At 57.6% G+C, this 226,569-nt stretch carries 224 protein-coding genes, 1 tRNA gene and 1 riboswitch (2 of these 226 cut by a window edge); of the genes, 110 read left to right on the top strand and 115 right to left on the bottom strand.

Going from position 1 to position 226,569, the window contains the following annotated elements:
* From DHN10_RS12690 to DHN10_RS12675, 4 genes are all read left to right on the top strand, one after another.
* On the top strand, nt 1-823 hold the 3' portion of the coding sequence (locus DHN10_RS12690) for a DUF7146 domain-containing protein (protein ID WP_108815665.1). Its footprint begins 107 nt before the window's first position; only the last 823 of its 930 coding nucleotides appear in the window; the start codon falls outside the window, past its left edge; the stop codon is at nt 821-823.
* A complete protein-coding gene (locus tag DHN10_RS12685) occupies nt 820-2,304 on the top strand; it encodes a YfjI family protein (RefSeq protein ID WP_108815664.1) in 1,485 nt (494 codons plus the stop codon). Before DHN10_RS12690 ends, DHN10_RS12685 begins: the two co-directional genes overlap by 4 nt.
* Before the next feature lie 378 nt (nt 2,305-2,682).
* Complete coding sequence (locus DHN10_RS12680) at nt 2,683-4,140, top strand: hypothetical protein (protein WP_108815663.1); 1,458 nt, start codon at nt 2,683-2,685, stop codon at nt 4,138-4,140.
* 306 nt (nt 4,141-4,446) lie between these two features.
* The gene (locus DHN10_RS12675; protein ID WP_159086991.1) at nt 4,447-5,019 is read left to right on the top strand and encodes a hypothetical protein; all 573 of its coding nucleotides are present in this window, start codon (nt 4,447-4,449) and stop codon (nt 5,017-5,019) included.
* A 366-nt stretch (nt 5,020-5,385) separates the two neighbouring features.
* Here the strand turns inward: DHN10_RS12675 and DHN10_RS12670 are convergent.
* The 4 genes from DHN10_RS12670 to DHN10_RS12655 all read right to left on the bottom strand — a co-directional run bounded on the left by DHN10_RS12670 (nt 5,386) and on the right by DHN10_RS12655 (nt 9,096).
* A tRNA-Arg gene (locus DHN10_RS12670) sits at nt 5,386-5,462 on the bottom strand.
* Nucleotides 5,463-5,523: 61 nt separating this feature from the next.
* Nucleotides 5,524-6,924, bottom strand: coding sequence for a sensor histidine kinase (locus DHN10_RS12665; RefSeq protein ID WP_108815661.1), 1,401 nt, complete (start codon nt 6,922-6,924; stop codon nt 5,524-5,526).
* Between the two features lie 18 nt (nt 6,925-6,942).
* Nucleotides 6,943-8,361 carry a dihydrolipoyl dehydrogenase family protein gene (locus DHN10_RS12660; protein WP_108815660.1) on the bottom strand — a complete coding sequence of 473 codons (1,419 nt, stop codon included), beginning with the start codon at nt 8,359-8,361 and terminating at the stop codon, nt 6,943-6,945.
* A gap of 3 nt (nt 8,362-8,364) precedes the next feature.
* Nucleotides 8,365-9,096: a TVP38/TMEM64 family protein gene (locus DHN10_RS12655; RefSeq protein ID WP_108815659.1), complete on the bottom strand. Its 732-nt coding sequence runs from the start codon at nt 9,094-9,096 to the stop codon at nt 8,365-8,367.
* A gap of 290 nt (nt 9,097-9,386) precedes the next feature.
* Here DHN10_RS12655 and rpmH point away from each other — a divergent pair, with 290 nt between their 5' ends.
* Genes rpmH through yidD form a run of 3 tightly spaced genes read left to right on the top strand, consistent with a single transcriptional unit; the run spans nt 9,387 to nt 10,140 of the window.
* Nucleotides 9,387-9,521, top strand: a complete 135-nt coding sequence (gene rpmH, locus DHN10_RS12650; RefSeq protein WP_008231458.1) for a 50S ribosomal protein L34 — start codon at nt 9,387-9,389, stop codon at nt 9,519-9,521.
* A gap of 14 nt (nt 9,522-9,535) precedes the next feature.
* Nucleotides 9,536-9,922, top strand: coding sequence for a ribonuclease P protein component (rnpA, locus tag DHN10_RS12645; RefSeq protein WP_108815658.1), 387 nt, complete (start codon nt 9,536-9,538; stop codon nt 9,920-9,922).
* Complete coding sequence (yidD, locus tag DHN10_RS12640) at nt 9,919-10,140, top strand: membrane protein insertion efficiency factor YidD (protein ID WP_108815657.1); 222 nt, start codon at nt 9,919-9,921, stop codon at nt 10,138-10,140. Before rnpA ends, yidD begins: the two co-directional genes overlap by 4 nt.
* A gap of 24 nt (nt 10,141-10,164) precedes the next feature.
* On the opposite strand, the gene DHN10_RS12635 is transcribed toward yidD, so the two are convergent.
* The gene (locus tag DHN10_RS12635) at nt 10,165-10,353 is read right to left on the bottom strand and encodes a hypothetical protein (RefSeq protein WP_108815656.1); all 189 of its coding nucleotides are present in this window, start codon (nt 10,351-10,353) and stop codon (nt 10,165-10,167) included.
* Between the two features lie 134 nt (nt 10,354-10,487).
* Here DHN10_RS12635 and ttcA point away from each other — a divergent pair, with 134 nt between their 5' ends.
* From ttcA to DHN10_RS12620, 3 genes are all read left to right on the top strand, one after another.
* Nucleotides 10,488-11,330: a tRNA 2-thiocytidine(32) synthetase TtcA gene (gene ttcA / locus DHN10_RS12630; RefSeq protein ID WP_108815655.1), complete on the top strand. Its 843-nt coding sequence runs from the start codon at nt 10,488-10,490 to the stop codon at nt 11,328-11,330.
* A gap of 324 nt (nt 11,331-11,654) precedes the next feature.
* Nucleotides 11,655-13,181: a PstS family phosphate ABC transporter substrate-binding protein gene (locus DHN10_RS12625; protein ID WP_159086990.1), complete on the top strand. Its 1,527-nt coding sequence runs from the start codon at nt 11,655-11,657 to the stop codon at nt 13,179-13,181.
* Nucleotides 13,182-13,373: 192 nt separating this feature from the next.
* Entirely contained in the window at nt 13,374-13,979 is a 606-nt protein-coding gene (locus DHN10_RS12620) for a LolA family protein (protein WP_108815653.1), read from the top strand.
* Between the two features lie 55 nt (nt 13,980-14,034).
* Here the strand turns inward: DHN10_RS12620 and DHN10_RS12615 are convergent, their stop codons facing one another.
* Nucleotides 14,035-14,625 carry a transglycosylase SLT domain-containing protein gene (locus DHN10_RS12615; protein ID WP_108815652.1) on the bottom strand — a complete coding sequence of 197 codons (591 nt, stop codon included), beginning with the start codon at nt 14,623-14,625 and terminating at the stop codon, nt 14,035-14,037.
* Between the two features lie 75 nt (nt 14,626-14,700).
* Nucleotides 14,701-15,582, bottom strand: a complete 882-nt coding sequence (locus DHN10_RS12610; protein WP_108815651.1) for an AEC family transporter — start codon at nt 15,580-15,582, stop codon at nt 14,701-14,703.
* Between the two features lie 80 nt (nt 15,583-15,662).
* On the opposite strand from DHN10_RS12610, the gene hspQ reads away from it, so the two are divergent.
* Complete coding sequence (hspQ, locus tag DHN10_RS12605; RefSeq protein ID WP_108815650.1) at nt 15,663-15,989, top strand: heat shock protein HspQ; 327 nt, start codon at nt 15,663-15,665, stop codon at nt 15,987-15,989.
* Nucleotides 15,990-16,082: 93 nt separating this feature from the next.
* Nucleotides 16,083-16,853, top strand: a complete 771-nt coding sequence (yaaA, locus tag DHN10_RS12600) for a peroxide stress protein YaaA (protein ID WP_108815649.1) — start codon at nt 16,083-16,085, stop codon at nt 16,851-16,853.
* Here the strand turns inward: yaaA and DHN10_RS12595 are convergent.
* Both DHN10_RS12595 and DHN10_RS12590 read right to left on the bottom strand, forming a co-directional pair.
* On the bottom strand, nt 16,850-17,143 hold the full coding sequence (locus DHN10_RS12595) for a Dabb family protein (RefSeq protein ID WP_108815648.1): 294 nt from the start codon (nt 17,141-17,143) through the stop codon (nt 16,850-16,852). The genes yaaA and DHN10_RS12595 overlap by 4 nt on opposite strands.
* Before the next feature lie 72 nt (nt 17,144-17,215).
* A complete protein-coding gene (locus DHN10_RS12590; RefSeq protein ID WP_108815733.1) occupies nt 17,216-18,391 on the bottom strand; it encodes an acetyl-CoA C-acyltransferase family protein in 1,176 nt (391 codons plus the stop codon).
* A gap of 252 nt (nt 18,392-18,643) precedes the next feature.
* Between DHN10_RS12590 and DHN10_RS12585 the strand changes: the two genes are divergently transcribed.
* Genes DHN10_RS12585 through selD form a run of 7 tightly spaced genes read left to right on the top strand, consistent with a single transcriptional unit; the run spans nt 18,644 to nt 26,327 of the window.
* Nucleotides 18,644-19,003 (top strand): VOC family protein, encoded by a 360-nt coding sequence (locus tag DHN10_RS12585; protein ID WP_108815732.1) that lies wholly within the window; start codon nt 18,644-18,646, stop codon nt 19,001-19,003.
* A 15-nt stretch (nt 19,004-19,018) separates the two neighbouring features.
* The gene (locus DHN10_RS12580; RefSeq protein ID WP_108815647.1) at nt 19,019-19,540 is read left to right on the top strand and encodes a hypothetical protein; all 522 of its coding nucleotides are present in this window, start codon (nt 19,019-19,021) and stop codon (nt 19,538-19,540) included.
* A gap of 54 nt (nt 19,541-19,594) precedes the next feature.
* On the top strand, nt 19,595-20,251 hold the full coding sequence (locus DHN10_RS12575; RefSeq protein ID WP_108815646.1) for an ABC transporter ATP-binding protein: 657 nt from the start codon (nt 19,595-19,597) through the stop codon (nt 20,249-20,251).
* The gene (locus DHN10_RS12570) at nt 20,248-22,632 is read left to right on the top strand and encodes an FtsX-like permease family protein (RefSeq protein ID WP_108815645.1); all 2,385 of its coding nucleotides are present in this window, start codon (nt 20,248-20,250) and stop codon (nt 22,630-22,632) included. Before DHN10_RS12575 ends, DHN10_RS12570 begins: the two co-directional genes overlap by 4 nt.
* Nucleotides 22,622-23,650, top strand: coding sequence for a lipocalin-like domain-containing protein (locus DHN10_RS12565; protein ID WP_108815644.1), 1,029 nt, complete (start codon nt 22,622-22,624; stop codon nt 23,648-23,650). Before DHN10_RS12570 ends, DHN10_RS12565 begins: the two co-directional genes overlap by 11 nt.
* Nucleotides 23,643-24,200 carry a pyridoxamine 5'-phosphate oxidase family protein gene (locus tag DHN10_RS12560; protein WP_108815643.1) on the top strand — a complete coding sequence of 186 codons (558 nt, stop codon included), beginning with the start codon at nt 23,643-23,645 and terminating at the stop codon, nt 24,198-24,200. The genes DHN10_RS12565 and DHN10_RS12560 overlap by 8 nt, the downstream gene beginning before the upstream one ends.
* Nucleotides 24,201-24,224: 24 nt before the next feature.
* Nucleotides 24,225-26,327 (top strand): selenide, water dikinase SelD, encoded by a 2,103-nt coding sequence (gene selD, locus DHN10_RS12555; protein ID WP_108815642.1) that lies wholly within the window; start codon nt 24,225-24,227, stop codon nt 26,325-26,327.
* On the opposite strand, the gene mnmH is transcribed toward selD, so the two are convergent.
* On the bottom strand, nt 26,308-27,360 hold the full coding sequence (mnmH, locus tag DHN10_RS12550; protein WP_108815641.1) for a tRNA 2-selenouridine(34) synthase MnmH: 1,053 nt from the start codon (nt 27,358-27,360) through the stop codon (nt 26,308-26,310). The two genes, selD and mnmH, sit on opposite strands and share 20 nt — an antisense overlap.
* 86 nt (nt 27,361-27,446) lie before the next feature.
* Between mnmH and DHN10_RS12545 the strand changes: the two genes are divergently transcribed.
* Together DHN10_RS12545 and DHN10_RS12540 are read left to right on the top strand one after the other, a co-directional pair.
* Nucleotides 27,447-29,669 carry a hypothetical protein gene (locus tag DHN10_RS12545; RefSeq protein WP_108815640.1) on the top strand — a complete coding sequence of 741 codons (2,223 nt, stop codon included), beginning with the start codon at nt 27,447-27,449 and terminating at the stop codon, nt 29,667-29,669.
* A 41-nt stretch (nt 29,670-29,710) separates the two neighbouring features.
* Entirely contained in the window at nt 29,711-31,636 is a 1,926-nt protein-coding gene (locus DHN10_RS12540; protein ID WP_108815639.1) for a hypothetical protein, read from the top strand.
* On the opposite strand, the gene DHN10_RS12535 is transcribed toward DHN10_RS12540, so the two are convergent.
* From DHN10_RS12535 to DHN10_RS12520, 4 genes are read right to left on the bottom strand one after another with little or no spacing between them, the layout of a single operon-like run.
* Nucleotides 31,633-32,013, bottom strand: coding sequence for a VOC family protein (locus DHN10_RS12535; protein WP_108815731.1), 381 nt, complete (start codon nt 32,011-32,013; stop codon nt 31,633-31,635). The genes DHN10_RS12540 and DHN10_RS12535 overlap by 4 nt on opposite strands.
* A gap of 60 nt (nt 32,014-32,073) precedes the next feature.
* Complete coding sequence (locus tag DHN10_RS12530; protein ID WP_108815638.1) at nt 32,074-32,862, bottom strand: metallophosphoesterase family protein; 789 nt, start codon at nt 32,860-32,862, stop codon at nt 32,074-32,076.
* Between the two features lie 11 nt (nt 32,863-32,873).
* Nucleotides 32,874-34,466 (bottom strand): phosphoglycerate dehydrogenase, encoded by a 1,593-nt coding sequence (gene serA, locus DHN10_RS12525; protein ID WP_108815637.1) that lies wholly within the window; start codon nt 34,464-34,466, stop codon nt 32,874-32,876.
* A gap of 47 nt (nt 34,467-34,513) precedes the next feature.
* Complete coding sequence (locus DHN10_RS12520; protein ID WP_108815636.1) at nt 34,514-35,653, bottom strand: phosphoserine transaminase; 1,140 nt, start codon at nt 35,651-35,653, stop codon at nt 34,514-34,516.
* Nucleotides 35,654-36,006: 353 nt separating this feature from the next.
* Between DHN10_RS12520 and serB the strand changes: the two genes are divergently transcribed.
* Together serB and DHN10_RS12510 are read left to right on the top strand one after the other, a co-directional pair.
* Nucleotides 36,007-36,882, top strand: coding sequence for a phosphoserine phosphatase SerB (gene serB / locus DHN10_RS12515; protein WP_108815635.1), 876 nt, complete (start codon nt 36,007-36,009; stop codon nt 36,880-36,882).
* 42 nt (nt 36,883-36,924) lie between these two features.
* A complete protein-coding gene (locus DHN10_RS12510) occupies nt 36,925-38,046 on the top strand; it encodes a trans-sulfuration enzyme family protein (RefSeq protein WP_108815634.1) in 1,122 nt (373 codons plus the stop codon).
* Here the strand turns inward: DHN10_RS12510 and DHN10_RS12505 are convergent.
* Together DHN10_RS12505 and DHN10_RS12500 are read right to left on the bottom strand one after the other, a co-directional pair.
* Entirely contained in the window at nt 38,043-38,417 is a 375-nt protein-coding gene (locus tag DHN10_RS12505) for a rhodanese-like domain-containing protein (protein ID WP_108815730.1), read from the bottom strand. The two genes, DHN10_RS12510 and DHN10_RS12505, sit on opposite strands and share 4 nt — an antisense overlap.
* 191 nt (nt 38,418-38,608) lie before the next feature.
* Entirely contained in the window at nt 38,609-39,295 is a 687-nt protein-coding gene (locus DHN10_RS12500; protein WP_108815633.1) for a response regulator transcription factor, read from the bottom strand.
* A 156-nt stretch (nt 39,296-39,451) separates the two neighbouring features.
* On the opposite strand from DHN10_RS12500, the gene ribA reads away from it, so the two are divergent.
* The 4 genes from ribA (at nt 39,452) to DHN10_RS12480 (ending at nt 42,205) form a co-directional block, all read left to right on the top strand.
* Nucleotides 39,452-40,528, top strand: coding sequence for a GTP cyclohydrolase II (gene ribA / locus DHN10_RS12495; protein ID WP_108815632.1), 1,077 nt, complete (start codon nt 39,452-39,454; stop codon nt 40,526-40,528).
* An 84-nt stretch (nt 40,529-40,612) separates the two neighbouring features.
* Complete coding sequence (locus tag DHN10_RS12490) at nt 40,613-41,107, top strand: L,D-transpeptidase family protein (RefSeq protein ID WP_108815631.1); 495 nt, start codon at nt 40,613-40,615, stop codon at nt 41,105-41,107.
* 59 nt (nt 41,108-41,166) lie between these two features.
* Nucleotides 41,167-41,649, top strand: coding sequence for an RNA pyrophosphohydrolase (locus DHN10_RS12485; RefSeq protein WP_108815630.1), 483 nt, complete (start codon nt 41,167-41,169; stop codon nt 41,647-41,649).
* Nucleotides 41,650-41,716: 67 nt separating this feature from the next.
* Nucleotides 41,717-42,205, top strand: coding sequence for a hypothetical protein (locus DHN10_RS12480; protein ID WP_108815629.1), 489 nt, complete (start codon nt 41,717-41,719; stop codon nt 42,203-42,205).
* Here the strand turns inward: DHN10_RS12480 and DHN10_RS12475 are convergent.
* On the bottom strand, nt 42,188-43,372 hold the full coding sequence (locus DHN10_RS12475) for a lytic murein transglycosylase (protein ID WP_108815628.1): 1,185 nt from the start codon (nt 43,370-43,372) through the stop codon (nt 42,188-42,190). The two genes, DHN10_RS12480 and DHN10_RS12475, sit on opposite strands and share 18 nt — an antisense overlap.
* 105 nt (nt 43,373-43,477) lie before the next feature.
* Here DHN10_RS12475 and DHN10_RS12470 point away from each other — a divergent pair, with 105 nt between their 5' ends.
* On the top strand, nt 43,478-43,909 hold the full coding sequence (locus DHN10_RS12470; protein ID WP_234417122.1) for a DUF1801 domain-containing protein: 432 nt from the start codon (nt 43,478-43,480) through the stop codon (nt 43,907-43,909).
* A gap of 2 nt (nt 43,910-43,911) precedes the next feature.
* Here the strand turns inward: DHN10_RS12470 and rnr are convergent, their stop codons facing one another.
* From rnr to dapD, 7 genes are all read right to left on the bottom strand, one after another.
* Nucleotides 43,912-46,167: a ribonuclease R gene (gene rnr, locus DHN10_RS12465; protein WP_108815627.1), complete on the bottom strand. Its 2,256-nt coding sequence runs from the start codon at nt 46,165-46,167 to the stop codon at nt 43,912-43,914.
* Nucleotides 46,168-46,239: 72 nt separating this feature from the next.
* Entirely contained in the window at nt 46,240-46,527 is a 288-nt protein-coding gene (locus DHN10_RS12460; RefSeq protein ID WP_108815626.1) for an SH3 domain-containing protein, read from the bottom strand.
* A gap of 98 nt (nt 46,528-46,625) precedes the next feature.
* Complete coding sequence (gene dapE / locus DHN10_RS12455) at nt 46,626-47,768, bottom strand: succinyl-diaminopimelate desuccinylase (protein WP_108815625.1); 1,143 nt, start codon at nt 47,766-47,768, stop codon at nt 46,626-46,628.
* 81 nt (nt 47,769-47,849) lie between these two features.
* Complete coding sequence (locus DHN10_RS12450) at nt 47,850-49,952, bottom strand: Hint domain-containing protein (RefSeq protein ID WP_108815624.1); 2,103 nt, start codon at nt 49,950-49,952, stop codon at nt 47,850-47,852.
* 119 nt (nt 49,953-50,071) lie between these two features.
* The gene (locus tag DHN10_RS12445; RefSeq protein ID WP_108815623.1) at nt 50,072-50,404 is read right to left on the bottom strand and encodes a hypothetical protein; all 333 of its coding nucleotides are present in this window, start codon (nt 50,402-50,404) and stop codon (nt 50,072-50,074) included.
* Nucleotides 50,401-50,682: a hypothetical protein gene (locus DHN10_RS12440; protein ID WP_108815622.1), complete on the bottom strand. Its 282-nt coding sequence runs from the start codon at nt 50,680-50,682 to the stop codon at nt 50,401-50,403. The genes DHN10_RS12445 and DHN10_RS12440 overlap by 4 nt, the downstream gene beginning before the upstream one ends.
* 1 nt (nt 50,683) lies before the next feature.
* Nucleotides 50,684-51,511: a 2,3,4,5-tetrahydropyridine-2,6-dicarboxylate N-succinyltransferase gene (gene dapD / locus DHN10_RS12435; RefSeq protein WP_108815621.1), complete on the bottom strand. Its 828-nt coding sequence runs from the start codon at nt 51,509-51,511 to the stop codon at nt 50,684-50,686.
* Nucleotides 51,512-51,644: 133 nt separating this feature from the next.
* Between dapD and DHN10_RS12430 the strand changes: the two genes are divergently transcribed.
* Both DHN10_RS12430 and DHN10_RS12425 read left to right on the top strand, forming a co-directional pair.
* The gene (locus tag DHN10_RS12430; RefSeq protein ID WP_108815620.1) at nt 51,645-52,490 is read left to right on the top strand and encodes a TIGR00730 family Rossman fold protein; all 846 of its coding nucleotides are present in this window, start codon (nt 51,645-51,647) and stop codon (nt 52,488-52,490) included.
* Nucleotide 52,491: 1 nt separating this feature from the next.
* Nucleotides 52,492-52,977, top strand: a complete 486-nt coding sequence (locus DHN10_RS12425) for a gluconokinase (protein WP_108815619.1) — start codon at nt 52,492-52,494, stop codon at nt 52,975-52,977.
* Here DHN10_RS12425 and DHN10_RS12420 read toward each other — a convergent pair.
* From DHN10_RS12420 to DHN10_RS12410, 3 genes are all read right to left on the bottom strand, one after another.
* The gene (locus DHN10_RS12420; protein WP_108815728.1) at nt 52,960-53,994 is read right to left on the bottom strand and encodes a LacI family transcriptional regulator; all 1,035 of its coding nucleotides are present in this window, start codon (nt 53,992-53,994) and stop codon (nt 52,960-52,962) included. The two genes, DHN10_RS12425 and DHN10_RS12420, sit on opposite strands and share 18 nt — an antisense overlap.
* A 211-nt stretch (nt 53,995-54,205) precedes the next feature.
* Nucleotides 54,206-55,381: a 23S rRNA (adenine(2503)-C(2))-methyltransferase RlmN gene (rlmN, locus tag DHN10_RS12415; protein WP_108815618.1), complete on the bottom strand. Its 1,176-nt coding sequence runs from the start codon at nt 55,379-55,381 to the stop codon at nt 54,206-54,208.
* Between the two features lie 93 nt (nt 55,382-55,474).
* Nucleotides 55,475-56,005 (bottom strand): invasion associated locus B family protein, encoded by a 531-nt coding sequence (locus tag DHN10_RS12410; protein WP_199910671.1) that lies wholly within the window; start codon nt 56,003-56,005, stop codon nt 55,475-55,477.
* 195 nt (nt 56,006-56,200) lie between these two features.
* On the opposite strand from DHN10_RS12410, the gene DHN10_RS12405 reads away from it, so the two are divergent.
* From DHN10_RS12405 to DHN10_RS12390, 4 genes are all read left to right on the top strand, one after another.
* Nucleotides 56,201-57,190, top strand: a complete 990-nt coding sequence (locus DHN10_RS12405) for an asparaginase (protein WP_108815617.1) — start codon at nt 56,201-56,203, stop codon at nt 57,188-57,190.
* 4 nt (nt 57,191-57,194) lie between these two features.
* The gene (locus tag DHN10_RS12400; protein WP_108815616.1) at nt 57,195-58,385 is read left to right on the top strand and encodes a class I SAM-dependent methyltransferase; all 1,191 of its coding nucleotides are present in this window, start codon (nt 57,195-57,197) and stop codon (nt 58,383-58,385) included.
* Nucleotides 58,386-58,450: 65 nt separating this feature from the next.
* Nucleotides 58,451-59,239, top strand: a complete 789-nt coding sequence (gene xth, locus DHN10_RS12395) for an exodeoxyribonuclease III (RefSeq protein ID WP_108815615.1) — start codon at nt 58,451-58,453, stop codon at nt 59,237-59,239.
* Between the two features lie 9 nt (nt 59,240-59,248).
* On the top strand, nt 59,249-60,274 hold the full coding sequence (locus DHN10_RS12390) for a zinc-binding dehydrogenase (RefSeq protein ID WP_108815614.1): 1,026 nt from the start codon (nt 59,249-59,251) through the stop codon (nt 60,272-60,274).
* Here the strand turns inward: DHN10_RS12390 and DHN10_RS12385 are convergent.
* Nucleotides 60,255-60,503 (bottom strand): helix-turn-helix domain-containing protein, encoded by a 249-nt coding sequence (locus DHN10_RS12385; RefSeq protein WP_441338182.1) that lies wholly within the window; start codon nt 60,501-60,503, stop codon nt 60,255-60,257. The two genes, DHN10_RS12390 and DHN10_RS12385, sit on opposite strands and share 20 nt — an antisense overlap.
* On the bottom strand, nt 60,500-61,036 hold the full coding sequence (locus DHN10_RS12380) for a DUF2975 domain-containing protein (protein ID WP_108815613.1): 537 nt from the start codon (nt 61,034-61,036) through the stop codon (nt 60,500-60,502). The genes DHN10_RS12385 and DHN10_RS12380 overlap by 4 nt, the downstream gene beginning before the upstream one ends.
* Nucleotides 61,037-61,102: 66 nt before the next feature.
* Here DHN10_RS12380 and DHN10_RS12375 point away from each other — a divergent pair, with 66 nt between their 5' ends.
* Genes DHN10_RS12375 through DHN10_RS12350 form a run of 6 tightly spaced genes read left to right on the top strand, consistent with a single transcriptional unit; the run spans nt 61,103 to nt 66,585 of the window.
* Nucleotides 61,103-61,618, top strand: a complete 516-nt coding sequence (locus tag DHN10_RS12375; protein WP_108815612.1) for a hypothetical protein — start codon at nt 61,103-61,105, stop codon at nt 61,616-61,618.
* A gap of 40 nt (nt 61,619-61,658) precedes the next feature.
* Nucleotides 61,659-62,114, top strand: coding sequence for a ribosome silencing factor (rsfS, locus tag DHN10_RS12370; RefSeq protein WP_108815611.1), 456 nt, complete (start codon nt 61,659-61,661; stop codon nt 62,112-62,114).
* Nucleotides 62,114-62,584 carry a 23S rRNA (pseudouridine(1915)-N(3))-methyltransferase RlmH gene (gene rlmH, locus DHN10_RS12365; RefSeq protein WP_108815610.1) on the top strand — a complete coding sequence of 157 codons (471 nt, stop codon included), beginning with the start codon at nt 62,114-62,116 and terminating at the stop codon, nt 62,582-62,584. Before rsfS ends, rlmH begins: the two co-directional genes overlap by 1 nt.
* Nucleotides 62,585-62,642: 58 nt before the next feature.
* Nucleotides 62,643-64,157, top strand: coding sequence for a 2,3-bisphosphoglycerate-independent phosphoglycerate mutase (gpmI, locus tag DHN10_RS12360; protein ID WP_108815725.1), 1,515 nt, complete (start codon nt 62,643-62,645; stop codon nt 64,155-64,157).
* The gene (locus DHN10_RS12355; RefSeq protein ID WP_108815609.1) at nt 64,154-65,227 is read left to right on the top strand and encodes a murein hydrolase activator EnvC family protein; all 1,074 of its coding nucleotides are present in this window, start codon (nt 64,154-64,156) and stop codon (nt 65,225-65,227) included. Before gpmI ends, DHN10_RS12355 begins: the two co-directional genes overlap by 4 nt.
* Nucleotides 65,228-65,241: 14 nt before the next feature.
* Nucleotides 65,242-66,585 (top strand): S41 family peptidase, encoded by a 1,344-nt coding sequence (locus DHN10_RS12350; RefSeq protein WP_108815608.1) that lies wholly within the window; start codon nt 65,242-65,244, stop codon nt 66,583-66,585.
* Between the two features lie 49 nt (nt 66,586-66,634).
* Here the strand turns inward: DHN10_RS12350 and DHN10_RS12345 are convergent, their stop codons facing one another.
* On the bottom strand, nt 66,635-66,799 hold the full coding sequence (locus DHN10_RS12345) for a hypothetical protein (protein ID WP_199910670.1): 165 nt from the start codon (nt 66,797-66,799) through the stop codon (nt 66,635-66,637).
* A 41-nt stretch (nt 66,800-66,840) separates the two neighbouring features.
* On the opposite strand from DHN10_RS12345, the gene DHN10_RS20185 reads away from it, so the two are divergent.
* Entirely contained in the window at nt 66,841-67,143 is a 303-nt protein-coding gene (locus DHN10_RS20185; RefSeq protein ID WP_108815607.1) for a hypothetical protein, read from the top strand.
* 566 nt (nt 67,144-67,709) lie between these two features.
* On the opposite strand, the gene DHN10_RS12330 is transcribed toward DHN10_RS20185, so the two are convergent.
* The 10 genes from DHN10_RS12330 to DHN10_RS12285 all read right to left on the bottom strand — a co-directional run bounded on the left by DHN10_RS12330 (nt 67,710) and on the right by DHN10_RS12285 (nt 77,945).
* Nucleotides 67,710-70,154, bottom strand: coding sequence for a GcvT family protein (locus tag DHN10_RS12330; RefSeq protein ID WP_108815605.1), 2,445 nt, complete (start codon nt 70,152-70,154; stop codon nt 67,710-67,712).
* Between the two features lie 93 nt (nt 70,155-70,247).
* Nucleotides 70,248-71,192, bottom strand: coding sequence for a GlxA family transcriptional regulator (locus tag DHN10_RS12325; protein ID WP_108815604.1), 945 nt, complete (start codon nt 71,190-71,192; stop codon nt 70,248-70,250).
* Nucleotides 71,189-72,067, bottom strand: a complete 879-nt coding sequence (locus tag DHN10_RS12320) for a homocysteine S-methyltransferase family protein (RefSeq protein ID WP_108815603.1) — start codon at nt 72,065-72,067, stop codon at nt 71,189-71,191. Before DHN10_RS12320 ends, DHN10_RS12325 begins: the two co-directional genes overlap by 4 nt.
* Complete coding sequence (locus DHN10_RS12315; protein WP_108815724.1) at nt 72,064-72,519, bottom strand: pyridoxamine 5'-phosphate oxidase family protein; 456 nt, start codon at nt 72,517-72,519, stop codon at nt 72,064-72,066. Before DHN10_RS12315 ends, DHN10_RS12320 begins: the two co-directional genes overlap by 4 nt.
* A complete protein-coding gene (locus tag DHN10_RS12310; RefSeq protein ID WP_108815602.1) occupies nt 72,519-74,972 on the bottom strand; it encodes a GcvT family protein in 2,454 nt (817 codons plus the stop codon). The genes DHN10_RS12315 and DHN10_RS12310 overlap by 1 nt, the downstream gene beginning before the upstream one ends.
* A 14-nt stretch (nt 74,973-74,986) precedes the next feature.
* The gene (locus DHN10_RS12305; protein ID WP_108815601.1) at nt 74,987-75,370 is read right to left on the bottom strand and encodes a GFA family protein; all 384 of its coding nucleotides are present in this window, start codon (nt 75,368-75,370) and stop codon (nt 74,987-74,989) included.
* A gap of 8 nt (nt 75,371-75,378) precedes the next feature.
* Entirely contained in the window at nt 75,379-75,969 is a 591-nt protein-coding gene (locus DHN10_RS12300; RefSeq protein ID WP_234417121.1) for a helix-turn-helix domain-containing protein, read from the bottom strand.
* A gap of 70 nt (nt 75,970-76,039) precedes the next feature.
* Nucleotides 76,040-76,498: a GAF domain-containing protein gene (locus DHN10_RS12295; protein ID WP_108815722.1), complete on the bottom strand. Its 459-nt coding sequence runs from the start codon at nt 76,496-76,498 to the stop codon at nt 76,040-76,042.
* Between the two features lie 55 nt (nt 76,499-76,553).
* The gene (locus DHN10_RS12290; RefSeq protein ID WP_108815600.1) at nt 76,554-77,708 is read right to left on the bottom strand and encodes an acetyl-CoA C-acyltransferase; all 1,155 of its coding nucleotides are present in this window, start codon (nt 77,706-77,708) and stop codon (nt 76,554-76,556) included.
* Nucleotides 77,709-77,741: 33 nt separating this feature from the next.
* Complete coding sequence (locus DHN10_RS12285; protein WP_108815599.1) at nt 77,742-77,945, bottom strand: hypothetical protein; 204 nt, start codon at nt 77,943-77,945, stop codon at nt 77,742-77,744.
* Nucleotides 77,946-77,956: 11 nt separating this feature from the next.
* Here DHN10_RS12285 and DHN10_RS12280 point away from each other — a divergent pair, with 11 nt between their 5' ends.
* Both DHN10_RS12280 and DHN10_RS12275 read left to right on the top strand, forming a co-directional pair.
* The gene (locus tag DHN10_RS12280; RefSeq protein WP_108815598.1) at nt 77,957-79,075 is read left to right on the top strand and encodes a glycosyltransferase family 2 protein; all 1,119 of its coding nucleotides are present in this window, start codon (nt 77,957-77,959) and stop codon (nt 79,073-79,075) included.
* A 91-nt stretch (nt 79,076-79,166) separates the two neighbouring features.
* Nucleotides 79,167-80,741 (top strand): gamma-glutamyltransferase family protein, encoded by a 1,575-nt coding sequence (locus tag DHN10_RS12275; protein ID WP_108815597.1) that lies wholly within the window; start codon nt 79,167-79,169, stop codon nt 80,739-80,741.
* 70 nt (nt 80,742-80,811) lie between these two features.
* Here DHN10_RS12275 and DHN10_RS12270 read toward each other — a convergent pair whose 3' ends face one another.
* On the bottom strand, nt 80,812-81,156 hold the full coding sequence (locus DHN10_RS12270) for a hypothetical protein (RefSeq protein ID WP_108815596.1): 345 nt from the start codon (nt 81,154-81,156) through the stop codon (nt 80,812-80,814).
* A gap of 204 nt (nt 81,157-81,360) precedes the next feature.
* On the opposite strand from DHN10_RS12270, the gene DHN10_RS12265 reads away from it, so the two are divergent.
* Complete coding sequence (locus DHN10_RS12265) at nt 81,361-81,777, top strand: hypothetical protein (RefSeq protein WP_108815595.1); 417 nt, start codon at nt 81,361-81,363, stop codon at nt 81,775-81,777.
* A gap of 251 nt (nt 81,778-82,028) precedes the next feature.
* Here the strand turns inward: DHN10_RS12265 and DHN10_RS12260 are convergent, their stop codons facing one another.
* Nucleotides 82,029-82,421 (bottom strand): hypothetical protein, encoded by a 393-nt coding sequence (locus tag DHN10_RS12260; protein WP_108815594.1) that lies wholly within the window; start codon nt 82,419-82,421, stop codon nt 82,029-82,031.
* A gap of 103 nt (nt 82,422-82,524) precedes the next feature.
* Complete coding sequence (locus DHN10_RS12255; protein ID WP_108815593.1) at nt 82,525-83,055, bottom strand: NADPH-dependent FMN reductase; 531 nt, start codon at nt 83,053-83,055, stop codon at nt 82,525-82,527.
* Nucleotides 83,056-83,144: 89 nt separating this feature from the next.
* On the opposite strand from DHN10_RS12255, the gene DHN10_RS12250 reads away from it, so the two are divergent.
* Nucleotides 83,145-84,824 carry a thiamine pyrophosphate-binding protein gene (locus tag DHN10_RS12250; protein ID WP_373456708.1) on the top strand — a complete coding sequence of 560 codons (1,680 nt, stop codon included), beginning with the start codon at nt 83,145-83,147 and terminating at the stop codon, nt 84,822-84,824.
* A gap of 52 nt (nt 84,825-84,876) precedes the next feature.
* Here the strand turns inward: DHN10_RS12250 and bluB are convergent, their stop codons facing one another.
* The 9 genes from bluB to DHN10_RS12205 all read right to left on the bottom strand — a co-directional run bounded on the left by bluB (nt 84,877) and on the right by DHN10_RS12205 (nt 93,676).
* Nucleotides 84,877-85,500, bottom strand: a complete 624-nt coding sequence (gene bluB / locus DHN10_RS12245; RefSeq protein ID WP_108815592.1) for a 5,6-dimethylbenzimidazole synthase — start codon at nt 85,498-85,500, stop codon at nt 84,877-84,879.
* Nucleotides 85,501-85,863: a Lin0512 family protein gene (locus tag DHN10_RS12240; protein WP_108815591.1), complete on the bottom strand. Its 363-nt coding sequence runs from the start codon at nt 85,861-85,863 to the stop codon at nt 85,501-85,503.
* Entirely contained in the window at nt 85,860-86,204 is a 345-nt protein-coding gene (locus DHN10_RS12235) for a Lin0512 family protein (RefSeq protein ID WP_108815590.1), read from the bottom strand. Before DHN10_RS12235 ends, DHN10_RS12240 begins: the two co-directional genes overlap by 4 nt.
* Nucleotides 86,205-86,220: 16 nt before the next feature.
* The gene (locus DHN10_RS12230; RefSeq protein WP_108815589.1) at nt 86,221-86,880 is read right to left on the bottom strand and encodes a YrbL family protein; all 660 of its coding nucleotides are present in this window, start codon (nt 86,878-86,880) and stop codon (nt 86,221-86,223) included.
* A gap of 13 nt (nt 86,881-86,893) precedes the next feature.
* Nucleotides 86,894-87,529, bottom strand: coding sequence for a cob(I)yrinic acid a,c-diamide adenosyltransferase (cobO, locus tag DHN10_RS12225; RefSeq protein ID WP_108815588.1), 636 nt, complete (start codon nt 87,527-87,529; stop codon nt 86,894-86,896).
* Nucleotides 87,530-87,563: 34 nt separating this feature from the next.
* Complete coding sequence (gene cobN, locus DHN10_RS12220) at nt 87,564-91,262, bottom strand: cobaltochelatase subunit CobN (RefSeq protein ID WP_108815587.1); 3,699 nt, start codon at nt 91,260-91,262, stop codon at nt 87,564-87,566.
* Nucleotides 91,262-91,711 carry a GNAT family N-acetyltransferase gene (locus DHN10_RS12215; RefSeq protein ID WP_108815586.1) on the bottom strand — a complete coding sequence of 150 codons (450 nt, stop codon included), beginning with the start codon at nt 91,709-91,711 and terminating at the stop codon, nt 91,262-91,264. Before DHN10_RS12215 ends, cobN begins: the two co-directional genes overlap by 1 nt.
* Nucleotides 91,708-92,775 (bottom strand): cobalamin biosynthesis protein CobW, encoded by a 1,068-nt coding sequence (cobW, locus tag DHN10_RS12210; protein WP_108815585.1) that lies wholly within the window; start codon nt 92,773-92,775, stop codon nt 91,708-91,710. The genes DHN10_RS12215 and cobW overlap by 4 nt, the downstream gene beginning before the upstream one ends.
* 226 nt (nt 92,776-93,001) lie before the next feature.
* Nucleotides 93,002-93,676, bottom strand: coding sequence for an energy-coupling factor ABC transporter permease (locus tag DHN10_RS12205; RefSeq protein ID WP_108815584.1), 675 nt, complete (start codon nt 93,674-93,676; stop codon nt 93,002-93,004).
* A gap of 36 nt (nt 93,677-93,712) precedes the next feature.
* Nucleotides 93,713-93,934, bottom strand: a riboswitch (cobalamin riboswitch).
* Nucleotides 93,935-94,167: 233 nt separating this feature from the next.
* Between DHN10_RS12205 and smc the strand changes: the two genes are divergently transcribed.
* On the top strand, nt 94,168-97,623 hold the full coding sequence (smc, locus tag DHN10_RS12200) for a chromosome segregation protein SMC (protein ID WP_108815720.1): 3,456 nt from the start codon (nt 94,168-94,170) through the stop codon (nt 97,621-97,623).
* Between the two features lie 95 nt (nt 97,624-97,718).
* Here smc and DHN10_RS12195 read toward each other — a convergent pair whose 3' ends face one another.
* The 4 genes from DHN10_RS12195 to DHN10_RS12180 all read right to left on the bottom strand — a co-directional run bounded on the left by DHN10_RS12195 (nt 97,719) and on the right by DHN10_RS12180 (nt 101,174).
* Nucleotides 97,719-98,885, bottom strand: a complete 1,167-nt coding sequence (locus tag DHN10_RS12195; RefSeq protein ID WP_108815719.1) for a lytic murein transglycosylase — start codon at nt 98,883-98,885, stop codon at nt 97,719-97,721.
* An 89-nt stretch (nt 98,886-98,974) separates the two neighbouring features.
* The gene (cbiB, locus tag DHN10_RS12190; protein ID WP_234417124.1) at nt 98,975-99,853 is read right to left on the bottom strand and encodes an adenosylcobinamide-phosphate synthase CbiB; all 879 of its coding nucleotides are present in this window, start codon (nt 99,851-99,853) and stop codon (nt 98,975-98,977) included.
* 14 nt (nt 99,854-99,867) lie between these two features.
* Nucleotides 99,868-100,803, bottom strand: a complete 936-nt coding sequence (locus DHN10_RS12185; protein WP_108815583.1) for a threonine-phosphate decarboxylase — start codon at nt 100,801-100,803, stop codon at nt 99,868-99,870.
* Nucleotides 100,800-101,174 (bottom strand): DUF1636 family protein, encoded by a 375-nt coding sequence (locus DHN10_RS12180; protein ID WP_108815582.1) that lies wholly within the window; start codon nt 101,172-101,174, stop codon nt 100,800-100,802. The genes DHN10_RS12185 and DHN10_RS12180 overlap by 4 nt, the downstream gene beginning before the upstream one ends.
* A gap of 200 nt (nt 101,175-101,374) precedes the next feature.
* Between DHN10_RS12180 and DHN10_RS12175 the strand changes: the two genes are divergently transcribed.
* On the top strand, nt 101,375-101,761 hold the full coding sequence (locus DHN10_RS12175) for a response regulator (protein ID WP_108815717.1): 387 nt from the start codon (nt 101,375-101,377) through the stop codon (nt 101,759-101,761).
* On the opposite strand, the gene DHN10_RS12170 is transcribed toward DHN10_RS12175, so the two are convergent.
* Nucleotides 101,727-102,704, bottom strand: coding sequence for a glutathione S-transferase family protein (locus tag DHN10_RS12170; protein ID WP_108815581.1), 978 nt, complete (start codon nt 102,702-102,704; stop codon nt 101,727-101,729). The two genes, DHN10_RS12175 and DHN10_RS12170, sit on opposite strands and share 35 nt — an antisense overlap.
* Nucleotides 102,705-103,010: 306 nt before the next feature.
* Between DHN10_RS12170 and DHN10_RS12165 the strand changes: the two genes are divergently transcribed.
* From DHN10_RS12165 to DHN10_RS12130, 8 genes are all read left to right on the top strand, one after another.
* Entirely contained in the window at nt 103,011-103,226 is a 216-nt protein-coding gene (locus tag DHN10_RS12165) for a DUF6732 family protein (RefSeq protein ID WP_108815580.1), read from the top strand.
* Nucleotides 103,223-104,422 carry a sirohydrochlorin chelatase gene (locus tag DHN10_RS12160; protein ID WP_108815579.1) on the top strand — a complete coding sequence of 400 codons (1,200 nt, stop codon included), beginning with the start codon at nt 103,223-103,225 and terminating at the stop codon, nt 104,420-104,422. The genes DHN10_RS12165 and DHN10_RS12160 overlap by 4 nt, the downstream gene beginning before the upstream one ends.
* Before the next feature lie 64 nt (nt 104,423-104,486).
* On the top strand, nt 104,487-105,140 hold the full coding sequence (locus DHN10_RS12155; RefSeq protein ID WP_108815578.1) for a precorrin-8X methylmutase: 654 nt from the start codon (nt 104,487-104,489) through the stop codon (nt 105,138-105,140).
* The gene (gene cbiE / locus DHN10_RS12150; RefSeq protein WP_108815577.1) at nt 105,133-106,335 is read left to right on the top strand and encodes a precorrin-6y C5,15-methyltransferase (decarboxylating) subunit CbiE; all 1,203 of its coding nucleotides are present in this window, start codon (nt 105,133-105,135) and stop codon (nt 106,333-106,335) included. The genes DHN10_RS12155 and cbiE overlap by 8 nt, the downstream gene beginning before the upstream one ends.
* A complete protein-coding gene (cobI, locus tag DHN10_RS12145) occupies nt 106,332-107,033 on the top strand; it encodes a precorrin-2 C(20)-methyltransferase (protein WP_108815576.1) in 702 nt (233 codons plus the stop codon). Before cbiE ends, cobI begins: the two co-directional genes overlap by 4 nt.
* Complete coding sequence (cobJ, locus tag DHN10_RS12140) at nt 107,024-108,832, top strand: precorrin-3B C(17)-methyltransferase (RefSeq protein ID WP_108815575.1); 1,809 nt, start codon at nt 107,024-107,026, stop codon at nt 108,830-108,832. The genes cobI and cobJ overlap by 10 nt, the downstream gene beginning before the upstream one ends.
* Nucleotides 108,833-108,887: 55 nt before the next feature.
* Nucleotides 108,888-109,655 carry a precorrin-4 C(11)-methyltransferase gene (cobM, locus tag DHN10_RS12135; RefSeq protein WP_108815574.1) on the top strand — a complete coding sequence of 256 codons (768 nt, stop codon included), beginning with the start codon at nt 108,888-108,890 and terminating at the stop codon, nt 109,653-109,655.
* Between the two features lie 89 nt (nt 109,656-109,744).
* Entirely contained in the window at nt 109,745-110,092 is a 348-nt protein-coding gene (locus DHN10_RS12130; protein ID WP_108815573.1) for a hypothetical protein, read from the top strand.
* 6 nt (nt 110,093-110,098) lie between these two features.
* Here DHN10_RS12130 and DHN10_RS12125 read toward each other — a convergent pair whose 3' ends face one another.
* Nucleotides 110,099-111,271, bottom strand: coding sequence for a MalY/PatB family protein (locus DHN10_RS12125; protein WP_108815572.1), 1,173 nt, complete (start codon nt 111,269-111,271; stop codon nt 110,099-110,101).
* 109 nt (nt 111,272-111,380) lie between these two features.
* Between DHN10_RS12125 and def (DHN10_RS12120) the strand changes: the two genes are divergently transcribed.
* The 13 genes from def (DHN10_RS12120) (at nt 111,381) to DHN10_RS12060 (ending at nt 122,125) form a co-directional block, all read left to right on the top strand.
* A complete protein-coding gene (gene def / locus DHN10_RS12120; protein ID WP_108815571.1) occupies nt 111,381-111,902 on the top strand; it encodes a peptide deformylase in 522 nt (173 codons plus the stop codon).
* Nucleotides 111,903-111,906: 4 nt separating this feature from the next.
* Nucleotides 111,907-112,368 (top strand): peptide deformylase, encoded by a 462-nt coding sequence (gene def, locus DHN10_RS12115; protein ID WP_108815570.1) that lies wholly within the window; start codon nt 111,907-111,909, stop codon nt 112,366-112,368.
* Complete coding sequence (gene def / locus DHN10_RS12110) at nt 112,365-112,865, top strand: peptide deformylase (protein ID WP_108815569.1); 501 nt, start codon at nt 112,365-112,367, stop codon at nt 112,863-112,865. Before def (DHN10_RS12115) ends, def (DHN10_RS12110) begins: the two co-directional genes overlap by 4 nt.
* A 22-nt stretch (nt 112,866-112,887) precedes the next feature.
* The gene (gene fmt / locus DHN10_RS12105; protein ID WP_108815716.1) at nt 112,888-113,787 is read left to right on the top strand and encodes a methionyl-tRNA formyltransferase; all 900 of its coding nucleotides are present in this window, start codon (nt 112,888-112,890) and stop codon (nt 113,785-113,787) included.
* A gap of 151 nt (nt 113,788-113,938) precedes the next feature.
* Nucleotides 113,939-114,742 (top strand): L,D-transpeptidase, encoded by an 804-nt coding sequence (locus tag DHN10_RS12100; protein WP_234417120.1) that lies wholly within the window; start codon nt 113,939-113,941, stop codon nt 114,740-114,742.
* Nucleotides 114,743-114,870: 128 nt separating this feature from the next.
* Nucleotides 114,871-115,950, top strand: coding sequence for a hypothetical protein (locus tag DHN10_RS12095; RefSeq protein WP_108815567.1), 1,080 nt, complete (start codon nt 114,871-114,873; stop codon nt 115,948-115,950).
* Between the two features lie 8 nt (nt 115,951-115,958).
* Nucleotides 115,959-116,258, top strand: coding sequence for a hypothetical protein (locus tag DHN10_RS12090; protein ID WP_108815566.1), 300 nt, complete (start codon nt 115,959-115,961; stop codon nt 116,256-116,258).
* A 1-nt stretch (nt 116,259) separates the two neighbouring features.
* Nucleotides 116,260-117,381, top strand: a complete 1,122-nt coding sequence (locus DHN10_RS12085; protein WP_108815565.1) for a hypothetical protein — start codon at nt 116,260-116,262, stop codon at nt 117,379-117,381.
* Nucleotides 117,382-117,502: 121 nt separating this feature from the next.
* Nucleotides 117,503-119,443, top strand: a complete 1,941-nt coding sequence (locus DHN10_RS12080; RefSeq protein WP_108815564.1) for an AAA family ATPase — start codon at nt 117,503-117,505, stop codon at nt 119,441-119,443.
* Between the two features lie 11 nt (nt 119,444-119,454).
* Nucleotides 119,455-119,799, top strand: coding sequence for a hypothetical protein (locus DHN10_RS12075; RefSeq protein WP_108815563.1), 345 nt, complete (start codon nt 119,455-119,457; stop codon nt 119,797-119,799).
* A 1-nt stretch (nt 119,800) separates the two neighbouring features.
* Complete coding sequence (locus DHN10_RS12070) at nt 119,801-121,153, top strand: DUF6638 family protein (RefSeq protein WP_108815562.1); 1,353 nt, start codon at nt 119,801-119,803, stop codon at nt 121,151-121,153.
* A complete protein-coding gene (locus tag DHN10_RS12065) occupies nt 121,153-121,425 on the top strand; it encodes a hypothetical protein (RefSeq protein WP_108815561.1) in 273 nt (90 codons plus the stop codon). Before DHN10_RS12070 ends, DHN10_RS12065 begins: the two co-directional genes overlap by 1 nt.
* Before the next feature lie 10 nt (nt 121,426-121,435).
* A complete protein-coding gene (locus tag DHN10_RS12060) occupies nt 121,436-122,125 on the top strand; it encodes a DUF1523 family protein (protein ID WP_108815560.1) in 690 nt (229 codons plus the stop codon).
* 81 nt (nt 122,126-122,206) lie between these two features.
* On the opposite strand, the gene DHN10_RS12055 is transcribed toward DHN10_RS12060, so the two are convergent.
* The 3 genes from DHN10_RS12055 to DHN10_RS12045 all read right to left on the bottom strand — a co-directional run bounded on the left by DHN10_RS12055 (nt 122,207) and on the right by DHN10_RS12045 (nt 126,483).
* Nucleotides 122,207-124,525 carry an aldehyde dehydrogenase family protein gene (locus DHN10_RS12055; RefSeq protein ID WP_108815559.1) on the bottom strand — a complete coding sequence of 773 codons (2,319 nt, stop codon included), beginning with the start codon at nt 124,523-124,525 and terminating at the stop codon, nt 122,207-122,209.
* A 3-nt stretch (nt 124,526-124,528) separates the two neighbouring features.
* On the bottom strand, nt 124,529-125,452 hold the full coding sequence (gene deoC / locus DHN10_RS12050) for a deoxyribose-phosphate aldolase (protein ID WP_306419266.1): 924 nt from the start codon (nt 125,450-125,452) through the stop codon (nt 124,529-124,531).
* A gap of 197 nt (nt 125,453-125,649) precedes the next feature.
* Nucleotides 125,650-126,483 carry a helix-turn-helix transcriptional regulator gene (locus tag DHN10_RS12045; protein WP_108815557.1) on the bottom strand — a complete coding sequence of 278 codons (834 nt, stop codon included), beginning with the start codon at nt 126,481-126,483 and terminating at the stop codon, nt 125,650-125,652.
* A 132-nt stretch (nt 126,484-126,615) separates the two neighbouring features.
* Between DHN10_RS12045 and rpe the strand changes: the two genes are divergently transcribed.
* From rpe to DHN10_RS12025, 4 genes are all read left to right on the top strand, one after another.
* Entirely contained in the window at nt 126,616-127,299 is a 684-nt protein-coding gene (gene rpe, locus DHN10_RS12040) for a ribulose-phosphate 3-epimerase (RefSeq protein WP_108815556.1), read from the top strand.
* 91 nt (nt 127,300-127,390) lie between these two features.
* Nucleotides 127,391-128,827, top strand: coding sequence for a DUF4153 domain-containing protein (locus DHN10_RS12035; protein ID WP_108815555.1), 1,437 nt, complete (start codon nt 127,391-127,393; stop codon nt 128,825-128,827).
* Nucleotides 128,824-129,504, top strand: coding sequence for a response regulator transcription factor (locus tag DHN10_RS12030; protein ID WP_108815554.1), 681 nt, complete (start codon nt 128,824-128,826; stop codon nt 129,502-129,504). The genes DHN10_RS12035 and DHN10_RS12030 overlap by 4 nt, the downstream gene beginning before the upstream one ends.
* Nucleotides 129,489-130,415 carry an ATP-binding protein gene (locus tag DHN10_RS12025; RefSeq protein WP_108815553.1) on the top strand — a complete coding sequence of 309 codons (927 nt, stop codon included), beginning with the start codon at nt 129,489-129,491 and terminating at the stop codon, nt 130,413-130,415. Before DHN10_RS12030 ends, DHN10_RS12025 begins: the two co-directional genes overlap by 16 nt.
* On the opposite strand, the gene DHN10_RS12020 is transcribed toward DHN10_RS12025, so the two are convergent.
* From DHN10_RS12020 to bhcA, 5 genes are all read right to left on the bottom strand, one after another.
* Nucleotides 130,412-132,028 carry an alpha-glucosidase gene (locus tag DHN10_RS12020; RefSeq protein WP_108815552.1) on the bottom strand — a complete coding sequence of 539 codons (1,617 nt, stop codon included), beginning with the start codon at nt 132,026-132,028 and terminating at the stop codon, nt 130,412-130,414. The genes DHN10_RS12025 and DHN10_RS12020 overlap by 4 nt on opposite strands.
* A gap of 113 nt (nt 132,029-132,141) precedes the next feature.
* Nucleotides 132,142-133,107: an iminosuccinate reductase BhcD gene (bhcD, locus tag DHN10_RS12015; protein WP_108815551.1), complete on the bottom strand. Its 966-nt coding sequence runs from the start codon at nt 133,105-133,107 to the stop codon at nt 132,142-132,144.
* A gap of 84 nt (nt 133,108-133,191) precedes the next feature.
* Entirely contained in the window at nt 133,192-134,355 is a 1,164-nt protein-coding gene (gene bhcC, locus DHN10_RS12010) for a 3-hydroxy-D-aspartate aldolase BhcC (RefSeq protein WP_108815550.1), read from the bottom strand.
* Between the two features lie 107 nt (nt 134,356-134,462).
* Nucleotides 134,463-135,449 (bottom strand): beta-hydroxyaspartate dehydratase BhcB, encoded by a 987-nt coding sequence (gene bhcB, locus DHN10_RS12005; RefSeq protein ID WP_199910668.1) that lies wholly within the window; start codon nt 135,447-135,449, stop codon nt 134,463-134,465.
* Nucleotides 135,449-136,639 carry an L-aspartate--glyoxylate aminotransferase BhcA gene (gene bhcA, locus DHN10_RS12000; protein ID WP_108815548.1) on the bottom strand — a complete coding sequence of 397 codons (1,191 nt, stop codon included), beginning with the start codon at nt 136,637-136,639 and terminating at the stop codon, nt 135,449-135,451. The genes bhcB and bhcA overlap by 1 nt, the downstream gene beginning before the upstream one ends.
* 163 nt (nt 136,640-136,802) lie before the next feature.
* Here bhcA and bhcR point away from each other — a divergent pair, with 163 nt between their 5' ends.
* Nucleotides 136,803-137,630: an HTH-type transcriptional regulator BhcR gene (gene bhcR / locus DHN10_RS11995; RefSeq protein ID WP_108815547.1), complete on the top strand. Its 828-nt coding sequence runs from the start codon at nt 136,803-136,805 to the stop codon at nt 137,628-137,630.
* Here the strand turns inward: bhcR and DHN10_RS11990 are convergent.
* Nucleotides 137,627-137,887 (bottom strand): hypothetical protein, encoded by a 261-nt coding sequence (locus tag DHN10_RS11990; protein ID WP_108815546.1) that lies wholly within the window; start codon nt 137,885-137,887, stop codon nt 137,627-137,629. The genes bhcR and DHN10_RS11990 overlap by 4 nt on opposite strands.
* Nucleotides 137,888-137,999: 112 nt before the next feature.
* Here DHN10_RS11990 and DHN10_RS11985 point away from each other — a divergent pair, with 112 nt between their 5' ends.
* The 3 genes from DHN10_RS11985 to DHN10_RS11975 are packed head-to-tail and all read left to right on the top strand — an operon-like array spanning nt 138,000 to nt 141,972.
* The gene (locus DHN10_RS11985; protein WP_108815545.1) at nt 138,000-139,160 is read left to right on the top strand and encodes an acyl-CoA dehydrogenase family protein; all 1,161 of its coding nucleotides are present in this window, start codon (nt 138,000-138,002) and stop codon (nt 139,158-139,160) included.
* Nucleotides 139,160-141,190: an acetate--CoA ligase family protein gene (locus tag DHN10_RS11980; protein ID WP_108815544.1), complete on the top strand. Its 2,031-nt coding sequence runs from the start codon at nt 139,160-139,162 to the stop codon at nt 141,188-141,190. Before DHN10_RS11985 ends, DHN10_RS11980 begins: the two co-directional genes overlap by 1 nt.
* Nucleotides 141,187-141,972, top strand: coding sequence for a carnitinyl-CoA dehydratase (locus DHN10_RS11975; protein ID WP_108815543.1), 786 nt, complete (start codon nt 141,187-141,189; stop codon nt 141,970-141,972). The genes DHN10_RS11980 and DHN10_RS11975 overlap by 4 nt, the downstream gene beginning before the upstream one ends.
* Nucleotides 141,973-141,975: 3 nt before the next feature.
* Here the strand turns inward: DHN10_RS11975 and DHN10_RS11970 are convergent, their stop codons facing one another.
* The gene (locus DHN10_RS11970; RefSeq protein WP_234417119.1) at nt 141,976-143,634 is read right to left on the bottom strand and encodes an ABC transporter permease; all 1,659 of its coding nucleotides are present in this window, start codon (nt 143,632-143,634) and stop codon (nt 141,976-141,978) included.
* Nucleotides 143,635-143,788: 154 nt separating this feature from the next.
* On the opposite strand from DHN10_RS11970, the gene DHN10_RS11965 reads away from it, so the two are divergent.
* The 3 genes from DHN10_RS11965 to cueR all read left to right on the top strand — a co-directional run bounded on the left by DHN10_RS11965 (nt 143,789) and on the right by cueR (nt 147,473).
* Nucleotides 143,789-144,508 carry a DsbA family protein gene (locus DHN10_RS11965; protein WP_108815714.1) on the top strand — a complete coding sequence of 240 codons (720 nt, stop codon included), beginning with the start codon at nt 143,789-143,791 and terminating at the stop codon, nt 144,506-144,508.
* 92 nt (nt 144,509-144,600) lie between these two features.
* Nucleotides 144,601-147,087 carry a heavy metal translocating P-type ATPase gene (locus DHN10_RS11960; RefSeq protein WP_108815542.1) on the top strand — a complete coding sequence of 829 codons (2,487 nt, stop codon included), beginning with the start codon at nt 144,601-144,603 and terminating at the stop codon, nt 147,085-147,087.
* On the top strand, nt 147,084-147,473 hold the full coding sequence (gene cueR, locus DHN10_RS11955; protein ID WP_108815541.1) for a Cu(I)-responsive transcriptional regulator: 390 nt from the start codon (nt 147,084-147,086) through the stop codon (nt 147,471-147,473). The genes DHN10_RS11960 and cueR overlap by 4 nt, the downstream gene beginning before the upstream one ends.
* A gap of 3 nt (nt 147,474-147,476) precedes the next feature.
* Here cueR and DHN10_RS11950 read toward each other — a convergent pair whose 3' ends face one another.
* From DHN10_RS11950 to DHN10_RS11900, 11 genes are all read right to left on the bottom strand, one after another.
* Complete coding sequence (locus tag DHN10_RS11950) at nt 147,477-148,196, bottom strand: copper homeostasis protein CutC (RefSeq protein WP_108815540.1); 720 nt, start codon at nt 148,194-148,196, stop codon at nt 147,477-147,479.
* A complete protein-coding gene (gene nagA, locus DHN10_RS11945; RefSeq protein ID WP_108815539.1) occupies nt 148,183-149,322 on the bottom strand; it encodes an N-acetylglucosamine-6-phosphate deacetylase in 1,140 nt (379 codons plus the stop codon). The genes DHN10_RS11950 and nagA overlap by 14 nt, the downstream gene beginning before the upstream one ends.
* Entirely contained in the window at nt 149,319-150,548 is a 1,230-nt protein-coding gene (locus tag DHN10_RS11940) for a class II D-tagatose-bisphosphate aldolase non-catalytic subunit (RefSeq protein WP_108815538.1), read from the bottom strand. Before DHN10_RS11940 ends, nagA begins: the two co-directional genes overlap by 4 nt.
* Nucleotides 150,541-151,446, bottom strand: coding sequence for an ROK family protein (locus DHN10_RS11935; RefSeq protein WP_108815537.1), 906 nt, complete (start codon nt 151,444-151,446; stop codon nt 150,541-150,543). The genes DHN10_RS11940 and DHN10_RS11935 overlap by 8 nt, the downstream gene beginning before the upstream one ends.
* Nucleotides 151,443-152,495 (bottom strand): SIS domain-containing protein, encoded by a 1,053-nt coding sequence (locus DHN10_RS11930; RefSeq protein WP_108815536.1) that lies wholly within the window; start codon nt 152,493-152,495, stop codon nt 151,443-151,445. Before DHN10_RS11930 ends, DHN10_RS11935 begins: the two co-directional genes overlap by 4 nt.
* Nucleotides 152,492-153,496, bottom strand: a complete 1,005-nt coding sequence (locus DHN10_RS11925; protein WP_234417118.1) for an SIS domain-containing protein — start codon at nt 153,494-153,496, stop codon at nt 152,492-152,494. Before DHN10_RS11925 ends, DHN10_RS11930 begins: the two co-directional genes overlap by 4 nt.
* Nucleotides 153,493-154,629 (bottom strand): Gfo/Idh/MocA family protein, encoded by a 1,137-nt coding sequence (locus DHN10_RS11920; protein ID WP_108815535.1) that lies wholly within the window; start codon nt 154,627-154,629, stop codon nt 153,493-153,495. Before DHN10_RS11920 ends, DHN10_RS11925 begins: the two co-directional genes overlap by 4 nt.
* A complete protein-coding gene (locus DHN10_RS11915) occupies nt 154,626-155,726 on the bottom strand; it encodes an ABC transporter ATP-binding protein (protein WP_108815534.1) in 1,101 nt (366 codons plus the stop codon). The genes DHN10_RS11920 and DHN10_RS11915 overlap by 4 nt, the downstream gene beginning before the upstream one ends.
* Nucleotides 155,727-155,803: 77 nt before the next feature.
* Nucleotides 155,804-157,015 carry an ABC transporter substrate-binding protein gene (locus DHN10_RS11910; protein ID WP_108815533.1) on the bottom strand — a complete coding sequence of 404 codons (1,212 nt, stop codon included), beginning with the start codon at nt 157,013-157,015 and terminating at the stop codon, nt 155,804-155,806.
* Between the two features lie 27 nt (nt 157,016-157,042).
* On the bottom strand, nt 157,043-157,882 hold the full coding sequence (locus DHN10_RS11905) for a carbohydrate ABC transporter permease (protein ID WP_267895720.1): 840 nt from the start codon (nt 157,880-157,882) through the stop codon (nt 157,043-157,045).
* Complete coding sequence (locus DHN10_RS11900) at nt 157,882-158,820, bottom strand: carbohydrate ABC transporter permease (RefSeq protein WP_108815531.1); 939 nt, start codon at nt 158,818-158,820, stop codon at nt 157,882-157,884. Before DHN10_RS11900 ends, DHN10_RS11905 begins: the two co-directional genes overlap by 1 nt.
* 205 nt (nt 158,821-159,025) lie before the next feature.
* On the opposite strand from DHN10_RS11900, the gene DHN10_RS11895 reads away from it, so the two are divergent.
* Together DHN10_RS11895 and DHN10_RS11890 are read left to right on the top strand one after the other, a co-directional pair.
* A complete protein-coding gene (locus DHN10_RS11895; protein ID WP_108815530.1) occupies nt 159,026-159,781 on the top strand; it encodes a GntR family transcriptional regulator in 756 nt (251 codons plus the stop codon).
* A 1-nt stretch (nt 159,782) separates the two neighbouring features.
* Entirely contained in the window at nt 159,783-161,564 is a 1,782-nt protein-coding gene (locus DHN10_RS11890; protein WP_108815529.1) for a beta-N-acetylhexosaminidase, read from the top strand.
* Between the two features lie 9 nt (nt 161,565-161,573).
* Here DHN10_RS11890 and DHN10_RS11885 read toward each other — a convergent pair whose 3' ends face one another.
* Nucleotides 161,574-162,767: an alpha-D-ribose 1-methylphosphonate 5-triphosphate diphosphatase gene (locus tag DHN10_RS11885; RefSeq protein WP_373456705.1), complete on the bottom strand. Its 1,194-nt coding sequence runs from the start codon at nt 162,765-162,767 to the stop codon at nt 161,574-161,576.
* Here DHN10_RS11885 and DHN10_RS11880 point away from each other — a divergent pair.
* Together DHN10_RS11880 and phnF are read left to right on the top strand one after the other, a co-directional pair.
* Nucleotides 162,766-163,437: a DUF1045 domain-containing protein gene (locus tag DHN10_RS11880; protein ID WP_108815528.1), complete on the top strand. Its 672-nt coding sequence runs from the start codon at nt 162,766-162,768 to the stop codon at nt 163,435-163,437. The two genes, DHN10_RS11885 and DHN10_RS11880, sit on opposite strands and share 2 nt — an antisense overlap.
* 195 nt (nt 163,438-163,632) lie before the next feature.
* Nucleotides 163,633-164,370 (top strand): phosphonate metabolism transcriptional regulator PhnF, encoded by a 738-nt coding sequence (gene phnF / locus DHN10_RS11875; protein WP_108815527.1) that lies wholly within the window; start codon nt 163,633-163,635, stop codon nt 164,368-164,370.
* 18 nt (nt 164,371-164,388) lie between these two features.
* Here phnF and DHN10_RS11870 read toward each other — a convergent pair whose 3' ends face one another.
* Nucleotides 164,389-165,591 carry an ROK family transcriptional regulator gene (locus DHN10_RS11870; RefSeq protein ID WP_199910667.1) on the bottom strand — a complete coding sequence of 401 codons (1,203 nt, stop codon included), beginning with the start codon at nt 165,589-165,591 and terminating at the stop codon, nt 164,389-164,391.
* Nucleotides 165,592-165,776: 185 nt separating this feature from the next.
* On the opposite strand from DHN10_RS11870, the gene DHN10_RS11865 reads away from it, so the two are divergent.
* From DHN10_RS11865 to DHN10_RS11855, 3 genes are all read left to right on the top strand, one after another.
* Nucleotides 165,777-166,796, top strand: coding sequence for a sugar ABC transporter substrate-binding protein (locus tag DHN10_RS11865; protein ID WP_108815525.1), 1,020 nt, complete (start codon nt 165,777-165,779; stop codon nt 166,794-166,796).
* A gap of 103 nt (nt 166,797-166,899) precedes the next feature.
* The gene (locus DHN10_RS11860) at nt 166,900-167,988 is read left to right on the top strand and encodes an ABC transporter permease (RefSeq protein ID WP_108815524.1); all 1,089 of its coding nucleotides are present in this window, start codon (nt 166,900-166,902) and stop codon (nt 167,986-167,988) included.
* The gene (locus DHN10_RS11855) at nt 167,988-168,752 is read left to right on the top strand and encodes an ATP-binding cassette domain-containing protein (protein WP_108815523.1); all 765 of its coding nucleotides are present in this window, start codon (nt 167,988-167,990) and stop codon (nt 168,750-168,752) included. The genes DHN10_RS11860 and DHN10_RS11855 overlap by 1 nt, the downstream gene beginning before the upstream one ends.
* 93 nt (nt 168,753-168,845) lie before the next feature.
* Here DHN10_RS11855 and DHN10_RS11850 read toward each other — a convergent pair whose 3' ends face one another.
* Both DHN10_RS11850 and DHN10_RS11845 read right to left on the bottom strand, forming a co-directional pair.
* On the bottom strand, nt 168,846-169,214 hold the full coding sequence (locus tag DHN10_RS11850; protein ID WP_108815522.1) for an SMR family transporter: 369 nt from the start codon (nt 169,212-169,214) through the stop codon (nt 168,846-168,848).
* Nucleotides 169,211-170,680, bottom strand: coding sequence for a UbiA family prenyltransferase (locus DHN10_RS11845; RefSeq protein ID WP_108815521.1), 1,470 nt, complete (start codon nt 170,678-170,680; stop codon nt 169,211-169,213). The genes DHN10_RS11850 and DHN10_RS11845 overlap by 4 nt, the downstream gene beginning before the upstream one ends.
* A 157-nt stretch (nt 170,681-170,837) precedes the next feature.
* Between DHN10_RS11845 and DHN10_RS11840 the strand changes: the two genes are divergently transcribed.
* Nucleotides 170,838-172,556: an ArnT family glycosyltransferase gene (locus DHN10_RS11840; RefSeq protein WP_159086989.1), complete on the top strand. Its 1,719-nt coding sequence runs from the start codon at nt 170,838-170,840 to the stop codon at nt 172,554-172,556.
* A gap of 7 nt (nt 172,557-172,563) precedes the next feature.
* On the opposite strand, the gene mnhG is transcribed toward DHN10_RS11840, so the two are convergent.
* The 7 genes from mnhG to DHN10_RS11805 form a co-directional block, all read right to left on the bottom strand.
* A complete protein-coding gene (gene mnhG, locus DHN10_RS11835; RefSeq protein WP_108815519.1) occupies nt 172,564-172,947 on the bottom strand; it encodes a monovalent cation/H(+) antiporter subunit G in 384 nt (127 codons plus the stop codon).
* On the bottom strand, nt 172,944-173,231 hold the full coding sequence (locus DHN10_RS11830; protein ID WP_108815518.1) for a K+/H+ antiporter subunit F: 288 nt from the start codon (nt 173,229-173,231) through the stop codon (nt 172,944-172,946). The genes mnhG and DHN10_RS11830 overlap by 4 nt, the downstream gene beginning before the upstream one ends.
* Nucleotides 173,228-173,728 carry a Na+/H+ antiporter subunit E gene (locus DHN10_RS11825; protein WP_108815517.1) on the bottom strand — a complete coding sequence of 167 codons (501 nt, stop codon included), beginning with the start codon at nt 173,726-173,728 and terminating at the stop codon, nt 173,228-173,230. The genes DHN10_RS11830 and DHN10_RS11825 overlap by 4 nt, the downstream gene beginning before the upstream one ends.
* Nucleotide 173,729: 1 nt before the next feature.
* Nucleotides 173,730-175,274, bottom strand: coding sequence for a monovalent cation/H+ antiporter subunit D (locus tag DHN10_RS11820; protein ID WP_108815516.1), 1,545 nt, complete (start codon nt 175,272-175,274; stop codon nt 173,730-173,732).
* Entirely contained in the window at nt 175,271-175,627 is a 357-nt protein-coding gene (locus tag DHN10_RS11815; RefSeq protein WP_108815515.1) for a Na+/H+ antiporter subunit C, read from the bottom strand. Before DHN10_RS11815 ends, DHN10_RS11820 begins: the two co-directional genes overlap by 4 nt.
* A gap of 1 nt (nt 175,628) precedes the next feature.
* The gene (locus DHN10_RS11810) at nt 175,629-178,502 is read right to left on the bottom strand and encodes a monovalent cation/H+ antiporter subunit A (protein ID WP_108815514.1); all 2,874 of its coding nucleotides are present in this window, start codon (nt 178,500-178,502) and stop codon (nt 175,629-175,631) included.
* A 230-nt stretch (nt 178,503-178,732) separates the two neighbouring features.
* Complete coding sequence (locus DHN10_RS11805) at nt 178,733-179,758, bottom strand: extracellular solute-binding protein (RefSeq protein WP_108815513.1); 1,026 nt, start codon at nt 179,756-179,758, stop codon at nt 178,733-178,735.
* A 193-nt stretch (nt 179,759-179,951) separates the two neighbouring features.
* Here DHN10_RS11805 and DHN10_RS19750 point away from each other — a divergent pair, with 193 nt between their 5' ends.
* From DHN10_RS19750 to DHN10_RS11790, 4 genes are all read left to right on the top strand, one after another.
* Complete coding sequence (locus tag DHN10_RS19750; protein WP_159086988.1) at nt 179,952-180,116, top strand: hypothetical protein; 165 nt, start codon at nt 179,952-179,954, stop codon at nt 180,114-180,116.
* Nucleotides 180,116-180,283, top strand: coding sequence for a hemin uptake protein HemP (gene hemP, locus DHN10_RS11800; protein ID WP_108815512.1), 168 nt, complete (start codon nt 180,116-180,118; stop codon nt 180,281-180,283). Before DHN10_RS19750 ends, hemP begins: the two co-directional genes overlap by 1 nt.
* A complete protein-coding gene (locus tag DHN10_RS11795) occupies nt 180,280-180,759 on the top strand; it encodes a hypothetical protein (protein ID WP_108815511.1) in 480 nt (159 codons plus the stop codon). The genes hemP and DHN10_RS11795 overlap by 4 nt, the downstream gene beginning before the upstream one ends.
* 138 nt (nt 180,760-180,897) lie before the next feature.
* Nucleotides 180,898-181,782, top strand: a complete 885-nt coding sequence (locus DHN10_RS11790) for a bifunctional 5,10-methylenetetrahydrofolate dehydrogenase/5,10-methenyltetrahydrofolate cyclohydrolase (RefSeq protein WP_108815510.1) — start codon at nt 180,898-180,900, stop codon at nt 181,780-181,782.
* On the opposite strand, the gene DHN10_RS11785 is transcribed toward DHN10_RS11790, so the two are convergent.
* Nucleotides 181,777-182,622 (bottom strand): DMT family transporter, encoded by an 846-nt coding sequence (locus DHN10_RS11785; protein WP_108815509.1) that lies wholly within the window; start codon nt 182,620-182,622, stop codon nt 181,777-181,779. The two genes, DHN10_RS11790 and DHN10_RS11785, sit on opposite strands and share 6 nt — an antisense overlap.
* A 253-nt stretch (nt 182,623-182,875) precedes the next feature.
* Here DHN10_RS11785 and DHN10_RS11775 point away from each other — a divergent pair, with 253 nt between their 5' ends.
* The 4 genes from DHN10_RS11775 to DHN10_RS11760 are packed head-to-tail and all read left to right on the top strand — an operon-like array spanning nt 182,876 to nt 186,436.
* Nucleotides 182,876-185,245, top strand: a complete 2,370-nt coding sequence (locus tag DHN10_RS11775) for a DUF1989 domain-containing protein (RefSeq protein ID WP_108815711.1) — start codon at nt 182,876-182,878, stop codon at nt 185,243-185,245.
* Nucleotides 185,242-185,607: a hypothetical protein gene (locus tag DHN10_RS11770; protein WP_108815507.1), complete on the top strand. Its 366-nt coding sequence runs from the start codon at nt 185,242-185,244 to the stop codon at nt 185,605-185,607. The genes DHN10_RS11775 and DHN10_RS11770 overlap by 4 nt, the downstream gene beginning before the upstream one ends.
* The gene (locus DHN10_RS11765) at nt 185,604-186,017 is read left to right on the top strand and encodes a group II truncated hemoglobin (protein WP_108815506.1); all 414 of its coding nucleotides are present in this window, start codon (nt 185,604-185,606) and stop codon (nt 186,015-186,017) included. Before DHN10_RS11770 ends, DHN10_RS11765 begins: the two co-directional genes overlap by 4 nt.
* On the top strand, nt 186,014-186,436 hold the full coding sequence (locus DHN10_RS11760) for a hypothetical protein (RefSeq protein ID WP_108815505.1): 423 nt from the start codon (nt 186,014-186,016) through the stop codon (nt 186,434-186,436). Before DHN10_RS11765 ends, DHN10_RS11760 begins: the two co-directional genes overlap by 4 nt.
* Here DHN10_RS11760 and DHN10_RS11755 read toward each other — a convergent pair whose 3' ends face one another.
* The 7 genes from DHN10_RS11755 to DHN10_RS11725 all read right to left on the bottom strand — a co-directional run bounded on the left by DHN10_RS11755 (nt 186,437) and on the right by DHN10_RS11725 (nt 193,927).
* Complete coding sequence (locus DHN10_RS11755) at nt 186,437-187,771, bottom strand: NAD(P)-binding domain-containing protein (protein WP_108815504.1); 1,335 nt, start codon at nt 187,769-187,771, stop codon at nt 186,437-186,439.
* 51 nt (nt 187,772-187,822) lie between these two features.
* Nucleotides 187,823-189,151: a type III glutamate--ammonia ligase gene (glnT, locus tag DHN10_RS11750; RefSeq protein WP_108815503.1), complete on the bottom strand. Its 1,329-nt coding sequence runs from the start codon at nt 189,149-189,151 to the stop codon at nt 187,823-187,825.
* Nucleotides 189,152-189,217: 66 nt separating this feature from the next.
* Nucleotides 189,218-190,564 (bottom strand): FMN-binding glutamate synthase family protein, encoded by a 1,347-nt coding sequence (locus DHN10_RS11745; protein WP_108815502.1) that lies wholly within the window; start codon nt 190,562-190,564, stop codon nt 189,218-189,220.
* Between the two features lie 11 nt (nt 190,565-190,575).
* Nucleotides 190,576-191,259 (bottom strand): GXGXG domain-containing protein, encoded by a 684-nt coding sequence (locus DHN10_RS11740; RefSeq protein WP_108815501.1) that lies wholly within the window; start codon nt 191,257-191,259, stop codon nt 190,576-190,578.
* A 3-nt stretch (nt 191,260-191,262) separates the two neighbouring features.
* The gene (locus DHN10_RS11735) at nt 191,263-192,192 is read right to left on the bottom strand and encodes a class II glutamine amidotransferase (protein WP_108815500.1); all 930 of its coding nucleotides are present in this window, start codon (nt 192,190-192,192) and stop codon (nt 191,263-191,265) included.
* Between the two features lie 137 nt (nt 192,193-192,329).
* On the bottom strand, nt 192,330-192,545 hold the full coding sequence (locus DHN10_RS11730; RefSeq protein ID WP_108815499.1) for a hypothetical protein: 216 nt from the start codon (nt 192,543-192,545) through the stop codon (nt 192,330-192,332).
* Between the two features lie 17 nt (nt 192,546-192,562).
* On the bottom strand, nt 192,563-193,927 hold the full coding sequence (locus DHN10_RS11725) for an ammonium transporter (RefSeq protein ID WP_108815498.1): 1,365 nt from the start codon (nt 193,925-193,927) through the stop codon (nt 192,563-192,565).
* Between the two features lie 242 nt (nt 193,928-194,169).
* On the opposite strand from DHN10_RS11725, the gene DHN10_RS11720 reads away from it, so the two are divergent.
* From DHN10_RS11720 to DHN10_RS11700, 5 genes are read left to right on the top strand one after another with little or no spacing between them, the layout of a single operon-like run.
* Nucleotides 194,170-195,318 carry an aminomethyltransferase family protein gene (locus tag DHN10_RS11720; RefSeq protein ID WP_108815497.1) on the top strand — a complete coding sequence of 383 codons (1,149 nt, stop codon included), beginning with the start codon at nt 194,170-194,172 and terminating at the stop codon, nt 195,316-195,318.
* Nucleotides 195,319-195,370: 52 nt separating this feature from the next.
* Entirely contained in the window at nt 195,371-195,967 is a 597-nt protein-coding gene (locus DHN10_RS11715) for a dimethylamine monooxygenase subunit DmmA family protein (protein WP_108815496.1), read from the top strand.
* On the top strand, nt 195,964-196,926 hold the full coding sequence (locus DHN10_RS11710; RefSeq protein WP_108815495.1) for a PDR/VanB family oxidoreductase: 963 nt from the start codon (nt 195,964-195,966) through the stop codon (nt 196,924-196,926). Before DHN10_RS11715 ends, DHN10_RS11710 begins: the two co-directional genes overlap by 4 nt.
* Before the next feature lies 1 nt (nt 196,927).
* Entirely contained in the window at nt 196,928-197,995 is a 1,068-nt protein-coding gene (locus DHN10_RS11705) for a heme-dependent oxidative N-demethylase family protein (protein ID WP_108815494.1), read from the top strand.
* Nucleotides 197,996-198,742 carry a DUF1194 domain-containing protein gene (locus tag DHN10_RS11700; protein ID WP_108815493.1) on the top strand — a complete coding sequence of 249 codons (747 nt, stop codon included), beginning with the start codon at nt 197,996-197,998 and terminating at the stop codon, nt 198,740-198,742. It begins immediately after the preceding gene.
* On the opposite strand, the gene DHN10_RS11695 is transcribed toward DHN10_RS11700, so the two are convergent.
* On the bottom strand, nt 198,739-199,368 hold the full coding sequence (locus tag DHN10_RS11695) for a helix-turn-helix domain-containing protein (protein WP_108815492.1): 630 nt from the start codon (nt 199,366-199,368) through the stop codon (nt 198,739-198,741). The genes DHN10_RS11700 and DHN10_RS11695 overlap by 4 nt on opposite strands.
* Before the next feature lie 125 nt (nt 199,369-199,493).
* Between DHN10_RS11695 and DHN10_RS11690 the strand changes: the two genes are divergently transcribed.
* A complete protein-coding gene (locus DHN10_RS11690; RefSeq protein ID WP_199910666.1) occupies nt 199,494-200,498 on the top strand; it encodes a GlxA family transcriptional regulator in 1,005 nt (334 codons plus the stop codon).
* An 89-nt stretch (nt 200,499-200,587) separates the two neighbouring features.
* Here the strand turns inward: DHN10_RS11690 and DHN10_RS11685 are convergent, their stop codons facing one another.
* The 5 genes from DHN10_RS11685 to DHN10_RS11665 form a co-directional block, all read right to left on the bottom strand.
* Entirely contained in the window at nt 200,588-201,055 is a 468-nt protein-coding gene (locus tag DHN10_RS11685) for an Hsp20 family protein (protein WP_108815491.1), read from the bottom strand.
* Nucleotides 201,056-201,195: 140 nt separating this feature from the next.
* Entirely contained in the window at nt 201,196-201,996 is an 801-nt protein-coding gene (locus DHN10_RS11680; protein ID WP_108815490.1) for a trypsin-like serine peptidase, read from the bottom strand.
* 58 nt (nt 201,997-202,054) lie between these two features.
* Nucleotides 202,055-203,374 carry a glycolate oxidase subunit GlcF gene (glcF, locus tag DHN10_RS11675; RefSeq protein WP_108815489.1) on the bottom strand — a complete coding sequence of 440 codons (1,320 nt, stop codon included), beginning with the start codon at nt 203,372-203,374 and terminating at the stop codon, nt 202,055-202,057.
* On the bottom strand, nt 203,374-204,495 hold the full coding sequence (locus DHN10_RS11670) for an FAD-binding protein (RefSeq protein ID WP_108815488.1): 1,122 nt from the start codon (nt 204,493-204,495) through the stop codon (nt 203,374-203,376). Before DHN10_RS11670 ends, glcF begins: the two co-directional genes overlap by 1 nt.
* 62 nt (nt 204,496-204,557) lie before the next feature.
* The gene (locus DHN10_RS11665) at nt 204,558-205,991 is read right to left on the bottom strand and encodes an FAD-linked oxidase C-terminal domain-containing protein (RefSeq protein WP_108815487.1); all 1,434 of its coding nucleotides are present in this window, start codon (nt 205,989-205,991) and stop codon (nt 204,558-204,560) included.
* 90 nt (nt 205,992-206,081) lie between these two features.
* Here DHN10_RS11665 and DHN10_RS11660 point away from each other — a divergent pair, with 90 nt between their 5' ends.
* Entirely contained in the window at nt 206,082-206,780 is a 699-nt protein-coding gene (locus DHN10_RS11660; RefSeq protein WP_108815486.1) for a DUF599 domain-containing protein, read from the top strand.
* Entirely contained in the window at nt 206,777-207,115 is a 339-nt protein-coding gene (locus tag DHN10_RS11655) for a hypothetical protein (protein ID WP_108815485.1), read from the top strand. Before DHN10_RS11660 ends, DHN10_RS11655 begins: the two co-directional genes overlap by 4 nt.
* Nucleotides 207,116-207,120: 5 nt before the next feature.
* Here DHN10_RS11655 and DHN10_RS11650 read toward each other — a convergent pair whose 3' ends face one another.
* From DHN10_RS11650 to DHN10_RS11630, 5 genes are read right to left on the bottom strand one after another with little or no spacing between them, the layout of a single operon-like run.
* Entirely contained in the window at nt 207,121-208,044 is a 924-nt protein-coding gene (locus tag DHN10_RS11650) for an endonuclease/exonuclease/phosphatase family protein (protein WP_306419264.1), read from the bottom strand.
* Nucleotides 208,045-208,053: 9 nt separating this feature from the next.
* Nucleotides 208,054-210,120 carry a hypothetical protein gene (locus tag DHN10_RS11645; protein WP_108815484.1) on the bottom strand — a complete coding sequence of 689 codons (2,067 nt, stop codon included), beginning with the start codon at nt 210,118-210,120 and terminating at the stop codon, nt 208,054-208,056.
* The gene (locus DHN10_RS11640; protein ID WP_108815708.1) at nt 210,120-212,873 is read right to left on the bottom strand and encodes a DUF4159 domain-containing protein; all 2,754 of its coding nucleotides are present in this window, start codon (nt 212,871-212,873) and stop codon (nt 210,120-210,122) included. Before DHN10_RS11640 ends, DHN10_RS11645 begins: the two co-directional genes overlap by 1 nt.
* Nucleotides 212,873-213,745, bottom strand: coding sequence for a DUF58 domain-containing protein (locus DHN10_RS11635; RefSeq protein ID WP_108815483.1), 873 nt, complete (start codon nt 213,743-213,745; stop codon nt 212,873-212,875). Before DHN10_RS11635 ends, DHN10_RS11640 begins: the two co-directional genes overlap by 1 nt.
* Entirely contained in the window at nt 213,742-214,749 is a 1,008-nt protein-coding gene (locus DHN10_RS11630; RefSeq protein WP_108815482.1) for an AAA family ATPase, read from the bottom strand. The genes DHN10_RS11635 and DHN10_RS11630 overlap by 4 nt, the downstream gene beginning before the upstream one ends.
* Before the next feature lie 68 nt (nt 214,750-214,817).
* Between DHN10_RS11630 and DHN10_RS11625 the strand changes: the two genes are divergently transcribed.
* Nucleotides 214,818-215,393 carry a DUF1285 domain-containing protein gene (locus tag DHN10_RS11625; protein WP_108815481.1) on the top strand — a complete coding sequence of 192 codons (576 nt, stop codon included), beginning with the start codon at nt 214,818-214,820 and terminating at the stop codon, nt 215,391-215,393.
* On the opposite strand, the gene DHN10_RS11620 is transcribed toward DHN10_RS11625, so the two are convergent.
* Nucleotides 215,394-216,113: a sterol desaturase family protein gene (locus DHN10_RS11620; protein WP_108815480.1), complete on the bottom strand. Its 720-nt coding sequence runs from the start codon at nt 216,111-216,113 to the stop codon at nt 215,394-215,396.
* Between the two features lie 287 nt (nt 216,114-216,400).
* Here DHN10_RS11620 and DHN10_RS11615 point away from each other — a divergent pair, with 287 nt between their 5' ends.
* The 3 genes from DHN10_RS11615 (at nt 216,401) to DHN10_RS11605 (ending at nt 218,535) form a co-directional block, all read left to right on the top strand.
* Nucleotides 216,401-216,766: a VOC family protein gene (locus DHN10_RS11615; protein WP_108815479.1), complete on the top strand. Its 366-nt coding sequence runs from the start codon at nt 216,401-216,403 to the stop codon at nt 216,764-216,766.
* Nucleotides 216,767-217,450: a helix-turn-helix transcriptional regulator gene (locus DHN10_RS11610; protein ID WP_108815478.1), complete on the top strand. Its 684-nt coding sequence runs from the start codon at nt 216,767-216,769 to the stop codon at nt 217,448-217,450. It begins immediately after the preceding gene.
* Between the two features lie 77 nt (nt 217,451-217,527).
* A complete protein-coding gene (locus DHN10_RS11605; protein WP_108815477.1) occupies nt 217,528-218,535 on the top strand; it encodes a serine hydrolase domain-containing protein in 1,008 nt (335 codons plus the stop codon).
* Nucleotides 218,536-218,566: 31 nt separating this feature from the next.
* Here the strand turns inward: DHN10_RS11605 and DHN10_RS11600 are convergent, their stop codons facing one another.
* The 4 genes from DHN10_RS11600 to DHN10_RS11585 form a co-directional block, all read right to left on the bottom strand.
* The gene (locus DHN10_RS11600; RefSeq protein WP_108815476.1) at nt 218,567-220,651 is read right to left on the bottom strand and encodes a vWA domain-containing protein; all 2,085 of its coding nucleotides are present in this window, start codon (nt 220,649-220,651) and stop codon (nt 218,567-218,569) included.
* The gene (locus tag DHN10_RS11595; protein ID WP_108815707.1) at nt 220,648-221,184 is read right to left on the bottom strand and encodes an RNA polymerase sigma factor; all 537 of its coding nucleotides are present in this window, start codon (nt 221,182-221,184) and stop codon (nt 220,648-220,650) included. The genes DHN10_RS11600 and DHN10_RS11595 overlap by 4 nt, the downstream gene beginning before the upstream one ends.
* Before the next feature lie 93 nt (nt 221,185-221,277).
* Nucleotides 221,278-222,246, bottom strand: a complete 969-nt coding sequence (locus tag DHN10_RS11590) for a glycosyltransferase family 2 protein (RefSeq protein ID WP_108815475.1) — start codon at nt 222,244-222,246, stop codon at nt 221,278-221,280.
* Nucleotides 222,247-222,280: 34 nt separating this feature from the next.
* Complete coding sequence (locus DHN10_RS11585; protein ID WP_108815706.1) at nt 222,281-223,759, bottom strand: NAD-dependent succinate-semialdehyde dehydrogenase; 1,479 nt, start codon at nt 223,757-223,759, stop codon at nt 222,281-222,283.
* Between the two features lie 64 nt (nt 223,760-223,823).
* Here DHN10_RS11585 and DHN10_RS11580 point away from each other — a divergent pair, with 64 nt between their 5' ends.
* The gene (locus tag DHN10_RS11580) at nt 223,824-224,603 is read left to right on the top strand and encodes an alpha/beta hydrolase (RefSeq protein ID WP_108815474.1); all 780 of its coding nucleotides are present in this window, start codon (nt 223,824-223,826) and stop codon (nt 224,601-224,603) included.
* A gap of 106 nt (nt 224,604-224,709) precedes the next feature.
* Nucleotides 224,710-225,021 carry a hypothetical protein gene (locus tag DHN10_RS20015; RefSeq protein WP_234417117.1) on the top strand — a complete coding sequence of 104 codons (312 nt, stop codon included), beginning with the start codon at nt 224,710-224,712 and terminating at the stop codon, nt 225,019-225,021.
* Between the two features lie 52 nt (nt 225,022-225,073).
* Here DHN10_RS20015 and DHN10_RS11570 read toward each other — a convergent pair whose 3' ends face one another.
* Nucleotides 225,074-225,703, bottom strand: coding sequence for a ribonuclease T2 family protein (locus tag DHN10_RS11570; RefSeq protein ID WP_108815473.1), 630 nt, complete (start codon nt 225,701-225,703; stop codon nt 225,074-225,076).
* Between the two features lie 135 nt (nt 225,704-225,838).
* Between DHN10_RS11570 and DHN10_RS11565 the strand changes: the two genes are divergently transcribed.
* Nucleotides 225,839-226,569: the 5' portion of a DUF1013 domain-containing protein gene (locus DHN10_RS11565; protein WP_108815472.1), read on the top strand. Its footprint extends 19 nt past the window's final position; only the first 731 of its 750 coding nucleotides appear in the window; the start codon lies at nt 225,839-225,841; its stop codon lies off the right edge, out of view.

Below are 226,569 nucleotides of genomic sequence, written 5' to 3'. Positions count from 1 at the left end.
TCTGCGCAACACCGAACGCGGGGATTTGCTGACCTACTGTCACGCGGGGTGCAGCTTCGCCGATGTACGCGATGCCTTACGTACGAGAGGGCTGCTTGATGGACTCCGGACAGATTGGCCGCATTCGCAGAACACACGTACGTACACAGAGGCTCCCTCTGCCGCGCAACGCGCAGAGGCGATTGCACGTGCAAAAACCGCACATCGTCTCTGGGAAGAGGCGCAACCGATCAGTAACAGCCCCGCGGCCCGCTACCTAAAATCACGTGGAGTTACATGCAATCTCCCACCCACATTGCGGTATCATGCGCGTTGTCCGCATCCCACCGGCGGGCGGCTTCCGGCAATGATTGCACGTGTAAACGGCGCGATGTCTTTTGCACTGCACCGTACGTACCTGCGTTACGTAACGTACGTAGGGAACGACAACGTGCGGAAGGCCGATATCGCCCCTGCCAAAGCCATGCTTGGCCCTTGTCGTGGTGGCGCGGTGCGCTTGTCTTCGCAAACCTGTTTTGATGATGGCGGGCCGCTGGTCGTGACCGAAGGCATCGAGAATGGTCTCTCACTGCTCTCGGGCCTCATGGACCAACCGGCCACGGTTTGGGCGGCGCTTTCGACATCCGGCATCACGTCGCTGTCGTTGCCCCGGAGACCGGGACATCTGATCATTGCGGCAGACGGGGATGAGGCCGGGCGACGTGCCGCTCGCAAGCTCAGCCTGCGGGCTGACAGCTTGGGCTGGCGTATCTCGCACCTGACACCGCCTGATGAACAAGATTGGAACGACGTGCTGATGCAGGCAAAAGAGGTGACGGTATGAGTATCGTGCAGCCCCTTGCTTATGTCCCCGAGGGACCGCAGCCTTTAGTGCTGGACGCACCTGCTGGCGCGCCCTTCCCAACCCATGCGCTTGGGCCGTTGCGGCCAGCGGTTGAGGCGGTACAGACCCAAACCCAAGCGCCCGTGGCGATCCCTGCCCAATCGGCCCTCGCCATTGCATCACTCGCGGTGCAGGGTTTTGCCAATGTGACGGCTTTGGGCGGCCCCAGCCCGTTATCGCTCTATTGCCTGACCATCGCGCGATCTGGCGAACGCAAGTCGAGTTGCGATGCCAAACTGATGGCGGCTCTACGTACGTACGAGCGGCAACAAACCGCGACGCGGCGCGATGAGGTGCAAAGCTGGCAGAACCAGCATGCACTCTGGCGGGGTGAGCGGGAAACGATTCTGAATGAAGCCAAGCGGGCGAAGGGCGAGAACCGCGTGGCCGCACAAGCCGACCTCGCCGCGTTAGGCGCAGAACCTGCGGCCCCCCCTATGCCGGACCGCACCGTGACCGAACCGACCTTTGAGGGGCTTACCCGCAAATACATCGAAGGGATGCCCTCGCTTGGCATCTTCTCCGATGAAGGGGGGCAGTTCCTGGGTGGTTACGCCATGAGCGCCGACAACCGCCAGAAAACCCTCGCCGCCCTCAATGATCTCTGGCAGGGCAACCCCATCCGGCGGACGCGGCAAGGCGACGGGTCTATGACACTCTTTGACCGGCGGCTTGCCATTCATCTGATGGCGCAGCCGGGTGTGGCGCGGCCCTTTCTCTCGGATAACACAGCGGTCGATACCGGCTTTCTGGCGCGGTTCCTGATCTGTGAACCGCCCTCTACCATCGGTAGCCGTACCCATACCGCATCTCTACCGTACCCTACCGGAATTGCGGACTTCGAAGCGCGACTTACAGCAATCTTGGGCACACCGTTGCCGATGGACACGGAAACGCGGGAATTGCTACCACGCGAACTGCCACTGGCAGCGGATGCACGCGATTGTCTGATCCGCTTTGCCAATGAGGTCGAGCGTCAACAGGCGCCGGGACAGCCCTATGCCGAGATCACGGGCACAGCCTCCAAGGCGGCAGAGCAAGCCGCACGGATCGCGGGCGTGCTTACCCTGTTCCGCGATCTGAACTCACCCCACGTCGCGCTGGCAGACGTCGCCCGCGCGGTTGACCTGATGCGCTACTATCTGGGAGAGGCCCTGCGGTTGTCGCAGTCAGCGACGCTTTCCAGTGGCCTCGCGCAGGCCGAAAAACTGCGGCAATGGCTGGTCGAGACATGGAACCACGACGAAATTGTCCCGCGTGACATCCAGAAAGGCGGGCCAACGACGGCGTTGCGACAAGCGCCCAACGTGCGTAAGGCAATCGGAACGCTGGTGCAGTACGGATGGCTGGCACCGCTAGAAGCGGGAACCGTGATCCGAGGCACAGCACGGAAAGAAGCCTATCGGGTGATCAGGGAATAAGATCATCCCCATGTCGCAGATGTCGCAGATGTCGCAGGGGGGGCATGTGCTAGATTGGATGGGCAATGGTCGTTCGTTGCGGCGTACACCAACGGCCACTAGGCGCAGAAAGCCGACTTTGCAAAGTTCTGGGGGACGGCGCAAAGCGGAAGTTAGTGAAATTGTGGATGCTGCGGTGCAACACAGCAGTAGCCGGTCTTGGCAACCATAGAACGACAACTTGATCTCCCACCAACCAATCATCCTTTGCAGTATTTTGGTAACGATGGAGCCTTTAGTGTGAGTGATTGCAACGACTGGCATGTTTACCTGAAGGTTCCTTGAAGTGGCGGCTGCCGAGCGGTACTTCATGTTAAATCAATTTCGTTCGAGCAGCTTATGAAAAAGATCATTGCCATTGGCATAGAATTGGCGGGCGACGCCGTTGAGCAGGTTGGGCTTCAATCCAACGCATCTCTTTTGGATTGGGACATCGTTCTTTTTCGCCCCAGTAGAGAAGAGTTTTTCACTGACTCTCAATATGCGAACTACTACCGAGGGAAACCCTCGCTAGACGATTCTGAATCCGTGCAAATACTTGAGGCGAACCAGCATTGGAGTAGGCAGCTGCGGGATGCTGTCGCCGAAGGTAAAACGGTCATAGTATTCATACCACCTCCCGAAACAGTCTACGTAGCCACGGGCGAGAAAAGGTTTTCGGGAACTGGGCGGAATCAAAAGACAACAAACATTGTAACTGAGTTCGAGGTTTTAAGTCTCGCAGAGATTCCAAAGGGTTGGGTCTCGGCTCAGGGCCGGGAGATGAAGCTGAACCCCGCGTTCAATGATGTCCTGTCACCATATTGGTCAGAGTTTGCTGACAGCTCAATATATAACATCACGTGGACGGAAAGCTCGGCTTCTGCCTGCATACACACAAAAACTGGCTCTCGACCTGTAGGTCGAATTATGAAGAACGAGGATTCGAAAGGGAGCATTATTTTGCTTCCCGATCTTCCTTTTGATGATCCTGGCTTCACTGCATGGGATGACGAAGACGAACTGGTCTGGACCAAAGAAGGCGAGATATTTTCAAAGCGATTGGTTAGTCAGATCGTTTCCCTCTCTGCCAATGTTGGAGCGGCTAGTGTCAAAACTCCTCCACCTGAGTGGGCCGACGATGACGGGTTTGTTCTGCCGGGAGAGGAAGAGTTAAAGGAAAAACTCCTTAAGATTAATGATACGTTACGGGAGATAAGTGAAAAAAGGGAGGCCGCACGGGAGGAGCTTGCGGGAGTAACCGAGGCGCGAGGGCTATTGTTTGAAAAAGGCAAGGCTCTAGAGTTTGCGGTTTTGAACGCACTGAGGATGCTTGGTTTTCAAGCAGAGAACTTCGACGACGGCGTTCTTGAATTTGACGCAGTTATGACTTGCCTAGAAGGTAGACTGATCGGGGAGTCTGAGGGCAAAGACAATTCGGCGATAAACATTACCAAGCTTCGCCAGATCTCCACGAACATCCATGAAGACCTATCCAGAGATGAAGTCGAGCAACCAGCAAAGGGTGTATTGTTTGGCAATGGCCATCGCCTTTCCGCCCCACCTGAGAGAAGTGAGACGTTTACAGCCAAGTGTATCTCCGCAGCAGCGAGCACGTCCGTCGCTCTAGTTGACACCGTTGAGCTTTTTCGCGTCGTCCAACATATGATGGAAACACAGGACGAAGATTTTGCGAAGGCCTGCAGAGAGGCCATGATTCAAGCTTCAGGCTTGGTGTCGTTTCCTGATACTCCACCCGTTGAAAGCGCTGCGGCGGCAGAGGCAACAGCCGAACATGAGCCAGTAACTGACGACTAGATGATAAAGAGCGCTCAACCAGTTCGAGAAGCTTTGTTCCAAGGTAATCAAGCCTGAGAACATCGGCCCCTATGAATAGGCTTTCTATGCGTGCAACCGCAGCGAATGCCCGCTTCTCACCCGCCAAGCTGCTATCTTGTGTCTGCTTTGGGCTGGCACCAGTCATCCGACCAAAACCGTCAGATGTCGGCAGCGAGCCCATTTTGCATTTCTTCTGCGGAGCAGCTAATGTCGGTTTATAGCGAGCGTCCACCTAAATGACCTAGAATTTAAGGCAAAAGGGCCCGACAATTGATGGAGTGAATATTGGACAGAATGTCGGTATGTCGCGCTGCTTCGGGCAGCGTTTATGGATTTCTGGGGATTCTCTTGGTTTTGATCTTGAGCATTTGGGGGGCAGTCCTCCCTCACAAAGCACATGCTGACGAGACGCTAAGATATATCACTTTTGGCGCGCCATCAGGCTTCGAAAGTTACCTCGATACTTTTTCACTCTTTAACGGATCAAAGTGCGAGGCTGATTGCTCAGTCGATCGTCACGACGCAAATTTGATTGTGGTGTTTGCTCCTAGTTTTGAAGACAACACGTTTATTCCTGCGGTTCTGCGGCCTGTGTTTTTGGAAATTGTAAGGCAGGAACGCTTCCACGTTTACAATGTTCCTGCCACCGTCTTTGGTGAATCACTCAACTCGGACGTTCAATTTATTGTAACAGAGGAATTGGTCGCACGAGTTCGCCAAGAACAACTACTTTCTCCCGCTGGAGATGTGGACTTTGGGTGCGCTGCTGCTGGCGTCGTAATGCGAAATTGGAGCCGCGAAGGGCCTATCAAAGGCATAGATTGGTCAGGCATTTTTGAGGCTTGTCAGGTAATGTAGCTTGTCAACAAAAAGTAATGACTGCGCGAAGTCTTGAAAATCGACACAGCGGGTATTGGTTTTTAACACATATGAGCGGTTAGCTGCAGAAGCAGTCATTGGTTCCCACATTCCGAAGGTCTGAAAAGTCCGCAGATTGATCATAGCGGCCCTTGGGTCGAATGTCTGTTTCGGGCTGGCTACGGACCTTTGTCGCGCCGAAGATGCACGACAGGTACGCCCGCTCCTTACCCATAGACATAACCTCTTGAGCTCAGTGCTTACAAACGAAACGCGAATGCGCATCTAGTTGGGGGAATGATTGGGGGTCAAAAAGAACAGCATCGCCATTTTGTGCAACAAAATCAAAGCCTTAAAATTGTTGAATGGCGGACTGGGGAGGATTCGAACCCCCGACCCCTTGATTCGTAGTCAAGTACTCTATCCAACTGAGCTACCAATCCGCGTGAGCTGGGATTTAGACCTCGCGCACGCATGATGCAAGGCCCAATTCAGATTCTTTCGCTATTCTGCGGCCGGGGCCAGTGCGAGGTCTTCTTTGGGCAGTTGCAGCACAAAGACAGTGCCGGCCTCATCGGTCTTCTGCAATTCCAACCGCCCGCCGTGCCCGCGGATCAGGTCTGCTGCAATCACAAGCCCCAGACCAGAGCCCCCTTTACGCACACCGCCCTGAAATGGCTGGAACAGGTGCTCTTGCGCCTTTTGCGGCAGGCCCGGCCCTGTGTCTGTGATCGTCAGGCGCCAGGCCTGATCGTCTTCGAGCGCTTGCAGACCAATCTCGCCGGGGTCACCGGTTGCCATGATCGCCTGACGCGCGTTGCGCACAAGGTTAAAGACCACCCGGAACAGCTGCTCACCATCGGCGCGCAGGGTCATGGAGGCGGGAATGTCTTCTGAGAAAGACAGCGGGTAATCCCCGGCGGCCAGCCGTTCGCTGTCGATGACGTCACTGACGATCCCGGCAAGGTTCACGCGGGACAGGGTTGGTGCGGGTTCATCAACGCGGCCAAAGGCGAGGGTGGTTTCACAGAGGTTCACTGCCCGTGTGATGGAATTCACCAGCTTCGGTGCCATGCGTTTCACCAACGGATCGTCCGAGGATTCAATCCGGTCGGTGAAAAGTTGGGCAGATGTCAGGATGTTGCGCAGGTCATGGCTCACCTTCGCAACCGCGCCACCCAATTGGGCCAAGCGCTCCTTTTGTTTCAGCGCGCCCGTCAATTGCTGTTGCATCATTTGCAGGGATTCTTCGGCGTCGCGCAGCTCGCGCACGCCGGCCGTGGGCGTAATGATCTGGCGGGCGTCTTCGGGCGCCTTGGAATAGGCCTGCATGTGATCGACAACGCCTTTGATCGGGCGGACCAGCAGGAATTGCACCGCCACAAACAAGAGCCCCGCAGTGATGATAGAGATGAAAGCCGACAGGAACAGGATGTTGCGCCCGTAATCAAGCAAAGCGGCTCGTAGCGGCATCTCAGCCATAGTGACTTCGATTAGCAATCCACCATCGCGTACAGGGTTGCCGATCACGCGGATCACGTGTTCTTCGGTATCCAGCAGCGTTCCAATAGCGTCTTTGATCAGCGTCATGCTGGTAGCGCCACGCATGTCGTAGGTGGCGGTAATGGGCGAGGGGATGGGCGAGGAAAGCGCCAACTGCCTGATCTCATCGCGTCGCAGCACGACGTTGTAGACTTCGGCGTTGCGCAGCAGCTCTGCCTCAAGCGCGGGGCTGATCATGTCGTCCGCTTCCAAAGCCAAAGACGCAATTTGCGCACGTTCAAGCCTTGCAAGCAGATAGTCCTCACGGAACCGCGCAACGGATGGCACAAAGATGAAAATCTCGGCCAGCATCACGAAGATCACCGTGAGGATCAGAAAACGACCTGAAAGTGAGTTGGTCATGCTACCTCGTCTAAGTGCTTATGGCAGCCACCGCTGCACGAAGCCTACGATACCCTTTACCTTCGGGCTTTCGAAAAGTCTTGGGCTAAAATAGGCACCCGCGGCCCGTTTGTTAACCTCACTAACCGTCGGATAAGGCAGAACCGTGTTTGCGATGGCAGACATCTTCATCTTGTTGGCGATGGCCATGGCCCACATGCTGATTAGCTCGCCCGCCATATGGCCAGCGATAGACGCGCCAACGGGGCGGCCCTTCACGACCATGACCTTGATCAGACCTTTGTTCTTGCGCTCGGCGATCAGCCGGTCGTTGTGGTGAAAATCAAAGCGCACGACTTCAAGTGACGCACCATATTTCAACTTGGCCTGTGCTTCGGTCAGGCCAACCTGAGCCAGTTCGGGGTCCGTGTAAGTGGCCCATGGAATGTGGTCGGTACGCTGCTTGGAGGGCAGCCCGAACAGCATAGAGCGGATCAGCACGCCAGCGTGGTAGCCCGCGACATGTGTGAATTGCAGACCACCGGCGACATCACCCGCTGCGTAGACCTTTTTGTTGGTTATAGAGCGCAGATCAGGGCCGACCTTCAGCCCAGAGCGGTCATGCGCAATGCCGCCTGCGTCTAGATCCAGTTTGTCGGTGTTCACCTTGCGCCCAACGGCCATCAGCAGGTGAGAGCCTGAAAAGTCGCCTTTTGGCGTATGAACGGTGATCGATTTACCCTTGCCGCTGATCTTTTCGGCCAAAGCTTCTTCAATGATGTTGATGCCTTCGTCTTTCATCTTATCCAGCACAAAGGCGGCCATTTCCGGGTCGTCCTTGCCGAAGGCTTTCAAACCCTCGATCACGGTGACTTCGCAGCCCAAGCGCCGATGCGCCTGCGCCATTTCCATGCCGATTGGGCCGCCGCCGATGACGATCAGATGCTTGGGCTTCTCGCGCAGATCAAAGATGTCTTCATTGGTGTAATGCTTGACCGTATCCAAGCCGGGGATCGGTGGCACGAAGGGACCAGAGCCGGTAGAGACCACAAAGCGGCGGGCTTCGATGATGTTGTCGCCGGCTTGCACTTCGGTCTTGGAAATGAAGGTGCCGAATTCTTCGATCACATGCACGCCCAACCCTTCGAACCGCTCAACGCTATCGACAGGAGCAATGGTGGCAATCACGTCGTGGACGTGGTCTTTCGCAGCGGCATAGTCAACTTTGGCCGTAACTTCACCAACGCCATAGGGCGCGCCATGGGACATAGCGTGCGCCTGTTTGGCGGACGCAATCAGCGCCTTGGATGGGACGCAGCCATAGTTCAGGCAGTCGCCACCCATTTTGTGACCTTCCAGCAGGACCACTTTGGCGCCCATTTGGACAGCGCCCGCTGCGATAGACAAACCGCCCGAGCCGCCGCCGATGATGCAAATATCTGTCTTAATACGGTTCATGACTTACAGGCCTTTCTTGCCGCGAACGGCGTTGATCGCGATGGGCAGAGCGGCGAGTACACACAAGCCGATGATGGGGAAGATGATCTGCGGCTCAAAGATGATGCCAAGGTTTGGGGTCTCGCCGCGGGCGAACACCTCACCAAGGCCCGCACCGACAGAGGTGTAGACGACAGAGCCGGGGATGATGCCAAAGAATGTCGAGATCACAAAGCGATGCAACGGGACCTCAAGGAAGGATGGGATCAGATTGGCGAGGAAGAAGGGGACCGCAGGAACCAAGCGGATCAGGAAGAGCATCGACCACTGGTTTTCATCGATCCCATCTTTGATCTTTTTGACGGCACCGTCTGAGTTCTCCAGCTTCTTGCCAAGGCTTTCACCGAACCCCCAGCGTGCAGCAAGGAAGATCGCGGTTGCGCCGATGGTTGCTGCCGTCATGTTGAACAGCGCACCGGGGAAAGTCGCAAACAGGAAACCACCAGTCAGCGTGGCGATTGTTGCTCCGGGGAGGGAGAACGCAACAATCACCACGTAGGCTGCGATAAAGACCAGAACGGTCAGCAGATAGTTGTTGTCGCGAAAGCCGAGGAGGGACTCACGGTTTTCGGCCAGCGCCTCGAACGTCAGGTAATCGCGCAGGAAAAACGCACCCAGCACAGCGACAACGCCGATAATGATGAGAGGCAGTTTTTTGAGTATCGGGTTGGTGGGGCTTTCAGTCATATCGGTCATCTTTCGGGTCCTATGGGTGTCTTGTTTGTTGCAGGTTAGATGGACGTAACCTGCCTTTTGCGATACCCACCTCACGGCGCATTGATGCAAAGCACCCCTGATGTTTCAGTTTTGCGGGGTTGGGCCGTGAAGACTGTAACAATTGATGTGATCGAAATATGGAATTTGTTGCAGTTTCACCTCGGCACTTGCGTTGACATGCATAGCGACCCCCTCTAAAGGACGGATCAGAATTGTAGTTCGGCTTCGAATCCCTGCCGTGGATTTGGCCAATAACCGGAGAGCACGCTATGAAGCGCACGTTCCAACCTTCAAACCGGGTTCGTAAGAACCGTCACGGATTTCGCGCACGTATGGCCACAAAGGCCGGTCGCAAGATCCTGAACAATCGCCGCGCCAAAGGCCGTGCGAAGCTGAGCGCGTAAGCGCTCCAGCCGTTTTGACCGATTTGAAACCGCCGGTTGGGCCTGATCAGGGCGCTCCGGCGGTTTCTGTTTGCGTATTGACCAAGCGCGCTGATTTTGTGCGCGCGTCGCATGCTCGCCGCCAAGGCACTCCCGGCATCCACCTGCAAGGCCGCAAACGCACTGAGGGCGAGGCAGATGGTATCCGCGTTGGTTTCACCTGTTCCAAGAAAGTCGGCAATGCCGTCGCCCGTAACCGCGCCAAGCGGCGCTTGCGTGAAGTTGCGCGCATTGTGCTGCCCGAAGCGGGCCGCGATGGGTGGGATTACGTGCTTGTGGGTCGCAAAGACATCACCGCAACCCTACCTTTTGAGACATTGGTCGCTGACATGCGCCGTGCAATGAAAAAGGTCCACGGATGAGCCCGCTCGCTTACATTGTCTCTCTGCCTGTTCGCGCGTACCGCTTGGTGCTGTCACCTTGGGTGGGGATGAGTTGCCGGTATCAACCGACCTGTTCGGCCTATTCTCTCGAAGCGCTAGAAAAACACGGGGCGATCAAGGGCAGTTATTTGACTGTGCGGCGTATCTTGCGATGCCACCCTTGGGGCAGCTCGGGGATTGATAACGTTCCAGACTAAAGATTTTCGTCCGAAAATCCTTGGCTACAGTTCTCCGAATGAAATCGTGCCGGTTCCGATACCCAGCCCATAGCGTTTGACATAGGCCGAGTTCAGCAGGCGATCCCCATCCCAGCCGCCACCAATCGTGACCACAAAACAGGGGCGCACCCTATGAAGGATGTCGTGGAAATGACCATAAACCACCAGTTTGACAGATTTACGCGCTGGCAAGGCGCATCTACGCAGTAATAGTCATTCTACTTCATGGGAATGCAACGCAGTCCAGCGGTCAAACCCGGAGGGCGCCGTGGATTTAATGCGACCTGACGCTAGGCAGACGCGGACGCATCTGGCATATCCGCGCCATGCTGGACGATTCCGAAATACACCCGCTGTTCCATGGCGCGCCTTCCACAACGGAGTTCAAGAAGCTCCGCAAACGGATCGTGCGCTACACCCGTGAAGCGATCGAGCAATACGGGATGATTGAGCGCGACGCGAAATGGCTCGTTTGCCTGTCCGGGGGCAAGGACAGTTATACGCTGCTGGCAGTGCTTTATGAACTAAAGTGGCGCGGGCTGCTGCCGGTTGAATTGGTCGCGTGCAATCTGGATCAGGGGCAGCCGGGGTTTCCTGCGACTGTTTTGCCAGAGTTTCTGAAAAAAATGGGCGTGCCTCACCGCATTGAATACCAAGACACCTATTCGATTGTGATGGACAAGGTGCCCGAAGGCCGGACTTTCTGCGCGCTCTGTTCGCGTTTGCGTCGGGGCAACCTGTATAGGATCGCACGTGAAGAAGGGTGTTCGGCTGTGGTGCTTGGTCATCACCGGGACGATATTCTGGAAACTTTCTTTATGAACCTGTTTCACGGGGGGCGTTTGGCGACAATGCCGCCTAAGCTGGTGAATGAAGAGGGGGATTTGTTCCTTTACCGTCCGCTGGCCCATGTGGCTGAAGCGGATTGCGAGAAGTTCGCCAAAGCGATGAACTATCCCATTATCCCCTGCGATCTATGTGGTTCACAGGATGGATTGCAGCGCCAGCAGGTTAAACAGATCCTTGATGGGTGGGAGGCAAATAACCCAGGGCGCCGTCAGGTCATGTTCCGGGCGCTGATGAATGCGCGGCCTTCGCATCTGCTTGATCCCAAGTTATTTGATTTTGCCGGGCTGGCGCGTGGCGTACCATCGGCAAAAAATGACTGATTGGAAAATTTTTACTTGAAACGGTGATTCATTTGCGCCTGTTCGAACGGTGCTGGAGGCACTAATTGTGGCAATTTTGTGCAACGCTACGGTGTGTTAGTTGCCCAAAATTGTGGTTTCTCTATAAAAATAACATGAACGGCATTGTTGCTAAAGCCGCCACAATTTGCGAGCAATGACGCTAACCATCCAAGTTCTGCCCGCTTTGGATGGTCTAATTAACAGGATGCGGCACAAAAGTGGCCTCTGATGGCTGGAGCTACGAATATCATGATGACACGAATAGTAACTTCCCTGGTTTGCAGTGTGGCGCCTGTTGCGCTTATGGCGCAGCAAGTTGATTTGCGCTCTCCCGATGAATTCATCAGCGTCGAGGGCGAAATTGTCGGCTTCAATGGTGTGATGCTCCGCGTTCAAACCTCGGTGGGTGCCATCAGTGTCCCTGCATCAGAAGTGATTTGCTACGGCGCTGGCTGCATTGAGGTTTTGGCAAGTAATGACTTTGGCCTGACGGCAGGTGCTATGATCGATGTTGTTGTTGACGGCTCTGCCCCCGCGAGCAGCGGCGACCAAACGTTGAGCGTGGGTTTCGAAAGCGCGACCGCTGGTGGTTTGTATCGTACTGTGGCGGGCGCTTTCGCTGTCGCAAGTGACACAAGCGCTACTGTTGTGGTCTCGGCAGATGGCGCGGCAGTGTTGAGCAACGATGAGGCTTCACTGAAGTTGAACATCGTCGACGACGGCGGTGATGCAGACATCGTCGTTGAAACCGTTTCTTTGAATGGAACGGCAGCCCAACAGTATAGTGGTCCCGGTGATTGGATCACGACAACGCAGCCGGGTGATCAATTGCTTGGCCTGAACGCATTTTCGGTGATTGTAGCACCCAATGCGGGCATCAGCGAGATTTCTCTGAATGATCTGGCGCGCGTCTTTGCCGGTGAAGTTACCAACTGGTCTCAGATCGGTGGTGCGGACGTGAGTGTTCTGCCGCTGCAACTGCCCACGAATTCGGATTTGTGGGCGCAGATGAACAAGTTGGTGATGGAACCTGCGGGCAAGACTGTCGCGGGCAATGTACTGACGATGTCGGATCAGGCGGGTATCTCGGCCTCGATCCTGCAATTTCCGGGCAGTATCAGCATTATCGACTTTGCCGTGGCCAATGCCGATCAGACGATAGCGGTTGCGGGGGCCTGTGGTATCGCGGTGATGCCGAATGCGTTCAACATCATCTCTGGCGACTATCCTTTGGCGCGCCCGATCATGGCCAGTTACAACACTGCGCCGACAGCCCCGTTTGCGGCAGAGCTTTTTGATTTCGCCTCAACGGATGTCGCACAGGGACTATTGGATCGTGAAGGCTTCTTGAACCACTCCGCGCAACAGCAGGACCCTGTCCTAAAGAATGAGCGTCTGGGCGGATTGCTGAACGCATCCTTGGACGATGCACAGCGTGCTGCGGCCGCCGAGATGTTCCAGGTGTTGTTTGACGCAAATCGCTTGTCCACAACAATGACCGGCGGGGCGGCCAGTGGACCCGAAGGCGCTTGGAACCGGGCGATGATGATTGATCTCGCCGGTCTGGTTTCCGGGCCGGAGTATCAAGGTCGCGAGATCGTGTTCGCAGGGTTCGGCGCGTCCACATCGGGCAGCGATGCTGCAATCAGTGCCTCATTGGGTGCGGCGCAGTCGATGCAGGCGGCGTTTGAACAATTCGCCGGAGCGGCACTTGCCAGCAACGAGGTCACGGTTTCCCCCTACGGGTTTGGCAACGTTTTCCCCGCAACCTGTGTTGATGGGCAAGTCGCCGGTTCAGGTTACACGCGTGTTGAGGTTTGGGTCCGCTAAAGGCGCAACCAATTTTGATATCATGCCAAAACCCCTGCGTTTATCAAACGCGGGGGTTTTGTTTTGGCATGCCGTCCACCCGCCCCGCTATCCATAATCAGCGGGCATGATATCGCCTAACGGCTGCTCACATGCTGTTGTTCTCCTCATCCAAAGGGTGCAAACCCGCATCCAAACATCTAGGTAGGACTTATGAGCAAACGTATCCTTTCTCTTATCATCGCTGCGGCGCTAGCGCTTTATGCCGGTGCCGCGTCGGCCCAGCAGCTAAGCCTCTCGCAGATTTCTGCCTATCTGAACCAGCTTCAGACCGCACAGGGCGGCTTTACCCAGATCAACTCTGACGGCACGCTGTATACCGGGCAGATCTATATCAAACGTCCGGGGCGTATTCGGTTTGAATATAACGCTCCGTCGGAATCAATGGTCATAGCCGGTGGCGGGCAACTGGCTATTTTTGATGCACGATCAAACACTGGCCCTGACCGGTATCCGCTGAACAGAACGCCGCTCAGCATCATCCTGCAACCTGATGTCGATCTTGAGCGAGCACGCATGGTCACCAACGTGGTGTCAGAGGGCCCGACCACAACTGTCACGGCACAGGACCCTGACAACCCGCAATACGGTAACATCCAGATGGTCTTTACCGCCAACCCGGTCGAGCTGCGCCAATGGATCGTCACCGATGATCTGGGTGTTGAGACAACCGTGATCCTGAATGATCTGGTGGCAGGCGGCACGCTGCGGGATATCCTGTTCAATATTCAGGCCGAGACCCGCAAACGCGCAGGTTAGGCGCGGCTGCAATCAAAAACAAAGGGCGGCCTCATCGGGTCGCCCTTTTTTGTATTTAGCGCTTACGACAGGATCGCAACTGCTGATCATACAGCACGGCACGGGCCTCGACCTCGCCTGCGATGCGCACCAGCCAGCTTTTGGATCGCCATGTGCCCCGGTTAAACCCGGTGCGCCCATCGTGGTAGGCCAGATATTGGTTGCGGGTGTCATTGATCGGCACGCCGGTTTCTTCCACCGTCTGGACCATGTACCAACCCATGAAATCAGTGGCATCGTCGATATCATCGCGGCGGGCGCGACGGCCACCGGGCCCGTCTTGATACTCTTCCCAGGTGCCATCCAGCGCTTGGGAATAGCCAAAGGCCGAGGATTGCCGCCCAACAGGAATGACGCCAAGCGCATAACGGTGCGGCGTGCGGTTATCGCCGATGAATTTACTTTCCTGATAGATGATCGCCATCATCGACGGCACAGGCACGCCATATTTACGCTCGACCCGCTGGAATGCGCGTAGGTATTCGGGGCGCTCTGACACGATACTGCAAGCGTCATCAAGGTTGCGCGGTGCCGAGAAATCTCCCGAACTGCCACTACAACTGCCCAATAACAGCACACATGCCGCCGCGCGAAAGAAACTGCTCATCTGCCTCTCGCTTATCTTTGTTTTTTGCCAGCATAGCGTGCTTGGAACGGTCTGGGAATCCCCTTCAGGCCGTGTTCAGATCACAAATGCGAGGATCAGCGGCAAGGCGATCACCGACAACAGCGTTGAGGCAACAACAAGACCTGCAACTGGCTGTGCATCCTCCCCATACTTTTCGGCCAAAAGATATGAGGTCACAGCGACGGGGGTTGCGACCTGGACGATCAAGACCGCCGCTGCAATCGGCTCTAGTCCCAACCATGTTGCAGCGAGCCAGCCACCGCCGAGGCAGATCACTGCCTTGACCAAAGACAGGACCACGGCACGCGACATTGCCTTGGTTTCCAAACGCGCCACGGCCACGCCCAAGGTGATCAGCATCATGGGAATCGCCATTTGCCCAATCAGGTCAAGTGCGTTGGTCAGAAAGGTCGGCGTCTCCCATCCTTGCCACAGAAACAGCGCGCCAAGCAGCGTTGCGGCCACAACCGGCTCTTTCACCAGATTTGCAGGTGAACCACCGCCAGCAACCATCCAGACGCCTACCGTGAACGACAAGATGGCCATGACGGCAAAGACAACCACTGCATAGCCCAGCCCGGCCTCTCCAAAGGCAAACAGCGCCAAAGGTAGTCCAAGATTGCCAGTATTGCCGAATATCAATGGGGCAAGATAGGTTTGCAGATCCAGCCGCCCCAACTTCACCACGATGAAACAGCCAACCATTACAAAGCCATAAGCCACCAAGGACGCCAGTGAAAGTGCGGCCAGCGCCTCGGGTTCGATCTCTGTTTTCATCAAAGCCACGAAGATCAGGCAGGGCACAGCGAGGGTCATTGCCATGCGGGTGACAAACTGCACCCGGTATTCAAACCCCAGCTTGACCCAGACAAAACCAACCGCCGCCAACAGAAAAACAGGTGCCGTGATGTTGAGGACTGTCAGAGCAAGGTTCACAGACTGTTTCCTTTATTTGCGTGTTGACGTGGTAGACTTTGCATCCGCGGCGGACATATATTAGCGCTAAGTTAATGACTATGTTCAAAACGCGCGCAAAATATCATTTGGGGCAAGTTGTACGCCACCGCAAACACCCTTTCCGGGGTGTGGTCTTTGACGTGGACGCCATGTTTTCGAACACAGATGCTTGGTATGATGCCATCCCAGAGGAAAGCCGCCCCAAGAAAGATCAGCCGTTCTACCACCTTCTGGCCGAGAATGATCAGAGCTTTTACGTGGCTTATGTCTCTGAACAGAACCTGATTGCTGACTATTCCGGCGAACCTGTCGACCATCCTGATCTCGATGATCTTTTTGGCCCGTTTGAAGACGGGCAATACCCGCTGCAGGTTCAACTGAACTGATCAACCACAATTGTTGAGCGCGATGCGCCCCATGGGGCTGGTCTTGTGCCGTTGTCATGTTACATCCCATTCTGAAGTGAAAGAGGATGCCCCATGCTTGTTGTTGTCTCACCTGCCAAATCGCTCGACATGGAATCGGTAGATGTGGCGGTTACTGCGCCTGACTTTCAGGAAGACGCAGTGCGCCTATCGAAGACAGCGCGCAACCTGACACTGACCCAACTCAAAGGGCTGATGAGCATCTCGGATGATCTGGCACGCCTGAACCGGGATCGGTTCAAGGCGTTTGCCGCGGCGCCCGACGCATCAGCCACCAAAGCGGCGGCGCTGGCCTTTAACGGCGATACCTATCAGGGACTAGAGGCCAAGACCTTGGGCGATACTGACATGGCTTGGGCGCAAGATCATCTGCGCATCCTCTCCGGTCTTTATGGGCTGCTGCGCCCGCTTGATGCGATCCAGCCGTACCGATTAGAGATGGGAAGCCGCCTCAAGACGCGACGTGGCACGACACTTTATGACTATTGGGGTGACACGATTGCCAAGGCACTGAACGTGCAGGCTGCATCTATGGGCACGGACACGCTGATCAACTGCGCTAGTCAGGAATATTTTGGGGCAGCTGACCGCAAGGCGCTGAAGCTGCGCGTGATCACGCCCACATTTATGGAACTCAAGGATGGCAGACCGCGCATCGTCAGTTTCTTTGCCAAACGCGCGCGTGGGGCCATGGCCCGCCATGTGATCGAGAACCGTTTGACAGATGCGGAAGAGATCAAAGGCTTCAGCGCAGGCGGCTACGCCTATGACGCGGACCTGTCTGAGGGCGATAAATGGGTCTTTCTGCGCGACTATCCGACCTAAAAGTCAGCCGCGATCCTGAGATCCCGCAAAGGGCGCACAACATCAATCGCTGATTGATAAAGTGGATGCGCCTTATAGGCCGCGAGGGCCGCATCATCCGCGAACTCGGCATAGACAACCACATCAACCTGCGCTGAAAGCGCATCTTTGCGCGTATTGCGCCGCACCTCAAAAGCGTCAGCACACGGAATACCCGCCAGCAGGTTCAGCCCGTCGATTATCTTGGGTACATCCTCTTGGTTCTTGGCGCTGAAGAACACAACGTGGCGTAGGGCAGGGCGATGGGACACGGCACGAGATCCAGAAAGGCGAAGGGTTAGGCGGGGTTCAATCATGCCCCGCCACGAACGGCAAGGGGGGGATCAGAGCCGCTCAATCGCCAGAGCGATGCCTTGGCCGCCACCAATGCACATGGTGATCAACGCGCGTTTGCCGCCGATCCGTTCCAGTTCGTACATGGCTTTGACCGCGATGATTGTGCCTGATGCACCAACTGGATGGCCTAGCGCAATCGCGCCGCCATTGGGATTCACGCGGGCGGGGTCAAAGCCCAGTTCTTTGCTGACGGCCAGCGCTTGCGCGGCAAAGGCTTCGTTGCTTTCGATCACGTCAAAATCATCAACGGACAGGCGCAGTTTCATCAACAGGTTCGCCACAGCAGGAACCGGCCCAATGCCCATAACCTCGGGGCGCACACCCGCATGGCCATAGCCCAGCACGCGGAATTTGGGTTTCAGGCCAGCGGCTTCGGCGGCCTCTGCGGTCGCCAACACCACTGCGGCCGCGCCATCGTTGAGGCCAGAGGCATTGCCCGCAGTCACACTGCCGTCTTTCTGAAAAACAGGGCGCAGGCCCGACAAGGCCTCAAGCGTGGTTGCCTTGGGATGTTCATCGGTCACGAAATCCACCATTTCGCGGCGCTTTTTGACGGGTACAGGGGCAATCTGGCTTTCAAAGTGACCGGCAGCGATGGCTGCGGCGGCACGTTCCTGACTTTGCAGTGCAAAGGCGTCTTGGGCATCACGGCTGATATCATGCTCACCGGCCACGTTTTCTGCCGTGACCCCCATGTGCCCGGTGCCAAACGGACAATTGAGCGCGCCCAGCATCATGTCGAGCGTGCGCACATCGCCCATCTTTGCGCCCCAGCGTTGGTCAGGGATGATGAAGGGCGAACGGCTCATATTCTCGGACCCGCCTGCAAGAGCAAAGTCAGCGTCTCCCAACATCAGCGATTGCGCCATCGACACGATGGATTGCAAGCCCGAACCGCACAAGCGGTTCACGTTCATCGCCGGGGTTGTGTCGGGAATACCGGCATTGATGGCAGCAACACGGCTGACATACATATCCTTGGGTTCAGTATTGATTACATGGCCAAAGGCGACGTGGCCGATTTGTTCGCCCTCTACACCTGCGCGCTCAAGTGCGGCCCTCGCCGCGATGGTGCCCAATTCAATCGGCGATGTGCCTGCAAGTGCGCCCCCAAAAGTGCCAATTGCCGTGCGTGCGCCACCTAGAATTACGATATCTGTCATCGAAGCCTCCATGAATTCTGTTGCCAAAGTGCTACCTCAGATGCCCGTGCAAAACAGTATAACGTCACGGCAAAGGTTGAAAAACGCCCAACCTGTATCTAAATGTATGCTATGGTATACATTATGGAAAACGCATGCTTCTGGACCTGACAGGCGGAAATCCGGTTGTTGTAGTCGCCGTCTTTGTAGCGGTTGTCTGGGCTTTGGTTCGGGCTGGCAGCAAGCAGGCCCGGCGGCCCCGAAGGGACGGCGATGATCACGGGAATTGACCACCTGCAACTGGCATTACCAGCGGGCAAAGAGAACGCCATGCGCGCCTTCTATTGCGACGTGTTGGGCCTGCAAGAGGTGCCTAAACCGCATGAATTGCAATCGCGCGGTGGATTTTGGGCGCGGGCGGGCACGCTGGCAGTTCACTTTGGCATCGATCCCGACTTTCATCCCGCGACCAAGGCACATCCGGGTTTTCTTGACAGGGACCTAACGGGTCTTGCGGCCAAGCTGGAGCAGACAGGGCATATGGTCACTTGGGACACGACCTTGCCAGACGTCGCGCGGCTCTTTACCGCTGATCCCGTAGGAAACCGTATTGAGTTAATCGCAGAAGGCTAACCGGCACCGCCTCCCATGACTGATCTTCCGCTCATCCCCATCATTGCCCTTGTCGCCTTCTTTGCGTTTTTTCGCTTCATGCGAAACCGAGCGGCCGACGTCGATGAAGACATTCCCCGAAAGACGCGTAAGCGGCGTGGGCCTGATATGGCTTTTAGCGCCGGGCGGGACGCCGCGCATCAAAACACACGCTTGCAAAAGGTTTTTGTCCCGATGGAACCGCACGAAGAGGCGGTCGTGCGCGCCTTCTATCTGGACGAACTTGGCCTGATGGAGATGCGCGCGCCGAATTACCCCAAGGACACGGATGGGTTCTGGGCGGTCAGCGGCACGTGGCAGATCTATTTTGGTACCCGGCCTAGCTTTCCATTTGATGTGGATGCCCTGCCATCCTTCCCTATCCGTGGATTAAAGGATGTCGCCCTACGTCTTGATGCTGCGGGTTATCAAGTGGCATGGGATCGGCGCGTGTCCTACGTGCAGCGGCTGATCGTTGTTGATCCGGCGGGCACAGAAATCGCCCTTATCGGCGGCTAGGTCGTTTCCTTTGCGATGCAGCGTGTTAGGTCCAGTGTCAAAGGACCCGCGACCATGCTGCTACACGTCAAAGATATTCACAAAACCTACCACACCGCAGACGGACCATTTGATGTCCTGCGCGGCATTGATCTGACACTGGACGCAGGTGAAACGCTCGCGCTGACTGGCGAGTCGGGCAGTGGCAAAAGCACCTTGCTGCACCTGATCGGCGGGCTGGATACGCCGGATGCCGGTCAGATCGTTTTGCAGGATCGCGATATCGCCACGCTGGACGACACCGCGCGCGCGGCATTGCGCCGGGGCACAGTGGGCGTCGTCTTCCAACAGTTCAACCTGATCCCAAGCCTGCGGATTTCTGACAACATTGCATTTCAGGCCCGGCTTGCCGGGCGGCATGACCCGGCGTGGATCGCGACCCTAACAGATCGCATGGGCCTTTCAGCGCACCTGTCGAAATATCCCGAACAGCTCTCTGGTGGACAGCAGCAAAGGGTTGCCATTGCGCGCACTTTGGCCCCAAAACCACGGCTTGTTCTGGCGGATGAACCGACAGGCAACCTTGATGAGGCGACGGCGAGCACCGTCATGGATCTGATGCTGGAACTTGTCTCAGAGGCAGGTGCGGGCCTTTTGATGGTCACCCATTCCCAAGCACTTGCGGGCCGCATGTCACGTCGTTTGCACCTCAAGGCGGGTCGTGTGGCATGACCAAGGCCACGCTTCAGGCGCTGTTATCGCATTGGTGGCGCAATCCTTTGCAGCTTTTCACCCTGCTCGCGGGGCTGGCGTTGGCAACTGCCTTGTGGTCCGGCGTACAGGCCGTGAATGCCGAAGCTCGGGCCAGCTATGATGCTGCCGCCGCGACCTTGGGTGAGGGACAATACGACCGTCTGGTGCGCCGTGATGGGCAGCCGATCGCGCAAGATACCTACGTTACGCTACGCCGCGCGGGCTGGCTGGTGAGCCCTGTCGTGCAGGGCCGTCTGAATGGGGTGCGTATTGTCGGGGTCGAGCCGCTGACAGCGCCTAGCGGCATTGGCCCGGTCGCTCCGCAAGAGGGAACAGATGTCGTTAGTTTCCTGACTGGCGATGGCCAGCTTTTCGGCACGGCGGAAACTGCCTCAAGATTGCCGGACTATGCATTTGTCATCACGCCAGAGGCCGCACCGGGCACCGCTGTGACTGACATCGGCGTGGCCCAGCGCCTGCTGGGCAAGCCCGAACAGATTGACACCCTGATCGTGCTACCCAGCCAGCCGATGGGCCGAGCGGCGCTTGCTGATGTTGCGCCTGATCTGATGCGCCAGTCAGCGCAGGGGGGCAGTGATATTGCCCGGCTCACAGATAGTTTCCACCTCAATCTGACGGCCTTCGGCCTGCTGTCCTTTGCCGTTGGTATCTTCATCGTCAATGGGGCCATCGGTCTGGCTTTTGAACAACGCCGCCCCGTGGTGCGGACCTTGCGGGCGCTTGGCGTGCCGTTACGCCGTCTGATTGTGTTGATGGGGGCGGAGCTGATGCTCTTTGCGCTGGTTGCGGGGGTGGTTGGAGTGGCGCTGGGCTATGTGATTGCAGCGCTCCTCTTGCCGGATGTGGCGGCGACCTTGCGCGGGCTATATGGCGCGGATGTCTCGGGCAATTTGCAATTGCGCCCGGTTTGGTGGCTCTCGGGGCTGGGTATCGCGCTGGGCGGCACAGCAATTGCGGCATGCGGTGCGCTTTATCAATTGGCGCAAATGCCCCTGCTGGCCGCAGCCCAGCCGCGCGCCTTGGCCATGGCGGCTGGCAGGCGCGCGCGGGTGCAAGGTCAAGTGGCTTTGGCGTTGCTGGCCATCGCTGGGGTCCTGATGTTCACCGCCAACGGCCTGATCAGCGGGTTTGTCCTGCATGCGACCTTGCTGATTGGCGCGGCTTTGGCGCTGCCGTTGGTGCTGGACCGGGTGCTGGCCGGGCTAAGCAGTTTGGCCAAGACAATGACAGCGCAATGGTTCTGGGCGGATACGCGGCAGCAACTGCCGGGATTGTCACTAGCGTTGATGGCGCTTTTGCTGGCGATGGCGGCCAATGTTGGTGTTTCGACGATGGTGTCGAGCTTTCGTCTGACCTTCACCGATTTCCTCGACCAGCGGTTGGCGTCAGAATTATACGTGCAAGTCGAAGACGCCGCGCAATCGGACGCATTGGTTGCATTCGCCGGCCCGCGCACAAATGCCATTCTGCCGATCCAGAGCACAGAGGTGACAATCGCAGGCCAAACGACCGAAGTTTTCGGCACCCGCGACCACGCCACATATCGGGACAATTGGGTACTTCTGCAAGCTGCGGCATCGGCGTGGGACAGCACATTTACCAACGACACGATCCTGATCAACGAACAACTGTCCCGCAGGGCAGGTTTGGATGTCGGCGATCTGGTTCAGGTACAGGGACAGGATTTCTCAATTGCTGGCGTCTATGGCGACTACGGCAACCCGATTGGTCAGGCAGTGATTGGCGAAGATGTATTTGCGATATTGTTCCCGGACGTGATCCCGCAACGCTTTGGTCTGCGAATGGATCCGGCAGCGGTCCCCGATTTTGTGAAGGAACTGGAGCAGGCAACGGGCATCCCGGCCGCGCAATCGGTGGATCAGGCGCGGATCAAGGCGATTTCCCTGGCGATTTTTGAGCGTACATTCACAGTGACAACGGCGCTGAACGTACTCACGCTGGCCGTGGCAGGCTTTGCCATTTTGATGAGCTTGCTGACGCTGGCCACCATGCGTGTCCCGCAACTGGCGCCCGCGTGGGCGATGGGCATGACACGCCGCCAACTGGGCAAGTTGGAACTGCTGCGTGCGATGATGCTGGCGGTTTTGACGGCGATTGTTGCATTGCCGCTTGGTCTCGCATTGGCTTGGGCGTTGCTGGCCGTAGTGAATGTCGCGGCTTTCGGGTGGCGGTTGCCGATGTATCTTTTCCCGTTGGATTATGTCCGGCTGGGCCTTTTTGCGTTGCTGGCAGCTGCATTGGCCGCCCTCTGGCCTGCGCGCCGTCTGGCCCGCACGCCACCTGCTGATCTGCTCAAGGTGTTTTCGAATGAACGTTAGGATGCTGCTTCTTTTGTGCTGGATGCCAGTCGCCATGCAGGCGCAGGGCTTTGCCGGTTTGGGCACGCAGGCTGAGGGGTTCAGTGTTCCGCAGCCGGGCCCAGTGTTTGATTTTCCAACAGATCACGGCCCGCACAACGACTACCGCATTGAATGGTGGTATCTGACGGCCAACCTCAAAGCGGCGGATGGCACGGAATATGGCCTGCAATGGACCCTCTTTCGGTCTGCGCTGGCACCTGAGGCAGGGGCAGGCTGGACGGCGCCACAGCTTTGGATGGGGCATGCGGCGGTCACCACACCGAACGATCATTACGTCAGCGAAAGGTTTGCCCGCGGCGGCATTGGACAGGCGGATGTGATAGCCGAACCCTTTGCGGCATGGATTGATGACTGGGCGTTGCAAGGCGATTGGGCGACCATGCAAATGCGTGCGAGCGGGCCCGAGTTTGCCTATGACATGGCGCTAACAGCAGAAGGTCCACTGGTTTTTCACGGTGCCGATGGGTTCTCGGTGAAATCAGCGGCAGGGCAGGCGTCTTATTACTATTCGCAGCCTTTCTTTGCGATTGAAGGCACGCTGCAACTGCCTGACGGCGATATTGCGGTCACCGGAAACGCCTGGCTGGACAGGGAATGGTCGTCACAGCCCTTGGCCGACAATCAGACCGGTTGGGATTGGTTTTCGTTATCTTTTGATGATGGGGCCAAGCTGATGGGGTTTCGCCTGCAACAGACAGATGGGGCGAATTTTACATCTGCCACATGGATCAACCCGCAAGGTGAAACGACCCCCTACAGCGATGGTGCGCTGGAGGCTTTCCCAATGGCATTTAACGACGCAGATGTGCCAGTTCGGTGGCAGGTTACCTTGCCTGACAAGGGCGTTGACGTCACGGTGGCAGCGATCAATGACAATGCATGGATGACGACATCGGTGCCCTATTGGGAAGGGCCGGTGACAGTGAGCGGCAGTCACAGCGGTGTCGGGTATCTGGAGATGACAGGCTATGACTGAGTGGTTTGAAACAACGCAAGGCACATGGGACGCGCTATGGGCCACATTGGCCCGAGGCGTTGCTGATGCCGATCATCCTGCGCGCAGACCTACTTTTGCGACCGTGTCGTCTGACGGTTGGCCAGAAGCCCGCACAATTGTGTTGCGCAGCGCAGATCCGCAGGCAGCAGAGATCACGGTGCATACCGATCTTTTCTCTGACAAGATCAAGAGCCTGACCAAGACACCACGTGCGGCCTTGCATGTCTGGGACGAAAGCCAGCAGTTGCAAATCAGGCTTCAGACCGAGGTGAGCATCCAATCGGGCGCGAAAACCAGCGCGCTCTGGGACAAGATCCCCGATCATGCGCAGCAATCCTACGGGGTGACGCCGTCGCCAGGTACGGTGATCGATGGTGCGCTGGGTTACCTAAAAGAACCGGATCCCGCGACATTTGCCCTACTCATCTGCCGGGTGATGCATGTGGATGCGGTGCATCTGGGTGCCGTGCATCGGAGGGTCAGTTTTTCACGGGCGCGTCATTGGGACGGGCAGTGGCTTTCCCCCTGACGCATGCGCGGCTAGAACACTTGCATGAATACGTTTCCCCTTACCCGTGATCTGGTTCTTATCGGCGGTGGTCACACCCATGCGCTTTTGCTGCGCAGTTGGGGGATGAACCCGCTGCCCGGTGTCCGCGTGACGGTGATCAACCCCGGCCCAACGGCCCCCTATTCGGGGATGTTGCCCGGTTTTGTTGCAGGCCACTACACACGGGGTGAGCTGAACATTGATCTGGTAAAACTGGCCCGCTTCGCGGGCGCGCGGATCATCAATGGCTATGCAACGGGGATCAACACAACAGCGCAGACGGTGACAGTCGCGGGACGCCCGCCCATTGCTTATGATGTGGCGGCGGTTGATGTGGGCATCACGTCGGCCATGCCCAATCTGCCCGGCTTCAAGGCGCACGCGATCCCGGCCAAGCCCCTTGGCGCCTTTGCATCGCGGTGGGACGCGTTCCGCGCAACCGCTCGGACGCCGTATGTCGCGATCATCGGCGGCGGTGTTGCGGGGGCAGAGCTTGCGATGGCTATAGCACATGCACTGCGCGATCAAAGCCCGCATGTGAAACTGATCGACCGCAGTACTGTACTGACCGCATTGGGGTACAAAGCGCGTCAAAAGATGCTCGCCGCCCTGACCGCGTTGGAGATTGAGATTATCGAAGACGCCGAAGTCACAGAGGTGTTCGCCGAGGGTCTCGTTCTGCGCGATGGCCGCACCATCCGCAGCGATTTCACAACCGGCGCCGCAGGGGCCAAACCGCACGACTGGATTGCGGCAACCGGGCTGAAGCTGCATGAAGGGTTCATCAACGTCGATGCCAACCTGCAATCCAGCGCGCCAGAGGTTTTTGCCGTCGGCGATTGCGCCCACCTGAGCCATGATCCAAGATCCAAGGCCGGGGTTTACGCGGTGCGCGAAGCTCCGGTGCTGTTCGACAATCTGCGGGCCATTTTGTCAGGCGCGAACTTGCGCCCGTACAAGCCCCAGCGTGATTATCTCAAACTGATCTCACTGGGACAAAAATCCGCTCTGGCTGAAAAGTTCGGCACGGCGCGCGAAGGCCCGCTGTTGTGGAAATGGAAAGACCACATCGACCGCAAGTTCATGGATCAGTTCGCCGATTTGCCACAGATGCAGCCGCCGAAACTGCCACGCACTGTCGCGTTGGATGTGGCGGAAACCCTGGGTGACAAACCAATGTGCGGCGGTTGCGGTGCCAAGGTGGGTCGGGCGACCCTGCAGCATGCCTTGGCCGATCATTTTGGCGATGACGCAGGTGAGGTCCAGAAAGGTCAGGTGATGAGCACCGACCATCTGCGTGCTTTTACCCATGACCCGGTGATCATGACCCGCATCGCGGCTGTTCACGCGCTGGGCGACATCTGGGCCATGGGCGCCAAACCGCAGGCAGCCACCGTCAGCCTGATCCTGCCGCCCATGCAGACCGCATTGCATGAACGCACATTGGTCGAGATCATGACGACAACCGCCGACGTGATGCGTTCAGCCGGTGCCAAGATCATCGGTGGGCATACCTCGATCGGGGACGAATTGACCATCGGTTTTACAGTGACCGGCTTGGCCAAAACGCCGATCACCCTGGCCGGCGCCAAACCCGGTAACCGATTGATCATGACCAAACCCATCGGCAGCGGCACGATCCTGGCCGCTGAGATGGCCGGGAAGGCCGAAGGTGCGGATGTCATCGCCTGTCTTGAGCAAATGGCGCAGGATCAGGCGAAAGCGTCGGAGATACTGGGCAAAGCCCGTGCCATGACAGATATCACGGGGTTCGGGTTGGCCGGGCATTTGCGCGGGATCTGTGATGCATCCGGTGTGGGTGCGACACTCGACCTTGCGGCCATCCCGTTCATGGCAGGTGCACAGGCGCTGTCGGACAAAGGCGTGCGTTCAACTCTCTTTGCTGACAATCAGATAGGTGCGGGGCCAATCGACGGGTCTGCGCCTGATCTTCTGTTTGACCCGCAGACGGCAGGTGGTTTGCTTGCCGCTATTCCGGCCAAAGGGGCTGATGAGGTTTTGCAGAAACTGCAGGGCGCCGGTTACCCGGCCGCGCTGATTGGTGAAATCACAACAGGGTCTGGGATCAAGACCCGCGTAACATAGCCGCGATCTGATCCGCAGTCCGGTTTTGGCCGTCCGCGTCCAGCGTGTTTGTTGTGATCTCCCCCAATACGTCACGCTCTGCGATCTTACGGGATTTGGCATAGGTCGGGTCGTAATGTTCTACCATTAAGGCCTTTGACAATTCCACCAATGCGCCCGCCTTTGACAGGGCAATCCAATTATCGACCACCTCATGGCCGCGCAGGCGGCGTAGTGGGGTCAGCTTTTCAGCGACCGCGACCGGGTCAGAGATCACCTCGCGATAGGCCTGAGCCAGATAGATTGCGCGTGCATCAATCGGGGCTTGTACGACGATCCGGGGCGCGGTCGTCATCACGGCCCAGACGGACACAGGCAGTGAAATGCGACCAATCTTGCTGCTTTCGGCCTCGATCACAACGGGGCGGTCCGGATCACAACGCTGCAGGGCGACAGCCAATCGCGTCTCAAAACCCTTCTGCGCGGGCTGTCCGCCAGGCCGCGCGCCCAACAGCGACCCGCGATGATGCGCCAGTTCTTCTAGATCAATCACCTGAACGCCGCGGGTTTTTAGCCGTGACAGCAGCTCCGTCTTGGCGGTGCCTGTATACCCATCCAACAGAACAAAACGATGCGGCAGCGGATCATCATAAAGATACGATTTCACCTTGCGGCGAAAACTGGTGTAGCCACCCTTGATGGTCTCAGCACGCCAGCCAATCTCGGACAGCAAGGTGGTAAACACGCCGGAACGTTGCCCACCACGCCAACAATAGACCAAAGGACGCCACGCCCCGTCCTTGTCGCGCAAGGGACCGTCAATGTGATCGGCGACATTGCGCACGACCATACCTGCACCCAGCTTGCGGGCATCAAAGGCACTGACCTGTTTGTAGATCGTACCAACCTCGGCGCGTTGCTCATTGGATAAGGCAGGCAGGTTGACCGCGCCGGGCAAATGATCCTCGGCAAATTCCGCCGGAGAGCGGACATCGATCACGGTATCAAACCCGTGGTTGAGGATTGCGGAGAGCGAAGTGAACTGCTGTGGCATGCCCCTGCTTACGGGTGGGTGGGTGTGGTGACAAGCGGGCGATCAAGGGGATTGTCACATTTGTAAATCCCGCCTAGCGTGTGTGCATGGTTAAAGAGTTTCCGGCGCGTATTACAAAGTGGTCAGAGGTTCAGGCACTTATCGATGATGATCTGCTGACCCCGGCTGAGATGAAAATGATAGCAGCTGCGCAAGAGGGGCGGGTGGCCGAGATCGGTGATGCTGTCCCGGCGCCTAACACCGAGATTGTCAAAATACGTGCGGCGCTGCTTCGCTACATGATGCTAGGTGGATGTGCTGACTACGATATCGAAGCCGCCGGTGTGCAAATCTACGGCGCTTGGATCGACGGGTCTCTGGATTTGAACTTTACGAAAACGAAGGGGCCAATCGCGCTCATCCATTGTCTTGTTCCCGAACAGGTTCAGCTTTTGCAAGCTAACCTGGCGGCACTGTCGCTTATTCGCACAAAATTGATGGGTGGACTAAATGCGCAGGGCGCAAAGATTGCAGGCGGCATTTTTCTGGAAGAGGCCGAGATACAGGGAGAATTCTGCCTCGCCGCTGCTGAAATTGGCGGTCAGCTCGATTGCGAAGGTGCAAAGATAAGAAACGCTGGCAGCAACGCGCTGAATATTCAAAACGCCAGCATAGCCGTTAGTGTTTTGCTAAATCGTGCTGACATTCTTGGAGCTGTTTTGTTGTCGGGGGTAGAGATTGATGGCCCGTTGACAGGCGCAGGTGCCAAACTGCGGAATGCAGATGGTTATGCATTGAACGCTAACGGAGCGCGGATTGCGGGAAACGTCGTCTTGCGTCGGATTCAAGCCGAGGGAGAGGTGGTCTTTGCCGGGACCAAACTTGGTGGTCAGCTTTCCTGTGTGGACGGAAGATTGCAGAACAAGGAAGGCAGGGCCCTGAACTGTCAGGGCGCGCGCATTAATCAGGACGTGTTTCTCGATGGCATTTGCACTAATGGCGAATTGAGCCTTGCCAGTGCCGAAATTGGTGGACAGTTGTCTTGCCTCAAAGCGAGCCTGACGAATGAAACGCGCACCGCCCTCAACGCGCAAGGCGTCAGGATCGCGAGTAGTGTGTTCTTCAACGAGATGGAAACAAATGGTCAGGTAAACCTGATGAGCAGTAAGATCGAAGGACAACTGTCCTGTCGCAAGGCGGAATTCCGCAATCAAGGTGGTATCGCTCTCCATTTACAACGCGCCCAGATCAGCAACAGTTTTCATTGGCGCGAGGTCAAAAGAGTTGTCGGATCGGTCGATCTCAATTCGGCGCATGTCGCGGATCTGGTCGATGACCCGGCAAGCTGGGCAAAGTGCGAAAGACCAGTGCTCGCCGGTTTCACCTATGACATCCTTCACGGCACTACGGACGTAGAAGAACGCTTGAGTTGGCTAAGCAGGGGGTCAATCTGGAACGGTTCATTTCATCCTCAACCTTACGAACAGTTATCCAAAATACTGCGCCGCAGCGGCCACAATGTTGAGGCCCGCGCAGTACTAGTTGCTAAGGAAAAGGCGCAGCGAAATGCCACCCGGTTGCATTGGCGCGGTGAGCGGAAGCTGAGGCGGCAATTCCGGTGGTTCAGTTTGGGACTGGTCGCAGATGGCCAAAAGAAACTTGGCCGGATATTCGAAGAAACGCCTTCAACAACTGAGTTGGTCGGCGTCATAATGAAACGTTTCGATCTGTTTCACGGCAAGGCAAAGGACAACGCGCCAAAAAAGTACGAGCACGCGAAGACAACTGATCTTGCCCGTAACCTAGCCCAACAGGACTTTCGCAACGAACAGCTATTCCGCGCCCTTCGGCTCCGCTTCCGCATTGGTCTACATTGGTGTTGGGATAAGTTGCTCTCTTTTACGGTCGGGTATGGCTACAAGCCGCAGCGTAGTGCCTATGTTCTAGGCGCTTTGATCCTGATCGGTGGCACACTTTCACAATTGGCCTGGGATGGGGGTGATTTCGCTCCGAACTCTGATGTGATCCTTGATTCAAATGATTGGCAAACGCTTGCAACGGCACGCGAGACCTATTCAAATCCCGCACAAACATGGTCAAACCAAAACGAGCGCGGCCAAGACTACGCTACTTTCAACGCGGTGTACTACGCTATCGACATTGTGGTTCCGATTATCTCGATCGGGCAAGAAGCCGCCTGGGCCCCTTCAACCAACCGTGGTGCTTGGGGGTGGTGGCTGTGGCTCGCCAATCCGGTTCTGACCCTGTTGGGCTGGATTGTCACGGCCATTGGTGCCGCTGCGGTCACAGGTGTTATTCGAAAGGACTGACACCCATTGCGAGCGATGCCTGCGGCCCCTAGCGTGAGGTCATGAATTACGAAGACTTGCACCCAATTACCACTTGGGCCCAAGTGGTGCAGCTGCGCGAAGATGACCTGCTGACCCCCGCAGAGCGGCTTTTGCTTGGCGCCGCCCAATCGGGGACCACCGCGCAGATCGGGCGGGCCGTGCCGAACCTTAAAGCACCAACGGTTCTGATCAGGGCGGCTTTGCTGCGCTATCTGATTCTGGGGGGATGCAAGGATTTCCCTACGCAGCCCTCGGGCGTCACCGTCAATGGGGCCTGGATCGGCGGCACGCTCGATCTGAGCTATACGACAGCGCGCGGCCCTGTTGATTTCTTCAACTGCGCCTTTCCAAACCAGCCGCAGATGCAGCAATTGCAAACTGATGGGTTAACGCTGGTCAAATGTAACCTGAAGGACGGGATTGATGCAGCGCGCATTCAGATAAAGGGAAACCTGACGCTGAATGGCAGCCGGATTGACGGCAAGGTTTCGCTTTCCGGCAGTGTGATCAACGGGCATTTGTCCTGCACCCATGCCAGATTGCGCAATGAGGGCGCTTCGGCCTTCAAAGCGCAAGGCATGAAGGTTGCCAGCAGTGTCCTGTTTGGAGAGACGACGGCCAATGGGCTGGTCAGCTTTCTGGGCGCGCAGATCGGGGGGCAGCTGGTGGCCACTCGCGCGGCTTTTCACAACCCCGAAAACCATGCGCTGAACTGCCAGAGCACGCAGGTCCGGGGCGATGTTTTTCTTCGCGAGGCGACGACCGATGGCGAGGTCAGCTTTATGGGGGCTGAGATCAACGGTGTGCTGGATTGCGGCCATGCAACATTGCGCAACCCGACTGGCTCTGCGCTAAACGCCCAACGCCTGATGGTCCGCGAGGGGTTTATCTGGCGGCGGTTGAATAATGTGACCGGCGCGGTTGATCTGACCTCGGCTCATGTGGGCGATCTTTGGGATGATCCCGAAAGCTGGGCACAATGCGGCAGGCTCTATCTCAGCGGGTTCATCTATGATGTCCTGCACGGCAGCATCAAGGTTGTCGACCGTCTGGCATGGCTGAAAAAGGGTGCGGTGTCGCAACGCGAGTTTTACCCGCAACCATACGAACAATTGGCAAAACTCCTGCGTGACACAGGACACCGCTCTGATGCCCGCACGATCATGGTGGCCAAGGAACAGGAACAACGCAAAGCCTCGCGCGCGCGGTGGCGGCGCGAAGCGCAGTGGCGCGGAGCACTGCTGGATGCAAGCCGGAGCCCGGCAGAGGCACGGGCCCAGGCGATTGCGTCATTGGCAACGCGACGCCCCAACGATCCCAATGTCGCTAGGCTAGCGATGCTGCATCCTGTTGATGAAACGACGCTGAATGTGGCCCCGCTCACGCTGGACTATGCGCAACAACAGTTTCGTGGAGAACAGCGATGGCACAATATCCGCGTGTTCTGGCGCAATCTGGGAAGTCTGATCGCGGATCGGGTTTTTGGCGTTGTTGTCGGCTATGGGCATCGGCCCGAGCGCAGTTTCTACATGCTGCTGACGCTGGTGCTAGTCGGCTGGTTTCTGGCAGACAAATCATGGGAGGCGGGTGATTTTGCGCCAACCGCTGGCCCTGTGCTGATGTCTGACAGCTGGCAGGCGCTGGCAACAGATCCGCAGATAGCGAACCCCGCGCAGGTCTGGTCTGACAAATACATGCGCCCCCCTGATGGTATGCCCGTGCTGACCGCTGGCCGCGATTATGAGACATTTCATGCAGTGGCTTATGCCGTCGATCTGGTTGTTCCGCTGGTATCGCTGGGGCAAGAGGCGGCATGGGCGCCCTCCACTACACGCGGCCCTTGGGGGCAGTGGTTGTGGTGGGTACGCTGGTGGTTGATTGTCTTGGGTTGGATTGTCACCGCGATTGGGGCGGCGGCTGTTACGGGGGTGATCCGGCGCGATTAAGGTGCGTGGCACACCGCTTCGATGTTGTGCCCATCGGGATCAAGCACGAAGGCTGCGTAGTAATCGGCGTGATAATGCGGGCGCAGACCGGGCGGTCCGTTGTCAGTGCCGCCTGCGCTGATGGCTGCTGCATGAAAGGCGTCAACCTCGGCCGTGCTATTGGCCTGTAGCGCGATATGCATCATGCCCGTTGTGGCGTTTTCCTCGGCCAACCAGAACCAAGGGCGATCGTCGCCATAGCCTGTAACTTTGACGCCATTGGTGTGTTCGGTTGGTATATCAAACAAGCGCGTGACACCCAAAGGGGCAAAGGCCTGATCGTAGAAAGCCGTTGATCGCGCGAAATCAGTGATGCCAAAGGTGATGTGGTCGATCATCTGCAATCCTCCACCCACAAGGTATTTGCCCATGGGGCAAGATGCAAATGAGGGTGCGGATCAGGACGTTAGCGTTACGCGGCCCTGATCAGTCAAAAGCCAGCAATCACTTCCTTCGAACACGGCGGGGATCAGTGGATTGCCGTAGCCCGCTCCGCCATCCAGATCGATGCGGTTGCCAAAATGCTGCGGATGGTCCAGCGCCGTATGGCCATGCACGATCAGCTTGCCAAAGTCGTGGGCGCTGTCCAGAAATCCATCTCTGATCCAGATCAGGTCTTCGGGGTCTTGTTGCGCAAGCGGGATGCCTGGGCGTAGGCCTGCGTGGACGAACAACAGATCGTCGGTCTGGTGCCAGAGCGGCAAAGCGTCCAGAAAATCCAGATGTTCTTTAGGGACGGTGGCGGATGCTAATTGGTGCAGGGCGTTTTTGTCGATCCAGCTGGTTGGTCCTTCGAAATGGGCCAGTCTTTCAACATCGGGCTGGCTGTGCGGCGCGAAATGCATCTCGCCGATTAGCCCATATGATGCCAATGTCGCAGACCCGCCCAAGCGCGGGTTTAGCCAACTGATCCCCGATGCCACACGGGGGTCATGTTCGATACCGTGGCGGACGAAGTTACTGAACAACCGGTCATGATTGCCCTTTATGAAAATCCAGTTCCGGCCTGCATCACGACCTATCATCAATGTTTCAACCACGGCCCGGCTGTCCGGGCCGCGATCTGTGTAATCCCCCAGAAACACCACCTGCGCATTCGGGCCACCGTCTGCCGTGATCAATGCAAGCGCATGATCCAGCATCTCTTTCTGGCCGTGAATATCGCCGATGGCGTAAATGGGGGTCATCGACGCGACACCTATACGTTGAAGGTCAGCGGCTTGACTTGCTGGAACAACCCGGTGTCCTCAAGCGCCTTGATCGCTGCGGCAGGCGCAGGCCCATCGACATAGAGCAAGGCAATCGCCTCGTCCTTCGCCTCGGAGCGGCCAAGCGTAAAGTTCGCGATGTTTACCTCATTGGCACCCATCGTCGTACCCAAGGTGCCGATGATACCCGGCACGTCTTTGTTGGTGGTGTAAACCATATGCGCGCCGACCTCTGCATCAATGTTGATGCCCTTGATCTGGATAAACCGTGGCTTGCCGTCGCTAAAGACGGTGCCACCAACCGAACGCTCGCGCTTGTCGGTCACCACTGTCACCTTCACGTAACCTTCGAACGCACCGGATTGATCTTGCTTGGTGGTCGATACCCTGATCCCGCGTTCCTTGGCGATCACGGGCGCGCTGACCATATTGGTGTCAGGGTTCGCTTTCGTCATGATCCCGGCCACGGTGGCCGCTGTAAGTGCTTTGAGGTTCATCTCGCTGGCTTCACCGTCAAACAGGATATTGATCGCCTTGATCGGCTCATCCGTCATCTGCCCAATGAAATTGCCCAGATGTTCAGACAGCTTGATCCACGGACCCATGACCTTGGCTTCTTCGGCTGTGACCGACGGCATGTTCAGCGCGTTCTGCACCGCCCCGGTCAGCAGGTAATCCGACATCTGCTCGGCCACTTGCAGCGCTACGTTTTCTTGCGCCTCGGTTGTCGCGGCACCCAAGTGAGGGGTCACAACGACGTTGGGCAGGTTGAAGAGCGGGCTTTCGGTCGCAGGTTCCACGGCGAAGACATCAAAGGCAGCCCCAGCAACATGACCGGAGTTCAATGCCTCAGCCAAAGCTGCTTCATCGACCAGACCGCCACGTGCACAGTTCACAATGCGCACACCCTTTTTCAGTTTGGCGATGTTTTCCTTAGACAGAATGTTCTTGGTCTGATCGGTCAAAGGCACATGCATCGTGATGAAATCAGCGCGGGCCAGTAATTCGTCTAACTCGACCTTCTCAACGCCAATGTCCACGGCACGTTCTTCTGACAGGAAGGGATCATAGGCGACAACCTTCATCTTCAGGCCCTGCGCGCGGTCAATCACAATGGACCCGATGTTTCCGGCACCGATCACGCCCAGTGTTTTGCCAGTCAGCTCAACCCCCATAAAGCGGGACTTTTCCCACTTGCCTGCATGGGTCGAGGCGTTGGCCTCGGGGATCTGCCGCGCCACAGCCATCATCATTGAAATCGCGTGTTCAGCGGTCGTGATCGAGTTCCCGAAGGGCGTGTTCATCACGATGATCCCCTTCTTGGAGGCAGCAGGGATATCGACGTTGTCGACCCCGATGCCTGCGCGTCCAATGACCTTGAGATTTTCGGCCGCCGCAATGATTTTCTCGGTCGCTTTTGTGGCCGACCGGATGGCGAGGCCATCATATTGGCCGATCACTTCCAACAGTTTGGCTTTGTCTTTGCCAAGGTCAGGCTGGAAATCCACATCAATGCCGCGATCCTTGAAGATCTGTACAGCAGCGGGAGAGAGTTTGTCAGAGATTAGTACTTTGGGGGCCATGTTGCCGCTCCTTAAGAAAATGTCGTGTAGGGTGGGTGAAACCCACGTTATGCGTTGATTTCAGCCTCAAACGCCCATTCCAGCCATGGCAACATGGCCTCAATGTCGGACGTCTCGACCGTGGCACCACACCAGATCCGCAACCCAGCTGGGGCGTCGCGGTAAGCGCCGATATCAAGGGCGATCCCCTCGGCCTCCAGCCGTTTTGCAACGGCTTTGGCAAAGGCGGCCCCTTCAGTGATGCGGTCATCGGTAAACTTCAAGCAGACCGATGTGTTGGACCGCGTCGCCGGATCAACCGCCAGATTGTCGATCCATGGCTTCTCAGCACAGAAATTCCAGATAGCGCGCGCATTGGCGTTCGCCCGGTGCATCAACGCATCCAGGCCACCAATCGAGCGGCCCCACTTGAGCGCAACGAGATAGTCCTCAACCGCCAGCATGGACGGCGTGTTGATCGTGGCCCCTTCAAAGATGCCTTCGATCAACTTGCCACCTTTGGTGAGGCGAAAGATTTTGGGCAGGGGCCATGCGGGGGTATAGCTTTCCAGCCGTTTAACGGCGCGAGGCGACAGGATCAGCATGCCATGCGCTGCTTCACCGCCCATCACTTTCTGCCAAGAGAATGTGGTCACATCCAGCTTGTCCCATGGCAAATCCTGCGCAAACGCAGCAGAGGTCGCATCGCAAAGCGTCAGACCAGCACGATCAGCGGGGATCACATCACCCGACACAACACGCACGCCAGAGGTGGTGCCATTCCATGTAAAGCAGACATCATTATCATAGTTCAGCGCCGCCATATCGACGATCTCGCCGTATTCAGCGGTATGTGTGGTCGCGTCGATCTTGAGCTGTTTGACCACATCGGTCACCCAGCCTGCGCCAAAACTTTCCCACGCGACCATTTGCGCGGGGCGTTCGCCCAAGAGCGACCACATCGCCATCTCAAACGCGCCGGTATCGGATGCAGGCACGATGCCGATGCGATAATCAGCAGGTACGCCCAAGACGTCGCGGGTCAGATCAATCGCTTCGGCCAACTTGGCCTTGCCCACGGCAGCGCGGTGCGACCGACCCAAAGGGGCGTCGCTAAGCAGATCAAGTTTCCAAACGGGGGGTTTGGCACAAGGGCCAGAAGAAAAACGCGGATTGGCCGGCCGCGTCGCCGGTTTAGTCGTAACCATCAGTGGTATCCTCACAGATATTCGCCCTTCGTTGGGGAAGGGTGTCCCACGGAGGGGGATAGAGCGCGGACAAAGGTGTCACAAGACCCAAAACAATGCCGGACCGGCATTTGCTCTCTTTTTTGCGACACCGCTGACGCCAATCGGAAACCTACGGGCGTTTGGTGTGGCGTAGTGCCGCTCTGGTATTGTGTCCCCGTGCGCCGCTCTTACCTAAGGTCAAACCCAATCAGGGGAGAGCGATATGAAATGCTCCGTTGATGGTGCAACCCTTGCAACCTCTTTGACTTTTAGGGGTGGCAAACCGCCGCCGCGGCGGTAGACCCGGAGCAGATGTTTACCGGAGGACACCGATGTTTGTCGTCACACTGATCACCACACCGAAAGAACGCGCCCTTGATGGCGCCTTGGTCGAAAGCCTGCGCAACGCTTGGGGTGGGGGTGAAGTCCAATGGCTCGCTATTGATGAAGCTGCCGAATTTGCGGTGCCGGCGCGGCCCGACAACCAATGGGTTGTTTGGGCCGACCTGCAGACAGGATGCGTCGATCTTGTGGTGCATCCCGCCAAGAACCGTCGCAAGAAGATGCTGCTGGCCGATATGGACAGCACGATGATCCGGCAAGAATGCATTGACGAACTTGCCGCAGAGGCGGGCGTCGGCGCGCGTGTCGCTGACATCACCGCGCGCGCCATGAATGGCGAGCTGGATTTTGAAGCGGCGTTGATCGAGCGGGTTGGCCTGCTCAAAGGCCTGCCTGAGGCAATGATCGAACAGGTACTGGACGAGCGGATCAACTATATGCCGGGCGGCTATGAGTTGGTGAACACCATGAAAGCGCATGGCGCTTATGCCGCCCTTGTTTCGGGCGGGTTCACGGCCTTTACCGCGCGGGTTGCGGCGGCCCTTGGCTTTGATGAGAACCGGGCGAACACGCTGCTGGCCGAAGATGGCAAACTGACTGGCGATGTAGGCCGCCCGATTCTTGGCAAAGCGGCCAAGGTGCAAGCGCTGGAAGAGATCACCGCGCGGCTGGGGTTGTCTGCCGAGGATGTTCTGGCCGTCGGTGACGGGGCCAATGACCTTGGAATGCTTGGGCTGGCGGGCAGCGGCGCGGCCTTGCACGCCAAGCCGACCGTTCAGGCGCAGTGCGACATACGGATCAATCATGGGGATCTGACAGCGTTGCTTTATCTGCAGGGTTACAACCGGGATGACATCGTTACCTAGGCAGGTCTTGCATCTTTCCCCTCGCCCGCGCCAGATAGGCGCATGAGTACGTCGAAAAAACCCGCTACCATTGCCGCCCATGCCGCTGGCGCCACCGATCCCCAATCTGGGGGTGTTGTGCCTGCATTGCAGCCTTCTACAACATTCATGCGCGATGCGGAGTATCAACCGCTGCGGGCCGACAATACCTATTCCCGTGCAGACTCTGATAATCTGCGGCAGGCGGAAGAGGTGCTGCGCCAGTTGGAAGGGGCGGCCGATACCCTGCTTTTCCCATCAGGGATGGCGGCTATCGCGGCAGTGTTCCGCACGATACCAAACGGTGGCAAAGCCATCGTGCAATCGGGCATCTACTGGGGCACCACGGCTTGGATCAGGGATTTTTGTGTGCGGCGCGCCATTACGCTTTTTGAGGTCGATGCAGATGACCTTGTCAGCACTTGCCAGAACCAACCTGCCGACATTGTGTTTATTGAAACGCCATCCAACCCATGGCTTAGGTCGGTCGATATTCAGGCAGTCGCTGACGCCAGTGATTCAACCCTTGTCGTCGATGCCACTGCCGCCACACCGATCCTGACGCAGGCGCTGGATCATGGCGCTGATATTGTGATGCATTCGGCCACCAAAGGCATCAATGGACACTCCGATGTGCTGGCAGGTGTTCTATCAACGCGACACAATGATGCCACAATCTGGCGGATTGTCCATGATGACAGAAAAATGGCAGGAGCGATTCTCGGGCCATTCGAAGCATGGCTGCTGACACGCGCCATGCGGACCTTGCCGTTGCGGGTAGAGCGGATGTCACAGAACGCGCTGGCGCTCGCCAATCATCTTTTTGCGCACCCGAAAGTCGAGGATGTTTTCTATCCCGGCCTGCCACATCACCCCGGACATGACATTGCGCAAAGGCAAATGAAGGGCGGCTATGGCAGCCTGCTCTCGGTGCTGGTGACGGGCAGCCGCGAGGACGCCTTGCACGTCGTGGGACGATTGCAACTCTTCCTGCGGGCCACGTCTTTGGGTGGGGTAGAGAGCCTCGTGGAACACCGGCATACGATTGAACCGCACACCGGCATTCCGGAAAATCTGATCCGTGTATCAGTCGGGATCGAAGCGATTGAGGACCTGATCACAGACTGGGATCAGGCGTTGGGTTAGTCTTCGGAGGGGCCGCCAGCCTCTTTCCAATCCCCAAAACCACCAATGTTGGTGACATTTGTAAAGCCCATATCTTTCAGTGTTTTACCAGCAAGGGCAGCTTGGCCACCGGCGCCGCAGACCAGATAAATCTCGGCGTGTTTTTGTAGGGCATCATTGTGATATGGGGTTGCGGGATCGGCGACGAATTCCATCATGCCGCGGGCGATGCGATGGGCGCCGGCAATGGTGCCGGTCCCGGCGATGACACCACTGTCGCGGACGTCAACAAAAACCGCGCCACCCGCTTTGTGTTTCGCGATTGCGTCTTCAACGCCCATGCGTGGAACGACAGCGTTCGCTTCTTCCATAAAGTCCTTGGCAGATTTCATCATTGTTCTCCATTTGTAGATTATCCCTTTAGGTAAGCCACCGACGCCAGATGACCAAAGATAAAAAAAATGCCCGGACACAAGGTCCGGGCAAGTCCAACAGGGAGGTGGAGATATAACCCGATCTCCGGCGGGTTCTTGGGAACCCGATGACCTGACAGGGAGGGGTCTGATCACCGGGGGGGAGTACTCTACGCTACCAATCTATAACCACCAGATTCGGTCACAAGAAGGCGGGCATTGGACGGATCTGGTTCTATTTTTTGGCGAAGGCGGTAAATATGTGTCTCCAATGTGTGCGTGGTCACGCCGGCGTTGTAGCCCCAAACCTCGTGGAGTAGCACATCGCGGGCCACAACACCTTCGGTCGCGCGGTAGAGGAATTTGAGGATATTGGTTTCCTTTTCCGTCAGGCGCACTTTCTTTTCGTCTTCAGTGATCAGCATCTTTTGGGCAGGCTTGAACGTGTACGGCCCAAGCTGGAAAACGGCGTCTTCTGACTGCTCATGCGTGCGCAACTGGCTGCGGATACGGGCCAGCAGGACGGGGAATTTGAACGGCTTGCTGACATAGTCATTGGCACCAGCATCAAGGCCCAAAATTGTGTCGGCATCGCTGTCTTGCGCGGTCAGCATCAGGATCGGGCATTTCACGCCTTGCTTGCGCATCACACGGCAAAGCTCGCGACCGTCTGTGTCTGGCAGACCCACATCAAGGATCATCAGGTCGTAAAGACCTTCCTTGGCTTTCACCATGGCGCTGGCGCCATCATCGGCTTCAAAGACGTCGAAATCTTCGGTCATCAACAACTGTTCACCCAGCGCCTCGCGCAGGTCATCGTCGTCGTCCACCAGCAAAATTTTCTTGAGCTGTCCCATGACATTCTCCTTCGTTGTGAACTAGATTTGTGCTCTTGTTACGTCTGGAACAACCGATCACATCGCAGTTTCACACGGACGTGTGATTTATCGTGCAAATGTTTCACTTTGGCGCGCAATCCGCTATCGGTTGAAACAAATGAGAGGCCGAGTGCAATGGGATTCGCCCCCGATATTACAGAACGGTTAGCGCGCGCGCGGGCTGATTTGCGCATGGGTGTGCCCATCGTGCTGGATGGCGGGGCGCTGGTGCTAGCCGCGGAAACACTGGATGCCGCACGTCTGGCCGATTTGCGCACCTTGGGAGGGGTGCCCGTACTGGCCGTGACAGGTCGGCGGGCGCAAACGCTAAAAGCACGCGCTTATGACGGTGACATCGCCCGTGTCGTCTTGCCCCTTGATGCCAAGCTGTCATGGGTTCGCGCGGTGGCCGATCCGGCCGATGATCTGCGTTCGCCCATGAAAGGCCCGCTTCAAACCGTGCGTGATGGATCGGCTGACCTGCACCGCGCTGCGATTGCGTTGGTCAAGGCCGCACGGCTGTTGCCTGCTGTTGTCATGCTTGATCTGGACGATGCGGCTGGCTTTGCCCAAGCCAATAACCTCACGCTTGTGCCCGTTGATGCGGCCCTTGATACGGGGCTTAGTCCCTTGAACCCGATTATCTCTGCAAGATTGCCGCTGGATGTTTCCGAAGCAGGGCGCCTGCACATTTTCCGCCCCGATGATGGTGCTGAAGAGCATTACGCGGTTGAGATCGGCCAACCGGACCGGAGCAAGCCCGTATTGTCACGCCTGCATTCGGCCTGCTTTACCGGTGATTTGCTGGGGTCACTGAAATGCGATTGCGGCCCGCAACTACGCGGCGCTTTGGGGCAGATGGGGGCCGAGGGGGCAGGAGTCTTGCTTTACCTCAATCAGGAAGGGCGCGGGATCGGGCTCGCCAACAAGATGCGGGCCTATTCCTTGCAGGATCAGGGGTTTGATACGGTCGAGGCGAACCATCGTCTTGGTTTTGAGGATGATGAGCGGGATTTTCGGATCGGTGCGGACATTCTTAAACGCATGGGGTTTGGCGCGGTCAGGCTGCTAACCAACAACCCAGCCAAGGTCGCACGGATGGAAAGCAGCGGGATCAACGTGACGGAACGCGTGCCGCTCAAAGTAGGCGAGAACCGCCACAACCACGCATATCTTGCGACGAAGGCAGCGAAGTCTGGGCATTTGCTGTAGGGTGGGTGAAACCCACGCGCTGCCATGTCTGCCTGCGCATACACGTGGGTTTCACCCACCCTACGTCGGCGTTATCACATCCCTATGAAACCTTCCGATCTTGTCCTTACCTCTACCCACGTGCGCTTTATGAACCGCCGCTTCCCATGCACCATTGGGCGCGGCGGGCTGACCTCGCACAAGAACGAAGGCGATGGCGCTACGCCACGGGGCGCGCACCGCATCGTTGGCATGCTCTATCGTGCCGATCGGATAGCACGCCCCGCAGATTGGGCGTTGCCCATTGGCCCGTCCGATCTGTGGTCAGACGATGTCAATGATCCCGATTACAATATGATGGTGACAGCGCCTTACCAGTATAGCCATGAACGCCTACGCCGCGCCGATCCAATGTATGACATCATCATCCTGACCGATTGGAACTGGCCCTATGCGGTCAAGGGGCGTGGATCGGCGATTTTTATTCACGAATGGCGGGGACCGGGACGCCCGACAGCCGGATGCGTCGCATTCAGGCGCGATCACCTGCGCTGGATAGCGGCCCGCATTCGACATGAAACGCGGCTTGTTATCGCATAACCGCCGACACCCGGCTATGAAGCCTCATAGACGCCACTCAACGACCAAGGCCCTCGTCCATGACCCCAGATGAAATTGCTCAATTACCATATCGCCCCTGTGTTGGGGTGATGCTCACCAATCCGCGCGGACATGTTTTTGTCGCACAGCGCAAGGACCGCGATACCGAAGCCTGGCAGATGCCGCAGGGCGGTGTCGACAAAGGTGAGATATGCCGCGATGCGGCCTTGCGCGAGCTGGAAGAGGAAACCAGCGTGCCCGCGAACCTCGTTACAATCGAGGCCGAGAGCGGGGGTCTGATCCGGTATGATCTGCCTCATGATTTGGTGCCGAATATCTGGAAAGGCCGTTATCGCGGACAGGAGCAAAAATGGTTCCTGATGCGGTTTCATGGGCTGGACACGCAGATTGACCTTGAGACGGAAACGCCTGAATTCACGGCATGGAAATGGATGGCCCCGGACGAATTGGTGGCCAATATCGTGCCTTTCAAACGTGCGGTTTATGAGCAGGTTCTGGAAGAATTCCGCCCAAAACTGTGAAAACCCCCCAAGGAATGCACATTGGCGGACGTCATACTATGATGACACTGCAAAAAGGACCCAATCCATGAACAAAGCACTCGTCGCCGCAGCCCTTGTTGTGATCAGTGGACAGGCGCAGGCACTTAGCTGTTTGCGCCCCGACCCGATCACGACGTTTCAAAAATTGGCCGCCGCATCTGAAAGCTATTTCGTGCTGATGGGAGAGCTGACCTTTGACGAAAACCTTCTGCCAGAGGCGATGTCCAACACGCGCACCGACGAACCAGCGCCGATCCCAGCCTATTTCGCCGGCAAAGGCCTGACGCATGATGGGTTTGCAAATGACTACTATAGCAATGTGACATTGCAGATCAGATGTGGCGGCCCGTGGTGTGGGTCTGCAAGCAGCGGGATGGAGGCGATCTTTTTCGTGCCTGCCTCTGATCCACCGGTCTTGATAGAGGCTGGCCCATGTGGCGGCATGATCTTTGAGAACATCACACCGGCGACGGTCGAGATGCTCACCTCTTGCATGGCTGGCGATACTTGCTCTTCGCTACCGCAGACGCGCTAGTAGTTCTAACGAGGCATGCCCGTCAGGGACCAACCCCTGACTGCGTTGGTAGGCACGGATCGCCGCTCGAGAGTTCGGCCCGATCCGCCCATCCACCCCCTGCGTTGAAAATCCAGCACTCGTCAGCCGTTGTTGCAACTCGCGCCGTTCCGAGCGGCGCAATTGCCGTTCATTTGCTGGCCAGTTTGCGGCCAGCGGGCCCAGTCCGCGAATGCGGTCGCTCAGATGGCCGACCCCGATAATATAAGCCTCGGCGTTGTTATAACGCGAAATCACATCGTAATTGCGGAACAGCAGAAACGCAGGCCCACCCGCCCCTGTGGGCGTGGCGAGGCTTGCATTGCCAAAGTTGCGCACAGGCGCACCATCAACATCGCGCACACCCTGACGCGCCCAGTTGGCAGGGCTTCGTGTCACCGCCCGTGCGGACTGGCTGTAGTCAAACCCGCGTGGCAGACGCACCTCAACACCCCACGGCTGGCCGCGTCGCCAGCCGAAGCGGCGCAAATAGGCAGCGGTTGAGGCCAGCGCATCACTGGGATCATCTGCCCAGATATCGCGCCGCCCATCACCTGTGAAATCGACGGCATAAGCCTCATAGGATGTGGGAATAAACTGCGTATGTCCCATCGCCCCGGCCCAAGACCCGGTCATATTCTGCGGCGTCACATCGCCATTTTGCAGGATGCGCAGGGCGGCAATCAATTGCTGTTCAAAGAACCGCCCCCGCCGTCCGTCATAGGCCAGTGTCGCCAGTGTCGCGATCAACGGCACGTCGCCCCGGCGTTGCCCGTAATTGCTTTCCATTCCCCAGACAGCCGTGATCACATGAGGTTCCACCCCGTAGCGTTGATCTATCCCGGTCAACGCACCTGCATAGCGGCGCATCATCTCGCGCCCGTTGCTAACCCGCGCGTCAGAGGCGGCGGTGGCCATATAATCCGCCAAGGGGCGTGTGAACTCGGCCTGATTGCGGTCGCGTTCGACGCTGTCGGACAGATAACGGACATTTGCAAAAGCAGCGGCAAAGGTACGATCCGAGATGCCAGCCGCCCGCGCGCGCCCACGAAAACCTGCAATCCAATTGGCAAAGCCGCTGCTTTGCGCATGGGCCATGCCGGCTGCCAATGTGGATAGTCCTGCTGCGATGAACTGCCTGCGGCGCATATGTGCCTCCGATTGTTGTTCGCCATGTTACGGCAAATCAGGCCACATGACAGTGACACCCATCAGACAGGGCGGGTTATTGCCTGAGGGCTGATTTGGTATAGCGTGGTCCTGCCCGACGCCGTGCAAGAGGATCAGATCATGCGCCCGTTTCAGACACCAAAGGTCAAAGCGGCCTATGATGCGTATGCGGACAAGCAGCGCGAGATTGCGCTGATACTGCGCGATCTTGTGTTTGATGTGGCCGATGATACGCCCGAAGCCGGAGAGATCGAGGAAACACTGAAATGGGGTCAGCCGTCCTTTATCACTCCGCAGACGAAATCTGGATCGACCCTGCGCATCGGCGTGACAAAGGATGGCAGTACCGGGCTATATGCGCATTGCGGGACCAGCATTATTGCTGACTATGCTGCAACATTTCCGAGTGAGGACCGGATCGACGGTAATCGCGGAGTGCTATTCGCAACCACGGATGAGATTGCGGCGGACCGCCTGCGCCATCTGATCCGCCACGGGCTAACCTATCACCTCTGACGCTATTTGCGCGTGCGCTTGACCTTGCGGGCCGTCTTCGCGGCTTTCTTGCGCGATGATCCAACCTTGCGGCGTGGCGGCTTGCCTCTCCCGCGTGACGGGCCGCGCGGCATGAGCCGGTCTTCGAGTTTGATCAGTTCCACAATCAACCCACCGGTGATCGGTGCAGCCTCGGCCAATTTGACGGTCACCAGCTGGCCCAGCCCAATCAATGTGCCACTGTCAGAGCCCATCAAGGTCTGGCTGTCCGCATCAAAGTGGAAATACTCCGCCCCCAGTGTGCGGATCGGGATCATGCCATCAGCGCCCGTTTCATCTAGCCGCACGAACACGCCAAATTTGGCAATCCCACTGATCCGCCCGGTCAGTTCCGCCCCGACGCGGTCTGATAGAAAGGCTGCAAGATAGCGGTCTGTGGTGTCGCGCTCGGCTGTCATTGACCGGCGCTCAGTGTCGCTGATTTGTTTGCCGGTGTCTGTTAGATGCTCGATGTCCCATGGGCTTAGACCATCCTTGCCCCATCCATGCGCCGCAATCAGTGCCCGATGCACGATCAGATCAGCATAGCGCCGAATGGGCGACGTGAAATGCGCATAGGCACGCAAGGCAAGACCGAAGTGGCCAAAGTTTTCTGGGAAGTAATAGGCCTGCGTCATCGATCGCAGGGTCGCCATATTGATCAATTCGCTATTTTCGGTCTCTGCCGCACCTTTCAGTAGCTTATTGAGATGCGCAGTCTTGAGCACCTGCCCCTTCGCCAACGTCATACCAGAGGCTTGAGCCACTTCACGCAAAGCGTCCAGTTTTTCCGGGCTCGGTTCTTCATGGACACGGAACAGCAGCGGAGATTTCTTGGCAATCAGCGTCTCGGCAGCGGCAACATTGGCCAGCACCATGAATTCTTCGATCAAGCGGTGCGCATCCAGCCGGTCCTTGTAGTTCACCGAAGTGACCTTGCCCGCATCATCCAGCACGATCTGACGTTCGGGCAGGTCCAGCTCCAAGGGTTGGCGCTGGGCGCGGGCCTTTGTTAGTGCTGCATATGCTGCATAAAGCGGGCCGATGATCTCATTCATCAAAGGCGCGCATTTGTCATTGGGGTCGCCGTCAACCGCCGCCTGCACCTCTTCGTAGTTCAGCGAGGTCGCAGATTTCATCAACCCGCGATGAAACTTGTGATCGATCTTGTTACCAGCGGCATCAATGCGCATGGCAACGGCGAGACATGCACGCTCCACCCCTTCATGCAGCGAACACAGATCACCCGACAACCGATCCGGTAGCATCGGCACCACACGATCCGGGAAATAGGTAGAGTTGCCCCGTTTGCGCGCCTCGCGGTCCAGTTCGGACCCCGGCGTGACGTAGTGGGCGACGTCAGCGATGGCCACCCAGATGATGAAGCCGTCAGCGTTTTTGGGGTCGCTATCCGCTTCAACAAAGCAGGCATCATCATGGTCGCGTGCATCCCAGGGGTCGATGGTCACAAGGGGCATGTCGCGCAGGTCGGTGCGTTTGCCAAGGCCCGCAGGCTTGGCATTGTCGGCCTCGGCCACAACATCGTCAGGGAAATGATCGGGGATACCGTGCTGATGGATCGCAATCAGTGACACCGCACGGGGTTCGGTCGGATCACCCAGGCGGGCCACAATGCGCGCCTTGGACAGGCCCATGCGGCCCTTTGGTCCGGCTTGCTCTGCCTCAACCAATTCGCCGTCCTTTGCGCCACCGGTGGCACCGGCGGCAACGGTCCACTGCTTGTCTGATCCTTTGTCGATGGGCAGCACGCGGCCACCCTCGGACCCGGCACGGAACACGCCCAGAATCCGCTGCGGATTGGTGCCAATACGGCGGATCATGCGCGCGGTGTGGCTGTGGTCTTCGGTCGTATCGACGGTCAGACGTCCCAGAATGCGGTCACCGGGGCCAAGGGCAGGATCGCTGGAACGGAGCATCATCAGAATGCGCGGCTCTGCGCCTTGACCTTTCCATTCTAGGGGGCGGGCAAACAGGTCACCGTCGCCATCGGGCCCGACAATCTCAAGTACGGCAACCGGCGGCAACTCCTCTGCATCACGGTAAGAACTGCGCCGCTTGGTCAGTTTGCCTTCTTCCTCTAACTCCTTGAGCAGACGTTTGAGGTCAATCCGCGCAGCCCCTTTGATACCAAAGGCCTTGGCAATATCGCGTTTCGCAGTTTTAGTCGGATGTTCGGAAATCCAAGCAAGGATTTCGGATTTAGAGGGGATACGTGTCATAGGTCTGGCCTAGCACGGGCAGGGCAGGGCGTCATCCAAATTGGGCGTGTTTTGCGATATGCCGCTATCAGGTCAAAGAGGCGTGATGTAATCGGCCGACACGTATCCGGTGACCTGCGGTGTCTCGACAAGTGAAACCTCGCACCACCGTTGACCCACTTCGGTCACGCAGTCGCGCTGGTACAGCTCTGTGCCGTCCGGCAAGCCCATAATGATGCCGAAACCAAGGCTTGGACCAGATCGCAGCTTAAGTAATTCATCCGGGCCAGCGCCATCGACAACCACGCGTTCACCGGTCAGGCCTGCGCAAGCGGTGGTCAGTGCAACAAGGAGAATTGCGCATCCGGTTCTATGAAACATGATCTGCCCTCGGAGGTTTTCTTGAACACTAGACCGAGTAAGACCAGTTGCCCAGCCCGTTTGGAACAGGTCTGAACCATCATCCGGTGCAGATTTTCTCAGCTAAAATAGTCCGTCAGGATGTGCTTGTAGATCGCTTTGAGCTGCTCAATCTGCGCCACTTCGACGCGCTCATCTACTTGATGCATCGTCTTGCCGACCAGCCCAAACTCAACCACTGGGCAGTGATCCTTTACAAAGCGTGCGTCGGATGTGCCGCCAGAGGTGGACAGTTCCGGTTTGCGCCCGGTCTCCGCCTCAACCGCGCGGCCCACCAATTCCGACAAATCACCCGGCGGTGTGACAAAGCTCTCGCCCGAGATTTTCAACTGCATCTCAATCTTCACGTCAAAGGCAGTAGCGATCTTATCGGCTTCGTCCTGCATCCAGGTGGTCAGCGCGGCACCTGAATGCTGGTCATTGAAGCGGATATTGACAGTGCTGCGCGTCTGCGACGGAATGACATTCGTGGCCGGGTTGCCGGTGTCAATTGTCAGCACCTGAAGGGACGACGGATCAAAATGTTCGGTCCCTTGATCCAGCTCGCGCGATGAAAGAACGTCCATTAGCCGCGCCATGGCAGGCATCGGGTTTTTGGCGCGGTGCGGATATGCCGCATGGCCCTGCACGCCGGTGATCGTGAAAAACGCAGTCATTGAGCCGCGCCGCCCGATCTTCATCGCCTCTCCCATGACACTGGGGCAGGTGGGTTCACCCACCAGACAGACCGACATGGCCTCATTGTTGGCCTGCATCCAGTCTAGCAAGGCGGTGGTGCCATCAAGCGCGTCAGCTTCTTCGTCCCCTGTAATGGCAAGAACGACGGCTCCATCAGGCGGCGTCTGAGACACGAAATCGATAGCAGCAGCGGCAAATGCAGCAACGCCGGACTTCATGTCAGTTGCCCCGCGGCCATAGAGGAACCCATCTTTGATCTCAGCCCCGAATGGCGGCATGGTCCAGGCGGCCTCATCCCCCAAGGGCACGACATCCGTGTGCCCGTTAAAGCCAAATGTGCGGTTCGCGCCCTGCCTGCCCCAACGAGCATAAAGGTTGGAAATCCCACCGCGATCCACGCGTGTGCAGGTAAAGCCGCCGTTTGTCAGAACCTCTTCCAGCAACACCAATGCGCCGCCCTCGGCAGGGGTGACAGAGGGGCAACGGACAAGGTCGGCGGTCAGGGTGACAGGGTCGATAGGCATGGGGCAAGCTCCTTTGCGCTATGGCTAGCGGCAAGGGGACGAGGATGCAAATGTGTTTGAAAGCAGAATGTGGGGTGCCTTTCAGGCAAACTCCAACATCGGCTTGGCGTTCTTCTGATGTCGCGCGACTAGCGCGTTCTGGCGACGATTAGAGGGGATTATGCGGGCGGGGGCCATCTTGGCCGACCCCTCAGATAATCGCGGAAAAATCTCATATATCTCGGCACGTGCGTCATCGCTGAGGGCGCGCAGACCTTCGGGGCCAGTCAGAAAACTCTCGGACGGGGCGCCTTCGGCATAGACGATCTGATGGGTGTCAAAGACCAAATGGTGATAGGACAACCCGCAGCGCACATCGTCAACGGCGATACCTGCCAGATCGACCAGACGCACAGCTGCAATCAACGCCTCGCGCGTGTCGAACATGCGCTGGGCGATGGGCGAGTTTACAAGCATACGGTGCTGACGTGAGACCCACAGGTCGCGCACAGGCAGTTCCGCACCCAACGCACCTGCTGATATCTTTATCGGTAGTAGTTCTGGTTTCCGCCGTAGCTCCGCCGATGACACGAACCGGCTGAGGTTCAACCGCAGAGACGCAAAACCTCCGCAGGCAACCTTGACCATCGTACCCGCTGTCAACGCCTCTACCGGCATTGGTCCTTGCTGCGTCTCAATCAAGGTGCCCGAGACGAAACAGGGAATACCGACGTCGTTCAATTCGGCATTGGTGTCCAGATCGCTGGGGTCGATATCGCGCAGGATGATTTGTTCACCGTTGGGGAAGGTCAGGATCGAACCGCCTTCGCCGTCGGGCGTGACCGTTACATCTCCTACGTTGACTGGGTTGCCATCGGCGTCGGTCAGGCCGGTGACATCCAAGAGATCGCTACCGATCTCAAAATCGGTTGCAATGTCACTGCCGCTGCCGTCGGCCAGAACAAAGACATCGTCCCCGATACCGCCCGACATGACATCATCACCAGTGCCGCCAGTGATAATGTCATTGCCTTCTTGACCATAAATGATGTCGTCGCCATCGCCGCCATCAATTATGTCGTTAAACACGTCACCCGAGGCCGCCGCACCGGCAGGTGACAACGATACCGTGAAGTTATCGAGCAGGATACCGATGCTATCGTTCTGGCCCGCCAATTCGCGAAAACCAATTGTGTCGGTGCCAGCAAGGCCGTTTATTGTGACCGTGGTTGTGGTGAAGCTGCCAACAGACGTTGGCGAAACCGTCGCAATGACAACGCCGTTGTGAGTGATCTCAAAATCATCATTGGCGGCTGTGCCCGGCCGTGCGGCATGATCAATCGTGATGATATACTCAATGCCGGTGTCCAGCTCCAGGTTGGTCTGCAGATGGTCAAGGCCACCGCTGGAATTGGCGTCAAGCTCCACGAATGTCGAATTGTCGTCGGGGCTGGTGCCGAAGAAATTGTCGCCCCAACGCTCAATCAGCCCGCTCGAACCGCTGTTGAACCAACCATCGACGGTGCCAGGGCTCCAGGTGCCATCGGCCTGATCGGAATCAAGGCCGCCATTGGTGGCAAGGTTCGTGTCACCATAGATAACATCGTTGCCATCGCCGCCATTGACGACATCGCTACCGATCCCACCTTCGACAAAGTCATTGCCGTCGCCAGCGTTAACGACGTCGTCGCCATCGCCCGCAAAGATCTCATCGTCACCGCTAAAATCGAGCGCCGTGAAATCGTCGTCGTCGAAATCCTCATCGTCAGAACTAAGTGCGGCGTAGTCCACCTCATCAGGGGAAGGCGAGAAATCGCGGGAATCGATGGTGGCGATGCCATCCGGTACATCCGGCGGCAAAATCGTGAAATCGAGGCCGTTTTCGTCCTCGAAATGGTATCCGGTGAATGTCTGGCCCGCGATTGTGAATTCGAACGACGTTTCGAGGTAGAACAACTCTCCGTCCGCTAGGACCGTGCCACTGCCGTCCTGGAGAAAGACAAACTGATCGCCTTCGGCATCTTCTGAGCTCTCGGTGTTGGTACTTCCGCCAGAGCTGTCACCTTCGACGACAAAATCTCCGGCACCATCTTCGATTAAAACTTGAATCTGGGCGGTTGATGTATCAAACGTCCCATTGGGGACAGGGTTCTGGCCGCCGAAAAGATCTGAGTTCAGATATCCCGTAAATGTTCGAAGTGTCATGGGCGTGCCGCATCTTTCGCGAACTGGTTAACTTTGGGTTAACAACACCCAGATCGTGGCACTTCTAAGTCGCTAGTGGTATTTCTTTAAGGTGTTGCGCTTGGGCAACGCAGAAGGCGCTACTCTGCCTTGTCGAAAAACGGGGTCATTTGCGCGACGATCACGCTGTTCTCTTCCAGCGCGCGCGCCATCAGCGCCTTTTCATCATCCGAGATGTCGTGCCCTTCGGCCAAGCGTTCTTCCAATGTGCCGTAGCCGGACACGTCCAACGGTGCAAGGTCCGCCTGTTTGAGGATCGCCACGGTTTCGCGCACCGCCTCGGCCTCATCAACACCGCTGGCAAAGCACATCAATGCCGCACCGGTTGCCGCTTCCGGCAGGCCATCGCCGGTATGCCGCCCAACCTCAACAAGAAGGGTATAGACCTGCTGGCGGCTTTCTTTCTTGGTCATTTGCTTTCTTTCTCTTCCCAGCGCGACCGGACTGCCCAAATGGTCGAGACGATGATGACAATCTGCAAAGGCGCATAGATCAACACCATCAGGATCAGAATGGTCACGAACAGCGAAAACTGCATGACATAGATAAAGGTCAACGCCGGCTGCCACAGGGCCGCCAACAACACACCGATAATCAGGACATCGCCCGCAACAGGCAGCCATGCTTCCTTGAACGACGGACGGATGCCTGCTGCGATGCGCTTGCGTGCGAGTATGCGGCTGATGATCAATTTAGTCTCTGAGCAGTTCGTTGATGCCGGTCTTTGAGCGTGTCCGTTCATCCACGCGCTTTACGATCACCGCACAATAGAGATTGATGTCGTTCTTTGTCGGCATAGACCCGGCGACGACGACGGAATATGGGGGCACTTCGCCATACATAACCTCGCCGGTTTCGCGGTCCACGATCTTGGTGGACTGGCCGATGAACACGCCCATGCCAAGAACCGATCCTTCGCGAACAATGCAGCCTTCAACAACTTCGGAGCGGGCACCGATAAAGCAGTTATCTTCGATGATGGTCGGACCCGCCTGCATCGGCTCCAGCACGCCGCCGATGCCAACACCGCCGGACAAATGGACGTTCTTGCCGATCTGGGCGCATGACCCCACGGTCGCCCAACCATCGACCATCGAACCTTCATCGACATAAGCGCCAAGGTTCACAAACGATGGCATCAGAACCACATCCTTGGCGATATAGGCAGAGCGACGCACGATAGAGCCGGGCACAGCGCGGAACCCGGCATCGCGCCACTGGTTTTCGCCCCAGCCGTCAAACTTGGATGGTACCTTGTCCCACCAGCTTGACCCGCCATTGCCGCCAGAGATCGGCTCCATATCGTTTAGGCGGAAGGACAAAAGAACCGCTTTCTTTGCCCATTGGTTCACGTGCCAGCTACCATCGTCCAGCTTTTGCGCCACGCGCAGCGTGCCACTGTCCAGCGCATTCAGCGTATCCTCGATGGCCTCGCGGGTTTCGCCTTGCGTTGACGTCGTGATGGTATCGCGGGCGTCCCACGCAGCTTCGATGGCGGTCTCTAGGGCGGCATTGGACATCTGGATTCTCCGGTAAGCTATTTTCCATGGCTTCTAGCGGTGTGGGCACAATCAATCAATCACTGGTATTTGCGTTGCATCTTGGGCAGGACCGGGCAACTCTGCAGGTCACATTAGGCAGGATAAAGATACGATGAAAGACAACCGTCACCACCCGTTCCGCGACAGCCATCAGGACCGCGAAGCCGCCAGCCATATCCCCGATACACCACAAACACGCGCACCATCCTATGCATTGGCTTTTGCAGATGAGGATTTCATGTGCCGCGAGGAGCTAAGGCCGGTACGGTTGCAGCTGGAGTTGCTCAAACCCGAAATGCTGATGAACGAGGCGGATGTAAATTCCACCATTGTGCTTTTTGGCGGGGCGCGCATTCCCGAACCTGCCAAGAAAGACACCGCCCGCACACAGACGCTAGCAGATTTGTCAGCCTACTATGAAGAGGCGCGCAAGTTCTCGCAGATGATGACGGAAAGGTCGTTGAAAACGGGCGGCACCGACGATGTGATCGTTACCGGTGGCGGGCCGGGTGTGATGGAGGCAGGCAACCGCGGCGCGCTTGACGCAGGTGGGCGGTCGATTGGCTTGAACATCGTGCTGCCGCACGAGCAGGCCCCCAACCCCTATGTCACGCCAGAGCTATGCTTTAATTTCCACTATTTCGCGATCCGCAAGATGCATTTCCTGATGCGGGCCTCAGCAGTCTGCGTTTTTCCCGGTGGCTTTGGGACATTGGACGAAATGTTTGAGGCGCTGACGCTGATCCAAACTGGACGGATGGAGCAAGTGCCGTTCCTGCTGTTTGGGCGGGCGTTCTGGGAGAAGATCATCAACTGGGACGCGCTGTCAGACGCTGGCACGATCTCGGCAGATGATCTGAAGCTGTTCCGCTTTGTTGACACCGCAGAAGAGGCGATTATCGCCCTCGATAGCTGGGAAGGCAAAGGCGAAAAACGTGGCGTGATCCCCGGACGTTAAGATGCATGCAGCGATCATGGTGATGGGCGTGTCGGGCTGCGGAAAGTCAACGGTTGGTGCGGGACTGGCGGATGCGCTAGGTGGGGTCTTTTTGGATGGGGACGATTATCATCCGCAAAGCAATGTCGCACATATGGCGGCGGGCCGACCACTGACCGACGAGATGCGCTGGCCTTGGTTGGATGCGCTGTCACAAGCCGTGGACGTGTCACGCCGCGATACGCCCACGGTTTTTGCCTGCTCTGCTTTGCGCAAAAGCTATCGCGACCATCTGCATGCGGCGATTCCTGAGTTGAAGGTCATGTATTTGGATGCACCGCGCAACGTCGTCGCAGAGAGGGTTGCCAGGCGCACGGATCACTATATGCCGACGTCACTGCTAGAAAGCCAGTTTGCTACGCTTGAAGTGCCGGAGCACCCAACTGCAACTGCGTCAATTGATCAACCTGTGGCCGATATCATCACCGCCCTACAACGTTTCGTCTGACGGAACTTCCAGCCCCTGCATCGGCGGCTCATCTGGTTTGTGGATCGCCTGAATTGCCGCTTTGGCCAGAAAATCACCCGCTGCGTTGACCTGTTCAGAGATCGTCAGGATGTCAGCGCGGAAGAGATTCAGGAACGGCACCGCCTCTTTGGCGAAGATGTCAATCTGCTGGCCTACCTGCGCGCCATGCTGTTCAAGGGCGGCAACCGCAGCCAAGGCCGAAGATGTAGAGGCGGTAACGATGGCATCAATGTCAGGCCGGATCGCAAGGGTTTCGCGCAGAATATGCACCGCTTCGGCGATGGGCGTGTCGCTGGAGATACCTTCGGCCAAGGTGACGTTGACGCCGTGCTCCTTGCGACTGGCCTGAATGCCCGCGATCATATGATGCGCATAGGCGTGGCCGGAGGGCGGGGCGATGACAAAAATCTCTTTGCGGCCTCGCGCGGCCAATTGTTTGACAGCAACACGACCAAAAGCAAGGTTGTCGTAGTCGTAATACGCATGACTTTCAGCCCAATCACTGCGCCCGTGGGTGGCAAACGGAAAGCCCCGCTTCATCAGATAAGCGACGCGCGGATCCTCGGGCTTGATCTGGTTCATGATGATGGCGTCCGCCGACCCCGTTTCAACAATGTTGCGCACTGGATCCATCGGGTCTTGATCGGGAAAGAACGGCGTGACGACCAAGTGATATGGCGTATCGCGCAACCCGCCCGCGACCGAAGCGATTAGCCGGGCGGTGTGGCTCATCAGGTCATGTTCGGTTGACATCACTAGGCTGATGACATTGGTGCGCCCGGTGCGCAAACGGACGCCCGCGCGGTTTGGAACATAGCCGATTTCATTGGCAATCTTGCGGATCAGTTTTTTGGTTTCGCTGCCAATGTCGGGGGCATCGTTCAGCGCACGTGACACTGTCGGGACGGCCAGACCGCTCAACCGTGCAATCGTCTTCAGCGTCGGCTTTGCGCCGGGCGGAGGCGTTGCGGGAGCGGGTGACTTACGCGGCGGCATTTTGAAAGTCTCTCCCTTGATCTGACGCGAAAGGGCGGTTTTTCGGTCCTGCAGGTGGTTGGCGATGCAGCAAAGAACGTCCAACGACAAAGCCTTGGGGGAGTGGCAGGTCGCTTTTCCAGACAGTCGCCAACTTCACTTGCGAGGTCAATCTAAATCGTTATAGATTTTCCCCGTACCTTAGCCTTGCAGAGCCAAGGTCAACGTTTTGCTAAAGCCCGGTCTCTTGCGCGATTTGCGCCTTTGACTTGCGTGCCCGCTCGGTTGCAGATTTCAACTGACCACAGGCTGCCATGATATCTTCACCCCGTGGTTTGCGGACGGGCGAGGCATAGCCCGCGTTGTAGATGATATCGGCAAAGGCACGGATACGGTTGTTCGACGAGCGTTTGTAAGGCGCGCCGGGCCATTCGTTGAACGGGATCAGGTTGATCTTGGCGGGAATGCCGTCAATCAGCTTGATCAGACGGCGGGCATCCGCATCACTGTCATTCACGCCGTCTAGCATCACATATTCAAATGTAATCCGCTCGGAGTTTGACACTTTGGGATAGGCACGCAGCGCATCCAGCAGATCGGCAAGGGGCCAACGCTTGTTGATTGGCACCAGGCGGTCACGGACTTCATCTGTGGTCGCATGGAAGGAAATCGCCAACTGGCAGCCTATTTCGGCGGCTGTGCGGGCAATCTCTGGCACGACGCCGGATGTGGACAGGGTGATACGACGGCGCGACAGGGAAATCCCCTCGGGGTCCATCGCAATTTTCATCGCATCGCGGACGTTGTCGAAGTTATAAAGCGGCTCACCCATGCCCATCAGCACAATGTTAGAGAGCAGGCGCGCCTCAACTCTGGGTGCTCCGGGGACAGGCCATTCTTCCAGATCGTCGCGTGCCACCATGACCTGACCAACAATTTCAGCGGCGGTCAGGTTACGCACCAATTTCTGTGTGCCCGTATGGCAGAACGAACAGGTCAGCGTGCAACCCACCTGCGAGGAAATGCAAAGCGTGCCGCGATCCGTCTCTGGGATATAGACAACCTCAACCTCATGACCGCCTGCGATGCGCACCAGATATTTGCGGGTGCCATCGTCGGATATCTGGCGGGTCACAACCTCGGGCAATTCAATGACAAAGGTCTCGGCCAGCATGGCGCGATATTCTTTGGACAGATTGGTCATCTGTTCAAAATCGCGCAGGCCCCAGTGGTAAATCCATTGCCAGATCTGACCCACTCGCATCTTGGCCTGTTTTTCGGACGTGCCAGCCGCAATCAGCGCGTCGCGCATTTGATCACGTGACAGACCAATCAGGTTCTGCGGCCCTTCGGGCGCCTTGCGCGGGATGGTCAGCACGTCTTGGGTGATCGGGGCCTTGGCGTCCATGGGTTAACTCTCAATCTGGGATTGCCCCGGCATATAAGCAAAGAAGGCGGCTTTCACAAGAAAGCCGCCTTCGAGGGAAGTATAGTAAGGCCTTTAGCCTGAGCAGCGATTGGCGGCTTCATCCACAGCGGCGGTAAACCCAAGCAGGCTGAATGTGTCCTGCGTCTGTGTGCCCCGACCGGAGCGTGCGGTCAGCACTGCATTGGCCCCACGCTTCATCGCGGCCACGAATTTTGCGTCATCGTCAGGCGTTGCAGGCCAGGCTGTTTCGCCTTGGGTGAACATCTGGAACGTGGTGTCGCCCACCTGCACGCTCACGGTGGATCCGTCGGCGAAAGGATAGCCACCGGTGAACATCACCTGACCGTTCACATCTTCGGAAGGGCGATAGAACACGATCAGGCGGATATCGCCCCGGCGCACGTCAACAGCAGTGCCGTCACGTGTGTTCAGTGTTTCCTTAGGTGCCGAGACCGCCCAGCATTCGTTCGGATCGCTTTCAACAAAAACGCTCCAATCGGTATTCGCCGCAACGCGGTTTTCGCTTTCTTCCTGCGCGCTTGCACTGCCCGCAACAAAAAGTGCTGCGGCCACGCCCACCATACGTGAAAAATTCAAAATCATCTCCTACAGCCTCCAACGCTGTCCGTGCCTCTGGATGTCTCTACCCAGCTGTGATGCATCTGACGGCACCTTTTCGACTGGCGAGACTGTGTTCAACTCGATAGCGTGAAGCTTAGCAAAAAATCGCCAGCAGGGGAAAGCCCCTTAAAACCTCAGGCTATTGGCGGCTCTATACACAGTTCAAGAGGCAAAAACATGGCAAATTCCGTTGATCTGGTCGAAGTTTGGCGCGGTGACCTGCTTGAGTGTGTGCATCAAGGTCACGCAGTTGTGTGCGACGACACAGGCCAGATTGTGCAGGCATGGGGCGACCCGGCCAAAGTGATCTATCCAAGATCGTCATGCAAAATGGTGCAAGCGCTGCCGCTATTGGAAAGTGGCGCTGGCGCACATTTGACCGATGAGCAGCTTGCGCTGGCCTGTGCTTCACACCAGGGTGCGGCCATTCATACCGACCGGGTGAAGGCCTGGCTGGAGGACCTCAGCCTGACCGATGATGCCTTTCGCTGCGGGCCGCAAATGCCCAGTGACAAACCCGCCCGCAAGGGGCTGATCCGTGCCCACGCAGAACCCTGTCAAATACACAATAACTGCTCTGGCAAACACGCAGGATTTCTGACCCTCACCAAACATCTTGGGGCTGGGCCAGACTACGAATTGATTGACCACCCTGTGCAACAGGCCTGCAAAGCTGCCTTTGAAGAGGTGACCGAGGAAACCAGCCCGATGTTTGGGATCGACGGCTGCTCTGCCCCCAATCATGCCTGCACCGTGCATGGTCTGGCCCGCGCCATGGCGTTTTTTGCCAGTGCCGGCGACCGGTCCGACAGGCGCAGTCAGGCGGCGGTAAAGCTGACCCAAGCCATGGCCACCTTTCCCGAACTGGTGGCAGGCGAAACCCGTGCTTGTACTGATCTGATGCGTGCGATGGACCATAAGGTTGCGATCAAAACCGGGGCCGAGGGTGTCTTTGCCGCCATTATTCCTGAAATGCGCCTTGGCGTGGCGCTCAAGATCCGTGACGGGGCCACCCGCGCGAGCGAAGCCGCAATCGCAGCAATCCTTGTGAAACTTGGCGTGCTGGATGCGGCGCACCCTGCGGCCATCGCCCGGATGCAGCCAGCGGTCAAAAACTGGCGTGGGACGGTTACGGGCCGGATACGCCCCGCGGCAACGCTGGTGTAACATCATGAATGATGTGCGCGACCAATATGAGGCCTTTCCCTATCCCGCCCGTGATCCCAAGGATGAGGCCAAGCGGCTGATCAAAGGCTCGCCCTCATTGCCGGTGGAAATGGACCATTGCCTGTGGAACGGGCAGCGCGACTGGTCACAAACTTTGCGCGTGCTGGTCGCGGGCGGTGGTACCGGCGATGGTTTGGTGCAACTGGCGCAGCTTTTGCATGCGGCGGGCAAGCCTTACCAGATCACCTATCTCGATCTGTCTTCTGCCTCGCGCAAGATTGCCGAAGCGCGGATCAAAATGCGCGGCCTGCCCAATGTGCAGTTCGAAACCGGCTCGCTTTTGAATGCGGCGGCCTTTGGACCCTTTGACTACATTGACTGTTGCGGGGTCCTGCACCATCTGCCTGACCCCGAGGCCGGCCTAGCCGCCTTGCATAATGCACTGACCCCCGGCGGTGGATTGGGGTTCATGGTTTACGCACCCTATGGCAGGTCAGGGGTCTATCCATTGCAGGCAGCCTTCAACCGGCTTTACGGGCATCTGCCGCCAAAATCGCAGCTCAAGCATGCCAAAGCGACCTTTGCCAAGCTCCCTGCTGCGCATCCGCTGAACCGCAACCCCAACCTTGGCGACCACAAACAATCCGAAGCGGGTTTCTATGACCTGCTGGTGCATTCGCAAGATCGGGCGTTCACAGTGCGGGCATGGGCCGATGCTTTGACGGCAACCGGGTGGAAGCTGGCTAGTTTTGCACAACCGGGCCGCTACGATTTAGCGCAGTTTGCTGATGTGCCCGCTGACATGGACGCGCTGACACAGATGGCGACAGCAGAAAAGCTCCGCGGCACCATCAAAACCCATGTGGGCTATGCCCGCCGGAAAGGCGATCCGCCACCGGCCGAATTGAACATGATGGCGCGCATTCCGCATCTGAACGGTGCTGACGTCCAGAAAATGGCGCAGGCTGTTGCCGCCAAAAACCTGCCCAAGCTGCGGGTCGGCGCAGAAGAGATCGATGTAACGATCCCACCCAAGGCCGCGGGCTTGCTTGCCGCCGTTGATGGAAAAACGACGGTCAATGATGTTATCGCAGCGGCGAAACAGACCCCTCAGGAAGGCTTGCGCCTTTGGCAAAAACTGGAAGCCGCGCTGATGCCCTGGGGCCTGCTGCATTATTCCGGTTTTCTGCGCTGACGGTTGATCATTGCTTCCGCAAACGTCACATATGACACCTGCACCTCAGCCCGGAGAGCCAACCCATGCCCTTTACCCTTGCCACTTGGAACATCAACTCTGTCCGTCTGCGCGAGGATATCGTCGCGCGGCTGATGCGTGAAGAAACGCCTGACGTGCTTTGCCTGCAGGAATGCAAAAGCCCCGTGGACAAGATCCCGTTGGAGCAGTTTCAAGGCTTGGGCTACACCCACATGGTGGCGCGTGGGCAGAAGGGTTACAACGGTGTTGCGATCTTTTCCAAGCTGCCCATGGTTGAGGCTGGTGCAGAGGATTACGCACAGCTCGGCCATGCCCGCCATATCGCGGGCAAGTTGGAAAACGGGGTGACGATCCACAACCACTATGTGCCTGCTGGCGGTGACGTGGCGGATCGGGAAGTAAACGAAAAGTTTGGCAACAAGCTCGACTACCTGACCGATATGCGCGATGCCTATCACGCGGCGAAACCTGAAAAATCCATCCTTGTTGGTGATCTGAATATCGCCCCCCGCGAGGATGATGTGTGGGACCACAAAAAGCTGCTCAAGGTCGTCAGCCACACGCCCGTTGAGGTCGAACACTTTGCCGATGTCATGGACGCGGGCGGTTGGTCTGACGTGACCCGGAACGATATCACCGAAGGCAAGCTCTATAGCTGGTGGTCTTACCGCGCCAAGGATTGGGACGCCGCTGACAAGGGCCGCCGTCTTGATCACATTTGGGCCACGCCCGATATCAAGAATGCCGCGCACTCCAGCCGTGTGATGCGCGACGCACGTGGTTGGGAAAAACCCAGCGATCATGCACCGGTTTTTGCGACCTTTGATCTATAGGAGCTTGCGATGACATTGCCATCTCAGATGAAGGCACTGATCCAGTTGCACGATGGCTATTCCCGGACGCAGACCGGGCCAAACATCACCGACCTCGCGCCATTTCTGGCGCAGGACGAAGTGGCGGTGCCGACGCCCGGTGATGGGCAGGCATTGATCAAAGTGGATCTGGCGGCGGTGAACCCATCTGACATTCACTTTATCAAAGGCGAATATGGCCAGCCGCGGATCAAGGGCACACCCGCCGGATTTGAAGGTGTGGGCACGGTAGTCGCTGGTGACACACCGCTGAAAGGCCAGCGCGTCAGCTTTTTTGCGACAGCCTCTGGCGCATGGGCGGAATACGCGCTGACCGATGCCAGCACTTTGGTGCCCTGCCGCCCCGATTTGGCCGAAGTTGATGCAGCGGGACAATTGGTCAACCCGCTGACGGCCATCGCGATGTTTGACTTGGTCAAGGACGGCGGCGCCGATAGCTTTGTGCTGAACGCCGCCGGGTCGCAACTGGGCAAGCTGCTGATTGCGCTAGGCCGCGACCGTGGCGTGAAACCCATTGCCGTGGTGCGGCGGCCCGAACAGGCAGCGGCCTTAAAGGAACTGGGCGCGGCAGAGGTCATCGTGACGGGCGAGTTGGACCCGTTGGGTGCAGCCCAAGCGATCTTCAAAACCCTCAAGCCGCGCGTTCTTTTGGATGCGGTGGGTGATCAATTCACCGCCGATCTGTTCTTTGCCATGCCAAGCCATGCGCGCTGGGTGAACTATGGAAAGCTGTCGACGGAACCGCCTGCGCTCAAGGAACTGGGCCAGATGATCTTTCGCGGCAAGCAGATCGAAGGGTTCTGGTTGACGCGCTGGATGAAACAGGTTGATCCGGCACGCATCCCGCAGGCGTTCATGGAAATTCAGGAACGGTTCGTGTCGGGCACCTGGAAAACCGATGTGTCCGGGATTGTTCAATTGTCACAGGCGATGACAGATCTGCCAACGGTGCTGGCGCAACCTGACGGGAAGGCGTTTATCGACCCACGGCAGTGAAATCTGCATCCTCGGCTGGTGTGACGGCCTCTAGCAAATCCCCCGGCTGACACTCTAGCACGGCGCAAATCCGGGCCAGTGTTTCGAACCTGACCCCTTTCACCTTGCCTGATTTCAGCAGGCTGATGTTTTGCTCTGTGATGCCCACGGCCTGTGCCAAATCACGCGACCTCATTTTGCGCAGGGCCAACATGACGTCCAAACGGACGATGATTTCCATATCGTTCATACGAATGACTTGTTTTCGGCGGCCACGTCAGAAGCCTCGCGCATCGCCCAACCGATCACCATGATCAAACCGCCAGAAAGGGCGAAAAAGATCATGTCGCTGTCCAGTCCAATGGCCAAGCTGCGCTCGCCCGGTGGATTGGCGAGGGTCAGCAGCACGGTCTGGATGGGGCGCAGGATAAAGGGAACAACCGCCAAAGCCAGAAAGCCCTGACCAATCCGCAGAATCACGCGCGCACTGTTTTCGGTTAATACCTGCCCCTCAACATAGGCTCCAAACAGCTTGCGCATCTCGTTCAGCGTCAAAAGCAGGATCAACGGCGCGATCAGATTGAGGGCAACAACCGTCATTAACTGCCCGCGCGTGGCGTCCGGTGACACCGGCGCACCGTCAAGCGTGCCGTTCAAAGCCTCTGGCACTAATGGCGTGTTGAACAACCCGCCAACGATAGTCAGGGGTAAGATCACCATGGCGGCAATCGTGATGCCGCGCAAAACAGCGGCCCATTTCGAAACGCGAGTCAGTTGTGACATTTTGCACCTTTTCATTTCTATAATTTATCGTAAAACAATAAGTATATCTTGTCAAAGGAGATTCTTATGCGACTTTCATTTCTCACCTTCATTGTCCTATCCGCTTGCGCAAGCATCGTGCCATCCACCGTGTTGCGTCTGAACGGGCTGTCACCAACAACCGCCGATCCGGCAGGCTTTGCACTAGATTTGACGTTGCCAGCAGGCATCGATGTGCTGCCGGACACGGCGCAATTGACGTTCGCTGTGGCCCGATCTGACACCGGCGAAGCGCAATCGGGTAGCTACAGTCTCGAACGCAAAGGCGATGTTTTTCGGATCGCCGAAGACGATCTTCCGGCACTGCGCGCACTACAAGCGACTGCGCGTGCGTGGAAAGTAGAGAATGACGCCGCGGCCAGTGGGTCCATAGGTCTTACTCTTACTCCGTGCCTGATTGGCGATGGCCCGACCCCCGATGCGCGGGTCAGCGTTGGATTGCGGTTAGAGGAGAACGGTGCATTCTTGCCGCTTGTCCGGGGTGGCCCGCTGTCTGCGGTTGCAAGTGCTGCTGAAATCAGCGAGATGGGCGTCTGCCCGTAAGCATGTTGAAAAATACGTCGGGCGTTGCTACTTTTTGAATATGCCCGGCGTCGGGGCCATCACGACGTGTATTAAGGAGGACGATGAACTGTCTCTTTCTACATCGGCTGATACATCAGCCAACGCGAGCGCATCGGCAATGAGTGCTTCGCAAACTGTAACCAGCGACGGTCTTCTGGCGGCTGTCCTCAAATCTCTTGATGACGACAAAGGCGAAGATATCGTGCAGATTGATCTGCGTGGTAAGTCCGAGATCGGTGACTATATGGTCATCGCTTCGGGTCGTTCGACCCGTCAGGTGACGGCAATGGCTGAAAAGTTGGCCGACCGGATCAAGCAGGAATTCGGGATCATCTCCAAGACGGAAGGCAAGGACACCGGCGATTGGGTGCTGATCGATACAGGCGATATCATCGTGCATATCTTCCGGCCGGAAGTGCGCGAGTTTTATCAGCTTGAAAAGATGTGGCAGCCCGGAGCGGCGACCGCCGTCTGATGCGCGTCCAGATTTGCGCTGTGGGCCGTTTGCGCAAAGGGCCCGAGCGCGACCTTTACGACGACTACCTCACCCGGTTCGACCGGACCGGGCGGGCCCTGGCCCTTGGCCCTGCGCAATTGATCGAAGTCGAAGACAAGAAGGGCGGTGGCATGACCGCTGAGGGCGCGTTGCTGGAACGTGCCGTGCCTGATGGTGCGTTGATTTGCACGATGGATGAACGTGGTAAGGTCATGAGCTCACCTGAATTTGCCCGATTGCTCGGCACTTGGCGCGATCAGGGGCGGCAGGATGTGAGCTTTGTCATTGGCGGGGCTGATGGGATCGATCCCGCCTTGCGCGCCCGCGCCGATGCCAGTCTCAGTTTTGGCAAGATGGTCTGGCCTCATATGCTCGTCCGCGTGATGCTGGCCGAACAGCTTTATCGCGCCGCGTCTATTCTTGCCGGCGGGCCGTATCACCGCGCTTAGCTATTCCGACCCGCGCAAGGATAGGCTAAACCACCGCTAAACTTTGATGGAGCGTCCGATGCCTGCACCCAAACCCGTTGTTCTTTGCATTCTTGACGGTTGGGGCCTGCGTGACGCTGTTGAAGGCAACGCCCCCAAACAGGCCAAGACCCCAAATTTCGACGCCATCATGCAAGGCCCCCACGCGCAGCTTTTGACCCATGGCAATGATGCGGGTTTGCCGTCGGGCCAGATGGGCAATTCCGAGGTGGGTCATACCAATATTGGCGCGGGCCGGGTTGTGGCGATGGATTTGGGTCAGATTGAACTGGCGATCGAAGACGGTTCCTTCTTTGACGCGAACGCGCTGACCGCATTCATTGCCAAGATGAAAGACAACGGCGGCACCGCGCATTTGATGGGCGTTGTGTCCGATGGCGGTGTGCATGGGCATGTGGCGCATATTATCGCAGCGGCCAAGGCGATCACGGGTGCGGGTGTGCCGGTGGCCATTCACGCAGTTACCGACGGGCGTGATGTGGCGCCATCCTCGGCGCTGGGTTTCATGGCGCAGTTGCAAGACGGCTTGCCAGAGAACGCCCGGATCGTCACGGTCATTGGCCGTTACTTTGCCATGGATCGCGATAACCGTTGGGAGCGGGTCCAGACGGCTTATGACGCGATGATCAACGGGCAGGGCGACGTCGCCGCTGACCCGGCAGCGGCTATTCAGGCGGCCTATGACAATGGCAAAACGGATGAATTCATTCCTGCCACAAGCATCGGTGACTACGCAGGTGTTGCAGAGGGCGACGGGTTTTTCTGTCTCAACTTCCGTTCTGATCGCGCCCGCGAAATCCTCGCGGCGATTGCTGATCCTGATTTTACTGGATTTGATCGCAACCAACCGCAACTTGCTGCCCTGCTCGGCATGGTCAGCTATTCGGATAACCACGATGGCTGGTTCGACACGGTCTTTCCCAAGCGCGATATCCAAAACACCTTGGGCGCTTGGGTCGCCAAACATGATCTACGCCAGTTCCGCCTGGCCGAAACCGAGAAATACCCCCATGTGACGTTCTTTCTGAACGGCGGCATCGAAACGCCGGAAAAGGGCGAGGACCGCCATATGCCGAAATCGCCCAATGTGGCGACCTATGATTTGCAACCAGAGATGTCTTCGGGTGAGGTCACGGCGGCTTTCGTCAAAGCCATAGAAGATGGCTATGATCTGATCGTTACCAACTATGCAAACCCCGACATGGTGGGCCATACCGGCGATCTAGGGGCGGCGATCAACGCTTGCGAAGCGGTGGATGCCGGGCTGGGGCAGGTGCTGTCGGCATTGAGGGCCGCTGGGGGCACGATGATCGTCACCGCCGACCACGGCAACTGTGAAACAATGATCGATCCTGCAACCGGTGGACCACATACGGCGCATACGACAAACCCGGTGCCGGTGGCGCTTGTTGGCGGGCCCGAAGGCGCCCGATTGCGCGACGGGCGGTTGGCGGATCTGGCCCCGACGGTCCTTGATTTGATGGGGTTGGAGCTGCCACTTGAGATGACCGGGCGGAGTCTGATCGTCAAATGATCCGCAGTGCTGTTCTCTTGTTGTGTTTGGCCAGTCCCGCACTGGGCCAGCAATCCGCGCAGGATGCTGCGACAGCACTTGCAAGCGCGCGTGACCAATTGGAAGCAGCCGAAGGCGCCCGTGACCGTATCGCTGCACTGACACAGACCGTGCAGGCCTATGAGACGGGGCTGGCTGCAATGCGTGAAGGGCAACGCGACATCGCATTACGCGCGGCGGTCTTGGCCGATGATCTGACCAGCCGGCAGGCGGAATTGGCCCAGCTTTTGGGCGTGCTTTCGGCGATCAGCAATACACCGCAGCCCGTACAGCAAGCACACCCGCAAGGACCGCTGAGCAATGCACGAGCTGGAATGCTGGTGGCCGATGTGACCCCCGCGATCAAGGCAGAAGTGATCGAACTGACCGGGCTTCTGGAAGAGGCGCGCAGCTTGGGCGTTGCCCAACAACAGGCTGCGCAAACGCTGGCCGATGGTCTGCAAGGCGCGCAAACCGCGCGGGCAGCACTGGGGCAGGCGGTGTCAGCACGGACTGACCTACCAGCAAGGTTCGAGGATGATCCTGTGCAAACGGCGCTGCTCGTGGCCAGCGCAGAGACCCTTGGCACCTTCGCCGATGGGGTCGCAGCCGCGCGCCCCGATGAAACCACAGTGCTCACGGCACAAGGCAATTTGGCACTGCCGGTTGACGGGATCGTGTTGCCCGATGATGGCAGCGGGCGCAAAGGTGTCCGTCTGGCCGCGGCCCCACGGGCGCTTGTCACCACGCCGGTGCCTGCCACGATTCTGTTTCAAGGGCCGCTTTTGGACTATGGCAACGTCGTCATTCTGGAACCTGCCGCTGACGTTTTATTTGTAATGGCAGGCATTGCAGAAATTTTTGGCACCGCCGGGCAGGTGCTGCCAGCAGGCGCTCCCGTGGGCCTTTTGGGCGCGCCGACGGGGTACAATGACGGGATTTTGACCGAAAATCTGGATGTAGTGAGTGGTCAGGGCGCACAGGCCCTTTATCTCGAAGTGCGAGAAGGGCAAACTCCGGTAAATCCTGACGCGTGGTTCGCGTTGGAATAGGATAGGATAATAAGATGAAAAAGTTGATTATGGCCGCCGCAGGTGGCGCTGCACTTGGGCTTGTGGCGACAACGCAAGTTGCGGGTCCACTGCTGGCGCAAGAAGCGTCCTCGAATAGCAGCGTCTACGAACAGCTTGATCTTTTTGGCGATATCTTTGAACGGATCCGCGCAAGTTATGTGGAAGAAGTCGATGATGCAGCCCTGATCGAGGCCGCAATCAACGGCATGCTCACATCGCTTGATCCGCATTCCAGCTATTTGTCGCCGGATGCCGCCGCCAAGATGCGTGTCAGCACGTCAGGCGAATTCGGCGGTCTGGGAATTGAGGTCACGCAGGAAGAGGGCTGGGTCAAGGTCGTCTCGCCCATGGATGGCACGCCTGCGGATGCAGCGGGCGTTTTGGCCGGTGACTTTATCACCGGCGTGGATGGCGAAAGCGTGTTGGGCCTGACCCTGAACGAAGCGGTTGAGATGATGCGCGGGCCTGTCGGGTCCGAGATCATCATCACCATCGTGCGCGAAGGCGAGGTTGAACCATTTGACGTCTCGATCATCCGCGACACCATCAAACTGACGGCTGTGCGCACGCGGACCGAAGGCAACGCGGTGGTGCTGCGTGTGACCACATTCAATGAACAAACGTTCCCGAACCTGCGCGACGGGATGGATCAGCAGATCGAAGACGCAGGCGGCCTCGACAATATCGACGGCATCGTATTGGACCTGCGTAACAACCCCGGCGGCCTGCTGAGCCAGGCGGTCTATGTCTCGGATGCTTTCCTTGATGCAGGCGAGATTGTCTCGACCCGTGGACGCGAAGCCTCTGACGGTGACCGCTTCAACGCGACACCCGGTGATCTGGCCATGGGTAAACCCATCGTGGTGCTGATCAACGGCGGTTCGGCCTCGGCCTCTGAGATTGTGGCGGGCGCCTTGCAGGATCATCGCCGCGCCATCGTCGTGGGCACAAATTCCTTTGGCAAAGGCTCTGTACAAACGGTTGTTCCACTGCAAGGCAGCGGTGCGATGCGCTTGACCACAGCGCGGTACTACACGCCGTCCGGTCGGTCGATCCAGTCGCTTGGTATTTCCCCCGATATTATCGTAGAGCAGCCGATTGCGCGCGTTGATGAAGAAGCTGACACCGAAGAGCGGACCCAGCGTTCAGAGGCAGGGCTGCGTGGATCGCTGGAGAACGACAGCCTGACCGAGGATGAAATCCGCCAGATCGAAGAAGACCGCGCGCGAGCTGAGACAGCAGCGGCACTGCGTGAGGATGACTATCAGCTGGCATATGCGATTGATATCCTGAAAGGATTGAATGCATTGGGGCCGACAGAGATGGTGGATGAATAGGGTTGAAATGCGGGAATGGCAGTAGCGCGAAAGCTACTGCCGCTACTGTTCAGGCCTTGGTGATCATGGGCAAGATTAAGGCCCATTGTGTGTTCTGCGGCGGCCCAGCAGGTACGAAACCCAGTTCCTTGTAGACAGCGATTGCACGCGCATTGTCCGGATTGGGCCCGTTTAGCAGCAAAGCTAAAATGTCACCCATGTGTAATTCAGGCATGTCACTCTCCTCGCCAACGATAACAGGCAGCGAGAGCAGACATGGGATGCTTTCCCCTTGTAATCCTCAACCCAGAACGGCGGATCACCCATGCAGCCATAACCGAGAACAAGTGCCTTGGTGCCGTGCTGGCTCATATTAAGCAAGAACAGGACAAGGCTGCACCAAAGCCAAGGGTCAAACCTGTCAGTGCAAAAAATGGGTATAAAAAGACTGTGCGTCGTCCTCCCGGCGCTCCGTCAAAGATGGAAGGATACTACGAGAAGAAACGGCTGGAACGCCAAGCCGAGGCTGACAAAGCTGCATTGCAACCGGAAGCTTCAGATATCAAGGTAATTATATGACATCGCCTAACTACAGATTTCTATATCCCACTGACACGGAAACCCGCCATTCATACTGCAAGCGTTTGGAAGATGACGGCCACGATGAGATGTACATCCGAAAGGCTCTTAGAGTTCACTGGGGTATGGAGCTTCACGAATTTGGCGCATTCTTTGACGATTATCCAGACGCAAGAATGCGGCATGTAGCAGTGCTCTGCAGGATACGGCCAACAAGGACAGACTGTTCATTTGCCTTGAAGCTGAGCAGGAATCTCGGAATTTCTCAAAGCCAGGCTGAAGAATGGATCGAGCGTTACCACAAAAGCCGCAAAGCCAGCCAGAGTTGCGATATGTGAGGTCTCCGCCCTGTCAGGCTTTGCTACCGTCCCACTCTTTGGTGACATTCCTGCTTTGCACAACCAGTGACATTTTAACTTGGTTGCAACAGGCCCGTCGCAATAGCAGGAGCACCTTTGAACGAGACGAGATCGCCCAGTGTTGCCTTGTGAAAACGATATTTACGAGGTGCAGTCATACCATTAGCCTCACAGACCACCCGGCCGCATGTTTTGGGACCGTGGGCCTTAGACCTTCACGCGCTCACTTTTGGGGTCATAAAATGGTTTGGTTTGCGCTTCAGCCTTCACCCGCGTGCCCATGACGTCGATCTCATAGTCACTGGCCAGCATGTCTGCCACGCTTTCGCCTTCGCAAGGCACATAGCCCATGCCGATGGCGGCCCCAACGTGGTGGCCATAACCCCCGGATGACAGATAGCCAACCGTCTGCCCGTCCCGGACAATCGGTTCATTGTGATACAACAGCGGCTCTGGGTCGGTCAGTTTGAACTGCACCAGACGTCGTTGAAGGCCCTCTTGGCGTTTACGCAGCACCGCATCCCGGCCAATGAACGCGGGCTTGTCGGTTTTGACGGCAAAGCCAAGCCCCGCTTCCAGCACATGATCTTCTGACGTGATATCATGACCAAAGTGGCGGAACCCTTTTTCCATCCGTGCGGCATCCATCATATGCATCCCGCAGAGTTTGAGCCCCATGTCCTGACCTGCCTCATGCAAAGTTTCGAACACATGGCCCGCCATGTCGGCAGAGATGTAAATCTCCCAACCCAGTTCACCTACGTAAGTCACACGGTGGACGCGGGCCATCCCCATGCCGATCTCGATCTCTTGCGCAGTGCCGAAAGGGTTCACGTCATTGCTGAAATCAGCGGGTGAAACGGCCTGTAGCAGTTTGCGGCTGTTAGGGCCCATCACGGCCAGGACACCTTCGCCTGCGGTCACATCGGTGATGACGACGTTGAAGTCGCCGACATGGCGCTGCATCCAGACCTGATCGGCTAGACGCGTCGCCGCAGGGGTGACCACCAGATAACACAGCTCTGAAATGCGGGTGACGGTCACATCCGCCTCGATCCCGCCTTTGCTGTTTAGAAACTGGGTATAGACGATCTTGCCTACAGGCACGTCATAATCGCCGCCGCCCACGTAGTTAAGAAAGGCCATCGCATCGCGACCCTCGACCCTTATCTTGCCAAAAGAGGACATGTCATACATGCCGACATTGGTGCGGATCGCGTTGACCTCAGCGGCGACATTGCCAAAGAAGTTCTGACGCTTCCAAGAGTATTCATACTCCGGTGCCTGCCCGTCATTGGCAAACCAGTTGGCACGTTCCCAGCCAGCGATTTCGCCCATCACGGCGCCCTGATCCAACAAATGCTGGTGGAAGGGCGTACGCCGAATACCGCGTGCGGTGGCCTTCTGGCGAAAGGGGAAGTGGTCAGCATAAAGCAGGCCCAGCGTTTCCTTGGACCGTTCAAACAGATAGGTCTTGTTGCCCTGAAATGGCTGCATCCGGCTGATATCCACATCGCCCAGATCGAACGGTTTTTCGCCTGCATCCATCCATTGCGACAGGGCCATGCCAGCGCCACCGGCGGATTGGATGCCGATAGAATTGAAACCGGCAGCGACCCAGACATTATCCATCTCTGGCGCCAGACCAAGGTGGTAAGCATCATCGGGCGTAAAGCTCTCTGGCCCGTTAAAGAACGTGTGGATACCCGCCTCGGCCAGCATGGGCATACGGTCAACGGCGGATTCAAGGATCGGCTCAAAGTGGTCGAAATCCTCGGGCAGTTGGTCAAACTCGAAATCGTCAGGGATGCCCTTCATCGCCCAGGGCTTGGCGTTGGGTTCAAACGCCCCCAGCAGCATTTTTCCTGCATCTTCTTTGTAGTAGGCACATTCGTCGGGGACACGCAGAACCGGCATCTGGGTCAGGCCCGCAATGGCCTCGGTCACGATATAGAAATGCTCGCAGGCATGCAGCGGGACGTTGACACCGGCCATGCGCCCTACTTCGTGGCCCCACATACCCGCACAGTTCACGATCATGTCACAGGTCATGGTGCCCTGATCGTCGCCCGTCGCCCAATCAACAGATTTGACCCGGCGACCATCGCGGTTGATGCCTGTGACTTTGGTGCGTTCTGCTACAACAGCACCGTTCAACCTTGCGCCCTTGGCCAGGGCCAATGCGATGTTGGCCGGATCGCCTTGACCATCGAGCGGCAGATAGACCCCTGCCTTTACCCCTTCGATATTCAGGTGTTCATAGCGGTTCTTGACCTCTTTGGGTGAAATCTCTTCCACCTCAACGCCAAAGGCGCGCGCCATACCGGCTTGGCGGAAAATCTCTTCCTTGCGTTCTTCGGTCAGGGCCACTGTCATTGACCCGCATCGCTTGAACCCGGTGGCAACCCCGGTTTCGGTCTCAAGATTGCCATAGAGTTCTTGAGAGTACTTCGCCAGCTTGGTCATATTCGCAGTTGCGCGCAGCTGCGCAATCAGACCGGCGGCATGCCAGGTTGTGCCGGATGTCAGCTGTTTTCGCTCCAGCAGCACCACGTCTTTCCACCCCAGTTTGGCCAGATGATAGGCCACCGAGCAGCCGATCACGCCGCCGCCAATAATCACAACGCGGGCATGGGATGGGAGAGAAGCCATGACTTGGAAATCCTTTAGAGAGTTAACACAAGACTTGTGCCATCTGAGTCTGATTGGGAATGATTTGAATGCGTCACTATTGGCGCAAATCTGCTATTTGGGCCGACCTTTCTTGCGCGCTGCATTTGGCGTCATGCCAAAGGCCTGGCGGTAGATTGTGGTAAAGCCACTGGGAAAGCCGCAGGCCAACCCGATCTCATTGATGCGCAGGTCGGTATTGAGCAACAGATTGTTGGCCTTCGTCAGGCGCAGCCCACGATAATAGCCGTTGGGCGTGGTTTTGAGTACACGGTTGAACTTGCGTTCGAGCGAGCGTTTGGACAGCTTGGCGCGTTGGGCCACTTCGGTGATGGGCAGGGCGAATTCCATGTTGTCCTTCATCAGGGCGATACAGGCGTCCAATGCTGTGTCTCCGGTTGATGATACTTCGCGACCCGAAAATGGTTGCAAGGTGTTAAAATGCCGGACCCGTTCATGCAGCAGCACATCGGCGACGGTCATCATCGTCGCAGCAGAGATATGTTGGCTCGCAATCGACAATGCGATGTCGAATGTCGCCCCCATGCCCGCACAGGTGATGATCGCGCCGCCGTCTACGGCCAGCGTGGCTTTGGTCTCAAACAGGCCCAGCCTCTCCATCAGCACGGCGCGGTTTTCCCAATGGGTGGTGTGACTGCGGGGGTCGCCTTTGTGCTCTGCGATATAGCGGCTAGCAGCCTCGGCAAGCAGGACAACCCGCGCCTGACGGCTGGTGTAATTGGCCAGACTGTTACCCATAGAGAGTGCCGGGCAGGCGGGATCGGAGTTGCCGATCACAAACAGATAATCTGCCTCGGGGCGGCTTGGCAGTGGAGTTGTTTCGATCACAGCGGCGCTGCTGCATGCAATGGGACCGCCGTGCCAAGACCTGTAGTGCCACTCAAAAACGGGTGTGCCATTGATCCGGTTGGCAAGCCGCAGCACTTCGACAATGCCAGTAAACTCTGTCAGTACGAATCCTTCGGCAACGAAGATATCAAATACCTGCAGGTCGGTCATGGCGCAACGATGTTGTGGCCCGCTGCCCTGATCTGATGGGCCAGTTCTGCGATATGCGCGGGCCCGACCTCGCAACATCCACCCACGATAGTGGCGCCTTGTGCGATCCAGTTCATGGCGAAGACGGCATAGGCCTCTGGCCCCAGATCCTCACGTGCGGTCAGTGCATCTACGGTGGGTTTGTCGGTCAGGAACCCGTCGGCAATCTTAACGAACCCGTTCGCATAGCCACCAAAAGGCAGATCACCCTTGGCCAGTACTTCGATCGCAGCCGTGATCGCCTCGGGTGATGAACAATTGGCCAGTAGCGCAGCGGCCTGTCGGGCATGGGGCAGCACGTCTGCCACTGGCTCGCCTGACCGCAGGCGCGTGCCGTCCTCATCCTGTACCGTGAGCGCCAGCCAAACAGGTTTGCCCGCTCCGGCCGTCGCTTCCAAAATGGCGCGGGCATGGGCAACAGAGGCCACCGTTTCACAGATCAGCACGTCCACATGGGGTGCCAGCTGATCGACGACCTCCTTGTAGATGGCGACGGCGGTGTCATGTGGTGGCATCAGGTCAGGACGGTAAGATGCGCCCAAAGGCCCTAGTGACCCTGCAACAACGCCAACGCCCGCGGCTTCTTTGATCGCAGCCGCATGCAGGGCCTCGAATTGCCCTTCAAACGGGGTGCCCTCCAAACGATCCCGCAGGATGGCATAGGTATTGGTGGTATGCACCGTGGCACCGGCTGAGACGTAATCGTTATGCACGGCCGCCACCATGCCGGGGTGATTAATCATAACTTGGGTGGACCACAGCGGCGTCGGGTTGTCGCCGGCGCGATGGACCAGTTCCTGGCCCATACCGCCGTCGAGAAGAATGATATCTGTCATGAATAAAGCGCCCCGAACTTCGCGACATAGGTCGTGATCATCTCGTCTTCGGTGATGCCATCATCATACGGCGGCGTCCAGATTTCACTTGCTGCCGTGATTTTGATTTCAACAATCGCGCCGATGCGGGCGGACAGGGAACCAAAAACCTCGGGCCAGCGCGGGTGCAGTTGTGCAAACTGGTCTCCGCCTTTCATATGGATAGTGGCCGTGCCGGTCACACGCACGGCCTTGCGCTTGAATGGATCGACGAAATTCACTTCAACGGCCGGGTTGGCCGCAAGATTGGCCCGTGTGCCCGGAGAGCGGATGTCACCATAGGCCAGCGTTTCATCGTCGAGGATCAAAAACGTGCCTTTGGGCGAAACGGCTGGCGCACCCTCAGACGTCACTGAGGCCACGAACCCCAAGGGGAACGTGGCGATCAGGTCTTTCATCGGGGCGGTCAGCATCAGGCGCGGATCCGTTCGTTCTGCGGATCCCAAAGCGGCTGATCTTTTTCAATGGTCGCGCTATAACGCTCACCATAGATATCAACGGCGACCTTGGTGCCCGGTTCAGCCACATCTGCGCGGACCATGCCAAGGGCGATGGATTTATTCGTACGATACCCCCAACCGCCAGAAGTGGTTTCACCCGCCACGTCATCGCCCACCCAGATCGTGGACATGTAGGGCGCATCCGCGGGGCCGGGATTATCCAACGTTATCGTCACAAAGCGTTTGGCCACGCCTGCCTGTTTCTCAGACAAAAGTGCGGCCTTGCCGGGGAAATCCTGTGGTTTGTCGAATTTGATGAACCGGTCCAGACCACCTTCAAGCAGCGAATAATCCGTGCTCAGATCACCTTTCCATGCGCGATAGCCTTTCTCAAGACGCAGCGCGTTGAGGGCAAACATGCCAAATGGCACAGCACCGGCACCCAGTACCGCGTCATAAAGCGCGGGCATGTTGGCGTTGGTAGCATGGATTTCCCAACCCAATTCACCGGCAAAGCTCACGCGGGCGAGCGCGCAATCGAGACCGGCAACCTTTGCCGATTGATGGCTCAGCCACCCAGTTGACAGATCGGCCTCGGTTCCCAGACTGGCAAACAGATCACGCGCCTTCGGCCCAGTCACGATAAGGGTTGAGAATTCTGTGGTGCGATCCGTCAGCACCAGCCCTTCGGGTAGCAAATCACTGAGCACCTCAAAATCATGCCATTGCGCAGAGGCAGCGGTGATCAGCGTGAACTGATCGTCGTCATGGCGCATCACCGACATCTCGGTCAGGATGCGGCCCCGGTCATCAGCAAAGTATGCAAGGTTCATGCGGCCGACCTTGGGCAATGCACCTGCAATGCGGGTGCGCAAGAACTCGGCAGCACCTTCGCCTGAAAGGTCGAACCGCGAGAAGCCGGGCAGGTCCAGAACGCCAACGCCATCGCGCACCGCTTCGCATTCCTCTTTCACACGCGGCTGCCATGGGCCGTTACGGTCCCATGTCTCGGTCGCTTCGATCGAGGTGTCGTCACCGTCTTTGGCATACCAGTTGGCGCGTTCCCAGCCGTTATAGGGCCCCATCTGGCCGCCCAGTTCCCGAACCTTGGCATCGACGGGCGACAGCTTTTTGTCGCGGCCTGCCGGCCACATCTTGTGGGGGAAATGCATGCCATACTCGTGGCCGTAAACTTCCAGAGCTTTCTGGTGACAATAGTCCTGATCGGTGTAATCGGTATAGCGGCGCGGATCGATGGCCCACATGTCCCATTCGGTCTGACCATCGACAATCCATTCGGCCGCAACCTTGCCCGCGCCACCGCCTTGGGTGATGCCAAAGGTAAAGACGCAGGCCTCAAAGGCATTTTTGACGCCGGGCATGGGGCCGACCAGCGGCAGGCCATCGGGGGCATAGGGGATCGGACCGTTGATGACACGCCCAACACCCGCAGTGCCAAGGAGCGGCACGCGCGCCATGGCGTCTTCGATATACCATTCCAACCGCTCAAGATCGTCGGGGTAAAGCTGGAAGCTGAAGTCATCGGGTTGCGGATCGTCCGGCGTCACCCAATGCGCCTTGCAATTCAGTTCATAAGGGCCAAGGTTCAGCCCGTTCTTGTCCTGGCGCAGATAGTAAGAGCTATCCACATCGCGCAGCAAAGGTACTTTGCCGCCGTTCTTTTCCGACCATTCCTTCAGCTCGGGTATCTCGTCGGTCAGGAAGTACTGGTGGGACATCGTGACCATTGGCACGGTGCGCCCACCGTAGGGCTTGAACCATTCGCCAATGCGCTGGGCATAATATCCGCCCGCATTCACGACTTTCTCGCAGTCGATGTCGCCTTTTTCCGTATGTACCGTCCATGTGCCGTTGGGGTGCTGCGTCACACCTGTCGCACTACAAAACCGCTCGATCTTGGCGCCCATCTGGCGGGCCCCTTTGGCCAGCGCCTGCGTCAGCTGTGCGGGGTCGATGTCACCATCATCGGGGTCATAAAGTGTGCCTTCCAGATCATGCGTCTCGAGGAACGGATACATCTCTTGGGCTTCATCTGGCGTCATCAACTTCAGGTTCAAACCCTGATAATTTGCCATGCCCATGGCGCGGGCAAACTCTTGCATGCGCTCTTTGGAATGTGCCAGCCGGATTGATCCGGTGACGTGGTAGTTCATCGGATAATCAACCTCGTCGGCGAGCCCTTTATAAAGGTTCAGCGAATAGCGCTGCATGTTCATCACCGCCCATGAGGTGCTGAACGACGGGCAGTTGCCTGCGGCATGCCAGGTTGACCCGGCAGTCAATTCGTTTTTCTCCAGCAAGACGCAATCGGTCCAGCCTTTCTTGGCCAGATGATAGAGGGTTGATACCCCCACAACACCGCCACCAATAATCACAACACGCGCAGTGGTCGGGAAATCAGCCATATCGTTCGCCTTCTCTAGTCAGGGATGTGCGGCGCATCATCCGGGATGGTGTAGTAGTCGCCTGCATCGGCGGTAAAGATATGCTTAGCAGCGGTCATCGCAGTGGGCAGGTCAAGGCAACCAGCGGCAATGCCTAGATGATTTGCGCCAACAGGCTGGAAAAACAGGCTTGATCCGCAGGTTTTGCAAAAACCACGGCGAGCATCCTCAGAAGACTGATACCAGGCCAAACCGTCCTTTGCGGTAAAGGTCACATCGGCCACATCCGCACGGGTTGCGGCCCAGTAGTGACCACTGATCCGCCGACACTGGCTGCAATGGCAGAACGTGACCGTTTCACGCAGCTTGATCACCTCAAAGGCGACAGCACCACATTCGCAACGGCCCCGATGCGTCATCGCACCCCCTAGTAGACCGGAGGAGAGATCACCCAGATGATCTCGCACGGGGTATCGTAGGGGTTCTTCCAACTGAAACGCTCACCGCGCAGGCGGAAGCTGTCACCGGCCGCGACTGTAAAGGCTTTGTCGTCAATCTTGATATCAAAGCTGCCGCTGACGATATAGCACACCTCTTGGGTTGGGCGCGTCAGTGGTTCATCGAGCTTTGATCCGGGCGCAAAGGTCGAGTGGATTACCTCGAAATCATCGGTCAGATCAGGCGACAACAACGCTTCGGTGAGGCCCTCGGTGCGACTGCCAATCGGGCGACGTGCGCCTGCGCGCACAACGATGCCTTCTTCCTCGGGGATGGCACCCACCTGCAAAAAACTGGAGATAGAAACATCCAGAATCTCGGCCATCCGTCCAAGATCGGCAATCGCCGGGTGTGACTTGTCGCGTTCTACTTGGCTGAGCCAACCAACAGAGCGGTTCAGCGCTTCGGCGAGATCCATCAAGGTCATTCGACGCGCCTTGCGCAAGGCGCGGATGTCAGCACCCAAGGTTGCGACGGTCACCCGACTACCGGGCATTGTGGCCTCGTGAAAAAATACCATGAAATTTCATATAACTGAGTCGCTCCCATTCACAAAACGTTTTGTCAACGTTGGAGGCACTCTAGGCAGGTTACCCGCCTTGCGCAAAGACCGATTTGAGCATGGCTTGCAGGCCTTCCACGTCGTCTTGCGTGAAGATGTCAGGTTGATTGCTGTCGATATCAAAGACACCGATCAAGGCACCGTCTTTGCCAAAAACCGGCAATACCATTTCAGAGCGAGTGCTGCTGGCGCAAGCGATATGTCCCGGAAATGCATCAACATCGGGCACCAGTTGCGGTTCTCTGGTCCGGGCCGCCGCGCCGCATACGCCACGGGCAAAAGGGATCGTCAGACAGCCGTGCCCGCCCTGATAAGGCCCGATCTTGAGCATCTGTGGCCCGGACACCCGATAAAATCCGGTCCAGTCAAACCGGTCGTCACTGTGATGCACTTCGCAGGCGACGGTCGCCATTAGGGCGACCTCGTCATCTTCACCGGCGGTGAGGGCGGCAACGGTTTTGTGCAGGTCGGTGTAGTTTACATGCATCATTGGACCACGTTGCACATCATGCTTTGCGTTATCACGTTCGTTCGCCTTCTAATTAGATGCGCTCAATGGCGATGGCCGTGCCTTCGCCCCCGCCAATACAGATCGCAGCGATGCCACGCTTAAGGCCGCGCGTTTCAAGCGCATTCAGCAGCGTCACCATGATCCGCGCGCCCGAAGCACCGATGGGATGGCCAAGCGCACAGGCCCCGCCGTTCACATTCACCTTGTCGCGGGCAATGCCTAATTCATGCATGAAGGCCATAGGCACGACGGCAAAGGCTTCGTTCACTTCCCACAGGTCTACGTCATCGACAGTCCAGCCGATTTTGGTCAAGAGTTTCTGTGCCGCCGGAACCGGGGCAGTGGTGAACCAACCGGGTGCCTGTGCATGGCTGGCGTGGCCCAGAATCCGCGCCCGCGCCTTGGACTTGTCCGCTGATACCACCAAGGCCGCAGCGCCATCGGAAATGCTAGAGGCGTTGGCGGCTGTGACAGTCCCATCCTTGCGAAAAGCGGGTTTCAGCATCGGAATTTTCTCAGGTCGTGCCTTGCCGGGCTGTTCGTCGCAGGTAATCACGTCCTCGCCGTTGCGGGAATGCACCGTCACCGGGGCAATCTCGGCCTTGAAGGCGCCAGAGCGTTCTGCATCCAAGGCATTCGACAGCGAAGCAATCGCATATTGATCCTGTGCTTCGCGGGTGAACTGGAACGCCCCTGCACAATCTTCGGCAAAGGTACCCATCAGCCGGCCCTTGTCATAGGCATCTTCCAACCCATCCAGAAACATGCTGTCCTGCACGGATTGATGTCCAATGCGGGCACCTGCGCGCATCTTGGGCATCAGATAAGGGGCATTGGTCATGCTTTCCATACCGCCCGCAACCATGGTCTGGGCTGCACCCAAAGCGATCTGGTCAAAAGCCATCATCGCCGCTTTCATGCCAGAACCGCACATTTTGTTTAGCGTGGTGGCAGGCACAGTATCATCCAACCCAGCAGCAAACCCGGCCTGCCGCGCGGGGGCCTGACCTTGACCGGCAGGCAGAACACAGCCCATCAATAGTTCGTCTACGGTTGCAACCTCGGCTTCGGCCATGGCGGCCTTGATCGCCACACCTCCTAGGGACGGGGCATCAACATCGGCAAAGATTCCCTGAAAGCCGCCCATAGGCGTGCGGGCCGCTCCGGTGATAAAGACGTCGCGCATGATCTGGCTCCTCGCTTTTGGTTCGGAGGAAGGCTACGCGTGATCGCAGGAAAGGAAAAGCCTGTGGGTCATCATCATGCAGATGTCGGATGATACAAATTCACCCAGAGCAGGATATCGTTTCGCAATCCTCCGCAGCAGCATTGCATCGGTTGCAATTTGCGCAATACTTCGCAATATCGTCGGCAGTTCTTGTATTTTGTTGGGTTGCTTTTCAATGACCGATGTAAATTCCATGGCTTCGCCCAATGCTTGATGACAAAACATCCGGCGTAGCCGCGGCCGCGGACAAGAGCGCGCAAGGCAGCCTGAATTGGACGCTATGCATACCCACGTACAATCGGCCGCAATTTCTGACTCAGACAATCGGCTTTGCGCTGTCACAAAGCCGCCCGCCATCCGAGGTTGTGGTTGTTGATGGGTCTGACAATTGGGCGGAACACCGCGATCTGGTGCTTGGCCAATTTGCAGAGGACTGGCAAACCGTGCGGCTTGTCTATGAAGAAGCAAAGGTGCGGTCGGTCACGTTTCAACGCAATCAGGCGCTGGGCGCGGCCACATCGGACATCGTGTTCTTTCTGGACGATGACATCTATCTTTATCCCGACGCCGCAGAGATCGTGATGGGTATCTACGAGACCGACAAGGACGACCTGATCGCGATGGTGGCAGGGAAATTCACAGAAGGCCCCTATGATCCCGACGCCCCAACATCCACAGAGGTTGCCACTCCTGCGCCAGCGCCTCAGGCGCTCTCAATACGCGGTAGATTTCGCCACTGGCTCGAAGAGTTCCTTACGCTTGATGGCCATTTTGTAACCTATGGTCCACCAGTCGACCGAAGCCCTCTACCAGATCCAATACGCGCTGCCGGTGCCAGCGAAGGCGGTTTGATCAACGGCGGGCGCACAACCTTCCGGCGAAAATTTGGCGTGCAAGTCGGTTGGTCCGAGATGCTCAAGTATTACGCACCACATGATGACAGTGACCTGTCCTATCGGATGTCCCGGTTGGGGCGGCTGGTGCATGCCACCAACGCTGGCTTTTTTCATGCCGATGGCAATGACAGCAACGTCGGACGCTTTCGGGCCAACACCATCCGGGTACGCAACCTGATGTCTTTGCACCGTGTTCATAGTGATAAGCGGCTGTCCTCAGCCCTGCGGCTCATTGGCTCTTTTGCCAAGTTCATGGCGCTCTATTGCCTGATCGATCCGGTGCGCAAACGCTGGACGCTGCCCACCGTGCGCGCCTATGGTTTTGGTATCTTGCAGGTGCCGTTCTTTTTGTTCTGGCCCTTTGCCGATTTTCAGACGTGGTACACCGGGCTGCAGGAAAAGATGTACGGAAACCGCTACAAATCCTGAAGCATCCTTGGTGTGGATCCCCTGATCAAAAGGCCATTGCAAGCCCGGTGCTTTGGCCTACTCTTCTTGCCAGCACAAGAAGGACACTCCTATGCGCAATTTTCATATCCCCGGCCGCTCGCCCGTCTATGCCACCAACGGCATGTGTGCGACATCGCATCCATTGGCCGCAAAGGTCGCCGTGCAGATGATGGAGGCAGGCGGCAACGCCATGGACGCCGCTATCGCCGGGGCCGTGCTACTGGGGTTCTGCGAGCCGCAGATGACCGGGATCGGCGGGGATTGCTTTGTGTTGATGACACCGCCGGGCGAAGACCGGGTCGTGGCGCTGAACGGATCAGGCCGTGCGCCTGCGGGGATCGACGCAGAAAAATTGCGTGCCAAGGGCGATGTGATTGCGCCGTATTCTGCCGATGCTGTAACAGTGCCCGGCGCGGTTGATGCCTTCTGCCGGCTGTCCAAGGATTGGGGTAAACTGGGCCTTAAGGCCGCACTCGCCCCCGCGATCCACTATGCCGAAGCAGGCGTGCCCGTGGCCGACCGCGTGTCTTCGGACTGGGCCAAGGCGGTGGGCAACCTCTCTGGCCGCGCCCGCGATTTGTTTTTGGTGGATGGGAAAGCGCCTACACCGGGGCAATTGTTCCGCGCGCCGGGGCAGGCCGAGGTGTTGCGCAAAATCGCCATGGACGGGCGCGAATGCTTCTATGAAGGCGATGTGGCAAAGGACATGGTTGCTTCGTTGCAAGCGCTGGGCGGCACACACACGCCAGAGGATTTCGCCAACTACGAAAGCAACTACACCAACCCGATCATGGGCGGCTACGGTGGTTTGGACCTTTATGAGCATCCGCCTAACGGGCAGGGGGCGACGGCAATCCTGTTGCTGAACATGCTCAAACACTTCGACATCGCGGGCATGGACCCATGGGGTGCGCAGCGGGCGCATATCGAAGCGGAAGCAACAAAACTCGCCTACGATACCCGCAACCGGTTCCTGTCTGATCCCGATCACATGACGCGACTGGACTATATGACGTCTTCCGACACAGCGGCTCGACTTGCGGCCCTGATCGACCCCAAAAAGGCAATGCCAGCCGGCCTGCCGGGGGCAGAGGCGGTGCATAAGGACACCATCTATATCACAGTGGTCGACAAGGACCGCATGTGCGTCTCGCTCATCTACTCTGTCTTCCATTCGTTTGGATCGGGGATTGCGTCGGACAAATTCGGCGTGCTGTTCCAGAACCGCGGGGCAGGGTTTACCCTAACCCAAGGGCACCCCAACGAAGCGGCGCCCGGCAAACGGCCCATGCACACGATCATCCCCGCAATGCTGAAGAAAGAGGCGCGCGTACTGATGCCCTTCGGTGTGATGGGCGGGCAATACCAATCCACAGGGCACGCGCGTTTCGTGACGAACATCACCGATTTTGGACTGACACCCCAAGCGGCCATGGACGCGCCGCGATGTTTCGCGGACGCAGACGCGCTGAACGTCGAAGATGGCTACAGCGATACGGTCAAAGCGGAGCTGAGCGCGTTAGGCCACAACGTGCAACGGCCCGAAACAGCAATAGGCGGCTCACAAGCGATCCTGCTGCGGGAAGACGGGGTGCTTGAGGGGGGGAGTGATCCAAGGAAAGACGGGTGTGCTTTGGGGTATTGAAACGGTTGGTCGATTGAAGGTTGAAGGTCGGCTGTGCGGACTTTGTTACAGTCGGCCTCTTGGTCGAGGCTTATGCTTGGGAACCAAGTCCACGCATGATCTCATCAAGTTCCGTAACGGTTAGTGAAGCCTCTGGGACAGCTTTTTTCATGTCGCTGAAGGGTAGCCATCCCTTTAGAGTTCCAGCCCATGCAAATTCGCTCGGGACGCACTCTGCGGGAATAAGGTATTCTGTGCCGTAAATTTCGCTAAGTATCTCGTAGAACTCGCAGAAATCGTCCCCCCAAATTCCAAGATCAGTGACAATTTGTGACTTTGGGTTGAGATTTTCTAGTAACCGTTCGTCTACTGCAAACCGCTTCAATGCTTGCAGCACTTTGTCGGGAATTCCTTGGCTCTGCATCTTATCGTTCATTCCCCTGTGACGCTTCTTCAACGTACCGTCTTTCGATAGGGCGCTTCAAGTGAATGCAGGAACTATGGGCTCGCAGCGGACCTTGACGCAAGTGGCCCGTTGTCGATGATGCCCAATGGCGGCAACGAGCCCGGAAGTCGCCATTTCAAAAACGGCTTATCGCGCAGACTTGTGGAGACAGTAGCTTAGCTCTAGTAAATTCTCATGCGGATAAAATCATGGGGCATAGCGAAAACCTTTGCAGTTACCTTTGGGCTTGCTCTGATCGGTTTTTTTGCTTGGTTGGTTAGTGAAGATTGGCGATACAGCAAATTTCCAAACTCGTGTCCGGTTGCTCAAAGCCTTCCCGCAAACGCTGTAGCGACGAAATGTAAGTATGATGGGTTGATCGATTTCTCAGTTGATTTTCAAGCTACTGGAAGTCGATCAGATATGGCTCACTTCATTGATGGAATTCAGAATGGTCTTTCGAATCCCAGATTAGACGGGGACGCGACCAACTCGATAACTGGCGCAGCACTTAACTCAGAAGACCGCATTCAAATCAGGGCAGACCATGGTGTGTCGGTTTATTTTGAGTCGGATCAGGGCGTGATTACGATGTTTTACCACGATGGGTAATGTCGCTGCTGTTCAATGACTAAGCCTCAACCACCAATGGTAACAAAGTCCCGCATCTGCGACATTTTCGGGTCATAAATCCGCGACTCTTTGTAAATGGCCGCTTTCGGGTATCTCTGCGGCGGCGTGAGCCTCCCCATCAATCAGGGTTGAAACAGGTCGGACGGCAGCTTTGTGCAGGTTCAGGTCATTTGTACAGCGTGCAGCATCGGGGACTCTGGGCTCAATTCCGACCTTCGCTCCGTGCGCCTTCACCCAGCCCTCAACGACCGCAAAAACAACCCCAACCCCCCAACAAACAGCACCAAGATCACAATCAGATCAAAGGCGCTCATCCGTTGCAGTTGCAGCGTCATATTGGCAATCACGCCAAACACCAGTGCGACCAGTGACGCCCCGGCGATCCCCCAACCGAACCAGTTCCGCGAGTTGTAGAAAATCATCCCCACCCCGAACATAAACGGGATCAGGACCATGCCGGAGGTGATAGACACACCGCCGATGCCAAACACCCGACTGCCGATGCCAAAGTTGGGCCGCACCACGATCCCGTTCAGCAGCAGATAGCCGCCGCCCACCATCATGATCAACCCGATCAAGAATGTGCCGGTGCCACCGTCCGTTCCGCCTGCGCCACGTGCCATCCAGGCCTCCAAAATCTGCCCACTTCCGCTGGTTTTAGGGCCAGCAGCGCGCAATTGCCAGCGCGCAGCGGTATCTAAAGCATATGTACGCTGTCCGTGCGGCTCAAATCCGGGCTTTCAGAGCGTCCATCAGCTCGCCCAGCTGCTTGTTGTACTTCTCTCCCTTGAGCCGATCATCCTCATCAAACTCCTGCCCGGAGTTCGCCACCAGAACTTCGGGGCCCTGCACGATATCGGGGCGAAATGCCATCATAGCGAGGCGCAGCGAAAACTGCGCGCGCTCACCCCCGGCACGCCCGGCGGCGGCTGACATGATGGCCAGCGGTTTGCCGGCCCAAGGGTTACCTTTGGTGCGGCTGACCCAGTCCAGCGCGTTCTTCAATGCGCCCGAAATTGCTTTGTTGTACTCAGGTGTCGCGATGATCACCGCATCGGCGGCTGCAATCTGATCAGACAGCTTTTGCACGACTGCGGGGATGCCGTCCGCCTCTTCCAGATCACCATTGTAGAGCGGCAGGTTGATATCCGCTTCGACAAAGGTGTCAGCGGCAAAAATTCCCGCCGCGGCACGGATTAGTTTGGTGTTTGTCGAAGCTCTGCGTAGCGATCCTGAGATGCCAAGTAGCGTTGTCATGGGCTCTCCTTTTTTGTCGGTTGGCAAAGAAGTAGCGCCTGACAGATTTTTCGCAACCACAATGGTTGCACAGCCGCTGTGTCTGACCCATGCTGCGCAAAACTGCGGAGGCACATATGATCCGGCACGGCGGAAAGATATTGAGCGATCAACTGGTTAAGCTGGGTGTGGAACGTGTGTTCTCTGTCCCCGGAGAGAGCTTTCTGGCCGCTCTTGATGGGCTTTATGATAGCGGCATTCCCAATATCGTCTGCCGTCAGGAAGGCGGCGCTGCCATGATGGCCGAGGCTTACGGCAAGATGACCGGCAAGCCCGGCGTGTGCTTTGTGACCCGCGGGCCGGGCGCGACAAATGCCAGTGCTGGCATTCATATCGCCCAGCAGGACAGCACACCGATGGTGATGTTTGTGGGACAGATCGACAACCGGCACACGGATCGTGAGACCTTTCAAGAAGTTGATTACCGCGCTGTCTTTGGTGGATTGGCAAAATGGGTGGCACAGGTTGACCACACAGATCGCCTGCCCGAATACATCGGTCGGGCCTTTCGGGTGGCCATGTCTGGCCGTCCTGGCCCGGTGGTGCTGGCCTTGCCTGAAAACATGCTGAGTGCCGCCGCCGACGTACCCGACGTTCATGTGCCCGCAGCAGTGCCTGACGCGCTTTCGCCGCAGGCGGTACAGTCAATCATGCATGTCTTGGCAGAGGCCGAACGTCCTTTGGTCGTTGTCGGTGGCCCGCATTGGTCAGCACAGGCGCAGGCTGATCTGCAGGCTTTTGCCGAGATCCAGCAGGTGCCCGTGGTCGCTGGATTTCGCAGGCAGGATTACATGGACAACCACCACGCCTGCTATGCTGGCGATTTGAATGTCGGCATCAACCCCAAGCTGGCGCAGCGGGTGCGCGACGCTGATGCGCTCATCCTGCTTGGTACCCGTTTAGGGGATATCGAGACCCAAGGCTACACACTGGTTGATCCGGCGGCCTCGCGTAAGAAGATCGTGCATGTCCATGCAGATGCGGATGAATTGGGGCGGGTCTATACCCCCGACGTAGGGATCGTCGCGACGGCACCCATGGCATTGCGTGCCCTTTCGCAGGCGGAACATGCCGGCGCCTGGGAAAGCTGGACCGCGGCCGCCCGTGCAGACTATGAAAGCTGGATCGCGCCGCAGGAAAGCCCTGGCGCGCTTAAGCAGGAACAGGTGATCAAGTGGCTTTCTGACAATCTGCCGGATGATGCCATTTTGACCAATGGGGCAGGCAACTATGCTGCCTGGTTGCATCGCTACTTTGTTTACAAACAGCATGGCACGCAATTGGCCCCGACCTCTGGGTCAATGGGCTATGGCTTTCCAGCCGCCATTGCCGCCGCGCTGACCCATCCTGACCGGACGGTCGTTTGTCTTGCCGGTGATGGATGCTTTCAGATGAGCTGCAATGAGATGTCAACAGCGGTACAACACGGGGCCGCGCCGATTGCCATTGTGATGAACAACGGGCGCTATGGCACCATTCGCATGCATCAGGAAAAGACTTATCCGGGGCGTGTTTCCGGCACTGCGCTCGCTAACCCTGATTTCGCGGCGCTTGCGCAGGCGTATGGCGGGCACGGTGAGGTCGTCGAAAAGTCCGAGGATTTTCCTGCGGCCTTTGCACGCGCCAAGGCGGCAGGGACAATCGCGATTATTGAATGCAAGGTCGACGAAGAAGCGTTGAGCACGGGTGCGACCCTATCGGCGGTGCGCGAGGCAGGAACCGAGTGCTAGCAAGTTCTTTTGAAGGGATTGGCCCAGACTTTTGAAAAGCCTCGCGCTGGGATCAGACCACTTTCCAATGTGTCTGGCTGTTCTCCTGCCAGTCTTTGCGATGCAGAAGCGGTGTATCATCATCCGTCGCCGCCCTGCCCAGACACAGATAACCCGTCAGCGTCCAACCTGTAGGCACAGCCAGCACCTTCGCGATGCCTGCCGGATCAAGGATTGATACCCAGCCGACACCAAGGTTTTCAGCCCGTGCCGCCAGCCAAAGCGTGTGGATTGCGGCGACGGTGGAATAGTCCAGCATTTCGGGCATGGTTTGCCGGCCCAGTCCGTGACCGGCTTTGGGTGCGCGTTCTGTAAAGACCGCCAGATGCACCGGAGCCTCGCGCAGACCCGCGAGTTTCAGCGCGTTGTAGCGCGCGCGTTTGGTATCGTCATAGATCGCGCCAGCTTGTTCATTGGCGATCTCAAAATTAGCAATGACAGCCTGGCGCAATTCTGGTGACTGCACTTGCAGCACACGCCAAGGACGCGCATTGCCCACGGATGGCGCAAGGTCCATCGCTGCGCGCAACCGATCAAGCGCATCCTGCGGCACCGGATCGGGCAAGAAATGCCGCACATCCCGCCGCCAACGCAAGATATCAGTCAGAGCATCGCGGTGGGCCTGTGTCAGCTTCATTCAGATTTGCGCCCATTTGCCGGATTGCGACGGCAGGAAGGCTTCTACAGCGGCGGTGGCAACAACGGCGGTGTCACCGGTTTCGGGGTTGTGAATATTCAACCCGCCCTTGGTCGCTGTGACAGTGGCCCGGCCACGCGGCAGCCCGGCAGTAAGGGCCTCTGCGTCGATCTTGGAGGGCTCTTGCACGGCGACGGTGACTTGTACCCGCATGTCCGTATGCGGCAGATCAATGCTTTCAAAGATCGGCAGGGTCGAATGGCGAATGGCGTCTTCAATCGCCCGCTGCGCGGCCTTTTGATAATCCATCCCGTGCAGGTCATTGCCCATGCCCATTTCGATGATGACCCGTTGTTCTATCATGCCCGCTCCATCTGAAACGACACGTTGATCGCCACGTTGGCGATGACTGTGGGGTTGCCATCGGGGCGTGGAATATCAAGCCCGCCTTGTGTGACATGGATCGTGGGTTGACCATATGGGAAGACTTCCATCAGCGCGGCGGTATCAACCTGATCAGGGGCTTGCACGCCGACCTCGACATCGATCAGCATGGCCTCTTTGGGAAAGCCAAATAGTTCGGCCATATTGATCGAGTTATGCCAGAGCGCGTCTTGCAGGCCACGCCGGGCTGCTTGGGTATAGTCCTGGCGGCGCAGGCTGGTGCCCATGCCAAATTCAGTGAGGACACGGTGTTTGGGCATGATGTGTTTCCTTCTCTCAACGGCTGAATTGGCGGGCTTTGTTATCCCAGTGCAGTTTGGTCTTACGGGCAAGCTTTGCGCAACTGCCATCCAACCCCATGCGGTTAGACCAATCTGCCATTGATCGCACGGGGATCGCATGGATATCGCCAAAGCCATCCACCAGCACACATTCGCGTGGACCAGGGCCGCTGCCGTTGTCACGGTGCCCAATGACGAAGTTCTTGGCGTTCATATCGCTGGCGCGGAGGTTGTAGCGGTAAATCCGGCTGATAGTGTCGTTCAGCAGGCCAATGTCATCGTCTGTCAATGCGCCTGATTTGGCTTTCTTGCCAATGGTCTCGCCCAAACTGCCATCCGGTTCGCTGACACGTTCTGTAATGCAGCCAAGCCCAAGGTTCGTCGTCGCAAACCCCAGCATATGTGAAAACGGGGCGTGAAAATCCGGTTCGGGATGTTGCAGCATCACCCGCAGATATTCCTGATATTCCTTGCGCACCTGCCGCAGGCGCGTGCTGGGGGCCAGCCGGTCCATCACCCCGTTGAAGTTGCGGCGGGTGGGCATGTCGTGGGATTGCTTGAGGACTTTGACCAGTTTGGTGCTGTCATGCGGATGCAGATAGACTGCCCGCTGCACGCCGGCGGCGATCTGATCTGCTGTGTTCAGCGTCAACACCCTGGACCCTCGCTTAGTATTCGACCCCGATTTGCGCCTTGATTCCAGAACGGAACGGGTGCTTGACCAATTCCATTTCTGTCACCAGATCGGCCAGTTCGATCAGGTCCTCATGGGCATTGCGCCCGGTCAGGACCACATGGGTCATTGCAGGTTTGTGGTCACGCAAGAAGGCCACCACTTCGGCGGCGCTGACATAGTCATAGCGGATCGCGATGTTGATTTCATCGAGCAAGACCATGTGGTTGGTTTCATCGAGGATGAGTTCCTTGGCCTTGGCCCATGCGGCCTGCGCCATTTCGGTGTCGCGGGATTTGTCCTGAGTTTCCCAAGTAAACCCTTCGCCCATAGTGTGAAACGCGCAGGTGTCGTTGAATTTGGCAAGGATCAGATCGCGTTCGCCTGTCGACATGCCGCCTTTGATGAACTGGACGACGGCGCATTTCATGTCATGGGCGATGCAGCGGAAAATCATCCCGAAAGCGGCAGAGGATTTACCTTTGCCTTTGCCGGTATGGACGATGACCAATCCTTTCTGGTCGGTCTTGGTCGCCATGATCTTGTCGCGGGCGGCCTTTTTCTTGGCCATCTTCATGGCGTGGCGATCATCGCCCCCGGCCGGGGCGTTTGGTGTCGCGTCTTCGGTCATGTCTTTCCCTTTCGATGCGTGGGTTGCACCCACCCTACAGTAACCCTGCGATGCGGGCACGTGCGGAATTTGATTTGGGTTGCCAGAGGTTGCGGTCAATGGCCTCTTGCAGGCGTTGGGCGATTTCTTTCAGGGCTGGTGCGTTGGCGTCAGCAATGAAATCGCGGGTGTCATCGTCTTTGATGAAAGCCTCTTCCACCAGATCGAAATGGTGGTTGCGCACGGCACCCGTCGTTGCCGCAAAGGCAAAGAGGTAGTCAACCGTCGCCGCGATTTCGAATGCACCTTTGTAGCCGTGGCGTTTGACACCATCGATCCATTTGGGGTTCACGACGCGGCTGCGCACCACCCGTCCAATTTCATCGTCCAGCGTGCGGATGACAGGTCGCTCAGGGCGGGAATGGTCGTTGTGATAGATGGGTCTGTCTTGCCCCTGCAGGGTATTGATCGCTGCTGCGGCGCCGCCTTCGAATTGGTAGTAGTCGTCGCTGTCGAGAATATCGTGTTCGCGGTTGTCTTGGTTCTGGACGACTGCTTCCGTCTGGCTCAGCCGTTCTTCAAAGGCGTGGCGCGCCTTGCGGCCCTCTGCGCCTTTCCCGTAAGCATAGCTGCCCCATTCCAGATAGGCCTCGGCAAAATCTGATTTCTCGGCCCAGACGCGTTCGTCGATCAGCGCTTGCAGGCCAGCCCCGTACGCGCCCGGCTTTGAACCAAAGACGCGGGTTTGGTCTTCGCCGTTTTTTGTACGCGCCGCAGCGGGGTTGAGGTCGGCAGGTTCGTCGCGGTCTTGAACAGCGCGTGCCGCACTGTCGACCAGAGCGATGAGTTGCGGGAAGGCGTCGCGAAAGAAGCCAGAGATGCGCAGAGTAACATCGACACGGGGGCGGCCCAAAACGGACTGCGGCAGAACCTCGAACCCGGTCACACGGCGGTTGGCGCTGTCCCAAGTGGGTTTGACACCCATGAGCGCGAGCGCCTGTGCAATGTCGTCGCCGCCTGTGCGCATATTGGCTGTGCCCCACGCGGTGACCAGCATGGAGCGCGGCCAGTCGCCGTGGTCTTGGAGGTGCTTTTCAATCAGAAGATTGGCGGATTTCCAACCCAATGCCCACGCGGTTGGGGTGGGTACGGCACGGCTATCGACGGAATAGAAATTGCGCCCGGTCGGTAACACATCCAACCGTCCACGTGTAGGCGCACCGGATGGGCCGGGGGGGATGAATTTTCCTAAGAGCGCGGTGAGAAGGGCGGCACTTTCCTCCGGGCCGCAGGCCTGAACAGTTGGTAGGATAACCGTATTGATTTCGGCGAGAACGGCCGCGCTCATCGGCCCTGCCGGGTGCTCTTCACCGCTGAGCAGCTTTTGGGATAAGAGCTCTAACCGTTCAACGGTGTCGCCGTTGCTTCGCCATGTGTCGGGGCCTGCAAGGGCGTTGGGTTTCTCGGCGGCTGGTGCCGCCAGATCGCAATCAAGCGGGTCGATCGTCAGTCCAAAATCCTGCGCCAATGCCCGCAACAAAGAGGCGTTCTTGCCCGTCCCATCGCCACGTGGCACCCGAGCGAGTGCAATGGCCAGATCGCGTTCTTGCGGCCCTTCGGGAGATTGGCCGAAGACATGTAGCCCATCGCGAATTTGGGCCTCTTTGAGTTCGCAAAGGTAGGCGTCTAGTTTGCCCAGATCGCCGTCCTGATTCCCAGTAAAGCCGGCGTCTTTGGCGAGCCCAGTGACGTCTGAAAGTGACAGGATTTCGCGGCGCAGGTGATCAATGCGGCGGGGATCGACGCCTGCGGCTTCATAGTATTCGTCGACCAGCGCTTCGAGATCGCGCAAAGGCCCATAGCTTTCGGCACGTGTCAGAGGCGGTGTAAGATGGTCGATGATGACGGCAGATGTTCGTCGTTTGGCCTGTGTACCTTCGCCTGGATCATTGACGATGAAAGGATAGATGTGTGGTGTGGTGCCGAATACGGCCTCGGGCCAGCAGGTTTCGGACAGCGCGACGGCCTTGCCCGGTAACCACTCGAGGTTGCCGTGTTTACCCATATGGACAATCGCATCCGCGCCCCAGTGATGCCGAAGCCAGAAATAGAACGCCAGATAGTTGTGCGGCGGAACCAGATCGGGCGAATGGTAGGTGTCGGTCGGGTCGATGTTGTAGCCGCGGGCAGGTTGCAGCCCAACAACGGCGTTGCCAAACCGGTGGATGCTAAGGGCGAAACCGGTTTGCGCGGCTTTTGTCGGAGCCTCCGGCGGAGATATTTTAGAACAAAAGAAGGGGTCATCTTCCGCGCTGCCCCAACGATCAGTGATCTGGTCTTTGGTGTCCCAGGGCAAGGTGTCGAAATGTTGCCTATAGATGTCCAGAGGCAGGAATTCCCCGCCCTCTTTTTCCGCCCTGTCTGTCAGCCAATTGGTTGGCCCGGCCATGATTTGCGCCATAAGTGCAGCAATATCTGCGGGCGGCGTGACGTCATGCCCTTCCGCCTTGAGCAAGTTCAGGACATGGACGGTGGCCGCAGGTGTGTCGAGGCCGACGCCATTGGCAAGCCTGCCGTCTTTGTTGGGATAGTTTGCGAGGATCAGCGCGGTTTTTTTGATCTCTGCTGGCGTGCGCCGCAGGTCCGTCCAGCCTTTGGTAAGTTGCGTGACAAAGTCCACCCGGTCGCCGCGCGCCTGATAGGTGGCGATGGGGCATTCGGTGGCCTCGTCAAAGAAGGCTTCGCCTTTGAAGCTGATGGCGCGGGACAAGATCCGCCCGTCCACCTCTGGCAGGGCTACGTTCATCGCAATGTCGCGGGCGGTCAGGCCGTGCAGACCTTCGGCCCATGAGGTCTCTGATGCGCCGGAAAGGATGACCTGAAAGATGGGGGCATCATTGGCCAGCAGCGGGTTTTGCGGGCTGTCATCACCGTCATGCGGGCTGCCGACGGCGAAGGCGGTGCAGTTGAGGATGACCTCGGGAGGGGCCTCAGCAAAAATCTGATGGAGTGTGGCGGTGCTGATGGGATCCTTAAGACTGGCCACGAAGATAGGCAGGGGGTTGAGCCCAGCACGTGACAGGCTGCGGGTCATCCGGTTGATGGGGTTCAGGCCGCCGCCTTGCACAAGCGCGCGGTAGAAGATGATCGGCACAATGGGTGCGCCGTTAGTCCAGTTAGCCTGTGCAGCATGCAAATCAGCGACACCTTCGCCAGGCCAGTAGACACCGGCGCGCAGCAAAGGTGCTGGTGCTGCGGGTTTTTCGCCGCCGTCCAGCATTGCCTTGGCGTAGGCCAGTAGGTTGGTGCTGTTTTGCGGACCACCTTCGACGAGGTAGGACCAGAGCGTGTCATAGTCTCTTCCGTCGACGGTGGAAAGTTCGCGCAATTCCTGATCGGGTTTGTCGTCGCCGGGCAGGGCAGCAAATGGGATACCGGCCTCGCGCAAACGCGCGGCATATTGGGTGAGCCCGTATTTCCAGTATCCGGCCCCGCCAAGGATGCGCGCGATCACCAGCCGCGATTTTGTGGCGCAGTCGTCCAGATGCAGATCAACTGACATCGGGTGGGTCAAGTGCATCATATTGGCCAGCCGCAAACCGGGTGGGTCCGCCATTTCGGCACGTGCGTCCGATAGGGCCGCAAGTTCCGTGTCAGCGGCAGAGATGATCACCACCTCAGCGGGGGTCTGGCCCAGATCGACCGGCTCTGTTCCGTCGGAGATTGCTCCGGGTGTGGCGGCAAGCAGATGCATCAGAGCAGCTTTTCCATGAAGATCGAGCTGTTGGCGGCTTGATACCCGCCAAATACACCGCAATCGACAAAGCCGTGCCGCCGGTAAAGCCGGTGTGCGGCATGCAACACGTTGCCGGTTTCGAGTTTCAGCATAGGTAGACCCTCTTCACGGGCTTTGTCTTCGATCTGGCGCAGAAGGGCGTCAGCCACGCCTTTGCCGCGCACGTCCTCGGCGACGAACACTGATTTCACCTCGCCATAGCCGTCCTTGATGGCCAATGCTCCTGTGCCGCAGAGGATGTCGCCTTCACGTGCTGTGAAGAAATGGATATGCGGCGCGACGAGGTCGCCCACATCAAGGTAGAAGTTGTCTTCTGGCGGAAACAGGCTTTGCATCAAGGCATGACTTTGTTGCAGCAACGCGGTTGCACCGGCCTCGCGAGGATCACCTTGTTCGACGATGATCATGCTTGCAGGGCGGCGGTGATCCTGGCCTGATCGAGGCCAGCCTCGCCAATTACGACCAGTCGGGTCTCACGCGGTGCGTCGCCGAAGGGTTGGTCGAAATACGTATCTACGCGCGGGCCGACAGCTTGTAGGGTCAGGCGCATGGGTTTGCCAGCGACAGCGACAAAACCCTTGAGACGCAGAATACCATTGGCTCGGATCACATCGGCGACCTGTTCGGCAAAGGCGTTTGGGTCTTCAAGTTCGCCACGTGTGACGATGAAACTTTCGAATTCATCATGACCGTGCTCGTGTTCATGGTCGTGATGGTGGTCGTCTTCGTCATCATCGTGGTGATGATGGTGGTGGACCTCGTGCCGGGCTTCGAGATCGCCCTCGGCGCCAATGCCTTGACCAAGAAGAACATCAACGGGAAGCGCGCCCATTGATGCTTTGACGACCTGTACGCCTCCGCGCGATTCTGTCTTGAGTTTGGTCGATAGCGCGTCCGCTTCGGCCGCATCCAGAAGGTCGGTCTTGTTGACAACGATCATATCGGCGCAGGCGATCTGGTCCTCGAATAGTTCCGACAATGGCGTTTCGTGGTCCAGATTTTCGTCCTGCGCGCGCTGGGCATCCACTGCCGCCACGTTATGTGCAAACTGGCCGTCGTGGACGGCGCGACCATCCACAACGGTCACGACACCATCAACCGTCACTTTGGTGGAAATGCCGGGCCAGTTGAACGCGCGCACCAAAGGTTGCGGCAGCGCAAGGCCAGAGGTTTCGATCACGATGTGGTCGGGTTTGTCCTCACGGGCCAGCAGGGCCTCCATCGTGGGGATGAAATCATCGGCAACCGTGCAGCAAATGCAGCCATTGGACAGCTCAACGATGTCGTCTTCGGTGCAGACCTCATCGCCGCAGCCTTTGAGGATGTCACCATCGACCCCAAGATCGCCGAATTCATTGATGATCAGGGCGATTTTCTTGCCTTGGGCGTTTTGCAACATATGGCGGATCAGCGTTGTTTTTCCAGCTCCGAGGAAACCGGTAACAACGGTGGCAGGTATCTTGGTAGGCATATCTTATCCAATTCAAAATGCGTTGTGCGCAGGTTAGTGCCGCGCTGTTGGCCTGATGCGATCACCGTTTAGGTTTTCATAGAGAGTAAGCCACATGGCGTGACGACTATGCTCGCCGATCCTTCCTCTATTGATGGCGAACAACGTCGGTACGGGTGGCCGTATCCATCAGATCACGAAGAGCGGCCCTTTGCAGGACCGCCCCTTTGATCATGCACTTGTCAGATCAGGCGGCGTAGAGGCGCGGTGTCACCAGCGTGCTGCCTTCAAAGCGGCGCTTGCCCTTGGCGATGGCCAACAGGCCGAGGTCGGCAATCGGCTCAATCAGCAGGACGGCCATGTAGGCCGCACCAAATGACATCACTCCAGCGACATTCTCGGCGCCAAAGCCCGCGCCATAGAAGGCCCAGAAAGCGACCCACGCGACAATTCCGCCTTGGTATGTGGCGGACATGGCCAGTGCTTGTTTGTAGGTCAGATCGACGTAGGCTGTGCCTTTGGCAATCACATGCTTGGACAGCACATGCAGACCAAAGAGTGGTACCAACAGCGTTGTCAGGTTCGCACCATATTGCGGCAGATCGCTGGGCGACAAGAACAACGCTTGGATCAGCAAACCAGCGGCCAGCCCGATGGCGGCAGGGGCTGTGCCCAGCATCAACAGTAGCGATGAACCAAGGATAAAGTGAACCTCAGACACGCCCACCGACACATGTGGCAGAATTTCGAAAAAGATCACAACGGCGATGGTCGCGATCAGTGCGCGGCCCGCCAGTGACAGGATCCCGCGATCGCGCAGATTTTCCCATGTCAGTTTGGCCGCATAAACGGTCGCCCCGGCGGCGGTCGCATAGGACAGAGCGATTTTCGCCCCGGTGATAATCCCTGGTTCGATGTGCATTTTGTTTTCCTTTCTCTGCCGTCATCCCCGACGGCTTGAACGCAATCTTGCGCGGCTGGTCTCCTGGCTTGCGGGTCAATGCACTTTGCGGCCTTCCCAGGATGAAACTCCCAGTGGCATCGTTGCAAAGCACTCTCCGCATACAGTCGCGGGGGCGGCTGTGGCATGAGGCCTCCAACTTGGATCGGCCCTTCCACATTCCCATTTGATCCCCTGACGCTGAGCGCCGTGCGGGGAACCGTGCGCATTTGTTTTGCGCCCTTTGCACCTGACAGGTCAAGCTGGAAACCGACGTTTGAATGTAATCTGGCGGCGTCTGGGGCGGGATTTGCGGTGTGGTTTGGCGGGAAACGCTGAAAAACCGGCAACAATACGCAATATCTTGTGGATAACACGGCGGAACATGGCAGATAAGGGGTGCTGCCCGTTGACTCGGCCTACATCAGGGCGCGATGGTTTTGCACCTTGAGGAATCACGCAGGCAAGAATCATTGCGCTTTAGCAAACTCCGACTGAACGGCTTTAAAAGCTTTGTTGACCCGACCGATCTGATCATCGCGGACGGGTTGACGGGGGTTGTCGGTCCGAATGGTTGCGGCAAGTCCAACCTGCTTGAGGCGTTGCGCTGGGTCATGGGTGAAAACCGCCCCACGGCGATGCGTGGCGGCGGTATGGAAGACGTGATCTTTGCTGGTGCTGCGACCCGACCTGCCCGGAACTTTGCCGAAGTATCCCTTGTCATCGACAATGGCGAACGGCTGGCGCCTGCGGCGTTCAACGACAATGATAACCTTGAAATTATTCGCCGGATCACCCGAGATGCGGGCTCTGCCTACAAGGTTGGGGCAAAGGACGTCCGGGCGCGTGATGTGCAGATGCTGTTCGCAGATGCGTCCACCGGGGCGCATTCGCCGGCCTTGGTGCGGCAAGGCCAGATCTCGGAACTGATCAACGCCAAACCCAAGGCGCGCCGCCGCATTCTGGAAGAAGCGGCAGGTATTTCGGGCCTTTATCAACGCCGCCATGAGGCCGAACTAAAGCTGCGCGGCGCAGAGACCAATCTGACCCGCGTTGACGATGTGATCGAACAGCTAGCCACGCAATTGGGACAGTTGGCACGTCAGGCCAAGCAAGCTGCCCGCTATCGCGAAATCGGAGAAAAGCTGCGCCGCGCCGAAGGCATGCTGCTGTTCCGCCGCTGGAAAGAGGCGGATGAGGCATTGATGGCCGCTGCAGATCAGTTGCGTGAACGCACGACCGTGGCAGCGCAGGCCGAAAAAGCCGCGCGTGAAGCGGCCAAAGCCCGAACCAAGGCCGAAGAAGCCCTGCCGCCCTTGCGCGAAGAAGAGGCCATCGCTGCTGCCGTTCTGCAACGTCTACAGGTGCAACGCGACACGCTGAGTGATCAGGAAGAACGCGCGCGCGAGATGATCGAGACTTTGCGCGCCCGCATCGACCAGCTGACGCGTGATATGGACCGCGAAAGCGGGCTGAACAAGGACGCGGGCGAAACGATTGAGCGGCTCGAATGGGAAGCCCGCGAGATCACCAAGGCGGGCGAAGGCCATGAGGCGCGTCTTGAAGAGGCGCAAACAGCGGCCCGCGATGCCGCGGGCGTTCTGCAACAACGCGAGGCCGATCTGGCGCAGCTGACCGAAGATGTCGCCCGCTTGGCCGCGCGCCACCAGTCGGCGCAGCGTTTGCTAGATGACAATCGCACGACTTTGGAGAGAAGCGAGGCAGAGGCCACGCGCGCGAAGTCGGCAATGACAGAGGCCGAAGCAGCACTGTCCAAGGCAGAGGCTGATTTTGCCGCTGCAGGTAAGGCCGAAACGGTGGCGGTGGCTGCCGCCGAGGCTGCGGATCAGGCATTGACGGCCGCCGAGACCGCGCGAGCAGAGACGCAAGCGCGCGAAAGCGATGCGCGGGCTCTGCGATCTGAGGCCGAAGGCGAAGCGAATGCGTTGCGCGCCGAGGTTGCCGCATTGGCCAAGCTGGTGGAACGCGACACCGCAGAGGGTGGGCAAGTGCTTGATCTTTTGCGTGTGCAGGGGGGCTATGAAAAGGCGCTTGGTGCGGCATTGGCCGATGACCTGCGTGCGCCAGAGGTGGATGCGGGAGCAAAATCGGGCTGGGCCTTGTTGCCCGGCTACGCCAGCCCGCAGGATTTGCCAAGCGGTGTGAGGGCCCTAACCAACTACGTCACCGTGCCAGAGGTACTGGCCCGCCGCATGAGCCAGGTCGGCTTGGTCGACGCCGCCGATGGTCCGCGCTTGCAGGCTGATCTGAAGCCGGGGCAGCGTTTGGTGTCAGTCGATGGCGATCTGTGGCGCTGGGATGGGTTCCGGGCGGGTGCCGAAGATGCGCCATCTGCTGCCGCCCTGCGGTTGCAACAGCTCAACCGTCTTACTGAACTTAAACGTGATCTCGAAGAAGCTGCCGCCACTGCGCAAGGTGCCGAACAGGCGCATGAGGCGCTGACAACCTTGCTGCGCGAACAGACCGAGACTGATCACGCAGCCCGCCAAGCCCGCCGTGATGCGGACCGTGCTGTGGCTGATGCCAACCGTGCAGCCAGCCGCGCCGAGGCGGATCGCAACCTGAGCGAAGGCAAGCTGGAAAGCCTTGGATTGGCGATGAAACGCCACGAAGAAGAGGCAGTAAACGCGCGCCGCGCCTTGGCCGAGGCTGAAAAGGCGGCGGGTGATCTGGGCGATCTGGATACCGCGCGTGCCTCTGTCGAAGATGTCAAAATGACAGTGGAAGCGGCGCGAATTACTATGATGTCGCACCGCTCTGCCCATGATGAGGTGCGCCGCGAGGGCGAGGCGCGCCTCAAGCGCAGTCAGGAAATCACTAAGGAAGTCAGCGGCTGGAAGCACCGGTTGGAAACAGCCAACAAGCGGACAGCCGAACTGGCCGAGCGCAAGCAAACCTCGGAGGTGGAGCTGGCCGATGCCACCGCCGCACCCGAAGAAATCGCCGCCAAACGTGCGGAACTGACTGATGCGATTGATGAAGCCGAAGCGCGGCGCAAAGCCTCTGCCGATAAAATGGCCGAGGCCGACACCGCTCTGCGGGATGCAGGCCATCTGGAACGTGATGCCGAACGCGAAGCCTCTGAAGCCCGCGAAGCGCGGGCGCGCTCCGAGGCACGGTCTGATGCAGCCAAGGAAACAGTGGCCTATGCAGCCGAACGGATCATGGAGGCCCAAGAGGTCACGCCTGAGAAGCTGCTTGAGACGCTAGAGACCGACGTTGAACAGATGCCCGCCGCGGAGGTTGTCGAGGGGCAGGTCAATGCGCTGAAACGCCAGCGCGACAGTTTGGGTGCAGTGAACCTGCGTGCGGAAGAAGACGCGAAAGAGGTGCAGGTCGAACATGACAGTCTGGTCTCGGAAAAATCTGACCTGGAGGCTGCGATCGCCGCTCTGCGGTCGGGTATCGCGAGTCTGAACAAAGAAGGGCGCGAACGCCTGCTGACCGCCTTTGAGCAGGTGAATGAGAACTTCGGTCTGCTCTTTACCCATCTCTTTGGTGGGGGCGAGGCCAAGCTGGTGCTGGTGGAATCCGATGACCCGCTAGAGGCCGGTTTAGAGATTATGTGCCAGCCACCGGGCAAGAAGCTCAGCACCCTGTCACTGCTGTCTGGTGGCGAGCAAACGCTGACAGCGTTGGCGTTGATCTTTGCGGTGTTCCTCGCCAATCCTGCCCCGATTTGTGTGCTGGACGAGGTTGACGCGCCGCTAGACGATGCCAACGTGACCCGTTTCTGCGATCTGCTGGATGAGATGACCCGCCGTACCGACACACGCTTCCTGATCATCACCCACCACGCCGTCACAATGAGCCGGATGGACCGGCTCTTTGGTGTGACCATGGGCGAGCAGGGTGTGTCACAGCTGGTGTCTGTCGATCTGAAAAAAGCCGCGGCGATGGTGGCTTAGGCCCCAACCTCGGGCGGGTGATCAATCATCAGCTATTCTGCCGCTGCGGCAGCCAGCATGCCCACCCACATTGCGAAAGTGATATTGCCGGCGGATCAAAGCTGGTTCAGCAGGTCCAGCGTTGGCCAGGCATCAGCGGGCATGCCAAGGCGTACCTGCTCTGCCTGCACCGCCGCGCGCGTCATCGCCCCAAGGATGCCATCAATCCCACCAACATCATGGCCCCGCGCTGTCAGCTTTTGCTGCAGTTGCTGCATCTGTTGGCCGGACAGAGGTGGTGTAGGATTGCCCGCATCATAGACCTGCGCCCCACCAAGCCGCGTGGCGAAATAGGCGGCAGTTGTCACGTAGACAAAGCTCTTGTTCCAATCGAAATAGACCTCGAAATTCGGATAGGCGAGGAAGGCGGGCCCGTTGCGCCCCATCGGCAACAGGACAGAGGCAGGCAGGTTTGATGGCCCCAGCGCCCCTTGCCGCGCGGTCACACCGCGCGCCGCCCAATCGCGCACGCTCAGCTTGTGGTTCAGCCCCGTTTGCGACCAATCGAGGTTGGCGGGCACGTTGATTTCCTGCAACCAAGGTTCATTCGCGCGCCAGCCCAGCGAGGATAACACATTGGCCCCTGTCATCAGCGCATCCGGGGACGAGCCTTTGAGGTCAACAACACCGTCGCCGTCACCGTCCATGCCTTGGCGCACAATCTCTCGTGGGAGTTTTTGTAGCTGGCCAATCTCGCCTGCCCAAGCCCCGGTCGTGGTGGCCGGGTTCATGCCGCCGCGCCGGTAAAGCTCTATCGCGGCGATCAGTTGTGGGCGGAACAGATCGGGCCGTCGGCAATCATGGGCCAGGGTCAGCAGCGCGTTGCGCGTATTGAAACTGCCTTGCACCTGGCCATAGTCTGTCTCGAAGGCCCAGAACGCCAAAAGCACGCCGCGCGGAATGCCGAACCGGGCCTCGATCGTGCCAAAGGTGCTGTCAAAGCGCTGGCCATAAACCCGCCCGTTGTCGATGCGATTCTGGCTGATCAATGCGCGCGAGAAGCTGACAAAATCCTTCTGAAAAACCCCCTGTGCCCGGTCGGCATTCAGCACGGATTGTTCGATGCGCGCCCCCTGAAAGAACGCCTCCGCTGTCGCCGCCGGAATGCCGGCCGCTTGTGCCTCGGCCTTGACCCCCTCGATAAAGGTATTGACTGGTCCGCCGCAGGTCTGGCTGTTGGCTGTGCTGGCGATCAGGGAAAGGGCGAGTGCTGCTGCGCGCATGAAAGGCTCCATTCTGGCTTTGGCGCGAAGGTAGCAGTGCTGTGCTGTGGCGCAAGTCGGCATCTGGGCGGCGCGGCGAAAATCGCCGTTTAGAACAATGCCAGCAGCAGGGCGATGATCAGCGCCAGCCCCCAGGTTTTCCACAACACGCCCACTGCCTGATCGATGTGATCTGCGCTCAGTGCCCGTTCACCGTCTGCATTGACGAAAGGATAGTCCTTGGTCGTGCCCTCATAGCTGCGCGGCCCGCTCAGCGCGATATCTAGCCCATGCGCCATGGCGGCCTCTGGCCAGCCTGCATTGGGCGAGCGGTGCAGGGGTGCCTCGCGCAGGATTGCACGGGTGTCGGGTCTACTGGTGACCGCCCAGATCAAGGCCGCAGTCAACCGCGCCGGGATCAGGTTGAGCAGATCATCCAGCCGTGCCGCCGCCCAGCCAAAAGCGTCGTGCTTGGGGGTGCGGTAGCCGATCATGCTGTCGGCGGTGTTGACGATCTTGTAGATCAGCAGCCCCGGAACCCCTGCAACAGCGAACCAGAAGACGGGTGCGATCACACCGTCAGAAAGATTTTCAGCCGCACTTTCGATGGCTGACCTTGCGACGGCGGCTTCATCCATGTCGCGGGTGTCGCGTCCAACGATCATGGCAACAGCGAGTTTGCCGTCACCCAAGGAAAGGCGCAATGCATCACCCACGGACTGCACGTGTTGCACCAGTGACCGCTGCGCGAGCAGCACGGCCAGCACGATGATATCAAGGACAGGACCGGGGGCTTTCTCGATCAGCCAGCCAATGGCCCCGGCGACAATACACAGTTCGATCATAGTCATGGTGCCAAGCAGCCGCTGGTGGTTGCCTTTGTTGAACCTGACGTCGCACCAGTTGATCAACCGCCCCATCAGAACCGCCGGATGTGGGACACGCGACCAAAGCCAACGCGGCTCTCCGGCAGCGGCATCCAACACCATCCCGAGGATCAGGATCACAATGCGTTCTCCAACTGCGCCCAGCGGTCCGGCGCGGGCAAGCCCAGACGCAGCCAATCTGGCGCATAAGGGAAAATGCGCGATAGGACATGGTGCCGGGCAAGGTGGTCATGGGCAGCTGTGGCGTCCTGGACCTTGTAGAGACGGAAAAGTGTGGTCCCGCCAAGCACTTCGGCGCCCGACGCCATCAGCAGATCATCCATCCTTGCCGCATCCACGGCCAGCCGCGCGCGGGTCTGATCGGCCCATTGCGGATCCGCCAAGGCTTCGGCCCCGATGGACAGGGCCGGCCCTGAGATTTGCCACGGTCCCAGCAGATCGGTGAGCCGCGCGATAATCGCAGGATCGCCGATGGCAAAGCCAAGACGTAGCCCCGCCAGCCCCCAGAACTTGCCAAAGCTCTTGAGCACGACCGTGCCGGGACGTGCTGCGAGGTGGATCAAGGATTGATCTGGTGTGACGTCGCAAAAGCTCTCGTCAATGATGGTGTGGGGTGTGGTCAGCTCTGCCGCTTGCCAGATCCGCCCATCGGGGTTGTTTGGATGTACAGCGACCAGCATGTGGCTTGGGTCTTGACCCAAGCGCCAGTCGGCCGCGTCGAAAGCAGCGCCATGCTCGTTATAGGTTGGGCCGGGAATGCATACCTCACCTTGTGGGATGACACGCGGTAAGGCCGCGATGATTGCAGATGCCCCGGTGGCACCGACAATGGCGGCATCATCAGGAACATTCCAAAACCGACGGGCAAGCGCATAGAGGCGCGCAAAGGCGGCCTTGTCCGGCAAGGCAGTCCATGCGTCGGCGGGCATGGCGGGCATTGGATAGGGTGCCGGGTTGATCCCTGTGGACAGGTCCAGCCAATCACTGCGGGCGCCGCCAAAGCAGGCGATTGCAGCATCGATGCCGCCACCGTGGTCGCGTGCCTTGGTCATTCGTCTGTGGGCAGCGGTGGGTGGCGGGTCACAAAATGACCTTTGATCGCTTCGGGCCAGTCGCGGTAGGGCACGCGCCCGGTCTCTGACTGCGCATGGGCGATGGCATAGGCCACAACGCCGGATGCGGCATCGGTTCCCGGCTCAAACTCGCCCAAGGTGTAGTTGAGCTTGCCATCTGCCTGAATGGCGATGTTGCAGGCTTTTTTGCATCCCATCAGGCAGGACACCCGGCGTGTCTTTACCTCTGACAGCCCCGTCGCCGCAGCTTCGATCATATCGGCCATCCGCTCACCATCGGTTTGCGCCATATCGCCGGTTTCCCAGCCTTCGCGCTTGCAGGTGTCGCAGATCGTGATCCAGGTGGTCATGCTGTTGTGCCTTCTTATTGGTCATCGTCTTCAAGCGGATTCTTGCCATCCGCACAAGGATTTCTGGCGGAGCCTGCCTTTTGGGACAGGTCGAGGGGGATGTTAAGGTTTCGTTAACTCTTTGGGCGGAGTTGTGTTGATGGGTTATTCATAGAATCGAGATGCACCCAGACGCAACGCGCTTTGGGAAGGGGGCTGAAATGCGGATTTTGATTGTTCAAAGTAATGAGAACCTCGGCAACCTGTGGAAACGGCACCTTGGCCGCCTTGGGGCAGAGGTGACATTGGTCAGCACCGGCGTGCGGGCGTGCAACATAATACAGTCAAACGAATTTGATGTCATTGTACTCGATTTGATTCTCAGTGACGGCTGTGCTCTGACAGTTGCCGATTTTGCCAACTTCCGCCAGCCCGGTGCCAATGTGGTTTTTGTCACCGACACCACTTTTTTCTCTGACGGATCGATTTTCAATCATTCCGCCAATGCGCGTGCTTTCGTGAAATCAACAACGGCGCCGGGTGACCTGGCAGTTATCGTGCATCACTACGGCGCTACGAGCCGCGCCCGTGTGGCGCATCATAGCTAAGGTCGGGATTGATCGGCACGATCCGATGCGGATTGATGCTTTCGTGGCTGTAGTGATAGTGGCGCACGATATGATCCATATTCACCGTCTCGGCGATGCCCGGCATCTGGTATAGCTCGCGGGTGTAGCCCATCAGATTGGGATAGTCCGCGATCCGTTTACGATTACATTTGAAATGCAGGTGATAGACGGGATCGAACCGCACCAAAGTGGTCCAAAGCCGCCAATCCGCTTCGGTCAGCCGATCCCCCATCAGATAGCGGTTTTCATGCAACCGCTCTTCAAGCCAATCGAGCGTATCGAACAGCGGATGTACCGCTTTTTCATAGGCCTGTTGCGTTGTAGCAAAGCCGGATTTGTAGACGCCGTTGTTAAGCGTGTCGTAGATACGGTCATTGACCGGGGCGATGTCGTCACGCAGGTCCGCGGGCCAGTAATCGTCTCCATTGCCGGTGATCCCGTCAAAGGCAGAATTGAACATGCGGATGATTTCTGAGGACTCGTTGGATACGATGCTGCTCGTTTCTTTGTCCCAAAGAATCGGAACTGTCACCCGCCCATTCATGTCAGGCACGGCCTTGGTATAGATGTCGCGGGCAAAGGGCAGACCAAAGAGCCTGTCACCCGTGGCCCCTTTGTCGTCGATCTCAAACGTCCAGCCATCTGTCAGCATGTCAGGGTGAACCGCTGAGATATCGATGTGGTCCGTCAGCCCTTTAAGTTGACGAAACACCAACGTGCGATGCGCCCAGGGACAGGCATATGACACATAGAGATGGTAGCGCCCGGATTCGGCCTTGAAGCCGCCAGACCCACTTGGCCCCGCCGCACCATCGGCTGTGATCCAGTTGCGGAAATGCGCGTCTTTGCGCACAAAAGCGCCGCCGGTTTTCTTGGTGTCATACCAGACGTCATGCCAGACGCCGTCTACAAGTTGGCCCATCTTGGATCATCCCTTTGCTGTTATGATGCAGCTATATGATTCTGGATTGCACACAAATAGCCATCGAGGCGCATCTCATCTGCATTGGCGCACATAGATCGTGGCGTCCAAGGGATTTGAGAGGTCGCTTAAGGGTTTGCTCTCTGTCTGAGCCGTCACTATACCAGCATCCAGACGAAGCCCTTTTCAGGGCCAGAACGGTTGGAGGTGCGGCGGTTGACCCAATAGGGGACCCAAACACCACGTCGTCGCACTCGGGTTGTCCCGGGTTTCTGGTCCTGATGTTATAAGATGGACCCAAGAGATATGCGCCTCATTGCTGTTCTAACGCTATTACTGACCGGCACCTCTGCCGCAGCCCACCCCGGCCATTTGGTCGATGTGGCAGGGCACGACCACTGGGTGGCTGGTGCAGCGATTGGTCTGGCCGGATTGGCCGCAATTTGGGGCGCGCTGAAGGGCAAAAAGGCGAACGCCGAAGAGGCAGAGCTTGAAAAAGAGCTGGAAGAGGAAGCCGCATGAAAACCGGTGTCATGATCTGCGGCCATGGGTCGCGCAGCCAATCTGCGGTGGATGAGTTTGCAACGCTGGCCGAACGGCTGCCTGCCTATCTGCCTGTCGACTGGATGACCGACTATGGCTATCTGGAATTTGCCAATCCCGTGATCCGCGATGGCCTTGATAACTTGCGCACCGCAGGGTGCGACCGCATCCTTGCTGTGCCGGGCATGCTTTTTGCTGCGATGCACGCCAAGAATGATATCCCTACCGTGCTTAATACCTACGCCACTAAGCATGAAATTGATGTGCGCTATGGCCGCGAATTGGGCGTCGACCCCAAGATGATCGCCGCCGCCGCGGGCCGTATTCAAGAGGCAGTGGACCGCGCCAACGCAGAGCAGGGCGAGATGCCCCTGACCGAAACCTGTCTGGTTGTGATCGGACGCGGGGCCTCTGACCCCGACGCCAACGGCAATGTCGCCAAGATCGCGCGGATGTTGCAAGAGGGCATGGGCTTTGGTTGGGCCGAAGTTGGCTATTCCGGTGTGACCTTCCCGCTGGTCGAACCGTGCCTGCAACATGTGGCGCGCCTACCTTACAAACGGGTCATTGTATTCCCCTATTTTCTGTTCTCGGGCATCCTGATTGACCGGATCTACGGCTTCACCGATCAGGTGGCCGCAGAGCACGCGGACATGCAGTTCATCAAGGCAGGCTATTTGGGTGATCACCCCAAAGTGCTTGAGACCTTCGCGGAACGCATCATGGAGCAGATCAGTGAAACGCCCCCGCCCAACTGTGGGATTTGCGGTTATCGCGAACAGGTGCTGGCGCTGGAAGACGGCAAACATCATCACATCAAACCCGAAGACCGTGCGCATCCCGCCTTTGGTGATGTCCCGCCGCCCACTTGTGTGCTCTGCAAATACCGCACTGCCGTGCTGGGCTTCGAAGGTGAGGTTGGCGCCGTGCAGGAAAGCCACCACCACCATGTTGAAGGACAGGGTGCCAATGCCCCCGGCTCGAATGTGGCCGATTGCGCGCTTTGCGACACCTTCTGCTCCGGCATGTGCCGGTTGGAGGCCGCAGATCATCATCACCACCACCACGGGCATGATCACCACCATGATCATGACCACGATCACCACCATCACGCGCCTTACCCACATGCCAAACATCCTCATGGGCCTGAGAGTGCGCGCAAAACACGCGCCTGATCGGTTTCAGCCGAAACACCCGCCAGAGGCTCTGGCATTCGCAACTTGACGCAAAGGTCCGCACGTGCGCCCTTACGAAACTGATCCCAAGGCGATCTACGCCCAAAGCTTTGCCACCGTCCGCGAAGAGGCGCGGTTGGAGCGTTTTGCGCCTGCGATGCATCCGCTGATCACGCGGTTGATCCATTCTTGCGGGATGGTCGAAGTGGCGGATCGATTGACGTTCTCACCGGATGCCGCAGCGGTGGGCCACGCGGCGCTGGCATCGGGTGCGCCGGTCCTGTGCGATTGTGAAATGGTTGGTGCGGGGATCATCCGCCGTTATCTGCCCGCCGGGAATGAGGTGGTGGTTACGTTGAACGATCCATCAGTGCCCGACCGGGCGGCCAAGATCAGCAACACGCGCTCTGCCGCGGCTGTGGAGTTGTGGAAAGATCAGATTGAAGGTGCAGTCGTTGCGATTGGCAATGCTCCGACGGCATTGTTTCACCTTCTTGAATTACTTGATGCGGGCTGGCCCAGGCCTGCCGTGATCCTGGGCTTCCCTGTTGGCTTTGTGGGGGCTGCTGAAAGCAAGGCAGAACTGGCCGCCAATCCGCGCGGTTGTGACTACGTCGCTCTGCGTGGACGGCGCGGAGGGTCTGCCATGGCCTCGGCTGCGGTAAATGCTTTGGCGGCGGGTTTGCCCGAAGATGCGAAGGTGACAAACGATGTCTGATCCCTGGCTGCATATCGTGGGCATTGGCGAGGATGGGATGCAAGGGCTTGTTCCCGCGACCCGCGCTGTCGTCGAGGCTGCTGAATTTATCATCGGTGGTGAACGCCATCACAAACTGGCCGAAAACCTGACCGCAGAGCGGCTGGCGTGGCCGCACCCGTTTGACGCGCTGATTGACACGATAGATGGGTTGCGCGGACGTCGCGTTGTGGTGCTCGCCACGGGTGATCCTTTGTGGTTCTCAGTTGGGGCCCGCATCGGGCGCACAATTGATCCCGCAGAGATCGTCTATCACCCGCAGCTTTCTGCATTTCAGTTGGCAGCGGCGCGCATGGGCTGGTCTTTGCCGGATGTTGAAACGCTCACCGTGCATGGTCGCCCGGTGGAGCAGATGATTGCCTTCATCCAGCCTGACGCGCGCCTGCTGGTGCTGACAACTGGGGCCGAGACCCCAGCACAGATTGCAACCTTCCTGACCGAGCGTGGCTTTGGTAAATCCAGAATGACAGTCTTTGCCGCGATGGGCGGCAAGGACGAGCAGCGCTTTGATGCAACGGCTGAAAGCTGGGATCATGTTGTACCGGCCTTCAACACATTGGCCGTTGATTGCATCGCCGCGCCTGACGCGGCCTTGTTGCCCCGTGTGCCGGGGCTGGCTGATGATCTTTTCCAATCCGACGGCACAATGACCAAGCAAGAGGTCCGCGCGGCCACTGTGGCCAAGCTCATGCCCATGCGCGGCGCACTTTTGTGGGACATCGGCTGTGGCTGTGGATCGGTTGCCATCGAATGGATGCGTGCGGCGCGCTATGCCCGCGCCATAGGGATTGAGCCGCGCGCGGACCGGCGGGCGATGGCGGCGGCCAATGCGCTGGCGCTGGGCGTGCCGAAATTGGAATTGGTTGAGGGCTCTGTACCGAATGCGCTGGAAGGGCTTGATGCGCCGGATGCGATTTTCATCGGGGGCGGGCTGAGCCGTGAAACATTTGACGCCGCTTGGGCCGCTTTGCGCCCTTTGGGGCGGATGGTTGCCAATGCGGTTACACTGGAAAGCGAGGCGGAATTGATTGCCCTGCACAAGACCCATGGCGGAGACCTGGTGAAACTTTCCGTACATCGCGCCGAACCTGTGGGCCGATTGACGGGCTGGCGACCGCTGATGCCGGTGACACAGTGGAGCCTTGTGAAACGATGAGCGGTACTCTTTATGGTGTGGGGCTGGGGCCGGGTGCGCCAGACCTGATGACCCTGCGCGCGGCCCGGTTGATCGAAACAGCAAAGGTGGTGGCCTATCCCACGCTGGCAGGTGCAGAGAGTTTTGCGCGGTCTATTGCCGCCGATCTGATCCCGACGGGCGCACAGGAAATCGTCATGGATGTGCCGATGTCGGTTGAACGTGCCCCGGCGCAATCGGCCTATGACAAAGGTGCCGCCGAGATTGCGGCGGTATTGGACAAGGGTCAGGATGTTGTCTGCCTCTGCGAGGGCGATCCGTTCTTTTATGGCTCTTTTATGTATCTTTTTGCGCGGCTCTCAGAGACCTATCGGGTTGAGATTGTGCCGGGTGTCACCTCTGTCACCGCTTGTGCCGCCCGTGCAGGCCTGCCACTTGCGGCCCGAAATGAGCGTCTGACGGTGCTGCCGGGCCCCTTGCCAGAGGCCGAACTGCGCACTCGGATTGAAGGCGCCGAGAGCGTCGTCATCATGAAGGTGGGCCGACATCTGGCGAAACTGCGCGCAGTAATTGATGACCTTGGCCTCACACAAGGCGCCGTTTATGTCGAGCGCGCAACCCTGCCCGAAGAGGTTGTTTTGCCACTGGCAGACGCGCCTGAAACCGCACCATATTTTTCGATGATCCTGCTGACAAAAGGGGCCGATCCATGGCTTTGAAACCCGTCGTATTGGCCTTGTCCCGCTCTGGCGAAGCAACCGCTCACAAAGTGGCGGCCACCTTGGGCGCGCATGTGCATGGCCGCGAGGACCGCGTTGATCAGGCGGATGCATTCTTTGCCAATGCGCTGGACCATGCCCGCGATCTATTCGCCGCTGGCGTGCCGATCGTTGGGGTTTGCGCTTCTGGCATTTTGATCCGTGCGGTAGCACCGCTTTTGGCTGACAAGATAACAGAGCCACCTGTGCTGTCGGTGTCTGATGATGGGGCCGTCGTTGTACCTCTTTTAGGTGGGCATCGCGGAGCCAACAAACTGGCCGCGGAAATTGCAACCGCGTTGGAGGCGACGGCGGCTGTCACGACCGCAGGCGATGTGGCCCTTGGGGTCGCATTGGATGAGCCTCCGGCAGGGTGGCGGCTGGTCAACCGGGCCGATGCCAAAGGTGCGATGGCGACATTGTTATCCGGGCAAGGCGCCACCGTTACCGGCGAGGCCCCTTGGTTGGCGACTTTGCCCGCTGGTGATGGTCTGCGCATCTCTTGCACGATGGATGCGCAGCACGACCTTGACCCGACCCACCTACAGTTCGCCCCGCAGCGGCTGACACTTGGAGTTGGCTGCGCGCGCGATTGTCCACCTGCGGAACTGGCAGCACTTGCCCGTCAGGTTTTCGAAGAAGCTGGGGTCGCGCCGGAAGCGGTGCAGTCGGTAAATACGATCACACTAAAGGCGGATGAGCCCGCCATCATCGCGTTGGCGCAGGAGCTTGATGTGCCTTTGCGTGTATTTGAGGCGGACACATTGGACGCCGAGACGCCGCGCTTGGCGAACCCCTCGGATGTCGTTTTTGCCGAAGTGGGCACCCATGGTGTGGCCGAGGCAGCAGCGTTGGCGCAGGCCGGGCCCGATGGAGAGTTCCTGATTTCCAAGCGCAAGACAGCCAACGCAACCTGTGCTTTGGTCGTGTCTCCTGCACCGCTCACGACGTTGCAGGGCCGTGCGCGTGGGCGCTTGTCCGTGGTGGGCATTGGTCCCGGCCAAGCCGCATGGCGGACGCCCGAAGTGTCGCGCCTGGTGTCGGAGGCCGAAGAACTGGTTGGATATGGCCTCTACATCGATTTGCTGGGCCCCTTGGCCATCGGCAAGGACCGTTCCGATTTTCCCTTGGGCGGCGAAGAAGACCGCTGCCGCTATGCGTTGGAACAGGCTGGCAAGGGCAAGAATGTGGCTTTGGTCTGCTCTGGCGATGCCGGCATTTATGCCATGGGCGCGCTGGTGTTTGAGCTGTTGGACCGTGGCCCTGATGAAATGGGTGTGTCGGACGCTGCGCGCCGTGTTGATGTGGTCTGTTCACCGGGGGTGAGCGCCTTGCAGGGGGCGGCCGCGCGGGCGGGCGCACCATTGGGGCATGACTTTTGTGCGATATCCCTGTCGGACCTGCTGACTCCTCGCGCAGACATTGTGAAACGTCTGCGTGCTGCGGCAGAGGGGGACTTTGTCATTGCCTTCTATAACCCGGTGTCCATGCGTCGCCGGACCTTGTTGGCCGAGGCGCGCGAGATTCTGTTGCAGCACCGTCCGGCTGATACGCCTGTGATGCTGGCCTCTTCCTTGGGGCGGCCAGAGGAACACATACGCTATCGCCGCCTTGATGAATTGGAAGTGGATGAAGTGGATATGCTGACCGTTGTTCTGATCGGATCATCGCATTCACGGCTGGCTGCTTTGGGAGAAGGGCCGCGCATGTACACGCCGCGTGGCTATGCCCGCAAAATTGATGGGGATCTGGCAGGGTGACGCTGTTTCGCTGGCGCGAAAACCGCCCCACCCGCCGTCCCAAAGGAGAAAGATCATGACTGTATTCTTTATTGGCGCCGGTCCGGGTGACCCCGAACTGCTGACGCTGAAGGCCGCACGGATGATCGGATCCTGCCCGGTGTGTCTTTATGCCGGATCACTGGTGCCTGCAGAGGTGGTGGCCTGCGCCCCAGATGATGCGCTGGTCATGGATACCGCACCGATGACGCTGGATGACACGCATGGTGAGATCCTCAAGGCGCACGCCTTGGGTCAGGACGTCGCACGCGTGCATTCGGGCGATCCGTCGCTATATGGCGCCATTGCCGAACAAATCCGCCGGTTGAAGGCAGATGGCATCGACTATCAGATCATTCCGGGCGTGCCCGCCTATGCCGCGGCGGCGGCGGCTCTTGGCACTGAGCTAACCGTGCCTGAAGTGGCGCAATCTATCGTTCTGACCCGCATGTCGATGAAATCGACGGGGATGCCCCCAGGCGAGACGCTGGAGAATTTCGCCCGTACGGGTGCCACCTTGGCCATCCATCTGGGCATCCGCGCGATGCGTGAAATTGAGCGGCAGTTGGCACCCCATTACGGAGAGGATTGTCCGGTGGCCGTCATTTACCGGGTTGGTTGGCCGGATCAGATGATCATCCGGGGCACGCTGATGGACGTCCGTGAAAAGGTCCGCACGGCCAAAATTACGCGTACGGCACTTATCCTTGTGGGGCCGGCCTTGGCCGATTCGCACGGCTTTCCAGACTCGGCGCTATATGATGCAGCCAAACCGCATGTGCTGCGCCCCCGCGTGAAAGCCTAATTTTAAGGCATTGCCGCGCTGCGGCGGATTTTGTCACTTGATATTTACCTTTGTGGGTTCATCCTTGGGGCAGTGCCTGGAGGATGAGTATGTATTCGTTTTTGCCTGATGCAGTTCGGCTTGGACTGGAAGAAGCGCGCAAAGCCGCGCTGAAACGTAAGGATCGGTTGTCGGTCCATGACGGGGACGACACCTATCGCATTCGGCGGTTTTGGGACGGGGGCTTTGCCCTTGATCTTGAAGGGTCAGAGCGTTTGCGCGGGCATGTCGATATCTATGACGGCCCCAAGCATCTGTATCAGTGCCTTGTAATGTCCTCGATCGATGAAGACGACGAACGGGTGTTCGAGTTCAAATGGCTCACCCCAGTCGCAGACAAGCCTGCGGCAGATTTTGTTCGCCCTGATTTTGTGCCTGCTGGTTTGATCGAAAGCTGAACGCAGCTACTGCAAATCGCTGAACGCGGACTGCATTCGTGCGACCGCTTCTTCAACGACGCTGGTTTGCGTCGCGAGGTTAAATCGCATGTGGTTTTCGCCGCCGGCCCCGAATGTTGGCCCCGGTGATACGGCGATCTTTGCATCTTCGCGAATGCGCCGCGCCAATTCCTCCTGAGACATGCCGGTGCCAGAAAAATCGACCCAAGCTAGATAAGTCGATTGGAGTGGCATCGGCGATACGCCGGGGATGCCCTTCATCCCTGCGTCAAAGATATCGCGGTTGGTTTGCAAATGCGCCATTTGGGCATCTGCCCAGTTCGCCCCGTCCGGTGAATAGGCGGCGGCGATCATGCGCACGGCGAGGTCGGAAGGCTTGTAGTCGAGTGACGCAAGCCGCTTACGCATGTCCGCGCGCAGCTTTGGGTCCGCAATGATCATGTTGCCGGTGCGTTGGCCTGCGATGTTGAACGTTTTTGAAGCGGCGGTCAGATAGACGGTGTTGTCCGTATCAGTGGGCGCGGCCACGCCTGCTGGCACAAAGGTGTTCCCCGGATAAATCAAGTCTTGATGGATTTCATCGCTGACCAGAAGCATCCCGTTCTTGCGTGCAAAGGCGGAAACCGCCCGTAGTTCGTCGGCTGTCCAGATCCGCCCCGATGGGTTCTGCGGAGAACACCAGATCAGCAATTTTTCTTTGCCACTCAGGCGGCGCTGGGCATCCTCGAGGTCAAGGACATATGTGTCGCCGTCGTGCTTCAAGGGGCATTCGGTAACTTCACGACCGGCTTTGTTAATCTTGATGGCAAACTCATGGTAAACCGGGGTAAAGATCGCGGCCCCATCGCCGGGCGCACTCCAGACGTCCAAACACAGGGCAATGCCGTTGCCCAATCCTTGTGTCGTTAGAATCCAGTCGTTTTCGATGGTCCATCCGTGGCGCGCCTGCATCCACCAAGAAACAGCATTGAGATAATCGGCATTCTCAAAACCATAGCCAAAGACGCCATGTTCCGCGGCGGCCTTCACCGCCTCAATCACGCAGGGCGCTGTTGGATAATCCGAGTCAGCAGTCCACATCGCTAAACCATCATCGGGTGAAACCCCGAAAAGCGGCTCCATCAGGTCCCACTTTGTGGAATTTGTGTTGCGGCGGTCGATGGGGGTGTTGAATGACATGGCTGGGCTCCGGCTTGAGTGGTGCCAACCTGCGGCGATGTGCGTCCGTGTTCAAGTTGAATTTGGCGTGTTGCTTGCGATGCGCGCAGGGACGGATTAGATCACCGCTATGGCATTGCGAAATATCCTCATTCACCCTGATCCACGGCTCAAGAAGGTGGCTACCCCAGTGGCGAACGTCGGCGATGTTCTGCGTCGTCTGGCTGATGACATGCTTGAGACGATGTATGACGCGCCGGGTATCGGCCTTGCAGCACCGCAGGTCGCGGTGATGAAACGCATGATCGTGATGGATTGCGCCAAAGAAGACGCAGGCACGCCCGAACCTATGGTGCTGATCAATCCGCAAGTTGTTTGGACGTCGGAAGAACGGAACGTCTATGACGAAGGCTGCCTGTCGATCCCCGAGCAATATGCCGAGGTCGAGCGCCCGGCCGAGGTGGAAGTCCAGTGGATGGATGTTGACGGCAAGTCCAAGCGCGAGCGTTTTGACGGCCTATGGGCCACATGCGTCCAGCACGAGATTGACCATCTGGAAGGTAAGTTGTTCATCGATTACCTCAAGCCACTCAAGCGCCAAATGATCACGCGCAAGATGCAAAAGCTCAAACGCGAAATGGCGCGAGGGTAGGCCCGTGGCGGTGCGCCCACTGCGCTATGATGGTGATCTGGTGCTGTTGCAGGTTGCCCCAGCGATCGAGAGTTTCGACGAAGGCCTTGCCGCATTAGTCCTTGATCTGTTTGAAACCATGTATGCCGCTCCCGGTCGTGGTCTTGCTGCGCCGCAGGTAGGGGTCAGTCGACGCTTGTTTGTTGTCGATACAGACTGGAAAGAGGGCGATCCGGCACCGATGATATTCATCAATCCTGAAATTGTCGCGCAATCGTCTGAGCAGATGGTGGGCGAGGAAGGGTGCCTTTCGATCCCAGAAAAGACTTTTGAAGTTGCACGCCCGACTTGGGTAGAGCTGGCATGGCAGGATCTGGATGGAGCACCGCTTCAAGGTCGCTTTGAAGCCGTGCAAGCCCGTTGCATCTGCCACGAGCTGGATCATCTTGATGGCAAACTGATCAATCAGACAGGAAAACTGATATGAGCCAGCGCCCCTTTGTGATGTGGCCGCACCCTGCATTGCGCAAACCAGCCACCCCGGTTGATGCGATCACCGATGAGGTGCGCGCGATCTGGGATGAGATGATCATCGCGATGGACAGCATGCCCGGCGTCGGGCTGGCCGCCCCGCAGTTGGGGATCGATATGGCCCTTGCGGTTATCGATGCATCAGAGGCACGCGGACAGGCGATCCGCATGGCAAACCCGTCAATCCTGCACAGCAGTGTTGAGCCGCGCGAGCATCAGGAAGGCTCTCCCAATTTGCCGGGCGTTTGGGCCAAGGTGACCCGACCAAGGGCCGTCACCGTGCGTTTCATGAACAGTGCCGGGCAGTGGGATCGGCAGGATTTTGTCGGGCTTTGGGCGACCTCTGTTCAGCATCAGATTGATCATCTCGCGGGTAAGATGTTCTTTGATCGGCTGACACGGGTCAAACGCGATATGCTGATCAAGAAAGCGGCAAAACTGCGTCGCGGCTAACGGCGCCAAAGAAGGGATGAGCATGCGCATCGTATTTATGGGAACGCCCGATTTCTCGGTGCCGGTTCTGGACGCATTGGTCGATGCAGGCCACGAGGTTGTCGCCGTTTATTCCCAACCGCCACGGCCTGCGGGGCGCGGCAAAAAGGAACGGCCATCACCGGTGCAGGCCCGCGCTGAGGCGTTGGGGCTGACCGTCCGCCATCCGGTTTCTTTGAAAGGAAGCGAAGCACAAGCTGAGTTCGCAGCGCTCAATGCTGACGTTGCTGTTGTTGTGGCCTATGGGTTGATCTTGCCGCAAGCGATCCTTGATGCCCCACAGGCGGGTTGCCTGAACATCCATGCCTCGCTTTTGCCGCGGTGGCGGGGCGCGGCCCCCATCCACCGTGCGATTATGGCAGGAGATACTGAGACCGGCGTTTGCATCATGCAGATGGAGGCCGGGTTGGATACCGGCCCGGTCTTGCTGCGCAAAGTCACCGCGATTGGTGCCGAGGAAACCACCGGCGCATTGCATGACCGTTTGGCCACTATCGGGGCCAATGCAATTGTCAAAGTGCTTGACACTTTGCCTGATTTATCGCCGCAACCTCAGGCAGAGGACCGCGTGACATATGCCGCCAAGATCGACAAAGCAGAGGCCCGTGTGAACTGGTCCCAACCCGCCGAAGATGTTGATCGGCTGATCCGGGGCCTGTCCCCATTTCCCGGCGCTTGGTGCGATGTGAATGGGGAGCGGATCAAACTGCTGGGGTCGCGGCTGGTGGATGGTCATGGAGCACCGGGCAGCGTTCTGGATGGGTTCACAATTGCCTGCGGAACGGGCGCTATCGAAGTAACGGTTGCGCAACGTGCTGGCAAAAAAGCCATGCCAGCGCAGAATGTCTTGCAAGGGTTGTCATTGGGGAATCTTCTGGCCTGATCTCGCGCCCAATGATTGGGTGCGATTTCAACGACATAAGGCCGGGCAATTACCACGATATAAGCCGAAAACTGCGCGGATTTCACGTACCGGTGTTTTGCCTCTGTTGACCGGGGTGCTATCAGGTGATTCGAACGATGAAGGATGACGAATGACCGATTTGTCAGGAATAACACGCCGCTCTTTTGGGGCAATGGCCCTTGCGAGCACGGCTGCGGCCTGTGCCCCCCGCGTACCCGTGACCGAGGTTGACCTGCCCAAGGCAGAAGAATTCATCGAAGGCTACGGCCCCATTGATGATGCAGGATACCGGTTGCCGGGTATCCCGTCAGAGTACCTGCAAGGCGTCAACCGCCGCATGTCGGGGTTCTACAACGGCGAGCAGGAGGGCAATACCCTCGACGTCGATCCTTATGCCAAGTTCCTCTATCACGTGCGCGAAGATGGTCGGACGACGCGCTATCCCGTGGGTGTCGGACGCGCTGGGCGGTCTTTGCGCGGGACCACAACGATGCGGCTGAAACGCAAATGGCCGGGCTGGACACCGACGCAGAACATGCTGCGGTCCGAACCAGAGGTTTATGGCGATTTCCGTGGCGGTATTCCGGGTGGACTGCGCAGCCCCTTGGGCGCGCGCGCGCTATACCTTTATCGCGGGAGCCGAGACACGTTCTATCGCATTCACGGCACCAATGATCTTGAATCAATCGGTAACTCGGGCTCTGCGGGTTGTATCCGTATGTTCAATCAGGATGTGATCCACCTTTTTGAGCAGATCGAGGTGCCGATGAAGGTTGTGATCCGATCACCCGAAGAATCGCTGCGCGTTGATCCCGAGTATTTCGGGCGTGGCATCGAATTGCCCCCTAAAATCATCTCTGCTGACGAACTGCTGGGGCCAGACGCCGAAGCGTTGGACCGCCCGCCCGTCTTTGACGACGAAGAAAGCGCATAACCCTTTTATTTAGCCCTGTACCCGTTAGGATTGCGGCTGAGTGGGCCCGAAATTCGGTGCCTGCAATTTGAAAATTGCGGCAACAGTGCTTACGTATCTGTTATCATACAAGAATAGAGGGATAGTATATGGCGAATTTCGAGACACAAATTCAGGAATCGCAAACGCAAGTTGCCGAGGCGCAAAGCAAGATATCCGAGCTGACAAGCCGGATAGAGATGGCCCGCAACAAAATGGCCGAAGGGACCGATATCTCTGTTGATATCGAGAATGCCAGTCTTGAGGACGTGCATGCCCATACCGAGCTGATGAATGCCAATATTGCTGAATTGATCATGGGTCTTGATGACGTCACGACGGCATTTTCCAAAGACTTTGACGAGATGCGTTCAAAGACCGGCATGGAAAGTCTGATCGGGTTTTTTAGCAAGGCAAAGGCCGACAGCATGCGACAGGAACGTATGCGCACGGCGTCCATTGATGACAAGTTGCAGGATTTGATCGGCAAGTCCGATGTGATCATGAAGCTGCTTGAAGGGCAGTTGAACGTGCTCAACGAACAGAAAATCAGCGTTGAACAGAACCTTTCCGTGACATTGGACGATCGCGAGGCGACGGTTGGCGCCCTTGAGGCATTGAAGGCCGAGATCCTCAAGATGGATCCCAAGATCATCGAGTTGGAAAACAAGATTTCGGTAGAGCAGGATGCTGCCGCGCGCACCAAGCTGGAAACTGAATTGGCTGGTCTGAACGGCAAATACAACGAAATGGTCCAGAGTGAGCAGGTCCAACTGGCCAAAAGCCAGACGTTGGAACGCTACATCGAAAAGGGCAAGACCTGGATCGACAGTTTGCAGAACCAGGCGGCCACACAGATGGTGCTGATCAACAAGTTGCAGACGGATACAAAGCAGCGTGTCGTGCTTTACGATGCATTATCGAAGTCGTTGAAGACGGCACAGCAGCAGGACGTGGCGCACCGGATCAACGAAATCGGCGTGCAGACGGACCAAGAGGCGCAGTCGGCAATGGCCGCGATTGGCTCTGCCACGAACGCCCGGATGGCCGATATGTTGGAAGCACATGAAGACCACATGGTCTTTGCCCGCGAGGTGCTGGAGCAGAAGGCGAAAGCGGATGAACGCTTTGTCCGCCGGTTCCAGGAGATCGTGAAGAAGCATGACAGCAATCAGTATGGGGCGGAGTGAGCCAAGATATGGTTGCCACTCTCAAAGCCGCCTTCATTTGTTTGGGTGTCCTGTTTTTGATCGGTTGTATTGCCTTCTGGCTATCGCCTGACTTCGGTATGATTTTCAGTGCTAAGGCGATCGGTGGTTTGCTGGGATTGCTAATCCTGTGCGTGACCCGCGCCGTCACAGGGAAGTGGGTTGGTCCACTCGCAACGATAAAAGAAGCAAATTTGGGCGACCAAGATTTGGCAAAATCGCTTTCAGAGGCGGGGGGCCGAAAGTCAGGACTCGTTAGCAGTATCTCAGCTCAATCAGGCGGCGGATAGTATGACCGCTCCAGATCTCCAAGCCGACCACATGAAACTGGAAGATACCCGCGTCACACGCAGGTATTTTGACAAGTTCGCCAAGATCACCGGCTACCTGACAAAGGTGGCCGCGACGATGGAGGCGGAAGGGCGCTTTTCCCGGCAGGATATCGAAGTGATGGCCCGCTATCTGGTGGGCCTCAACTGGACCTTCACGGCGCTGGCACACAAGTATCATTTTGCCGGCCGTTTTGCCCATGCGGGTCATCTGACGTTTGATCGCCACGAAAGCGGGTTTCCTGTGTATCAAGAGCTGCTTGAGATGGCGAACGATGCGTTGCAGGCGGAACGACATCTCGCTTCGCAGCCTTCGGGCGCCGATCTTAAGGATCAGATGGTGCGAGTCATTTTGAGCGAACAGGAAATCCCGACCAAGCTGCAATATGCGCTGTCGCAAAGGCTATATTACGAAGAACTATCGCGCGGTGATCAGTTTTGGGCGCGCAATGATCCGCAATGCCTGTGGCAAGGTAACGAAGGCGACCGGCGCAAGTTTCTGGTTCACTGGGCAGTCTATGACAGCCAAGTGAACCTGCCGACGATTTATCTGATGGACGTTGAGGACACCGGGCGCACGGGCCTGCCCAAGGACGAGCGCCGCTGGCCAGAGGCGCAGGCCCATCTGATGGCGCAGTCCGTGGCGCATTTGAAGTTGCTGACGATTGCCAAGGGCTTTGATGAAGATTTTGACGACCTGCATCCCGTCCGGCTGCGCCGCTTTCATATTGGCCCGATGTACAGCAACGCGTTCACCCGGCAGTCGGGGCCATTGCGCGAAGTCCTCAAGGCCGCCAACGCGCCCGTGGGTGAGGATTGGGCGCTGGTATGGACCGAAGAAGAACTGGTGTCGGAGCGGGTCGAGAATGTGAAATCCGGTTGGTTCGGATCCGTGGAACGGCAGATATTTGCGCTGGACCCATTTGAAGGTGGCGGTGCGGAAACCGGAGCGAGCCGGATGGAGCGCGCATTGATCATGCCTGAGCGGCCATATCAGGCCTTGGCTGAACGCAATCCGCGCGGTTTTCGCGAGGTGCGCAAATTCGTGGTCAGCGACAATGGCCGGGTGTTGAGTTACCGCTAGGGTGGGTCGAGACCCACCTTACAACATTGAGTCGTGGGCGCGCCTGATCTGAGCGTCGTGGATTTGGAAAGGGCTGAAACCCCCGGCGGGCGCTTTCGGCCAAGATGAAGATGGAGAAGGCATGAGCCAATCAAGTGATCAGATGGAATTGCGCGAGGAAGAGATCCGCAAGCACTATGGACCTGCGGCTGAGATGTTGATGCGGCTGGACCATAGCCCGCGTCTGGCCAAGCCCCGCCTGTCGCTTGAAGCGCCTGAGAAATCACCTGATGTTGCCGCAACCCGTCGCCGCTTTCGGTCCACCACGCCGGGGCTTTTGTCACGCACGTCGGCGCCTGCGGGCGGTGTGCGCCTGCTAGACCGCATTGCCGCGGCTGATGAGGATGATCCGCTTACGTCCCCGGCGCAGGCGGCAGTCGCCCATGCGTTGCGCCGCGCAGTTTCGGTTGCGCTGACGGTGGCGGATGCTTTTGCCGATCAGACCGCCCTGACCGAGCTAAAGCGCACAAACCTTGAGGGGCGTCTGCCGCAGGATCGCTCGACCGAATTCACTGAATTCCTGACCGCGGAATCGCTGGTCGCGCTTTATACCTTCGCCAACGCCACCTCTTTCCTGTTGTCTGCCCAAGCCGGTGAGCAAAGTGTGGATTTGGGCAGCGTCGATGAGGTTTTGACAGATAATGCCCCATTGGCCCTGCATGGCGCAATCTGGGAGCTGGACCAAAAGCTTGGGCAGTTCGCCAAGGACGAGCCAACCTTGATCGCTACGATCTTTGCCTATTGCGAACAGTTGATGGAGAAGGTCGCGCAACGTGCTTCAACCGCCGGGCGGTTGGCGTCGTTCAATCAGGCTTCATGGCGGGTTGAGGCGGATGATTTCACCGTTCAGGGCTTCACCCCCGCCCGTAAGGCCAAGGGCTCTGCCTTGACGATGACCTTCAAGAAACCCAATGAGGTCGTGGGCAACCATATTGCCAAGTATCAGGCGATGAAGCTCTCTAAGATGCTGATGGCCTATGATTTTGAGCGGCGTTTGAACCCGTTTGCCGAGTTGGGTGGGTTCATCTTTACCTTTATGGGCGATGGCAAGCCGGGCACAGGTAAGACCACGCTGATCCAGATGATGGCGGGGCTGGTGAATGAGTATTGCCAGACGGCCGGTTATCCATTTCGCTATCAAAACCTGAGCACCGACAACATCGATAGCTATCAGGGCAAGTCGGGGCAGAATGCGAAGGCCTTCATCAACAATGTGCTTGATCCCGGCGTGATCGGGTTTGGCACGATTGATGATATTGATCAGTTGGCGGGTAAGCGGGGTGACCGTCAGTCATCGGCGGGTCAGCTTGAGATTACGGCTGTGTTGATGGAGAGCTTTGCAGGCGCCAATACGGTCGTGCGGGGCAATTGCACCTTTGGCATGTTCTCGAACTATCCTGAAAACGTCGATGATGCCCTGCGGCAGCGTGCCGGTGCCCGCTTCCTCGTGGATGGTCCGCAGACACGTGATGATTACATCGATATCCTTTATCTGTTGATGGGCAAGAACCACGATATTCCAGTTGGCGCGCATGAGGTGTTCAGCGCGCAAGAGATCAAAAAGGCCGTTGCCGCGTCCTTTGACAGCCACGCGCGTCCGCACGAAGAGGGGCTGATGCGCGTCTTTGATCGGGTGCATGATGACGTCGGTGCATTGGACACGATCGCGAAACTGGGCACCTACCTAAAGGGTATTCAGGACGCGGACGAACGGTTTACTGGCCGCGCCATTAAGAACATCACCGATGCTGTCAAAGTCCGGGCCATGGATTTTGAGTTGCCGGATGAATGGATGGAAGAGCCGGATCTGTTCCTTTTCAAGGATTATGACACCAAGAAGGGCATGATTTCCGAGCTGCGCCAACCGATCACCGTCGAGATGGTGATCCAGGAAATCAATCGCTATGCCGATAGCGAATTCCGCTATGCGGATAAATCCGACGAAGTGGCTATTGATGCGATGGTGCGTGATTTCGGACGGCAGGAGATTGCCAAGAAGCGGTATCTGGAAGGGAAAGGGTAGGCGTCAATCTGATGGGTGAATTGATTTCAGATAGTCTGTTCCTGCCTGCGCTGGTGTTGGCCGTGCTTGGGTTCGTCGTGCCGCGCGCATGGGCCAAACTGCTGCCTGAAGGGGTCAAACCGCTGTTGATGAATGCCTTTCTGTCAACAGTTGTGCTGTTCTCATTGTCGGCCATATTTTTCTTTTGCCTCTATCTTTGGCAGGGGTTGCCCATGGCGGAACTGATGGAGCCGGGCGTGGCCGCCAATGCTGTATTCTTTGGGCGGCTTGGCCTGATTGCCGCGATCATCTGGGCGCCGATCTTGCTGTTGTCGGTGGCCGGGTTACCGCGCAAATGGGTGAAGGAGACGTGGTAAGATGCACCGGCTGATCGAAAAAGGCCTGATGTTTGGTAACCTGATCCGGGTGGATAGCCCGATCTTGGTTGAAAGGTACAACCGTGCTCTACAGCATCTTTCGGGGCAAAAAACTGAGTTAGATGTGTTCCATATTGATATTTCGGGGTATTCGCCCGAAGTGGGCGATGAGTTTGGTGATGACCTCTACCTCAACCATCGTGGCGTCAATCGACAGTTCATTCTGTTGACAACAGAGCAGGCGAAGGCGCCGCTCTTGAATGCCAAGTTCTCGACCTCGCGCGGCATCCTCAAACAGTTCATTGTCGACAACCGGGCAGAGCTTTTTGCACTGACAGCGCGCGATGCGGTCGCGGGAGAGATTGTGAATTCCGTTTATCAGGCCGATATCCCGGCCAAGCTTTTCGACATCCGTAAACTGCGGGTCGAGGCGGATACGACAAGCGGCACAGTCGCGGCTGCCGACAAGCTGGGTGAGATGATTGACCGGTTCAAGACCGAGCCGGACGGTTGGTATGATGATGTGCTGATCGGGCAAATGATCGGCATGGCCAAAAAGACCGGCGATGTGGTGCGCAATCCGGTGAAGCTCAGCCAGATGACCTTTGTGCAAGATAACTTCTGGACTGATCATTTCGGTGGCATGTATGTGTTTCGCGGGGTGCCTCATCCGGCAGCGATTGTTGCGGGTAGTAAGGCGGATTTTGATGATCTACCTGTGCCCTATACGTTTGATTTCAAGGACCTTTCTGCCATTGCAAAGTTCCTGACCCTCAACGATCTGGTTGAACCGATCATGGAAGCGCGTGGCGTCGACAGCGCAGCCATCCTGCAGCAGAAGATGGATTTCATCGTGGCAGCAGTCGCTGCAAAAATGGGCGAGAACCTTGACGGTGCTACGCGCCGCGATCTGCGCCGTCTGGGCCGTCAATATGCCGGTAAATTGCCCGAAGCCTGGCAGGGCCTTGCTGCCCTTGTACGCTGGGCAGAAGAGGACGGGCCGTGGCCCAAAATCACCTCTGAACATCCTGCATACTTCTATACGCTGCGCGCCAAGGACCACCCGGATGCGGACCTAGTGAACCGGCTGTTGGCCGAGCTGACGCCGCTTGACGTGCGCCAGCTGTTCATTTGTCACAAAGAGGCGTTTTATCGTGCCTACGGCAACTGGCCCGACGAAAAGCGTGCATATGTCGTTGATTTTCTTGATCGCGAGTACCAAGTCGATAAGGCTGGCACACGCGAAGCATTGTTTGGGCATGAGGCTCCGATGACAGAGATGCCAAAGGTCCGTCAGCCTGATCTGATCTCGCGGGTGGGGCCCTGGGGTGCGGTCGCAAGAGGGAGGCGCTGATGGGATTTATTAGACTGGTCGTCTTCGGCTTTATCGGGCTGAGCGTGATTTACCTGTCCGTGTCGGTCTATTCGCGTTCTGTGCGCAAGGAACGGCTGGAAAAGCAGTTTGACGCAGATCATCCAGATGGCGCACCCGACGCACGTGAGGCATTCGTTGCCGAGGGTATGCAAGCCTATAACAATTCGATCCGGCCCAAGTTGATTGGGTTGGTTTATATCGTGCCAACGGTTGTGATTGGCATTATTGTCTACACCATCAACGCGAACTAAGGATTCCGATATGCAACGTTTCAAGACCATTGTTCGCGTCATTTCCCTCATTGTTGCGGGTCTCTTTTTCCACTACGTGCTGCCGCAACATGACATCGTTCGGGTGACCTCAACCGAGATTATTCGGACTGATTTTAGCCCCTACAACCGCATCTTTTATGCGCAGGCAGACTCGGGTGCGTCCGAACAACCGACCCGCGATTTGCGCCTGATCAACACTCAAAAACGCAAGACATTCCTGCTCGGTTTCATCCCGCGCGACAGCGAGGGTGTGATGGTTTATCGCAATGAAGACACGGGCTGGATCTGGCCGCCATACTTCAAGTTCGATAGCTCCGATTTACAGGCCGAAGCGGCCAATCTGGCGCGCGGCGAAGAATGGGCCGTTGTTACGCACTATGGCTGGCGTGTCCGTTGGGCGAGTATTTACCCAAATGCAGTTGGCGTGCGCACTGTCGAAGGTCCGGACGTGCGTATCATCCCATGGTTCAACATTTTCTTTTTCATCTTCATGATGGCTGGTCTGCTATTCATCCGGGCGATGTGGCGGCAGTTTCGTGAACGCTCTGTTGATCCGTTGTTGGATGCGGCTGGCGATCAGATGGACGAGGTTCAGGCAGGCGTTGCAGAGCGCAAGGGCCGGATTTCACGCTGGCTTGGCACTTGGCGCGATAAAAACAAGAACCGGCCTATTAAGTGAACCTAGCAGGGGGCGCTGCCCCCACCGCCCGGCGGGCGGCCCCCCGAGATATTTTTGAACAAAAGAAGCCGGAGTGGCGTGTTACTCGCCGTAGGGGATCCAGATGTTTTTGATCTCTGTGCTGGCGACGAGGTAATCGGCCGTTGAAGGTGTGAGCGCAGTGCCGTTGTTCACCCACGTCCGTTTGAGGTTCCCAGCACTTGCTTTCTCGATCTCGGCACTCAGGTCTGTACTTGAGAAGGACCAGACCGCGTCGATGTCCATATGTTTGGCCAGAGTTGGGGCAAGCTCTGCATGGTCGCCAGTGATGATGTTAACGACACCTGCGGGCACGTCAGATGTTTCCAGCACTTGGTAGAAATCTGTCGCCGCGAGCGGGAAAGGTTCGCTTGCTGCAAGGATTACGCGATTGCCCATTGCAATGGCCGGGGCCATCGCGCTGATCAACCCAGCCAGCGGCGCGCTATCGTCACAAAGAATACCGATGTTGCCAACGGGTTCTTTCATCGCCAAAGCCACACCGCGGATCGGGACGCCATGCGCCTGACCATCATATTTGTCTGCCCATGCAGCATAGGTAAAGAGCGTGCGAATGCAGGTTTCGATCTCATCCGTGCCTGATTTCGCGCCGGTCATTTTGTCGATGCGCGTCGCAAATTCCTCCGCCCGCGCCGAGAGGTTTTCAGCGATGTAGTAAAGGATTTGAGCCCGCAAATGGCCGGTCGTCTTGGACCAGTTCGTGGCACTATTGCAGGCCTCAACTGCGTTGCGGATGTCCTTACGATTGGCGATGGAGGCATGGCCCACCAATTTGCCACGTGGGCTGTAGACCGGGTTGGAATAGCCGCCGTCAGGACGTGCCTGTTTGCCGCCGATATAGAGCTTTGCCGTCCGATTCAGCGGATCGGCGGGATGACCGTCTTCGGTTGTGAAGGCGTTAATCTTGGTTAGCGGCTTTGCGGCGCCCTTGGGCTTGGTATAGCCCGCCAGACCTTCCCAGCCGCCTTCGCGCCCAAAGCCGCTTTCGCGCACGCCCCCAAACCCGGCGGCGGCGTCCATCATGTTGGTGCCGTTCACCCAGACAATGCCAGCGGCCAGTTTTGGCGCGATATCAAGGGCGAGGTTGATGTTCTCTGACCAGACAGAGGCGGCCAGCCCATAACGGGTGTTGTTGGCAATCTCGACGGCCTCGGACGGGGTGCGGAAGGTTGTGGCGGCCAGCACCGGGCCGAAGATTTCCTCCTGCATCAGGGTTGATGCCGGCGACAGTCCAGTGATCAGCGTGGGTGGATAAAAGCAGCCTTCCGGCGCTTTGGTCTGATAGGTTTCACCTTCGGTATTGCCGCTGACCATTTTGGTGATCTGGTCCAGTTGTACAGGGTCGACGATGGCGCCCACATCGATGCATTTGTCTAGCGGATCACCAATCCGCAGCCCGTCCATGCGCGCTTTGAGTTTGGCATAGAACTGATCAGCGATGCCCTCCTGCACAAGCAGGCGCGACCCGGCACAGCAGACCTGGCCTTGGTTAAACCAGATTGCGTCGACCAGACCTTCGACGGCACTATCCAGGTCGGCGTCCTCAAAGACGATATAGGGGGATTTGCCGCCCAGTTCGAGCGAGAGCGCCTTGCCCGACCCGGCAGTCGCTTGGCGGATCTTGCGGCCCACTTCCGTGGAACCGGTGAAGGCAATCTTGTCCACTTCGGCATTCACCAATGCCGCCCCTGTTTCGCCGTCACCTGTGACGATGTTGACGACACCGGGTGGGACACCAGCCTCGGTGCAGATTTCGGCGAAGATCATGGCGCTAAGCGATGTGTATTCCGCAGGTTTCAGTACGACCGTGTTGCCCATTGCCAGAGCGGGTGCAATTTTCCATGCCAGCATAAGTAGCGGGAAGTTCCATGGGATGATTTGCCCGCAGACGCCCAAGGCCTCGCGTGTGGGCAGTTCGGCCTTCATCAATTGGGCAAAGCCTGCGTGGTGGTAGAAATGCCGGATCGCCAATGGCACATCGATGTCGCGGCTTTCGCGTATAGGTTTGCCGTTATCCAATGTTTCCATCACCGCCAGCAAACGAGAGTGCTTTTGCATCAGCCGGGCAATGGCATAAAGAACACGGGCGCGTTTGTGCCCTGATTTGGCCCAAGCGGGTTGCGCTTTGCGTGCGGCGGCGACCGCCGTTTCAATTTCTTCGGCGGTGCCTTTGGTGACGCCTGCCAGTTTCTTGCCAGTGGCCGGGTTGTTGGATGGGAAATCATCCCGGATCGGGCCCCATTTGCCATTGATGTAGTGGCCAGCCACCGCGCCGCGATCTGCCAACCATTTCAGGGCCTCGGCACTGCTTTCGGGGGCGGGTCCGTAGTCCATGGTGTCGAATATCTCTTTGATGGTCATGGCTTATCCAATCGCGTGCCGCCACTGGGCCGAATAGGCCCCGGTGACGTGATGTTCGAGTTGCCGTTCTATGTCGCCCAGAAGGGATGATGCGCCGAAACGGAAAAGGTCGGGCTGCAGCCAGCGGTCGCCAAGTTCATCCTTGATCATCGCCAGATAGACCAGCGCATCCTTGGCCTTGCTGATCCCGCCCGCGGGTTTGTAACCCACTCTGACGCCGGTGCGGTCTTGGTAGTCTCGGATTGCTCGGATCATTGTCAGCGTGACGGGCAAGGTGGCGTTTACAGGCTCTTTGCCGGTGGACGTCTTGATAAAGTCAGCACCGGCCATCATGCAGACCAGTGACGCGCGGGCGACGTTGCGCAGCGTGCCAAGTTCACCGGTGGCAAGGATCGCTTTGACGTGGGCATCGCCGCAGGCGGCCCGCATTTCCTTCATCTCATCGTAAAGCGCCTGCCAATTGCCTGTCAGCACATGGCGGCGGCTGATGACGATGTCGATTTCTGCGGCGCCGGCGGCAACGCTTTCGCCAATCTCGGCAATGCGCAGGTGGAACGGCGACAGACCAGCGGGAAAGCCGGTCGAGACTGCGGCAACAGGAATATTCGTCCCCTGCAGCGCATCGACAGCCGTTGGCACCATGTCGTGGTAGACGCAAATCGCACCGGTGGTCAGGCCGTCCATGCCAAGCGCATCCAGCAAAGGCTGCGCGACGGGTTGGCGCGCCTTGGCGCAAAGCCTGCGCACCCGGCCTTCGCTGTCGTCACCACTGAGCGTCGTCAAATCCATCAGGCTGATCGCCTTGCACAGCCAGGCTGCCTGATAGTCTTTCTTGACGCTGCGCCGGCCGGGCAGCGTCTTGGCGCGCCGCTCGATTGCGGATGTATTCGCCTGCACGGCCATGACCCAATCTAGGTCCAGCGGCATGCCTTCATTGCGCGGTGTGTGGACCTGCGGCAATTGAGAGGTGGTGAGCGTGGGGGATTGGGTCGTCTGCAAGGGAGCCTCCTGCGGTGCTCGGATAGGGTGGCACTTCGCCCGTCTCTTGGCAAGTTTTGACCTTTTGGTCAAATACTATCTGATTTGGGTCCTCAAGAACCATCAAAGCACTACGTCACAAGGCGTCAGCCGGGTTGTACGATCTGTCGCTGGAACTGCTGGCGGTATTGCAGCGGTGTCATGCCATAGGCCGCCCGGAAGAGTTTGTGAAAATGTGACATGTTGGGGATGCCGCAGGCCTCGGCGATGGCACTGATGGCCTCGCTGTCGGTGGTCAGGGCACGAGCCGCATGGCGCATGCGAATGGTGTTGACGTAATCCGAGGGCGTCTGTCCCATGAGTTTGCGCATCATCCGGCTGACATGCGGATGGGCTTTGCCAGTCTGCGCCACCAGCCCGGCGGCCCCTTCACGAAACACCGACGGGTCAGCTGCGGCCTTGCAGGCCTGCGTCAGCCATGCGGGGATTTGAGGGTCTGTAGCCTCTGCAACCAGTTCCGCGCAGAGCGGCAGAAGAAATGCCTCGGCCGCCAAAGTGTCAAGCAGGCTCCGCTCCAATTGGACGGCGGCGTGGTTCAATGCAGCCAGCTGCCGAATATCCCGGAACGCCTGTACCGGACCGTCCTTTGCCCAAAAAAGATGATCTTGCACGCCGGGGTGGCGTTTCACCATAGCCTTGATTGTAGCCGGGTGAACGCAAAGCGAGACCACCAGCGCATGTTCACCGCGTCCTTGAAGGGCGTGGGCATGGCCGGGCTGGAGAAAGACAACATCCCCTTCGGTCAGCGTCTCAATGCCGTCGGGCAGGTGATGCCGGACCTTACCATTCTGCACCCAGAGCAGCTCGAAAAAGTCATGCGTATGCAGCGCACGGGGGCGCGTTGGCAGCAAAGTGGCCCGCGTTAGATGTATCTGGGCGCCGTTCTGCAGGATATCTTTATGCAGTAGTTTTTGGATCATGATATCAAATTAGCACAGTTATTGCTGCGTCGCAGCATGAAAAACGGCCCTTGGCAAAATCCCACTGGTGTAAGGGTGACAAACCCACCGCCAGAGGCTATCCCGCAGCACAGTAATCCCATGAGGTATGCCATGTCATTTGACCGCTCTATCAAGATCGCCCCCTCCATTCTTTCGGCGGATTTCGCCAACTTCGGTGCTGAGTGCGAAGCGATCGAGGCGCAAGGTGCCGATTGGGTGCATGTTGACGTCATGGATGGGCATTTCGTGCCTAATATCACCTTCGGACCCGCCACCTGTGCAGCCATCCGTCCGCATATCAAGGGTGTCATGGACGTACATCTGATGATTGCCCCAGTTGACCCCTACATCGAAGGCTTTGCCAAGGCCGGTGCCGACATCATTACCGCCCATGTTGAGGCTGGCCCGCATATCCACCGCACATTGCAGGCGATCCGCGGGGCAGGGGCCAAGGCCGGTGTCGCGCTCAACCCCGGCACGCCAGCGTCATCGGTTGAGATGCTGTTGGACATGGTGGATTTGATCTGTGTCATGACTGTGAACCCCGGTTTTGGCGGTCAAAAGTTCATCCATTCGCAGGTAGAGAAAGTGCGCGAATTACGCGCGATGATCGGTGATCGGCCAATCCATATCGAAATTGATGGCGGTGTTGACCCCACAACTGCGCCACTGGTTGCAGCGGCGGGCGCCGACGTTTTGGTCGCAGGTTCGGCTGTTTTCAAAGGTGGATCGGTGTCAGACCCGGCACCTTACGGCGCCAACATTCGGGCCATTCGCGCGTCGACCGAAGGCTAAGCCGCTCTGCACAAAAACTGCACATCTGTGCGATCTCTCCTGCACAGCGCGGGTCTAACTCGTTTCTGACAAGAGCAGAAAGGGACGAGACATGGTTGTGCGAGGCGTGCCAAGACGATTGGCGAATGATGCATGGTGGCTAGATGATGAAGACCCACCAAAGGGGTTGCGGGCATGGCCGTTGCTGATCCTCGCACTGTCTTGTGCGGATTTGCTGATGTGGGGTTTTCGACCCGGAGCGGGCATAGCGCTTTGGTTTGTGTTGGCCAATGTTGCGATTGTCCTGACTGTCTACCGCGGCGTCGACCGGCGACGCATGGTGCTGGCTGCCACGATCCTGTTCATTGCCGCCGCACCATTGCTAGAGGTTGTGCAATTCGGCACCTTCGCCATTGCTATGATCGGGCTGACAGCGTCCGCTGTCATCCTGGCCGCGCCAGAATGGCAGCCCGACAACTGGCTCCGCGCGCTTTGTCGTTTGCCGGGGGCTGGTGTGGTCCAGACGGTGCGGGATCTTTTCGCCATGCGCGTTCCGAAGCCATCAAAAGGAACGGTTAGATCAACGCTGTTCGACTGGGCACTGCCAGTGGGCGTGGGCGGTTTATTTCTTATCCTGTTTGCGGCGGCGAATCCGATTGCGGACAAGTGGCTGGCCGTGCTTGGCCAGCTGGACATGGATATCTTGCCAGAAATTGGGCGGGTCACGCTATGGAGCATGGTTGCAGGTTTGCTTTGGCCGCTTTTGCGTCTGGCCCCTATGATGCCCAATCTTACACGTCCCAGAACCAGACAGCAGCGCAGGCTCCGCTCTGCCTTCCTGAACCAGCGATCTGTGCAGCGGGCATTGGTAGTGTTCAACATCATCTTTCTGACGCAGACCACATTGGATATCGGTTACCTCTGGGGCGGCGCGGCGCTGCCAGATGGGATGACCTATGCCGAATACGCTCATCGCGGAGCGTATCCCTTGCTTGTCACTGCGGTCCTTGCCGGTTTGTTTGCGTTGTTGGCGCAGCCACATCTGGGTGAAGCAAACTGGGTGCGTCGCTTACTTTATCTTTGGGTGGCGCAGACAGTGCTGTTGGTAATCTCATCCATCTTGCGGCTTGACCTTTATGTCGATTTCTATGGGCTGACCCGCCTGCGCGTTGCCGCTTTTGTCTGGATGGTGGTGGTGGCCCTTGGTCTGCTGCTGATCCTTATGCAGATGATAGGGCGGCAGTCTGTTGGGTGGTTCATGCAGCGCGCATTTGGTCTGGGCCTTGTTGCGATCTACTGCTGCAATCTAGTGAATATCGACGGGTTGATTGCACGCAATAATCTGGCTGACCTGCGCACCGGTGATCACTACCTGTGCGGTCTGAGTGAGGGCGCGGTGCCCGCCATTCGCGCCTATGAGTTGCGCACAGGCCACGCAGTTTGTAGCAGTTGGCGCCCCTATCTGAGTACGCGCAACGATTGGCGTGAATGGGGCTACCGCAACGCGCGGCTGCATCGTAGTTTGGCCGCATTGGAGGATACGCAATGATCCTGGTCGCAGATGATGATGCCCAAATCCGCGATGTTGTGCGGATTGCCTTGGGACAGGCAGGCTTTGCCGTGGCTGAAGCAGGTGACGGGCGTGCAGCGCTGGAAACAGCGCAGAGCTTGCAACCGGACCTGATCGTGCTGGATATTGGAATGCCAGAGATGGACGGGCTTGCGGTATGTCGTACCTTGCGCAAGACCTCGGATGTACCAGTCCTGTTTCTGACCGCTCATAGCGATGAGGTGGACCGCATCGTAGGGCTGGAACTTGGTGCGGATGATTATGTCTCGAAACCTTTTTCGCCGCGTGAACTGGTGGCGCGGGTCCGGGCCATCCTTAAGCGGACGCAAGGTGGTACACAGACGCAAATGGTCATGCGGCGCGGTGTGCTAAGTGTCGATCCCGCACGCCATTTGTGCCATGTCAACGACGCGCAAGTCACATTGACGGCGCGCGAGATGGACTTGCTTGAACGCTTGATTGCGCGGCCAGATCACGTGATGTCGCGCCCGCAATTAGTGGATGCGATCTATGGCACGAATATTCATGTCAGCGACCGCACAATGGACAGCCATCTGCGGAATTTGCGTGGCAAGTTGGCGGCGGCGGGTTGCCCAGATGCCATTGATACCGTCCACGGTGTGGGGATTCGGATGGGTGCATGTCGCGGCGCGTGATCCGAAAGTGGCGCCCACCTTTGGCACTTGTGCTGGGGGGAACGCTTGCGACGGTGTTTTTGTTGCCCCTCATTGGTGTGGGCTATTTCAGAGTGGCCGGTGGGGTGCTTGGCTGGGCCGAGACGACGTGGCTGATCGGATGGATGGCGTTGATTGCGACACTTGTGCTGGGCTGGCTGCTGTGGCGCTTGGTCCTGCGCCCCGTCCGTGAGCTGACCGGATTTGTGCAACAGGAAGGGGCCGACATACCGCCCATACATTTCGGCACGCCAGAGTTTTCGCAACTGGGACAGGCGGTGATCGAGATGACAGCGCGGTTGCGTGGCCGCGAGGCTGTTTTGCGTTCCTATGCCGACCACGTCACTCATGAGCTGAAGTCGCCGTTGACCATCATTCAAGGAGCGGCGGAATTGCTGGATGATCCCAACCTCGCGCCGCAGGATCGGACGAAACTGCTGTCCGGCATCAGCGATGCAACTGCGCGGATGGACGCGCTATTGGATGGGCAGCGGGCGTTGGCGCAGGCGCAAGAACCGATGCCGGGTGGGACATGTGTGTTGTCAGACGTCCTGCGCGAGCATTCTGCTTCAAAGGTAGTTACAGACGGGACTATTCCGCTTTCGGCTGATGTGATGCGCCTTGTTGTGACCCATCTGATTGGCAACGCGCTGGCCCATGGCGCAACTGCGGTGCAATTTGATTGGCAAGCCGGTCGCCTGCTGATCGCGGATGATGGTTCTGGCATCAGCCCCGGCAATCGTGATCGCATCTTTGATCCGTTCTTTACCACCCGCCGGGCGGAAGGTGGCACGGGCATGGGCCTGCCGATTGTGCAACGCATGTTGCAGGCACAGGGTGCTGAAATCCGGCTGTTGGATCAGCCGGGCGCCGTGTTTGAGATCCGTTTTTAGGCGCGCGCCAGATCATCCACATTTTCCAGGAAGGCGAAACCGTTGCCGGGCAGCGTCAGCCGAGCAGCGTCCAGAACGGCGTGATGCGGCCCAATGATGGCGGCGTTTCCGGTTATGCTAAGCTGGTGCTCATCTTTCGACAGGTTGAACACGCAGATGAGGTTCTGATCTCCATTCACACGGCGAAATGCCAAAAGAGGCTCTGCCAACCGTACAAACTCGGTCTTTCCTCGCGTCAGCGCAGATTGGGATTTTCGAAAGCTGATCATCTTGCGGTAGAACTGAAGAACGCTGTCAGAGCTGTCTTCTTGCGCATCAACTGCCTTGGCCGCCTGAGGTGCCTTGACTGGCAGCCAAGGCGCCGCATCCGAGAACCCCGCATGGGGTGCTTCTTTTTCCCAAACCATCGGTGTGCGGCATCCGTCGCGCCCTTTAACCGCCGGCCAATAGCGTAGCGCTGGTGGGTCGGTGAGTTCGTCATAGGTAAGCTCTGTTTCGGTCTGGCCCAGTTCCTCACCTTGATAGATTCCGACCGTGCCTTCAAAGCTCATCAGCATGGCACAGGTCATATGTGCGATCGTGTTCTCATCGACGGCATGCGCGGCCCAGCGGGTGACGTGACGGGGTACATCATGGTTGCTGAAAGACCACTTGGGGTGGCCGTCGGGTGCGCCTGTCTGAAAGCCTTCGATACAGCTGCGAAAATGATCAACCGAGAAATCGGGGCCGAGCATGGCAAAACTATAGGCCATATGCAGACGGCTGGACCCGGCCGTGTATTCACCCATGATCTGGATCGAACGGTTACCCATTTCACCGACTTCGCCAACCATCATAATGTCTTCATATTGATCGGTGAGATTGCGGAGTTGTTCGAGAAAGCCCAGGTTCTCTGGTCGTGTTTTGTTGTAGATATTATCCTGCATCCCATAAAGATCGGTGGCCATCACCTGTGGTTTGGCTTGTGCAGGCGGATTGGACCGCAGATCTTGATCGTGGAAATAGTAGTTCACGGTATCAAGGCGAAAGCCATCAAGACCACGATCCAGCCAGAACTGGCAGGTTTCCAAAATTGCATCAACGACGTCAGGATTGTGGAAGTTCAGGTCAGGTTGGGCAGCAAGGAAATTGTGCAGATAGTATTGACCGCGCTGCGGGTCGAATTCCCACGCTGGGCCGCCAAAGTGGCTGTGCCAGTTGGTCGGGGGGGACCCATCCGGCAGCGGATCGGCCCAGACATACCAATCGGATTTCTGATTGTCGCGGCTGACCCGGCTTTCGCGGAACCATGGGTGCTGATCGGATGTGTGCGACAGCACCTGATCGGTGATCACCTTCAGGCCCAATTCATGCGCTCGCGCAATCAGCGCATCAAAATCGGCAAGTGTGCCAAAGAGCGGGTCAATATCCGTGTAGTTAGACACGTCATAGCCCATGTCCTTTTGCGGAGAGGTGAAAATCGGCGACAGCCAGATACAATCGACCCCAAGCGAGGCCACATGAGGCAAGCGCCGGGTGATCCCTGCAAGGTCACCGACCCCGTCGCCATTGTCGTCCTGAAAAGAGCGCGGATAAATCTGATAGATTACCGCATCCCGCCACCACTCGCGCATCGCATCATTCCTTGCGTTTTGTTAACGCTAACAAATCAGAGGGCGGGGGAAAGCGCAAAGTGACAGGTAAGGTGGGTTGAAACCCACCTTACGCGCCGTTCCTGTTGGATAGTCTAAAAATCGACTTCGATAGCGATGCCCTTTGCGACAGCAAGCTCCACAACTCGCGCTGCGACGGCCAGATCCTGAAGCCCGACGCCAGTGCCGTCAAAGAGCGTGATATCGTCGGCACCGTTGCGTCCTGGGTGTGTGCCGTTGATCACCGCGCCAATCTGGTGGACATCCGTTTCGGCAATCAACCCTTCGGCCACGGCATGCTGCGCCTCGCCGATGGAAATGGACTGCGCCACCTCATCGGTAAAGACGGATGCGCGTTGCAAGAGTGCTGCTTCAACCTCTTGCTTGCCTTTGGTGTCAGTGCCCATGCAGGCGATATGTGTGCCGGGGCTGACGTGATCGGCCATCAACGATGGCGCAAAAGCAGAAGTGATCGAGATGATGACATCCGCCTGCGCCATGCCGGGCAGATCGACAGCCTCAAAGGGTAGGCCCGCTTCATTGGCAACCTTTTCGATATTGGGCAGCATCTCGGGGTGGTAGTTCCAGCCGATCACCTTTTCGAACTTGCGCTGCTCAAGTGCGGCACGCAGTTGGAAGGTGGCTTGATGGCCCGCGCCGACCATGCCCATGACCTTGGCATCATCCCGTGCCAGATGCTTGATCGAGACGGAGGAAGCCGCCGCCGTGCGTAGTGCCGTCAAAAGATTGCCGCCGACCATCGCCTTGGCCTTGCCAGTGTCGGGATCGAACAAAAATACCGTGGATTGGTGATTGATCAGATCACGCTTTTCAAGGTTGTTGGGCCAGTAGCCACCAGCCTTGAGACCCAGCGTCAGACCGGCCCGGTCAAACCCGCCCTTGAAGCCATAAAGCGCGTCTTCGTGACCAATCGCCTCGCGGACGACGGGAAAGTTATAGGCATCACCTGATGCCATCGCGGCAAAGACCTGTTCGACGGCATCAAAGGCCGCCTCTCGGGTCATCAGGTCTGCAATCTCGCGTTCGGGAACGATAATCATGGGTGTGGTCTTTCATTTGCGGCCGCTCATCCGGACCCGTGTGGTTCATTTCGCGATGAGCGGCCGTTAGGGAGGGATGCGCGCTTAGTAGGCTTTACCGCGAGCAGAGACAGGCCACAGCGTTTCAACCTTGCCATCACGCACGCCAACGTACCAATCATGCACGTTGCAGGTTGGGTCACAGTGACCAGGCACCAGTTTCAGCTTGTCGTTGACCTTCAACACACCATCCGGGTCAGCCACGACGCCATGTTCGTCAGAGCACTTCACGTACTCGACGTCAGTGCGGCCAAAGATCGTTGGCAGGCCACTGTCCACGGACTGCGCCTTCAGACCAGCATCCACGATGGCCTTGTCGGCCTTGGCGTGGCTCATCACAGAGGTCAGGATGAACAGCGCGTTCTCCCACTCGCCCCGGTCAATCCGGTTGCCGTCTTTGTCGAGGATACGGCCATAATCCGCGTCCATGAACGCATAAGACCCACACTGCAATTCATTGAACACACCAGAGGCGCTTTCAAAGTAGTAAGAGCCTGTGCCGCCGCCGCCGACGATATCACTTTCGATACCTTCAGCTTTCAGCATTTCAAGCGTCTCTGCCACCTGATCAATTGCGATCTGGGTTTTGCCTTGACGGTCTTCGTATGAATCGAGGTGCTGCATTGCACCTTGGTAGGCTTGGATGCCCGCGTACTTGAGGCCTTCTGCCGCATCGATGGCTTTTGCCAGATCAACAACAGGCTGCCCATATTGCACACCGCAACGGCCTGCGCCTACGTCGATTTCTACGAGGCATTCGATTTCGGTGCCATGCTTCATCGCGGCAGCTGACAAATCCGCCACGTTGTCGATATCATCCACACAGCAGATCGCGCGCGCGCCCAGCTTTGGCAGACGAGCCAAGCGGTCGATTTTCTCTGGCTGACGCACTTGGTTGGACACCAGCACATCTTTGATGCCGCCACGGGCGAAAACCTCGGCCTCGGACACTTTCTGGCAGCACACACCGACAGAACCGCCCAGTTTTTCCTGCAACAGGGCCACATCGACCGATTTGTGCATCTTTCCATGCACGCGGTGACGCATGCCGTGCGATTTTGCAAAGTCGCCCATCTTTTTGATATTCCGCTCCAGCGCATCCAGATCCAGCACAAGGCAGGGTGTTTGAATGTCAGCCTCGTCCATGCCGGGCAGTGCGGGGACGTCGTAGCCGACTTCGAGGTCTTTAAGGTTACTCATATCGTTCATGGTTCTTCTCCCTCAGAGAGTATGGATTTCATCTTTTGTCACGTGCCGCCAATCGCGTTCGAGCGAAGCGAGAGGCAGCGAATAGTGGCGCATTGGGAGACCAACACTCAGCCTTGCATCCAAGGTAGTTTGTCGAGGTCTACATTTCCGCCGGTCACAACAACGCCGACGCGCTTGCCTTTGAAAAATTCTTTGTTCTTGAGGATCGTGGCCAGTGGCACAGCACAGCTGGGCTCCATCACGATCTTCATGCGCTGCCATGTCAGTTTCATCGCATCGATGATTTCCTGCTCGGAGGCCGTGAAAATCTCGGACACGTGATTGCTGACAAAGTGCCATGTCAAATCTTTGAGCGGTACTTTGAGGCCATCCGCCACAGTCACGGGTGCATCATCAGCGATGATATGGCCTGCCTTGAAACTGCGGTATGCATCATCTGCCTGCTCGGGTTCTGAGGCAATGATCTGTACATCAGGCGCGATGTTGGACAAGGTCAGGCAGGTGCCCGAAATCATGCCTCCGCCGCCGATTGGGGCCACGACCATATCAAGACCACCACCGTGTTCTTCGTGCATCTGCTCGATCAGTTCTTTACTGCAAGTGCCCTGACCCGCGATTACCCGCGGGTCATTATACGGATGGACGAAATCGCCACCTGTTTCGGCTTGCACGCCAGCAAAGACTGCCTCGCGGGAGGTTGTAGAAGGCTCGCATTCTGTGATGATCCCGCCATAACCCTTTACCGCATCTTTCTTTGCTTGCGGCGCTGTACGCGGCATTACGACATTGCAGGGAATACCCCTGCGGCCTGCTGCATAAGACAGCGATAGTGCGTGGTTCCCTGATGAATGCGTGCAGACGCCGTTCTGTGCCGCTTCGTCTGACAGGCCAAAGACGGCGTTAGACGCGCCTCTGACTTTGAACGCACCAGCCTTCTGAAAGTTCTCACACTTAAAGAACAATTCAGCGCCGGTGAGTGCGTTAAGGTACTCCGATGTCAAAACCGGGGTGCGGTGGATGTAAGGTTTGATCCGCTCGTGGGCGTCCAACACGTCTTGGTAGGTGGGGATGTACATGTCGTTTTGATCTTTCATCACGCTGCGCTCTTCAATGAATAGCCGGTCGTCCCGCGGTAGAAATCCTGTGCCGCGGCAACGCCGGACCCCAATTTGATATCAAGGCCAAGATCAACCATGCACATCTCGGCTGTGGCGATCCCCGAAAGCGCCATGACGTCGGTCATGCTGCCCAGATGGCCGATGCGAAATACCTTACCTGCAACCTCGCCCAGACCCACACCAAAGGCTACGCCATAGTGGTCGGCGGCATGAGTGACGATATCGGTGGCGTTGAAACCAATAGGCGTCTTGATGGCGCTGACCGTGTCAGAATACACATCCGGCGAGGCCGCGCAAAGTTCCAACCCCCAGGCGTCAACGGCGGCACGGACACCCGACGCGATACGGGTGTGCCGGGCAAAGACGTTCTCAAGACCCTCTTTGAGCAGTGTTTCCGTCGCCAGCAGCAGACCATTCATCAGGCCAACAGCAGGTGTGTAGGGATAAGCGTTCGCCGCATAGCCCTTGGTCATATCCGCGATATCGAAGAACGTGCGCGGCAGGCCGGCTGTTTTGCTTGCGTCCAGCGCCCTTTGGCTGAACCCAATAATGGCCAGACCGGCGGGCAGCATAAAGCCCTTCTGCGAACCAGTTACGGCAACATCAACGCCCCATTCGTCAAATCGGAAATCCATGGAGCCGATGGAACTCACGCCATCCACAAACAGCAACGCGGGGTGGCCTGCTGCGTTAAGCGCATTGCGCACGGCGGCGATATCAGACTTTACGCCTGTTGCAGTTTCATTATGGGTGGCAAGGACAACCTTGATTTTGTGTTCTTTGTCGGCGGACAGGATTTCGGCGTACCGATCCGCAGGCAGGCCATGGCCCCAGGGTGTTTCGACAATCTGAACGTCCAGCTCATGACGCTGGCACATATCGATCCACCGATGGCTGAACATGCCGTTGCGCGCAGCAAGGACCGTGTCACCCGCTGACAATGTGTTCGTCAGCGCTGTTTCCCAACCGCCGGTGCCAGTTGATGGGAATATAAAAACCTCAGCCGTTTCGGATTTCAGAACCTCCTGAACGCCCGCGCGGGCCGGGTGCAAGATTTGCCCGAACAGTGGCGAGCGGTGGTCAATGGTTGGCATGTCGCAGGCCTTGCGAATGGCTTCGGGCATATTCGTCGGGCCGGGAATAAACACTGGGTTTTGAAAACTCATGACCAATCCTCCATTGGGTTGACCGTGTTTTGTCAGCGATGTTGCCGCTACTCAATTTTTTTGAAATTATTTTTCAAATCGCATCAGTTGAATTAAATTAAGCGTTGTCAGTGGGTTATTTTTTTCATAATGTGAAATCGTTTTTCAATACCGGGAAAAATCCATGACAGATAGCACCAAAAGAGGGCGAGGTCGCCCCAAAGCCTGGGATGATAAGGGCACGCAGAACACGATCAAATCGCTTGATCGCGCGTTAGAGATTTTGGTGCAGTTGGGCGAGATGCAAGGCGGCACCTTGTCAGAGATTGCAGGTGCGCTGGATCAATCCCCGGCCACGGTTTACCGGGTGCTGTCGACATTTCAGGCGCGCGGTTTTACCGATTTTGATGAACAAAATCAGGTGTGGAATGTAGGTGCTGCGGCCTATTTGACCGGCTCGCACTTCCTGCGCCGCACATCTTTGGTCGAACGCGCCCGTCCGATCATGCGCGATTTGATGGAAGCCACAGGTGAAACCGCCAATCTGGGGATAGAGCGCGACGGCAAGGTCTTGTTTCTGGGCCAAGTGGAAACCCACGCAACCATCCGTGCGTTCTTTCCGCCGGGCACAGCGTCTGCAATGCATTCATCGGGTATTGGCAAAGCGTTGCTGAGCCGCATGGATGATGAACGCCAAAGACAGGTTTTGGCTGCGGGTCAGATGGAACGCTTCACGGAATTCACATTGGTCGAACCCGAGGCGATGATTGCGGATATCAAGGCCACCAAGGCGCGCGGATATGCGATTGATGGCGAAGAGCGTAACCTTGGCATGCGGTGCATCGCGGCCCCCGTCTTCAACGTCTTTGGTGAGGCGGTCGCGGGGATCTCGGTTTCTGGCCCGACGTCTCGGATCACGTTGGAACGGATCGAGGCACTTGCCGGACCTGTGATGGACGCGGCCAAGCGATTGACGCTAGCGACAGGTGGAAACCATCGCCCCGCCGGTTAGAACCTGCTGGATTTGATCGGGTTTTCGGGGTCACCGCGTCCCAGCGGTTGCTGGTGTTCGGCGACGTCATGGTCGAAAGGTGGTTGGGCGATGCGTGACCACAGCTTGCGGGCCGCAAACTGAGCAATCACAACAAGCACGATGAACGCAGCAAAGGCCGACCCAAGCGACCACAGATCAAGCCGCACGCAGGCATCGCCGGCGCCAAAGATGACAGCATATAGAACGCTGACCGTCTCTGAGCATGTTCCAAACATGGATCACTCCTTTTCGCCCCAACAAATTTATACAAGCAGGTGCAGAATTTCGCATGACTTTTTTCTGCGGCCTTCTTAGGCTTTCCTTCGGAACATCGTGATGGAGCCCCACATGCAGTTTGGCCTTACCCAAGAACAGCAGATGATTGTGGATACGGTCCGCACATTTGTGGAGCATGAAATCTACCCCCATGAGGATGCGGTGGAACGCACGGGTGAGGTTCCCAAGGAAATCGCGGATGACATCAAGCGCAAGACCATCGAATTGGGGTTCTATGCCTGCAATTTCCCCCAAGAAGTCGGCGGCGCGGGCCTGAGCCACGTGGATTTTGCCTTGGTCGAACGCGAGCTGGGCCGCGGGTCGATGGCGCTTAACCATTTCTTTGGCCGTCCGCAAAACATCCTCATGGCTTGCAAAGGTGATCAACGCGACCGCTATCTGTTGCCCGCTGTACGTGGTGAACGCATGGATGCGCTGGCCATGACAGAACCTGATGCGGGGTCAGATGTGCGAGGCATGAAATGCTCGGCGGTTCGTGATGGGGGGGATTGGGTGCTCAATGGTTCCAAACACTTCATATCGGGTGCTGAACATGCCGATTTCTTCATCGTTTTTGTGGCGACGGGCGTGGATGACACCCCGCGCGGTCCCAAGAAACGGATCACGACATTTCTGGTGGATCGCGACACGCCAGGGTTTGAGGTGCGCGACGGCTACGCCTCGGTTAGTCATCGGGGGTACAAAAACTGCATTTTGGATTTCGACAATTGCCGTTTACCCGACGCACAGGTGCTGGGCGAGGTGGATGGTGGTTTTGCGGTCATGAACGAATGGTTGTATGCCACGCGGATCACGGTTGCCACGATGTCTGTTGGACGCGCGCGCCGGTGTTTTGACTACGCACTCAGCTATGCCGCAGAGCGCCGGCAATTCGGCCAGCCGATTGGCAAGTTTCAAGGCGTCAGCTTTCAGATCGCCGACATGATCACCGAGATTGACGCGGCTGACTTGATGACGTTGGCGGCGGCATGGCGACTGGATGAAGGCCTGCCAGCAAACCGCGAAATTGCCTCTGCCAAGGTTTACGCAACCGAGATGCTGGCCCGCGTCACCGATGCGACGCTGCAAATCTACGGTGGTATGGGCCTAATGAATGATTTCCCGATCGAGCGGTTCTGGCGCGACGCCCGTGTTGAACGCATCTGGGACGGCACCTCGGAAATCCAACGCCATATCATCAGCCGCGAATTGCTGCGCCCCCTGGGGGCCTGATGGACCGGCTGCAACGGCTTTTCCAACCGCGATCCATCGCTGTGGTGGGCGGCGGCGCATGGTGCGCGCAGGTCATCCTGCAATGTCAAAAGATGGGCTTTGCCGGGGCCATGTATGCGGTGCATCCCAGTCGGGATGACATCGCTGGGATCACGCCACTGCGTGATGTCGCAGAGCTGCCCCAACCACCCGATGCCGTCTTTATCGGGGTCAACCGTCACGCGACAATTGAGGTTGTGAGCCAGCTTGCCCGGATGGGTGCGGGTGGCGCTGTCTGCTTTGCTTCGGGGTTTCGCGAGGCCGCGCATGAGATGGCAGATGGAGATGATTTGCAAACTGCCCTTTTGGCGGCTGCGGGTGACATGCCGGTGCTTGGTCCAAACTGCTATGGCTTTCTGAATTATCTGGATGGCGTCGCCCTGTGGCCGGATCAGCATGGTGGCGAACGCGTGGAAAGCGGTGTGGCCCTTGTCATGCAATCCTCGAATGTGGCGATCAACATGACGATGCAGATGCGCGGCTTGCCGGTGGCTTTTGTGGCCACGGTGGGCAATCAGGCGCAGACCGGGTTGTCGGAAATTGGTCAGGCTCTGTTGGCCAATCCAAAGGTTACCGCACTTGGTCTTTATGTGGAAGGCATCGATGATCTGGCCGCTTTTGTTGATCTGGCCAAGGTGGCGCAGACGATGGGCAAGCCGATTGTCGCGCTCAAGGTGGGCCGGTCAGAGCAGGCCCAGCAAGCCGCGATTTCGCATACAGCCTCCATCGCGGGCAGTGATGCCGGGGCGGATGCGTTGCTGGCCCGCCTGGGGATTGGGCGCGCCACGTCGCTGTCGGCGTTGCTGGAAACGCTCAAGCTGTTGCATGTGGTCGGTCCGCTTGCCTCTGCGCAAATCGCGTCGCTGTCATGTTCGGGGGGCGAGGCAAGCCTGATGGCCGATACCGCCATAGGCACCGCCGTTTCATTCCCGCCGTTGCAGCCAGCGCAAAGGGACGTGCTGCGTGCTGTTCTGGGTCCACTTGTCGCGCTGTCAAATCCGCTCGACTACCACACTTTCATCTGGGGCGATGTGGAAGCGATGACAGCGACCTATGCCGCCATGATGACCGATGAGATCGCATTGGGCGTTGTTGTGCTGGACTTCCCCCGACCGGACAAATGCACATCGCCGGATTGGGATCTGGTGTTAGAGGCAGTGGGCCGTGCGCAGGTGCAATCAGGACGCCCGATTGCAGTGCTGAGTTCCGTTGTCGAAACAATGCCCGAAGCGGTCGCGCAAGGATTGGTGGCCAAGGGCGTGCTGCCTATGTGCGGCATGCCCGAAGCGCTGGAGGCGATCAATGTAGCGGCCACCGTTGGGGTGCGCAGTGCGGCGGCCCCTGCGGTCTTTGTTCCGCCCGATGTCGTGGCAGGCGATGTGCTGAATGAGGCAGAGTCCAAAGCGGCCCTCGCTGCACATGGGGTTGTGGTACCGCTGTCGCGACGGGTGGCGATGAAGGATTTGGCCAAGGTGGCGCGTGATCTCAGCTATCCACTTGTGCTCAAGGGTGAAGGTATCGCCCACAAGACCGAAGCCGGTGCTGTGGCCGTGGGTCTGCAGGATGAGGCGGCCCTGCTCGATGCAGCGCGCAGCATGCCGACTGAGGCTTTTCTGGTAGAGGAAATGATCGCTGACACGGTGGCCGAGCTACTGATCGGCGTAGTGCGGGACCCCGCCCATGGTTACGTTCTGACCGTTGCTGCGGGCGGTGTTCTGACCGAACTTTTGGCCGATAGCGTCAATATGACGGTTCCCGTCGAACGCCAAGAGACGCGCGCAACTTTGACCAGATTGCGCATTGGGCGCGTACTGCAAGGATACCGTGGCGGGCCGGCGGCACATATCGAAGCGATCATTGACGCGGTCATGGCTGTGCAATCCTATGTGCTGGCGGAGACCCCTTTCGAAGTTGAAATTAATCCGCTGCTTTGCGGCCCGACCCAGGCTATCGCCGTTGATGCACTGATCACCACAGGAGACCCGACATGACCGAGAACCCCATCAAGACCAAACGCAACGGGCATATCCTTGAGGTGACACTGGATCGCCCCAAGGCCAATGCCATTGATCTGGCCACCAGCCAGATCATGGGCGAGGTGTTCGCCGATTTCCGCGACGATCCTGACTTGCGCGTGGCCATTGTGACGGGCGCCGGAGAGAAGTTCTTTTGCCCCGGCTGGGACCTCAAGGCGGCCGCAGATGGTGATGCCGTTGATGGCGATTATGGCCGGGGCGGTTTTGGTGGCCTGCAAGAGTTGCGCGCGATGAACAAGCCCGTGATCATGGCAATCAACGGGATTTGCTGTGGGGGCGGGCTGGAGCTGGCGCTGTCCGGTGACATTCTGCTGGCCGCTGATCACGCGAGTTTTGCCTTGCCGGAAATCCGTTCCGGCACCGTCGCCGATGCTGCATCAATCAAACTGCCAAAGCGCATCCCCTATCACATCGCGATGGAAATGCTGCTGACCGGGCGGTGGGTCGATGCCGAAGAGGCCGCACGCTGGGGCCTGATCAACCGTGTGGTGTCCGCCGATGATCTGATGACTGAGGCGCGCAAGACCGCTGCCTTGATCGCCTCTGGTCCACCGCTGGTTTACGCGGCGTTGAAAGAGGTCGTGCGCGAGGCCGAGGATATGAAGTTTCAGGATGCGATGAACAAGATCACCAAAAGCCAGTTTGAGACGGTAGAGACGCTCTATCGTTCTGAGGACCAGTTGGAAGGGGCCCGTGCCTTTGCTGAAAAGCGTGATCCGGTGTGGAAAGGCAAATAACGTTCAGGCGCGACCCGCACCGATACGACGGCAAAGCAGGATCACCGGGATCAGCCCGATGGCGGCAATAACAAGGCTGGGTACTGCCGCCCCCTCCAGCCGCTCGTCCGAGGCCAGCCGATAGGCTTGCACCGCCAAAGTGTCATAGTTGAATGGCCGCATGATTAACGTCGCAGGCAGCTCTTTCATGACGTCAACAAAGACGATTAGCCCGGCCGTCAGCAGGCTGGTGCGCAGCAATGGCATGTGGATACGCCGCACAAGGCCCGGCATGTCTTGCCCCAAGGTCCGCGCTGCCGCGTCCATATTTGCCCCGACCGAAGCAATGCCCCCTTCATAGGCCCCAATTGCAGCTGCCAGAAAGCGGATCAGGTAGGCAAAGATCAGCAGCCAGATCGAACCGGTGAACAAAAGCCCCGTCGATATGTCAAAATTTGCGCGCATCCAGGCATCCAGCCCATTGTCGAAGGCCGCAAATGGCACCAGCAAGCCTACCGCGATGACCCCGCCGGGTACCGCATAACCGATCCGGGCCAGATAAAGCGATGTGCCGGTCAGCCGTGTGGCGCGCACTCTGTGCAATGTGCCCAGCACCAATGCTGCGAGAACTGCCAGCACTGCGGCAATGCCGGCAAGTGTTAGTGAATTCTGGATAAAGCCCAAATAACGCGGGCTGAGCAAATTTTGCTCTGATCCCAAGGCCATTGTGGTGAGGGCAATAACCGGCAGGATGACCCCCAAGATTACAGGCGCGAGGCAGAAGGCGATGGCGCCAGTTTGTTGTGCGTGGCTTAGACGCAGTCGCTCCATCGGCATGTTCCGCCGCCCGTTAGTGTATTTCGCGTGGCCTCGGCTAGAGCGTTCGAGCATTGCCAAAAGCAGTGCGAATGCCAAAAGGCCCAAGGCCAGTTGCGCCGCTGCTGCCCGGTCCGCCATGGTGAACCAGCTTGTGTAGATACCCACGGCAAAGGTCTGGACGCCGAAATAGGCCACGGTGCCGAAATCCGCGATGGTCTCCATTGCGACCAACATGACACCTGATGCGATGGCAGGACGCGCCATCGGCAAAGAGACCTGAAAGAACGCGCGAAACGGCGATTTGCCCAGCACACGTGCCGCCAGAAACGTGCCCGCGCCTTGTGCAGAGAAGGCTGCCCGCGCCAGCAGGTAGACGTAAGGGTAAAGCACGAGCGTCAGCATCATGGCCGCCCCACCAATTGATCTGATTTCGGGAAACCAATAATCGCGTGGTCCCCAACCCGTCACATCGCGCAGCGTCGATTGCACTATGCCGGGATGATCAAGCACATGGGTATAGCCATAGGCCAGCACATAGGCGGGAAAGGCCAATGGCAAGGCAAGGGCAATTTCGATCCAGCGCCGTCCGGGGAAATCAGTCATTGTCACCAACCAGGCAGCGCCCGCGCCGATGACAGCGCTGCAAAACATCACCATCACCACCAATGCAATCGTGGTCAGCGTGTAGCGTCCCAAAACGGTCTCGGCCAAATGGTCCAATGTTTCAAAAGAGCCAGAAAAGGCAGCCGCCAGCACACCCAGATAAGGCACAATGCAAATCGCGGTCACGATGATTGCAATCACCGTGAACCCTTTACTGAGCAAGGTGCGTGTCACCCGATCTTTGTGATGCAGCCGTTCCATGGGGTGCAGGTAATCCAAAGCCTACGCTGGGGGCAAGTCAGCAATCACCCTGCGGCATTTGGCGGCTTACAGAGTTGTGTCTGGCACATCCCGGCCCGAAGTGATTTGATGCGCGCGAAATCAAATTTAACGGCTGAAAGCGATGGGATACAACATGCGCAGATTTATCACAGCGGCGGCTCTCGCGCTGTTGCCATTTGGTGCCATGGCGCAAGACCTGACCGAAGAGCAGATCAAACAACTGGCGCTCGAAGCGATTCTGGAAAACCCACAGGTCATCATGGAAGCCGTCGCGATCCTAGAGCAGCGGCGCAACGCCGCCCAGGCCGCAGCGCAGGCGGATGTACTGCAAGAGCAGCGTGCATTGCTTGAGAATGATCCCAACGCGCCCGTCATCGGCAATCCAGATGCCGAGGCAGTGATTGTTGAGTTCTTTGACTACAACTGCCCCTATTGCAAACGCGCCGCAGCAGATGTGAAGGCATTGCTGGCGCAGGACGGGGACATAAAGGTCGTTTATCGCGAATGGCCCATCTTGGGCGAGGGCTCGGTTTTTGCCTCACGGGCCGCTTTGGCCGCCCGCGCGCAGGGCAAGTATGAAGAATTGCATTGGGCGCTGATGGAATTGCGCGGACGTGCAACCGAGGCGTCAGTTTTGGCGGCAGCACGCGAGGTTGGCATCGATACCGATCAGTTGGTTGTGGATATGGAGGCCCCGGACGTTGCGGCGCATATCGAGACAACCCAAGCCTTGGCCCAAGGGCTGGGCTTTACTGGCACGCCTGCCTATGTGATTGGCAATGCGCTTGTTCCCGGCGCGGTTCCACTGGCCGACTTGCAAGGTTACGTGGCAGATGCACGTCAGGCTGAATAATCGACGGACCTAAAGATACCTGTACCTATTCTCTTGACCTTCCAGTGAGTGGAACCCTCATATAGGCTGCATCTATCAAGGAAGCAGTCTCAATGAGCACCAAAATCTCCTTTCAAATCGCAGGATTATCCTGTGGGTCATGTGTTGGCCGCGCCGAGCAGGCGCTTGGGCGGGTGCAGGGTATTGATGATGTCCGCGTCAATTTGGCCAGCGAAACAGCATCGCTGCGCCTCGACAGGGCTGACCGGTTGCCAGAGGTGGTGGATTGCCTAAAACAGGCCGGATATCCGGCCCGCACCGAGCAAACCGTGCTGACGGTGGCCAGCATGACATGTGCCTCTTGCATGGGTCGGGTGGAGGCATCCCTGCGCGATGTGCCCGGTGTGCTGGTTGCAACGGCCAACCTCGCGGCAGAGACGGTCAGCGTCACGCATTTTGCAGGGCAGGGTGACGCTGCCGCTTTTGTCGCAGCGATCAAACAGGCGGGATACGCCGCGCAGATCAAAGATCCAGACGCTGCGCCCGAAAACCGCAAAGCCGCCGAGGCGTCGGATCTTAGCCGTAAGGCATGGGTTGCCGCCGCCCTGACGCTGCCTGTTTTTGTCATGGAAATGGGCAGCCACTTTGTTCCCGGCGTCGCTGGGTTGATCGAGCAAACTGTCGGACGGCAGGCCAGTTGGGTGATCCAGTTCGTTCTGGTCACGGCGGTGCTCGTGCTGCCTGGCCGGATGTTCTTTGCCAAAGGATTGCCTGCGCTGTTCCGCGGTGCCCCTGATATGAACGCGCTGGTGGCGATCGGCACCGGCGCGGCCTGGACCTTTTCCACTATCGCCACCTTTCTGCCTGACCTGCTGCCTGCAGGAACGCGCGCGGTTTATTTTGAGGCGGCCGCCGTCATCGTCACCTTGATCCTGTTGGGCCGCACGCTGGAGGCGCGCGCAAAAGGGCGCACCGGTGAGGCAGTGCGCAGGCTGATCGGGTTGCAGCCGCAAATCGCACTCGTGATGCGCGATGGCGAGCCAATTGAGATGCCCATAGCACAGCTGAAGGTCGGCGATGAGGTGCGCGTGCGCCCCGGCGAGCGTATCGCACTTGACGGTGAGGTGACTGAGGGCCGTTCGTTTGTTGATGAAAGCATGTTGAGCGGCGAACCTGTGCCATTGGAAAAGACACCGGGTGATGTCGTGACGGGCGGCACTGTGAACGGGGCAGGTGGCCTGACGTTCAGGGTGCAAAAAACAGGCAATGACACGCTTTTGGCACAGATCATCCGCATGGTCGAACATGCGCAGGGGGCGAAACTGCCTATTCAAGATCTCGTCAATCGTATCACCTTGTGGTTTGTGCCCGCGATCCTGTTGATTGCCGTGATCACTGTCATTGCTTGGCTGATCTTTGGACCTGATCCCGCACTTGGGCTGGCGCTTGTCGCTGGTGTTGCTGTGCTGATCGTGGCCTGTCCTTGCGCGATGGGGTTGGCAACGCCGACCTCAATCATGGTGGGCACAGGGCGTGCAGCCGAGATGGGGGTGCTCTTTCGCAAAGGTGATGCGTTGCAGACCTTGCAGGACGCGCAGATCGTAGCTTTTGACAAGACGGGTACATTGACGCTTGGCCAGCCAACTGTGACTGATGTCGTCACAGCACAGGGTGTTGAGGTGGGCGTGTTATTGCGTGCGGCCGCCAGCCTCGAGGCGGGATCAGAACACCCCATCGGCGAAGCGATTGTGCGCAAAGCGCAGTCGCAAGGGATTGCACTTGCCCAAGTCAGCGGGTTTGAAAGCCCCGCCGGATTTGGAGTGCGCGGCCAGATCAGTGGGCAAGATGTTTTGATCGGCGCGGCCCGTTTCATGGCGCGCGCGAAAGTCGACCTGCAAGATTGGGATACACAAGCTAATGCGCTTGCGCATTTGGGGCGCACGCCTGTCTTTGTGGCAATAGATGGCCGCATAGCAGGCCTGATAGCTGTTTCTGACCCGATCAAACCCGACGCGCATGAAGTGGTTGATGCGCTGCGCGCGATGGGCAAGCAGGTCGCCATGATCACCGGCGACAGCAAGCATACGGCGCAAGTGATCGCGGCTGAACTTGGTATCGATCAGATTGCGGCTGATGTGCTGCCTCAGGGCAAAGTCGCCGCACTTCAGGGATTGGGCGGTGACCAGAAGATTGCCTTTGTGGGTGACGGCATCAATGATGCGCCTGCTTTGGCCTCTGTTGATGTTGGTATTGCGATTGGTACCGGCACGGATGTGGCCATTGAAAGCGCGGATGTCGTGCTGATGTCTGGTAGTTTGGGCGGTGTCCTGAATGCCTTTGCCATCAGCCGCGCAACGATGGTCAACATTCGGCAAAATTTGTTCTGGGCCTTTGCCTATAATGTGGCACTTATCCCTGTTGCCGCAGGCGTCTTGGTGCCATTTGGCGGACCGCAGTTGTCGCCGATGCTTGCTGCAGGCGCAATGGCACTGTCGAGCGTGTTTGTGTTGTCCAACGCCTTGCGCTTGCGCTGGGTCAACAATGGGACAGTGCCAGCGGATGCACCGCGCACGCCCGTAAGCAAGGAGGCCCTTTCATGAACATCGGCACTGCCGCACAGAAGGCAAACCTGCCCACAAAGACGATCCGGTATTACGAGGATATCGGGTTGATCAAACCCCAGCGCGACGTGAATGGTTATCGCGTGTTTCGTGATCAGGACGTGCATAAGCTGAACTTTGTCGGGCGGGCCCGCGCCTTGGGGTTTTCGATTGAGGATTGCCGCAATCTGCTGGCCCTTTGGGAGGACAAAGGGCGTGCCAGCGCCGATGTTCGCGCGATTGCAAAGGCACATCTGGCGCAGATCGATGCCAAGATTGCCGACCTCAGTGGCATGCGTGATACGCTGGGTGATCTGGTGCGCGATTGTGCCGGAGACGCCCGCCCGGACTGCCCCATTCTAAGTAAGCTGGGTACGTTGGGTTAACCGTCAGCTACTGAGCGCTGCTTTGAGCGATAGCAATTCCGCTTTGTCGATGGTGCGTCGGTGCGGCCCAAACCCCAATTCGACGGTTTTGGGCGGCATCGCGGTTTTGGCCGTGCAAGACGCATGAAACGACGTCAGCCCCGTATCGCGCGCGATCTCGGCCACGTTGGCGCTGTTGACGCCTGAACCTGCCATGATCTCGATCCGGCCATTGGCGTGGTCTTGCAATTTTGCAAGCTGCGCACGCCCTGCAAAGGCTGTTGTGGCCCCGCCCGACGTGAGGATACGGTCGAACCCCATCGCAATGGCCGTGTCCAGTGTTGCAAACTGATCATCCACAACGTCAAAGGCGCGATGCAGTGTTTTTGTCAGACCATCGGCGGCTTGCAGCATTTTATGCAGTGCATCTTGATCCAATGCGCCTTTCGCCGTCGCGCCAATGACGACACCATGCAGGCCAAGCGCCTTGGTGTGTTTGATGTCCTCAACCGCCATCTCAAGCGTAACCGCGTCAAATGCGAAGTCCCCAATCTGCGGCCTGACCAAGACATGTGTTTCCAGCCCTGACGCCCTGGCCTGCTGCATCAATCCGTGGCTGGGTGTCAGCCCTCCGATATCAAGGCCGCTGCAGAGTTCAATGCGATCGGCAACACCCTCGCAAACAGCAAGGGCGGCAGCGGACTCTACACAAACTTCAAGCAACATGGGTCTACTCGGCGGCATTCAGGGCGCCACGTGATCCGGTCAGACGCCCGGCCAGACTGGTGGTGCTGAGGTCATCTGACAGCACGATCAGATCCGACACCTCTCGATTGATCACTTCGGAAAGCTGGGATTGACCCATCAGATTGGCTGGGATGGTCACAGCCATACGCAGGGCCTCGTCCAAAGATGTGCCGACGTGCGCCACAAGGCGTTGCACACCTTCGGCTTGGGTGACATGGGCACCTGCCAGATTTCCCTCGGCATTGATCAACCGTCCGTCTTCAAGGTGGACAGCGCGGCCATACAGATCAAACTGATCAGCGCCGCCGATGGTCGCCATGGCATCAGATACTAGAAACGCCCGGTCAGGTTTGGCAGCGGCCCGCAAGGCAAGCTGGATCATGCGATAGTCAACATGGTGCCCATCGCAGATGACCCCGAAATGCACACCAGCATTAAGGATCGCTCCAATGGCCCCCGGCGCACGGCTTTGCATCGTCGACATGGCATTGAACAAGTGGGTGCCGCAGGACGCCCCTGCCGCAATGGTCTCTTCAATCTGTTCGGCGGTTCCATTGGTATGACCGATCGAGACGACAGCACCCATGGCGGAAAGTGCAGCGACTTGCGCAACCGTCGCGGCCTCGGGGGCAAGCGTGATCATCACTGGTACATCGGCCGCGCGCAGACGCGCGACGATCGCCATTGTGTGATCATCCATAGGGCGCACAAACGAAGCCTCATGTGTGCCACGCCGCTCAACCGAGATATGGGGCCCCTCGATATGCAGGCCGATGATGCCAGTATCGCCCATTGCTGCGAGAACCGCATCCGCGGCCTGTTCGAGCACCTCTGGTTGATCCGTGATTACCGTGGGCAAGATTGCCACGGTCCCGAATTGGCGATGCGCCGCTGCGATTGTGGCCATTGTGGCCCGCGTCGGCGCGGCGTTCAAAAGAACGCCACCGCCGCCGTTGACTTGCAGATCAACAAACCCCGGCGAGAGGCATCCGGGCAGGCGGTTACCGTCCTGCGCATCCGTGGATAGTGCCGTGACCTTGCCGTCCTGAAGACGGAGCGACACGCCAGAGATAATCTGTTTGCCGTCAAACAAGCGGTCGGGACAAATCCAATGTTCGGTCATGTGGCGTCCTCAAAGAAATAGGGTTCCAGAGCAAGGCTGATATGCGCATCAATCAGGCGGGTGATCTGATCGCCGGACCCGTTTGCGGCGCGATCCAGCAGGTCTGCACCAAACACGGTTTGCAACTTGGCGTCCGGAATTGCGACGCTGAAGGAAGACAACAGATCCGTGACCGCCGATTGGGCCTCCACTGTCGGCCAATAATAGCGAATGCGGTCGGCCAGCCCGAAATGGCGTTGCTGATAAAGCGCTGCGTCAGATCCTTCATAGTGGTTCTGCCACTTTGACGGATCTGCCAGCATCACCGCCTCCATTGCGGATTGGAGCCCGCCCAAGGGATCACGCAACTGGTCCAACCCATAAAGCGCCTCGCGATAGGCGAAAGTGAGCGCGGGACCTACCTTTTGAAAAGCAAATCCAAGCTCTGCTAATCTAGGAAAGACGGCGGGGTTTTGATAGTCAGTCGAATGCGCCTCAAGGCAGACACCGGGACGGTCAGCGATGCTGTCAATCAACCCCGGATCGCGATCAAGCGGCATGTGATGCACGGCTGTGGGGCTGAATTCGACGCCGGGCTGCACGACAAGGCCACCAATCAGGGGGGCCATATCGCCAAAGGCCTGATCATGCGCATCCAGCGTGGCACGGGCAGCAGCCGGATCAGTTGGAGGGATATCCCCTTCCTCGTCAGCGCGTGCGCCACCGGGTGGCGGGACTTCGGTGCCAACAACAAAAAGCAGATCATCGGCGACTTCTGTGCAGATACGCGCCAGCTGGGCGGACCTCATGGCGGTTTGTGCATCGCCAAGTTGAGCGGGTTCACCTGCGCAACCTTCCGAGCAATCCAGATGGATCTTGCCAAAGCCAGCGGCGACATAGTCGCGCAGCATGGTTTCGGCCTTGTCCATTGCATGACCAACATCATGAGAGCGCCATGCTTGCGGTCCCAGATGGTCGCCGCCAAAGATGATCAGGTCGCGATCCACAGCAGCCGAATCCGCGATGCCATGGACAAAATCGATAAAGCCGCGCGGCGTCATGCCGGTATAACCGCCATCCTGATTGACCTGATTTGAGGTCGCCTCGATCACGACCTGCCGCCCAAGCCGCTGGGCCAATCCGAGAGACGCGCGCAGGACATCGGGTTGAGCAGAGCAAACCGAGGGGATTGCAACCGCCGCACCTGCGCGGTTGCGTTGGATGATATCGCGCAGAACACTACTCATTGGATTGCGCCTGCCACGCTGCATAGGCCGCACCACGCGCGCCGCTGGCGTCGCCGCCTTTGGCTAAAACGATTTGCGGAACATCAAAATCGCCGATCTGTGCTGCTTTGGCAGCTTGCATCATATCGGCGGTGATCCCTTCGATTTTGCTCAACCCGCCACCAAGGACGATCACATCAGGGTCTGCCGTTAGCGTCAGCATGTGAATGAATTCGCCCACGAAGGCGCACCAGATCGACCAGACCTGCGCCATCGCGCCTTTGCGCTGGGCTGCGATCTCAGCGGGGGTAACATCCTGACCCGTCAGGTGTTTGGCCAATCGCGCAAGGCCCGGCCCGGCGATAAAGGTCTCGATGCAGCCCGTTCGTCCGCAGCCACATTGCCAAAGTGGTAGATTATGGGCGTTCACGACATGGGCTGCCGCTGCTGTATGGCCGAATTCACCGCCCATGGCCGTTGGGCCCTGCAAGATGGACTTATCAACGGCGATCCCGCCACCAACACCGGTGCCAAGGATCAGGGACATGACGGTTCGTTTGTCCTGACCGGCCCCAAAGACAGCCTCGGATAACGCCAGCGCGCGGCAGTCGTTCACGTAGGTAATCGGGCGTCCGGCACCTTCTGTAATATCAGTCGGGAACGGTTGACCGGTGGCAGGCAGGTTCGCCGTCAAGGCAAGGCCGGAACGCGGGTTCACAAGGCCGGCGGCCCCGATTCCAACCGCGATGGGCCGACCGGCCTGTTCTTCGGCCCATTTGATCTGTGCGACGACGGCACTGACCAGATCATCGTAACTGGCTGGTGTCGCAATGCGCCGCCGCCCAACCTCTGACCAGTCTTCGTCAAAAAGCTGCACCTCGATCTTGGTGCCGCCGATATCAATGCCTGCCGTCCTCATGCGACGGCCGGATAGAGTTTGACGCCAGAGACAACGCGGCTCAGGGTGTTCTGCCCGCTGAAGGGGTCATCGACGTTCAGACCCAATGCATCCGACCACTGAACACCGCTAACCTGTGCTGCGGCCACGCAAAGGGGCGCAGCCCACGCAGAGCCAAAGGGCATCGGCAGTTCAATATCTCCGCCGGGGCCAATGGTCTGCGTGGTTGCAAGTGGGAATTGGTCGTGCAGTTCCCGTGCCAAGTCCGTGTCGTAGTTGTGAGTGGGGTGGTCTGGGCTGGCGAATACAGTAATGGCAGTGTTGTCTGTTACAAATGATTTGGGGCCATGGCGAAAGCCAAGCGAGCTGTCCCAAAGGGCGGGGATTTGTCCAGCGGACAGTTCCATGACTTTCAAAGCAGCCTCGCGCGCCGCATAGGTGAGCGGGCCAGCGCCGACGTAGACGGCGCGTTCAGGTTTGGGTTGGCCTTCGAACTGCGGCAATAGCGCTTGAAGCTGATCGGCGAGGGCAGAAAGACGTGCAGGCAGGTCACAAGGCGCATCAAACAACGCCAAGGCCGTGAGCAGCATGGTCGAGAAGCTGGAAGTCATCGCAAAGCCCGCGTCATGGGTTGCGTCGGGCAGGATGATTACCTTGGTGGGTGCGGCAGAGGTTCGCGTGGCCAAGGCGCTGTCTTTGTTGCAGGTGATATTCAGGCGGGGGGCGTCTGGCGCGTAGGCGTCCAGCGCATCAAGCGTGCCGATGGTTTCGGTGCTGTTGCCAGAACGGCCAAAGCTGACCACCAGCGGGCGCACGCCAGCCAGAATATGCTTTGGGTTGGCCACAATATCTGTCGTCGGAACGGACCGCGTGCCCTTCAGCGCCGCTGCGATGATGTCGCCGATATAGGCGCTTGTGCCTGCACCACAGAACCAGACCTCGTCATAGTCCTGATCAGCGATCCAGGCGCGAAGCCCGGCGACGTCCAGCGTTGCACCCCAGTGCCTCCAGATCTCAGGTTGGCGTTGCAGCTCTTGCCAGGTTGCCCATTGTGATAGCGTCTGTGTCATGTGGTCTTTGTTACTTTCGAAAGTGTTTGTGGTGCATCGGGATCAAGACCCAGTGCAAGTGCGGTGTTTAGGATGATCGGATACATAATGGCCAGCAAAAGGGCCGCTGCAGCGCCGGGAACAAGGCTGTAAATACCCAGATCACGGGGGCTGATCCGATGCACATCGCAATCAGTGCTGCGGAAACGCGCCTCGGCCTGATCAAGGCTGTCCTGAATGGTGGCGTCGCCGGTATCAAGCATAAGAACCATCAACGGGTTGGTGGCCAGTTGCAGCGGCCCGTGCAGCACTTCGGAGCTTGAATAAGCCTCTGCATGGATTGCGCAGCATTCTTTCAGTTTCAAAGCCACCTCTTGGGCGGCGCCATATCCGGTGTCGCGCCCGATGACATAGACGTGCTGCGCGCGCAGCAATGCGGACTGCAATGACATCGCTTTCGGGTGCTGTGGGTTACAATTGGCAAGCAGTTCTGCGGCCCCGGCGGCCTTGGCCCGATAGGCTGGTTTCATTGCGGAAAGCAGCGCCATGCCAGCAGCAACCGAGCCGATCACGGTCTTGGTTGCCGGCACAGCCAGTTCGGCGCCGGCATCAATGGGCACGGTGATCCCGGCCTGCGCCTCAACCGGGCTGTCGGGCTGGTTTGTGACGGCAAGAACTTGCGCGCCTGCGGCCTGCGCGCCCTTGGCAGAACGGACCAGATCGTCGCTTGCGCCCGATTGGCTGATCACGAGGGCCGCGGCACCGTCAAGTTTTACCCCCTTGCCAAGCGAAAAGACCGACGGCGGCAAAGACGTCATCGGTACGTGCAACTCGCGCATGAATTCATAGGACAGGATATTGGCTGCTGCATCCGATGATCCACGCGCAATTGTATAGATCGCCTTGGGCAGGGCGATCGCCGCTCCGTCAACGGATTGCTGAACGGCTTTGCAAAAGACGCCAAGCGCTTCTGCGGATTCCGACGCCATCAGGCGGCCGGGGTAGGTGTCTGCGCATGTCATGTTCTTAGCCCGTAACTGTCAAATTCTGTCCAAGTGTCGGTCAGATCGACGATCTGACCCGTAATTCGCGCCTCATCTATGGCCATCGCGGCAAGCCCTGCTTCGAGTGCGTCAACGACGCCCACCGGCAGGCTGTCGGTTTTTCCGGTCAGGAAGGCCACGATATCGTCCACCATCATGTGATCCGCACCGTAATGCGCCGAGGCGCGTGCGGCATCCATCTGCGTGTAGTCGTGGTTAGCCAGCACAGTCCCGTCCCGAGCGGTCGCCTTCAGATGGCCGCGCACAAAATCGCCCTCAGCCATGCCCAAAGCTCCCATCACACAAAAACGGCGATGCTCATCCGGCACGTTTAGGTTGGTGTGGAATGCCAAAGAGGCACCATTTTCGTAGTGTAGAATAGCGGTCTGGTGGTCGATGATATCGCCGTCAGAGCGGAAGGGATCGTCGACATTTTCCCACACGCTTTTCTTGCGGTGCATGATTTCGTTTTCGGTGTTCGATGTCGGTGAAAACTCTGGCACGAATGATTTGCGCCCACCAAAGCTGGCCACTTTACTGGGCCGTGATCCGGTCACCATGTTGTAAATGTCGATGTCATGGCAGCATTTTTCGAGCATAAAGCCGCCGGACCATTTTATCATGCGTCGCCAGTCGCGCATGAAGAATGCGCCATGGTAAGGGCCGATATGTTCGTTGGCTTCCAGCGATACGACGGGCCCCAACTGATCCAGCACAGTGCGCAGATCCACCATGTGCTGCGAATACCGCAGAACCAGGCCGACCATCACGCTGTTGGTGCTGTGTTCCGCCAAAAGCGCCGCAAGCTCCATTGTGTCTTGTTTGGTTGTCACAACCGGCTTTTCGGTAAAGATGCGGACGCCTGCCTTGAGGCCAATTTTGATATGCTCAAGGTGAAAGCTGTTGGGCGAGCCAACAAAGAAAAGGTCCGGTTTGGTCTCTGCCAACATTGCCTCGACATCGTCAAACCGTGGCGTCTGCGTGCCGATCATCTCTAGATATGTGGGCTGGGGATCATAGTAGCCGACGAATGCGACCTCTGGCATGGCCTCTTTCAAAATCGACAGGACATGCCCGGCCCGCAGGCCGATCCCTGCGGTGACGACCTTCATGCAACCAGCGCCGGTGCCGATTTGCGTCGCAGAACATCGCCTGCGGCATCAAAAACGTGGCAATCCTCTGGTGCAACGCCAAGGCTGATCGTGCTGCCTTCGATAATTTGCGCGTCACCGGGCAACGAGGCGCAGAAACGTGTTCCATCGCCAACCGTGCCGTATGTGATGGAGACGCCGCCAAGACGTTCCAGCACGTTGACCGAGATATCTAGCCCATCGCTACCAAGCGCGACATGCTCGGGGCGGATGCCGACTTCAACCTTGTCACCTTTGGACACCGTGCTGCCATCGACAGGTAGCGCCATCTGGTGATCGCCGGAAAGGGCAACCTTGATGCTGCTTGCATCGGCGCCTTCAACCGTGGCCGGGACAAGGTTCATGTTGGGTTGGCCAATAAAAGAAGCCACGAATTTGGTCTTGGGGTGGTGGTAAAGTTCCATCGGCGTGCCGAATTGTTCAACCCGGCCACCGTTCAACACAACGATGCGGTCGGCCATGGTCATGGCTTCCACCTGATCGTGCGTCACATAGACCATCGTGGCGTCAAGGCTGCGGTGCAACTGGCTGAGTTCAACGCGCATGTCGCCGCGCAGGGCCGCGTCGAGGTTCGAAAGCGGCTCATCAAAGAGGAACACCTTGGGGTTTCGCACGATTGATCGGCCAATCGCCACACGCTGACGCTGACCACCAGATAACTGACCGGGCTTGAGTTGCAGCTTATCCGTCAGTTGCAAAATATCAGCGGCGCGATGCACCAGTTTGTCCATGCCAGCCTGATCCATTTTCTGCACACGCAGCGGGAAGGCGATGTTTTCATAGACGCTGAGGTGCGGATAAAGCGCGTAGGATTGAAACACCATCGAGATGCCGCGATCCACTGGGTGTGCCGTGCTGACATCATCGCCGCCAATCATGATGTGACCGGCGGTAGCTTCTTCGAGCCCTGCGATGATCCGCAGCAATGTCGACTTGCCGCAGCCAGAGGGCCCAACGAAAACAACAAATTCCTTGTCCTCAATCGCGAGGCTGATGTCATGCAGCACCTTGGCGGCGCCGAATGATTTGCTGATGGAGAGGAGATCAAGAGTAGCCATGATGCCGTGCTTCCGTTTGAAATTCTGAGAAAAGAACCGGGCGGCAGCGAACCGCCACCCGGCGCAGGGAGAAACCCTTAAAGTGCGTCGTCGAGCTCTTCACCGGCGATCGTCACCAGATTGTCGATAGTGTCATCCTTGAGGATGATGCCTTGCACCATGTTGGTGAAGACCGACTGCAGCGATTTGAAGTCTTCGACGATTGGCTCTGGGCCGCCTGTCGAAATTGTCGCTGTGAAGTTTGGCCAGATGCCGGTCTCATAATAGAGGTCGGTTTTGCCCATGGCAGCGTAATCAAGGATCGGTGTCAGACCCCAGCTGCTGTCCAGGTCATACTGGCTGTCGCCCGATGTGATACGCTGGGCCAGATCGTGGGCCAGTTCTTCGTGGCCAGAGCCTTTGAACACAACAATGCTGTCGGTGATCAGGATTGTACCGCTTTCACCGGATGGGCCGGCAGGCACAGGTGCAACCAACTGGTTGATGTCTTCGTTGTGCTGGCCATAACCCCAAGGGCCTTGGACATACATCGCGATCTGACCGTCGTTGAACAGATCCTTAAGCTGATCCCGCTCCCAAGCGGTTGGGCCTTCTTGTGCCACATCAACCAGCTTGCCATAGAATTCCAGCGTCTCGCGTGTCTGCTGGCTGTCAAGCATGTTTTCGCCCGTTGCCGGATCGATCACCACACCACCGTTGGAATAAAGGTAGTTCATGAACTGGTGCATTGTGTTGTCAAAGTCTTTGCCAGCAAGACCGACACCGGCACTGTCTGTGTTGTCCACAACGCCCTGCGCCATGGCATACATGTCGTCCCATGTTGCTGGTGCGGCACATTCCTGACCAGAGGCTTCGACGATATCGCAGTTGATGTATAGCGCCTTGGTTGAGAACGCATGTGGGTAACCCCACTCCTGTCCTTCGATAGTCACAGTGTTCAGCACACCTTCCTGATACATCACGTCGCCGCTGATCTGAGCGGGTACGATCAGGTCGTTGTTGGCCAACTGACGCAATGTGCGGCTGCCCATGTAGGCGATGGATGGTGGATCACCGGCAGCCGCCAGTGTCAGGGATTTGTCCTGGCATGTGCCCCATGGCACGGCTTCCAGATTGACGGTCACGCCTTCGTTGTCCGCGATGAACTGATCGACAACTGCCTGATCCGCTTCACGTACTTCGCCGCCGCACATGATAAAGTGCAGCTCTGCCGCGTGGCTGTCAGCCACGGCCATTGAGGCCCCACTGGATAGCAACACCGCCCCCAAAGTCATTGTCATTCGTCTCATATTTAGTCTCCCTAGTTGACTGATTGGTTATTCTTTAACCGCGCCAGCGGTCAGACCCGCGACGAGATACTTTTGCAGGAACAAGAAGATGACCATGACCGGCAGCACGCCGACCAAGGCAGCGGCCATCATCTGGTTCCAGGTGACATCCTGATAACCGATAAATTCGAACAGACCGGCTGGCAGGGGTTGCAGCTCACGTTGTTGGTTGAACGTGATCGCAAATAGAAACTGTTGGGCATAAGCGCCAATGAACACTGCAACACCCACAACGATCAGACCGGGCACGGCCAGTGGCAGCACGACGCGGCGCAGGGTGTACATACGGCTGGCGCCATCGACAAAGGCCGCTTCCTCCAGCTCGCGCGGGATTTTCTCAAGGTAAGAGCGCAGCAGCCAGATACCGGTTGGAATGAGGAAAGCCACACCGGGCACGATCATGGCCCAATAGGTATTCAGCAGACCCATTGTGCGCAGCACGCGGTAAAGCGGGATCAGCAACACGGCACCGGTGAACATGTTCACGCCCAGAAAGATGCCAAGTGTGAGGTTCTTGAAAGGAAATTGCAGCCTGGCATAGGCATAGGCGGCTGGCACGACAAAGACCATTGTGATCCCTGTCACCATCGACGCGATGAAGATCGAGTTCAGGATATAGCGGCCCAGCAAAGGCACCGTGACCCACATGTCCCGGTAGGCCTGGAACGAAAAATCATCCGACCAGAATTGGTATGGGCTGCGGAACAGGTGCTCGAGCGGGCGCAGTGATGCCATGAACATTTCAAAGAACGGTAGCAGGATGAAAATCAGAAATATCGTGATCGCTGCGTAGATGCCGACCATTTGCAGCTTAGTGTAACGGTCCATCATTTCTTGCCGCTCCCGTAGTATTTGTTCACCTTGTTCAGGAAGAACAGGTAGATCAGGCTGAATGTGCCCAGCAGGATCACAATGACCACCGCGCGCGCCGACCCTTCGCCGAATTTGAAGTTGCTGATGGCGGTCTTATAGGTGTCCACGATCAGGGTTGTTGTGGCACTGCGTGGGCCGCCTTCGGTCAGGATCCAGATGATCTCAAAGCTGTTGAAGGTGAAGATTGCAGAAAGCAGCGACATCGAGACGATCACCGGCATGATTTGCGGGATCGTGATGCGGCGAAAGCGGTACCAACGGCTCGCTCCATCAACATAGGCGGCTTCATACAGGTCCCTTGGCACACCCTGCATGGCCGCAAGAAAGAACAGTGTCACCATCGGTGTACCGACCCAGACGTCTGTGACCACAGCAGAGTAGAAAGCCGATTGCTTATGGGCGAGGAATTCAAACGGTCCGTCCGTGATACCTAGCTGCATCATCGTGCCTGACAGTACACCGAAATAGCCATTGTAAAGCCAAAGCCAGCCAATACAGCCGATCGCAATCGGAATGACCCACGGCGGCATGACCAAAACTCGAAACAAGCCGCGACCGGGCACTGCCGCGTTCAGCAGCGTGGCACCGATCAGGCCAAGGATTAGTTTCAGGCCAACCGAAAGGAACATCCAATAGAAGGTCCGTACGATGGTCTGATGAAATTTCCGGCTGTCCATCAAGTCTGCGTAGTTGGCAAAGCCAACGTATTGCTCACCACCAAGGTCAGCCTCCATAAAGGACAGGCGCACCGTTTCGGCCAAAGGCCAGGCAACGATGACCGCGATGAAAAGCATCGCCGGGCCGATCAGCATCCATGCAAAGACACTTTCAGGAAGCGTACGGCCTTGCCGTGCTTCAAAGGTCTGCGTTGCTGCTTGGGACGTGTCCGCCATGTTTCCCCCCGGAGATGCGGTGTCGAATCAACCGCTTTCATTCAGCCTAAACCAAGTGTACAGTATTACTACCACTTTAATACCAAAATTATACTCTTGCCCAAATACCAATAATATATAAGTATTTGTTAAGACATTGGTGCTATAGGTGGTATCAAGTTGCGAAATTGGTATTATTTACTGATACCGGAAGAAGAGGCGCAAAATGACTGATTTCACCGCCGCACTCGGTGCTGCCCAGTGGTTTCGCGAAGGCCGCGGGCCGCGCTACAAGCAGCTATACCGCCACATTGTCGGGCTGATCACATCGGGCGAATTGGCCCCGGATGATCAACTGCCTTCTGAGCGTGAAATCGCGGAAATTGCCCAGATCAGCCGCGTCACTGTGCGCAAGGCGATTGGTGAGCTTGTCTCGGCAGGTATGATAGAACAGCGGCACGGGGCCGGATCTTTTGTACGCGGTCAAGGCGAACGGTTTGAGCAATCATTGTCGTCGCTGGTGTCTTTCACCGAAAACCTGCAAGCGCGCGGCATTGCATCCTCAAGCCGCGTTCTGCTCAACGGATTGTTCCGGCCGACACCGGCCGAGACGACGGTGCTGGGGCTTGCATCACATCATCAGGTGGCGCGCATCCACCGGCTGCGCAGTGGTGACGGCGTGCCTATGGCGTTAGAGTATTCATCCCTTCCCGAAGACATCCTGCCGCGCCCCGACAAGGTTGGTACATCGCTATATGATCTTCTGCGAGTGCGAAACGCGGCACCGACGCGCGCTATTCAGCGGGTCAGGGCGGTGAATGCGACCGCGTCAGTGGCAGAGATGCTTGGCTTGGCGCAAGGCGCTGCCATTCTGCAGATCGACCGGACCGGGTATCTGTCCACGGGCCGTCCGATTGAATTCACCAGCGGTTTTTATCGCTCTGAAATCTATGATTTCGTCTCCGAATTAAGGCTGGACTGACATGCAATACACTTGCCGTATCGTGGGCATGGAGATGCTGTGCGCAATCACGCCCGACCGCGATCTGCACCTGCCCGTCCTGTGCTGCTCTGGCATGGCACCGCTGGAGCCTGTTTCCGGCGGCGATAGTATCCGCTCTCTAGGAAGCTACGTTGAAATAGCACTGCCTGATCTGAAAGCCGGGCAGGTGCATGAGGTTGTCATCAAATACAGCGGGGGCTTCAAACCAGCGAACAGGGCTTGGATGCCGCTGGGCCCCTATCTGCGCTGCGACAAAGAGGTTATTTCATTGCCGCCAACGCCTGCGGGTCGTCATCTGGCATCAAAGGCAAAACCAGTGGCTGTTGAAGGTTTGGCGCTGGTGCCGCAGCCGACAAGCTGGATACCTTCAGGCGGGTCATTGGCCGCGGACGGTTTCAGTTCTGACGATCCGGCGCTGGCGACGGTTGCTGATCTTGCGGACCGGCAGGGGATGGCGTTCCGTGGGTCGCATCGCGTTACGACCGTGGCGGCAGATCTGCCTGAAGATGCTTATGAGATTGATATCTCTGATGATGGTGTGCGCATCGCTGCTGGTTCTTACGGTGGCCGCTTTTACGCCGGGATCACGTTACTGACCTTGCTGCAACACGGGCCCCTGCCCAAGGGGTGCATCACTGACGCCCCGCGTTTTGATTGGCGGGGCCAGCACCTTGATACCGCGCGCCACTTCTATCAGATGCCGACGATCCTGTTGCTTCTCGATCTGATGGCGATGCTCAAGCTCAACCGGTTTCACTGGCATTTCGCCGATGATGAGGCGTTCCGGCTTGAGATCACTTCTGTCCCGGAGCTTTGGCAGAAAACGGCATTGCGCGGCGAAGGTCAGACGTTGCCCGGCATGTTCAACGGGCAACCCGTTGAGGGGGGCAGTTATTCCAAGGAAGACGCGCGACAGGTCATCGCCCACGCCAAAGCGTTGAATATCGAAGTGATGCCAGAGATCGAAGCGCCGGCGCATGCGCTGGCCATCACCACAATATTCCCTGAAACGCGCGACCCCGCTGACAATGGCGCTGAACAGTCGGTGCAAGGCTATCGTGGTAACGCGCTCAACCCTGCCCAGCCCAAGACATGGAAGATTCTAGAGGCAGTCACGCGCGAAGTGGGCGACCTTTTCCCCTTCAACCATCTACATCTCGGTTGTGATGAATTGCCAGAAGACACGTGGATGGGCAGCCCCATGGCGCGGGCGCTGATGGCTGAACATGGATTAGAGACAACCAAGGACCTGCAAAGTTGGACAATATCGCGGCTTGCGGCCATTGCGCAGGCCAACGGACAGCGGCCCGCTGCGTGGGAGGAAGCCGCCCAAGGGGCAGGGGGTGGCATCGGCCACGATGCGATCCTCTTTAGCTGGACCGGACAGGGCCCCGGCCTTGATGCGGCCCGCGCAGGCTATGATGTTGTGATGACCCCGGCGCAGCATGTCTACATGGACATGGCGCATACGGACGATCCTGACGATTGGGGGGCAAGCTGGGCTGCATTTGTCGACACCGCCGATACCGTCAACTGGGACCCGGTGCCGGATCCAGCACTGGCGGATCGGATCATCGGCGTGCAGGGCGCGTTCTGGTCAGAGTTTACGACGCAAGATGAACAGCTTTGGCCGATGCTGATGCCCCGCATCCTTGGTGTGAGTGCGATGGCATGGCAAGAACAACCGCCAGCGCAGGATCACTTCCTTGATCTGACAACCCATTATGGGTTGGACCAACAAGGCCGCATGTGGCTGGGATAAGTCCGGGCGCTAGCTGACGCGCGCGCCGCGGCTCCAGACGCTTTTGGTGATGGGTGTTTCGTTGCTGACAGCTACGCGGACAACATCGCCGCGCAAACCTGTTGCCAGCGCCCCACGGTCCGTCAGGCCAGTTGCCTTCGCCGGGCATCCCGTCACGCAGGCGATGGCGCGCGGCAGATCGTTCCACAAGCGCGAGAGGTGAAATGCGGACAACAGAAGCGCCGACGGCACGTAGTCAGATGAGATCATGTCGAGCAAGCCGTGCTCTGCCAGTTCCGACGCAGATACATTGCCGGAATGCGAGCCGCCACGCACAATGTTGGGCGCGCCCATCATAACCTTAATGCCGTTGTCATGGCAGGATTGCGCCGCCTCTAATGTGGTTGGGAACTCTGCGAAACTGACACCGTTGTCACGCGATGTCGCAACATGCTTGGCGGTTGTGTCGTCGTGGCTGGCCAGTGCAGCGTTCAGTCTGCGCGCCTCTTTCACGGCGCCGGCCTCGTGTTTTGCGCCGACGCGTTTTTGCAGGGCAATCAGATTGGCGACATGATCTTTGAATTCGTCGTCCGTCAAGCCGCGTTTCTTGGCCACATAGGTTTTGAGCGCTGCAAGGTCGCGGAACTGCCGCTGGCCCGGCGTGTGATCCATCAGGCTAACGATGCCGACGCGATCTTCAGCACTGAATTCCGCAAATTCTTCCAATAGGGTTTCCGAGCAGACTTCAGCGCGCAGGTGTAGAAAGTGGCTGATCTTGAATAGCCCTGCCGCACGGGCTGCCAAAAGCTCATTCGCAAGCTCACGCGCATAGGCTTTGTAGCGTCCCTTGCTGTTATGCAGCGATCCAACCCGCAATGCATCAAAGACTGTCGTGATGCCGGTTGATGCTAATTCAGCGTCATGGGCGATCAAGCCGGGCAGGCGCGGCCAGTCCACTTCGGGGCGGGGTTCAATATGGCGTTCCAGGTTGTCGGTGTGCAGTTCGACCAATCCGGGGATGACATAGTCGCCCTGACAATCCACAGCGCCGGCAGGGACCTCGCCCCCTTCGGTCACACCTGCGATTACACCGTCCTGAATTGTGATCCGCCCCCGCACCACCGCGTCTGGCAAGACCAGTTCCGCATTGGCAAGACAAAGCGAAGCTGACATCTGACTGTCGTGAAAGTCCGTAAGACCATCGGGATCGAAAGGTGAATTCATGTCATACTCTCGCTTTGCAGTTTACTTTGTCCCGCCCGAAGGTGCGATGGCTGATTTCGGTGCCGTCTGGTTGGGGTGGGATGTTGCCCGTGGATGCCCAGCAGATCAGCTGGACATCGCGGGTCTTGATGGCGTCACCGAGACACCGCGCAAATACGGGTTCCACGGCACGTTGAAACCACCTTTTCGACTGGCCGAAGGGTGCCGCTTGGCCGATTTGCAAGACGCTGTGGCGGATTTGGCCAGTCGCCTTGGCCCCGCAACTTGCGGTCCGCTGGGGTTGACGAAATTGGGTCGCTTTCTGGCTCTCGTGCCCGCCGCGCCGACTGACGATCTGGCCAAATTGGCAGCGGCTTGCGTGATAGAATTGGACAGCTTTCGCGCACCCGCTAGTGAGGAAGAGCTGGCGCGCCGCCGCGCGACCAATCTGGATGCAGTGCAAGACGCGAACCTGACCCAATGGGGCTATCCTAATGTTTTGGACGCATTTCGCTTTCACCTGACACTCACCGGTTCGCTTGCCTCTGAGGAGATTGCCCATTGGCAGGCGGTCCTGTCGGCAAATCTGCCATCGCTGGCCCATCCATTTATCGTAACCGAGCTTGCGCTGGTGGGTGAGCGTGCGGATGGGCAGTTTGAGGTGATCCATCGCTATTCGCTCACCGGGTGAAGGGCGTTGACGGCGACATTGACCGTCGCATTCTAATTCGCGTTTGCGCAAGCGGCGACAGCACCTGCGTCTGGATGCCTTGCGATCTGCCGCGTCGTGTGCGTGATCTTTCATCTCGACAACTTTCATAGCATCTATACAACTAGACATATTCTATCAGATTCGATCCATTTCCCCAGAGGAATTTTGTGAACTTTGTCTAACGACCCAACCAAACCCCGCAGCACGCCCATCTGGCGTTCCATTGCCGCAGACCTGCGTGGCAGCATTGCCGAGCGCCGCTATGTGCCCGGTGACAAGCTGCCGACCGAGGCGGCACTGGCCGCGCGTTTTGGTGTGAACCGGCACACGGTGCGCCATGCGCTTGCGCAATTGATCGACGAAGGTTTGGTGCGTACACGGCGCGGGGCAGGGGCCTATGTTGCGGGACAACCAACCGATTACCCCATCGGGCAAAGGGTTCGGTTCCATGAAAACCTGCTGGCGACAGGACGCCGCCCGGAAAAGCGCGTTCTGCAGATCGAGGTGCGTGCGGCAGCCGCAGGCGAGGCACAGGCACTGCAAATTTCCCAGCGCGCCCAGGTGTGCGCCTACCACGGTTTGTCGCTGGGCGATGGTCGGCCCATCGCGGTGTTCGAGAGTGTTTTCCCGTTAGAGCGATTGCCCGGCCTTGCTGCGGCTCTGCAAACCCACAGCAGCGTGACAGAGGCCCTCAGGCTGGTTGGGATTACGGATTACACGCGCGCCTCTACCCGCCTGACGGCAGTGCTTGCGACACCGACACATGCGCTTCATTTGCATCTGCGCGAAGGTGACCCGGTACTGAAATCGACGGGTGTCAACGTGGATGCCGCGCAGATTCCCGTGGAGTATGGGCGCACATTTTTTGCCGGTGATCGTGTCACGCTCACGCTTGACGGCCCATCGGCATAGATTGAGCGGCTTCCAACCCTAAGAGGCGACAGCCAAACCCGCATTGGTGTTCAGCAAATACCCCGACAAGATCGGCCCACAGGCAGCGCCAACCGCTCTGGCATTGCCGCCGATGCTGCCGCTTTCGATGGGTGGCGGCAGCAGGCCACGTGTGTCTTGATTGACCATGTAACGCTGCACCCGTGCCACCAGATCCTGCCGGATATCTTCAGGGAAGGCCCCGTCGATCAGGATTGCCTCAAAATCAATTACAGAGCATGTCGCCAAGCAGGCCTTGGCCAATTCCTGTGCAGTTTGACCCAACCACAGATCGACGTATCGGGCGATCCCGCTCCAATCTTGCGGTGTCTTCCAGATGATCGCGGGGTCGATATCAACTTCTGCCAGACGCGCCTCAAGCAGGTGGATCGAGGCGAGATCGACTAGCTGCTTGCTCTCCCCCAAAGGACTGACGCTTGGCAAAGAGCCGAGCGCGCCCGCGTTTCCCTGCCGCCCCTCAAACACAGAGTGGTTCAAGACAATGCCGCCGCCAATAAAAGCACCCACAAAGAAATAGGCATAGTCACGGAATGCTTTGCCACGTCCAAAGACATGTTCGGCCTTGCAGGCCGCAGTGGCGTCATTGACAAGGGACACGGGCAGCGCGCTGAACCTTGCTATTTCCTGTGCGATGTTGACGTCTTGCCAGGCTGCGAATTCCTGCGTGATGGCAGCGGTGGGCTCGGTCCAGTTCCACATCTCGAATGGGGCAGCGACGCCGATGCCGCAAATTCGATCAGTTAATTCGGGCGCCAAACCTTCGGTGATAGTAGCCATGCCGTCAGATACGAAGGCGAAAACCTCGGCGGCGATGGGTGCGTTGTATTTGAGCTGCAACTGCTGACGCACAGCACCGGTTATATCCATCAAAAGAAGGTCCGCAGAGCGTCGCCCGATCTTGAGCCCAAACGCCAAGACACCATCTGGTGACAGCATCATCGGGACAGAGGGCTTGCCGACCTTGCCGCGCACGGGCACGCCGCGAATCAACAACCCGTTGCTTTCCAATCTTTTAAGAATGGCAGAGACGGCAGGGGCCGACAGGCCTGACAGTCTGGCGAGGTCGCTTGCGGGCATATTTCCATGCCTTTGCAATAGCGTCAGAAGCAACCGCTCATTGTGGTTGCTTACGCCTTTCTGGCTCAGCCCGGCGCTGATCGATCTGACAACTGTTTCTGGCATACCAGCGCCCATAAGCACCTCCCGTGCAGAAAAGTCTAGCCGAAGAAAATTAATAAAGAAAGTTAATTAATTAATTGACAGCCCCACGAGAATCGGTTTCCTTAGGGTCATCTGCTTCCGTTGGGTGAGCATGACGACCTTGGGGGTGAGTGGCCCTCGGACCTTTGATTTTCTGGGAGGAAAACATGAAAAAACTACTAATTGGTACAGCGCTGGTTGCGGTCACATCGGCTGGCACGGCAATGGCGGATGGCCACGGCCCCTCTGCGTGTCTGATCACAAAAACTGACACCAACCCGTTCTTTGTGAAAATGCGTGAAGGTGCTGAAGCCGCTGCCGAAGCCGCTGGCATGACGCTGCGTTCATACGCAGGTAAGGTGGACGGCGATCACGAAACACAAGTAGCTGCGATTGAGACCTGCATCGCGGACGGCGCATCAGGTATCCTGCTGACCGCCTCTGATACATCATCCATCGTGGGTGCCGTAACACAAGCCCGCGACGCTGGCCTGTTGGTGATTGCGCTCGACACGCCGCTTGATCCAATCGACGCCGCTGACGCGACCTTTGCCACGGACAACTTCCTTGCCGGTGAACTTATCGGTGAATGGGCCGCGGCAACGCTTGGTGATGATGCAGCAAACGCGAAGATCGCGATGCTCGACCTTTCCGTGAGCCAGCCAACTGTTGGCGTGCTGCGCGATCAGGGCTTCTTGCAGGGCTTTGGCATCGACCTTGCTGATCCGAATGTGAACGGCGACGAAGATGATGCACGTATCGTAGGCAACGACGTCACCGCCGGCAACGAAGAAGGCGGACGCCGCGCGATGGAAAACCTCCTTGCCGTCGATCCAGAGATCAACGTGGTCTACACGATCAACGAGCCTGCCGCGGCAGGTGCCTATGAGGCGCTCAAGTCGATTGGCCGTGAAAATGACGTGCTGATCGTGTCGGTTGATGGCGGCTGCCCAGGTGTGCAGAACGTCGCAGATGGCGTAATCGGCGCAACCTCGCAGCAGTATCCACTGTTGATGGCCTCCAAAGGCATCGAAGCGATTGCAGCTTTTGCGGTCGACGGCACATTGCCCGAGAACACGCCGGGCAAAGATTTCTTTGACACTGGCGTTGCCTTGGTCACCGACCAACCTGCAGATGGTGTCGACAGCATCTCTGTTGCCGACGGCACGGACCTCTGCTGGGGCTAATCCCACAAATTCTCCCGATTGACAGGAAAGAGGGCAGCGCAAGTTGCCCTTTTTCACCGCAGGCTGTGTTAGCCTGATCACGTGACGAGCAAGGGGCCGCCAAATGCCAAACGATTCTGAGAGTTATGAAGCTGTCGTCAAAGCGAACCGCACCGAGCAGGTGGCCGAGTTTGCCGATGACCGCAAAGGGTTTCTGGCCCATCTGCAGCATGCGCTTCACGTTAATCCGGCCCTTGTGCCGCTCTTTGTCCTAGTTGCCTCGATTGTTGTTTTCGGGTTGCTGCTCGGATCGAAATTCTTTTCACCATTTGCACTGACCCTGATCCTGCAACAGGTGCAGATCGTGGGCATCGTCGCAGCGGCCCAAAGCCTTGTGATCCTCACTGCGGGCATTGATCTTAGCGTCGGTGCCATTGCCGTGCTTTCAAGTGTGATTATGGGACAATTCACGTTCCGCTATGGCGTCCCAGTTGAAGTGGCCGTCGCCTTTGGTCTGGCCTTTGGTACATTGATCGGGTCGATCAATGGTTGGCTCGTGGCCGTGATGAAGCTGCCCCCGTTTATTGTGACGCTTGGTATGTGGCAGATCGTTCTGGCGGCCAATTTCCTTTATTCGGCCAATGAAACCATCCGCAGTCAGGATATTGAGGCCGAAGCACCGCTGCTGCAACTGTTGGGGACGACGTTTAAGATTGGTGCGGATGCCGATGGGCGCGGAGGTGCGACCTTTACCTATGGTGTGATCGCGATGGTGCTGATCTTTGCGGTCCTTGGCTATGTGCTCAGCCAGACCGCCTGGGGTCGACACGTCTATGCTGTGGGTGATGACCCTGAGGCGGCGCAGTTGTCAGGTGTCAACGTCCGCTACACGCTGATTTCGGTCTATGCGGTCACTGGGTTCATCTGCGCGATTGCAGGCTGGGCGCTGATCGGGCGGATCGGCTCAGTCAGCCCAACCTCTGGCCAACTCTTGAATATCGAAAGCATCACCGCTGTTGTGATTGGCGGCATCTCGCTCTTTGGTGGGCGGGGGTCCATTATGGGACCTCTGTTCGGGGCGCTAATTGTTGGGGTCTTTACCCTAGGATTGCGCCTTGCCGGGGCCGACGCGCAATGGACTTTCCTTCTTATCGGCGTGCTGATCATCGGCGCTGTCACCGTGGACCAGTGGATCAGAAAGGTATCGGCATAATGGAACCAATTTTAAAAGGGCGCGGCTTGGTCAAACGCTATGGCAAGGTCACCGCACTCGACCGCTGCGATTTTGATCTTTACCCCGGCGAAATTCTGGCCGTCATTGGCGACAACGGCGCCGGCAAGTCTTCACTGATCAAGGCAGTCTCTGGTGCGGTTGTCCCCGATGAAGGGGAGGTGTTCCTCGACGGGCGTCAGGTGCGGTTCACGTCACCAACCGATGCCCGCGAGGAAGGGATAGAAACCGTCTATCAGACCCTTGCGATGTCACCGGCACTGTCCATTGCGGATAATATGTTTATGGGGCGCGAGTTGCGCAAACCGGGGTTTCGGGGCAAGTGGCTGCGCCAGTTGGACCGACCACGTATGGAAAAGTTGGCGCGCGACAAGCTGTCAGAGCTTGGGTTGATGACAATCCAGAACATCAACCAAGCGGTCGAAACTCTCTCTGGTGGCCAACGTCAGGGTGTTGCGGTGGCGCGGGCTGCGGCCTTTGGATCCAAGGTAATCATCTTGGACGAACCCACCGCGGCCCTTGGTGTGAAAGAGTCGCGTCGGGTACTGGAACTGATCCTTGATGTCCGGTCGCGTGGTATTCCGATCATCCTGATCAGCCACAACATGCCGCATGTCTTCGAGGTCGCCGACCGTATTCACGTCCATCGCCTTGGCAAGCGGCTGTGTGTGGTTGATCCCAAAGATTACACAATGTCTGACGCGGTGGCCTTCATGACCGGTGCGAAGGAAGCGCCGGTGCAATAGAGGGCCAGTTGATCGGGTATCGGGGCGTCAAAGGAGACGGCGTCCCAGTGAAGCTGTTCGACGAGACCGGCTGCGCAATGGCAACCACTGATGTTACGCCGTCCGTGCGATGACCAATATTCCCAGAATAATGAGCGACAGCCCCACGATCCGCATGGGATCAAGCGTTTCCCCAAGGAACACAACGCTTGAAAGTGCAACCATCACAAAGCTCATCGCGACAAAGGGATAGGCCACCGACAGATCAAGCTGCCGCAGGGCGAAAAGCCACAGTACTGTGCCCACGGCATATAGCGTCAGCCCCAAAAGCACGAAAGGTGAGAAAACGAAGGCCATGGCTTTCGCCAGAACAGAGGCCGCATCAGGAATATCGATCTTTGAAACACCCAGTTTGAAGGCCGTTTGCCCCAATGCTGACAGTGTGACGCTCGCAAAGACAATGCCAAATAACCCAAGTGTCATAGTGCCATCCAATGTAGATCAAGGCGATAGGCCAACAGGATGATACCGACGATGATGACACCTGAGATTTGGCTGATGCGGTCCGTAATAGCAAAGACGACCGGATCGTCGCCGAGTTTCCCACGGCTTGCCCACATCCAAGCCCGATAGATCCAGAACATCATCAGCGGTATGATGGCCCAAAGCAGCGCAGGCGTCCGGTAGACCCCGCTGATCGCTTCATTCTGGATGTATTGCGCCATCGTCAAAAGTGACAACCCACCGCTTGTGATGCCGAAGGTCTGCACGATGGAAAGGTCCTCTTTCCAGTAGTTGCGCGACGGCAGGCTGTCAGTGCCCTTGGCTTTCAAAAGCTCGGTATAGCGTTTGAGGTACGCGAGGCTGAGAAAGAAGAAGAGCGAGAAAATCAGCAACCACGAACTGGGGTAGAACAGCAGTGCGGCCGATCCAGCAAGGATGCGCACAGTGTAGAGCAGTGATAGCACCACAACGTCGATTGTTGAGTAGCTCTTGAGAAAGAGCGAGTAGGCTGTGGTCATTGCGAAATAGAGGACCATCACCGCCCCAAAAGCTGGGCCCAGCGTGCCAAAGGCAAACAGGAAAGACAAAACAAGCAGAACGGCAGAAGTCGCAAAACCAAACCGTGGTGAAAGCTCGCCCGCCGCGAAGGGCCGACGTGACTTGGTCGGGTGTGCGCGATCGGCCTCGATATCGAGCACATCATTGAACAAATAAACCGATGAGGCGCAGATCGAAAAGACAGCAAATGCCATGGCGGAGCGTAGCAGATTGACCGGATCATCATAATCATGTGCAAACAAAAGCGGGGCAAGCACCAGCGCATTCTTCGCCCATTGATGTGGGCGCATCGCTTTGATCAGGGATCTGAGTTTTGATTTGGATGGTTCTGGCGTCAACGTGACATGGCTGTCTTGCGCGGCAAGTGCCTTGGCCGCAGCAGGAACCTTTGCAAAACCGCGATAGGTTGCAGCCTCCCAGATCGGGATATCCGCCTGCGAGTCGCCTAGATATTCAAAGGGGCCGTTGCCGACGATTTCCTTAATGGCTTGCAGCTTGCGCTGCCCCTTGAGGTTGCGATCCGGGGCGGACCCGATCACCTCGTCAAATCCACCAGAGAAATCTGCGATCTCTTGTGCTGCGATCTCATCCGCGGCTGTCATCAAGACAACATGGCGGCCGTCGGATTTGGCTTGAGCGATGTAGTCGCGGACCGATTGATTGTAGGGCAACAATTCAGCGGTAAAGCCCACGTTTTCAACCAGACTGCGTTTCAGCCCACCCAATCCAGTGGCCAAAAAGGCCTTGAAGGCCGCAAATAGCGCAGTGGCGGACCGGAAGCCGCGCGCCAGCATTTCCTCAGCGAGGTCGGTCTTGAGAAGCGTGCCATCAAGATCGACAAAAAGCGGCACATCTTGCGATATCGGTTTGTGTGGATCGGAAGACATGGCCAACTCTCTAAATCATCTCAAATGCGCATTCACTCTATCGGGCATGAAAACACCACGGGTCAACCTTTCGACTTCTCCCGCTCAGGTCAATATCGCTAGTGAAATTCCTGACAGATTGTGCTTTCGTCAGGTTAAAGAATTTAGTGAGTTTATGATGCAGTCTTTCGTACGGTCCAAATGGACAACAATCGCGTTTTTCCTGATTACGTTTTTGATCGCACTTTTTGTCAGGGCATGGGGTGCCGATCATGGCATCTTTCATGGTGATGAGCGGATCAACTCCGCAGCAAGGGCGCTGGCCGGAGAACTGGTGCCCGGCCAGCATTTCTATCCACCTTTCGTCAACTACCTGAACGCTGTTGCATTGCTTGTGCTCTTTGCTTTCGGACTGATAGCAGGGTGGTGGAACGACACAGGCACATTCCGGGACCAGTATTTCGCGGACCCGACCGCGTTTTACATTGCCGCGCGTTTGATGACGGCTCTGACCGGGGCACTGATGGCCCCGATTTTCTATTTGGTGGCGCGGCGATTGCAGTTTGACCATCTGCGCAGTTTCGGCATCGCGATGATTGGTGCGTTTTTTCCTCTGGCCGTTTTCATGGCCACGATCGCCAAGGGTGATACGGGGCTGGCGACGTCGGTTGTGGCGTTGATTTGGGCCATCATCTGGCGTGTGCAAGCCGGACCTTCATGGCGCATCGACCTGTTGGTTGGTGTCTGTGTTGTGCTGTGTCTGAGCTTTAAGCATTCTGCGATCTTCATTCTCTTCCCGCTTGCTGTTGTCTTGTTTGTTGCGATCACGAGGCAAGAGAATCTGCGGTCTTCATTTGCGTCGTTGGGCACTGCGGTGCTTGTGATTGTCGTGTTGGTCCCCCTCTTCAACATCGGCCTGTTCTTGGATCTCAAAGGTTTTCTGGCTTATCAGGAAATCCAGTCAGTCATGTCAGTTCAGCCAGAGGGCGGCGCAACATTTGTCGGCCCCACGACACTTTTCTTGCGATCGTTTGAGATCCATTTCGGGATCAATCCCGTCATGACGGTTTTGGTCTTGCTGACACCGCTGTTGCTGCTGCGCAAAGGCAGCGAGATCCCGCACAAGACATTGTTGGTGTTCATCTGGCTTTCACTGGCCTTTGGCACCTTCGTGGTGACACTACTGGTCGGACCACGCCAACCAGAGCATCTTTGGATCGCAAACTTTGCCGGATTTCTGTTGCTTGCAGGGTTGGCGCTGGCGGACCTGAGCCGCGCCAGTCAGGCCATGATGAGGGTCGCTGCCTTGGGTTTGTTTGCCGGAGCGATGGTGATGAGCGTCTATGGCACAGCCGAGACCATCCGTCAGGCGCGCGCTGTACCCGTGCATCAGGCTGTCGGGGCTTATCTGCAGGGCAGTTTTGCGGATCGTCGGATCGTGACGTCTGTGCCCTTGGTCGAAAACCAGCGAAAAGAAGCGCAGCAACGTGGCATCGCACGTACCGACCGGCTTGCTGCGAAATACAACGTCGAAATGCCACCCCGTGCGGCACAGGGCATTATTCAGGTGTCCGCGCCCGATGCCCTTTTCTACGTCAATATGCCTCTCGCATTTTATGGTCTGGAGAATGTCGAAGAAGACGACGTCACCTATGAGGTCCAGCCGCATGCCTGGCCGCTGCAATCAGAGGAATGGACGTTGGATTACTGGCTGGACGCGGGCTTTACCGTCTTTGTTGTCAGGGACTTTCCCAACGTGATCAGCGACGCCTATCTTGAGATCCAAAGGGATTTCTATCGTGAGGTGAACGACGCCTGCACGCCAACACAGCAGTTTGAGGCAACCAAGACGTTGCTACTGGAACGTACCGTGCAGGTCTTTGACTGCGCCAACTAGGGCAAACTTAGGTCGTCTCTTCTGGTGTGACGTCGCCCTCGGGCACGTTCAACGTGGACCAGGTATCATCTTCGGGTGGGGCTGGCGGCGTTTCGCAGGCCCGGCGATGGATGTTCACTTTGGCAATGAAGTTTGCCGAAATGGGCGCTGTCACAAACAAAAAGGCCATGATCAGCAACTCATGGGTGGATGGCTCGCCCATGCCATAGGAGTGGATGATCGATGCGATCAGCAACATGCCGATGCCCACAGTGCCCACCTTTGTTGGGGCGTGCAGCCGTGTCATGGGATCGTTGAATTTCAACAGGCCGATAACACCGACCAGAACAAAGCCTGATCCGATGATCAAAGACAGACAAACGAAATAGGTGCCGATGATCTGTGCGGTCATTCGATGATGTCCCCCCGCAGGATGAACCGGGCCATGGCCACGGTCGAGACAAAGCCAAGCATGGCGATCAGCAATGCGACCTCAAAGTAGATCTGCACGCCTTGGTGGATACCCAAAACGATCACCAGCCCCAGCGCGTTGATCACCATTGTGTCCAAGGCAAGGATCCGGTCGCCTGAAGTTGGCCCCAGAACGAGCCGCACCATCGACATGATCTGCCCAAGTGCCAATGCAATGAATGTAATCGCCAGTGCGACGTTTAGGAATTGCGTTGCAAGTATCATGAGAAAATCTCCAACAAGCGGGCCTCATAGCGGGTCTTGATATCGGCAAGCACGCTATCGGGGTTATCGGTGTGCAGCACATGCACCAAAAGGCTGTGCCCCTGATCGGACAGGTCAGCCGAAACCGTGCCCGGGGTCAGCGTGATTGTCCCCGCCAGCAAGGTGATGGCTTCGGGTTCACGTAGTTTCAGCGGCACGACGATCCATGAGGGTTTGAGCTTTGACGTCGGCACCGTCAGCACGATCCATGCCACCTGCACGTTGGCAACGATAATGTCCCCGATCACGATAAAACTGTAGCGGATCATCTTGCCCAGCCGAAACCCTTGCGGCGTGTCAGGCCACCAGACAGAGGTTCCCCATGGGATGATCACCCCCAAAATGAAGCCAAATACCACCATGCCCGCTGACAGCTCATTTTGCAGCAGCATCCAGACAATCGTCAGGATCAGCGTCAAAAGCGGGTGAGGTATCAGCCAATTGAATGCGCGCACCATGTCAGTGATCCTCCGTCGATGGCTTGCTCAGCTTGCCCGGCGTCTCAACCACGGTCGAGATATAGGGCGCCGGTTCAAAAAGCTGTGCCGCAACCTGCGTGGTATAGCCGTGAACCTGCCCGGCAAAAACCGTATGTGCTGCCAACAATGTCACCAACCCGCCGACCGCAACGTAGGACAAAGTCGCAGGGGCGGGTGCCGCTGCTGCATCCTCTGGTGGTTCTACGCTTGCCGCTTTCCAGAACAGAACGCTGCCTGCGCGGGCAAAACCCACAATGCTGATCAGGCTGGACCCCAGCACGATGACCCAAATCCAGACCATCAGGTTTGTGTCGTACGCTGCATCCAGCACCAACAGCTTGCCCAGAAACCCCGAGAGCGGTGGCAGGCCTGCCATTGCGATGGCGCCGGTAAAATAAAGCCCCGCTGTGATTGTGGCTCCTGCTATCGGTGGCTGTGGCGTGAGTTCAAGGTTCTTGCGCCCCGCGCGCACAAGATCAGCAATCAAAAACAGCGCCGCCCCGGCCAATGTTGAATGCACGATATAATAAAGCGCTGCTGCAATCCCTTCAGGGGTGAACAATGCGATGGACACGATCACCATTCCCATTGATCCAATGATCGAGAAGGCCACCAGACGATCCAGTTTCTTTGCTGCAAGCACGCCGGTCATCCCGATGGTCAGTGACAGCAGTGCTGTTGGCAGCAGCCACGTTGTATGCAGGCCCGATGTCACCGCTAGTTCCGGCGGAAAGATCATCGTGTAGACCCGGATGATCGCATAGGCTCCAACCTTTGTCATAATCGCAAAGAGGGCAGCGACGGGCGCGGGCGCTTCGGCATAGCTTGATGGTAGCCAGAAATGCAACGGCACCAACGCGGCCTTGATTGCGAAGACCAAGAGCAAAAGCACGGCAGCGACCCGGATGCCAACAGTTTCCTCTGGTCCGATCAGCGTCACCCGGTTTGCCAGATCCGCCATGTTGAGCGTGCCGGTTTCGGCATAGATGGCACCAAGTGCAAACAGAAACAGGGTCGAGCCGATAAGGTTAAACAGGACGTATTGCACGCCAGCTTGCAATCGCGCGTTGCCGCCCGCATGGATCATCAGGCCATAGGATGCGATCAGAAGCACCTCGAAGAACACGAAGAGGTTGAAAAGGTCGCCCGTCAGAAAGGCCCCGAGTATCCCCATTAGCTGGAACTGAAACAGCGCATGAAAGTGGTTCCCGCGTTCATCCCAGCCCGAACTGATGGCATAGAGCAGCACAAAGAGCGCCAGAACAACCGTCAGCAACACCATCATGGTAGAGAGCCTGTCGCCCACTAGAACGATTCCAAAGGGGGCAGCCCAATCGCCCAGTTGGTAAAGCATGATAGTACCGTCCGCGGTGGTCCAGACCAGCCCCGCCGAAATCATGATCAGGATCAGCACGCCTACAACCGAAAAGACCCGCTGGATGCCGATATGATACCGGGCAGCCAGCAGGATGAACGGTGCCAAAATTGCGGGCAGAACGACGGGGGCAACCAACCAATGGGTCATGATGTGCCCTCCGATCCATCATCGGGCAGGGCCGGGCGATCATCGACATGGTCATCGTCAGAGCCCAGAAACGCGCCAAGGCCAATCATCACCACAACGGCGGTCATGCCAAACGAAATCACGATTGCTGTCAGTACCAAGGCTTGTGGCAACGGGTCCGTATAGGTTGTGATATCGTCGCGCAACACTGGAGGTGCGCCAACAGTCACCCGCCCTGATGTGAACAAAAATACGTTCACAGCATAGGTGAGCAGCGAAATGCCGAGTATCACCGGAAACGTCCGCAGCCGTAGAACAAGATAGATGCCCGCAGCGGTGAGGATACCAATGGCTGATGCGATCAGAAGTTCCATTCTACACACCCTCCTTCATGGTCGAGAGCGACGCGGCATCGCCGCGCGAAGGATCGATATCCATAGGATGGAGGCTTTCAGTGGTGCCAGCACGCCGTGCCAGACGCGAGAAACTTTCAAGTGACAGCATGACCGCACCCACCACCGACAGGAACACGCCCACATCGAAAAGTGCCGCTGTTGCCAGTTCGAATTTTTCAAACGGTGGAATGCGCACGTAAGTAAAATCAGAGGTCAGGAATGGTTTGGCAACAAACCATGACCCAATCCCGGTGAGCCCGGCCACAAGCACACCTGCGCCAATCACCCCGTGATAGGGATACTTCAGCCGTGCCGATGTCCAGGCAAAGCCGCTGGCCATATATTGCATCACAACACCAATCGACACGATCAGACCGGCGATAAAGCCGCCGCCCGGTTCGTTGTGACCGCTAAGGAAGATGAAAAATCCGACCATCATCACAACGGGCATCATGCCGCGGGTCAATACGACCATCATCATCGGGTGCACGCCGCCCGCTTGCAGTTGATCGGGCTTGCGGTTCAAAAGTTTCGCCCCGACCGGCCCCTTGAGCAGTGTTTCGGTCAGCGCATAGATCAACAGCGCGGCAATGCTCAGCACGATAATCTCGCCAAAGGTGTCAAAGCCACGGAAGTCCACAAGGATCACGTTGACCACATTGGTGCCACCGCCGCCTTTGTAGGAATTCGCCAGATGGAACTCAGAGATCGACGCGGCAACCGGATCGCGCAGAATATAGTGATAAGCCAAAGCGAAACTCGCCAGGCCGCCCGCGATGGCAACGGCAACGTCGCGCAGGCGGCGCAGAACTGTGCTTTCGATAGGTGTGCGGTTGGGCAGAAAGTTCAGCGCCAGCAACATCAGGATGATCGTCACAACTTCGACGGTGAACTGGGTCATGGCAAGGTCCGGCGCACTAAAGAACACAAACCCGATAGAGACCATCAGCCCAACGATCCCCATCAGAATGAGCGACAGGAAGCGATTGCGATGCAGGAACACCATCCCGACAGTTGCGGCAACCAGCATGCCCCAGCCAGAAACCAGAACCGGATCAACCGCTTGCGGCGCATAGGTTGGCGCGCCCAGCGTGCCAGTGGTCCAGGCATAATAGCCAGCAAAGACGATGGTGACAGTACCTACAGCCGCATAGCGCGTGAAGGCGCCGTTGTGCAGCGGCAGGATCAGAAGTTGGGCCAATCGGGCGGCACCTTCGACGATCGCCTCAAAGATCACCTTGGCCTCTGGCCGTGGGGTGCCTTCCCATAGGCGCAAGGCGGGCTTGAAGATCGCGAGCATCGCCAGACCACCCACAACCGCGATGATCGACATATAAAGTGCAGGCACCAGCCCGTGCCAGATTTTCAGGTGAGCCGAGGGCATATCTGCGGCATTGCCAAGAACAGCGGCGGTGACCAGCTTAACGAATGGTTCAGCCAGGAACGGGGCGACACCGATCCCCACAACAGGGACAATCAGCAATGCAGGTGGCAGCCACATCCCTGCACCGGGATCATGGGGCTTGGCGGGATAGTCATCCCTGACGGGGCCGAAGAACACATGCGAGATAAGCCGAAAGCAGTAGGCCGCAGAGAAAAGCGAGCCGATGGTCGCCAGAACCGGCACCAGCCATGGGCTGTTGAACAGAACTGTGTGGTTGGCCTCTTCCAGCATCATTTCCTTGGACAGGAAACCGTTGAGCAGGGGAATGCCCGCCATCGACAAAGCGGCCAGCGAAACGATCATGAATGTCACAGGCATCAATGTGCGCAATCCGCCCAGCCGTCTGATATCACGCGTATGCGCTTCGTGATCGATGATGCCTGCCGACATGAACAGCGCCGCCTTAAAGGTCGCGTGGTTAAGAATGTGAAACACAGCCGCCATCGCGCCAAAGGCAGTCCCGGTGCCAAGCAGCATTGTGATCAGGCCAAGGTGGCTGACGGTAGAGAAGGCGAGCAAGGCTTTGAGGTCGTGTTTGAACAGGGCAATGACTGCACCCAACACCATGGTGATCAGTCCTGCGGTCGTGACGATCACGAACCATTCCGTCGTGCCCGACAAAACCGGCCACATTCGTGCCATAAGGAAAATACCGGCCTTCACCATGGTCGCAGAGTGCAGATAGGCCGACACCGGTGTGGGTGCCGCCATGGCATGCGGCAGCCAGAAGTGGAACGGGAATTGCGCGGACTTCGTGAAACAGCCCAGCAGGATCAGAATCAACGCTGGCAAATACAGCGGATCAGCCTGAATAAGGTCACGGTTTTGCAAAATGACGCTCAGGTCATAGCTGCCAACGATCTGACCCAGAATAAGCATGCCGCCAATCATCGCCAGCCCGCCCATGCCGGTGACGGTCAGTGCCATTCTGGCGCCTTGGCGTCCGGCAGGCAGATGTTTCCAATAGCCGATAAGCAAGAAGGATGAGAGCGAAGTAAGTTCCCAGAAGATGAGCAAGAGCAGGACATTGTCACTTAGGACAATGCCAACCATCGCCCCCTGAAACAGCAACAGATAAGTAAAGAATTCGCCCATATGGTCGGCGCGGCTTAGGTATTGGCGCGCATAGGCGATAATCAAAAGGCCGATGCCCAGAATAAGCAGCGCGAAGAAAAAACCCAAACCATCCAGCATCAAGGTGAAGTTGAGGCCAAGCGCAGGCATCCAGTCGACCCGTGCCATCACCACATCGCCGGCCAAAACAGATGGCAGATTGGTCAATAGGCCGATGAACGCGGTCAATGTGACGGTGAATGTGACACCAGCACAGGCAGACCGGCCCGCAGCATTCATCAGCCCTGGCAGTAAAGCGCCAAAGAAAGGCAAGGCGACAATAAAAAAGAGGGACACGGAAACTCCTGATCTGCTCGTTTCTGTAGCTTGCGCAGTATTTCACCAGATTTGCAAAACTTGGAGCGCGTTTCGTTGGATTGTCTAACATTTTTTTGCGGCTGTGAACCACAGGTGATGTCATTAAGGCGTCCAAAGCAGCCTGATGCCTCTTGGAAACTGCCTGGCGAGCATGAAAAAAGGGGCGCTGCCTGCGCAACGCCCCTTCAGGTCAGGAATGTGGGGTGGGGTTATTCCCAACCAACCTGATTGAAGATCACCTGTGCCTCTGGCACGTTTTTGGCGACCTCGGTCAGATCAATCGCGTCGGGCCGGAACAGGCCAAGGGCAGCCACAGATGGCGACAGTCCGACACCGGGCACGGCTGGGTATTCGTCATTTCCGGCGCTGAAGTACTGTTGCGCCTGATCCGAGGCGAGGTATTCAAGAAACTTGACCGCATTGTCGCGGTTCGGCGCATTTGCGGCGACGCCGCCACCTGATAGGTTCATATGCGCACCTTCGGCGTTTTGCGCAGGGAAGATCCACCCGATGTTCGCCATCGCTTCGGCATTCAGCCCATCTACATCTTTGCGCAGCGCACGGGCAAAGTAATAGGTATTCGAGATCGAGATATCGCACTCGCCTGACACCAGACCGCGCAGTTGGTCGGTGTCACCGCCCTGCGGGTCACGAGCAAAGTTGTTCACAAAGCCCTGCGCCCATTCGGTCGCAGCCTCTGTTCCGTGGTTTTCGATCACGGCAGACAGCAGTGTTTGCGAATAAACATTGGTCGAAGACCGATGGCAGATCATGCCTTCATAAGCTGGATCAGCCAGATCAAGGTACGAGAGGGGTGGAGTTGTCACATCTGTCTTATCGTAAAAGATGATGCGTGCGCGCTGGCTAAGGCCGAACCACTGGTTGTCTGCGTCTTGCAGGCTTTCGGGGATGCGGGCCTCTAGTACATCGCTGTCAATGGATTGCAGCACACCGGCATTCTTGGCGCGTTCAAGGCGTGATGTATCAACTGTCAGAAGGATATCAGCAGGAGAGTTTGCTCCCTCGGCCTGCATCCGGGCAATCAGCTCATCCGCTTTGCCTTCGATGCGGTTGATGGTGATGCCGGTTTGCTCGGTAAAGTCAGAGTACAGACGTTCGTCCGTATCGTAATGGCGTGAAGAATAGAGGTTCAATTCGCCCTCGGCCACAGCCGTGGATGCGATGGTGGTTGTCGCGGTCGCGCAGGCAAGAAATGCGATGGTTGCTTTTTTCATGATCAGAATCCTTTGGTGAGTCTTTTGCTCGGGAATGTTTCTAACGTCGTTTTCTCGCTTGTCCAGATATCCTGATAAAAATTGTCGGATTGACATACCTGATAAAATTACTCAGATTAATATTCACGTTCCAGCCACCCGCGATTCTCGCTTGGGGAGCCCGACATTTAGTCAGATGAAAGGACTGGTTGAGATGCGACAACAGCGTGAACCTTCGAATGTCAGGATGCAGGACGACCGCTTGCAAGTCCCGACAAAGGCAGAAATTCTTGACGTCTTGCAACAAGATGGCAGTCGCGCCGGACTGCAGTTGGAGTACGTACTGGATCACTGCAACAAGCGCGAAGGACAGATGTGATGGGGCTCCAAAGGGCAATCACAACGGATGGCCAATCCCTGCGCGAACTGCCCTGCCATGATGCCCGCGATCTGGTCAAAAATGGCGTGCAGGCCCAAATTATTCTAGATGATCAGATCTATGTCTTGCGGATTACGCGGGCCGGCAAGCTGATCCTAACAAAATGAACGCACCGAATGATCACCGGGGCGGTGCCACCGTCGGCCACCTGCATGACTATGACGCAGTCACCGCGGCGGCGGTCATCTACTTGCGGATGTGGTGTGACAGTCCCGAGACGCAGGCGGGTTTCGTCACTGACCTGACCGGCACGCTTGGCATCGGGCGCGGCCACAAAGCGGTCGAGGCTTTCGCGGAACTTTGCAGCATTTGTGCCCGTCATGGGCGCAGGCCGCTTACGCGTCATGGCTTGCATTGCAAATGCGTGGGCGCGGATGAGGCCAGCTTTGGCCACTTCATTGCCACCGCGGCAGAGGGAGAGCGTGAAGATGCGATGCTGATTGCGATCTTGCTTGTGCGCCCCGACATGGCGTCCATCATCACGGGACTTGCCGCCGACTTCGGCGTCGCACTCAAACAAATGAACCTGGCCGCGCCCCGCGCTATGGCGCAGACTTCTTTCAGCCATCACACACTGCATTAACCGGCCGCCCCGCATGGGCATTTTGTCTTTCTTGCACGGCCGGGCGGCGAAAACGGCAGCTACCCTGTCGCAGATCCCATTGACCGCTAACAGAATACGCTTTTGATATGTGCCGATGTAAACACAGGACATATCACAATGCCGGACACATTACGCCCACTCGATCACCGCATGATCAACGGAGTAGAGGTCAAGCAGCGGATCATTGGTGACGTTCGGCAGTACACCAATCAGCACAGCACCATGCCGCGCCTCGTCTCGATCCTGATCGGTGACGTACCCGAAGCAGCCGTTTACGTGCGCAATCAGGTGCGGGGGGCGGAGCAGGCCGGATTGCCCTTTGAGCAGCTCAACTGGTCCGGTGACATCACGCAGGACGACTGCAAGGCGCGCATTCTGGCGATGAATGACGATCCAACGGTTCTTGGGATCATTCTGCAGCGCCCTGTGCCGGACCATATCAATGTGCGGTCACTGCAATCGGCTATTCACCCGCTTAAGGACGTCGAGGGGATGAACCCGGCCTCTATTGGCAATATTGTCTATTCCGATGTGGCGCTGACCCCTTGCACGGCAGCGGCGAGCGTGGCCTTGATCAAGGAGACAGGTTTGCCGCTTGAAGGGCTTGAGGTGGTGATGATCGGGCACTCCGAGATTGTGGGCAAACCTGCTGCGATGATGCTGATGGCCGAAGGCTGTACGGTGACCGTCTGCCACCATATGACACGATCGGTCGCGATGCATTCACGTCGTGCGGATGTTGTCGTGGTCGCAGTGGGCAAGGCGCATCTGGTGGGTCCCGACATGATCAAACCCGGTGCTGCTGTGATCGACATCGGGATCAATCAGGTCGAAACGGAAGATGGCTCCAGAATCGTGGGCGACGTTGATACGGACGCTGTGTTGGATGTGGCCGGGTGGATCACACCAGTTCCGGGTGGTGTGGGACCGGTGACGGTGGCGATCTTGATGCGTAATGCAATGGTGGCGCATCAGCGCCAGATCGCAGCGGGCTGGCTATAGCGCCAGATAGCCAACCCCGCCAAAGGCAATCACACAGCCGCCCCACTGATACGCGGACATCCGTTCTCGCAAGAATACCCAAGCCAGCACAATCGTCAGCAACCCGAACATCGAAGATGTGACAGCGGCGTATTGCGGGTTGGGCAGGTTGCCCGCCGACAAGACGCAGAGCAAGGCGATCCCATCGGCAACGCCCATCGCCATCAGCCAAGGCAATGCTGCTCGGCCGGGCCAAAACGTCTGTTTCATGATCAACGTGACACCAAACACCAAAGTGAGCGCCAGCACACGGGTCACCAATATCGTCGACATCTCATGACTGATGTCTGCGGCGGCCTGCCCCATGGCAAAGGTTCCCGCAAATCCGACAGCGGCGATCAGGGCGTAAAGAATTGTGCGCCCCTTTGGTGGGCTGGCATCGTCATCCGTATCCGAAAGCGTCGCGACAATCCCCACGCCGCAGACGATCCCAAGAACGGCGATCCACTGATACAGCCCGACGGGTTGCCCCTGGACCATCGCCACACCAACCGACAGAATTGGAAAACTCGCAATCAACGGCGCGACAAGCCGAACCGGCCCGCGCTGAAATGCATAGTACAAACCATAGCTCGCAATCACGAAGAACACGCCGGCACCCAGCGAAAGCCAGATCGCGCCCGCTGGAAGCGCATGAAAATCACCGCGCGCGATGGTCAGGGTGGTGTGAAAGACCAGACCCGCCACCAGAACGGTGAACAGGGCTGCACTGATCGGCACTTTCTGACTGAGAAAGCGAATGCAGATGTCATGAAATCCCCAGCAAAGCGCTGCAATCAGCCCCAGTCCAAGCGCGCTCATCTGCCATCCCGAAAGTAGGGAATCATAAAAACAATGCAAGCGAGCAAGAAGAAGACAGAGCCGAACATCGCCCAGAAATCACCAATGGAGGCGATGCAAAAACCGATGGCCGAGATGACAAACAGGACCCATCCGATAAAAGTGATCTGTCTATTGTTCATGAAGTCCGATTTTGTTTGCTGTAAAGCCTGAGGCCTGTATTCTTATGGTTAAACAAATATTCCGCACATGCAACACATGCGGGGAGATGCCAATGTTAGATAGCTACCCTAAGGTGCAACCGGGCCCGCCGAAACCCAGCACGATCATCAAGCCGCAGATTTTTTCGCTGCCGCCCGGAACAGAGCGATATGTTGTGGCGGGGCAGGGCGCCGTCCTGATCCCAATTGAGGCGGGTGATCAGATCACCATTACCAACGATGAGGGCGGTCAACGATGCGAGGTCGTTGCCTGTGATGCCAAGGGAACAGCGGATGCTGGGGTCATCGGAGCCACGGCGGACGGTATTGCCAAGGGGCTTCAGGCGCTTCTGACCGGTGACAACCGGTCCTTGCGCGGCTTGCGGATGGGGTTGGACGCCCGTGGTATTGATCTGGCGCAGGCAGCGGCGGTTCATCTTTTTGAGGCAACAACCCCGGCCAAGACCGAAGCCCGTTTCACCGTTGGCCGCGACGGTGTTGTGATCGTTGCCGCTCCGGGCGGTGCGATGGACTTTGAGACACAAGATACGGCCACCCCCCTGACAGTGACGATCAAACGTGCGGTGCTGAAAACCCACGCACGCTTTGCGCTGCCTGATCCATTGGCGGACCCTACGTCCGATATCCGCGTGCATGCGCAAACCGCAGAGGCATTCTTTGTCAAAGCGGGTGATTACATTCAAATCATCGATGTGGATGGCCGCCAATGTACGGATTTTGAGTGCTTTTCGGCCCGAAAACTGGACAAGGGGATCGAACATGCGCTGGATGTGACGACGACCCGAACGCTAATGGGGCATGCCTATCCAATGCCGGGTCTTCACGCGAAATACTATGATCAGGAAATGGTCCCGCTGGTCGAAGTTGTGCAGGACACCTGCGGGCGTCATGATGCTTTTGCGCTGGCTTGTTCGGCCAAGTATTATGACGACATCGGCTATCTGGGCCACGTGAACTGTTCTGAGAACTTCAATGGGGCATTGTCGGAATTCAATGTCACGGGCCGCCCCGGTTGGATGGCGATCAATTTCTTCTTCAACACCTTCCTGGATGAACATGGCGTGATGTACGCTGATGAACCATGGAGCCGTCCGGGTGATTTCGTCCTGCTACGTGCGCTTACCGACATTGTCTGTGTCTCAAGCGCGTGCCCCGATGACACGACGGCCGCCAATGGTTGGAACCCTACCGATATTCACGTCCGCACCTATAGCGGCAAAGAGACCTTTCAGCGGGCCATCGCGACCCGCGCGACCCCAGATTCGGAGCCGAAAATGACCAAGCAAACCGGTTTCCACGACAGCTTTGCCAAGCACACGCGGAACTTCATTGAATACAACGGCTATTGGCTGGCGAATTGCTATGCCGCTGCCGGCCCGATCGAGGAATACCACGCCTGCCGCGAAAGATGCGTGATCATGGACCTGTCCCCCCTGCGCAAGTTTGAGATCACCGGCCCGGATGCAGAGGCGCTTTGCCAATACGCCTTTACCCGCAACATGAAGACCCTTGCCGTGGGCGGCGTTGTCTATACCGCGATGTGCTATGAACATGGCGGCATGATCGACGACGGCACTGTCTTTCGGCTGGACAAGGATAACTTTCGTTGGATTGGCGGGGCGGACTATGGGGGCGAATGGCTGCGGGAACTGGCAGAGAAACATGGGCTGAAGGTGCTTGTGCGCTCATCAACGGATCAGATGCACAATGTCGCCGTGCAAGGCCCAGAAAGCCGTGATCTGCTGCGTAAACTGGTCTGGACCGCCCCACATAATCCTGAGTTTGACCAGCTGGACTGGTTCCGTTTCACTCCCGCGCGCCTGCGCAACGAAAGTGGCACGCCGTTTGTGGTCAGTCGCACCGGCTATACCGGTGAGCTGGGTTATGAGGTTATGTGCCACCCTAAGGATTGTGCCGAGATCTTTGACGCGATCTGGGAGGCGGGTCAGGATCACGGGCTCAAACCCATGGGGCTAGAGGCGTTGGATATGGTGCGGATCGAAGCAGGGCTGATCTTTGCGGGGTATGACTTCAGCGACCAAACCGACCCGTTTGAAGCTGGCATCGGCTTTACCTGCCCGTTGAAATCCAAGACGGATGATTTTGTGGGCCGCGACGCGCTGATCCGGCGCAAAGAACACCCCATGCGCAAGCTGGTAGGGCTAGAGATTGATGGCAACGTCACCGTGGGTCACGGGGATTGCATTCACATCGGTCGTGCGCAGATTGGCGAGGTCACGTCTTCCATGCGCTCGCCGCTGTTGAAAAAGAACATCGCGCTGGCCCGGATTGACGTGGCCCACGCGGACATAGGCACGGAAGTTGAAATTGGCAAATTGGACGGCCACCAGATGAGGTTGCCCGCCCGGATCGCCGAAACACTTGCGGCATACGATCCCAAGAAACAGCGACCACGCGCATGATCCGCCACGCAATCGCCTTTTCACTAATGGCCAGCGTCGCACAGGCGCAATCAGTCAAGCTGGAGGGTGACGAAATCAGTGTCCTGCTGACGGGCAATACTGCCGTGGGTGTTTGGGGCGGGGCAAGCTATCGCCAGTTCTTTGGTGCGGATGGGGTGACGATTTATGCACAAAATGGCGCACGTTCGACCCGTGGAGAATGGCGTGTTGAGAACGACGAATATCAGAGCATCTGGCCCAATGATACTGATTGGGAAGGCTGGTTCGTGATGGAATATGCAGGCCAATGGTTCTGGGTCAGCAAGACCACACCGCCCACCCCCTTTGACGTGCTCGAAGGGCAGCAATTGGTCGCACAATGACCGCGCTGGACGATATCGGCGGAGAGGGGCGCCTGCATGATCTGGTCGAGACCTTTTATGACCTTGTCGAAACGCTGCCTGAAGGATCAAACCTGCGACGTCTCCATGCGCGCGGACACGGCGTGCCTCATGCCCGTGTTGAGCAATTCAACTTTCTGTCGGGTTTCCTCGGAGGGCGCAGTTATTACAAAGAGAAGCACGGGCATATGGATGTCAAACTGATGCATGCTCATGTGCCGATCCGTCAGGAAGACGCGGAGAATTGGCTGACGTGCATGCAGCGGGCTTTGGATGATGAAGGCCACGCGGGACCGCATATCGACAAACTGCGGCAGGTGTTTCGGCGGGTCGCGCTGATCCTCGTGAATGACGTCGCTGATTGGGAAAGTGATATGGAAAAAATCGAATGATAGGGCGGTTTGGCACCACTTCGGCCCTTATCCTTTGCGCTGGGCTCGCCCACGCGTTTTGCGAAGATATGGACAGGGTTGCCACAGGCGGGGGAATACTGAATTTACCGGGAACAGGCCTGTCAGCCGAATGCACAACATCCTTGATCCTTGGCGGTGGCACGCAGGTCCAATGTGGTTGGCCCTTTGCCTACCGCGCTGATGAGGCAACAGCGGCCTTCGAACGGTTGAATGAGGCGGTCGCGGCATGCCTTGGTCCAACCGCAACGGCAAGCCATGATCAAAGCGTCAATCACCCCGACTTCTATGATCTGCGGCTGTATCAAGCAGAAGGGCAGGAAACGGCCGTGTCACTGAAAGACAAAGCCGCCCTGCGTCAGACTTATGTTTTCCTAAGGACTGCCCGCACGGCCCCCTGATCAGTTTTGCAAATACACCTCAAGACTGTCATCCAGCGCATCCTTCCACGGCGTGTGGTGCTTGGGTGCCATGGTGCCGGTGATGACCGACTTATAGCCATTGTCGCGGAAGGTCATGATCCCGGCCTTCTTATGGCCTTTCCATGCCTTAAACGCCTTGCAGGCCCCTTCGACATCAAAGGTGGGATAGTCAGTTTCGGCGATCAGCTCCTTGATGTAGTCACCCTGATACCAGATCGCGTCATAGTCGTCTTTGCCCGCGTCTTCGCGCGCGACACGGTCAGCAACATCTGCCTTCATCGCGGCTTTGCCGGGCATTGCGATCCGGTCCATGATTACGTCGCGCACCCACCAGGCTTGGGCGTCAAACATGTTGAAGGTGAACCACTGGTCCTGCATGCCGATATAGAAAAGATCGGGCTCATTCACAAAAGCAACACCCTTGTAGAGGTCCGCAGCCGCCAGCCGGTTTGCCGTTTTCAGACGCAGGCTGTCGGGCAAGAAGGGGAAGTGGTGCTTGTATCCGGTACACAGGATCACAGCATCCACATCACGGCTGCTGCCGTCTTTGAAATGCGCGGTATTGCCATCTACTTGGGTCAGCAGCGGCACCTCGGCCCAGTTGTCCGGCCAGTCATAGCCCATCGCAGCCGTGCGGTGGCTGACGGTGATCGACTTTGCGCCGTATTTCCAGCACTGGCTACCGATGTCCTCGGCGGAATAGCTGGTGCCAACAATCAGGATATCCTTATCCTTGAACTCCATCGCGTCACGAAAATCATGGGCGTGCAACACGCGTCCCTTGAAGCTCTCGAACCCATCAAACTGCGGTACATTGGGCGTGCTGAAATGGCCCGAGCAGACGATCACATGGTCGAATTCTTCGGTGTAGGTGTGATCTTCGGGCAGGTTGCAAACTGTGACGCTGAATGTGTCTCCAGCCTTCTCGACCCAACGCACTGCTGTCTCAAACCGGATCCAATCACGCACACCTGCTTTTGCAACGCGCCCCTGGATATAGTCAAAAAGCACTGCACGCGGCGGGTAACTCGCGATTTGCTTGCCGAAATGTTCCTCGAATGAATAGTCGGCGAACTCTAGCCCTTCCTTGGGGCCATTTGACCATAGATAGCGATACATCGAACCGTGCACGGGTTCGCCATATTGATCCAGTCCGGTGCGCCACGTGTAGTTCCACAAGCCGCCCCAATCCGACTGTTTTTCAAAGCAAACAATCTCGGGGATTTCTGCGCCCTTGGCGGCGGCAGATTGAAACGCGCGAAGTTGCGCGAGGCCGGATGGCCCGGCACCAATGACTGCTATGCGCTTGGTCATGTTTTGATCATTCTCCGTTTGCGTGAATGTTTCGGTGAAGGGCTGTGCCCATCAGATATCCAGCGTGTTTGCCTTTTCCCAATCCGAGAAGTGACCGCAAAAATCGTTCCATTCCTGCATTTTCATCTTCAGGTAGGCGGCGGAAAACTCATCGCCCATTGCAGCTTTCAGGCCCTTGTCTTTGTCATATTCGCGCAAGGCATCCAGCATGTTCAGCGGCAACTTTGGTGCACCTTTGACCTTGTGACCTTCGGCATACATATCGATGTCGTGGCGTTTGCCGGGGTCCGCCTTAGAGCGGATGCCGGACAGACCCGCCGCGATGATCACCGCCTGCAACAGATAAGGGTTTGCGGCACCGTCGGGCAGGCGCAGTTCAAAGCGGCCCGGACCGGGAACGCGCACCATATGTGTGCGGTTGTTACCTGTCCAAGTCACCGTGTTGGGTGCCCAAGTGGCACCAGACGTGGTGCGTGGCGCGTTGATGCGCTTGTAGCTGTTTACGGTTGGGTTGGTGATCGCCGCCAAGGCACTGGCGTGTTTCATGATGCCGCCAAGGAAGTGCTTGCCACGCTCCGACAGCCCCAATTCACCGGTTTGTCCTTCACCTGCACCTGCAAAAACATTGGTTTTGGCCTTGTCGCCCGGTGCGTCCCAAACCGAGATATGTGCGTGGCATCCGTTTCCAGTGAGGCCCTCAATCGGCTTGGGCATAAACGTCGCGCGGAAGCCGTGCTTTTCAGCGACGCATTTGGCCATGAATTTGAAGAAACTATGTTTGTCAGCGGTCCTGAGCGCGTCGTCAAAGTCCCAGTTCATCTCCCACTGGCCATTCGCGTCCTCGTGGTCGTTCTGGTACGGGTTCCAGCCCAGTTCCAGCATGTGATCACTGATTTCGCGGATCACATCCAGACGCCGCATGAAGGCCTGCTGATCATAGCAGGGTTTAGCTGCGGTATCGTAAGGGTCGCTGATCTGGTCGCCTTCGGGCGTTAACAAAAAGAACTCTGCCTCGATCCCGGTTTTGACGTGCATGCCTTCTGCGGCGGCTTCGTCAATCAGACGACAAAGCACGTTGCGGGGGGCTTGTTCCACCGGTTGGTCTTCCATGACGCAGTTGGCGGGAACCCAAGCAATTTCCTTGTTCCACGGTAGGATGATCACGGCTTCGGGGTCAGGAACGGCCAGCATATCGGGGTGTGCCGGTGTCAGGTCCAGCCATGTGGCGAACCCAGCAAACCCAGCGCCGTCTTCCTGCATATCCGCAATTGCGCGCGCGGGGACCAGTTTGGCCCGTTGTCCACCGAACAGATCGGTGAAGGAAATCATGAAGTATTTGACGCCATTGTCCTTGGCGAATTTTGCAAGATCAGTTGCCATTTTGTGTTTCCCTGTCTTTGGAAAGAATGGGGCGCGATCTGTAAACAGCCGCGCCCTCGTTTTCGATTAATATGATGTGTTTGGCTTGCCGGGGTACCAATCGGTGCCCGCCAGCGGGACCTTGGCCATTGCAGCGGCTTCCATCGTCAGCGCCACCAAATCCTCTGGTTCCAGATTGTGCAGGTGGTTCTTGCCGCAGGCCCGCGCGATGGTCTGGGCCTCAAGCGTCATCACCTTGAGGTAGTTGCGCAGGCGACGCCCCCCTTCGATAGGGTCGAACCGCTTCATCAGTTCTGGGTCCTGTGTGGTGATCCCGGCGGGGTCTTGGCCTTCGTGCCAGTCATCATAGGCGCCCGCCGTGGTGCCCAGTTCATTGTACTCGGCCTCCCACTTTGGATCATTGTCACCCAATGCGATCAGTGCCGCCGTACCAATAGCAACAGCGTCGGCACCCAATGCCATAGCTTTGGCGACATCGGCGCCAGAGCGGATACCACCAGATAGGATCAACTGCACCTTGCGGTGCATCCCGAGGTCTTGCAGTGCTTGAACCGCAGGACGCACGATGGCGAGGGTTGGCTGGCCTACGTGTTCAATGAAGACGTCTTGCGTTGCGGCTGTACCGCCTTGCATACCGTCAAGCACGACTGCATCCGCGCCAGCCTTGATGGCCAATGTCGTGTCATAGTAAGGGCGTGCGCCTGCGACCTTGACGTAAATTGGCACTTTCCAGCCTGTAATCTCGCGCAGTTCGAGGATCTTGATTTCCAGATCATCCGGGCCGGTCCAATCCGGGTGACGACACGCGGAACGTTGGTCTATCCCTTTAGGCAGATTGCGCATCTCGGCAACGCGGTCGCTGATCTTTTGGCCCAACAACATGCCACCGCCGCCTGGTTTCGCGCCCTGACCAACCACGATTTCGATGGCGTCGGCCTTGCGCAGATCATCAGGGTTCATGCCATAGCGTGACGGCAGGTATTGATAGACCAGCTTGTCAGAATGCCCGCGTTCTTCGGGTGTCATGCCGCCGTCGCCAGTGGTCGTCGAGGTGCCCGCAGCAGATGCGCCGCGCCCCAAGGCCTCTTTCGCAGGGCCGGACAGCGCACCGAAAGACATGCCTGCAATAGTGATCGGGATATCCAGTTCAATCGGGTTTTCGGCGTGCAGCCCGCCGATGGTCACAGACGTTTCACATTTCTCACGATAGCCTTCGAGGGGGTAGCGGGAAATGGACGCACCCATAAACAGCAGATCGTCAAAGGATGGGACTTTGCGCTTTGCCCCACCGCCGCGAATGTCATAAATGCCTGTGGCTGCCGCACGGCGAATGTCGCTGTTGATATCTTGGGTAAACGTGGCTGACTGCCGTGGCGTTGTGTGCGGGATACCCTTTGGGTCGTGTTTGTTCATGGGTGGTATCCTTAGTAAGCGCCGGCGTTATCGACGTCGAAGTTGTAAAGGTTGCGGGCAGAGCCGTAGCGCGTGAATTCCGATGGATCGGCGTCTATGCCTGCCTCATCCAGCAACCCCTTGAGGATCTCGATGTGCTCGGCACGCATTTCTTTCTTTTCGCAATCGGCGCCCAGTGATTTTACTGTGCCGCGCACAAAAAACCGTGCCTCATAGCAACTGTCGCCCAAGGCATCGCCTGCATCACCGCAAACAACCAGATTGCCGGATTGACCCATGAATGCGGACATGTGCCCAACACTGCCTTGCACGACGATGTTGACGCCCTTCATTGAAATGCCGCAGCGCGATGATGCGTTGCCCTTCACCACGATCAGCCCACCGTGACCGGTCGCACCCAGATACTGGCTTGCGTCGCCTTCGATGATGATTTTGCCCGACATGATGTTTTCACCTGTGCCGGGGCCAGCAGAGCCGTGAATGTTCACCGTCGCCTGCTGGTTCATCCCGGCACAGTAGTAGCCGGTTGAACCCTTCACCGTCACTTCGATGGGTGCGTCCAACCCGCATGCAATCGCGTGTGCGCCCTTGGGGTTCACGATTTCCCACGCGGTCTGATTGGTGGTGTCGGCTTGCGCATGCAACGTCTTGTTCATTTCGCGCAGGCCGATGTCTTGAAGGTCGATTGTTTGCATGTATCAGGCGGCCTTTTCGTTCGATGTTGGGGCTGCGTTGTGGCTCCAGAAATAGACAGTTGCGGGTTCGGGTTCCCAAACGCGCGCATCTTCGATGCCCGGCAGGTCAACAAGCGCCCGGTATTCCGAGCCAAAGGCCACATATTGATCGGTTTCGGCCATCACCGCCGGCTTGCAGGCAATCGGGTCGCGCACAACGCCAAAACCGTCTTTGGTACCGACAACAAAGGTAAAGAACCCATCAAGGTCATCAAGGCTGCTTTCCAGAGCCTCACCAAGCGTCGCCCCGTTCTGCATCTGCCACGTCAGATAGGCAGCGCCCACTTCGGTGTCATTCTCGGTTTCGATGTGAATCCCCTCGCGGCGCAGCTTGCGGCGCAACGAATTGTGGTTGGAGAGCGATCCGTTATGTACAAGGCACTGGTCATCGCCCGTATTAAAGGGGTGGGCACCCATAGTCGTCACCGCTGATTCAGTGGCCATACGCGTGTGGCCAATCCCGTGCGTGCCGGACATTTTAGAAATATCAAAGCGTTCTGCCACATCCTTGGGCAGGCCCACTTCTTTGTAGATTTCAAGCGTGTCGCCACGGCTCATCAGGCGAATGTTGGGGTTGATGTTGTGTAAAGCTGTGCGCACCTGCGCCGTTGACCGGGCCGGAATATCAAGGATCGCATGGGTGCTTTTCACTGACATCTTGACCTTGCCACCGATGGCATTGCTTAGCGCTTGGTCCAGTCCGGGAAATGCAGCATCAGGGTCAGCGGCCTGCACCGTCATCTTGCTGCGGCCTTTCCATTCATCACCATAAATAGCAATCCCGGCACTGTCTGGGCCGCGATCCGTCATGGTGATCAGCATAGCTGTCAGCAGCTCACCCAGCTGAGGTTCAAGTGATTTGTCCTTGAGGAATAACCCAACAATTCCGCACATCTGCGCTGTCCTTTCAGGGGTGGAGCTCTATTGATTCGAAGGCTAACAGCTAAGCACTACACCCTCAACCATGAGGAATAAAAATTTCCCCTAGGTAATATCGGGCGGCCCAGTTTTCTGGCCGCCCGGATCGTACTTTAGTAGCGTTCCAGCATCTTTTCGATCTTGTCCCGCTCGCCCATTTGGCGCGCCTCTTCAAGGTGCTTGCCTTCGCGCACGAATTGAATCCGGTGCCAGCCGAGCCAGAAGGCAACACCAATGATCGTCATCGCGACTTCCCAACCCTGGAAAGGGTAGACGGCACCAACATCAGCGAGGTCAACCGCCCAGCTTTCATATCCAATAGTAGACATTTGTTATCTTCCTTTCGTTAGGATTTGGCCGCGAGGGCGGCCCTGTCAGCGTCGATGATCTGCGCTTTTGCATCTTCGTAGGCGTGATGCTCGGCGTAATCGAGACCTTGCAATTCGACCTCTTCCGGGATGCGCAGCACACCGGCTTTGGCTTGCAGTTTCGAGACCACAAAACCGGGCAGGAAACCCAATACAAAGAACATGATCACAGCACCAAGGAACTGACCAAGAGGGTTGATTGTCGCATAGCCTTCGAAAGGCGAGCTTGGGACACCCCAAAGGACAAAGCCTGAGATAACCAAACCGACAAAGCCCGCATAACCATGCACCGCAACAGCGCCAACTGCGTCATCCAGCTTGAAGCGGCGTTCGACCCAGTAGTGCAACTTGTAGACAATCACGACACCAACAGCGCCAATGATCATGGCTTGAATTGGGTGGTACAGGTCATTGCCGGCAGAGGCCGTAATGATCCCGGCCAAACCGCCAGAGAATGTCCAGAACGCATCACCCTTCGACACCACATACGCTGCCATCAGGCCACCTGACAGTGACATAAGGAAGTTGAACGTGATCGCGGACAATGAGGTCGGCGCGAGATAGATGTTTGTTGCTGTCCAGGTTGTCCCTGTGATCTGACCACCGATCGCCTCTGGCGAAATCGCAGGCACGTTGCACGCGGCATAAAAGCCCCAGAAACCGGTGTAGATCAGGAAAATCCCGATTGTCAGCAACCATGGATTATGCGGAGGAATGTCGCGCGGCGTACCGTCTTTGGCAAACTTACCGATACGCGGCCCCAGAACCATGAGCACACCCAAGGCATAACCGCCCGCAATGGCGTGGATCACACCAGAGGCATAAGCATCGTGGTAGCCAAGTTTCTGCACCATCCAACCGGCATAGTGCCAGCCCCAAGCTGCATCGATGATCCAAAAGACCGAACCGATCAGAACAGCGTGAACCCAAAGCGCGGACGAACGGATACGTTCAATCACTGATCCAGAAACGATGGATGCGGCCGTCCACGAGAATAGCAGGAACGCGGCCCAGAACACACCTGTGATGCGATCCCCCAGGTTTGTGCCCATATTCTCAGACCACGGCAGATTCGCCGCACCACTTTCAAGATCCAGCGAACCGCCGAAAATCCAGAAATTTGGAAATGCCCAGTAGATCCACCAGCCAAAGAAGAAGAATGTGACCGTCACCAAAGGGATGATCATGATGTTCTTCATCAAGGTATGCATGTGATTCCGAGCACGGCTAGCGCCAACTTCATACATGCAGAACCCCACATGAATCAGGAACATGAAAACAACCGTGACCCAGTAATAAAACTCGGTAAATACGGTCGTTAGAGCGTTTAGATTTCCATCCACTTTACAGTCTCCCCTGTTGATGGTGGTGGCAATTTTTGCCTACCAGTAATAATTTTTTCCTCAAAGATCACACTGAATTGGGCCGATCTGTCAATAGTCGGTATGCTCTCGGCGCTGCTGGGGCCCGCCGAGAACCCAAATTCCGGTTGCCTGACAGGAAACTTTTTTGACTAACAGTCTTGCTTTTGGAGACCACCTGAGTCTCAATTAGGAAAACCAAAAATCATGACTGGGAGAGACCAATGGCCATTCTTTGGAGATCGTCGGCACTTGCACATCGCCACGCCGAAATCGGGGGTGAACTCGAAGACTGGAACGGGATGGGCACGGCGTGGTTCTACGATCATACGCCCGAGCGTGCCAAAGCCGATTATGAGGCGATCCGCACCAAGGCGGGCCTCATGGATGTCTCTGGTCTCAAGAAGGTCCATGTTGTCGGCGCAGACGCGGCCTATGTCATTGACCGTGTGACAACCCGGAACGTCGAAAAAATCGCCCCCGGCCGATCAACATATGCCTCAATCCTGAATGATCGCGGGTTGTTTATTGATGACTGCATTATCTACCACCTCGCCGTGAACTCATGGATGGTCGTGCATGGTACCGGCACGGGGATGGAGCAGTTGGCGTCTGTTGCGGCGGGCAAGAACTGCGAAATCCTGTTTGACGACGATCTGCACGATATGTCCTTGCAGGGGCCTGTTTCCGTTGATCTCTTGGCCAAAGAAATCCCCGCTATCCGGGATCTGGCTTACTTTGGCCTTATGCAGACGCGCCTCTATGGTCGTGATGTCATGATCTCGCGCACCGGCTACACCGGTGAGCGTGGATACGAGATATTCTGCCGTGCAAAAGATGCCACGCATCTCTGGGACAGCATTCTAGAAGCGGGCAAAGGTATGGGCGTCCGCCCAGTCCAGTTCAGCACGCTCGATATGCTGCGCATCGAAAGCTACTTGCTGTTCTATCCCGGTGACAATTCCGAAACCTTCCCATTCGATGATGAACCCTGCGGTGACACTCTGTGGGAGCTTGGTCTGGAGTTCACCGTGTCCCCTGGCAAGGAAGGTTTTGTCGGCGCCGAAAACCACTATGCCATGCAGGGCAAGGAGCGCTTTAAGATTTACGGCGTGCAGTTGTCTGACAGCATGGATCAGATGGAGATGGGCGCGCGCGTGTTGCGTGACGGCAAAGACATTGGCGTCATCACCTACGGACTGTCGTCCGAGTTGAACAACTACAGCGTCGCGATTGCGCGGATTGCACCGGATGCGGCCAAGCCGGGCACCAAGCTGACGGTCAAGCAACCAGACGGTACGGAACTGGCCGCAACCGCGGAAGAAATGCCATTCTACGACAAAGACAAATCGATTCGCGCTGCAAAGGGCTGATCGGATCGGGCGCGCAGGGCACTGCGCGCCTTTTTCATTCCAAAGGACTGATATGTCTAAATTCACGTTTCCACAAAGCATTCGAAGTCGCCCGGTCTATGGCACTCTCGAACAACGCGATGGCGCCGCACATCTGCTGATCGCAGATGCCGAAGGTGCCGAGGCCATTCTGGATGTCGCCACGCCTGCCATGATGGCAAAGGCCCACATCGTCTATATTCCCAAAGGGGCGGCGTTTGAGGACAAGCTGCGTGGCCTCAACGCCGCATCTTTCTATGCGGGTCCGTCATACGGTGCGGCAGAGCAGCGTATCCACAAGGCGCTGGCTGATGCCAAGATGGGATTGCAGGTCTATCTTGCAGGTACGGAAGGTCTGATGGGGCAGGCGCAGAATGCCGCCATGCAGGCGGGTATTCCCCATACGGCAATCCAGACAGAGCATCGCGGATCAACGGCACGCCGGATTCAATGCGTGCATTGCAAAGGGATCACTGAAGATGTCGAAACCGACCCGTTTGTCTGCGCGCATTGCGGGTTGAACCTGTTTGTGCGGGATCACTATTCACGTAGGTTGGCCGCCTATCAAGGTGTCTGCATCGACGCCGAAGACCCTGGCAACGTGCCCGAACCAAAGGGGATTTACGAATGAGCGGCGCAGAAAAAATTGCCGTCAAAGTGACGGATATTGTCCCCCTGAATGAGCTGGTGACGCGCTTCAAGTTCGCGCGTGTTGATGGTGGTCGATTACCAACCTTTTCGGGTGGCGCACACACCGTGGTTGAGATGCGGGACGGAGATATCACTCGCCTGAATCCCTATTCGCTGATGTCTGATCCGATGGATCAATCGGCCTATACCATTTCTGTACGCCGTGATGATGAAGGGCGCGGAGGGTCACTCTTTATGCATCAACGGGTGAAGGTTGGGGATGAGATGACCATCTCTTACCCGGTCAATCTGTTCAGCCTTGATTTGCGCGCGAAAAAGCACCTGTTTCTGGCCGGAGGCATCGGGATCACGCCGTTTCTGGCGCAGATCAAACAGTTAGAGCGGTTCAATGGCAATTGGGAACTCCACTATGCCTGCCGCACTGAAAGCCTTGGGTCTTACGTGGATGAGCTGACAAACCATCACCCGAACGAGACGCACATCTACTACGATGATCAGAACGATAAGATTGATCTGGTCAACTTGCTGGACGGGCAACCTTTGGGCACCCACGTATATGTCTGCGGCCCCAAGGGCATGATTGAGTGGGTGCGCGGTACCGCAACTGCCGAAGGTTGGCCACGTGAGGCGGTACATTATGAAGAATTCCTTGCCCCGCAGCCGGGTAAGCCGTTTGAGGTGAAACTGGCCGTCTCGAACAAGGTTATTCAGGTTGGTGAGACCGAAAGTCTGCTGGAAGCGATAGAGCGCGCAGGTGTGGACGCGCCTTACCTCTGTCGTGGTGGCGCTTGCGGGCAGTGCGAGACGCGGGTGATCGACTACACTGGCAACTTCATCCACCGCGATCACTGGCTTGATGATGATGAACACGCAAACGGCGAAAAGATCATGCCCTGCGTCAGCCGCTTTGAAGGCAAAACACTGGTATTGGACCGCTGATATGACCATTCAATTCAACGACGAAACATTCCGCGACGATTACTCCTTTTTCAACTCCGACAGGGCAATCAAGCGCTTTCCATTTCCGTTCCATGAAGACAGCTACATGTACTCGGTCAACATGGAGCAACACCGGGGCGGCCCTGTAGACAGCGTCTATGAAAAACGCTTCGACGTCGATGAACACTATGTGGCCGAGATGCGTGACCGGGCGATGGTGCTGGCCGACGACCCGCTGCGCTGCCAGTCCTTGCCACATATGACGCTTGCGGGTTGGGACCTGCTGGAGCTGATCATGGTCAGTAAGTCCGAGGACTATCCAGATCTGTTCGAACTGCACCGCGACGGAAACAACTGGCGCTGGGTGAACAAGCCGCTGGGCATCGACGACAGCTTTGTGTTTCTGGATGAAACCACGCTGCCTTACGGCCCGATGGAGTATATCACTCGGCAGGCTCAGGGCGATTTCTGCGTGCTGGATCAGCGCGATGATAACCTTTGGATGGACGCGGGCATGGTGACCACGCAGGCCGATTGGTCGCTGGATTTTGACATCGGAATGAACTTCTTTGAGTGGCACGCGCCAGTGCCGCTGGCCCATGAAAAGGGCATCTTTGTGCGCGCGCTCAAGTTCCTGCTGAACATTCAACAGGGCGCGCCCGCGCGACGCCTTAACTGGACAATGACGGTGAACCCGCTTTTGGATACCAGCCCCGAGAATTACCACAAATGGGGCATCCAAAAGACGACGCTGACGCCCGAAAATATCGGCGCAAAACAGCATTTGAGGGTCGAGTTGCAGACCTTCTTCCGTCTGCCACGCTCTAACGCGCTGGTCTTTCCGATCCGCTGCTATCTTTGCAGTTTTCAGGACCTGATGACCGCGCCAAAATGGGGGCGGCGCCTGCACCGGGTGATCCGTGATCTGCCCGAGGAATTGGCGACCTACAAAGGGTTCATCGACAACCGGCCGATGATGCTCGATTATCTGTCAAAGTTCGATGACGGGCTGCCCACAAGTGATGGAATTTGGCCTGATCTTGAGACCGAACCAGCACTGAAGACCTAAATGAAAATGCCTTGTGTGATCCGGTTCCGCTTGGTCACGCAGGTCTTACTCGCCATCTTTTGCCTTCTTGTGTCGCCTGCACAGGCGCAGCAGTGTCGCTTGGCCCTTGTTCTTGCACTTGATGTGTCAGGTTCTGTGAACGAGGCCGAATATAACCAACAGATCACCGGATTGGTCGCAGCGTTAAGTGATCCTGACGTCCGGTCGCTGATCCTGTTCAGCACGGATGCGCCGGTGTCGCTGGCAATCTATGAGTGGAGTTCGCGCAACCATCAATATGTCATCCAACCTTGGATTTCGCTGGACGGGCCGGGTGCGCTGGATCGGGCAATCACACGCATTCGTTCGCATCAAAAGGTCCGGGCCGGGCTGCGGACGGCCATGGGAACGGCATTGGAGTTTGGCGCCGCAATGCTGGCGCAGCAATCGCATTGTTGGCAGCACACGATTGACGTTTCTGGCGACGGGAAAAACAACATTGGTGTTACGCCGCAAGAACTTTATCGCGCGCCGGTCTTTGCTGGCATTACAGTAAATGCGCTCGTCGTTGGCAACCCGAACAACACCTCAAGCGAGGGCACAAGCCTCACTCCGCAATCATTGAAGGACTACTACGAGACTGAGGTGATCCATGGACCCGAAGCCTTTGCCATGATCGCCTATGGTTATGGCGACTACGCCCGCGCGATGCGGCGCAAATTGCTGCGCGAACTGTCGTTCCCGGTTCTGGGACGGATGGTTGATTAACCGTCCTGCGGGTAGGAGATGACCGAGATATAGCGCGCAGGCAGTTTAACCAGCACCTCTGGTCCATGTGGTGCGTCGGCATCGAAAAACAGCGTGTCACCCGGTTTGAGCGGATAGACACCTTCGCCATGGCGGTAGTCAACTTCGCCCTCAAGCATATATATCGTTTCGATCCCGCCGTGCTGGAACGTCGGGAAGACATCTGATTTTTCTGAAAGGGTGATTAGATAGGGTTCAACGATGACCCCACTGGCGTTTGATCCGATATGCCCAAGAAGATTGTATTGATGGTTGGCACGGGTGCCGTCCCGTTGCAGCTCAACCCCTTCACCGGCTTTGGTGTGAACGGCCATTCTGTCTTCTTCGAAGCCGCGAAAGAAAGAGGTCAGCGGTACGGACAACGCGTTCGACAGGGTCTGCAGCGTCGTCAAAGACGGGGACGTGTTGCCGTTCTCGATTTTCGAGAGCATGCCGATGGACAGGCCGGTCATCGCCGAAAGTTCGGCAACTGTTATTTCCTGTTTGCGGCGATAGGCGCGCACTTCGCGGCCGATTGCAACTTCGAGCACTTTTTCACGGTGTTCACGAACGCGATGCGGGTCTTGTTGAAGAGGTGTGGCAGACATTAGGGGATCCGGCTTTTCAATGGTCATTCACTTACTGCTCTGCTCCGGTCATACAATGACTCAATTGAAGATTTTCGCTTGTCCTTGTCTAGAATACCACATTTGTTTCCTGCTAGGATAATTTTATGACCTTGAATAAAAATATCCAGATAGGCTTTCTAATCTTTCCGGGATTCCCGATGGCCTGCCTGACCTCGATGATCGAACCCCTGCGCGCCGCAAACGAAATTGCGGGCGCCGAGACGTTTTCGTGGAAGCTGGTGTCAGAAGATGGCGAACGGGTCGAAGCCAGCGCCAAGGTCTGGTTTGAACCCGACTTGCGGCTGGAAGACTGCGAAAAACTGGACCAGCTTTTCCTGCTCAGCGGGCCATCATCCCGTTTTGAAGATCCGGTGACCTCCGAAGGTCGGTTGCGCAAGTTTGCACGGCACGGTGTGACCATGGGGGCGATTAGCGGCGGCATTTTCCCTTTGGCGCGCAGCGGCCTTTTGTCTGGCTACACCACATCAGTACATTGGTGCTACGAGGCCGCCTTTGCCGCTGAATTTCCCCGCCTCAAACCCACCGAAGATGTGATCATGATCGACCGCAATCGGCTGACCGCGTCGGGTGCGGCTGCGGCGTTTGATCTGTCACTTCTGTTGATCGAAGAGAACCTTGGATCAGATGTGGCGACCGAGGTCGCCTGCTGGTTCCAGCACCCTCTGGTGCGCGGGCAGGGGGTCACGCAACGCAAACCGACCTTTGCCACCGAAAGCACACATGACATGCTGCCAGCCATTGTGCGGCAGGCCGTTGATATCTTTGCCGATCACATCGAGGACCCTATCAATATCTCGGATGTGGCCGATCAGGTCGGCGTCTCCGTGCGCCAGCTGGAACGCATGTTTCACAAGACAACGGGCAACACGCCCGGCGGCTACTACAAATCCCTGCGGATGCACAAAGCCCGCCAGCTTTTGCTATATAGCAAGGACAGCATGACCCAGATCGCCTTCGCTGTGGGTTATGCAAACGCGCCGACGCTGTGTAAGAAATACATCGACGTCTTTGGCATCCATCCTTCCGAGGACCGCAAGAAGATCAACATGTTCCGTGTGCGGGACAATACGATTGTGCCATCTGCTTAGGCGGCTTTCGCAGACGGGTTACACTTACGAAAAAGCGCGCCACCGGGTTGGGTGACGCGCTTGCAGTGCAACAACTTCACTATCGCGGGTTAGTTGACCGATTTTGCCTCAACGAGGTTCGCATCAGTCTTACCAGCAGCTGCAATCTCGATTTTGCGCGGCTTGAGCGCTTCGGGCACTTCGCGGGTCAGATCAATGTTCAACATGCCGTTTTCATGCGTCGCCCCTGTGACGCGCACATGGTCGGCCAAATGAAAGCGCCGCTCAAACGCGCGGGTGGCGATGCCACGGTGCAGGTAGTTGCGCTCGGCCTCATCAGAGGCCTTGCGCCCCGTGATCAAAAGCGCACGATCCTTGACCTCAATCGCGAGGTCATCATCAGAAAAACCGGCAACAGCGATAGAGATACGCCATGCGTCTTCCTCGGTCTTTTCGATGTTATATGGGGGGTATGTGTTCTGGCCGACGTCGCTGGCAAGCGCACGATCCATCAGATCGGCGATCTGGTCAAAACCAACGGTGGCACGGTAGAGGGGGGTCAGATCAAATGCACGCATTTGGGTCATCCTTTCAGTAAGCGATAACGATGTTATTGCCTTCCCATAAGGGACAGGCGATTTGCGCCGAAACCCATCATTGGCATCCCGACACAGCTTATGTGGGAACCCGTTTTTCGGCTTTCAAGAGGTTAATTAGATCAGGGACGGACGAACTTCGCGCCGGTTTCATTGCGTTCCGTACTATTGATCAGCCGCTGAGTGCCACCCGGTCTGGCGGGGCCAAGGGTGGCAAAATGGGCCAGCAGCGCATTCAACGGACCCGCCAATGACGTCCCGAGCGAAACCTTCTGCCCGTTCACCTGCGCCATCGCAGACACAACAGATGCGATCCGGGTTTCCCCATCCTGCACCATAAAGACCGGTGATCCGCTTGAGCCATATTCCACATCGCAAGTCATCACGATCACACCGGTCTGGCGTCCCAGAACATTGCAGACCTCTTGCAGGCTTGGCGTGTCTGCGCGCCCGCGCCCATAGGACACGACGCCCACTGCATCACCCGTAATGGGGCGTTGTGCTATCAGGAATGGCCGGATGCGTGTCGTACGGATCGGCTGATCCAGTTCCAGTACGGCGATATCCATGGCAACCTCGGCTGCATCTGACGCCCCGCCGCCAAAGTTGTATTCAGGATGTGCGATGGCTCTGGCCACGTTACGTGTCGCCTGCGAGCGCCCATCACGCAGCCCTGCGAGAAATTCAAAACGGTCTGGTGCAATCAGGCTGCCGTCATTGTCATAAAGGCAATGGGCTGCCGTCAGGATCAGCCTTTCGCGGATCAGTGCCGCTGTGCAAAACCCTTTACCCCGGATGTCGAGCCGGCCAACGGCTTCCCAGCCTTGGCTATCCTGCCGTGTCTCAAGCGTGACCAGCCCGCTTTCCTGCGCATGCAGGGCGGAGGCCGCAAGAAGGAATACTGAGATCAGGAACCGAAGCATGAATCACCTTGAAGCACGAGCGATCAGCCTGCGAAAGACTTGCGGCAGGATTATGTCATCAACGCAGGATCGGGATCTGCGGTTCGCGCTTGCCCGGTGCTGTCAATGCGGGCGGCTGTGGTCCGCCCGTCGCCCAATCAAGCAGTTCAACCGTATGCACAATGGGCACATCTGTGCCCCCGCCAATCTGCATCATGCATCCGATGTTGCCTGCCGAGATGATATCAGGGGTCAGCGCCTCAAGTGTCTGGACTTTGCGGTCCTTCAGTTGCTTGGAAATCTCCGGCTGCATCAGGTTGTAGGTGCCAGCTGACCCGCAACACAGATGGCTGTCCGCTGGCTCCAAAACCGTGAACCCGGCCTTCTTGAGCAAATCCTTGGGAAAGGTCTTGATCTGCTGACCATGCTGCAAGGAACAGGCAGCGTGATAGGCCACTTTGGTGTTTTTGTCCGCGCCCTCGGGCATGTCCAGCTTCATCAGGATTTCCGAGACATCCATGGCGATGGCGGACACGCGCGCAGCATCCGCCGCCAGCGGATCATTGCGGAACATATGGCCATAATCTTTTACTGTTGTGCCGCAGCCAGAGGTATTGATCACAATCGCGTCCAGCCCGCCGTTGTCAATTTCCCTGGCCCATGCCTTGATGTTCTTGGCCGCTGTCGCGTGGCTTTCGGTTTCCTTGCCCATGTGGTGGGTCAGCGCCCCACAGCACCCTGCACCTTCGGCCACAACCACCTCTGCCCCTAAACGGGTCAACAGGCGGATGGTTGCGTCATTGATATCGGTGTTCAGCGCCTTTTGGGCGCAACCAGTCATCAGGGCCACGCGCATCTTTTTGTCGCGCGCGGGAAAGGTCTGCGGATCGTCGTTGCAGCTAACCGGCGGAATGGTTTTTGGGGCCATCTCTAACATTGCGCGCAGACGCGCATCCGGCATCAATCGCGCAAACGGGCGCCCGATCTTGGCCGCAAGCAGGGCAATCCGAAACCGCATGGGGTAAGGCAGGATGCTTGCAAGGATCCAGCGCAAAGCGCGATCCGACAAAGGGCGATCATAGTTCTTTTCAATGTATGCGCGGGCATGATCAACAAGATGCATGTAATGCACACCAGAAGGGCAGGTCGTCATGCAGGCCAGACAGGACAGGCAACGGTCGATGTGCTTAACGGTCTTTTCGTCCGGCTTACGCTCATTCTCAAGCATATCCTTGATCAGATAGATGCGGCCACGCGGACTGTCGAGTTCATCCCCGAGGACCTGATATGTAGGGCAAGTGGCGGTGCAAAAACCGCAATGTACGCAGTTGCGCAGGATGTCGTTGGAGCGGGCGATATTGGGATCGGTCAGCTGTTCTGGCGTGAATGTCGTCTGCATCAGGTCATGATCCCAGGATTAAGAATGCCACGAGGGTCGAATTTGGCGCGCAGGCCCTTGGTCAGTGTCGCAAGGGCGGGGGGCTCTGGCTGGAAGACAGGCACGTCAGCGATGCCACGGATCAACGTGGCATGGCCATCAAAAGGCCCAATCGCGCCGCGCAGGTCATGACCTGCATCGGCCAACGCCCAGATCAGGCCGCCACCCCAGTCGTATTGCACGGCGTTTGCGCTCATCCGGGCGGCAATGGCGGCTGCCTCCGATGGTTTAACGGAAACCCGCCAGACATCTCCGGGCTGATCGGCAAATGCCGCGGCATCGCGGACCCATTTCCAGCCCTCGGCAGAGCCGGGGCCTTCGGTCGCGCCAACGGCAATCTCAGCGTCGCCGTAGCCATTGAGGAGGTCACGCAGTTTTTGGGCACGGTATGTCACCGAAGCCTCAAACCCCTCGACCCGGATCATGGTCAGCGGTTCACCAAATTTGCTCTTGGGGAAATGCGCGGCACCTGTGGCTTCAAATGGCGACCCAAGTGCTGTGGACAGTGCTGCAATCGCCCTATCATCAGGCAAACCATGCAACATGACCGTGCCCATGGTTTCGACATCCGGCAGCACCTTCAAGGACACCTCGGTCAGCACTCCTAGCGTGCCGTAAGCGCCTGTCATCAGTTTGACCAGATCATAGCCGGTCACGTTTTTCATCACCCGGCCACCGTTCTTGATGATCGTGCCAGCGCCATCAACACGGCGCACGCCCAACATGAAATCACGACACGCCCCAACAGCAATGCGGCGTGGGCCAGAGACATTGGCCGCGGCCATACCGCCGAGCGTGGGTTCGCCCGTCGTGCCCAAAAGGGGGCGATGGTCCATCGGTTCAAACGCAAGGCGCTGGTTTTCCTTGGCAAGCGTCTTTTCAATATCAGACAACGGCGTACCGGCGCCTGCGACAATTGTCAGCGCACCGGGTTCATACAGGCTGATCCCGCTCAGGCTTGACGTGCGTAACTCTTCGCCTGTCGTCCGCCCGATAGGACGCGTACCACCACCTTTGATCCGCAGGGGGCCATTGGCCGCTGCAATCATCTCGGCCAGTTCTGCTTCGGTCTTGGGCGTCATGTCCGTCTTCTTTTGTTCAAAAATATCTTGGGGGGCGCGAACGCGCGGGGGCAAAGCCCCCTCTATGCGGCACGGCGTGGCTCAGAGCTTGCCAGTGGAAAGACCTTGGCGGCATTCAACAACCAGTTAGGGTCAAAAACATCCTTGATCGCCATCTGTGCTTCAAGGTCGGCAGGATCATATTGCACGTTCATCAAGTCGCGCTTTTCGATGCCCACACCGTGTTCGCCGGTCAGACAGCCACCCACCTCAACGCAGAGCTTCAGCACCTCGGCGCCAAACTCTTCGCAGATTTCCAGATCGCCGGGTTTATTTGCATCATAAAGGATCAGCGGGTGCATGTTGCCGTCGCCCGCATGAAACACATTGCCAACGCCCAGACCGTAATGTTTGGACATCTCGCCAATCCGTTTGAGGACATAGGGCAATGACGACACCGGAATAGTCCCATCCAGACACATGTAGTCAGAGATTTTGCCAATAGCGCTGAACGCAGCCTTGCGGCCCGCCCAGATGCGTGCGGCCTCATCAGGTGATTGGGCCTCGCGCAGCTCGACCGGATTGTGTTTGGCCGCGATGTTTGTGATCCGGGCAAGCTGATCGTCGATTTCGGCCTCGGACCCTTCAACTTCGACGATCAAAAGCGCCTCGCATTCGGGATAACCCGCACCAGAGAAATCCTCACAGACGCCAATCAACATTTCGTCCATATACTCGATGGCGACCGGCAGAATGCCGGCCTTAATGATGTCCGAAACAACCTGCCCCGCAGTTTCAGCACTATCGTAACCCATCAGCACGGGGCGTGCGCCTTCGGGTTTGTGCAGGATACGCAAGGTTGCCTCTGTCACGACGCCAAGCTGGCCTTCCGATCCGCAGATCACACCCAGCACGTCCAACCCTGCGGCATCCAAATGCGCACCGCCGACATCGACAATCGTGCCATCCATCATCACCATAGTGACGCCCATCAGATTGTTGGTCGTAACACCGTATTTCAGGCAATGCGCACCGCCCGAATTCATCGCGATATTACCTGCGATGGCACAGGCAAGCTGGCTTGACGGATCAGGGGCGTAAAAGAAGCCCTCTGCCTCGACCGCGCCTGTGACCGATAGGTTGGTGCGCCCGCTTTGTACTTTGATGTAGCGATCCGCATAGTTGGTTTCGATCACGCCATTCATCTTGGCCACACCAAGGATCACGCAATCGGCCGTCGGTAACGCACCACCGGCCAGTGACGTGCCAGAGCCGCGCGGAACCACAGGCACACCCATTTCGTGACAAACCTTCAGCGCGGCAGAAACCTCGTCGGTGTTGGCGGGCAGGATCGCGCAAAGTGGCGGGCACTTATACGCGGTCAGCGCATCGCATTCATAAGCACGCGTCTGGCTTTCGTCCGAGATGACAGAGTTGGCAGGCAGCACCTCTTTCAGCCGCGCGACGATCTGGTCCTTACGCGACAGCACGCTGGCATTCGGGGCGGGCATTTCCATCTTGCGATTCCCAATCTGTAATATTGGTAAGAATATATTACCAATTTTGCGATCTGGCAAGTCTAATGTCAAAAGGCTACACCAGCGATTATGAGATTATTTGATCATCTGGCCTTGCTGGCCCCGCTCGATTTATGCGCCGTTGGCCTGATTGTTGTGGTTTGGTTTGCGATTGGCTGGTTGATCGAACACCCCGGCGCCAAGCGTCCGTCCGTGACTGTGCTGATGTCCGAAGAGCGCCGCAGCTGGATGAAGGTCTTTGTTACCCGCGATCCGCGTATCTTTGACAGTCAGATATTGGCCAGCCTAAGGCAGGGGACAGCCTTCTTTGCTTCTACATGTCTGTTGGCCGTCGGCGGGGTTCTGGCATTGGCAGGCAATACTGAACCGCTTAGTGGATTGGCCGCCGAAGTGACCGAGATGCCCGTGCCTATCTTGGTTTTTCAGTTGAAGTTGGGGCTTGTAGCGCTCTTTCTGACCAACGCCTTCCTGAAATTTGTCTGGGCCAATCGTGTCTTTGGCTACTGCGCCGTTCTGATGGCCGCTGTACCCAATGACCCCAATGATCCCGCAGCGCACCCCCGCGCAGCACAGGCTGCGGAATTGAATATCCGCGCCGCCATCAATTTCAATCGCGGACTGCGGGGCATGTATTTTGCAATGGGTGCGTTGGCTTGGCTTTTGGGGCCCATTGCCCTGATCATTGCGACCTGCATCGTGCTTTGGGTTTTGTGGTCACGCGAATTTGCATCACTGCCCCGCTCAATTCTGCTAGAAGACAGATCATGAGATGCCTTGCCCTGATTGCCTTCCTCGCCGGCCCTGCCTTTGCCGATGTACCGGTTGTTGAAGCCGTTACGGTCAATGGTTCGAACGTCAGCGTGACTTTGTCGCATCCTGATACCGGTTGGGATCACTATGCCGATGGCTGGGAGGTGCTGGACGCCGATGGCAACAGCCTTGGTATCCGAGAGCTGGCGCACCCGCATGTGAACGAACAACCCTTCACCCGGTCGCTGTCAGGTGTGGACATCCCCGCCGGCACAACAACGATCTTTGTGCGCGCACGCTGCAACGTTGATGGTTGGTCAGAGACCCTGTTTGAAGTGGACCTAACGCAGTAACGCGTTCAGCGGTTGCCCAACTGAAAATCTGCAACAAGTGGGTAGTGATCGGTTGGCCATTCTCCGGCGTATTTCTTGCGCAGGACGATGGGGTCGCCGACCAATTGGGCATGATCCGTGCTTGCGATGTGACCAACCGCGCCAAACAGATTGATCCCCCGATTGAAGTGATAGGTTGCCCCGCTAACTGGCGCAAACGACAGTCCGGTGTCTTCCAGAGTGTTCACCAGCCTGCCGCCAAGACGCGCATTCAAATCCCCAATCACAAACAGAGTTTCGCCTTGCGCGATCCATGGTGCAATGCGCTCTGCTACCAGCGCGATCGACTTCTGCCGGTTCGACAGGCTGGCATAGTCGGTGTGGATATTCACAACTCGGAAGACCTCTCCACTGGCTTGATCTGCGAACTGCGCCCAAGATGCGAAGGCGGGGAAAGACCCATTGAAGGTGCGCGAATAGATCACATCGGGCGTTTCAGAGAAAAAGAACCAACCCTGATCAAGGACTGCCAGTTTATCCGAGCGATAAAGGATCGGTTGCGTGGATGGAAACGCGGCCGGATCACCCACGGCGGCTGCTGCATAGCTGGGGTTGTTCGTCAGCAGCCAATCAAGCGTCAGATTGGTGTCGTTTCCACTGCCTCTGGCAAAACTTTCCATCTCCTGAAAGCCGATGACATCAGCATCGATTTCCTTGAAGGCCATATCCAGCGGACCTTTCCGCCGCTCCCAATCTCCGACGGACCACGCGCCTGTCTCGCGGCCTAGTATGATGTAATGGACAATGTAAGTCGCCACGCGCAGCGTTTGCGTGTCATTTGGCGGCAAGGGTGCATTGCCGGAATTGCACACGGTTTGGCAACCTACCAGCGCCACGACACCGATCAAGATGAAGGCAAACGTCTTGAGGATCGTACTTATCATCGCCATGCTCAGGATTTATCTGCGGCCTTCGCGCAGCCATGCGCCGACGATCATCAGTGATGCCAGCAACAGATAAACCCATGACGGCAACAGCGAATTGATACTTATGTCAGCAGTCCGGTAGGCCCCTCGTGGCGTGATGCCAATCCAACCGCGCCCAGCCGCTGGGCGGCCTTCGCGCACAGTGCGGATGCCCACATCACCCTCGCTGATCTGCATGACACCACCGCGTGTGCCGTCGATCAGCGGTTGCAGTGTTTCGGCACTTGCGATGGTTTGCTCAAACTCGCGCGGGGCCGAAGGCCCAAGCGCTATGACAGAGGTCTCATCCCCATCATCTAGCCGATAAAGACCAATTTCAGGCGCATCCCACAGCGCCTCGAACCGGCCCGGCGACACTTCTTCCAGCGTCAGCACGGTCTCGGAGCCATCGGGATGGGTCACGGTTACATCACCGGTTTCCAGATCAAGGGTGCGCCGGATGATCCGCATCCTTTGTCCTGTGGGTTCAACCCACAGCGCCTCTTCTTCAAGCTCTGGTTCTTTCATCATCCAATGCGCAAGACGGCGCAGCAGCTCCAGTTGTGGGCCACCGCCTTCGTAGCCACGATCCCATAGCCATGAATGATCGGACGCCATCAAGGACACGCGCCCCTCACCAATCCGGTTGAGGATCAACAACGGACGATCATCAAGACCCGACATGACGGTTGTTGCGGCCTCTGGCACCAACACATCAATCAAACGGAACCAACGCCCCCAGCCCGGCCCTTCGCCGTCTGGATTGGGCGATAGCAGGTCCAACCCTTCGGTGACCGGGTGTCGCTGGCCGATATCCGTCAGTTGCGGCACAAATCCTTCTTCAAAGACCCGTGCCGTGGGCGCACCGGGCAGAATGTCACCCAATGGCGAACGGTAGATGCTTTCGGCAGAGCCATATTCCGGCCCGGATGAAATCAGCACCGCACCACCCTGTTCGACATAGTTGCGGATATTGTCGAGGTAGGCGCTGGGCAGAATGCCCCGGCGGCGGTAGCGATCAAAGATGATAAGATCGAAATCATTGATCTTTTCAAGAAAAAGCTCTCGCGTGGGAAAGGCGATCAGCGACAACTCATTCACCGGCACGCCGTCCTGCTTTTCAGGCGGGCGCAGGATGGTGAAATGCACCAAATCAACAGCAGAGTCGGATTTCAGCAGGTTGCGCCATGTCCGTTCCCCCGGATGCGGCTCGCCCGACACAAGCAGCACGCGCAAGCGGTCACGCACGCCGTTAATCTGGACAACCGCGGCGTTATTGCGATTGGTCAACTCCCCCTCGACCTCGGGGATATTGAACTGCAGCACATTCATCCCGCCATGCGGCAGAGAGACGGGCAGTTGGATATCCTGACCGATGGGTACCTGAACGACCAGGGGCGTGTCCCCATCAATCGCGATGGACAGGGGCACCGACGTGCTTTCGGGCGCGGCACCCTGGTCTTCGACACGCAGTGTCAGGTTAACTTCTTCCCCTAGGATCGCAAAGGCGGGCGCGTTTTCGACAACCAGTCGCCGGTCCCAATCCTCTGGTTCACCAGTGAGCAATGTATGCATGGGCGCGGTCAGGGCTGGTGCGCGTTCAATGTCATGCAAGCGTCCGTCAGTCACAAGGATGATGCCTGCAATGCGCGCCTGCGGCTCTTCGGCCAATGCCTCGGACAGGGCAGTCATGAGGGTTGTTCCAAGATCACCTTCGGCATCGCCAAGTGTCACTTTGCGCAGCTCGGTGTTGGGTTGGCGCGCCAGTTCAGCCTCAATATTGGTAATGGCCACCGCATTCTGATCGGGCCTTGCGCCGATGCGCTGGCTGGCGCTTTTATCGACCACAAGTATGACGATATCGGTCAGCGGTTCGCGGTCTTCTTGCTGAATAGCGGGGTTGGCCAATGCGGTAAGCAGGACCAGCCCGGCCAGCCCACGCAGCCACCAGCCCGGCAGCCGCCGCCAGATGGCAAGGATGAACGCAAGCACCGCAAGCCCTGTCACGGCCAACAGCAGAACCACCGGGATCAGCGGATCAAGGATAATCGCACCTGTCATCACTGCCCCAACCGATCCAGCAGATCAGGGACATGCACCTGATCGGACTTATAGTTGCCGGTCAGAACATGCATGATGACGTTCACACCAAAGCGCAGCGCGATCTCGCGTTGTCGTTCGCCAGACATGCCACGACCAACGGGGAACATACGCCGCCCACTGGTGTCCACCGCCCATGCGCGCGCCCAGTCATTGCCGCCAATGATCACCGGGGTGACGCCATCATTGAGATTACGGAAGGGCATGCCTTCGACTTGTTCGGCCCCAATGGGGGCGGCTTCGACCCAGACATCGCGGCTTGCATAACGTCCCGGAAAATCCTGTAGCAGATAGAATGTGCGGGTCAGCACATGGTCCGATGGGATCGGCTCTAGCGGCGGAATATCCAGCGACCGGGCGATGGCCTGTAGTTTGCGCCCCTCCGGCGAGCCAGAGCCAAAGCGCGCCGTATCCGCATCGCGGGTATCAAACATGATCATCCCGCCGGACCGCAGGTAGCGGTTCAGCTTGCCATAGGCCGCGCGACTGGGCAGCGATTGGTCGGCAGTGACGGGCCAATAGAGGATCGGAAAGAAGGCCAATTCATCGGTTTCAAGGTCCACACCCAAAGGCGCCGCCGGTTCAATCGAGGTGCGCCGGAAAAGGGTCTGCGACAGGCCGCGCAGGCCCGCCTCGGCGGTTTCATCTGTTTCGCGGTCACCTGTCAGCACATGCGCCAGAACAACCTCTGATGTGGCACGCAGGGCAAATTCTTCGGCCGTTTGCGCTTCTGCCTGCGGGGCAAGCAACAGCATCAGTGCTGCAGCCGCCGCAACATCAGCCCGCGGTCCGCGCAGCCTGCCACCGATGGCAAGTGAGGCGATCACATCAAACAAAAGCAGCAGAACGGTCGCGCTGAGTAGCCAGCCCTTCAACGCGGTTTCGCGCACAACGGCCATCCCTTCGATCGCGATCCGCGCAGGCCACGCCGCTACGCTCAGCGTTGTCTCGGACCCGATCACATTGACGGCCAACTGTCTGTCACGCCCCGAATAGAGCCCCGGTTGCAGTGCGGCACTTGGCACACCGGCGCCCAACACTTCACCGGCTACACCGGGCAGGGCGCTACCATCCTCAAGCCTGCCAAAAGCATCCAGCACCTTACCGGGCAACCAGGTGGTGCCTGCAAGTTCAGCCTCATCGGGGGTCGCAGGACGCGTTGAAACGGCGAGCCGTTCCAATATCTGCACAAAAAGCCCTGAGAGCGGCAAGCTGGACCATTCTGCATTCGCCGTGACATGGACCAGCACAATCTGGCCCTCACCGCTGAGTTTGCGTGTGACCAGCGGAGTGCCATCAGTGAGTTGCGCGATGACCCGGTCCGCCAAAGTGGGATCAGGTTGCGCCATTACCTGGCTGGTGACGGTCACATCGTCGGGGATGGGCAACCCAAAGAAGGGGCTGTCTTCGGCAAAGGGGGCCAATGTTTTTGGCTCGCCCCAACTCATCGCGCCACCAACAGAGCGGCCGCCAGAGCGCAGACGCACAGGCAGCAGTGGGTCCTCTTCGATACGGCCCTGATCGGATGCGGCCAGTGTCGGACCCGCAAAGCGCAGCAGCATGCCACCACTCTCGACCCACTCCAATACCGCATCGCTTTCGCTGCCAGCGAGGCTGGCTACGTCGGCCAGAATGATCACGTCAGGGTTGGCCAGAAGGACATCGTCGAGCGTGCCATCAATGATGTCGGCGGTCGGTTCCAACGCTTCGCGCAGATAATAGAGCGGCGACAGCAGCTCCAATCCCTCGCGGTCATCACGCCCTGCGATCAAGGCAACTTCGCGCCGTTTCAGGGCATCGTCCGTCAGGCTCACCGCACCGGCGGAACGGGTGGCGCCAACCTCAAACCGGGTGATGCGGTTGCGCAGCTCAGGGGGCAGGACCATCGCGGTTTCCGCAATCGGCTCACCGGGGGCAAAGACCAAGGGAACGGTTGCAAGCTGACGCTCAACGCCCGCCGGGTCCAGCCCGATGGCTGTGACAGTTGTATCCAGCGGATTGCCGATGGGTGAACGCGTGGCCGAGACAAGCACTTCACCGTTCTCAAACCGGGCGGGGCGCAGGCCAACGGTCTGGCGGGGTGTTTGGAACACCGTCACCGTTCCACGTTCTTCCAAGGCAGCTAGCAGATCGGCGCGTCCGTCCCAATCCAGACCATCGGAAATCCAGTAAGTCTCATACCGCTCGTCAGTTTGGGCAAACCAAGCGGCGGCATCTGACGGCTGCCACGGCTGCGGCTGGATGTTGGGCAAGCGGTTTTGCCACGCACTGGGCGCGGCGAATGGAATGTCGTCAACAGGCAAGTCGTTGAGGTTGATCACCGCAGCGCGGCGGTCAGCCACCGCCGCCTCGGACAAGAGCGTATCAACGCGGTCGATCCGGGCTTGCCAGCTTGGCGCACCGGCCCATGATCCATCAAGAATGATGACCAGATCACCGGCTCCGCTGCGTGCATTTTGTGGGTTCAGAACAGGGCCCGCAAAGCCAATGATCGCCGCCGCAACCGCAAGAATGCGCAGCAGCAACAGCCACCAGGGCGTGCGATCCGTCTGATTATCGTCGTCAGCCAGACCGAGCAGCAAGGCGACACCGGGAAAGCGTCTGCGGATTGGGGCGGGCGGGACCGCGCGCAGCAAGATCCACAGGATGGGCAAGGCGATAAGACCAAGCAGCAGCCATGGTGCTGCAAACCCTATGGGACCGATCGACCACATCAGGCGCGACGCTCCAACGCGCCATAAAGCCATAGCAGGGCATTTGTGGCGCTTTCACCGGTGTGATGGGTCTGGAATTGCCAGCCTGTCGTGCGGGCCAGATGCTGTAGGCGGTCCTTACGGGCGGCTAATCTGTCCAGATACCGGGACTTCAGATCGCTGGCTTTGAGCGTTTCGTGTTGCAGCGCGCCGGTCATGCTTTCAAAGATGGTGCGCCCATCGAAGGGAAAGACCTCTTCCTGTGGATCAAGCACCTGCAGCAGGGCACCGCCGACCCCGCGGTCAGCCGCGCGCAAGAGCGCGTCTTCAATGGGTTGGATGTCGCCCAGAAAGTCGCTGATGAAAAATGCGCGCGAATGCGGCAGCATCCCCTGCGCTTCGGGCGCGCCATAGTCGGTTTCGCCGTCTTGCGACAAAAGTTCGGCCATTTGCATCAGTTGCGCTTCACCCCTGCGTGGGGGCAGGCGCAAGCCAGTTAGGCCGACACGCTCCCCTCCGCGCGCCAGCAGGATGGCGGTGGCCAGACCCAATGTGCGCGCGCGCTGTGCCTTGGTGGGCAGATTGTCGTCCGAGCGAAAAGACATGGATGCCGCCTGATCAACCCACAGCAGGATTGATTGCGCGATCTGCCATTCCTTGTCCTGCACGAAACTGGCATCCGACCGGGCCGAGCGGCGCCAGTCGATGCTGCGCGCTGCGTCATGCGGTTGTGCGGGGCGGTATTGCCAGAACGTGTCGCCGGTTCCGGCCCGTCTGCGCCCGTGATCCCCCAACAAAACCGCAGTCGCCAAATGCTCTGCCTCCGCCAAAAGTGGCGGCAGCGGAGCGGCAAGCGCCTCGGCTGCGGATCTGAGGGTGAGGGGTGTTGTCATGCGGCAGAGGCCACTGTTGTGATCTGATCAGCAACAGTGTTGATGACATGATGGATGCTTTCGCCCCGTGCGCGTGCTGCAAATGATAGCGCCATCCGGTGCTCAAGCACGGGGACGGCCATCGCGCGCACATCTTCTGCCGAGGGTGCAAGACGCCCCTCCAGCAAGGCTTGCGCCCGCACTGTGAGCATCAGGGCCTGCGCCGCGCGCGGCCCCGGTCCCCAGCTAACATTCTGGCGTACCAGATCAGGTGCGTTGGCATCATCCGGGCGACAGGCGCGGACCAGATCGAGGATCATCTCGACGATATTTTCGCCAACTGGCATCCGGCGGAGCAGTGTCTGGGCATCCAGCAATTCCTGCGCGGTGAACACCTCTTTTGACTGCGCTTCTTCTACGCCGGTTGTCGCGATCAGGATATCCTTTTCGGTGTCGCGATCCGGGTAGGGCACGTCAATCTGGACCAGAAAGCGGTCAAGCTGTGCCTCAGGCAAGGGATAGGTACCTTCTTGCTCAATCGGGTTTTGGGTGGCCAACACATGGAACGGCACGCCCAAGGATCGGTGTTCACCGGCAATGGTGACTTCTTTTTCCTGCATCGCCTGCAGTAGTGCCGATTGCGTCCGAGGTGAGGCACGATTGATTTCATCCGCCATCAGTAGCTGACAAAAGACCGGTCCTTCGATGAAGCGAAAGGCGCGTTTGCCGTCATCAGTTGTTTCCAGCACCTCAGAGCCGAGGATATCTGCGGGCATCAGATCGGGGGTAAACTGTATGCGGTTGCCCTTCAGCCCCATGACCGTGGATAGCGTATCGACAAGGCGGGTTTTTCCAAGCCCCGGCAGGCCAATCAACACAGCATGCCCACCGCAGATAAGCGCGGTCAACGTCAGGTCCACCACGCGGGTCTGGCCGATAAATCTGGCCGCGATGCTGCTGCGGGCCTCAATCAGCTTTGTGCCCAATGCTTCGATTTGGGCAACAAGATCGGTCTCAGCGGCCATGACATTCCTCCGGTTAGGCTATATCGTCATAGGAACAGATAATCCCATCACACCCAATGGCAAAAACAATGACCACACAAAAGATTGTGACCCCATCTGCAGAAAGCCTCGCGCAAAGCGCACGGGCCGCCCAAAAAGGCGGTTTGCCGCCGGTGCATCTGTGGAATCCGCCTCATTGCGGGCATATTGATATGCGGATCGCACGCGATGGCACGTGGTTTTACATGGGCACACCCATTGGACGGCCTGAACTGGTGCGCTTGTTCGCAACTATTCTGCGCAAGGACGGGGATGACTATGTCTTAGTCACTCCCGTTGAAAAGGTCGGGATTACTGTCGATGATGCCCCCTTCGTTGCTGTCGATTTCAACAAACAAGGTGCGGGGCTTGCGTTTGAAACTAACGTCGGCGATGTCATGATCGCCGGGCCTGACCACCCAATCCGCGTTGAACGTGATGCCGAAACGGGCGAGCCGTCACCCTACATTCTGGTGCGTGCCAACCTTGAGGCCCTCATAGACCGCAAGTCATTCTACCGTCTTGTCGAGCTTTGCGAACATGCCGATCATGCGGGCAGCCGCTGGTTTGGCATCCGCTCAGAAGGTGTTTTCTTTCCGATTATCCCGTCGGACGAATTGCCATGATCAAGCGCGCTTTGCGTTGCGTGGCATTTTTTTGACGCCATAAGCCTTGCGCGCAGTGACTAGGCGCAGGTCTTCGGGGTCCATGCCCATCGACAGGATCGTCTCTCGGTCATAGCGGGCGCGGGCAGCCTCTGGATCATGCGGCGTGCCCATCAAACGGTCAATCCATCCCATGCCAAAGCTGACGTGGAATGTCGCTTCATGGTCCTGAAAATGATGGGCCAGATGGGTGCGGGTGATCCGCTGGCCAAGCCAACCTTTCTTGACGTTGAGATGCGCCAGTGTGTGGCAGTATTCATAGAAAGCGAATGCGCAAACTGATCCCAGAAACAGTGCCACAAAGGCAAAGAGGGCCGCCGCAGAAAGCCCCACAAACGGCCAAAGCACGATCGTGTGCAGCGCAACCGACAGCAGGCCAAAGCGCACCGGATACCAATGATCATCGCCGGTAAAGAACTCTGCATCCGACGGAAATTCATGATGGCCGATGTGGCTGCGGTAAAGCGTGTTGAACACGCCCTGATCGGTGGGCGGTTCGCGGTGCAGCAGAAAACGGTGCATCGCATATTCAACAAAGAACTGGACGATGGCGCCATAGACGACCGCCAGGATCATCCAGGGCGAAAAGAACACGACAAAGCAGACAAGAGCAGCCAGCCAAAACGGCGAAAGCCGTTGCAAACTGCCCATATGCATCAAAACACGCAAAGTTGCGATCATGTCGGCCTCCCAAATGATGTGAGGTCAAGATATGATTGACCCAAACGTCAGGCAATGCCGACGCCACGTCAATGACCAGCGCAGTAACGGTGTTGCATGCATGGCGGTGCGGTTCACATGCACTTGCCAGCGCTCCAGATGCGGGTGTCCCGCGAGGACAAGCCACGTCAGAGAACCACGGGCGGCCTGAGTGGATTTCCAACCCCTCCTGAAAACATGCTGACATAACGCTGTCAGCAGGGGTATGATTAAACGTCTTCATCAACCAATTCGTAGGGAGATGAGATATGGCTGACCGTGCAATTATCGTTTGGGGCGAAATCCCTGTCACTGACATGGAAAAGTCTGTGGCCTTCTATAATGAGGTCTTTGGCTACGACATGACGATCGACAATTCTGGCCCCAACCCTATGGCCACGCTGGGTGGTTTGGAGAACACAGCTGGGGCACATCTTTACCCTGGCAAGCCTGCGCCCGATAGCGGGAACACCATTCATCTGGGCGTTGAAGGCACCCTTGAAGATGGCATTGCCCGTTGCACCAAAGCAGGCGGCGAGGTTGTCAGCCCGCCGATTGCGATCCCCGCTGGGAGATTTGCCTATGCCAAGGACCTTGATGGCAACTCCATCGGGTTGTTTGAGGCCGCAGGCTAAATGCGCCGCGCCGACCGCCTTTTTCAGATATTGCAGTTCCTGCGGGGCGGTCGGCTGACCACGGCGGCACAGTTGGCCGAAAAATTGGAAGTTACGCCGCGCACGATCTACCGCGATATAGCGCATCTGATCGGATCAGGTGTGCCCATCGAAGGTGAAGCAGGTGTCGGATATCTGATGCGTGACGGCTATGATTTGCCACCGCTGATGTTCAATCAGGATGAAATCGTGGCTTTGGTTGCCGCTGCCCGGATTTTGCAGACATGGGGTGGCACCAAAATGGCGGCGGCAGCACAAGAAGCCTTGGTCAAGATCGACGCAGTGCTGCCTGCCGCCGCCCGGCAGCAGGCAGGGCAGGTGAATGTGCATGTCATGGACATGCCGTGGACGCGGGGCAATTGGCGTGATCACCTTGACCGGTTTGAGGCGGCGTCGGAAAGTCAAACCCGTCTGGACATGACCTATGAGGATGAACAAGGACGCCAGACGGCCCGCGTTGTTCGGCCTTTGGGTGTGTGGTTCTGGGGCAAGGTCTGGACGGCCGTTTGCTGGTGCGAATTGCGCGATGATTTTCGGATGTTTCGATTGGATCGGATTACAGCCGTTTCCGAGCTGGATCGGTTCCGCCCCGAGAAACATCAAACCCTGCGGGCGTTCTACGACAGCGGTGCCTACAAGCACTGAAGCTTCACAAAAGTGTAGGGTGGCTTTTGGGACATCATGACGTAAGCCTAGGTTGGTAAGACGGTTGGGTTTGATGAATGGTGATGGATCGACGGAGTTTTCTGGCATGCGGATGCGCGGTCTTGGCAACACCCGCGATTGCGCAAGGCACGGCTTGGGCTGATGTCGCCGACGCTGCGCGCAGCCTTGATCAATGCCGCGCCATCTTGGTCCGGCATTCCGGTCTGACCGTTCTGTCAGAGGTCTTTCGCGGCCCCAACATCAATCGGCCTGTCCCGATCAAATCAGTTTCAAAGACCTTTGTTGCGGCGCTGACCGGCGCGGCTCTTGATCGCAAAGAGTTGCCGTCACTCGACGCCACTGTGGGGCAAACGGCTCCGCGCCTTATTCCCCGCGACGCTGACCCGCGTGTGGCGGATATCACCATCAAAAACCTGATCACCATGCAGGCCGGGTTGGAACGCACGTCGGGGACCAACTATGGGCCTTGGGTCAACAGCCGTGATTGGGTGGCCGACGCGCTCAGCCGTCCATTTGTGGCTGAACCGGGTTCGCGGATGCTCTATTCCACCGGGTCGTTTCACGTGCTGGGTGCGATCTTGTCAGAGGTGTCAGGGCAGTCGCTGCTGGACCTCGCTCGCCAGCGCCTAGGTGATCCGTTGGGATTTGAAATCCCCGCATGGACCCGCGATCCACAAGGCCGTTATCTGGGCGGCAATGAAATGGCGCTTACGCTTGAAGCCATGGCGCGCTTTGGTGAGATGTATCGTCGGAACGGGCGCTATCTTGGTGCGCAGGTCTTGAGCGCTGATTGGGTAGAACGTTCCATGCAGCGCCGCACACGGTCTGCGTTTTCCGGGTTGAATTATGGGTATGGTTGGTTTTTGGGCCAAGGGGCGGGCGTGAACTACGCTTTGGCGCGGGGATACGGCGGACAGATCATCTGTGTGGCCCCTGATGTTGCGTTGACGGCAGTGATTACATCAGATCCCACGCGGCCTGCGCGCAGTGGCGGTCATTTTGGAGATTTGCAGCGCTTGATTGCGCGCCAGATTCTGCCATTGGCACAGCAGCAGATGGGGTAAGGTGGATCATGATCCACCTTAATTGTTGCTTCTATTCCGACAGGCTTTGGGCCAGACGCATCAATTGCACAGCCTCGGTCCGATAGCCAAAGGCATCTTCACCACGGTTCGCTGCTGCCAAGGCAATCGCCTCATCATAACCCCAATCACCCAGATACTGTGGGTTCCGCAAAAGCTGTCCGAACCCTGCAACGGCCGTGGCGAAATTTGCCTCGCTGTCCGGCCCACCCGCTTGCCGGATCGGTGTCTGGATCAACTGGCTGACGGCCTCACCCGGCGCCTTATAGCGCAGCTTGAGAAAGCCCAACTCGTCCGAACCAGCTACAGTTGCGGCAGGGGCATAGCGTAGTGGATCGCTAAGCTGTGCAGGGCTGCCTACCGGGGTCACCTCGTAAATCGCCGTGACGGAATGCCCGGCGCCAAGCTCTCCTGCATCTACCGCATCATTGTTGAAGTCTTCCCGGCGCAAGGCCCGTGTTTCATAGCCAATCAGGCGGTATTCAGCGATCTGGGCGGAGTTGAACTCAACCTGCACCTTCACATCGCCTGCAATCGGGAAAAGCGCACCGGATAGTTGATCAACCAGTACTTTTTGTGCCTCAGACAGCGTGTCGATATAGGCCGCCGTGCCATTCCCGTTCTGTGCCAGCGCCTGCATCGTGGCATCGTCCAGATTGCCACGGCCAAAGCCCAGCACACTCAGATAGGTGCCCGTTTCGCGCTTGTCCGCGATAAAGTCGGTCAATGCACTTGGATCGCTCAGACCCACGTTGAAATCACCGTCGGTGGCCAGAATGATTCGGCTGACCTCACCGTTTTCGGCCATGCCCTCGGCCACGCTGTAGGCCTGCTCTAATCCGCCTTGGCCATTGGTTGACCCGCCGGCCCCAAGTGACTGGATCGCGCGCAAAATTGTTGTCCGCTCCGATGCGGCGGTCGGTGCAAGCACCTGCCCGGCACTGCCCGCATATTCGACGATCGCCACCTCATCTTCGGGGCGCAGCTGGTCAAGCATCAACCGAAAGGACTGTTTCAGCAACGGCAGCTTTGCTGGGTCATCCATGGACCCGGATGTGTCGATCAGAAAAACAAGGTTCAGCGGGGAACGATCTGCAATCGCAGGCATCTGGCCTTGCAAGGCGATGTGGACCAGTTGGGTGTCCGCGTTCCAAGGGGTCTGAAACGTTGACACGGTAGGCCGGAAGGGGGCTTCATTCGTATCAGGTGCGGCATAATCATAAGGGAAGTAGTTGATTAGCTCCTCAATCCTCACGGCCTCTGATGGGGGCAGTTGACCCCGCATCAGGGACGACCGGACCACAGCATATGAGGCCGTGTCGACATCGATTGAAAAGGTTGAGACCGGGGTTTCAGCTGTGATTTGCAGCGGGTTGCTATCTGCGTTGGCGAAGGCTTCGGTGTCAGGGGTTGGCGCGACGCGGTAATCATCTTTTGGAGTGACGGCTGCAGGGGCAGTTGGCATGGCTTCGGTTGGTGCGACCTGTCCAGCCACTCGCATCCGCGTTGTGGTTGAGGCAATGCTCTCTGCGATCTCGTCCTGAGGGGCAGGCGGGGCCACTTCGAGCGCGTCGATCAGAGGCGATGCCGATAGCTGAGGCGCCGCATCAGACGCCATTGCCTCTGCCGTATCGGAGGAATTCTCGAACGCTAGGTCAGTCGCTGGCGTCTTGAGCGCGGTTTCTTCCCGAACTGCAGAAACTGGGGCGTCATCTGCTGTTTGCATCTCGCCAACGGCTGTTTCTGTAACGACCGGACCACGCAGTGTCCCATCAAACTCTGTCATTGTGATCTGCGGCGGTGACGGCGGACGCAGCAAACCCTGCCCTTGCGGTGTCAAGATCAGAAAACCACAGGCGACCAGTGCCGTTGTCGCGGTCAGCCCGCCTTTGGATGTCATTGCGTTCATCATCGTCTTCACTCCTGTCCAGAGGCCCTTGGGGCCGGTTCCAGCAGTGGGACGTGCGTCACCCTGTGATCCTTGGAGTGCGTCGAAGTTTCTTTGTGCAAGTGCGAGGTTTTCGGCACGGCGCGCAGCATCCGGGCGCGGGGTGGCGTCCGCCATCATAGATTTCAGATCGTCGAGGTCATCGGTCATGTCATGTCCTCCTTTTGCTTGATCGCGCGCAGCATTTTCTTGGCCTCTGAGATGCGCCAACTGACGGTGCCTTCCGAAATGCCCAGCACATCCGCCGCCTGCGCATGGGTCATATCGTCCAGCACCAGCGCCAGCGTGTCGCGCAGGTCATCGCCAAGCTGGTTCATTGCGACCGTCAGCCAATCCAGTTGCGCATCGGTTTCCTGATTGGCGGCCGTGCGGTTGATCTCCCAATCACCCCAGCCTTCGGTGGCCTTTGTATAAGTCGCCCGCTTGCGCCTGCGATCATGGGCGGCATTGACCGCAACCCGGTAGAGCCATGTCGTCACCTTGGCGCGGCGCTGATAACTGGCGAGTTTCGCCGGCAAGGCCGCGCAGATATCCTGTGTGAGGTCTTCGGCTTCACTGCGTGATCCGGTCAGACGAAAGCAAAACGCAAACAGCCGATCATAGTGCCGGTCCAGCAGGCTTCCAAACGCCACGCCATCTCCGGCGGCGGCGGCTTCGGCCAAATCCTCATCGTTTGTCATCATGCGCATCACGGTGGTTGGACGCACGCCATTGGTCAATCCTTGGCGAAGTGGCAAAAATTTTGCAGATGCTGCCCGCCCGCCGTGCGAATACCCTCAGAGTGCTGCCCTCAGCGATGCGACCAACCCATCCATATCTGGGTCCATCTTGAGTGACAGCGCCTTGCGGCGATGCCAATCGACCGCTTTTTCATGCAGGTCCGCCAGAACCTTGTCAGATTTCAGTTCTGCCAATAGCGCGCTGGATGCCTTGGCATAGCGATTGATGGTCAGATCGGTTTCATCGTTGTGATTGAACCGCTCCCAATACTCCATCCCGATGGTTTGGCTGGTGTGGTTGGCCCGGCCCCGCGCGCGCTGCACCAGATAGCTATCAAGTGATTTCAGCGCGTAATGGTTGACCTGAGCCAATTCAAAAAGGGGCGGGTTCTTGGTGCGTTCGCCGTTTTTGACATAGGCCGCACCTCCGGGCAGAACCCAGTCTATCTGATCCACCATTTCTTTCTTGGCGACCGGCGCGTGCAACCCTGCCCGCTGGTATTTATCCTGATTGGTATAAAGTGATTTAACGAATTTTCCTGTGGTGGGTCGCAGCTTTGCATCCCAAGGCAATTCGCCCTTGGTGAATTGCGCGGTCACCGGTTCGTCCACGAAATCCTCACGCCCGTCAGGCCCGAAATTGCGCCACGGCACTGAGATGACGTCGACATTGTCCCCTGTTTCAGCAACCAGCGCCCGGACCGATCCATCCCCCACATGGACGTTCAGGAACTCATCAATGTCGCAGATAAAGACCCACTTTGCATCGATGACAATGTCATAACGACGGGTCGCCTGTCGCAGGGCACTGCGGTGAATGCCGCCTCCGCGCACAATGGTGTTGTGCTGGACGACCAGCCCCATTTCTTGCAAGCGTTGCAGAATGTCGACGGTGGGGTCGGTACAATCATTGGTGCAGACGATGATGTTGTCAAAACCAAGGGTTTTGTAGTGGGCCACCCATTCAAGAATGAACGGCCCTTCATTTTTCATTGTGGAAACAACAGTATAAAGGTCTTTGGCCATCAATCCTCGCTTTGCGCTGTCGTGCCCTGCGGTATCAAACTGAGGTGCAGATGTATTTCATCTCAAGATAATCCTCAATCCCATGGCTGGATCCTTCACGGCCCAGACCGGATTGTTTGACCCCGCCAAATGGGGCCACCTCGGTTGAGATGATGCCGGTGTTCACGCCGACAATCCCGTATTCCAGCGCTTCGGCGACCTTGGTCACGCGGCTAAGGTCCTTGGCATAGAAATAGGAGGCGAGGCCAAAGATTGTGTCATTGGCCTTGGCGATCACATCGTCTTCGTCTTCAAACATGAATAACGGGGCAAATGGGCCAAAGGTTTCGTCAACACTGACCATCATTTCGGTTGTCGCATTGGTCACGATTGTCGGCTCAAAGAACTGCCCGCCATAGGCATGAGGTTTGCCGCCTGTCAGGATTTCGCCCCCTTTGGACAAGGCATCATCAAGGTGCTCCTGCACCTTATCCACAGCCGCCGGTTCAATCAGTGGGCCAAGCGTTGTGCCATCCGATAGGCCGTCGCCAACATGCAGGTTTTCGACTGCGACCTTCAGCTTCGCGGCAAAGGCATCGTAGACGCCCTTTTGCACATAAATACGGTTGGCGCAGACGCAGGTTTGCCCGTTGTTGCGGAACTTGCAGGCAATAGCCCCTTCGACAGCGGCATCCAGATCGGCATCATCAAAGACAATGAACGGCGCATTGCCGCCCAGTTCCATCGAACATTTCATGACCTGATCTGCAGCCTGTTTCAGCAGGATGCGTCCTACTTCTGTTGAGCCTGTGAAGGTGAGCTTGCGCACAAGCGGGTTCTCGCAGAACTCCTTGCCGACTTGCGAAGATGAAGTCGACGTCACAACGGACAGCAAACCTTTTGGAATGCCCGCCTCTTCGCCCAGTTTGGCCATGGCGAGCGCCGAAAGCGGCGTCAGCGAGGCTGGCCGGGCCACGAAGGAACACCCTGCCGCCAAGGCCGGCGCCACCTTGCGCGCGATCATCGCATTGGGAAAATTCCAGGGGGTGATGCCAGCAGCAACTCCGATGGGCTGCTTGATGACGGTGATCCGTTTGTCCGGCATATGGCCGGGGATCGTCTCACCGTAGATGCGCTTTGCCTCTTCGCCGAACCATTCCACGAAGGACGCGCCATATGCGACCTCGCCGCGCGCCTCTGCCAGCGGTTTGCCCTGCTCGGCGGTCATGATGATGGCAAGGTCTTCATGATTGGCCATCATCAGATCAAACCATTTGCGCAGTACCTTGGCGCGGTCTTTTGCGGCAAGGGCGGCCCAAGGTTTGCGGGCGACTTCTGCGGCGGAGATGGCCTCTGCTACTTCTTCGCGGGACAGGTCAGGCACCTGGGCAATCACATCGCCGCGTGCGGGGTTGGTGACATCAAAGGTCTTGCCACTGGCGGCCTGCACCCATTTACCTGCGACAAATGCCTCCGCGCAGACCAAATCGGGACGCGTCAGCATGGATTTGAGGTTGGTGGTGTCGTCAAGCATGGTAGCCTCCATTAGGTTTGGCGCTATCTGACCTACGCAAGGCGCTGCCGTAAAGGGGGATGTGATGGATTGGGACGACGCCTACGCAAATGCCGCGCATATTCCGGGTGCGGATGCTTATCCTGAAAAGTGGGCTGCGGCGGCAGCTGCCTTTCGCGCGTCGGTGCGCTGCGAGATTGATTTGCCCTACGGCGAAGGCCCGCGTCAGCGGTTTGACCTTTTTCACCCCGACCGACTGGCCAAAGGTGTCATTCTTTTTGTGCATGGTGGATACTGGCTGCGGTTTGATAAAGCCTATTGGTCCCATCTGGCGGCAGGCCCCATGGCACATGGGTGGGCGGTGGCGATGCCGTCATACGACCTTTGCCCCGATGTGCGGATCACCCAGATTGGTGATCAGATTGCTGCGGCCCTGCAATGTGTCAGTGACCGGGCGCTGGGCCCGATCTGCCTAACAGGTCATTCCGCTGGTGGGCATTTGGCAGCGCTTATGACTGCGCCGCGCGCTGGCGCCGCTTGGCAGGATCGGGTTGCGCGCGCAGTGGCTATTTCGCCGATCGCTGATCTTGCACCGCTGATGAACACATCAATGAATGCCGACTTGAAAATCGATTATGAAGAGGCACAAACGCAAAGTCCGATGCATCTGCCTGCGCCTTCAATGCCAGTGACCGTCTGGGTTGGCGCCCACGAACGACCTGTGTTTCTGGAACAGGCAGAAGCCCTGCGTGCCGCTTGGGATTGCACCAAGGTTGTCGCGGACGCACATCATCATTTCAGTGTGATCGAAGACCTTGCCGATCCCGACAGCGCACTGACCAACGCCGTCGTCGGCGCGGGCTGAACCTTCCTTAAAGACAGGCCCCTGCGAGTAGACCTGCACGCAATCTCAACATATGGTGTGTAGCAATGAGAAAAGCGCGAATCGCGCCCAACATGGATGAGATGTAATGGTTGGTTTTAGACGTAGTGTAATGTTGTGCCTTGCACTTGGTGCGCTTGCTGCATGTGAGCGGTCATTCAACGATGACAATGATGTCACGGACGGGGGCCTTGATGGCGGACTTCTGCGTGATGGCATTGCTAACGTCTGGGTGGACCCTGACGGGTGCCAGCACTGGTATCTTGATGACGGGATCGAAGGATTCATGACACCACGCCTGACCCGCGACGGCAAACCACGGTGCCAGGACACGCGTGGCGAAATCATCCTAAAGGACGGATCGCGGGTTCCTGCGGAACCGGAACCAACCAACTCCTGATCTGGCATCGATTGAAAGTTTGGAAAGGCACCGTTTTGCGGTGCCTTTTGCGTTAGCGCATGGCGTTGAACACGGCGTCCGTCATAGCGCAATCGCGGATTACGTCATCGCCGCAGGTGCGTAGCTCCAGATCACGGGTCAGGCAGATGCGGGCTTCTTGGATATGGCCTGATTTGCAGGTGATGGTGATCTGATCGGCCTGCATCGCGGGGTTATCACGCATGAATGCCTCTTCAATCAAAGAGGCAGGCAAGGTCACGTCACGGGTGAGGTCGCGAAAGACAGCAGGTCTGTTGATCCGGCCATACGCCTCGCGGGACAAGGCAAAGTAGTCGTCCGATGACAACCCCGAACACACCCCATGTTTGCGCCATTGGTGCCATGCTAGCCCAGACGTGCCCATGATATCGGCCATCGCGCTCGTGTCGCTGCGGCTGGGCGCGCGTTCACTGCTGGCACAATTAGCCGGATAGCCGCGTTCGTACTGCGGCCACAACCCATGAAGGATCCAACCGAAATCCGCCGACGGATCGCATTGGGGCGAGCCCCGCTCATCACCTTCCAGGGCACACCAATTCGCCGACCACGACAGCGACAGCACGTAATAATCAAATGTGCCCGCCCGGTCCTGTGCTGCAACAGGGGAGGCAAGCAAACAAAGCAAGATAAACAGTCGTCGCATTTTGATCTTTCCTATCGGTGCAGCCATCACTATATAGACGTCAAGTTCCCCGACAATGCGAACCCGGCTGTGACTACAGTCTGCCCAAGTAAGGGCGCGGGAAAGGCTTGTCTGCCGATAAGATGGAGATGAAAGATGTCCGATAAACCAATTATGGCAAAAGCCACCGCTGTCTGGCTTTGCGACAACACAACGCTGACCTTCAAGCAGATCGCCGATTTCTGCGGCTTTCACGAGCTGGAAGTGCAGGGCATCGCCGATGGCGATGTGGCAACTGGCGTGAAGGGCTTTGACCCGATTGCCAACAACCAGCTTACACAGGAAGAGATTGACAAGGCAGAAGCCAGCCCGATGCACAAGCTGAAGCTGAAGTTCTATGCGGCTGCCGCTGGCGAGGAAAAACGCCGTGGCCCGCGCTATACCCCCCTGTCCAAGCGTCAGGATCGCCCTGCGTCGATCTACTGGCTGGTGAAATTCCACCCGGAACTGACAGACGGTCAGATTTCCAAACTGGTCGGCACAACCAAGCCAACCATTCAGGCGATCCGCGAGCGCACGCACTGGAACATCAATAACATCGAACCAATCGATCCGGTGGCTCTTGGCTTGTGTAAGCAGTCTGAACTGGATGCAGCCGTGCAAAAGGCCAACGCCAAGAAGGCCAAAGATGGTGAGGCGATGACAGACGACGAGCGTCGCAAGCTGGTCAGCACAGAGCAGTCGCTGGGCATGCCCGCCGAGCCTAAGATGCCAAGTGCGATGGCTGGTCTTGAAACATTCAGCCTGTCTGATCCACGTGATGATGAGGAAGAAGAAGATACGCGCGACGTGTCTGACGCCGACAGCTTCTTCAACCTGCCCGATGA

Source organism: Loktanella sp. Alg231-35, assembly GCF_900143545.1.
GTDB lineage: Bacteria > Pseudomonadota > Alphaproteobacteria > Rhodobacterales > Rhodobacteraceae > Yoonia.
The sequence above is the reverse complement of the archived record's forward strand: the minus strand, read 5'-3'. Positions and strand labels throughout refer to the sequence as shown.

Excerpts from the sequence above, each read along its gene's own strand:
- DHN10_RS12685 (WP_108815664.1), top strand. The coding sequence starts at position 820 with ATGAGTATCGTGCAGCCCCTTGCTTATGTCCCCGAGGGACCGCAGCCT.
- DHN10_RS12680 (WP_108815663.1), top strand. The coding sequence starts at position 2,683 with ATGAAAAAGATCATTGCCATTGGCATAGAATTGGCGGGCGACGCCGTT.
- DHN10_RS12665 (WP_108815661.1), bottom strand. The coding sequence starts at position 6,924 with ATGACCAACTCACTTTCAGGTCGTTTTCTGATCCTCACGGTGATCTTC.
- DHN10_RS12660 (WP_108815660.1), bottom strand. The coding sequence starts at position 8,361 with ATGAACCGTATTAAGACAGATATTTGCATCATCGGCGGCGGCTCGGGC.
- DHN10_RS12655 (WP_108815659.1), bottom strand. The coding sequence starts at position 9,096 with ATGACCGATATGACTGAAAGCCCCACCAACCCGATACTCAAAAAACTG.
- rpmH (WP_008231458.1), top strand. The coding sequence starts at position 9,387 with ATGAAGCGCACGTTCCAACCTTCAAACCGGGTTCGTAAGAACCGTCAC.
- yidD (WP_108815657.1), top strand. The coding sequence starts at position 9,919 with ATGAGCCCGCTCGCTTACATTGTCTCTCTGCCTGTTCGCGCGTACCGC.
- ttcA (WP_108815655.1), top strand. The coding sequence starts at position 10,488 with ATGCTGGACGATTCCGAAATACACCCGCTGTTCCATGGCGCGCCTTCC.
- DHN10_RS12625 (WP_159086990.1), top strand. The coding sequence starts at position 11,655 with ATGGCGCAGCAAGTTGATTTGCGCTCTCCCGATGAATTCATCAGCGTC.
- DHN10_RS12620 (WP_108815653.1), top strand. The coding sequence starts at position 13,374 with ATGAGCAAACGTATCCTTTCTCTTATCATCGCTGCGGCGCTAGCGCTT.
- DHN10_RS12615 (WP_108815652.1), bottom strand. The coding sequence starts at position 14,625 with ATGAGCAGTTTCTTTCGCGCGGCGGCATGTGTGCTGTTATTGGGCAGT.
- hspQ (WP_108815650.1), top strand. The coding sequence starts at position 15,663 with ATGTTCAAAACGCGCGCAAAATATCATTTGGGGCAAGTTGTACGCCAC.
- yaaA (WP_108815649.1), top strand. The coding sequence starts at position 16,083 with ATGCTTGTTGTTGTCTCACCTGCCAAATCGCTCGACATGGAATCGGTA.
- DHN10_RS12590 (WP_108815733.1), bottom strand. The coding sequence starts at position 18,391 with ATGACAGATATCGTAATTCTAGGTGGCGCACGCACGGCAATTGGCACT.
- DHN10_RS12585 (WP_108815732.1), top strand. The coding sequence starts at position 18,644 with ATGATCACGGGAATTGACCACCTGCAACTGGCATTACCAGCGGGCAAA.
- DHN10_RS12580 (WP_108815647.1), top strand. The coding sequence starts at position 19,019 with ATGACTGATCTTCCGCTCATCCCCATCATTGCCCTTGTCGCCTTCTTT.
- DHN10_RS12575 (WP_108815646.1), top strand. The coding sequence starts at position 19,595 with ATGCTGCTACACGTCAAAGATATTCACAAAACCTACCACACCGCAGAC.
- DHN10_RS12570 (WP_108815645.1), top strand. The coding sequence starts at position 20,248 with ATGACCAAGGCCACGCTTCAGGCGCTGTTATCGCATTGGTGGCGCAAT.
- DHN10_RS12565 (WP_108815644.1), top strand. The coding sequence starts at position 22,622 with ATGAACGTTAGGATGCTGCTTCTTTTGTGCTGGATGCCAGTCGCCATG.
- DHN10_RS12560 (WP_108815643.1), top strand. The coding sequence starts at position 23,643 with ATGACTGAGTGGTTTGAAACAACGCAAGGCACATGGGACGCGCTATGG.
- selD (WP_108815642.1), top strand. The coding sequence starts at position 24,225 with ATGAATACGTTTCCCCTTACCCGTGATCTGGTTCTTATCGGCGGTGGT.
- mnmH (WP_108815641.1), bottom strand. The coding sequence starts at position 27,360 with ATGCCACAGCAGTTCACTTCGCTCTCCGCAATCCTCAACCACGGGTTT.
- DHN10_RS12545 (WP_108815640.1), top strand. The coding sequence starts at position 27,447 with ATGGTTAAAGAGTTTCCGGCGCGTATTACAAAGTGGTCAGAGGTTCAG.
- DHN10_RS12540 (WP_108815639.1), top strand. The coding sequence starts at position 29,711 with ATGAATTACGAAGACTTGCACCCAATTACCACTTGGGCCCAAGTGGTG.
- DHN10_RS12535 (WP_108815731.1), bottom strand. The coding sequence starts at position 32,013 with ATGATCGACCACATCACCTTTGGCATCACTGATTTCGCGCGATCAACG.
- DHN10_RS12530 (WP_108815638.1), bottom strand. The coding sequence starts at position 32,862 with ATGACCCCCATTTACGCCATCGGCGATATTCACGGCCAGAAAGAGATG.
- serA (WP_108815637.1), bottom strand. The coding sequence starts at position 34,466 with ATGGCCCCCAAAGTACTAATCTCTGACAAACTCTCTCCCGCTGCTGTA.
- DHN10_RS12520 (WP_108815636.1), bottom strand. The coding sequence starts at position 35,653 with ATGGTTACGACTAAACCGGCGACGCGGCCGGCCAATCCGCGTTTTTCT.
- serB (WP_108815635.1), top strand. The coding sequence starts at position 36,007 with ATGTTTGTCGTCACACTGATCACCACACCGAAAGAACGCGCCCTTGAT.
- DHN10_RS12510 (WP_108815634.1), top strand. The coding sequence starts at position 36,925 with ATGAGTACGTCGAAAAAACCCGCTACCATTGCCGCCCATGCCGCTGGC.
- DHN10_RS12505 (WP_108815730.1), bottom strand. The coding sequence starts at position 38,417 with ATGAAATCTGCCAAGGACTTTATGGAAGAAGCGAACGCTGTCGTTCCA.
- DHN10_RS12500 (WP_108815633.1), bottom strand. The coding sequence starts at position 39,295 with ATGGGACAGCTCAAGAAAATTTTGCTGGTGGACGACGACGATGACCTG.
- ribA (WP_108815632.1), top strand. The coding sequence starts at position 39,452 with ATGGGATTCGCCCCCGATATTACAGAACGGTTAGCGCGCGCGCGGGCT.
- DHN10_RS12490 (WP_108815631.1), top strand. The coding sequence starts at position 40,613 with ATGAAACCTTCCGATCTTGTCCTTACCTCTACCCACGTGCGCTTTATG.
- DHN10_RS12485 (WP_108815630.1), top strand. The coding sequence starts at position 41,167 with ATGACCCCAGATGAAATTGCTCAATTACCATATCGCCCCTGTGTTGGG.
- DHN10_RS12480 (WP_108815629.1), top strand. The coding sequence starts at position 41,717 with ATGAACAAAGCACTCGTCGCCGCAGCCCTTGTTGTGATCAGTGGACAG.
- DHN10_RS12475 (WP_108815628.1), bottom strand. The coding sequence starts at position 43,372 with ATGCGCCGCAGGCAGTTCATCGCAGCAGGACTATCCACATTGGCAGCC.
- rnr (WP_108815627.1), bottom strand. The coding sequence starts at position 46,167 with ATGACACGTATCCCCTCTAAATCCGAAATCCTTGCTTGGATTTCCGAA.
- DHN10_RS12460 (WP_108815626.1), bottom strand. The coding sequence starts at position 46,527 with ATGTTTCATAGAACCGGATGCGCAATTCTCCTTGTTGCACTGACCACC.
- dapE (WP_108815625.1), bottom strand. The coding sequence starts at position 47,768 with ATGCCTATCGACCCTGTCACCCTGACCGCCGACCTTGTCCGTTGCCCC.
- DHN10_RS12450 (WP_108815624.1), bottom strand. The coding sequence starts at position 49,952 with ATGACACTTCGAACATTTACGGGATATCTGAACTCAGATCTTTTCGGC.
- DHN10_RS12445 (WP_108815623.1), bottom strand. The coding sequence starts at position 50,404 with ATGACCAAGAAAGAAAGCCGCCAGCAGGTCTATACCCTTCTTGTTGAG.
- dapD (WP_108815621.1), bottom strand. The coding sequence starts at position 51,511 with ATGTCCAATGCCGCCCTAGAGACCGCCATCGAAGCTGCGTGGGACGCC.
- DHN10_RS12430 (WP_108815620.1), top strand. The coding sequence starts at position 51,645 with ATGAAAGACAACCGTCACCACCCGTTCCGCGACAGCCATCAGGACCGC.
- DHN10_RS12425 (WP_108815619.1), top strand. The coding sequence starts at position 52,492 with ATGCATGCAGCGATCATGGTGATGGGCGTGTCGGGCTGCGGAAAGTCA.
- DHN10_RS12420 (WP_108815728.1), bottom strand. The coding sequence starts at position 53,994 with ATGCCGCCGCGTAAGTCACCCGCTCCCGCAACGCCTCCGCCCGGCGCA.
- rlmN (WP_108815618.1), bottom strand. The coding sequence starts at position 55,381 with ATGGACGCCAAGGCCCCGATCACCCAAGACGTGCTGACCATCCCGCGC.
- DHN10_RS12410 (WP_199910671.1), bottom strand. The coding sequence starts at position 56,005 with ATGATTTTGAATTTTTCACGTATGGTGGGCGTGGCCGCAGCACTTTTT.
- DHN10_RS12405 (WP_108815617.1), top strand. The coding sequence starts at position 56,201 with ATGGCAAATTCCGTTGATCTGGTCGAAGTTTGGCGCGGTGACCTGCTT.
- DHN10_RS12400 (WP_108815616.1), top strand. The coding sequence starts at position 57,195 with ATGAATGATGTGCGCGACCAATATGAGGCCTTTCCCTATCCCGCCCGT.
- xth (WP_108815615.1), top strand. The coding sequence starts at position 58,451 with ATGCCCTTTACCCTTGCCACTTGGAACATCAACTCTGTCCGTCTGCGC.
- DHN10_RS12390 (WP_108815614.1), top strand. The coding sequence starts at position 59,249 with ATGACATTGCCATCTCAGATGAAGGCACTGATCCAGTTGCACGATGGC.
- DHN10_RS12385 (WP_441338182.1), bottom strand. The coding sequence starts at position 60,503 with ATGAACGATATGGAAATCATCGTCCGTTTGGACGTCATGTTGGCCCTG.
- DHN10_RS12380 (WP_108815613.1), bottom strand. The coding sequence starts at position 61,036 with ATGTCACAACTGACTCGCGTTTCGAAATGGGCCGCTGTTTTGCGCGGC.
- DHN10_RS12375 (WP_108815612.1), top strand. The coding sequence starts at position 61,103 with ATGCGACTTTCATTTCTCACCTTCATTGTCCTATCCGCTTGCGCAAGC.
- rsfS (WP_108815611.1), top strand. The coding sequence starts at position 61,659 with ATGCCCGGCGTCGGGGCCATCACGACGTGTATTAAGGAGGACGATGAA.
- rlmH (WP_108815610.1), top strand. The coding sequence starts at position 62,114 with ATGCGCGTCCAGATTTGCGCTGTGGGCCGTTTGCGCAAAGGGCCCGAG.
- gpmI (WP_108815725.1), top strand. The coding sequence starts at position 62,643 with ATGCCTGCACCCAAACCCGTTGTTCTTTGCATTCTTGACGGTTGGGGC.
- DHN10_RS12355 (WP_108815609.1), top strand. The coding sequence starts at position 64,154 with ATGATCCGCAGTGCTGTTCTCTTGTTGTGTTTGGCCAGTCCCGCACTG.
- DHN10_RS12350 (WP_108815608.1), top strand. The coding sequence starts at position 65,242 with ATGAAAAAGTTGATTATGGCCGCCGCAGGTGGCGCTGCACTTGGGCTT.
- DHN10_RS12345 (WP_199910670.1), bottom strand. The coding sequence starts at position 66,799 with ATGCCTGAATTACACATGGGTGACATTTTAGCTTTGCTGCTAAACGGG.
- DHN10_RS20185 (WP_108815607.1), top strand. The coding sequence starts at position 66,841 with ATGGGATGCTTTCCCCTTGTAATCCTCAACCCAGAACGGCGGATCACC.
- DHN10_RS12330 (WP_108815605.1), bottom strand. The coding sequence starts at position 70,154 with ATGGCTTCTCTCCCATCCCATGCCCGCGTTGTGATTATTGGCGGCGGC.
- DHN10_RS12325 (WP_108815604.1), bottom strand. The coding sequence starts at position 71,192 with ATGACCGACCTGCAGGTATTTGATATCTTCGTTGCCGAAGGATTCGTA.
- DHN10_RS12320 (WP_108815603.1), bottom strand. The coding sequence starts at position 72,067 with ATGACAGATATCATTCTTCTCGACGGCGGTATGGGCCAGGAACTGGTC.
- DHN10_RS12315 (WP_108815724.1), bottom strand. The coding sequence starts at position 72,519 with ATGCTGACCGCCCCGATGAAAGACCTGATCGCCACGTTCCCCTTGGGG.
- DHN10_RS12310 (WP_108815602.1), bottom strand. The coding sequence starts at position 74,972 with ATGGCTGATTTCCCGACCACTGCGCGTGTTGTGATTATTGGTGGCGGT.
- DHN10_RS12305 (WP_108815601.1), bottom strand. The coding sequence starts at position 75,370 with ATGACGCATCGGGGCCGTTGCGAATGTGGTGCTGTCGCCTTTGAGGTG.
- DHN10_RS12300 (WP_234417121.1), bottom strand. The coding sequence starts at position 75,969 with ATGGTATTTTTTCACGAGGCCACAATGCCCGGTAGTCGGGTGACCGTC.
- DHN10_RS12295 (WP_108815722.1), bottom strand. The coding sequence starts at position 76,498 with ATGCATGTAAACTACACCGACCTGCACAAAACCGTTGCCGCCCTCACC.
- DHN10_RS12290 (WP_108815600.1), bottom strand. The coding sequence starts at position 77,708 with ATGCGCGACGTCTTTATCACCGGAGCGGCCCGCACGCCTATGGGCGGC.
- DHN10_RS12285 (WP_108815599.1), bottom strand. The coding sequence starts at position 77,945 with ATGGAATTTACATCGGTCATTGAAAAGCAACCCAACAAAATACAAGAA.
- DHN10_RS12280 (WP_108815598.1), top strand. The coding sequence starts at position 77,957 with ATGCTTGATGACAAAACATCCGGCGTAGCCGCGGCCGCGGACAAGAGC.
- DHN10_RS12275 (WP_108815597.1), top strand. The coding sequence starts at position 79,167 with ATGCGCAATTTTCATATCCCCGGCCGCTCGCCCGTCTATGCCACCAAC.
- DHN10_RS12270 (WP_108815596.1), bottom strand. The coding sequence starts at position 81,156 with ATGAACGATAAGATGCAGAGCCAAGGAATTCCCGACAAAGTGCTGCAA.
- DHN10_RS12265 (WP_108815595.1), top strand. The coding sequence starts at position 81,361 with ATGCGGATAAAATCATGGGGCATAGCGAAAACCTTTGCAGTTACCTTT.
- DHN10_RS12260 (WP_108815594.1), bottom strand. The coding sequence starts at position 82,421 with ATGGCACGTGGCGCAGGCGGAACGGACGGTGGCACCGGCACATTCTTG.
- DHN10_RS12255 (WP_108815593.1), bottom strand. The coding sequence starts at position 83,055 with ATGACAACGCTACTTGGCATCTCAGGATCGCTACGCAGAGCTTCGACA.
- DHN10_RS12250 (WP_373456708.1), top strand. The coding sequence starts at position 83,145 with ATGCTGCGCAAAACTGCGGAGGCACATATGATCCGGCACGGCGGAAAG.
- bluB (WP_108815592.1), bottom strand. The coding sequence starts at position 85,500 with ATGAAGCTGACACAGGCCCACCGCGATGCTCTGACTGATATCTTGCGT.
- DHN10_RS12240 (WP_108815591.1), bottom strand. The coding sequence starts at position 85,863 with ATGATAGAACAACGGGTCATCATCGAAATGGGCATGGGCAATGACCTG.
- DHN10_RS12235 (WP_108815590.1), bottom strand. The coding sequence starts at position 86,204 with ATGCCCAAACACCGTGTCCTCACTGAATTTGGCATGGGCACCAGCCTG.
- cobO (WP_108815588.1), bottom strand. The coding sequence starts at position 87,529 with ATGACCGAAGACGCGACACCAAACGCCCCGGCCGGGGGCGATGATCGC.
- cobN (WP_108815587.1), bottom strand. The coding sequence starts at position 91,262 with ATGCATCTGCTTGCCGCCACACCCGGAGCAATCTCCGACGGAACAGAG.
- DHN10_RS12215 (WP_108815586.1), bottom strand. The coding sequence starts at position 91,711 with ATGATCATCGTCGAACAAGGTGATCCTCGCGAGGCCGGTGCAACCGCG.
- cobW (WP_108815585.1), bottom strand. The coding sequence starts at position 92,775 with ATGCCTACCAAGATACCTGCCACCGTTGTTACCGGTTTCCTCGGAGCT.
- DHN10_RS12205 (WP_108815584.1), bottom strand. The coding sequence starts at position 93,676 with ATGCACATCGAACCAGGGATTATCACCGGGGCGAAAATCGCTCTGTCC.
- DHN10_RS12195 (WP_108815719.1), bottom strand. The coding sequence starts at position 98,885 with ATGCGCGCAGCAGCACTCGCCCTTTCCCTGATCGCCAGCACAGCCAAC.
- cbiB (WP_234417124.1), bottom strand. The coding sequence starts at position 99,853 with ATGGTGTTGGATGCCGCTGCCGGAGAGCCGCGTTGGCTTTGGTCGCGT.
- DHN10_RS12185 (WP_108815583.1), bottom strand. The coding sequence starts at position 100,803 with ATGACCAAGGCACGCGACCACGGTGGCGGCATCGATGCTGCAATCGCC.
- DHN10_RS12180 (WP_108815582.1), bottom strand. The coding sequence starts at position 101,174 with ATGACCACCTGGATCACGATCTGCGACACCTGCAAGCGCGAAGGCTGG.
- DHN10_RS12175 (WP_108815717.1), top strand. The coding sequence starts at position 101,375 with ATGCGGATTTTGATTGTTCAAAGTAATGAGAACCTCGGCAACCTGTGG.
- DHN10_RS12170 (WP_108815581.1), bottom strand. The coding sequence starts at position 102,704 with ATGGGCCAACTTGTAGACGGCGTCTGGCATGACGTCTGGTATGACACC.
- DHN10_RS12165 (WP_108815580.1), top strand. The coding sequence starts at position 103,011 with ATGCGCCTCATTGCTGTTCTAACGCTATTACTGACCGGCACCTCTGCC.
- DHN10_RS12160 (WP_108815579.1), top strand. The coding sequence starts at position 103,223 with ATGAAAACCGGTGTCATGATCTGCGGCCATGGGTCGCGCAGCCAATCT.
- cbiE (WP_108815577.1), top strand. The coding sequence starts at position 105,133 with ATGTCTGATCCCTGGCTGCATATCGTGGGCATTGGCGAGGATGGGATG.
- cobI (WP_108815576.1), top strand. The coding sequence starts at position 106,332 with ATGAGCGGTACTCTTTATGGTGTGGGGCTGGGGCCGGGTGCGCCAGAC.
- cobJ (WP_108815575.1), top strand. The coding sequence starts at position 107,024 with ATGGCTTTGAAACCCGTCGTATTGGCCTTGTCCCGCTCTGGCGAAGCA.
- cobM (WP_108815574.1), top strand. The coding sequence starts at position 108,888 with ATGACTGTATTCTTTATTGGCGCCGGTCCGGGTGACCCCGAACTGCTG.
- DHN10_RS12130 (WP_108815573.1), top strand. The coding sequence starts at position 109,745 with ATGTATTCGTTTTTGCCTGATGCAGTTCGGCTTGGACTGGAAGAAGCG.
- DHN10_RS12125 (WP_108815572.1), bottom strand. The coding sequence starts at position 111,271 with ATGTCATTCAACACCCCCATCGACCGCCGCAACACAAATTCCACAAAG.
- def (WP_108815571.1), top strand. The coding sequence starts at position 111,381 with ATGGCATTGCGAAATATCCTCATTCACCCTGATCCACGGCTCAAGAAG.
- def (WP_108815569.1), top strand. The coding sequence starts at position 112,365 with ATGAGCCAGCGCCCCTTTGTGATGTGGCCGCACCCTGCATTGCGCAAA.
- fmt (WP_108815716.1), top strand. The coding sequence starts at position 112,888 with ATGCGCATCGTATTTATGGGAACGCCCGATTTCTCGGTGCCGGTTCTG.
- DHN10_RS12100 (WP_234417120.1), top strand. The coding sequence starts at position 113,939 with ATGACCGATTTGTCAGGAATAACACGCCGCTCTTTTGGGGCAATGGCC.
- DHN10_RS12095 (WP_108815567.1), top strand. The coding sequence starts at position 114,871 with ATGGCGAATTTCGAGACACAAATTCAGGAATCGCAAACGCAAGTTGCC.
- DHN10_RS12090 (WP_108815566.1), top strand. The coding sequence starts at position 115,959 with ATGGTTGCCACTCTCAAAGCCGCCTTCATTTGTTTGGGTGTCCTGTTT.
- DHN10_RS12085 (WP_108815565.1), top strand. The coding sequence starts at position 116,260 with ATGACCGCTCCAGATCTCCAAGCCGACCACATGAAACTGGAAGATACC.
- DHN10_RS12080 (WP_108815564.1), top strand. The coding sequence starts at position 117,503 with ATGAGCCAATCAAGTGATCAGATGGAATTGCGCGAGGAAGAGATCCGC.
- DHN10_RS12075 (WP_108815563.1), top strand. The coding sequence starts at position 119,455 with ATGGGTGAATTGATTTCAGATAGTCTGTTCCTGCCTGCGCTGGTGTTG.
- DHN10_RS12070 (WP_108815562.1), top strand. The coding sequence starts at position 119,801 with ATGCACCGGCTGATCGAAAAAGGCCTGATGTTTGGTAACCTGATCCGG.
- DHN10_RS12065 (WP_108815561.1), top strand. The coding sequence starts at position 121,153 with ATGGGATTTATTAGACTGGTCGTCTTCGGCTTTATCGGGCTGAGCGTG.
- DHN10_RS12060 (WP_108815560.1), top strand. The coding sequence starts at position 121,436 with ATGCAACGTTTCAAGACCATTGTTCGCGTCATTTCCCTCATTGTTGCG.
- DHN10_RS12055 (WP_108815559.1), bottom strand. The coding sequence starts at position 124,525 with ATGACCATCAAAGAGATATTCGACACCATGGACTACGGACCCGCCCCC.
- deoC (WP_306419266.1), bottom strand. The coding sequence starts at position 125,452 with ATGCCGCTGGACCTAGATTGGGTCATGGCCGTGCAGGCGAATACATCC.
- DHN10_RS12045 (WP_108815557.1), bottom strand. The coding sequence starts at position 126,483 with ATGATCCAAAAACTACTGCATAAAGATATCCTGCAGAACGGCGCCCAG.
- rpe (WP_108815556.1), top strand. The coding sequence starts at position 126,616 with ATGTCATTTGACCGCTCTATCAAGATCGCCCCCTCCATTCTTTCGGCG.
- DHN10_RS12035 (WP_108815555.1), top strand. The coding sequence starts at position 127,391 with ATGGTTGTGCGAGGCGTGCCAAGACGATTGGCGAATGATGCATGGTGG.
- DHN10_RS12030 (WP_108815554.1), top strand. The coding sequence starts at position 128,824 with ATGATCCTGGTCGCAGATGATGATGCCCAAATCCGCGATGTTGTGCGG.
- DHN10_RS12025 (WP_108815553.1), top strand. The coding sequence starts at position 129,489 with ATGTCGCGGCGCGTGATCCGAAAGTGGCGCCCACCTTTGGCACTTGTG.
- DHN10_RS12020 (WP_108815552.1), bottom strand. The coding sequence starts at position 132,028 with ATGCGCGAGTGGTGGCGGGATGCGGTAATCTATCAGATTTATCCGCGC.
- bhcD (WP_108815551.1), bottom strand. The coding sequence starts at position 133,107 with ATGATTATCGTTCCCGAACGCGAGATTGCAGACCTGATGACCCGAGAG.
- bhcC (WP_108815550.1), bottom strand. The coding sequence starts at position 134,355 with ATGAACGATATGAGTAACCTTAAAGACCTCGAAGTCGGCTACGACGTC.
- bhcB (WP_199910668.1), bottom strand. The coding sequence starts at position 135,449 with ATGAAAGATCAAAACGACATGTACATCCCCACCTACCAAGACGTGTTG.
- bhcA (WP_108815548.1), bottom strand. The coding sequence starts at position 136,639 with ATGAGTTTTCAAAACCCAGTGTTTATTCCCGGCCCGACGAATATGCCC.
- bhcR (WP_108815547.1), top strand. The coding sequence starts at position 136,803 with ATGACAGATAGCACCAAAAGAGGGCGAGGTCGCCCCAAAGCCTGGGAT.
- DHN10_RS11990 (WP_108815546.1), bottom strand. The coding sequence starts at position 137,887 with ATGTTTGGAACATGCTCAGAGACGGTCAGCGTTCTATATGCTGTCATC.
- DHN10_RS11985 (WP_108815545.1), top strand. The coding sequence starts at position 138,000 with ATGCAGTTTGGCCTTACCCAAGAACAGCAGATGATTGTGGATACGGTC.
- DHN10_RS11980 (WP_108815544.1), top strand. The coding sequence starts at position 139,160 with ATGGACCGGCTGCAACGGCTTTTCCAACCGCGATCCATCGCTGTGGTG.
- DHN10_RS11975 (WP_108815543.1), top strand. The coding sequence starts at position 141,187 with ATGACCGAGAACCCCATCAAGACCAAACGCAACGGGCATATCCTTGAG.
- DHN10_RS11970 (WP_234417119.1), bottom strand. The coding sequence starts at position 143,634 with ATGGAACGGCTGCATCACAAAGATCGGGTGACACGCACCTTGCTCAGT.
- DHN10_RS11965 (WP_108815714.1), top strand. The coding sequence starts at position 143,789 with ATGCGCAGATTTATCACAGCGGCGGCTCTCGCGCTGTTGCCATTTGGT.
- DHN10_RS11960 (WP_108815542.1), top strand. The coding sequence starts at position 144,601 with ATGAGCACCAAAATCTCCTTTCAAATCGCAGGATTATCCTGTGGGTCA.
- cueR (WP_108815541.1), top strand. The coding sequence starts at position 147,084 with ATGAACATCGGCACTGCCGCACAGAAGGCAAACCTGCCCACAAAGACG.
- DHN10_RS11950 (WP_108815540.1), bottom strand. The coding sequence starts at position 148,196 with ATGCCGCCGAGTAGACCCATGTTGCTTGAAGTTTGTGTAGAGTCCGCT.
- nagA (WP_108815539.1), bottom strand. The coding sequence starts at position 149,322 with ATGACCGAACATTGGATTTGTCCCGACCGCTTGTTTGACGGCAAACAG.
- DHN10_RS11940 (WP_108815538.1), bottom strand. The coding sequence starts at position 150,548 with ATGAGTAGTGTTCTGCGCGATATCATCCAACGCAACCGCGCAGGTGCG.
- DHN10_RS11935 (WP_108815537.1), bottom strand. The coding sequence starts at position 151,446 with ATGAGGACGGCAGGCATTGATATCGGCGGCACCAAGATCGAGGTGCAG.
- DHN10_RS11930 (WP_108815536.1), bottom strand. The coding sequence starts at position 152,495 with ATGACACAGACGCTATCACAATGGGCAACCTGGCAAGAGCTGCAACGC.
- DHN10_RS11925 (WP_234417118.1), bottom strand. The coding sequence starts at position 153,496 with ATGACATGCGCAGACACCTACCCCGGCCGCCTGATGGCGTCGGAATCC.
- DHN10_RS11920 (WP_108815535.1), bottom strand. The coding sequence starts at position 154,629 with ATGAAGGTCGTCACCGCAGGGATCGGCCTGCGGGCCGGGCATGTCCTG.
- DHN10_RS11915 (WP_108815534.1), bottom strand. The coding sequence starts at position 155,726 with ATGGCTACTCTTGATCTCCTCTCCATCAGCAAATCATTCGGCGCCGCC.
- DHN10_RS11910 (WP_108815533.1), bottom strand. The coding sequence starts at position 157,015 with ATGAGACGAATGACAATGACTTTGGGGGCGGTGTTGCTATCCAGTGGG.
- DHN10_RS11905 (WP_267895720.1), bottom strand. The coding sequence starts at position 157,882 with ATGGACCGTTACACTAAGCTGCAAATGGTCGGCATCTACGCAGCGATC.
- DHN10_RS11900 (WP_108815531.1), bottom strand. The coding sequence starts at position 158,820 with ATGGCGGACACGTCCCAAGCAGCAACGCAGACCTTTGAAGCACGGCAA.
- DHN10_RS11895 (WP_108815530.1), top strand. The coding sequence starts at position 159,026 with ATGACTGATTTCACCGCCGCACTCGGTGCTGCCCAGTGGTTTCGCGAA.
- DHN10_RS11890 (WP_108815529.1), top strand. The coding sequence starts at position 159,783 with ATGCAATACACTTGCCGTATCGTGGGCATGGAGATGCTGTGCGCAATC.
- DHN10_RS11880 (WP_108815528.1), top strand. The coding sequence starts at position 162,766 with ATGTCATACTCTCGCTTTGCAGTTTACTTTGTCCCGCCCGAAGGTGCG.
- DHN10_RS11885 (WP_373456705.1), bottom strand. The coding sequence starts at position 162,767 with ATGAATTCACCTTTCGATCCCGATGGTCTTACGGACTTTCACGACAGT.
- DHN10_RS11870 (WP_199910667.1), bottom strand. The coding sequence starts at position 165,591 with ATGCCAGAAACAGTTGTCAGATCGATCAGCGCCGGGCTGAGCCAGAAA.
- DHN10_RS11865 (WP_108815525.1), top strand. The coding sequence starts at position 165,777 with ATGAAAAAACTACTAATTGGTACAGCGCTGGTTGCGGTCACATCGGCT.
- DHN10_RS11860 (WP_108815524.1), top strand. The coding sequence starts at position 166,900 with ATGCCAAACGATTCTGAGAGTTATGAAGCTGTCGTCAAAGCGAACCGC.
- DHN10_RS11855 (WP_108815523.1), top strand. The coding sequence starts at position 167,988 with ATGGAACCAATTTTAAAAGGGCGCGGCTTGGTCAAACGCTATGGCAAG.
- DHN10_RS11850 (WP_108815522.1), bottom strand. The coding sequence starts at position 169,214 with ATGACACTTGGGTTATTTGGCATTGTCTTTGCGAGCGTCACACTGTCA.
- DHN10_RS11845 (WP_108815521.1), bottom strand. The coding sequence starts at position 170,680 with ATGTCTTCCGATCCACACAAACCGATATCGCAAGATGTGCCGCTTTTT.
- DHN10_RS11840 (WP_159086989.1), top strand. The coding sequence starts at position 170,838 with ATGCAGTCTTTCGTACGGTCCAAATGGACAACAATCGCGTTTTTCCTG.
- mnhG (WP_108815519.1), bottom strand. The coding sequence starts at position 172,947 with ATGACCGCACAGATCATCGGCACCTATTTCGTTTGTCTGTCTTTGATC.
- DHN10_RS11830 (WP_108815518.1), bottom strand. The coding sequence starts at position 173,231 with ATGATACTTGCAACGCAATTCCTAAACGTCGCACTGGCGATTACATTC.
- DHN10_RS11825 (WP_108815517.1), bottom strand. The coding sequence starts at position 173,728 with ATGGTGCGCGCATTCAATTGGCTGATACCTCACCCGCTTTTGACGCTG.
- DHN10_RS11820 (WP_108815516.1), bottom strand. The coding sequence starts at position 175,274 with ATGACCCATTGGTTGGTTGCCCCCGTCGTTCTGCCCGCAATTTTGGCA.
- DHN10_RS11815 (WP_108815515.1), bottom strand. The coding sequence starts at position 175,627 with ATGGAACTTCTGATCGCATCAGCCATTGGTATCCTCACCGCTGCGGGC.
- DHN10_RS11805 (WP_108815513.1), bottom strand. The coding sequence starts at position 179,758 with ATGAAAAAAGCAACCATCGCATTTCTTGCCTGCGCGACCGCGACAACC.
- DHN10_RS19750 (WP_159086988.1), top strand. The coding sequence starts at position 179,952 with ATGCGACAACAGCGTGAACCTTCGAATGTCAGGATGCAGGACGACCGC.
- hemP (WP_108815512.1), top strand. The coding sequence starts at position 180,116 with ATGGGGCTCCAAAGGGCAATCACAACGGATGGCCAATCCCTGCGCGAA.
- DHN10_RS11795 (WP_108815511.1), top strand. The coding sequence starts at position 180,280 with ATGAACGCACCGAATGATCACCGGGGCGGTGCCACCGTCGGCCACCTG.
- DHN10_RS11790 (WP_108815510.1), top strand. The coding sequence starts at position 180,898 with ATGCCGGACACATTACGCCCACTCGATCACCGCATGATCAACGGAGTA.
- DHN10_RS11785 (WP_108815509.1), bottom strand. The coding sequence starts at position 182,622 with ATGAGCGCGCTTGGACTGGGGCTGATTGCAGCGCTTTGCTGGGGATTT.
- DHN10_RS11775 (WP_108815711.1), top strand. The coding sequence starts at position 182,876 with ATGTTAGATAGCTACCCTAAGGTGCAACCGGGCCCGCCGAAACCCAGC.
- DHN10_RS11770 (WP_108815507.1), top strand. The coding sequence starts at position 185,242 with ATGATCCGCCACGCAATCGCCTTTTCACTAATGGCCAGCGTCGCACAG.
- DHN10_RS11765 (WP_108815506.1), top strand. The coding sequence starts at position 185,604 with ATGACCGCGCTGGACGATATCGGCGGAGAGGGGCGCCTGCATGATCTG.
- DHN10_RS11760 (WP_108815505.1), top strand. The coding sequence starts at position 186,014 with ATGATAGGGCGGTTTGGCACCACTTCGGCCCTTATCCTTTGCGCTGGG.
- DHN10_RS11755 (WP_108815504.1), bottom strand. The coding sequence starts at position 187,771 with ATGACCAAGCGCATAGCAGTCATTGGTGCCGGGCCATCCGGCCTCGCG.
- glnT (WP_108815503.1), bottom strand. The coding sequence starts at position 189,151 with ATGGCAACTGATCTTGCAAAATTCGCCAAGGACAATGGCGTCAAATAC.
- DHN10_RS11745 (WP_108815502.1), bottom strand. The coding sequence starts at position 190,564 with ATGAACAAACACGACCCAAAGGGTATCCCGCACACAACGCCACGGCAG.
- DHN10_RS11740 (WP_108815501.1), bottom strand. The coding sequence starts at position 191,259 with ATGCAAACAATCGACCTTCAAGACATCGGCCTGCGCGAAATGAACAAG.
- DHN10_RS11735 (WP_108815500.1), bottom strand. The coding sequence starts at position 192,192 with ATGTGCGGAATTGTTGGGTTATTCCTCAAGGACAAATCACTTGAACCT.
- DHN10_RS11730 (WP_108815499.1), bottom strand. The coding sequence starts at position 192,545 with ATGTCTACTATTGGATATGAAAGCTGGGCGGTTGACCTCGCTGATGTT.
- DHN10_RS11720 (WP_108815497.1), top strand. The coding sequence starts at position 194,170 with ATGGCCATTCTTTGGAGATCGTCGGCACTTGCACATCGCCACGCCGAA.
- DHN10_RS11715 (WP_108815496.1), top strand. The coding sequence starts at position 195,371 with ATGTCTAAATTCACGTTTCCACAAAGCATTCGAAGTCGCCCGGTCTAT.
- DHN10_RS11710 (WP_108815495.1), top strand. The coding sequence starts at position 195,964 with ATGAGCGGCGCAGAAAAAATTGCCGTCAAAGTGACGGATATTGTCCCC.
- DHN10_RS11705 (WP_108815494.1), top strand. The coding sequence starts at position 196,928 with ATGACCATTCAATTCAACGACGAAACATTCCGCGACGATTACTCCTTT.
- DHN10_RS11700 (WP_108815493.1), top strand. The coding sequence starts at position 197,996 with ATGAAAATGCCTTGTGTGATCCGGTTCCGCTTGGTCACGCAGGTCTTA.
- DHN10_RS11695 (WP_108815492.1), bottom strand. The coding sequence starts at position 199,368 with ATGTCTGCCACACCTCTTCAACAAGACCCGCATCGCGTTCGTGAACAC.
- DHN10_RS11690 (WP_199910666.1), top strand. The coding sequence starts at position 199,494 with ATGACCTTGAATAAAAATATCCAGATAGGCTTTCTAATCTTTCCGGGA.
- DHN10_RS11685 (WP_108815491.1), bottom strand. The coding sequence starts at position 201,055 with ATGCGTGCATTTGATCTGACCCCCCTCTACCGTGCCACCGTTGGTTTT.
- DHN10_RS11680 (WP_108815490.1), bottom strand. The coding sequence starts at position 201,996 with ATGCTTCGGTTCCTGATCTCAGTATTCCTTCTTGCGGCCTCCGCCCTG.
- glcF (WP_108815489.1), bottom strand. The coding sequence starts at position 203,374 with ATGCAGACGACATTCACGCCAGAACAGCTGACCGATCCCAATATCGCC.
- DHN10_RS11670 (WP_108815488.1), bottom strand. The coding sequence starts at position 204,495 with ATGACGCCCAAGACCGAAGCAGAACTGGCCGAGATGATTGCAGCGGCC.
- DHN10_RS11665 (WP_108815487.1), bottom strand. The coding sequence starts at position 205,991 with ATGGAAATGCCCGCCCCGAATGCCAGCGTGCTGTCGCGTAAGGACCAG.
- DHN10_RS11660 (WP_108815486.1), top strand. The coding sequence starts at position 206,082 with ATGAGATTATTTGATCATCTGGCCTTGCTGGCCCCGCTCGATTTATGC.
- DHN10_RS11655 (WP_108815485.1), top strand. The coding sequence starts at position 206,777 with ATGAGATGCCTTGCCCTGATTGCCTTCCTCGCCGGCCCTGCCTTTGCC.
- DHN10_RS11650 (WP_306419264.1), bottom strand. The coding sequence starts at position 208,044 with ATGGCGATGATAAGTACGATCCTCAAGACGTTTGCCTTCATCTTGATC.
- DHN10_RS11645 (WP_108815484.1), bottom strand. The coding sequence starts at position 210,120 with ATGACAGGTGCGATTATCCTTGATCCGCTGATCCCGGTGGTTCTGCTG.
- DHN10_RS11640 (WP_108815708.1), bottom strand. The coding sequence starts at position 212,873 with ATGTGGTCGATCGGTCCCATAGGGTTTGCAGCACCATGGCTGCTGCTT.
- DHN10_RS11635 (WP_108815483.1), bottom strand. The coding sequence starts at position 213,745 with ATGACAACACCCCTCACCCTCAGATCCGCAGCCGAGGCGCTTGCCGCT.
- DHN10_RS11630 (WP_108815482.1), bottom strand. The coding sequence starts at position 214,749 with ATGGCCGCTGAGACCGATCTTGTTGCCCAAATCGAAGCATTGGGCACA.
- DHN10_RS11625 (WP_108815481.1), top strand. The coding sequence starts at position 214,818 with ATGACCACACAAAAGATTGTGACCCCATCTGCAGAAAGCCTCGCGCAA.
- DHN10_RS11620 (WP_108815480.1), bottom strand. The coding sequence starts at position 216,113 with ATGATCGCAACTTTGCGTGTTTTGATGCATATGGGCAGTTTGCAACGG.
- DHN10_RS11615 (WP_108815479.1), top strand. The coding sequence starts at position 216,401 with ATGGCTGACCGTGCAATTATCGTTTGGGGCGAAATCCCTGTCACTGAC.
- DHN10_RS11610 (WP_108815478.1), top strand. The coding sequence starts at position 216,767 with ATGCGCCGCGCCGACCGCCTTTTTCAGATATTGCAGTTCCTGCGGGGC.
- DHN10_RS11605 (WP_108815477.1), top strand. The coding sequence starts at position 217,528 with ATGGTGATGGATCGACGGAGTTTTCTGGCATGCGGATGCGCGGTCTTG.
- DHN10_RS11600 (WP_108815476.1), bottom strand. The coding sequence starts at position 220,651 with ATGACCGATGACCTCGACGATCTGAAATCTATGATGGCGGACGCCACC.
- DHN10_RS11595 (WP_108815707.1), bottom strand. The coding sequence starts at position 221,184 with ATGATGACAAACGATGAGGATTTGGCCGAAGCCGCCGCCGCCGGAGAT.
- DHN10_RS11590 (WP_108815475.1), bottom strand. The coding sequence starts at position 222,246 with ATGGCCAAAGACCTTTATACTGTTGTTTCCACAATGAAAAATGAAGGG.
- DHN10_RS11585 (WP_108815706.1), bottom strand. The coding sequence starts at position 223,759 with ATGCTTGACGACACCACCAACCTCAAATCCATGCTGACGCGTCCCGAT.
- DHN10_RS11580 (WP_108815474.1), top strand. The coding sequence starts at position 223,824 with ATGGATTGGGACGACGCCTACGCAAATGCCGCGCATATTCCGGGTGCG.
- DHN10_RS20015 (WP_234417117.1), top strand. The coding sequence starts at position 224,710 with ATGGTTGGTTTTAGACGTAGTGTAATGTTGTGCCTTGCACTTGGTGCG.
- DHN10_RS11570 (WP_108815473.1), bottom strand. The coding sequence starts at position 225,703 with ATGCGACGACTGTTTATCTTGCTTTGTTTGCTTGCCTCCCCTGTTGCA.